General features: G+C 59.2%; 221 protein-coding genes, 6 tRNA genes and 2 pseudogenes (2 of these 229 only partly in view). 81 read left to right on the top strand and 148 right to left on the bottom strand.

What is annotated here, in order from left to right; genetic code table 11:
* From OZ428_RS10930 to OZ428_RS10920, 3 genes are all read left to right on the top strand, one after another.
* Positions 1-595, top strand: partial view of a phospholipase D-like domain-containing protein gene (locus OZ428_RS10930; RefSeq protein ID WP_269133361.1) — the final stretch only. It extends 623 nt beyond the left edge of the window; the window shows 595 of its 1,218 coding nt (coding positions 624-1,218); its start codon lies beyond the left edge, outside the window; the stop codon is at positions 593-595.
* Between the two features lie 115 nt (positions 596-710).
* Positions 711-1,178: a hypothetical protein gene (locus OZ428_RS10925; RefSeq protein WP_269133360.1), complete on the top strand. Its 468-nt coding sequence runs from the start codon at positions 711-713 to the stop codon at positions 1,176-1,178.
* Positions 1,179-1,347: 169 nt separating this feature from the next.
* Positions 1,348-3,087, top strand: a complete 1,740-nt coding sequence (locus OZ428_RS10920) for a dipeptidase (protein WP_269133359.1) — start codon at positions 1,348-1,350, stop codon at positions 3,085-3,087.
* A gap of 31 nt (positions 3,088-3,118) precedes the next feature.
* Here the strand turns inward: OZ428_RS10920 and OZ428_RS10915 are convergent, their stop codons facing one another.
* Positions 3,119-4,780, bottom strand: a complete 1,662-nt coding sequence (locus OZ428_RS10915; RefSeq protein ID WP_269133358.1) for a M24 family metallopeptidase — start codon at positions 4,778-4,780, stop codon at positions 3,119-3,121.
* A 77-nt stretch (positions 4,781-4,857) separates the two neighbouring features.
* On the opposite strand from OZ428_RS10915, the gene pdxR reads away from it, so the two are divergent.
* Positions 4,858-6,363, top strand: coding sequence for a MocR-like pyridoxine biosynthesis transcription factor PdxR (pdxR, locus tag OZ428_RS10910; RefSeq protein WP_269133357.1), 1,506 nt, complete (start codon positions 4,858-4,860; stop codon positions 6,361-6,363).
* A gap of 11 nt (positions 6,364-6,374) precedes the next feature.
* On the opposite strand, the gene OZ428_RS10905 is transcribed toward pdxR, so the two are convergent.
* Together OZ428_RS10905 and OZ428_RS10900 are read right to left on the bottom strand one after the other, a co-directional pair.
* On the bottom strand, positions 6,375-6,626 hold the full coding sequence (locus OZ428_RS10905; protein WP_016979527.1) for a hypothetical protein: 252 nt from the start codon (positions 6,624-6,626) through the stop codon (positions 6,375-6,377).
* A 59-nt stretch (positions 6,627-6,685) separates the two neighbouring features.
* Positions 6,686-7,789 (bottom strand): polyamine ABC transporter substrate-binding protein, encoded by a 1,104-nt coding sequence (locus OZ428_RS10900; RefSeq protein WP_269133356.1) that lies wholly within the window; start codon positions 7,787-7,789, stop codon positions 6,686-6,688.
* 138 nt (positions 7,790-7,927) lie between these two features.
* Between OZ428_RS10900 and OZ428_RS10895 the strand changes: the two genes are divergently transcribed.
* A complete protein-coding gene (locus tag OZ428_RS10895; RefSeq protein ID WP_269133355.1) occupies positions 7,928-8,719 on the top strand; it encodes a response regulator transcription factor in 792 nt (263 codons plus the stop codon).
* Between the two features lie 73 nt (positions 8,720-8,792).
* Here the strand turns inward: OZ428_RS10895 and OZ428_RS10890 are convergent.
* The 6 genes from OZ428_RS10890 to OZ428_RS10865 form a co-directional block, all read right to left on the bottom strand.
* Positions 8,793-8,868: transfer RNA gene (locus OZ428_RS10890), tRNA-Gly, on the bottom strand.
* A 3-nt stretch (positions 8,869-8,871) separates the two neighbouring features.
* Positions 8,872-8,947, bottom strand: a tRNA-Glu gene (locus OZ428_RS10885).
* A gap of 103 nt (positions 8,948-9,050) precedes the next feature.
* Positions 9,051-9,126: transfer RNA gene (locus OZ428_RS10880), tRNA-Gly, on the bottom strand.
* Positions 9,127-9,129: 3 nt separating this feature from the next.
* Positions 9,130-9,205 (bottom strand) — tRNA-Glu (locus OZ428_RS10875).
* A gap of 104 nt (positions 9,206-9,309) precedes the next feature.
* A tRNA-Gly gene (locus OZ428_RS10870) sits at positions 9,310-9,385 on the bottom strand.
* A 3-nt stretch (positions 9,386-9,388) separates the two neighbouring features.
* A tRNA-Glu gene (locus tag OZ428_RS10865) sits at positions 9,389-9,464 on the bottom strand.
* Between the two features lie 360 nt (positions 9,465-9,824).
* Here OZ428_RS10865 and OZ428_RS10860 point away from each other — a divergent pair.
* Positions 9,825-10,595 (top strand): hypothetical protein, encoded by a 771-nt coding sequence (locus OZ428_RS10860; protein ID WP_269133354.1) that lies wholly within the window; start codon positions 9,825-9,827, stop codon positions 10,593-10,595.
* Between the two features lie 312 nt (positions 10,596-10,907).
* A complete protein-coding gene (locus OZ428_RS10855; protein WP_033897659.1) occupies positions 10,908-11,720 on the top strand; it encodes an alpha/beta fold hydrolase in 813 nt (270 codons plus the stop codon).
* Between the two features lie 37 nt (positions 11,721-11,757).
* On the opposite strand, the gene OZ428_RS34635 is transcribed toward OZ428_RS10855, so the two are convergent.
* From OZ428_RS34635 to OZ428_RS10840, 4 genes and pseudogenes are all read right to left on the bottom strand, one after another.
* Positions 11,758-12,600 carry a methyl-accepting chemotaxis protein gene (locus OZ428_RS34635; protein ID WP_370590780.1) on the bottom strand — a complete coding sequence of 281 codons (843 nt, stop codon included), beginning with the start codon at positions 12,598-12,600 and terminating at the stop codon, positions 11,758-11,760.
* A gap of 15 nt (positions 12,601-12,615) precedes the next feature.
* A pseudogene (locus OZ428_RS34630) lies at positions 12,616-12,816 on the bottom strand (HAMP domain-containing protein); the annotation flags it as partial.
* A gap of 1,023 nt (positions 12,817-13,839) precedes the next feature.
* Complete coding sequence (locus OZ428_RS10845; RefSeq protein WP_269133352.1) at positions 13,840-15,252, bottom strand: aminotransferase-like domain-containing protein; 1,413 nt, start codon at positions 15,250-15,252, stop codon at positions 13,840-13,842.
* 203 nt (positions 15,253-15,455) lie between these two features.
* Positions 15,456-16,217 carry an SDR family oxidoreductase gene (locus OZ428_RS10840; RefSeq protein WP_269133351.1) on the bottom strand — a complete coding sequence of 254 codons (762 nt, stop codon included), beginning with the start codon at positions 16,215-16,217 and terminating at the stop codon, positions 15,456-15,458.
* 229 nt (positions 16,218-16,446) lie between these two features.
* Here OZ428_RS10840 and OZ428_RS10835 point away from each other — a divergent pair, with 229 nt between their 5' ends.
* Positions 16,447-17,454 (top strand): NADP-dependent oxidoreductase, encoded by a 1,008-nt coding sequence (locus OZ428_RS10835; protein ID WP_269133350.1) that lies wholly within the window; start codon positions 16,447-16,449, stop codon positions 17,452-17,454.
* Between the two features lie 137 nt (positions 17,455-17,591).
* Here OZ428_RS10835 and pyrF read toward each other — a convergent pair whose 3' ends face one another.
* Positions 17,592-18,290 carry an orotidine-5'-phosphate decarboxylase gene (gene pyrF / locus OZ428_RS10830; RefSeq protein ID WP_010211681.1) on the bottom strand — a complete coding sequence of 233 codons (699 nt, stop codon included), beginning with the start codon at positions 18,288-18,290 and terminating at the stop codon, positions 17,592-17,594.
* A 260-nt stretch (positions 18,291-18,550) separates the two neighbouring features.
* Here pyrF and OZ428_RS10825 point away from each other — a divergent pair, with 260 nt between their 5' ends.
* Both OZ428_RS10825 and OZ428_RS10820 read left to right on the top strand, forming a co-directional pair.
* Positions 18,551-19,315, top strand: coding sequence for a response regulator (locus OZ428_RS10825; protein WP_033897703.1), 765 nt, complete (start codon positions 18,551-18,553; stop codon positions 19,313-19,315).
* Positions 19,315-20,349 (top strand): sensor histidine kinase, encoded by a 1,035-nt coding sequence (locus OZ428_RS10820; protein ID WP_269133349.1) that lies wholly within the window; start codon positions 19,315-19,317, stop codon positions 20,347-20,349. The genes OZ428_RS10825 and OZ428_RS10820 overlap by 1 nt, the downstream gene beginning before the upstream one ends.
* Here OZ428_RS10820 and OZ428_RS10815 read toward each other — a convergent pair.
* The 9 genes from OZ428_RS10815 to OZ428_RS10775 all read right to left on the bottom strand — a co-directional run bounded on the left by OZ428_RS10815 (position 20,346) and on the right by OZ428_RS10775 (position 28,192).
* Positions 20,346-21,407 (bottom strand): AI-2E family transporter, encoded by a 1,062-nt coding sequence (locus OZ428_RS10815; protein ID WP_033897653.1) that lies wholly within the window; start codon positions 21,405-21,407, stop codon positions 20,346-20,348. The genes OZ428_RS10820 and OZ428_RS10815 overlap by 4 nt on opposite strands.
* A 72-nt stretch (positions 21,408-21,479) precedes the next feature.
* Positions 21,480-22,298: a DUF4892 domain-containing protein gene (locus OZ428_RS10810; protein WP_177113620.1), complete on the bottom strand. Its 819-nt coding sequence runs from the start codon at positions 22,296-22,298 to the stop codon at positions 21,480-21,482.
* 102 nt (positions 22,299-22,400) lie between these two features.
* Entirely contained in the window at positions 22,401-23,255 is an 855-nt protein-coding gene (locus OZ428_RS10805; RefSeq protein ID WP_177113618.1) for an alpha/beta hydrolase, read from the bottom strand.
* Positions 23,252-24,055, bottom strand: a complete 804-nt coding sequence (locus tag OZ428_RS10800; RefSeq protein WP_033897650.1) for an alpha/beta fold hydrolase — start codon at positions 24,053-24,055, stop codon at positions 23,252-23,254. The genes OZ428_RS10805 and OZ428_RS10800 overlap by 4 nt, the downstream gene beginning before the upstream one ends.
* 97 nt (positions 24,056-24,152) lie before the next feature.
* Complete coding sequence (locus OZ428_RS10795; protein ID WP_269133348.1) at positions 24,153-24,596, bottom strand: hotdog fold thioesterase; 444 nt, start codon at positions 24,594-24,596, stop codon at positions 24,153-24,155.
* 31 nt (positions 24,597-24,627) lie between these two features.
* Complete coding sequence (locus OZ428_RS10790) at positions 24,628-26,277, bottom strand: AMP-binding protein (RefSeq protein ID WP_269133347.1); 1,650 nt, start codon at positions 26,275-26,277, stop codon at positions 24,628-24,630.
* Between the two features lie 85 nt (positions 26,278-26,362).
* Positions 26,363-26,812 carry a phosphohistidine phosphatase SixA gene (gene sixA, locus OZ428_RS10785; protein ID WP_033897647.1) on the bottom strand — a complete coding sequence of 150 codons (450 nt, stop codon included), beginning with the start codon at positions 26,810-26,812 and terminating at the stop codon, positions 26,363-26,365.
* The gene (locus tag OZ428_RS10780; RefSeq protein ID WP_017846785.1) at positions 26,809-27,156 is read right to left on the bottom strand and encodes a DUF4389 domain-containing protein; all 348 of its coding nucleotides are present in this window, start codon (positions 27,154-27,156) and stop codon (positions 26,809-26,811) included. The genes sixA and OZ428_RS10780 overlap by 4 nt, the downstream gene beginning before the upstream one ends.
* 10 nt (positions 27,157-27,166) lie before the next feature.
* A complete protein-coding gene (locus OZ428_RS10775) occupies positions 27,167-28,192 on the bottom strand; it encodes an NAD(P)H-dependent glycerol-3-phosphate dehydrogenase (protein WP_269133346.1) in 1,026 nt (341 codons plus the stop codon).
* A 195-nt stretch (positions 28,193-28,387) separates the two neighbouring features.
* Between OZ428_RS10775 and OZ428_RS10770 the strand changes: the two genes are divergently transcribed.
* The 5 genes from OZ428_RS10770 to fabB all read left to right on the top strand — a co-directional run bounded on the left by OZ428_RS10770 (position 28,388) and on the right by fabB (position 35,334).
* On the top strand, positions 28,388-30,508 hold the full coding sequence (locus tag OZ428_RS10770) for a TonB-dependent receptor plug domain-containing protein (RefSeq protein ID WP_330913399.1): 2,121 nt from the start codon (positions 28,388-28,390) through the stop codon (positions 30,506-30,508).
* A gap of 1 nt (position 30,509) precedes the next feature.
* A complete protein-coding gene (locus tag OZ428_RS10765; protein ID WP_269133345.1) occupies positions 30,510-31,439 on the top strand; it encodes an ABC transporter substrate-binding protein in 930 nt (309 codons plus the stop codon).
* Positions 31,436-33,337, top strand: coding sequence for an ATP-binding protein (locus OZ428_RS10760; protein ID WP_269133344.1), 1,902 nt, complete (start codon positions 31,436-31,438; stop codon positions 33,335-33,337). The genes OZ428_RS10765 and OZ428_RS10760 overlap by 4 nt, the downstream gene beginning before the upstream one ends.
* Before the next feature lie 249 nt (positions 33,338-33,586).
* Positions 33,587-34,102 (top strand): 3-hydroxyacyl-[acyl-carrier-protein] dehydratase FabA, encoded by a 516-nt coding sequence (fabA, locus tag OZ428_RS10755; protein WP_010211704.1) that lies wholly within the window; start codon positions 33,587-33,589, stop codon positions 34,100-34,102.
* Positions 34,103-34,113: 11 nt separating this feature from the next.
* The gene (gene fabB / locus OZ428_RS10750) at positions 34,114-35,334 is read left to right on the top strand and encodes a beta-ketoacyl-ACP synthase I (RefSeq protein ID WP_017134470.1); all 1,221 of its coding nucleotides are present in this window, start codon (positions 34,114-34,116) and stop codon (positions 35,332-35,334) included.
* A 164-nt stretch (positions 35,335-35,498) separates the two neighbouring features.
* Here the strand turns inward: fabB and OZ428_RS34625 are convergent, their stop codons facing one another.
* The 3 genes and pseudogenes from OZ428_RS34625 to OZ428_RS10740 all read right to left on the bottom strand — a co-directional run bounded on the left by OZ428_RS34625 (position 35,499) and on the right by OZ428_RS10740 (position 38,242).
* Entirely contained in the window at positions 35,499-36,362 is an 864-nt protein-coding gene (locus tag OZ428_RS34625) for a methyl-accepting chemotaxis protein (RefSeq protein WP_442964833.1), read from the bottom strand.
* Positions 36,354-37,124: pseudogene (locus tag OZ428_RS34620) on the bottom strand (MCP four helix bundle domain-containing protein); the annotation flags it as partial. The gene OZ428_RS34625 and the pseudogene OZ428_RS34620, both read right to left, overlap by 9 nt.
* Before the next feature lie 95 nt (positions 37,125-37,219).
* A complete protein-coding gene (locus OZ428_RS10740) occupies positions 37,220-38,242 on the bottom strand; it encodes an amidohydrolase family protein (protein ID WP_269133341.1) in 1,023 nt (340 codons plus the stop codon).
* A gap of 140 nt (positions 38,243-38,382) precedes the next feature.
* Here OZ428_RS10740 and OZ428_RS10735 point away from each other — a divergent pair, with 140 nt between their 5' ends.
* Positions 38,383-38,799, top strand: coding sequence for an OsmC family protein (locus OZ428_RS10735; protein ID WP_033897639.1), 417 nt, complete (start codon positions 38,383-38,385; stop codon positions 38,797-38,799).
* A gap of 64 nt (positions 38,800-38,863) precedes the next feature.
* Positions 38,864-39,730 (top strand): pirin family protein, encoded by an 867-nt coding sequence (locus OZ428_RS10730; protein ID WP_269133340.1) that lies wholly within the window; start codon positions 38,864-38,866, stop codon positions 39,728-39,730.
* Between the two features lie 98 nt (positions 39,731-39,828).
* Here the strand turns inward: OZ428_RS10730 and OZ428_RS10725 are convergent, their stop codons facing one another.
* From OZ428_RS10725 to OZ428_RS10710, 4 genes are all read right to left on the bottom strand, one after another.
* Positions 39,829-40,551, bottom strand: a complete 723-nt coding sequence (locus tag OZ428_RS10725; protein WP_269133339.1) for a dienelactone hydrolase family protein — start codon at positions 40,549-40,551, stop codon at positions 39,829-39,831.
* Between the two features lie 66 nt (positions 40,552-40,617).
* Positions 40,618-42,522, bottom strand: coding sequence for a molecular chaperone HtpG (gene htpG, locus OZ428_RS10720; protein WP_269133338.1), 1,905 nt, complete (start codon positions 42,520-42,522; stop codon positions 40,618-40,620).
* Positions 42,523-42,611: 89 nt separating this feature from the next.
* Positions 42,612-43,064: a PaaI family thioesterase gene (locus OZ428_RS10715; protein ID WP_033897636.1), complete on the bottom strand. Its 453-nt coding sequence runs from the start codon at positions 43,062-43,064 to the stop codon at positions 42,612-42,614.
* On the bottom strand, positions 43,061-43,537 hold the full coding sequence (locus tag OZ428_RS10710; RefSeq protein WP_033897635.1) for a PaaI family thioesterase: 477 nt from the start codon (positions 43,535-43,537) through the stop codon (positions 43,061-43,063). Before OZ428_RS10710 ends, OZ428_RS10715 begins: the two co-directional genes overlap by 4 nt.
* A 156-nt stretch (positions 43,538-43,693) precedes the next feature.
* Here OZ428_RS10710 and OZ428_RS10705 point away from each other — a divergent pair, with 156 nt between their 5' ends.
* The gene (locus OZ428_RS10705) at positions 43,694-43,945 is read left to right on the top strand and encodes a hypothetical protein (protein ID WP_010211724.1); all 252 of its coding nucleotides are present in this window, start codon (positions 43,694-43,696) and stop codon (positions 43,943-43,945) included.
* 91 nt (positions 43,946-44,036) lie between these two features.
* On the opposite strand, the gene OZ428_RS10700 is transcribed toward OZ428_RS10705, so the two are convergent.
* From OZ428_RS10700 to sdhC, 11 genes are all read right to left on the bottom strand, one after another.
* Positions 44,037-44,774, bottom strand: coding sequence for a DUF599 domain-containing protein (locus OZ428_RS10700; protein ID WP_033897634.1), 738 nt, complete (start codon positions 44,772-44,774; stop codon positions 44,037-44,039).
* Positions 44,775-44,918: 144 nt separating this feature from the next.
* The gene (gene brnQ / locus OZ428_RS10695; protein ID WP_269133337.1) at positions 44,919-46,232 is read right to left on the bottom strand and encodes a branched-chain amino acid transport system II carrier protein; all 1,314 of its coding nucleotides are present in this window, start codon (positions 46,230-46,232) and stop codon (positions 44,919-44,921) included.
* 309 nt (positions 46,233-46,541) lie between these two features.
* The gene (gene sucD, locus OZ428_RS10690; RefSeq protein WP_010166265.1) at positions 46,542-47,423 is read right to left on the bottom strand and encodes a succinate--CoA ligase subunit alpha; all 882 of its coding nucleotides are present in this window, start codon (positions 47,421-47,423) and stop codon (positions 46,542-46,544) included.
* A complete protein-coding gene (gene sucC, locus OZ428_RS10685; protein ID WP_003210567.1) occupies positions 47,423-48,589 on the bottom strand; it encodes an ADP-forming succinate--CoA ligase subunit beta in 1,167 nt (388 codons plus the stop codon). The genes sucD and sucC overlap by 1 nt, the downstream gene beginning before the upstream one ends.
* A gap of 204 nt (positions 48,590-48,793) precedes the next feature.
* Positions 48,794-50,230 carry a dihydrolipoyl dehydrogenase gene (gene lpdA / locus OZ428_RS10680; RefSeq protein WP_016979560.1) on the bottom strand — a complete coding sequence of 479 codons (1,437 nt, stop codon included), beginning with the start codon at positions 50,228-50,230 and terminating at the stop codon, positions 48,794-48,796.
* 99 nt (positions 50,231-50,329) lie between these two features.
* Positions 50,330-51,550: a 2-oxoglutarate dehydrogenase complex dihydrolipoyllysine-residue succinyltransferase gene (gene odhB / locus OZ428_RS10675; protein ID WP_269133336.1), complete on the bottom strand. Its 1,221-nt coding sequence runs from the start codon at positions 51,548-51,550 to the stop codon at positions 50,330-50,332.
* Positions 51,551-51,594: 44 nt separating this feature from the next.
* The gene (locus tag OZ428_RS10670; protein ID WP_016979562.1) at positions 51,595-54,426 is read right to left on the bottom strand and encodes a 2-oxoglutarate dehydrogenase E1 component; all 2,832 of its coding nucleotides are present in this window, start codon (positions 54,424-54,426) and stop codon (positions 51,595-51,597) included.
* 262 nt (positions 54,427-54,688) lie between these two features.
* Complete coding sequence (locus OZ428_RS10665; protein WP_003172807.1) at positions 54,689-55,393, bottom strand: succinate dehydrogenase iron-sulfur subunit; 705 nt, start codon at positions 55,391-55,393, stop codon at positions 54,689-54,691.
* An 11-nt stretch (positions 55,394-55,404) separates the two neighbouring features.
* A complete protein-coding gene (gene sdhA, locus OZ428_RS10660; RefSeq protein WP_016979563.1) occupies positions 55,405-57,177 on the bottom strand; it encodes a succinate dehydrogenase flavoprotein subunit in 1,773 nt (590 codons plus the stop codon).
* Between the two features lie 3 nt (positions 57,178-57,180).
* Entirely contained in the window at positions 57,181-57,549 is a 369-nt protein-coding gene (sdhD, locus tag OZ428_RS10655; RefSeq protein ID WP_016974690.1) for a succinate dehydrogenase, hydrophobic membrane anchor protein, read from the bottom strand.
* Complete coding sequence (gene sdhC, locus OZ428_RS10650; RefSeq protein ID WP_016979564.1) at positions 57,543-57,917, bottom strand: succinate dehydrogenase, cytochrome b556 subunit; 375 nt, start codon at positions 57,915-57,917, stop codon at positions 57,543-57,545. The genes sdhD and sdhC overlap by 7 nt, the downstream gene beginning before the upstream one ends.
* Positions 57,918-58,281: 364 nt before the next feature.
* Between sdhC and gltA the strand changes: the two genes are divergently transcribed.
* Positions 58,282-59,571 (top strand): citrate synthase, encoded by a 1,290-nt coding sequence (gltA, locus tag OZ428_RS10645; protein ID WP_078047629.1) that lies wholly within the window; start codon positions 58,282-58,284, stop codon positions 59,569-59,571.
* A gap of 272 nt (positions 59,572-59,843) precedes the next feature.
* On the opposite strand, the gene OZ428_RS10640 is transcribed toward gltA, so the two are convergent.
* From OZ428_RS10640 to OZ428_RS10630, 3 genes are all read right to left on the bottom strand, one after another.
* On the bottom strand, positions 59,844-61,502 hold the full coding sequence (locus OZ428_RS10640; RefSeq protein WP_269133335.1) for a cation acetate symporter: 1,659 nt from the start codon (positions 61,500-61,502) through the stop codon (positions 59,844-59,846).
* A complete protein-coding gene (locus OZ428_RS10635) occupies positions 61,499-61,810 on the bottom strand; it encodes a DUF485 domain-containing protein (protein ID WP_016972153.1) in 312 nt (103 codons plus the stop codon). The genes OZ428_RS10640 and OZ428_RS10635 overlap by 4 nt, the downstream gene beginning before the upstream one ends.
* A gap of 217 nt (positions 61,811-62,027) precedes the next feature.
* Positions 62,028-62,879 (bottom strand): glycine betaine ABC transporter substrate-binding protein, encoded by an 852-nt coding sequence (locus OZ428_RS10630; protein WP_025857941.1) that lies wholly within the window; start codon positions 62,877-62,879, stop codon positions 62,028-62,030.
* A 332-nt stretch (positions 62,880-63,211) separates the two neighbouring features.
* Here OZ428_RS10630 and OZ428_RS10625 point away from each other — a divergent pair, with 332 nt between their 5' ends.
* On the top strand, positions 63,212-64,765 hold the full coding sequence (locus tag OZ428_RS10625) for a glycoside hydrolase family 17 protein (RefSeq protein ID WP_269133334.1): 1,554 nt from the start codon (positions 63,212-63,214) through the stop codon (positions 64,763-64,765).
* A gap of 111 nt (positions 64,766-64,876) precedes the next feature.
* Here OZ428_RS10625 and OZ428_RS10620 read toward each other — a convergent pair whose 3' ends face one another.
* Complete coding sequence (locus OZ428_RS10620; RefSeq protein ID WP_269133333.1) at positions 64,877-65,245, bottom strand: hypothetical protein; 369 nt, start codon at positions 65,243-65,245, stop codon at positions 64,877-64,879.
* 236 nt (positions 65,246-65,481) lie between these two features.
* On the opposite strand from OZ428_RS10620, the gene OZ428_RS10615 reads away from it, so the two are divergent.
* Together OZ428_RS10615 and OZ428_RS10610 are read left to right on the top strand one after the other, a co-directional pair.
* A complete protein-coding gene (locus OZ428_RS10615) occupies positions 65,482-66,780 on the top strand; it encodes a serine/threonine protein kinase (protein WP_033897629.1) in 1,299 nt (432 codons plus the stop codon).
* Positions 66,773-67,561 (top strand): MlaA family lipoprotein, encoded by a 789-nt coding sequence (locus OZ428_RS10610; protein ID WP_033897628.1) that lies wholly within the window; start codon positions 66,773-66,775, stop codon positions 67,559-67,561. Before OZ428_RS10615 ends, OZ428_RS10610 begins: the two co-directional genes overlap by 8 nt.
* 52 nt (positions 67,562-67,613) lie before the next feature.
* On the opposite strand, the gene OZ428_RS10605 is transcribed toward OZ428_RS10610, so the two are convergent.
* On the bottom strand, positions 67,614-68,528 hold the full coding sequence (locus OZ428_RS10605; protein ID WP_269133332.1) for a DUF808 domain-containing protein: 915 nt from the start codon (positions 68,526-68,528) through the stop codon (positions 67,614-67,616).
* 134 nt (positions 68,529-68,662) lie between these two features.
* Between OZ428_RS10605 and OZ428_RS10600 the strand changes: the two genes are divergently transcribed.
* Positions 68,663-69,271, top strand: a complete 609-nt coding sequence (locus tag OZ428_RS10600) for a TetR/AcrR family transcriptional regulator (protein WP_038850342.1) — start codon at positions 68,663-68,665, stop codon at positions 69,269-69,271.
* 145 nt (positions 69,272-69,416) lie between these two features.
* Here OZ428_RS10600 and OZ428_RS10595 read toward each other — a convergent pair whose 3' ends face one another.
* Entirely contained in the window at positions 69,417-69,857 is a 441-nt protein-coding gene (locus OZ428_RS10595; protein ID WP_044286883.1) for a GlcG/HbpS family heme-binding protein, read from the bottom strand.
* 256 nt (positions 69,858-70,113) lie between these two features.
* Between OZ428_RS10595 and gcl the strand changes: the two genes are divergently transcribed.
* From gcl to OZ428_RS10555, 8 genes are all read left to right on the top strand, one after another.
* Positions 70,114-71,889 (top strand): glyoxylate carboligase, encoded by a 1,776-nt coding sequence (gcl, locus tag OZ428_RS10590; RefSeq protein WP_016979576.1) that lies wholly within the window; start codon positions 70,114-70,116, stop codon positions 71,887-71,889.
* Between the two features lie 10 nt (positions 71,890-71,899).
* Positions 71,900-72,682, top strand: a complete 783-nt coding sequence (hyi, locus tag OZ428_RS10585; RefSeq protein WP_269133331.1) for a hydroxypyruvate isomerase — start codon at positions 71,900-71,902, stop codon at positions 72,680-72,682.
* A gap of 15 nt (positions 72,683-72,697) precedes the next feature.
* Positions 72,698-73,588: a 2-hydroxy-3-oxopropionate reductase gene (locus OZ428_RS10580; protein WP_033897622.1), complete on the top strand. Its 891-nt coding sequence runs from the start codon at positions 72,698-72,700 to the stop codon at positions 73,586-73,588.
* Positions 73,589-73,676: 88 nt separating this feature from the next.
* A complete protein-coding gene (locus OZ428_RS10575) occupies positions 73,677-74,957 on the top strand; it encodes a glycerate kinase type-2 family protein (RefSeq protein WP_269133330.1) in 1,281 nt (426 codons plus the stop codon).
* Positions 74,947-76,362, top strand: coding sequence for a pyruvate kinase (gene pyk, locus OZ428_RS10570; RefSeq protein WP_269133329.1), 1,416 nt, complete (start codon positions 74,947-74,949; stop codon positions 76,360-76,362). Before OZ428_RS10575 ends, pyk begins: the two co-directional genes overlap by 11 nt.
* Before the next feature lie 129 nt (positions 76,363-76,491).
* Positions 76,492-77,367, top strand: coding sequence for an urea transporter (locus OZ428_RS10565; protein ID WP_269133328.1), 876 nt, complete (start codon positions 76,492-76,494; stop codon positions 77,365-77,367).
* 31 nt (positions 77,368-77,398) lie between these two features.
* Entirely contained in the window at positions 77,399-78,223 is an 825-nt protein-coding gene (locus OZ428_RS10560; RefSeq protein ID WP_061435897.1) for an ion transporter, read from the top strand.
* Between the two features lie 105 nt (positions 78,224-78,328).
* Positions 78,329-79,333, top strand: a complete 1,005-nt coding sequence (locus OZ428_RS10555) for a sulfate ABC transporter substrate-binding protein (RefSeq protein ID WP_016979582.1) — start codon at positions 78,329-78,331, stop codon at positions 79,331-79,333.
* Between the two features lie 129 nt (positions 79,334-79,462).
* Here the strand turns inward: OZ428_RS10555 and OZ428_RS10550 are convergent, their stop codons facing one another.
* Positions 79,463-80,077, bottom strand: a complete 615-nt coding sequence (locus OZ428_RS10550; RefSeq protein ID WP_269133327.1) for a DUF5666 domain-containing protein — start codon at positions 80,075-80,077, stop codon at positions 79,463-79,465.
* A gap of 171 nt (positions 80,078-80,248) precedes the next feature.
* On the opposite strand from OZ428_RS10550, the gene OZ428_RS10545 reads away from it, so the two are divergent.
* Positions 80,249-81,445, top strand: coding sequence for an MFS transporter (locus OZ428_RS10545; protein ID WP_095015309.1), 1,197 nt, complete (start codon positions 80,249-80,251; stop codon positions 81,443-81,445).
* Between the two features lie 9 nt (positions 81,446-81,454).
* On the opposite strand, the gene OZ428_RS10540 is transcribed toward OZ428_RS10545, so the two are convergent.
* From OZ428_RS10540 to OZ428_RS10530, 3 genes are all read right to left on the bottom strand, one after another.
* Positions 81,455-82,996: a M10 family metallopeptidase C-terminal domain-containing protein gene (locus tag OZ428_RS10540; protein WP_269133326.1), complete on the bottom strand. Its 1,542-nt coding sequence runs from the start codon at positions 82,994-82,996 to the stop codon at positions 81,455-81,457.
* A 305-nt stretch (positions 82,997-83,301) separates the two neighbouring features.
* The gene (locus OZ428_RS10535) at positions 83,302-83,706 is read right to left on the bottom strand and encodes a type II toxin-antitoxin system HicB family antitoxin (RefSeq protein ID WP_269133325.1); all 405 of its coding nucleotides are present in this window, start codon (positions 83,704-83,706) and stop codon (positions 83,302-83,304) included.
* Positions 83,707-83,717: 11 nt separating this feature from the next.
* Positions 83,718-83,906 carry a type II toxin-antitoxin system HicA family toxin gene (locus tag OZ428_RS10530; RefSeq protein ID WP_269133324.1) on the bottom strand — a complete coding sequence of 63 codons (189 nt, stop codon included), beginning with the start codon at positions 83,904-83,906 and terminating at the stop codon, positions 83,718-83,720.
* Positions 83,907-84,096: 190 nt separating this feature from the next.
* Here OZ428_RS10530 and OZ428_RS10525 point away from each other — a divergent pair, with 190 nt between their 5' ends.
* Positions 84,097-84,978 (top strand): LysR family transcriptional regulator, encoded by an 882-nt coding sequence (locus OZ428_RS10525; protein ID WP_269133323.1) that lies wholly within the window; start codon positions 84,097-84,099, stop codon positions 84,976-84,978.
* On the opposite strand, the gene OZ428_RS10520 is transcribed toward OZ428_RS10525, so the two are convergent.
* A complete protein-coding gene (locus OZ428_RS10520; protein ID WP_269133322.1) occupies positions 84,964-86,085 on the bottom strand; it encodes a cytochrome P450 in 1,122 nt (373 codons plus the stop codon). The genes OZ428_RS10525 and OZ428_RS10520 overlap by 15 nt on opposite strands.
* Before the next feature lie 74 nt (positions 86,086-86,159).
* Here OZ428_RS10520 and OZ428_RS10515 point away from each other — a divergent pair, with 74 nt between their 5' ends.
* Positions 86,160-86,855 carry an ArsR/SmtB family transcription factor gene (locus OZ428_RS10515; protein ID WP_269133321.1) on the top strand — a complete coding sequence of 232 codons (696 nt, stop codon included), beginning with the start codon at positions 86,160-86,162 and terminating at the stop codon, positions 86,853-86,855.
* A 19-nt stretch (positions 86,856-86,874) separates the two neighbouring features.
* Here the strand turns inward: OZ428_RS10515 and phnP are convergent, their stop codons facing one another.
* The 13 genes from phnP to phnC all read right to left on the bottom strand — a co-directional run bounded on the left by phnP (position 86,875) and on the right by phnC (position 97,322).
* Positions 86,875-87,624 carry a phosphonate metabolism protein PhnP gene (phnP, locus tag OZ428_RS10510; RefSeq protein WP_269133320.1) on the bottom strand — a complete coding sequence of 250 codons (750 nt, stop codon included), beginning with the start codon at positions 87,622-87,624 and terminating at the stop codon, positions 86,875-86,877.
* The gene (gene phnN / locus OZ428_RS10505; protein ID WP_269133319.1) at positions 87,615-88,187 is read right to left on the bottom strand and encodes a phosphonate metabolism protein/1,5-bisphosphokinase (PRPP-forming) PhnN; all 573 of its coding nucleotides are present in this window, start codon (positions 88,185-88,187) and stop codon (positions 87,615-87,617) included. Before phnN ends, phnP begins: the two co-directional genes overlap by 10 nt.
* A complete protein-coding gene (locus tag OZ428_RS10500; protein WP_269133318.1) occupies positions 88,187-89,332 on the bottom strand; it encodes an alpha-D-ribose 1-methylphosphonate 5-triphosphate diphosphatase in 1,146 nt (381 codons plus the stop codon). Before OZ428_RS10500 ends, phnN begins: the two co-directional genes overlap by 1 nt.
* Positions 89,322-90,044 (bottom strand): phosphonate C-P lyase system protein PhnL, encoded by a 723-nt coding sequence (phnL, locus tag OZ428_RS10495; RefSeq protein ID WP_269133317.1) that lies wholly within the window; start codon positions 90,042-90,044, stop codon positions 89,322-89,324. Before phnL ends, OZ428_RS10500 begins: the two co-directional genes overlap by 11 nt.
* Positions 90,041-90,850, bottom strand: coding sequence for a phosphonate C-P lyase system protein PhnK (phnK, locus tag OZ428_RS10490; protein ID WP_161630236.1), 810 nt, complete (start codon positions 90,848-90,850; stop codon positions 90,041-90,043). Before phnK ends, phnL begins: the two co-directional genes overlap by 4 nt.
* A complete protein-coding gene (locus OZ428_RS10485) occupies positions 90,811-91,653 on the bottom strand; it encodes an alpha-D-ribose 1-methylphosphonate 5-phosphate C-P-lyase PhnJ (RefSeq protein WP_269133316.1) in 843 nt (280 codons plus the stop codon). Before OZ428_RS10485 ends, phnK begins: the two co-directional genes overlap by 40 nt.
* Positions 91,646-92,722 carry a carbon-phosphorus lyase complex subunit PhnI gene (locus OZ428_RS10480; protein ID WP_269133315.1) on the bottom strand — a complete coding sequence of 359 codons (1,077 nt, stop codon included), beginning with the start codon at positions 92,720-92,722 and terminating at the stop codon, positions 91,646-91,648. Before OZ428_RS10480 ends, OZ428_RS10485 begins: the two co-directional genes overlap by 8 nt.
* Complete coding sequence (gene phnH, locus OZ428_RS10475) at positions 92,722-93,312, bottom strand: phosphonate C-P lyase system protein PhnH (protein ID WP_038845855.1); 591 nt, start codon at positions 93,310-93,312, stop codon at positions 92,722-92,724. Before phnH ends, OZ428_RS10480 begins: the two co-directional genes overlap by 1 nt.
* The gene (gene phnG, locus OZ428_RS10470; RefSeq protein ID WP_269133314.1) at positions 93,312-93,749 is read right to left on the bottom strand and encodes a phosphonate C-P lyase system protein PhnG; all 438 of its coding nucleotides are present in this window, start codon (positions 93,747-93,749) and stop codon (positions 93,312-93,314) included. Before phnG ends, phnH begins: the two co-directional genes overlap by 1 nt.
* Positions 93,750-93,760: 11 nt before the next feature.
* Positions 93,761-94,465, bottom strand: coding sequence for a phosphonate metabolism transcriptional regulator PhnF (gene phnF, locus OZ428_RS10465; protein ID WP_269133313.1), 705 nt, complete (start codon positions 94,463-94,465; stop codon positions 93,761-93,763).
* Positions 94,466-94,501: 36 nt separating this feature from the next.
* Positions 94,502-95,284 carry a phosphonate ABC transporter, permease protein PhnE gene (gene phnE / locus OZ428_RS10460; protein ID WP_016978496.1) on the bottom strand — a complete coding sequence of 261 codons (783 nt, stop codon included), beginning with the start codon at positions 95,282-95,284 and terminating at the stop codon, positions 94,502-94,504.
* A gap of 170 nt (positions 95,285-95,454) precedes the next feature.
* Positions 95,455-96,456 (bottom strand): phosphonate ABC transporter substrate-binding protein, encoded by a 1,002-nt coding sequence (gene phnD / locus OZ428_RS10455; protein ID WP_033897601.1) that lies wholly within the window; start codon positions 96,454-96,456, stop codon positions 95,455-95,457.
* A gap of 32 nt (positions 96,457-96,488) precedes the next feature.
* Positions 96,489-97,322 carry a phosphonate ABC transporter ATP-binding protein gene (gene phnC / locus OZ428_RS10450; RefSeq protein WP_033897600.1) on the bottom strand — a complete coding sequence of 278 codons (834 nt, stop codon included), beginning with the start codon at positions 97,320-97,322 and terminating at the stop codon, positions 96,489-96,491.
* Between the two features lie 390 nt (positions 97,323-97,712).
* Between phnC and OZ428_RS10445 the strand changes: the two genes are divergently transcribed.
* Positions 97,713-98,129, top strand: coding sequence for an NUDIX hydrolase (locus OZ428_RS10445; RefSeq protein WP_269133312.1), 417 nt, complete (start codon positions 97,713-97,715; stop codon positions 98,127-98,129).
* A 546-nt stretch (positions 98,130-98,675) separates the two neighbouring features.
* Entirely contained in the window at positions 98,676-98,951 is a 276-nt protein-coding gene (locus tag OZ428_RS10440; RefSeq protein ID WP_269133311.1) for a DUF6124 family protein, read from the top strand.
* A 103-nt stretch (positions 98,952-99,054) separates the two neighbouring features.
* Here the strand turns inward: OZ428_RS10440 and OZ428_RS10435 are convergent, their stop codons facing one another.
* From OZ428_RS10435 to ccmA, 10 genes are all read right to left on the bottom strand, one after another.
* A complete protein-coding gene (locus OZ428_RS10435; protein ID WP_095015295.1) occupies positions 99,055-99,450 on the bottom strand; it encodes a hypothetical protein in 396 nt (131 codons plus the stop codon).
* A 15-nt stretch (positions 99,451-99,465) separates the two neighbouring features.
* Entirely contained in the window at positions 99,466-100,653 is a 1,188-nt protein-coding gene (gene ccmI, locus OZ428_RS10430) for a c-type cytochrome biogenesis protein CcmI (RefSeq protein WP_269133310.1), read from the bottom strand.
* Positions 100,646-101,119 (bottom strand): cytochrome c-type biogenesis protein, encoded by a 474-nt coding sequence (locus OZ428_RS10425; protein ID WP_017136200.1) that lies wholly within the window; start codon positions 101,117-101,119, stop codon positions 100,646-100,648. The genes ccmI and OZ428_RS10425 overlap by 8 nt, the downstream gene beginning before the upstream one ends.
* Positions 101,116-101,652, bottom strand: a complete 537-nt coding sequence (locus tag OZ428_RS10420; protein WP_269133309.1) for a DsbE family thiol:disulfide interchange protein — start codon at positions 101,650-101,652, stop codon at positions 101,116-101,118. Before OZ428_RS10420 ends, OZ428_RS10425 begins: the two co-directional genes overlap by 4 nt.
* Positions 101,649-103,637 carry a heme lyase CcmF/NrfE family subunit gene (locus tag OZ428_RS10415; RefSeq protein WP_269133308.1) on the bottom strand — a complete coding sequence of 663 codons (1,989 nt, stop codon included), beginning with the start codon at positions 103,635-103,637 and terminating at the stop codon, positions 101,649-101,651. Before OZ428_RS10415 ends, OZ428_RS10420 begins: the two co-directional genes overlap by 4 nt.
* 3 nt (positions 103,638-103,640) lie before the next feature.
* Positions 103,641-104,096, bottom strand: coding sequence for a cytochrome c maturation protein CcmE (gene ccmE, locus OZ428_RS10410; protein WP_028615684.1), 456 nt, complete (start codon positions 104,094-104,096; stop codon positions 103,641-103,643).
* Positions 104,093-104,269, bottom strand: a complete 177-nt coding sequence (gene ccmD, locus OZ428_RS10405; protein ID WP_016978487.1) for a heme exporter protein CcmD — start codon at positions 104,267-104,269, stop codon at positions 104,093-104,095. The genes ccmE and ccmD overlap by 4 nt, the downstream gene beginning before the upstream one ends.
* Positions 104,266-105,021 (bottom strand): heme ABC transporter permease, encoded by a 756-nt coding sequence (locus OZ428_RS10400; protein ID WP_033901405.1) that lies wholly within the window; start codon positions 105,019-105,021, stop codon positions 104,266-104,268. Before OZ428_RS10400 ends, ccmD begins: the two co-directional genes overlap by 4 nt.
* A gap of 83 nt (positions 105,022-105,104) precedes the next feature.
* The gene (ccmB, locus tag OZ428_RS10395) at positions 105,105-105,773 is read right to left on the bottom strand and encodes a heme exporter protein CcmB (protein ID WP_269133307.1); all 669 of its coding nucleotides are present in this window, start codon (positions 105,771-105,773) and stop codon (positions 105,105-105,107) included.
* Positions 105,770-106,405, bottom strand: a complete 636-nt coding sequence (gene ccmA, locus OZ428_RS10390; RefSeq protein ID WP_269133306.1) for a cytochrome c biogenesis heme-transporting ATPase CcmA — start codon at positions 106,403-106,405, stop codon at positions 105,770-105,772. Before ccmA ends, ccmB begins: the two co-directional genes overlap by 4 nt.
* A 200-nt stretch (positions 106,406-106,605) precedes the next feature.
* Between ccmA and fliK the strand changes: the two genes are divergently transcribed.
* Positions 106,606-108,183, top strand: coding sequence for a flagellar hook-length control protein FliK (fliK, locus tag OZ428_RS10385; RefSeq protein WP_269133305.1), 1,578 nt, complete (start codon positions 106,606-106,608; stop codon positions 108,181-108,183).
* The gene (locus OZ428_RS10380) at positions 108,180-108,509 is read left to right on the top strand and encodes an EscU/YscU/HrcU family type III secretion system export apparatus switch protein (protein WP_269133304.1); all 330 of its coding nucleotides are present in this window, start codon (positions 108,180-108,182) and stop codon (positions 108,507-108,509) included. Before fliK ends, OZ428_RS10380 begins: the two co-directional genes overlap by 4 nt.
* 1 nt (position 108,510) lies before the next feature.
* On the opposite strand, the gene OZ428_RS10375 is transcribed toward OZ428_RS10380, so the two are convergent.
* The 3 genes from OZ428_RS10375 to moaB form a co-directional block, all read right to left on the bottom strand.
* Complete coding sequence (locus OZ428_RS10375; protein WP_269133303.1) at positions 108,511-109,767, bottom strand: hypothetical protein; 1,257 nt, start codon at positions 109,765-109,767, stop codon at positions 108,511-108,513.
* 102 nt (positions 109,768-109,869) lie between these two features.
* Positions 109,870-111,096 (bottom strand): molybdopterin molybdotransferase MoeA, encoded by a 1,227-nt coding sequence (locus OZ428_RS10370; RefSeq protein ID WP_269133302.1) that lies wholly within the window; start codon positions 111,094-111,096, stop codon positions 109,870-109,872.
* A complete protein-coding gene (gene moaB, locus OZ428_RS10365) occupies positions 111,080-111,619 on the bottom strand; it encodes a molybdenum cofactor biosynthesis protein B (RefSeq protein WP_032892684.1) in 540 nt (179 codons plus the stop codon). Before moaB ends, OZ428_RS10370 begins: the two co-directional genes overlap by 17 nt.
* A 76-nt stretch (positions 111,620-111,695) precedes the next feature.
* Between moaB and mobA the strand changes: the two genes are divergently transcribed.
* Together mobA and OZ428_RS10355 are read left to right on the top strand one after the other, a co-directional pair.
* Positions 111,696-112,298 (top strand): molybdenum cofactor guanylyltransferase MobA, encoded by a 603-nt coding sequence (gene mobA / locus OZ428_RS10360; protein ID WP_269133301.1) that lies wholly within the window; start codon positions 111,696-111,698, stop codon positions 112,296-112,298.
* Between the two features lie 79 nt (positions 112,299-112,377).
* Complete coding sequence (locus OZ428_RS10355) at positions 112,378-112,599, top strand: YgdI/YgdR family lipoprotein (RefSeq protein ID WP_016978480.1); 222 nt, start codon at positions 112,378-112,380, stop codon at positions 112,597-112,599.
* A gap of 55 nt (positions 112,600-112,654) precedes the next feature.
* Here the strand turns inward: OZ428_RS10355 and OZ428_RS10350 are convergent, their stop codons facing one another.
* From OZ428_RS10350 to OZ428_RS10340, 3 genes are all read right to left on the bottom strand, one after another.
* Complete coding sequence (locus OZ428_RS10350; protein ID WP_269133300.1) at positions 112,655-113,545, bottom strand: pseudouridine synthase; 891 nt, start codon at positions 113,543-113,545, stop codon at positions 112,655-112,657.
* A 73-nt stretch (positions 113,546-113,618) separates the two neighbouring features.
* Positions 113,619-113,954: a hypothetical protein gene (locus OZ428_RS10345; protein WP_016978478.1), complete on the bottom strand. Its 336-nt coding sequence runs from the start codon at positions 113,952-113,954 to the stop codon at positions 113,619-113,621.
* 73 nt (positions 113,955-114,027) lie between these two features.
* Entirely contained in the window at positions 114,028-114,264 is a 237-nt protein-coding gene (locus tag OZ428_RS10340) for a glutaredoxin family protein (RefSeq protein ID WP_033901398.1), read from the bottom strand.
* 146 nt (positions 114,265-114,410) lie between these two features.
* Between OZ428_RS10340 and OZ428_RS10335 the strand changes: the two genes are divergently transcribed.
* Complete coding sequence (locus OZ428_RS10335) at positions 114,411-116,135, top strand: cation:proton antiporter (RefSeq protein WP_269133299.1); 1,725 nt, start codon at positions 114,411-114,413, stop codon at positions 116,133-116,135.
* Here OZ428_RS10335 and OZ428_RS10330 read toward each other — a convergent pair.
* Positions 116,122-117,330, bottom strand: coding sequence for an ammonium transporter (locus OZ428_RS10330; protein ID WP_269133298.1), 1,209 nt, complete (start codon positions 117,328-117,330; stop codon positions 116,122-116,124). The two genes, OZ428_RS10335 and OZ428_RS10330, sit on opposite strands and share 14 nt — an antisense overlap.
* Positions 117,331-117,671: 341 nt before the next feature.
* Here OZ428_RS10330 and OZ428_RS10325 point away from each other — a divergent pair, with 341 nt between their 5' ends.
* From OZ428_RS10325 to OZ428_RS10290, 8 genes are all read left to right on the top strand, one after another.
* Positions 117,672-117,986, top strand: coding sequence for a DUF883 family protein (locus OZ428_RS10325; RefSeq protein WP_010211812.1), 315 nt, complete (start codon positions 117,672-117,674; stop codon positions 117,984-117,986).
* 2 nt (positions 117,987-117,988) lie between these two features.
* The gene (locus OZ428_RS10320; RefSeq protein WP_033901397.1) at positions 117,989-118,372 is read left to right on the top strand and encodes a phage holin family protein; all 384 of its coding nucleotides are present in this window, start codon (positions 117,989-117,991) and stop codon (positions 118,370-118,372) included.
* Positions 118,369-118,710, top strand: coding sequence for a hypothetical protein (locus tag OZ428_RS10315; protein ID WP_033901396.1), 342 nt, complete (start codon positions 118,369-118,371; stop codon positions 118,708-118,710). The genes OZ428_RS10320 and OZ428_RS10315 overlap by 4 nt, the downstream gene beginning before the upstream one ends.
* Positions 118,711-118,802: 92 nt before the next feature.
* Positions 118,803-119,966, top strand: coding sequence for an EAL domain-containing protein (locus OZ428_RS10310; RefSeq protein ID WP_269133297.1), 1,164 nt, complete (start codon positions 118,803-118,805; stop codon positions 119,964-119,966).
* 71 nt (positions 119,967-120,037) lie between these two features.
* Positions 120,038-121,369 (top strand): deoxyguanosinetriphosphate triphosphohydrolase, encoded by a 1,332-nt coding sequence (locus OZ428_RS10305; RefSeq protein WP_033901394.1) that lies wholly within the window; start codon positions 120,038-120,040, stop codon positions 121,367-121,369.
* A gap of 171 nt (positions 121,370-121,540) precedes the next feature.
* Positions 121,541-121,942, top strand: coding sequence for a response regulator (locus tag OZ428_RS10300; protein ID WP_033901392.1), 402 nt, complete (start codon positions 121,541-121,543; stop codon positions 121,940-121,942).
* 249 nt (positions 121,943-122,191) lie between these two features.
* Positions 122,192-122,818, top strand: coding sequence for a response regulator transcription factor (locus OZ428_RS10295; protein ID WP_038841965.1), 627 nt, complete (start codon positions 122,192-122,194; stop codon positions 122,816-122,818).
* Between the two features lie 8 nt (positions 122,819-122,826).
* The gene (locus OZ428_RS10290; RefSeq protein ID WP_269133296.1) at positions 122,827-126,462 is read left to right on the top strand and encodes a transporter substrate-binding domain-containing protein; all 3,636 of its coding nucleotides are present in this window, start codon (positions 122,827-122,829) and stop codon (positions 126,460-126,462) included.
* 25 nt (positions 126,463-126,487) lie between these two features.
* Here the strand turns inward: OZ428_RS10290 and OZ428_RS10285 are convergent, their stop codons facing one another.
* Both OZ428_RS10285 and OZ428_RS10280 read right to left on the bottom strand, forming a co-directional pair.
* Positions 126,488-126,970 (bottom strand): GAF domain-containing protein, encoded by a 483-nt coding sequence (locus OZ428_RS10285; protein ID WP_033901389.1) that lies wholly within the window; start codon positions 126,968-126,970, stop codon positions 126,488-126,490.
* Positions 126,967-127,857, bottom strand: coding sequence for an ATP-binding protein (locus tag OZ428_RS10280; RefSeq protein ID WP_269133295.1), 891 nt, complete (start codon positions 127,855-127,857; stop codon positions 126,967-126,969). The genes OZ428_RS10285 and OZ428_RS10280 overlap by 4 nt, the downstream gene beginning before the upstream one ends.
* 164 nt (positions 127,858-128,021) lie before the next feature.
* Here OZ428_RS10280 and OZ428_RS10275 point away from each other — a divergent pair, with 164 nt between their 5' ends.
* A complete protein-coding gene (locus tag OZ428_RS10275) occupies positions 128,022-130,331 on the top strand; it encodes a hybrid sensor histidine kinase/response regulator (protein WP_269133294.1) in 2,310 nt (769 codons plus the stop codon).
* Here OZ428_RS10275 and OZ428_RS10270 read toward each other — a convergent pair.
* From OZ428_RS10270 to msrB, 3 genes are all read right to left on the bottom strand, one after another.
* Positions 130,285-130,764 carry a MarR family winged helix-turn-helix transcriptional regulator gene (locus OZ428_RS10270; protein WP_269133293.1) on the bottom strand — a complete coding sequence of 160 codons (480 nt, stop codon included), beginning with the start codon at positions 130,762-130,764 and terminating at the stop codon, positions 130,285-130,287. The two genes, OZ428_RS10275 and OZ428_RS10270, sit on opposite strands and share 47 nt — an antisense overlap.
* Positions 130,761-131,246: a glutathione peroxidase gene (locus tag OZ428_RS10265; protein WP_058427952.1), complete on the bottom strand. Its 486-nt coding sequence runs from the start codon at positions 131,244-131,246 to the stop codon at positions 130,761-130,763. Before OZ428_RS10265 ends, OZ428_RS10270 begins: the two co-directional genes overlap by 4 nt.
* 128 nt (positions 131,247-131,374) lie before the next feature.
* Positions 131,375-131,767 (bottom strand): peptide-methionine (R)-S-oxide reductase MsrB, encoded by a 393-nt coding sequence (msrB, locus tag OZ428_RS10260; protein ID WP_033901384.1) that lies wholly within the window; start codon positions 131,765-131,767, stop codon positions 131,375-131,377.
* A 202-nt stretch (positions 131,768-131,969) separates the two neighbouring features.
* Here msrB and OZ428_RS10255 point away from each other — a divergent pair, with 202 nt between their 5' ends.
* Positions 131,970-133,181, top strand: coding sequence for a pyridoxal phosphate-dependent aminotransferase (locus OZ428_RS10255; RefSeq protein WP_017734399.1), 1,212 nt, complete (start codon positions 131,970-131,972; stop codon positions 133,179-133,181).
* Between the two features lie 303 nt (positions 133,182-133,484).
* Positions 133,485-134,372, top strand: coding sequence for a protease HtpX (htpX, locus tag OZ428_RS10250; protein ID WP_033901382.1), 888 nt, complete (start codon positions 133,485-133,487; stop codon positions 134,370-134,372).
* 56 nt (positions 134,373-134,428) lie between these two features.
* On the opposite strand, the gene OZ428_RS10245 is transcribed toward htpX, so the two are convergent.
* Positions 134,429-135,085, bottom strand: a complete 657-nt coding sequence (locus tag OZ428_RS10245; RefSeq protein ID WP_269133292.1) for a thiopurine S-methyltransferase — start codon at positions 135,083-135,085, stop codon at positions 134,429-134,431.
* Between the two features lie 103 nt (positions 135,086-135,188).
* Here OZ428_RS10245 and OZ428_RS10240 point away from each other — a divergent pair, with 103 nt between their 5' ends.
* Positions 135,189-135,956 carry a DODA-type extradiol aromatic ring-opening family dioxygenase gene (locus OZ428_RS10240; protein WP_269133291.1) on the top strand — a complete coding sequence of 256 codons (768 nt, stop codon included), beginning with the start codon at positions 135,189-135,191 and terminating at the stop codon, positions 135,954-135,956.
* 195 nt (positions 135,957-136,151) lie between these two features.
* Here OZ428_RS10240 and OZ428_RS10235 read toward each other — a convergent pair whose 3' ends face one another.
* On the bottom strand, positions 136,152-137,825 hold the full coding sequence (locus OZ428_RS10235; protein WP_017734403.1) for a DEAD/DEAH box helicase: 1,674 nt from the start codon (positions 137,823-137,825) through the stop codon (positions 136,152-136,154).
* A 423-nt stretch (positions 137,826-138,248) separates the two neighbouring features.
* On the opposite strand from OZ428_RS10235, the gene OZ428_RS10230 reads away from it, so the two are divergent.
* Complete coding sequence (locus OZ428_RS10230; RefSeq protein ID WP_269133289.1) at positions 138,249-139,040, top strand: crotonase/enoyl-CoA hydratase family protein; 792 nt, start codon at positions 138,249-138,251, stop codon at positions 139,038-139,040.
* A 1-nt stretch (position 139,041) separates the two neighbouring features.
* Here OZ428_RS10230 and OZ428_RS10225 read toward each other — a convergent pair whose 3' ends face one another.
* Complete coding sequence (locus tag OZ428_RS10225) at positions 139,042-139,797, bottom strand: spermidine synthase (protein WP_269133288.1); 756 nt, start codon at positions 139,795-139,797, stop codon at positions 139,042-139,044.
* A 124-nt stretch (positions 139,798-139,921) separates the two neighbouring features.
* Here OZ428_RS10225 and OZ428_RS10220 point away from each other — a divergent pair, with 124 nt between their 5' ends.
* Positions 139,922-141,268 carry a class II 3-deoxy-7-phosphoheptulonate synthase gene (locus tag OZ428_RS10220; protein ID WP_269133287.1) on the top strand — a complete coding sequence of 449 codons (1,347 nt, stop codon included), beginning with the start codon at positions 139,922-139,924 and terminating at the stop codon, positions 141,266-141,268.
* Here OZ428_RS10220 and OZ428_RS10215 read toward each other — a convergent pair.
* Both OZ428_RS10215 and OZ428_RS10210 read right to left on the bottom strand, forming a co-directional pair.
* Entirely contained in the window at positions 141,258-142,478 is a 1,221-nt protein-coding gene (locus OZ428_RS10215) for a winged helix-turn-helix domain-containing protein (protein WP_269133286.1), read from the bottom strand. The two genes, OZ428_RS10220 and OZ428_RS10215, sit on opposite strands and share 11 nt — an antisense overlap.
* Before the next feature lie 45 nt (positions 142,479-142,523).
* A complete protein-coding gene (locus OZ428_RS10210) occupies positions 142,524-142,730 on the bottom strand; it encodes a DUF1127 domain-containing protein (RefSeq protein WP_269133285.1) in 207 nt (68 codons plus the stop codon).
* 70 nt (positions 142,731-142,800) lie between these two features.
* Between OZ428_RS10210 and OZ428_RS10205 the strand changes: the two genes are divergently transcribed.
* The gene (locus OZ428_RS10205) at positions 142,801-143,682 is read left to right on the top strand and encodes a LysR family transcriptional regulator (protein WP_269133284.1); all 882 of its coding nucleotides are present in this window, start codon (positions 142,801-142,803) and stop codon (positions 143,680-143,682) included.
* Here OZ428_RS10205 and OZ428_RS10200 read toward each other — a convergent pair.
* On the bottom strand, positions 143,672-144,421 hold the full coding sequence (locus tag OZ428_RS10200) for a sulfite exporter TauE/SafE family protein (RefSeq protein ID WP_269133283.1): 750 nt from the start codon (positions 144,419-144,421) through the stop codon (positions 143,672-143,674). The two genes, OZ428_RS10205 and OZ428_RS10200, sit on opposite strands and share 11 nt — an antisense overlap.
* A gap of 109 nt (positions 144,422-144,530) precedes the next feature.
* Between OZ428_RS10200 and OZ428_RS10195 the strand changes: the two genes are divergently transcribed.
* The 4 genes from OZ428_RS10195 (at position 144,531) to OZ428_RS10180 (ending at position 147,652) form a co-directional block, all read left to right on the top strand.
* Positions 144,531-145,481 (top strand): LysR family transcriptional regulator, encoded by a 951-nt coding sequence (locus tag OZ428_RS10195; RefSeq protein WP_033901374.1) that lies wholly within the window; start codon positions 144,531-144,533, stop codon positions 145,479-145,481.
* 80 nt (positions 145,482-145,561) lie between these two features.
* On the top strand, positions 145,562-146,014 hold the full coding sequence (locus tag OZ428_RS10190) for a MarR family winged helix-turn-helix transcriptional regulator (RefSeq protein ID WP_177075676.1): 453 nt from the start codon (positions 145,562-145,564) through the stop codon (positions 146,012-146,014).
* Between the two features lie 173 nt (positions 146,015-146,187).
* On the top strand, positions 146,188-146,607 hold the full coding sequence (locus OZ428_RS10185; RefSeq protein ID WP_010211852.1) for an organic hydroperoxide resistance protein: 420 nt from the start codon (positions 146,188-146,190) through the stop codon (positions 146,605-146,607).
* 28 nt (positions 146,608-146,635) lie between these two features.
* On the top strand, positions 146,636-147,652 hold the full coding sequence (locus tag OZ428_RS10180; RefSeq protein WP_269133282.1) for an alpha/beta hydrolase: 1,017 nt from the start codon (positions 146,636-146,638) through the stop codon (positions 147,650-147,652).
* A gap of 64 nt (positions 147,653-147,716) precedes the next feature.
* Here the strand turns inward: OZ428_RS10180 and OZ428_RS10175 are convergent, their stop codons facing one another.
* Positions 147,717-148,289 (bottom strand): elongation factor P, encoded by a 573-nt coding sequence (locus tag OZ428_RS10175; RefSeq protein ID WP_003172723.1) that lies wholly within the window; start codon positions 148,287-148,289, stop codon positions 147,717-147,719.
* Between the two features lie 49 nt (positions 148,290-148,338).
* Positions 148,339-149,472 carry an elongation factor P maturation arginine rhamnosyltransferase EarP gene (gene earP, locus OZ428_RS10170; RefSeq protein WP_269133281.1) on the bottom strand — a complete coding sequence of 378 codons (1,134 nt, stop codon included), beginning with the start codon at positions 149,470-149,472 and terminating at the stop codon, positions 148,339-148,341.
* Between the two features lie 132 nt (positions 149,473-149,604).
* On the opposite strand from earP, the gene OZ428_RS10165 reads away from it, so the two are divergent.
* Complete coding sequence (locus tag OZ428_RS10165) at positions 149,605-149,973, top strand: hypothetical protein (protein ID WP_028615644.1); 369 nt, start codon at positions 149,605-149,607, stop codon at positions 149,971-149,973.
* A gap of 6 nt (positions 149,974-149,979) precedes the next feature.
* Entirely contained in the window at positions 149,980-150,462 is a 483-nt protein-coding gene (locus OZ428_RS10160) for a GreA/GreB family elongation factor (RefSeq protein WP_033901465.1), read from the top strand.
* 5 nt (positions 150,463-150,467) lie between these two features.
* Here the strand turns inward: OZ428_RS10160 and cysB are convergent, their stop codons facing one another.
* The 5 genes from cysB to OZ428_RS10135 all read right to left on the bottom strand — a co-directional run bounded on the left by cysB (position 150,468) and on the right by OZ428_RS10135 (position 154,375).
* Positions 150,468-151,442 carry an HTH-type transcriptional regulator CysB gene (gene cysB, locus OZ428_RS10155; protein ID WP_012722988.1) on the bottom strand — a complete coding sequence of 325 codons (975 nt, stop codon included), beginning with the start codon at positions 151,440-151,442 and terminating at the stop codon, positions 150,468-150,470.
* Positions 151,443-151,545: 103 nt separating this feature from the next.
* On the bottom strand, positions 151,546-152,046 hold the full coding sequence (locus OZ428_RS10150) for a universal stress protein (protein WP_038848586.1): 501 nt from the start codon (positions 152,044-152,046) through the stop codon (positions 151,546-151,548).
* Positions 152,047-152,117: 71 nt separating this feature from the next.
* Positions 152,118-153,023: a 5'-nucleotidase gene (locus OZ428_RS10145; protein WP_033901463.1), complete on the bottom strand. Its 906-nt coding sequence runs from the start codon at positions 153,021-153,023 to the stop codon at positions 152,118-152,120.
* A 15-nt stretch (positions 153,024-153,038) separates the two neighbouring features.
* Positions 153,039-153,992: a putative 2-dehydropantoate 2-reductase gene (locus OZ428_RS10140; RefSeq protein WP_269133280.1), complete on the bottom strand. Its 954-nt coding sequence runs from the start codon at positions 153,990-153,992 to the stop codon at positions 153,039-153,041.
* Entirely contained in the window at positions 153,989-154,375 is a 387-nt protein-coding gene (locus OZ428_RS10135) for a thioredoxin (protein ID WP_038848579.1), read from the bottom strand. The genes OZ428_RS10140 and OZ428_RS10135 overlap by 4 nt, the downstream gene beginning before the upstream one ends.
* Between OZ428_RS10135 and OZ428_RS10130 the strand changes: the two genes are divergently transcribed.
* Positions 154,374-154,808 carry a PilZ domain-containing protein gene (locus tag OZ428_RS10130; protein WP_269133279.1) on the top strand — a complete coding sequence of 145 codons (435 nt, stop codon included), beginning with the start codon at positions 154,374-154,376 and terminating at the stop codon, positions 154,806-154,808. The two genes, OZ428_RS10135 and OZ428_RS10130, sit on opposite strands and share 2 nt — an antisense overlap.
* 131 nt (positions 154,809-154,939) lie before the next feature.
* Positions 154,940-156,016, top strand: coding sequence for a 3-deoxy-7-phosphoheptulonate synthase (locus OZ428_RS10125; RefSeq protein WP_016975370.1), 1,077 nt, complete (start codon positions 154,940-154,942; stop codon positions 156,014-156,016).
* A gap of 64 nt (positions 156,017-156,080) precedes the next feature.
* Here the strand turns inward: OZ428_RS10125 and OZ428_RS10120 are convergent, their stop codons facing one another.
* Complete coding sequence (locus tag OZ428_RS10120) at positions 156,081-156,362, bottom strand: GNAT family N-acetyltransferase (RefSeq protein ID WP_003189869.1); 282 nt, start codon at positions 156,360-156,362, stop codon at positions 156,081-156,083.
* A 613-nt stretch (positions 156,363-156,975) separates the two neighbouring features.
* Here OZ428_RS10120 and oprI point away from each other — a divergent pair.
* The gene (oprI, locus tag OZ428_RS10115; RefSeq protein WP_003172710.1) at positions 156,976-157,227 is read left to right on the top strand and encodes an outer membrane lipoprotei OprI; all 252 of its coding nucleotides are present in this window, start codon (positions 156,976-156,978) and stop codon (positions 157,225-157,227) included.
* A 200-nt stretch (positions 157,228-157,427) separates the two neighbouring features.
* On the opposite strand, the gene OZ428_RS10110 is transcribed toward oprI, so the two are convergent.
* The 3 genes from OZ428_RS10110 to OZ428_RS10100 form a co-directional block, all read right to left on the bottom strand.
* A complete protein-coding gene (locus OZ428_RS10110; RefSeq protein ID WP_269133278.1) occupies positions 157,428-158,393 on the bottom strand; it encodes a L,D-transpeptidase family protein in 966 nt (321 codons plus the stop codon).
* Between the two features lie 73 nt (positions 158,394-158,466).
* Positions 158,467-158,760, bottom strand: coding sequence for a hypothetical protein (locus OZ428_RS10105; protein WP_010211879.1), 294 nt, complete (start codon positions 158,758-158,760; stop codon positions 158,467-158,469).
* Positions 158,761-158,818: 58 nt separating this feature from the next.
* Positions 158,819-159,424: an arylesterase gene (locus OZ428_RS10100; protein ID WP_038848573.1), complete on the bottom strand. Its 606-nt coding sequence runs from the start codon at positions 159,422-159,424 to the stop codon at positions 158,819-158,821.
* A 10-nt stretch (positions 159,425-159,434) separates the two neighbouring features.
* On the opposite strand from OZ428_RS10100, the gene OZ428_RS10095 reads away from it, so the two are divergent.
* Entirely contained in the window at positions 159,435-160,118 is a 684-nt protein-coding gene (locus OZ428_RS10095) for an ABC transporter ATP-binding protein (protein WP_061435844.1), read from the top strand.
* Positions 160,118-162,628, top strand: a complete 2,511-nt coding sequence (locus tag OZ428_RS10090) for an ABC transporter permease (protein ID WP_269133277.1) — start codon at positions 160,118-160,120, stop codon at positions 162,626-162,628. Before OZ428_RS10095 ends, OZ428_RS10090 begins: the two co-directional genes overlap by 1 nt.
* Positions 162,629-162,673: 45 nt before the next feature.
* Here OZ428_RS10090 and greB read toward each other — a convergent pair whose 3' ends face one another.
* Positions 162,674-163,147: a transcription elongation factor GreB gene (gene greB / locus OZ428_RS10085; protein WP_038848564.1), complete on the bottom strand. Its 474-nt coding sequence runs from the start codon at positions 163,145-163,147 to the stop codon at positions 162,674-162,676.
* A 113-nt stretch (positions 163,148-163,260) separates the two neighbouring features.
* Entirely contained in the window at positions 163,261-164,247 is a 987-nt protein-coding gene (locus tag OZ428_RS10080) for a hypothetical protein (protein ID WP_269133276.1), read from the bottom strand.
* Positions 164,248-164,465: 218 nt separating this feature from the next.
* Here OZ428_RS10080 and OZ428_RS10075 point away from each other — a divergent pair, with 218 nt between their 5' ends.
* Genes OZ428_RS10075 through OZ428_RS10065 form a run of 3 tightly spaced genes read left to right on the top strand, consistent with a single transcriptional unit; the run spans position 164,466 to position 167,860 of the window.
* Positions 164,466-165,392, top strand: coding sequence for an ABC transporter ATP-binding protein (locus OZ428_RS10075; protein WP_269133275.1), 927 nt, complete (start codon positions 164,466-164,468; stop codon positions 165,390-165,392).
* Complete coding sequence (locus OZ428_RS10070; protein ID WP_269133274.1) at positions 165,389-166,114, top strand: ABC transporter permease; 726 nt, start codon at positions 165,389-165,391, stop codon at positions 166,112-166,114. Before OZ428_RS10075 ends, OZ428_RS10070 begins: the two co-directional genes overlap by 4 nt.
* A gap of 15 nt (positions 166,115-166,129) precedes the next feature.
* The gene (locus tag OZ428_RS10065) at positions 166,130-167,860 is read left to right on the top strand and encodes a Gldg family protein (protein ID WP_269133273.1); all 1,731 of its coding nucleotides are present in this window, start codon (positions 166,130-166,132) and stop codon (positions 167,858-167,860) included.
* Between the two features lie 4 nt (positions 167,861-167,864).
* Here the strand turns inward: OZ428_RS10065 and OZ428_RS10060 are convergent, their stop codons facing one another.
* The 3 genes from OZ428_RS10060 to OZ428_RS10050 form a co-directional block, all read right to left on the bottom strand.
* Positions 167,865-168,173 carry a hypothetical protein gene (locus OZ428_RS10060; protein ID WP_061435833.1) on the bottom strand — a complete coding sequence of 103 codons (309 nt, stop codon included), beginning with the start codon at positions 168,171-168,173 and terminating at the stop codon, positions 167,865-167,867.
* A 246-nt stretch (positions 168,174-168,419) separates the two neighbouring features.
* Positions 168,420-168,854, bottom strand: coding sequence for a DoxX family protein (locus OZ428_RS10055; RefSeq protein ID WP_269133272.1), 435 nt, complete (start codon positions 168,852-168,854; stop codon positions 168,420-168,422).
* A gap of 102 nt (positions 168,855-168,956) precedes the next feature.
* Positions 168,957-170,378 carry a transglycosylase SLT domain-containing protein gene (locus tag OZ428_RS10050; RefSeq protein ID WP_269133271.1) on the bottom strand — a complete coding sequence of 474 codons (1,422 nt, stop codon included), beginning with the start codon at positions 170,376-170,378 and terminating at the stop codon, positions 168,957-168,959.
* A 237-nt stretch (positions 170,379-170,615) separates the two neighbouring features.
* Between OZ428_RS10050 and OZ428_RS10045 the strand changes: the two genes are divergently transcribed.
* The 5 genes from OZ428_RS10045 (at position 170,616) to OZ428_RS10025 (ending at position 178,786) form a co-directional block, all read left to right on the top strand.
* The gene (locus tag OZ428_RS10045; protein WP_269133270.1) at positions 170,616-171,422 is read left to right on the top strand and encodes a TatD family hydrolase; all 807 of its coding nucleotides are present in this window, start codon (positions 170,616-170,618) and stop codon (positions 171,420-171,422) included.
* 96 nt (positions 171,423-171,518) lie between these two features.
* Positions 171,519-173,000 (top strand): methyl-accepting chemotaxis protein, encoded by a 1,482-nt coding sequence (locus OZ428_RS10040; protein ID WP_269133269.1) that lies wholly within the window; start codon positions 171,519-171,521, stop codon positions 172,998-173,000.
* Between the two features lie 195 nt (positions 173,001-173,195).
* Positions 173,196-177,914, top strand: coding sequence for an RHS repeat-associated core domain-containing protein (locus tag OZ428_RS10035; RefSeq protein ID WP_269133268.1), 4,719 nt, complete (start codon positions 173,196-173,198; stop codon positions 177,912-177,914).
* Complete coding sequence (locus OZ428_RS10030) at positions 177,871-178,284, top strand: hypothetical protein (protein ID WP_269133267.1); 414 nt, start codon at positions 177,871-177,873, stop codon at positions 178,282-178,284. Before OZ428_RS10035 ends, OZ428_RS10030 begins: the two co-directional genes overlap by 44 nt.
* Before the next feature lie 139 nt (positions 178,285-178,423).
* Positions 178,424-178,786, top strand: coding sequence for an Mpo1-like protein (locus OZ428_RS10025; protein ID WP_010211905.1), 363 nt, complete (start codon positions 178,424-178,426; stop codon positions 178,784-178,786).
* Between the two features lie 2 nt (positions 178,787-178,788).
* Here OZ428_RS10025 and OZ428_RS10020 read toward each other — a convergent pair whose 3' ends face one another.
* The 3 genes from OZ428_RS10020 to OZ428_RS10010 all read right to left on the bottom strand — a co-directional run bounded on the left by OZ428_RS10020 (position 178,789) and on the right by OZ428_RS10010 (position 180,761).
* The gene (locus OZ428_RS10020) at positions 178,789-179,586 is read right to left on the bottom strand and encodes an acyl-CoA thioesterase (RefSeq protein WP_269133266.1); all 798 of its coding nucleotides are present in this window, start codon (positions 179,584-179,586) and stop codon (positions 178,789-178,791) included.
* 90 nt (positions 179,587-179,676) lie between these two features.
* Positions 179,677-180,438, bottom strand: a complete 762-nt coding sequence (locus OZ428_RS10015; RefSeq protein WP_269133265.1) for a CHAD domain-containing protein — start codon at positions 180,436-180,438, stop codon at positions 179,677-179,679.
* Between the two features lie 44 nt (positions 180,439-180,482).
* Positions 180,483-180,761 carry a hypothetical protein gene (locus OZ428_RS10010; protein ID WP_003172685.1) on the bottom strand — a complete coding sequence of 93 codons (279 nt, stop codon included), beginning with the start codon at positions 180,759-180,761 and terminating at the stop codon, positions 180,483-180,485.
* Between the two features lie 216 nt (positions 180,762-180,977).
* On the opposite strand from OZ428_RS10010, the gene OZ428_RS10005 reads away from it, so the two are divergent.
* Positions 180,978-182,015 (top strand): patatin-like phospholipase family protein, encoded by a 1,038-nt coding sequence (locus OZ428_RS10005; protein ID WP_038844524.1) that lies wholly within the window; start codon positions 180,978-180,980, stop codon positions 182,013-182,015.
* Positions 182,016-182,021: 6 nt separating this feature from the next.
* Here the strand turns inward: OZ428_RS10005 and OZ428_RS10000 are convergent, their stop codons facing one another.
* The 6 genes from OZ428_RS10000 to kdpF all read right to left on the bottom strand — a co-directional run bounded on the left by OZ428_RS10000 (position 182,022) and on the right by kdpF (position 189,978).
* Entirely contained in the window at positions 182,022-182,711 is a 690-nt protein-coding gene (locus OZ428_RS10000; RefSeq protein WP_010211910.1) for a response regulator, read from the bottom strand.
* Positions 182,712-182,748: 37 nt separating this feature from the next.
* Positions 182,749-185,400, bottom strand: coding sequence for a sensor histidine kinase (locus OZ428_RS09995; RefSeq protein ID WP_061435819.1), 2,652 nt, complete (start codon positions 185,398-185,400; stop codon positions 182,749-182,751).
* 30 nt (positions 185,401-185,430) lie between these two features.
* Complete coding sequence (gene kdpC, locus OZ428_RS09990; protein ID WP_038844521.1) at positions 185,431-185,976, bottom strand: potassium-transporting ATPase subunit KdpC; 546 nt, start codon at positions 185,974-185,976, stop codon at positions 185,431-185,433.
* 138 nt (positions 185,977-186,114) lie between these two features.
* Positions 186,115-188,172, bottom strand: coding sequence for a potassium-transporting ATPase subunit KdpB (kdpB, locus tag OZ428_RS09985; RefSeq protein WP_269133264.1), 2,058 nt, complete (start codon positions 188,170-188,172; stop codon positions 186,115-186,117).
* A gap of 12 nt (positions 188,173-188,184) precedes the next feature.
* Positions 188,185-189,879: a potassium-transporting ATPase subunit KdpA gene (kdpA, locus tag OZ428_RS09980; RefSeq protein WP_269133263.1), complete on the bottom strand. Its 1,695-nt coding sequence runs from the start codon at positions 189,877-189,879 to the stop codon at positions 188,185-188,187.
* A gap of 9 nt (positions 189,880-189,888) precedes the next feature.
* Positions 189,889-189,978, bottom strand: coding sequence for a K(+)-transporting ATPase subunit F (gene kdpF / locus OZ428_RS09975; protein ID WP_003218754.1), 90 nt, complete (start codon positions 189,976-189,978; stop codon positions 189,889-189,891).
* A 310-nt stretch (positions 189,979-190,288) separates the two neighbouring features.
* Here kdpF and eat point away from each other — a divergent pair, with 310 nt between their 5' ends.
* The gene (gene eat, locus OZ428_RS09970) at positions 190,289-191,653 is read left to right on the top strand and encodes an ethanolamine permease (RefSeq protein ID WP_038844515.1); all 1,365 of its coding nucleotides are present in this window, start codon (positions 190,289-190,291) and stop codon (positions 191,651-191,653) included.
* A 112-nt stretch (positions 191,654-191,765) separates the two neighbouring features.
* Positions 191,766-191,933: a DUF2897 family protein gene (locus tag OZ428_RS09965; protein ID WP_003172675.1), complete on the top strand. Its 168-nt coding sequence runs from the start codon at positions 191,766-191,768 to the stop codon at positions 191,931-191,933.
* Between the two features lie 8 nt (positions 191,934-191,941).
* Here the strand turns inward: OZ428_RS09965 and OZ428_RS09960 are convergent, their stop codons facing one another.
* Positions 191,942-192,790, bottom strand: coding sequence for an urea carboxylase-associated family protein (locus OZ428_RS09960; protein ID WP_269133262.1), 849 nt, complete (start codon positions 192,788-192,790; stop codon positions 191,942-191,944).
* 15 nt (positions 192,791-192,805) lie between these two features.
* The gene (locus OZ428_RS09955; RefSeq protein ID WP_269133261.1) at positions 192,806-193,447 is read right to left on the bottom strand and encodes a GntR family transcriptional regulator; all 642 of its coding nucleotides are present in this window, start codon (positions 193,445-193,447) and stop codon (positions 192,806-192,808) included.
* 120 nt (positions 193,448-193,567) lie between these two features.
* On the opposite strand from OZ428_RS09955, the gene OZ428_RS09950 reads away from it, so the two are divergent.
* Positions 193,568-194,146, top strand: a complete 579-nt coding sequence (locus OZ428_RS09950) for a TetR/AcrR family transcriptional regulator (RefSeq protein ID WP_269133260.1) — start codon at positions 193,568-193,570, stop codon at positions 194,144-194,146.
* Positions 194,147-194,164: 18 nt separating this feature from the next.
* Here OZ428_RS09950 and OZ428_RS09945 read toward each other — a convergent pair whose 3' ends face one another.
* From OZ428_RS09945 to OZ428_RS09840, 22 genes are all read right to left on the bottom strand, one after another.
* Positions 194,165-194,497 carry a ComEA family DNA-binding protein gene (locus OZ428_RS09945; protein ID WP_269133259.1) on the bottom strand — a complete coding sequence of 111 codons (333 nt, stop codon included), beginning with the start codon at positions 194,495-194,497 and terminating at the stop codon, positions 194,165-194,167.
* 178 nt (positions 194,498-194,675) lie between these two features.
* Positions 194,676-195,284, bottom strand: a complete 609-nt coding sequence (locus OZ428_RS09940; protein WP_269133258.1) for an HAD family hydrolase — start codon at positions 195,282-195,284, stop codon at positions 194,676-194,678.
* Positions 195,281-195,985: an NAD-dependent epimerase/dehydratase family protein gene (locus OZ428_RS09935; protein ID WP_269133257.1), complete on the bottom strand. Its 705-nt coding sequence runs from the start codon at positions 195,983-195,985 to the stop codon at positions 195,281-195,283. Before OZ428_RS09935 ends, OZ428_RS09940 begins: the two co-directional genes overlap by 4 nt.
* Positions 195,986-196,141: 156 nt before the next feature.
* Positions 196,142-197,209 (bottom strand): hypothetical protein, encoded by a 1,068-nt coding sequence (locus OZ428_RS09930; protein WP_269133256.1) that lies wholly within the window; start codon positions 197,207-197,209, stop codon positions 196,142-196,144.
* Between the two features lie 119 nt (positions 197,210-197,328).
* Complete coding sequence (locus OZ428_RS09925; RefSeq protein ID WP_269133255.1) at positions 197,329-199,323, bottom strand: polysaccharide biosynthesis protein; 1,995 nt, start codon at positions 199,321-199,323, stop codon at positions 197,329-197,331.
* A gap of 254 nt (positions 199,324-199,577) precedes the next feature.
* Positions 199,578-199,979 carry a GtrA family protein gene (locus OZ428_RS09920; RefSeq protein ID WP_269133254.1) on the bottom strand — a complete coding sequence of 134 codons (402 nt, stop codon included), beginning with the start codon at positions 199,977-199,979 and terminating at the stop codon, positions 199,578-199,580.
* Positions 199,976-201,262, bottom strand: a complete 1,287-nt coding sequence (locus OZ428_RS09915; protein ID WP_269133253.1) for an NAD(P)/FAD-dependent oxidoreductase — start codon at positions 201,260-201,262, stop codon at positions 199,976-199,978. Before OZ428_RS09915 ends, OZ428_RS09920 begins: the two co-directional genes overlap by 4 nt.
* Positions 201,263-201,264: 2 nt before the next feature.
* Positions 201,265-202,197, bottom strand: a complete 933-nt coding sequence (locus OZ428_RS09910; RefSeq protein WP_269133252.1) for an NAD-dependent epimerase/dehydratase family protein — start codon at positions 202,195-202,197, stop codon at positions 201,265-201,267.
* Positions 202,194-204,488 carry a hypothetical protein gene (locus OZ428_RS09905; protein ID WP_269133251.1) on the bottom strand — a complete coding sequence of 765 codons (2,295 nt, stop codon included), beginning with the start codon at positions 204,486-204,488 and terminating at the stop codon, positions 202,194-202,196. The genes OZ428_RS09910 and OZ428_RS09905 overlap by 4 nt, the downstream gene beginning before the upstream one ends.
* Positions 204,489-204,587: 99 nt before the next feature.
* Positions 204,588-205,328, bottom strand: coding sequence for an SDR family oxidoreductase (locus OZ428_RS09900; RefSeq protein WP_269133250.1), 741 nt, complete (start codon positions 205,326-205,328; stop codon positions 204,588-204,590).
* Positions 205,325-206,635, bottom strand: a complete 1,311-nt coding sequence (locus tag OZ428_RS09895; protein WP_269133249.1) for an FAD-binding oxidoreductase — start codon at positions 206,633-206,635, stop codon at positions 205,325-205,327. The genes OZ428_RS09900 and OZ428_RS09895 overlap by 4 nt, the downstream gene beginning before the upstream one ends.
* Positions 206,632-208,008: a UbiA family prenyltransferase gene (locus OZ428_RS09890; RefSeq protein ID WP_269134167.1), complete on the bottom strand. Its 1,377-nt coding sequence runs from the start codon at positions 208,006-208,008 to the stop codon at positions 206,632-206,634. Before OZ428_RS09890 ends, OZ428_RS09895 begins: the two co-directional genes overlap by 4 nt.
* 410 nt (positions 208,009-208,418) lie before the next feature.
* Positions 208,419-209,450, bottom strand: a complete 1,032-nt coding sequence (locus OZ428_RS09885; protein ID WP_269133248.1) for an MraY family glycosyltransferase — start codon at positions 209,448-209,450, stop codon at positions 208,419-208,421.
* Positions 209,451-210,416: a UDP-glucose 4-epimerase family protein gene (locus OZ428_RS09880; RefSeq protein WP_269133247.1), complete on the bottom strand. Its 966-nt coding sequence runs from the start codon at positions 210,414-210,416 to the stop codon at positions 209,451-209,453.
* A complete protein-coding gene (locus OZ428_RS09875) occupies positions 210,413-211,324 on the bottom strand; it encodes a glycosyltransferase (RefSeq protein WP_269133246.1) in 912 nt (303 codons plus the stop codon). Before OZ428_RS09875 ends, OZ428_RS09880 begins: the two co-directional genes overlap by 4 nt.
* 65 nt (positions 211,325-211,389) lie before the next feature.
* Positions 211,390-212,295, bottom strand: a complete 906-nt coding sequence (locus tag OZ428_RS09870; protein ID WP_269133245.1) for a glycosyltransferase family 2 protein — start codon at positions 212,293-212,295, stop codon at positions 211,390-211,392.
* Complete coding sequence (locus OZ428_RS09865) at positions 212,288-213,451, bottom strand: hypothetical protein (protein WP_269133244.1); 1,164 nt, start codon at positions 213,449-213,451, stop codon at positions 212,288-212,290. Before OZ428_RS09865 ends, OZ428_RS09870 begins: the two co-directional genes overlap by 8 nt.
* Positions 213,452-213,484: 33 nt before the next feature.
* On the bottom strand, positions 213,485-214,912 hold the full coding sequence (locus tag OZ428_RS09860) for a hypothetical protein (protein ID WP_269133243.1): 1,428 nt from the start codon (positions 214,910-214,912) through the stop codon (positions 213,485-213,487).
* The gene (locus tag OZ428_RS09855; protein ID WP_269133242.1) at positions 214,909-216,186 is read right to left on the bottom strand and encodes an O-antigen translocase; all 1,278 of its coding nucleotides are present in this window, start codon (positions 216,184-216,186) and stop codon (positions 214,909-214,911) included. Before OZ428_RS09855 ends, OZ428_RS09860 begins: the two co-directional genes overlap by 4 nt.
* A complete protein-coding gene (locus tag OZ428_RS09850) occupies positions 216,183-217,295 on the bottom strand; it encodes a DegT/DnrJ/EryC1/StrS family aminotransferase (RefSeq protein WP_269133241.1) in 1,113 nt (370 codons plus the stop codon). The genes OZ428_RS09855 and OZ428_RS09850 overlap by 4 nt, the downstream gene beginning before the upstream one ends.
* A 46-nt stretch (positions 217,296-217,341) precedes the next feature.
* The gene (locus OZ428_RS09845; protein ID WP_269133240.1) at positions 217,342-217,761 is read right to left on the bottom strand and encodes a sugar 3,4-ketoisomerase; all 420 of its coding nucleotides are present in this window, start codon (positions 217,759-217,761) and stop codon (positions 217,342-217,344) included.
* Positions 217,758-218,231: a hypothetical protein gene (locus tag OZ428_RS09840; protein WP_269133239.1), complete on the bottom strand. Its 474-nt coding sequence runs from the start codon at positions 218,229-218,231 to the stop codon at positions 217,758-217,760. Before OZ428_RS09840 ends, OZ428_RS09845 begins: the two co-directional genes overlap by 4 nt.
* A gap of 753 nt (positions 218,232-218,984) precedes the next feature.
* Here OZ428_RS09840 and OZ428_RS09835 point away from each other — a divergent pair.
* Positions 218,985-220,373 (top strand): MBOAT family O-acyltransferase, encoded by a 1,389-nt coding sequence (locus OZ428_RS09835; RefSeq protein WP_269133238.1) that lies wholly within the window; start codon positions 218,985-218,987, stop codon positions 220,371-220,373.
* A gap of 11 nt (positions 220,374-220,384) precedes the next feature.
* Positions 220,385-221,539: an alginate O-acetyltransferase AlgX-related protein gene (locus OZ428_RS09830; protein WP_269133237.1), complete on the top strand. Its 1,155-nt coding sequence runs from the start codon at positions 220,385-220,387 to the stop codon at positions 221,537-221,539.
* A gap of 222 nt (positions 221,540-221,761) precedes the next feature.
* On the opposite strand, the gene OZ428_RS09825 is transcribed toward OZ428_RS09830, so the two are convergent.
* The 6 genes from OZ428_RS09825 to OZ428_RS09800 all read right to left on the bottom strand — a co-directional run.
* Entirely contained in the window at positions 221,762-221,998 is a 237-nt protein-coding gene (locus tag OZ428_RS09825) for a LapA family protein (protein WP_269133236.1), read from the bottom strand.
* Between the two features lie 24 nt (positions 221,999-222,022).
* On the bottom strand, positions 222,023-222,319 hold the full coding sequence (ihfB, locus tag OZ428_RS09820) for an integration host factor subunit beta (RefSeq protein ID WP_017848846.1): 297 nt from the start codon (positions 222,317-222,319) through the stop codon (positions 222,023-222,025).
* 132 nt (positions 222,320-222,451) lie between these two features.
* The gene (locus OZ428_RS09815) at positions 222,452-222,736 is read right to left on the bottom strand and encodes a hypothetical protein (protein WP_061435767.1); all 285 of its coding nucleotides are present in this window, start codon (positions 222,734-222,736) and stop codon (positions 222,452-222,454) included.
* Between the two features lie 162 nt (positions 222,737-222,898).
* Entirely contained in the window at positions 222,899-224,590 is a 1,692-nt protein-coding gene (gene rpsA, locus OZ428_RS09810) for a 30S ribosomal protein S1 (protein WP_012722933.1), read from the bottom strand.
* A 120-nt stretch (positions 224,591-224,710) separates the two neighbouring features.
* Entirely contained in the window at positions 224,711-225,400 is a 690-nt protein-coding gene (cmk, locus tag OZ428_RS09805; protein WP_003172653.1) for a (d)CMP kinase, read from the bottom strand.
* Positions 225,397-225,959, bottom strand: the end of a protein-coding gene (locus OZ428_RS09800; protein WP_269134166.1) for a bifunctional prephenate dehydrogenase/3-phosphoshikimate 1-carboxyvinyltransferase. The gene runs 1,648 nt beyond the window's last position; 563 of the gene's 2,211 nt are visible here — the last part of the coding sequence; its start codon lies off the right edge, out of view; it ends in the stop codon at positions 225,397-225,399. Before OZ428_RS09800 ends, cmk begins: the two co-directional genes overlap by 4 nt.

Genomic DNA, 225,959 nt, shown 5'->3' with positions numbered 1-225,959 from the left:
AGAGCCGCCACGCACCGGCAACTACCTGGTCGCCAGCCCGCAACGCTACAACCCGCCAGGCGTGGGCGATTCACAGCTGGAACTGCCGCGTTTACTCAGCGAAGCCAAACACGAAGTGCGCGTGCAACTGCTCGACTATGCGCCACTGTCCTACGGACCGGACAAGACCCGTCCGTACTACGCAGTGATCGACAATGCCGTGCGTGCGGCGGCAGCACGTGGGGTGTCGATCAAGCTGATGGTGTCCAACTGGAACACCGACAGGCTGGAGTTGCCCTACCTCAAAAGCCTCGCCGTGCTGCCCAACGTGCACATCAAGATCGTCACCCTGCCCGAGGCCAAGCAAGGCTTTATCCCGTATGCACGGGTAATCCACAGCAAGACCATGGAAATCGACGGCCAGGTTGCGTGGATCGGCACCAGCAACTGGCTGGGCGGGTATCTGGATAATTCGCGCAATCTGGAAGTGGTGATGCGCAGCGAAGCGATGGCCAAGCGGATCGGGGATTTGCACGAGCAGTTGTGGGAGGGGCCGTATGCCAAGACGCTGGATGTGACGGCGGAGTACGCGGCGCCGCACCCGGGATCTTTGTAATAAAAAGTCAGCCTACGGGCATTTGAATTCCAAGGATTGGCAGCTAGCCTTTTCAGGCTCCGGACGCAGCTTTAGCGGTGCTGCGACCGGCGCCCACTCACAGGAGAGTACAGCCATGAAAACCGCTACCCTTCGCACCTTGTGCACACTGCTTCTGATTATTCCCCTCAGCGGCTGCGTCAACTACCCGTCAACCGTCACTCTGGTCACCTTTGCCGATGGTACTCGGGGCGTCAAGACACCCGTGGATACGGGGGCACCGGGGCCTTCCCAGGGGGACCTGTTTGTCTTCGCTCAACCCTTGATGGACCAAGGCCGCCAGGATATCGGCAGCAACAACGGCTTTTGTGTCACCACGCTGCCAGGTGTTCACAGCCAATGCCAGTGGACGTTGATTTTCGTGGATGCCGCTGGACAGACCACAGGCACCCTTGTCGTCGGCGGACAGGAGTACGAAGCCGGCCAATCCACCGTCGCTGTCCTGGGCGGTACCGGTACCTATACAGGCTTCACCGGGCAAATGACTTCCGACCCTATGCCGGACGGTACATTCAAGCAAACCTTGTACCTGGCGCCTCGCTGAACCTGCAAAAACGCCGCTCATCCAGGGGCGGCGTTTTCTTATTGAAGTAGGACATTTCACTCACCTGCATCTCCCCTCCCGCTCCATCACAGTGGTAGTGTGTGGAAATGTTTCTGACAGTTCGATCAGAAACTTCCCACTTATTACCTGCAAAGGAATGCCTTTCTCCATGCACTTTCCACTCAAGCAATTGGCGGCTGCCACCCTGTTCGCGGCGAGCCTTTCGGCCATCACCAGCCCCGCTTTCGCCAACATCACCCCGGACCAAAGCACGGCAATTCTGAAGCATTTCAACGAAACGTCCGTCACCGATTTCCGTGGTTTCCTCGGCGCCCTGGCCAAGGGCGACCTAGGTAAGACCAGCGATGTAGGCCCGGCGATCAGTGCGTTTCTTGATAACAAAACCTTGAGCGCGGATCAGCAGAACGAGATCAATCGCCTGCTCGGTATCTACACGCGAGTGAAGTACGGCAAGGCCGCCACCGAAACCCTGCGTGAGCTGGTAGAAATCCCGACGTTCAATGTGGACGGTTTGCCGCAGTACAAGAACCCGGAGTTCATCAAGATTGCCGGCAAGATCGAGGCACTGGCCAAGGCCTTTAACCTGACGTTCCGCAATATCGACAACCGCGTGTACGAAATCTCCCTGGAAGGCAGTGGTGATGAAGTGGTCGGTATCCACGCCCACGCCGACGTGGTGCCCGTGACGCCGGAAAACTGGGTACTGAAGGACGGCACCAAGCTCGACCCGTTCAAAGTCACGCTGATCGGCGACCGCATGTACGGGCGTGGCACCGAGGATGACAAAAACGGCATCGTCGTGGCGATGTATGCCATGAAGGTGATCAAGGAAGAGAAGCTGCCGCTGGCACGCAATTTCAAACTGCTGGTGGACACCACCGAAGAAACCTCCGGCGACGCGATTCCCTACTACTTCGAAAAGAACCCGACACCGCAGTACAACCTGGCGCTGGATGGCGGTTACCCGGTGGTGATTGCCGAGAAAGGCTACGGCACGGTGATGGCCACCTTCCCGCGTCGCAAGGGTGAAGGCAAAGGCGCGGAAATCATCTCGATGACCGGCGGCATGGCGACCAACCAGATTCCCTCGGCGTCAGTGGCGACTTTTGTCAGCGACAAACCTGCCGAGTTGGCGGCCAGCCTGCAAAAGGCAGGTACTGAATACGCCAAGAACAACGGTGGCGATTTTGAAGTGGCCGCCAAGGTCGACGGCAAAGACGTCAAGCTGACCGTCACCGGCGTATCCGCGCACTCGTCCGAGCCGGAATCCGGGGTCAACCCGGTGGCGCGCATGCTGGAGTTGATCCACAGCGTCGATGGCAAGATCGCCCTCAAGCACAACCACATCACCGATGCTGCACGTTATGCGTCCGACAACTGGGGCCTGGATTACCTCGGCGGCAAGTTGGGCGTGGGCTTCTCTGATGAGTTCATGGGGCCGCTGACCACTTCTCTGACCTTTGTCGGCCTGGATGACAAGGCCTTCAAGCTGGCCGTGAACCTGCGCGTGCCAAAGGGCAAGTCACCGGAAAAACTCAAAGCCGAGATCGCCGACAAACTGAGCGCCTGGGACAAGAAAACCCAGGTCAAGGTGGGCTTCACCTACTCGGTGGCCGAGCCGATGTACCGCAACCCTGAAGGTGAGTGGGTCAAGGCCCTGTTGGCGGTGGCCAGCGAAAACCTGGGCATGGAACATAAGTTCGGCACGTCGGCCGGCGCGACCTCCGTGCATGAACTGCCCAACGGCGTGCAATTCGGCCTGGCACGCCCGGAAGTGAAGTACACCGGGCACACCGACAACGAGTTCAAGACCGTCGACCAGTTCCTGCTGGACCTGCAGATCGTCACCGAAATGATGGGCCGTATCGGCCAACTGCCCAAGCTCTGATAAACAGCAGCCCGCCGCAACGGCGGGCTTTTCAGGCTTGCAGCATCAGCATATCTTCGAAAAAACCACCGACCGGTTCCGTGGGATGGCACAGCTGGATTTCCAGGACCCAGGCCATTTCACTCGGTGGGATTTCCAGGTCCGCCAGCACCTTGCTCTCGAACAACGCGTGGGGGAAATCCGCAAGGCGGTGCCCTGCGAGGTTACGCGCCAGCCTCCAGCCTTTTGCCAGGGCGCTCTGCTCGGCAAAGTCGTAAAGTTCGCGGCCAGTGAGGCCCTGTAGCCAGGCGTCGCGGGTTTCGTCGAACACCTCATGCAGTGCGGTCCTGCACGCCAGGTGCAGCGGCGCGTCACCGAACACAAAAGTGTCACCATAGTCGCCCTCGTAACCGTCCCACACGGGGCCCAGATCGACCACGACAATGTCGCAGGCGCGCAGCCTGCGCTGGCGGTCAATGCCTTCGCGGGGCGGGCGGACCGTGTCGTCGCCAAAACGGATGTAGGTCGGGTGCCAGGTGTGGGAAGCGCCCATCGCTTGCAGTTGGTCGGCGGCCATGTCGAGGGCTTCGCCGGTGGTCATGCCCACTTGTAGTCGGCTAGCAATTGCCGCCAGGGCACGGATGGACTGATCGCGCGCGGCCAACATGCCGTCCAGAGAATAACGTGGGCCGACTTTCTCCCAGACCGGGTGCAACGCCTTGGGCGCCGTGCCGGCACTCGACCGGCCACTGGGCACAAAGGCTTCCGCGACGAATCGATGGCCGGGCAAGCCGGCGTCCAGACACGCCGTGCGCACCTGGCTGATCATGGCGCCATTACCGCAGGCATACACCTGGGCGGCTGCCCAGTCATGCCCATGGCTCAAGGCTACTTCCTGCACCCGCCCTTGGGAAACCAACACAGGGTGCCAGTGAAAGCGTGGGTGATCGATGACCGACTGGTCCAGGAACGTGCGGTCATAGAAATCTGCCGGTTGCCCGCCGCCCCAGTACAAGGTCACGTCAACATCACGCGTCAGGGCGGTCAGCAGGATGGGCTTGATACCCGCGTAGCCGGTGCCCGTGGCGAACAGGACGACGGAAGCCTCGTCATTATCCTGCCAGGTACAGGCGCCAAACGCTCCTTCCAGTTGCAACAGATCGCCAGCCTCCAGGTCGGCCAGCAACGTTTCGGAAAACAGCCCGCCACTCACCTGGCGAATCTGAAAAACCAGCCGCCCATCGTCGTCGGCCGGCAGGTTGGCGATCGAGAAGCACCGCGAGTCACCGTCGACCAGGCGGAACTTGAGGTACTGGCCCGCCCGCACTGCCAGCGGCCTGTCCGGCATCAGCACCAGCTCAATGATGTCGGGGCTCAGTGCGCGTTTGCTCACGACCTGCGCCTCGACCACCAACGCGGGCGTGTCCAGCGACCAGCCGGGGATTTCCAGGCGCATGTCGCCGCAGGCGTGGCTCTGGCACAACAGCATTTCATTGGCGGCCAACGGATAGCACGGCGCGGGTGCGTCCGGCGCCAGCTGTTTGGCCCGGTACGCCCCTTCCGCGACCACCACCTTGCAGGAGCCACAGGCACCGCGTCGGCAAGAAAACGGCACGGACAGGCCGTTGGCGAGCATTGCATCCAGCAACAGTTCATCACCGGCCTCAAAGGTTTTCCCCGAGGGGGAGAGTTCGATGACATGACGTGTATTCATAACAACCTCGGGGTGAGTGAGCCGTGATTGTTGCGCTAGACTAGGCCCATTAAAACCTCCAGTTTTGGATACTTCAGATGGTCCAGATGCGAAAATGGCGACCGCTGCTCAAGCTCAATGACAGTGCAAGCCAGGCGTCCTATCGCAAGATTGCCGAAGGCCTGGTGACCGCGATCGTTGAAGGGCGATTGCTGCCAGGCACACTGTTGCCGGGTACTCGGGAAATGGCGCAGTTGCTCGACGTCAACCGCAAGACCGTGATCCTGGCCTACGAAGAGGCCATGACCAAGGGCTGGCTGGTCAGCGAGCCGCGCCGGGGGACCTTCGTCAATGCGCAGTTGACGGCCAAGCAACTGCCGAGCCGCGCGCAGGTGCCCTTCGCGCCGCCCATCCTGGCGCAGACAGCCGCGCCCTATTTCGCCCAGAACGCCCAGGTGACGGCGCTGAACCATCGGCATGACGCGCTGTTTTTCGACAACGGCACCAGCGACCACCGCCTGCTGCCCCAAGCTGTGCTGCACCGCTACTACCGCAATGCCCTGCGCAGCAGCTTTGCGTCCAACACCCTGCGCTACGGCAGCGAGGGCACCGGCTATCATCTGCGCTGCGCGCTGGCCGAGATGCTGCGAAACAACCGTGGGTTGACGGTCGGCGCCGAAAACATCTGCCTGACCCAAGGCACCCAGATGTCGCTGTACCTGACCGCCAGCCTGTTGCTCACACCCGGCGACGTGGTGCTGGTGGAGCGCCTGAGTTACCCACCAGCGTGGGAAATTTTCCGCAGGTTGGGTGCGCAACTGGTCACGGTGGACATCGACGAAGAAGGCTGTCGCACGGACCAGATCGATCGCCTGTGCCGCGAACACAAGGTGCGGATGATCTATCTCACGCCACACCATCAGTTCCCCACCACCGTGAGCCTGCACGCGGCGCGGCGGCAGCAGTTGCTGGCATTGGCGGCACTGCATGATTTCTGCATCATCGAAGAAGATTACGACCACGAATTTCACTTCAGCGGGCGCCCCTACCTGCCCCTGGCCAGTGATCGCGCGCAGCGGCATGTGATTTATGTTGGCTCATTATCCAAGGCTCTCGGCTCGACGTTCCGCTGCAGTTATGTGGTGGCTCCTGCGCAGGTGGTCGAAGCCCTGCATAGCAACGCCGCACTGATGCTGGGCGATGCCGACGCGGTCGCGCAGAAGATGCTTGCCAACCTGATCAACGACGGCGAACTCAAGAAGCACCTGCGCCGCGTGTCGAAGGAATACCGCGCCCGCCGTGAAACCTTGCAAGGCTGCCTGCATGCGGCGTTCGGTGAGCGGATCCAGGTGCGCGAGCCCGAAGGTGGTCTGGCGCTGTGGGTGCGTTTCGACGATGCATCCGACGTCGACCAGACGGTGAACGCAGCCCTTGATCATGGGCTGGTCGTACGCAGTGGCCGGCAGTTCTCGCCGATGGACCAGGCAGAAAATGCGCTGCGCCTGGGCTTCGCCTCGCTGAATCAGGAAGAGATCCGCGAGGCCACATTACGTCTGGCCAAAGCGGTGAGCCCGCGCGCACAAAAAAATGCCGATCATCGCTGATCGGCATTCGGTTAGAGCGGCAGCAGGAAGCGTGATCGCTCCTCGGTCCGGGCAAGCTCCGGGAACTCCAGCAGCAGCGCCCGGTTGCCCCGGCCGATATGCTCCATCACCGCCCGCGTAATGTACTCACGCACCATGCCCGTCGAGACGTAATACATGGCCCAGGCTTGTTCGGGCGTACAGTGGCCGATCTGTTCCTCGATGTCCTTGTACGCCTTGTCATCGTCCGACTTCACGTCGCGCTGATATTCGGCTTGGCCCATGATTGTTCTCCTTCACTGGCACGTCTGCAGCAGCCCGACCCGCCTATTCATTCACCCGATCAGGTGCCGCTCTTCACCTTGGTCCACACCCGCGTGCGGATTCGCTCCAATTTCAAGGGCAGCGGCTCCAGGGGAACCAAGGTGGCGATCGTCTCTTTGGACGGATAAATCCAGGGGTTGTCGCGCAACTTCTGCTCGACCAACACGGTGGCGTCCTTGTTGGCGTTGGGGTACAGCGTGTGGTTGGAACTCTTGGCGATCACTTGCGGGTCGAGCATGTAGTTGATGAACGCCAGACCCTGCTTGGCATGCGGCGCATCCTTGAGCAGCACAAAGTTTTCCGACCACACCAACCCGCCCTCACGCGGCAGGCTGTAGGCAATCTTGCGGCCGGTGTTGTTTTTCTCATTGATGGCCTGCGCCGTCAGCGCCCCACTTGCCCAGCCGACCACCACACAAATATTGCCGTCGGCAAAGTCAGCGTCGGTCCTGGAAGAGTCGAAGTAGAGGACGTAAGGGCGGATCTTCAGCAGCAGCGCCTGGGCTTTCTGGTAATCCTCAGGGTTCTGGCTGTTGCTTGGCAGGCCGAGGTAATGCAAGGCAATCGAGATGATTTCGCTCGGCGAGTCGAGCATCGCCACGCCACACGACTTGAGCTTGCTGATGTTCTCTTCCTTGAAGATCAGGTCCCAACTGTCCACCGGGGCATCGTCACCCAGGGCGGCCTTGACCTTATCCACGTCGTAACCAATGCCGGTGGTGCCCCACAAATACGGCACGGCATAGCGGTTACCCGGATCGTTGGCGGACAGCAGCGCCAGCATTTCCGGATCGATGTGCGAGAAATTACTCAGTTGGGAGCGGTCCAGCGGTGCCAGCACACCGGCCTGGATCAGGCTGGGCAAGACATTCGAGGTGGCGACGACAACGTCATACCCGGTGCGCCCGGCCATGACCTTGCTCTGCATGATCTCGGCACTGTCGAAGGCATCCAGGTGCATCCGGGTACCGGTTTTCTGCTCAAATTCCTTGGGGGTTTCCGGCGCGATCAGCCCGAACCAGTTATACAGGTTGACCCGTGGCTCGGCCGCCGAGACCGGCGCACTGGCACACGCAGAGACCAGCGCAGCCATAAAAATGGCGCGCAAATAGGGTTGACTCATCTCGCTATCCTTGTCAAAACGACAGGCCATCATGGCCTGCATCCACTGGTGGGTGAATATACGCGGCACGTCCGATTAGTAAATACCCAGAAGTACTTAGCCCAGCCCCATGAATGCCTAACCCTAAAGGGGTAGTAAATGTCGCTCGACCTTCACAACCTGGCGTGGCATCGGTCCGCCGGAACGCTGATCATGCAGCTGAACCGCCCGGCGTTCTGGAGCTCGCTGGTTCGCGTGCTAAAGGAATATGTCCAGATCGACAATTGGGTTGTGCTGATCTTCAGCGACCAACAGGTGCGGGTCATCAGCCTGACCGAAGTCGCCGATGCGGACGAAGTGGACGCCCTGACCCAGCGCTATGTAAAAGGGCTGTACCTGCTGGACCCCTTTTACATCGCCAACCGGGAAAACCCGCAGAGTGGTTTTTTCCATCTGTCCGACATCGCGCCGGAGCATTTCCTGACCACCGAGTATTACCACCAGTACTTCGCCCAGTACGTCAGCGTGGACGAGGTGCAGTACAACGTGCAGCTCGACGCCGACCGAACGCTGTGCATTTCATTTGGCAGCAACGTGCGTTACAGCCCGCAGCAGATCACCACGCTGGACATGATCAAACCGTGGGTGATGGCATTGATGCATCAACGCATGTGCTTTGAGAATGATGCGGAAAAAAGCCAGGCCGAGCCGCCGCCATGGTCTGAGGCGATCATGCAACTTGGCGCACAAATCACTGCGCGCGAAAAAGATGTGCTGCGGTTGCTGTTGAGCGGTTTTTCCAACAAAGAGATCGCCGGCAAGCTGAACCTGTCCACAGAGACCATCAAAGTTCATCGTCGCAACCTTTACAACAAGCTGAGCATCAAGTCTCAGTCCGAGTTGTTTGCACGGTTTTTCATGCCTGGGCAGGAAACGACGCCTGCGCATTGAACGCCAGCGTCCTCTCACAAATCACGCACAAACAAAAACGCCGATCATTGCTGATCGGCGTTTTTGTTGAATATGGAGCGGGAAACGAGACTCGAACTCGCGACCCCGACCTTGGCAAGGTCGTGCTCTACCAACTGAGCTATTCCCGCAAATGGCGTCCCCTAGGGGACTCGAACCCCTGTTACCGCCGTGAAAGGGCGGTGTCCTAGGCCACTAGACGAAGGGGACACGCTACTGAAACACAGTGTATGTATTTCAGTGCCCAGAGGTTAGATCCGAAGATCATGCCCTGGTTTCACTCAGTGCCGCCCGAAGGCCACACTGCTTAAATTGGAGCGGGAAACGAGACTCGAACTCGCGACCCCGACCTTGGCAAGGTCGTGCTCTACCAACTGAGCTATTCCCGCAAATGGCGTCCCCTAGGGGACTCGAACCCCTGTTACCGCCGTGAAAGGGCGGTGTCCTAGGCCACTAGACGAAGGGGACACACAACTGAAACACATGGTGTGTATTTCAGTGTCCAGAGGTTAGATCCGAAGATCATGCCCTGGTTTCACTCAGTGCCGCCCGAGAGCCACACTGCTTAAACTTGGAGCGGGAAACGAGACTCGAACTCGCGACCCCGACCTTGGCAAGGTCGTGCTCTACCAACTGAGCTATTCCCGCAAATGGCGTCCCCTAGGGGACTCGAACCCCTGTTACCGCCGTGAAAGGGCGGTGTCCTAGGCCACTAGACGAAGGGGACACACGTACAACATTCACTACCTAACCGCGTTTCGCTGTGTGCTTTACGCGTTAAGTGGCGCGCATTCTATGGATGGATTGAAAGGTCGTCAACCCCCAAGGATAAATTTATTAAAATCAATGACTTCGACCTGCTTTCAGGGCCTGCGGGCGAATTGTGCGCGTCCGGGCTTTGACGCCTATATTCTGGCGCCCGACAAGGCGCTATAGTTCGCTCCGGCAAATGATGGCAATGTGCATCCATGCAGGGAGCGCCTATCTATATAGAAGCAAACTACCTGGGCAACTGGTCGATCAGTCCTATCCGCCGGATGGCCCAGTCACTACACTCCACTGTAAACCCTATAAAGAGGTCACACCGGTGACACCACTCATGATCACCCTGCTGGTAATAGCCGGGATCGTAATACTGATCGCCATTGGCTACATGAACCACGTGGTGGAAAACAACAAGCTGGAAAAGAAGCGCACCGAGATCGAGCTTAATGATCGCCTGCGTCGCTGCGGTGAAATCACCGAGACCTTCCCCGGCCAGTTGATGACCCCGGCGCTCAAACTGTTGATGACCCGCCTGGAACTCAACGTCAACCAGCGCCTGTTGAACCTCAACAAAGGCAGCGCACCGCTGAAGGCCCGCATCACCGAGCTGAATACGCTGGTGGCCCAGGGCGAATCGATCCCGGTGAACAACCCGCCCGCGCCGATCCAGACCGAAGCCAAGGCCAAGGACGTGCGCTTCCTGCTCGAAGCCCTGCACGGCCAGGTCACCCGCGCCGCCCAGGACGGTTTCCTGCCGGCCAACGAGGCCAAGCACTGGATCCGTGAAATCCGCCATATCCTGGTGTTGCTGCATATCGAGTTCTTCAACAACCTCGGCCAGCACGCCCTGCAACAAGGCCAGCCGGGCCAGGCACGCCTGGCGTTCGAGCGCGGCGTGCAGTACCTGCGCAAACAGCCGGAACCGGTGATCTACAGCGCACAACTGCAACAGCTGGAAGCCCAACTGGCCCGTGCCAACTCCACGGTGCTGACCAACAGCAAGCCGGCCGAAGACGAGGTCAACGAACTGACCGAAGGCCTCAAAGTGGTGGACACCGACGCCGAGTGGAAGAAGAAAGTCATCTACGATTGATTGGACGGTCGCTGGCGAGCCTGTGGTGAGCGGGCTTGTGTGGTGAGCGGGCTTGCCCCGCGCTGGGCTGCGTAGCGGCCCCAAAACCAGGCACCGCATTTTGTCTGGAAAAATGCGGTGATCTTATTGGGGCTGCTACGCAGCCCAGCGCGGGGCAAGCCCGCTCACCACAGCAAGCCAACTCACGACCATCAAGACCAGGTCTGTACAAACAACCTACCGCTTCACAAGATGCCATCACTTTGCATCTATCCCCCCGCCCCCGACTAGCGTAAAAAAGTGCCCCTTACTCCGTGAAGTCAGAGGCCCGCTATGCCTGTCGCCGTCATTGATGGACAACCGCTGCACTACATTGACCAAGGCACCGGCCCGGTCGTCCTGCTGGGTTCAAGCTACCTGTGGGACGCCGATATGTGGGCGCCGCAGATCGAAGCGCTGTCGCAACAATACCGTGTCATCGTGCCGGAGCTGTGGGGTCATGGTGAATCCGGTGCGTTGCCCGCGCAAACCCATTCCCTGGACGACCTCGCGCGCCAGGCCCTGGCCCTGCTCGACCAGTTGGACATCCCGCAGATCAACCTGGTGGGGCTCTCGGTCGGCGGTATGTGGGGCGCACGCCTGGCGCTGCTGGCCCCCGAGCGAATCAACAGCCTGGTGCTGATGGACACCTACCTGGGCGCCGAGCCCGAGGCCACGCGCCAGTACTACTTTTCGCTGTTCAAGATGATCGAAGACGCCGGTGCCATCCCCGAGCCGCTGCTGGATGTGGTCGCGCCGATCTTCTTCCGTCCGGGTATCGACCGCGAATCAGCGCTGTACCAGGATTTCCGCCGGCAATTGCAGAGTTACTCCAAGGAGCGCCTGTTACAGAGCATCGTGCCCCTGGGTCGGCTGATCTTCAGTCGCGAAGACGTGCTGGAGCAACTGCCGCGCCTGGACGCCGACACCACCTTGGTGATGTGTGGCGAGCAGGACAAACCGCGCCCTCCCGCCGAGTCCGAGGAAATGGCGGGCCTGATCGGTTGCAGCCTGATCCTGATTCCGGAAGCCGGCCATATCAGCGCCAGGGAAAACCCGGACTTCGTCAACGAAGCCCTGCTGACCTTCCTCGCCAACAACGCCTGACCCGCCCTCCCCTGTGGTCGTCGCACTCACGCGGCGATCACAGGCGGAAGTGCCCCACCATGCCCTTGAGTTCCGCGCCCAACTGCGCCAGTTGAATACTCGACGCGGCGTTGCCCTGCATGCTCAGCGCCGACTGATCGGCACTGGCACGAATACTGGTGACGCTGCGGTTGATCTCTTCAGCCACCGAGCTTTGCTCCTCAGCCGCCGCGGCAATCTGCTGGTTCATCTGCTGGATCAACGACACCGCCACTGCGATGCTGCCCAAGGCACTTTCGGTTTCCAGCGCATCGCTCACTGCCAGCTTCACCAACTCCCCGCTTTGCTGGATCTGCTGCACCGAGGACTGGGCCGCGCTGCGCAAGGTGCTGACCAGTCGCTCGATCTCCTCGGTAGATTGCTGGGTACGCTTGGCCAGGGCCCGGACTTCGTCAGCGACCACCGCAAAACCACGGCCCTGCTCGCCAGCGCGGGCAGCTTCGATGGCGGCGTTGAGGGCCAGCAGGTTGGTCTGTTCGGCCACGCTCTTGATCACACTCAACACGCTGCCGATGTGCTGAATTTCCGCGCTCAAGCTCTCAATGCTGGCGCTGGCAGAGGTGCTGGAAGCGGCCAGCAATTCAATGCGCTGCAAACTCTGGCGCACCACCTGCTGGCCGCTGTCGACTTTGTCATCGGCGGTCTGTGCGGCTTGCGCGGCCTCTTCGGCGTTGCGCGCCACATCGTGCACGGTGGCGGTCATCTGGTTCATCGCCGTGGCAACCTGTTCGGTTTCTTCTTTCTGGCTGCTGACCTCGACGTTGGTCTGCTCGGTGACGCTGGACAATGAATGCGCCGAACTGGCCAGTTGCTCGATACCGGCTTGCAGGCCGCTGACCATCTGGCTAAGCCCATTACCCATCCGTTGCATCGCCTGCATCAACTGGCCGATTTCATCACGACGGCTGACCTCCATGCGCCCACTCAAATCGCCGGCGGCAATCTGCTGGGCCACGGCAATCACACTGCGCAGCGGCGCGACGATCAAACGGGTGATCACCCACGCCGCAATCAACCCCACCAACAACGCCAAAGCCGAAGAGCCGATGATCAACATCGCGCTTTTCTTCAACTGCGCCTGCATCGACTGGTCTTCGGCGTCGTAGGCCTGGTTGACCCGACTGACGACCTCACCCGCCCGATCATGCAGCTGCTTGTAGACCACCTTTTCCTGCGCCAGTAGCCCGGTGTACTCGCCGAGCTTTTCACTGAACGCGGCGATATGCCCGGCCACTTCGTTGAGCACGGTCTGGTAGCCGGAATCCTTGACTGCGGTTTTCAGTTGCTCGACCTGGGCGAGGGCCTGGTCGGCTTGCTCGATTTTGCCCTGCTCACCGTTGTCCTCATCGACTTTTCGGCTCTGGTTCAGGCGTACATGGGCTTCATTCATGGCTTGCAGCATCAGGCGCGACACCTGGCTGACCTGCCCCGCCTGTTCGATAAACTCAGCGCCTTCCTTGCCCTGGCTTTCCTTCAAGCCATAAGCGCCGTCATCCGCCAGCCCGGCCTGCAACACGTCAAGGTTGTTGGCCACGCTGGACACCGACCAACTGGCCATTTCCAACGCCAGGTCTTTGGTCTGGGTCAATTCGACAAACTCATCGAACGCCTTGCGGTAGGCCACCAAGGCCTGTTCGACATCGGTCATGACCGGCACGTTGGCCGCCGACTGGGCCTTGAGACTGGCCGCAAGCGCCGCCAAGGCATCAACGCTTTCATGCAGGGTATCGACGGCTTTGGGGTCGGCGTGCAACGCGTAGTCCTGCTCGATCAGGCGCACCTTGAGCAAGCCGCTGTTAAGCGACGACATGGCCTTGAGGCCTTCGAAACGCTGGCCAACGGTTTGCAGGGACCACACCCCGATCGCCGCGACCAAGGCCGTCAACAGCAATACCAGGGTGAAACCCAAGCCCAGCTTTTTTGCCATACCGAGGTTGGCGAATTGTCGTTGCACGGCCGAAATCATTGCACTTGAATCCTCTTGCAATGGCGGTTGCCATCGAGCCCGGTTTACATAGGCGAGATTCGCAACCACAAGGCACTGAACACAAGTCGTTGGCGCCACAATAATGGCAAAAAGCTACACGCTCGTCGTTTTCAGAATGGTCGAGGTCGATCTGGCGGGCCCCATGGCGCGGAACAACGCCAAGGCCCGTTGATCATCGGCATAGGCCACATTGATGCGTAACCACTCACTAGGCTCGCTGGTTGGGCTGAACAGCGCTCCCGGCGACAACAAAACCCCGAGCCGCCGGGCACATACCTGTAACCGCGATGAATCCCGTGCCCCTGGTCGCGCCCACACGAACATGCCGCCGGCAGGCGCGGTGAACACCTCCCACTCCTCGTCCTCCAGCACCTGCAGCGTAGCCGTCATTTGCGTATTCAACCGCTTGCGCAAGCGCTGTACCCATTTGCGATAAGTGCCATTCGCCAGCAGCGTGGCCACCACCGCTTCGGCAAAGCGTGAGGTGCCGAAACCGGTCAGGGTCTTGAGGCTGGCCAACTGCGTGATGATCGTGGCGCTGGCACTCAGGTAACCCACGCGCAAGGCACTGCTCAAGGTCTTGGAAAAGCTGGCGACGTAGATCACCCGATCATCATGGGGTAACGCCGAAAGGCGCGTACAACTGGGGTGCTGCAGGTCGCCGAGGACATCCTCTTCGATGATCAGGAAGTTGTCGCGCTGCGCCAGCGCCAGCAAACGCTCGCCCACGGTACGACTCAGGCTGGAGCCGGTGGGATTGTGATACAGGCTGTTGATGAACAGGCACTTGGGCCGATGCTGCTGCAGCAGCGCTTCCAGCGCCGGAATGTCAGGGCCACCAGGGGTTCGCGGCACTTGCAGCAATTGCACGCCGTGGAAGCCTAATTGCCGATAGAGATTGCCGTACCCGGGTGTTTCGACAACCACGCAGTCGCCGGCCTTGAGCAACGTACGTATCAGCAGGTCCTGGGCATGGCTCGCGCCCGCTGTGATGAGGATACGGTCCTGGTGGGCCGCAATGTGGATTCGGCTCAGCCGCTTGAGCAGTTGCTCGCGCAGCGCCGGCAACCCCAGTGGCGTGCTGTAGTTGAACAGGCCGGCGGTGTCGGTACGGGTGACTTCACGAATCGCATAACTGATGTCATCGCTTTCACGCCAGGCATCGGGCAACCAGCCGCAGCCCAGCTTCAGCTCTCCCAGTGGATTATCGACAAAGCCACCCCATTCCCGCTCGGCGCCTTCGTACCACTGGCCCTCATGCAAGGCCGGTGGCTGAGCCACGCTGAAACCCGAGCCCGGCTTGGAAACCAGCAGCCCCTGGGCGACCATCCGCTGGAACGCCTCGATCACGCTGGATTGGCTGAGCAGGTTATCGAGGGCCACCTGTCGAATGGACGGTAAGCGTGTGCCAGGGCTCACCCCACTTGTGCGAATCCATTGCGCCACTGCGCTGATGATTTGCTGCACCACCGGTACAAGGGCTTGTCGATCGATCCCTAAATCCATGCGCCACTCACTTCAACTGTCTGTTATTCAACCCAGAACAGTTAAGCACAGAAGCGCATTTCGGCAGCTCGCCAAACTTTATTAAAGTATTGATTTTATTGAGTTATTTACCTGCTGATACACATTCTCACAAGGCACGGTGCCAGCTATGGAAACGCCCCACAGCCCCCCAAACCTTTTCGAATGAAGGGCGGCGTGAGGTCCTAGATAGCGGTCGCACCACCGTCCACCGCCAAGGCTTGACCCGTGGTAAAGGCCGCGCCGTCGCTGCACAGATAAAGCACCGCACTGGCGATTTCCTCAACCTTGCCGATGCGCCCGACCGGGTGCATGGCGGCGGCAAATTCAGCCTTGCGTGGGTCGGCTTCATAGGCGCGCCGGAACATATCGGTATCGATCACCGCTGGGCAGACTGCGTTGACGCGGATTTTCTTCTTCGCATACTCGATGGCCGCCGATTTGGTCAGGCCGATCACCGCATGTTTGGAGGCTGCATAAATGCTCATCCTCGGCGCCGCTCCCAGGCCCGCGACCGAGGCGGTGTTAACAATGGCGCCGCCGCCCTGGGCCAGCAACAGCGGCAACTGGTGCTTCATGCACAACCACACGCCCTTGACGTTGACGCCCATGATCGCATCGAACTCATCCAGGCTGCCGTCGGCCAGCTTACCCTTTTCGATCTCGATCCCGGCGTTATTGAAGGCGTAGTCCAGACGACCGTAGGCGGCAATGGTCTGGGCCATCAATTGCTGCACATCCGCCTCCAGCGTAACGTTGCAGCGCACAAACAACGCTTCGCCACCGGCCTGGTGGATCAGGGCGACAGTGCCCTCGCCGCCCGCCACGTCCAGGTCGGCAACCACGACCTTTAAGCCTTCGGCGGCGAACGCCAGCGCGGTGGCGCGGCCAATACCGGCAGCGGCGCCAGTCACCAGGGCGACCTGGCCGGAAAACGTCATGCTCATAGAAGATGTCCTGTGGAAGAAAATAGCCGTGGGTCGAGTCTAGCCAACGCCGCGTCGCACGCGTCAGCACTATCAAACCGCCGGTTGGCGCTGCATGGATCACAGTGATAACAGGTACAGGGCGACTATCAGCAACGCCTATCGACCGCCATTCGCGCCCTCGGTGAACCTTGCCCCCGGCGCGTTCAAGGTCTATCACTTCAGGTTCATTTCCAGAAGAGTCGCTGCCATGACCGCCCAGACCAACCGCCAATTCCTGCTCGCCAAGCGCCCGGTCGGCGCGGCCACCCGGGACACCTTCACTTACCAGGAAGTGCCGGTGGGCACGCCCCAGGATGGCCAGGTGCTGGTGCATAACGAATACCTGTCCCTCGACCCGGCCATGCGCGGCTGGATGAACGAAGGCAAGTCCTACATTCCGCCGGTCGGCATCGGCGAAGTCATGCGCGCGCTGGGTGTGGGCAAAGTAATTGCGTCGAACAACCCGAAGTTCGCCGTCGGCGACTACGTCAATGGCGCCCTGGGCGTGCAGGATTATTTCCTGGGCGAACCGCGTGGTTTCTACAAGGTCGATCCGAAACTCGCGCCGTTGCCGCGCTACCTGTCCGCCCTGGGCATGACCGGCATGACCGCCTACTTTGCGCTGCTGGACACTGGTGCGCCCAAGGCCGGCGAAACCGTGGTGATCTCCGGTGCAGCCGGTGCCGTGGGCAGCATTGCCGGGCAGATCGCCAAGCTCAAGGGTTGTCGCGTGGTGGGCATTGCCGGCGGCGCCGACAAGTGCAAGTTCCTGGTGGACGAATTGGGCTTCGACGCCGCCATCGACTACAAAAGCGAAGACGTGCCCGCTGCCCTCAAGCGCGAGTGCCCCAAAGGCGTCGACGTGTATTTCGATAACGTCGGCGGCGATATTCTCGACGCCGTCCTCAGCCGCCTGGCACTGAAAGCCCGCGTGGTCATCTGCGGCGCCATCAGCCAATATAACAACAAGGAAGCCGTGAAAGGCCCGGCCAACTACTTGTCACTGCTGGTCAATCGCGCGCGCATGGAGGGCTTTGTAGTCATGGATCACGCCGCAGGCTTTGCCGCTGCGGGCCAGGAAATGGCAGGCTGGATGGCCCAGGGCAAGCTCAAGAGCAAGGAAGATATTGTGGAGGGGCTGGAGACGTTCCCGGAGACGCTGATGAAGCTGTTCAATGGCGAGAACTTTGGGAAGCTGGTGCTCAAGGTCAACTGACACACTGTGGATCGCCCTGTAAGCACTATTCAATGTGGGAGCTGGCTTGCCTGCGATGCTGACAACTCGGTCTTTCAGTAATACCGAGGTGATGCTATCGCAGGCAAGCCAGCTCCCACATTTTGCTCTGTGATCGATCAGGCGATCTCGGCAACCACTGCCGCCAACGCCTTGGCCGGATCCGCCGCCTGACTGATCGGCCGCCCGATCACCAGGTAATCAGAACCCGCATCCAGCGCCTGACGCGGCGTCAGGATACGGCGCTGATCATCCTGTGCGCTGCCCGCCGGACGAATCCCCGGCGTCACCAGTTGCAGCGACGGGTGTGCCGTCTTCAGTGCCTGGGCTTCCAGCGCCGAACACACCAGGCCATCGAGACCGGCTTTCTGCGCCAGGGCAGCCAGGCGCAGCACCTGCTCCTGGGGCTCGATGTCCAGGCCGATGCCGGCCAAGTCTTCACGTTCCATGCTGGTAAGCACGGTCACGCCGATCAACAAAGGCTTGGGACCGCTGCGCTGTTCCAGCACCTCACGGCAAGCACTCATCATGCGCAGGCCACCGGAGCAATGCACGTTGACCATCCACACGCCCATTTCGGCAGCGGCCTTGACCGCCATGGCGGTGGTGTTGGGGATATCGTGGAATTTCAGGTCGAGGAACACCTCGAAGCCTTTATCACGCAAGGTGCCGACGATTTCCGCCGCGCAACTGGTGAACAATTCCTTGCCGACCTTGACCCGGCAAAGCTTCGGGTCCAACTGGTCAGCCAGCTTCAGTGCGGCGTCACGAGTGGGGTAATCCAGGGCGACGATGATAGGAGTCTGGCAGACGGACATTGGAATGGGCTCTCAGGCAAGTCGAAATCGGCGCGGATTGTAGCGCAAGCGGCGCCGTTGCGGGATCCGATGATCGGTAAATACTGACCAAGCGCCATCGGGCGGGCATTTTCAGGTAATTATTTCAAAGCTGATACATTCACGACATGCCCCCAACACGCCCCACCGCTAGCCTCGCTCGCACGACCCACCGACCAGCACTTCCAGCCATGGGGCTGGACGCCTATGCTGACCGCAACGACCAGGCAGATGATTGCATTATGCAGACCCCTTCCGTCTCTTTGAACGACGAGCAAAAAGGCGCGGTGATCGCCGATGACAAGCGCTGGAACACCCGCGCGCTGATCGTTGACGACGATGTGCCGATCCGCGAACTGCTGATCGACTACCTCGCCCGCTTCGGCATCCTGGCCACCGGCGTCACCGACGGCACCGCCATGCGCCAGGCCATGCAGGCTGAAACCTTCGATGTGGTAGTACTCGACCTGATGTTGCCCGGTGAAGACGGCCTGTCGCTGTGCCGCTGGCTGCGCGCGGAGTCGGACATTCCGATCCTGATGCTCACCGCCCGCTGCGAGCCGACGGACCGCATCATCGGGCTGGAGCTGGGCGCTGACGACTATATGTCCAAGCCGTTCGAGCCGCGTGAGCTGGTAGCGCGGATCCAGACCATCCTGCGCCGTGTACGCGATGACCGCACCGAACAGCGCGCCAACATCCGCTTCGACACCTGGCGCCTCAACAGCGTGTTGCGCCAACTGGTGGCCGACGATGGCCTGGTGGTGCCGCTGTCCAACGCGGAATTCCGCCTGCTGTGGGTGTTCATCGAGCGTCCGCGCCGGGTGTTGAGCCGCGAACAATTGCTGGATGCCGCCCGTGGCCGCTCCATTGAAGCCTTTGATCGCAGCATCGACTTGCTGGTGTCGCGCCTGCGGCAAAAACTCGGGGACGATCCCAAGGCCCCGCAACTGATCAAGACCGTGCGCGGCGAAGGCTACCTGTTTGATGCGCGGGATATCGGTTGATGCGCAACGCCTTCAACACGCTGTTCGGTCGACTGTTTGGCGTGTTGCTGGTGGCGATTGTGCTGGCCCACGTGCTGGCAATCTCCTGGTTTCGCTATTACGGCCCGCCCCCACCGCCGCCCCAGGAAACCTTTGTCGAACAGCCCGACGGCACGATGAAGCTCTTGCCCAAGCACAAACGTCCGTGGTTTGGCGGCCCGGTGGTGCCGCTGACGTTCCAGTTCATCTCGTTAATCATCGCCGCCTGGTACGGCGCCAAGCTGCTGAGCCGGCCGATCCAGCGCCTGAGCGAAGCCGCCGAACGCCTGAGCCTGGACCTCGACAGCCCGCCCCTCGACGAGTCGGGACCGCGTGAAGCACAGCAAGCCGCGTCGACCTTCAACCTGATGCAACGGCGCATCCGAGAACAGGTCAGCCAACGCGCGCGCATGCTCGGCGCGGTCTCCCATGACCTGCGCACCCCGCTCTCGCGCCTCAAGCTGCGCCTGGAACAGATCGAAGACACTAAGCTGCAAGGCCAGATGCGCCAGGACCTGGACGATATGATCGGCATGCTCGACGCCACCCTGAGCTACCTGCATGAACAGCGCACCAGCGAAACCCGGCACTGGCTCGACGTGCAGGCGCTGGTCGAGTCCATGAGCGAAAACGCCCAGGACCAAGGCTCCGACGTACAATTCGCCGGCACCTGCGCGCCGCTGCAGGTGCAGCCGATGGCCTTGCGTTCGTGCCTCAACAACCTGATCGACAATGCCCTGCGCTATGCCGGTACGGCACGCATTGAGCTGGCAGACAGCCGCGAGGCCTTGGTGATCCGCGTGATCGATCACGGCCCTGGCATTGCCGCCGACAAGCGCGAGGCGGTGTTCGAGCCGTTCTATCGGCTGGAAGGCTCACGCAATCGCAACTCCGGCGGGGTCGGCCTGGGCATGACGATTTCCAAGGAAGCCGCCGAACGCCTCGGCGGTCGGCTGCACCTGGAGGAAACCCCCGGCGGTGGCTTGACCGCCGTGATGTGGTTGCCCAGGGCTTAAAGCGGTTTGTCTTCCCGACGGCCTTGGGCCTGGGTCGCGCTCCAATCCATCAGCAGGCTGTAGGCCACCGCCAGCAGGGTCGGGCCGATAAACAGGCCGATGAACCCAAACGCAATCAAACCGCCGAACACGCCGAGCAACACGATCACCAGCGGCAGGTTGCCGCCACGGCTGATCAGGTAGGGCTTGAGCACGTTGTCCACGCCGCTGATGATGAAGGTGCCCCACACGCCGAGGAACACCGCGTAGGTGTAATCACCCTTCCACGCCAGCCAGGCCGTGGCCGGGATCCACACCAGCGGCGGGCCCATGGGGATCAGGCTGAGCAGGAAGGTGACGATACCCAGCACCAATGCACCCGGTACGCCGGCGATCCAGAAGCCGATCAACGCCAACAGCGCTTGGGCAGCGGCGGTGCCGATCACGCCGTTGACCACCCGTTGCACGGTGCCGGCCACCAGTTCGATGTAATAGCCGGCGCGATCGCCGATCAAGCGTTCCAGCAGGCGGTGTACGAAGACCGCCAGGCGCGGCCCATCCCGGTAGAAGAAGAACACGAACACCAGGCTCAACGTCAGCTCAAGGATGCCGCCGCCGATCTGCGCGCTGCGTGCCAGCAACCAATTACCGACCTGCCCCAGATAGGGCTTGATGCTGACCATCAAGGCTGCGCCCTGTTGGTCGATACTGTCCCACATCGCCACCAGCCGTTCGCCCACGAACGGGATCGAACCCAGCCACGTCGGCGCCTCGGGCAAACCGTCGACCTGAATATCCTTGATCAAGCCCACGGCATCACGCACATGATCCGCCAGGTTGAAGCCCAGCCACACCAGCGGCACTGCCACCAGCAACATCCAGCCTAGCGTCAGAATGCCCGCTGCCAGGGATTCCCGGCCGCCCAGCCAACGGGTCAGCAGGCGCATCACCGGCCAACTGGCAAACGCCAGCACCGCGCCCCAGAACAGCGCCGACCAGAACGGCGCCATCACCCAGAAGCTGGCACCGAACAGCACCAGCAGCAGGATTTGCACCAGTAGGCGATCGTTATTGAGCATGTAGTTTCTCGAAAGGAAGACTGTAGGAAGACAGCTTAGGCGAACGGCACGGGTCCGTTCGCCCTGTTACGCCTAGCGTATCAGATGCAGGTGCAGGCCCTTGGCGTCACCTGTGCCGGTTTCCATGCGTGCAGCGCGCACGCCCTTGTCGACCAACGCCTGGCGCCAGGCTTCGGCGGTTGGGCCGGTCAAGCTGACGCGCAACGTGGCATCCAGGTTCAGCCCACGGGAAATCAGGGTCAGCCAGGTGTCGTCCGGGTCGCCGCCCAATGCCGGGAAATCCAGCTCGCCGGTGCTTTTCAATTCCCGCAGCAGGGTCGCTGAGGTGGGCAGCAGGTCGGCCAGCGGCGCGTTGGCGTCCAACTGTTCTACGTGCAGGTAAGCGCGGCGGTTGCCACGGGTGATGCCGTACAGCGCCACCAGGGAGTTTTCCTGGGGAGCCGCGAGGCGCAGCAGCAGGTATTCCTGCTGCCCGTCGGCGCCGACCAACTTGGCGTTGCCGAACACTTCATTGGCCCACAGGCTGCTTTCACCGCAATCGCGCGCCTGGCACCAGAACAACAACTGCGCGCCCTTCTCCTGCAAGGCTTCACGCGTCGCTTTGAACGCGGCGCTGGAGCTGTGCTCGGCGGGCAGTTCATAGGTGATGGCGGTGGTTTGGCCACGGGCGGTGGCCTGGCCTTCATAACGCAACTGGCCGCTGATCTTGCGGATCGCGCCCATGGGGTAGATGCGTTCTTTTTCTTCGGCGGGACGGTAGTCGACGATTTGCGAATCGACCTGACGGGCCACGGTGGGCAGGTCCTGGCTGCCCGGTACGTCGGCGGCGAATACCAGTGGGCTCAAAAGGCTCAAGCCCAGGATACGGATACATCCGTTACGCACGCTCATAAGATCAACGAGCCCTGGCCATCGGAGGTCGCAGCGGTGTTGAGTTTGTTCATGGTTGACTCCCTTTCAATCCGCCCAGCCTCGGCAGTTGACCGCCCCAAGTCAAGGCGCGGAGAAGAACCGATTGAAACAGTCTGCAACAAGGACCGCGCCGGACTCATCATTCAGGTGTAAATGATGGCCGCCTGGCAGCGTGGTTACGGTAAAGGGCAGCTGGGAAAGCAATTCGGAATGTTTCGCCAACATGCCGTCGGCAGCGACCACCAACTGGGTAGGACAACCCACGCGTCGCACGAAAGCCATCGCCTGTTCCTCAGTGAGGCGAACCGGCGAAGCCAGGGTCAGACGGCTGTCTGTGCGCCAAGTGTAACCGCCCGGCACCGGCATCAAACCGCGCTGGGCCAGCAGTTCGGCGGCTTCGCGACTGACCGCCACCACGCCTTTCATGCGAGCCTCGACCGCTCGATCCAGGGTGTTGTAGACCGGCTTGCGCTTGTCTTGCAGGTTCAACTGCGCCTGCAAGGCCATGCCCAGTCGCTCGGCGGCGTTCTCGCCGCTGGCGGTGGGCGGGATCACACCGTCGATCAATCCCAGGTGTGTCACGCGCTCCGGCAACGCACCGGCCAGCACCAGGGACACGATGGCACCGAGGGAATGGCCAAGTAATGCAAAACGTTTCCAACCCAGTTGCTCAGCCACTTGCAGCACGTCAAAGACGTAATCCCACAAGGCATATCCGGCCCCGGTAGGACGGTGCGCCGAATGCCCATGCCCGGCCATATCCAATGCAACGATGCGCAGGCCCTGAAGTTTCGGCGCCAGCCGCGCAAAGCTGTTGGCGTTGTCCAGCCAGCCATGCAGGGCAATCACCGGCAAGCCGTCTTCGGGCCCGAACAGATGGGCCGCCAGTTCGATATGCGGCAGGCTCAGGCGCACTTCTTCGACCGGCGTGCTCATGCGCAGCTGCGCTCGCGGGCTTCCCAGCGGGAGAACAGGTTCTTGATCAAGGTCGCGGTGTCCTGCGGGCGCTCAAGGGGGAACATATGGCCGCCGGGCATGGTGAGCATTTCGCCCATGGGCAGACGCCCGACGCCGCTGGCGTGGTGACGCATCACCACCCGGCTCTGCCGGCCGCGCACCACCGCCAACGGCACCTTCAACTGGCGCACTTGGCCGGGGCTGGTATGAGGCACGCCACGGTAGATGCTGATTTCAGTGGCCGGGTCGAAGCGCAGACGCAGGCGATCGCCCACTTGCAGCAGGCCGTGTTGCAGGTAGGCGTCGAAGCATTCGGGGTCAAAGCCACGGAACAGGGTCTTGCCGGCGAAGTAGCTGCGCGCGGCGTCCAGGTCGCTGAACTCTTCTCGACGGCCCAGGGTGCGCCCGGCCGGGGTCAGGCGGTCGATAAACCCGAAACGCTTGGCCGCGCGGATCACCCAACGGTCGGCGCGGGTCAGCACCGGCGAATCCAGCATCACCACCCCGCGATACAACTGCGGGCAACGCATGGCCGCGTGCAGGTGCAACACGCCGCCGAGGGAATGGCCCACGCCCCACACCGGTTCCGGTTGCTGTTCCAGGTGGTGGATCAGTTCGTCCACCAGGTTCTGCCAGTTGTCGTCCACCGGAAACCTCGGGTCGTGACCGTGCTGCGGCAGGTGAGCCACCGCATATTCCGGGGCCAGGGCGGCGAACAACTTGCCGTAGGTGGCCGAGGGAAAGCCATTGGCGTGGGCAAAAAACACGTGCTGCGACATACCGGATCCATCTACAAAAACAGAGATTGATTGTCACCATGCCCAGCCTGCACAGCAATGACTGTAACTGCCAGGAATGATGACACTCACGCCACGCCTATCGCGCCGGTGGGTTCTCGCCCAGCGGCACCACGGCCATGGTCAGGCGCGACACGCAACTGGCCTTGCCCTCATCGTTGGTCAGGCGGATGTCCCAGACCTGAGTCGTGCGGCCAATATGCACAGCCTTGGCCACCGCCGTCACCCGCCCGCTGCGCACACCGCGCAGGTGGTTGGCGTTGACCTCCAGGCCCACGCAATAAAACTTGCTCGGGTCGATGCACAAGTAGGCCGCCATGGAGCCAACGCTCTCGGCCAACACCACCGAGGCGCCGCCATGCAGCAAGCCGTAGGGCTGATGGGTGCGATGATCGACCGCCATGCTCGCGGTCAGGGAATCGTCGTCGAAGCTTTCAAAACGGATGTCCAGCCGTTCACCGATGGTGTTTTTCTGGATCGCGTTGAGTTGGTCGATATTCGGTTGGGTGCGCCATAGGCTCATTTAAATTGTCCTTATTGGTTTTATTACAGCCCTAATCCTGCCACAGAACCGTTTCGGAACGCTCGCTCCAGGTTTGGAAATGTGCACCGTAAGTCGATTCGATCACGTTGCGCTTGATCTTCAAGGTCGGCGTCAGAAAGCCGTTTTCCACCGCCCAGTTGTCTTTGACCACCACCAATTGGCGCAGGCGTTCATGCTTATCCAGCGCCTGGTTGACCTGTTCCAACCAGCGCTCCAGGCTGGCACGCAGGGCTGGCAAGTCGTCCCCACCCGCCGACAACACGCACAAGCCTATCGACGCGATCAGTCCCTCGCCCACCACGCACACCTGCTCGATACGCGCATGCTCGGCCAGGCGGTTTTCAATCGGCGCCGGCGCCACGTATTTGCCTTTGCTGGTCTTGAAGATTTCCTTGAGTCGGCCGGTCAGGCGCAAACGCCCCTCGGCGTCCTGCTCGCCTTTGTCGCCCGTGCGCAGGAAGCCGTCGGCGGTGACGGTTTCGGCAGTTTTCTGCGGGTCCTTGAAGTAGCCGAGCATGGTCGCGCCGCTGCGCACCTGCACCTCCCCCGCTGGGTCGATGCGCACTTCCACACCAGGACACGGCAAGCCGATCCAGCCGAGGGTCTGCTGGCCGGGGCGGCAGACATGGGAGTAGCCGCAACTTTCGGTCATGCCATACACCTCAAGCACATCCAGGCCCAGGCGTTGATACCAGCGCAGCAACGCCTCAGGCACAGGCGCCGCTCCCGAAAGCGCGATACGCAACGCGTCGAGGCCCAGGCCGGCGAGCACCTTGTGGCCCACGTGTTTGCCGATGAAGGGCAGGCGCAGCAAGGTGTCCAGGCGTTTCGCGGGGATTTTGGCGTAGACGCCCAGCTGGAATTTGGTCCAGATGCGCGGTACGCCAAACAGCGCGGTCGGACGCGCCCTACGCAGGTCTGTCAGAAAGGTTTCCAGGCTTTCGGCGAAAAATACCGTTTGCCCGGTGTAGATCGAGGCCATTTCCACAAACATCCGTTCCGCCACATGGCACAGCGGCAGGTAAGACAGCAATCGGTCGCCCTCGCCCAAGCCAAACAATTCGGTACCACGGCTGGCGGCGAACCCCAGCGCGCCGAAGCTGTGCATCACGCCTTTGGGCAGGCCGGTAGTGCCGGAGGTATAAATGATGGTCGCCAGGTCCGAGGCGACCGGCGCCGGGTCATCCTGGATCGGTGCACAGGCTTGCAGGTCGGCCCAACTGAAATCGAATTCGCCCGCTGGGCATAACGGCAGGCTGATGGTCGGCACATCCGCAGGCACGCCGGGCGCCATGGCCGGCCAGTCATCAAGCTTGCCGATAAACACCAGCGCTGCCTCGGAATGAGTCAGCACATGGGCGACAGAGTCGGCGGTAAGGTTGGGGTACAGCGGCACCGAGACATGCCCGGCCATCCAGATCGCCAGGTCGGCGATGATCCAGTGCGCGCAGTTTTTTGAGATCAGCGCAATGTGCGAGCCCTGGGGCATCTCCCGGGCGCGCAACCACTGCGCGGCGCAGCGCGCCTGGTGGCCGACATCGCCCCAGGTGAGGCTTTGCACCTGACCACCCCCCACCGGCTGCACCAGAAAGGTTTGGCGCGGATGTCGCGCTTCACGTTCGAAGAAGACCTGCAACGGCAAACGAAAAGCGACGGGCATGGGACGCGCTCCTTTGTGGTCCGACGATAGCCAACCAAGCACTTGCTTGGTTGACTATATAGCACACACAAAGCCGCGATAAAGCCTACGGATTCTTCACGCTGACCAGGCTCATCAGCCCCGCCAGCGGGAAATCCCCTTCCAGTTCCGCCAGGCTGGCGGTGTGCATCGGCTCCGGCTGGCGCTGGTGACCGTGCTGCAGAAAGCTGATCAGGCTGCCCACCAACGGCTGGTGGCTGACCAGCAACACATTGTCATCGGTGTCGAGCTGTTCCAGCACCTGCAACGGGTTGCCCTCGGGGGTCAGCCACGGCACGGTGCGGATCTCCGGCTCGAAGCCCAGCGCTTCACGCACCAGGTGTGCGGTCTGCTGCGCCCGCACATAGGGGCTGGCGATGATCGCGCTGAGGGGCTGGCCGATCAGGTGCGCAGCACTGCGCAACACTTCGCCACGGCCATGCTCGGTAAGGTTGCGTTCGGCATCGGTGCGCGCGTGCCCTTCGGCCTCGCCGTGGCGCAGGATCCACAGCTTCACAGTTTCGGCTCTTCATCACGCACCGGGTGCGGCGCTGGCGGCACGCTGTGGGCGGCTTCGCCCTCGGGTGCGCGCGGAGTCGGCCAGTCGGCGAACGGCCACGGTTTCTGCTCAGTGTGGAAGCTGCCGAAGCGGCCGATCTGCGCAAGGAACTGGCTGAGGCTGTCGCCAAAGTTCATCAGGCCCAGGTTCGGGGCGCCGTAGACCAGACGGTAGATCAGTTGCACCACCACCAGCGCGCCGAGCAGGAACTGCGCCACTTGCCACACCAGGGCAAACACCAGCATCCACAGGATGCGCAGGGCAATGGATTCGTACTTGGGGGCTGCTTTCGGATCGTTCATGACGCGTTCCTCAGTTGAAACCACTGGTGGAAATAAAGTCGACATCGGTCTTGGGCTCGGCACGCATCAGCAACTCGATGACCTGGTTCAAGGTGCGCCCTTCAAACAGGATCGCGTGCAACCCGGCGACCAGCGGCATATACACGCCGACTTCCTGGGCCTTGGCCTTGAGCACCTTGAGGGTGTTGACCCCTTCGGCGACTTCGCCCAGGCGGGTCACTGCGTCTTCCAGGCTCAGGCCCTGGCCGAGGGCAAACCCGACCTGGTAATTGCGGCTTTTCGGCGAGGAACAGGTGACGATCAAGTCGCCCACGCCCGCCAGCCCCAGGAAGGTCATCGGGTTGGCGCCCTGGTTCACCGCAAAGCGGGTCATCTCGGCCAGGGCGCGGGTGATCAGCATGCTCTTGGTGTTTTCGCCCATGCCCAGCGCCACGGCCATGCCGGCGATGATCGCGTAGACGTTTTTCAGCGCACCGCCGAGCTCGACGCCAAAACGGTCGCTGCTGGCGTAAACGCGGAAGGTACGGCCATGCAGCACGGCCTGGACGCGTTCGCAGAGTGCCTCATCTTCACTGGCGACCACCGTGGCGGTCAGCGCGTGTTCGGCCACTTCCCGTGCCAGGTTCGGCCCGGATAGCACGCCAATGCGCGCCTGGGGAGCGATTTCTTCGAGGATTTCGCTCATCAGCTTGAAGGTCTGCGCCTCGATGCCCTTGGTCAGGCTGACCAGCAGCTTGCCGGCCAGACGCTCGGCGTGGGGCGCCAGCACCGAGCGCAAGGCGCTGGAGGGCAGCGCGACGAAGCACAGGTCGCACGCCGTGAGGGTTTCCAGCAAGTCGGTGACCGGCTCGACCGCCGGATGAATCTTGATGCCTTTGAGGTAACGCGGATTTTCCCGGTGCACCCGAATGGCCTCGGCCTGTTCGGGGTCGCGCATCCACTGGCGCACAGCGTGGCCGTTCTCGGCCAGCAGGTTTGCCACGGCGGTACCAAAACTTCCGCCTCCCAGGACCGCAATAGGGCGCTGTTCAGTCATATGCAATCCGTTAATCCATACCAGTGGCGATGGCGGCATTATACGGGCCGACCCGCTGGCGGCCAGCCCCCGCATCAATTCGTGCGTTTGTCGGAAAATGCCACATTTTCATGAAGCAATTGCAAGTCCGACGACTGGCAAAAGGCCCCACCTCAGTTAACATGGGCGGCTATCCGCAATTATCAAGGCCGTGCCGTGTATTTGGGCCCTCCTCCTCGCTCATCCCTCTGGTTGATGTTGTTGTGCAGCGCACCGACGCTGGCCGACGACCTGTTCCTCGACAGCCAGCCGCTGCCCCAGGTATTGACGGCCACGCGCCTCAAACAGTCGGCCGCCGCTGTACCGGGCAGCATGACCGTGATCGACAGCGAGTTGATCAAGGCCAGCGGCGCGCGGGACATCAGTGAGTTGCTGCGCCTGGTGCCGGGGATGATGGTCGGTTACACCACCGGCAACCAGGCGGCGGTGAACTACCACGGCACCAGCGCCAGCGACGCGCGGCGCATGCAGGTGTTGATCGACGGCCGCTCGGTGTACCGCGCGGGCCTGGCCACCGTGGACTGGAGCGACATTCCGGTGGCCATGGAGGATATCGAGCGCATTGAAGTGTTCCGTGGCCCCAATACCGTCAGCTACGGCGCCAATGCCTTGATGGCGGTGGTGAACATTCTTACGCGCTCGCCGGCCAACAGCCACGGTACGCGGGTAAAAGTGGTGCGTGGCGAACGCGGTATCAACGACTTTTATGCCAGCCAGGGCGCGGGCTGGGAAACCGGCGACTTGCGCCTGTCCCTGTCCGGGCAGCAAGACGACGGCTTCGACAGCGATGCGTCTGGCGCCGACCGCCGCGACAGTCGCCGCCTCAGCCGCTTCAGCCTGGCGATCAGCCAGACGCTGAACACGCAGCAAAGCATCGACGTGCAACTGGACGCAAAGGAAGGCACCAACCAGCGGCCGTATACCTACAGCCCTGTCTTTGCCGGGATTACCGAAGGCGGTAACAATTCTGACGTCACCGCCAAGGACTATGCTGGCTCCCTGCGCTGGAACTTCGACTTCAACCCTGAGCACAGCCTGTATATCCAGGGCTCGGCCCAGCAATGGGACCGCCAGCAAGTCTGGAAAGCCTGTGACGCCAAGGTCTCGTTCAGCCCCGAGCTGACCCAGTTGTGGCAAATGAACCCCAACTACGCCGAACTGCTGGCCCGGCACATGGACACCTACAGCCAAGGCAGCGCACCACCGGGCAGCGCCGCCGAACAAGCGTTAGCCAACCAGGTGCTGCAACAGTGGCGCGACGGTGCCAGCCAAAGCGTCTGCGGCGACATCGACCAGAGCACCCGCGAGAGCCGCTACGACCTGGAGATTCAGGACACCCTCAGCCTGTCCGACAGCCTGCGCCTGGTCAGCGGTATGAATTATCGCTATGACCGTGCTGACTCCGACACCTACTTCAACGGCACCCTGGACGACACCACCTGGCGCCTGTTCGGCCAGTTGGAATGGCGCGCGAGCGAGCATTGGCTGCTGCAAGGCGGCGCCATGTATGAAGACACCCACCTGAGCGGCAACTCGCTGACGCCACGGGTGGCGGTCAACTACCTGATCAACCCGCGCCACGGCCTGCGCGCGGTGTACTCCGAGGCGATCCGCTCGCCGGACATGTTCGAGAACAACGTCAACTGGAGTTATCGCGTCACCAACCTCAGCTCCCCGGCCTACGGACAGACCACCGGGCAATACTTCGTAAAGACCCGGGGCCCGGGCAACCTCGATAAAGAGATGATGAAGTCACGGGAACTGGGGTACAACGGCTTCTTTGCCGACATCGGGCTGAACATGGACGTGAAACTGTTTTACGACGAGATCACCGACATGATCAGCTCGCCGCTGCGCAATAACCAGTACATTGCCAGCAACGCCAACAGCTCACGGTTCACCGGCGCCGAATCGCAGTTCGACTGGCGCGTGAGCAACGTCGACCGCCTGCGGCTCACCTATGCTTACGTCGATGCCAGCAGCAGCAACCCGCTGGACAAAGCACAGACCGCGCGCAACAGTGGCTCCGCCGGCTGGTTGCGTGAGTGGGGCCAGGGCTGGTCCAGCGCGCTGTTCTACTATGGCGATGACGCACTCAACCAATATCGCTTCGAACGGGTCGACCTGCGGGTGGCCAAGCGCATTGCCCTGGGCAAAGCCAACGTGGAGCTGGCCGGCATGTTGCAAGAACGCCTCGACAACCAGCCCACCACCTGGGCCGACAACAATTATGACCATCGCCACGTGCTCTACTTCAGCGCCGAGTTAGAGTTCTGACATGGGCGACTCGTCACGGATGACTGGCGTGTTGATCACTCGGCTCTGGCGGCGTGCCGTGCTGCTCGCGTGCCTGCTGTTGGCGGTGCCGGCGTGGAGCGCCGACATCCTGCTGACCGCCGCCGAAGACGGCGCCGGTGTGCAAGCCTTTGCCCAGGCCCTGGCCCAGCAACGCCCTGAAGACCGTGTCACCTTCACCGCCCTCAAAGATTTGCCGGCACCCGGTCGACTGCCGGCCAACACCCGTCTGATTTTGCTGGACCTGCCCGGCCTCGACTGGCGCCTGCAAGAACCTCAGGGCCCGCCAACCCTGGTGCTGCGCATCAGCCGCCTGCAAGCCCATCAGCGCCTGGGCAGCATGCCGCACCCACGCATCAGCCTGCTGTGGAGCGACCCGCCGCTGGATCGCCAACTGCGCCTGATCGCGGGCATCCTGCCGCAGGCGCGGCGCATCGGCGTGCTCTATGGCGCCGACAGTGAATTCCTGCTGCCCGAACTGCGCCAGCATGCCGCGCCGCTGGGCCTGGAGATCGTGCCGCAGCTGTGGGACAACATTAATGACAGTCGGCCGCTGCAGACCCTGTTCCGCAACAGTGACGTGCTGCTCGGCCTCGACGACCCGCAGTTGTACAACCCGAAAACCGCGAAGAACCTGTTGCTGAGCAGTTACGCCCAGCAATTGCCGCTGATAGGCCCGAACGCAGGCTTTGTGCGGGCCGGCAGCCTGGCCAGCACCTACAGCGACCAGGCCGACTGGCTGGCCGTGCTCGACCGCCTGCTCGACCACTCGCCGGCCAACTGGCCGCGCTCGCTGTACCCGGAACGCTTCAAAGTCGTGGGCAACCCGCAAGTCGCGCGCTCACTGGGGATCGAACAGGTGGACGAAGCCAGTGTCGGCGCCCGATTGGCCGAAGGAGAAAAACGCCCATGACCTTGCGTCGTCGTTGGGACATCAACACGCGAACCCAGCTCATCACCTTGGGCCCGGCGCTGTTGCTGACGTTGCTGTTGATCAGTTTCTTCACCTTCGTGCGTATCCAGGATTTGCGCCAGGAACTGGACCACACCGGCCAACTGATCGCCAACCAATTGGCACCCGCCACCGAGTACGGAGTGATTTCCGGCAACAATGACGTGCTCGACAGCCTGTTGCGCGCCACGTTGGCCACGCCCCATGTGCGTTTCCTGGAGATCCAGGACAGCAGCGAAAACATTCTGGTGTATGTCGAGCAACCGTCGGAGAAGCACGACCGTTCGCTGTCGGTGAAAGTGTTCCAGGCGCCGATCCGCCTGCAACATATCCAGCTGGGCAATGATTTTTTTCAGGACAACCTCAATGAACCCAAGGCCCCGCGCGCGGACTACCTGGGCCGGGTGATCGTCGGCATGTCCAACGACGCGTTCAGCCAGCGCCAACAGGAGATCCTGTTCAAGGCCGGTATCCTCGCGCTGTTCGCCCTGCTGTTTACCTTCCTGCTGGCACGGCGCCTGGCCGCCAGCCTGTCGCAGCCGATCAGCGCCATGGGCCATGCGGTGAAGGCGATCCAGCAAGGCGACTACCAGACGCAACTGCCGATTGTGGATGACTCGGAGCTGGGCGACCTGTCGCGGCATATCAACAACCTTGCCGAGGGCCTCAACCAGGCCAGTCGCGAACAGCAACAGGCCATGGCCCAGTTGATCCAGACCCGCGAAGAGGCCGAGCGCGCCAACAACGCCAAGTCGGACTTCCTGGCGATGATGAGCCATGAACTGCGCACGCCCATGAACGGCGTGCTGGGTATGTTGCAGTTGCTGGAAACCACCGAGATGACCGAGGAACAGACCGAATACGCGGCGCTGGCGTCGGAGTCCACCGAGCATTTGCTCAAGGTCATCAACGACATCCTCGACTTCTCGCGGATCGAACGCGCCGCCCTGGAACTTGAGCATATTCCGTTCAACCTGGCGGACCTGATCAACAGCTGCGCCCAGGCCTTCCAGCACAGCGCCCAGCAACGTGGGCTGGCGCTGCAACTGGCGATCCCGCTGGGGATGGACGCCTTGCACGTGCAGGGTGACCCGACGCGGATCCGCCAGATCCTGGTGAACCTGATCGGCAACGCCTTGAAGTTCACCGAGCACGGCAGCGTCAGCGTCGAGCCCCATTGGCAGACCCTCGACCATGAACTGGTGTGGTTCACCTGCACCGTGCGCGACAGTGGCATCGGCATTTCCGCCGAACGCCTGGAGGCGATGTTCGACGCGTTCCAACAGGCCGACAGTTCCATTTCAAGACGTTACGGCGGCACCGGCCTGGGCCTGCCCATCGCCCGTACCTTGGCCGAACGCATGGGTGGCACCCTGCGCGCCCAGAGCGAGGAAGGCCGCGGTTCGGTGTTCACCCTGGAAATTCCCCTGGCCATCGACCAGCACAGTGTGCCGGCGATTGCCAGCGACGCCGACGGCAAAGCCAGCGCGGGCGATGGTCGCCATGTGCTGCTGGTGGAAGACAACCCGGTCAACCGCACCGTGGTCGAAGCCATGCTGCGCAGCCTGGGGTTTGAAGTGAGCCTGGCCACCGACGGTGCCGAAGCGATTCGCAGCGCCGAGAGCCTGATTTTCACGGCAATCCTGATGGATTGCCGGCTGCCATTGATCGACGGCTACGAAGCCACCCGGCAGATTCGTCAGTTGCCGGGCTGCGCCGACTTGCCGATCATCGCCCTGACCGCCAATGCCTTGCAGGGCGACCGTGAAGCCTGCCTGGCAGCGGGAATGAACGATTACCTGGCCAAGCCGTTCAAACGCACGGATTTGCAGCAAATCCTACAGCGCTGGGTGCAATAGCGCCGCGCCATCAGCCAAGTCTGACTGGCGTGAAAGACGAAAGTGCGGCAGTCTTAGGCACCCGAACGGGCCGATAAACAGGCCCGGTTTAAAATTTCAGTGAACAAGTGTACATTCAGTACCTTACCGCTGTGACTTTCACTACAACGCAATAGTCTATGTGTAGGCTGCCGACATGAGGCATGAACGCTTCATTCGGTTCGGGAAGATTTACCCTACCCTGCCGCATGGGATTATTGAGGAGCTCGCATGACCAAACAAAACGCCTTTACTCGGGAAGACCTGCTGCGCTGCAGTCGCGGTGAGCTGTTCGGCCCAGGTAACGCGCAACTGCCCGCCCCGAATATGCTGATGGTGGATCGCATCACCCATATCAGCGAAGAGGGTGGCAAGTACGGCAAAGGTGAATTGGTCGCCGAGCTGGATATCACCCCGGACCTGTGGTTCTTTGCCTGCCATTTCGAAGGCGATCCTGTCATGCCAGGCTGCCTGGGCCTTGACGCCATGTGGCAGTTGGTCGGTTTCTTCCTCGGCTGGCAAGGCTTGCCGGGCCGCGGTCGCGCCCTGGGTTCGGGAGAAGTGAAGTTCTTTGGCCAGGTCCTGCCGACCGCCAAGAAAGTCACCTACAACATTCAAATCAAGCGCGTCCTCAAGGGCAAGCTGAACCTGGCCATCGCCGATGGTTCGGTGAGCGTCGACGGTCGCGAGATCTATACTGCCGAAGGCCTTCGGGTCGGCGTATTCACATCCACTGACAACTTTTAAGGGTTATCCGCATGCGCCGCGTCGTTATCACTGGTCTGGGCATTGTTTCTTGCCTGGGCAATGACAAAGAGACCGTCACCGCTAACCTGCGTGCAAGTCGCCCTGGCATCCGCTTCAACCCGGAATATGCCGAAATGGGTCTGCGTAGCCAGGTTTCCGGCTCCATCGACCTGCCCCTCGAAGAACTGATCGATCGCAAGATCTATCGCTTCGTCGGCCACGCTGCCGCTTACGCCTACCTGGCCATGAAAGACGCAATCGCCGACTCCGGCCTGAGCGAAGACCAGGTCTCGAACGTACGCACCGGCCTGATCGCCGGTTCGGGCGGCGCATCGACCCTGAACCAGATGGAAGCGCTGGACATCCTGCGCGAAAAAGGCGTGAAGCGCGTTGGCCCGTACCGTGTCACGCGGACCATGGGCAGCACCGTTTCCGCCTGCCTGGCCACGCCGTTCCAGATCAAGGGCGTTAACTACTCGATCTCCTCGGCCTGCGCCACCAGTGCACATTGCATCGGTACTGCGGTTGAGCAGATCCAGCTGGGCAAGCAGGACATCGTGTTCGCCGGCGGCGGTGAAGAAGAACATTGGAGCCAGTCGTTCCTGTTCGACGCCATGGGCGCACTGTCCACCCAGTACAACGAAACCCCGGAAAAGGCCTCCCGCGCCTACGACGCCAAGCGTGACGGTTTCGTCATCGCCGGCGGTGGCGGCATGGTGGTGGTCGAGGAGCTGGAACACGCTCTGGCCCGTGGCGCCAAAATCTACGCGGAAATCGTCGGCTACGGCGCCACTTCCGACGGCTACGACATGGTTGCCCCAAGCGGTGAAGGCGCCATCCGTTGCATGCAGATGGCCATGTCCACGGTAGATACCCCAATCGACTACCTGAACACCCACGGCACCTCGACTCCGGTCGGCGACGCCAAGGAAATGGAAGGCGTGCGTGCGGTATTCGGCGACAAGGCTCCGGCCATCAGCTCTACCAAGAGCCTGTCCGGTCACTCCCTGGGCGCCGCTGGCGTGCATGAAGCGATCTACTGCCTGCTGATGATGGAAGGCAACTTCATGGCCGGCTCGGCCAACATCGACGAGATTGATCCGGTGGTGGCTGACATGCCGATCCTGACCAAGACCGTTGAGAATGCGAAAATCGACACCGTGATGAGCAACAGCTTCGGCTTTGGTGGCACTAACGCTACCCTGGTGCTGAAACGCTGGCAGGGCAAGTAAGCCCTGTAGGTTGATCACCTGAAAAAGCCCCGACTGGTTCGGGGCTTTTTTGTGGGCAATTGCCAACCCTGTGGCGAGGGAGCTTGCTCCCGTTGGGCTGCGAAGCGGCCCCGGCGACTGCTGCGCAGTCGAACGGGAGCAAGCTCCCTCGCCACACAAAGCGGTTACACCGAAAACCGCGCCACCATCGTGTTCAGGTCCACCGCCAACCGCGACAATTCCTGGCTCGCCGCACTGGTCTGGTTCGCCCCCGTGGACGTCTGATGCGCCAGGTCGCGGATGTTCATCAAATTACGATCCACCTCCCGCGCCACCGCCGCCTGCTGCTCTGACGCGCTGGCGATCACCAGGTTGCGCTCGTTGATCAAGGTGAACGCCGAGGCGATTTCCTCCAGTGCCGTGCCCGCCGATTTGGCGATATCCAAAGTCGAGCGTGCTCGCGTATTACTTTGCTGCATCGAGCTGACCGCCTGATCGGTGCCCTGTTGAATCCCGCTGATCATCTGCTCGATTTCCTGGGTCGACTGCTGGGTGTGATGAGCCAAAGCCCGCACTTCGTCGGCTACTACCGCAAACCCACGTCCGGCATCCCCGGCGCGCGCCGCTTCAATCGCCGCGTTCAACGCCAGCAGGTTGGTCTGCTCGGCAATCGAGCGAATCACGTCCAGCACCTTACTGATGCCATACACCTTCTGCGCCAAGTCCTCGACCTGGGTCACGTTGTCGGTGACATCGGTGGCCAGCGCCTCGATTGACACCACGGTCTGATGCACCTGCTCACGCCCATGCTGGGCAATGCGGTCGGACTCGCGTGAAGCCTGAGACGTGGCCACCGCGTTGCTTGCCACCTCCTCCACTGCCGCCGTCATCTGGTTAACCGCCGTGGCGGCCTGCTCGATTTCCTGATTCTGCTGGTGCAGGCCGCGAGTGGCATCTTCAGTCACGCAACTGAGCTCCTCCGAGGCGGACGCCAGCTGGTTCGACGATTCGGCAATACGCCGGATGGTGTCGCGCAGGTTGTCCTGCATGCCCTTGAGCGCCTGCTGCAGGCGCGCCGGCTCATCGTTGCCACTCACATGGATCTCGCCGGTCAGATCGCCACTGGCCACGCCCTGGGCGACTTTCAGCGACTGGGCCAGGGGCAACACGATGCTGCGCGTCAGCCATACTGCCAGGACGATGGTGATCAGTGCGGTGAGCACGATCATGCCGATCACCCAACTGCGCGACTGGCTGAACACACTTTGTGCCAGGCTGGCAGCCTGATTGGCATTGGCTTTGTTGAGGTTGACCAGATCGTGCAGGGTCGTGGCCATCTCGTCGGCAAGCTGGTTCATCTCACCGTTGACCACTCGGATCGCGTCTTCCAGCTGATTGGCCTTGGAAAACCCTACGACCTGCTCCTGACGTTGCAGGTACTGCTGCTCCTGGGCCTTGAAGCGATCAAACAGCGTGCGCTCCTCGGGCAGCACGATCAGCGCTTCATAAAGCGTCTGCGCATGGTGCAGGCCGTTTTTAAGGTCGCTGAGTTTTTGCTCGTTCTGTGCCAGCGCCTGGGGATCGCGGTTGACCAGCAGGCGCAAGGTCAGCGCCCGGATGCGCAACAGGTCCTGGCTCATCTCCCCCACGGCCATTACGCTGGGCAGCCAGTTGTTTTCCACTTGGTCCGACTGCTGGCGCATATTGGCCATCTGCAACAAGGCGAAACCGCCCAGGGCAAATACCATCAACGCCAATAGGCCAAACCCCAGGCCTGCGCGCGGGGCGATATTCAGACTTCTGATACTCATGCCTTGGCTCCTTCCAAATGCGCTGCATCCATTTGCAGCTGGCTCTTGAAAGGTATCGGCCTATGAGCGCCTTTGCGTAAGACGAAAACGCGATATCAACGCGCCACTCCATCGCGGGTAGCTTTAGGCAGGATGGCCAGGAAGTTGTCCCGCGCCACTTTTCGGGCGACGGCCTCCGGCAAGGCATCCAAAAAGGGATCGAAGCTACGCATTTTCTTTCCCAACTTGTTGAAACGCCCTACTACGTCCGAACCCAACATAAACCGCTCAGGGAAGCGTGCCACCAGCGCTACCCACTCGGGGCGAGGCTGGCCGGCATCATCCAGCAGATACGGCGTGAGCATGCTCCAGGACAGGTCGATGTATAGGTTGGGATAGGCCTCCAGCAGGCGACTCAAGGTCGGCAGCAAAAAGTCCATCTGCACCTGATGACGATGAATTTCCTTGCTGGTGCCGGCATGGGCCCAGATGAAGCGTGTGTGCGGATGATTGCGCAGCGGCTCCTCCACTTCGGCGAGGTACAGTGGGTTGCGCTCACGCTTGGAGGTGATATTGGAGTGCAGCATCACCGGCAGGTCGTTTTCCGCCGCCAGGTGATAGATGCGGGTCATGGCTTCGTTATTGGCGCGCGGGGTGTCGCCGGCAGTGATGGCCGTGAGGTCGTCATGACGCGTAAAGACCTCGCCAATGCCCTGCCACAGCCCTGGGTTGAGGTCGAGCACGCGCTGGATGTGGGCATCCGAGTTCTTGTCGTTGGGGTTGAAGCCGGACAGGAACGGATGGAAGTGGCGGCGTTGCTCGGGGGTCAGCTTGTTGAGCGCTGCGGCGACGATCACGTCAGTGGCGCTGTACCAGTAGGCATCGGCGTCATCACCGGCGTAGTAACGCGGCCGCTTGGGTTCGTCTTCGTGCCATTTCTTGGCGACCGGGATGCCGGAAATCATCACATGCTCAATGCGATTTTCCGCCATGGCCGTGAGCAGTTTGTCCATGCCGGCGGTTTCCTGAAAGAAATCCACGTAATGCAGGTGCGCATCGCTGTAGGCATAGTCACGGGCCTGCGCAGCAACGCTACTGGCGGTGAGCAACAGGGCCAGCGTCAGGCGGGTCCAGGGCACGATAAAACCTCGATAAGGGCTGATACGGGTAGACCTTGCTCACGCTGCCTGGGTTCATCCGGCAAAAAACGCGGAACACCGAAGTGCCAGCATGCTCTATAACTGCATGACCTTCATCCTGCCACCCTGTGAGGTTTACCATGCCTGTTACCGTGAATACCCTGAACCAGGACAACTTCCGTCATAGCGTCAATATCAATAACCACGAGTTGTTTACCGACCTGCCCAAAAGCCTGGGCGGCGACGATTCGGCGCCCTCCCCCCACGACTACTTCGATGCTGCGCTGGCGTCGTGCAAAGCCCTGACCGTCAAGCTCTACGCACAGAAGAAAGACATCCCGCTGACCGGCGTGACCGTGGAAGTCACCCACGACGCCACTGAAGAGCAAAAGGGCAAATACAAACTCAACGTCAAGCTGACGCTCAAGGGCGTGCTCACCGACGAGCAACGCGACGAACTGCACCGTGTGGCCGATCGCTGCCCGGTGCACAAGCTGATGACCACTGCCGAAGTCACTATCGAGACAAAACTGTCGGAAGGAGCCTTCAGCCAGTAGCGGCAACATCCTACCGAGCGGGTTATGCTCAGCAGCATCTAACCCGCTCAGACTGGGACGTACCATGACCGCCCTTACCGTGATCCGCCCTCGCCCCGAAGATGTCGAAGGCCAACCCATCCTGCGCCCGCTGCCGTCGCGGGAATGCCGCAGCGTCGGGCCCTTTGTGTTTTTCGACCATATGCTGCTCACCCGCTATGCACCGGGCGATGGCATGAATATCCGCCAGCATCCGCATATCGGGCTGTCGACCCTCACCTATCTGTTTGAAGGCGCTTTGCAGCACAAGGACAGCCTGGGTTCAGACCAGGTGGTACAGGCCGGTGATGTGAGCTGGATGACCGCCGGCAGCGCGATTGCCCATGTCGAACGCACCCCCGAGCCGCTCAAGGCCAGCGGTTTCAGCCTGCACGGGCTGCAAGTGTGGCTGGCCTCGCCCAAGGACCATGAGACGGGACCGGGGCATTACAGCCACCACCCGGCAGCAAGCCTGCCGGTGAGTGACAACCTGGGCGTGCAGGTCCGCATGATCGCGGGCGATGGGTTCTGCCTCAAGTCGCCGGTGCCGGTGCTGTCACCCACGCTGTATGCCGAAGTGCAGATGCAAACGGCCACGACGCTGCTGATTCCGGATGAGCATGAGGAACGTGCGGTGTATGTGCTGGAGGGCGAAGCGCAGTTGGACGGTGAACTGCTTGAGGTGCATAGCCTGGTGGTCTTGCCCACCGGTCAGGAGATGACGCTGTTCGCCGAGAGCGATTGCCACTTGGTGGTGTTTGGCGGCGCGCCGCTGGATGGGCCGCGGCGGATCAATTGGAATTTTGTCGCGAGTGATCCGGCGGTGATCGAACAGGCCAGGCAGCGCTGGGCGGCTGGGGATTGGCCGACGGTGCCGGGTGAGTCTGAAAGAATTGAGTTGCCGGTGAGATAGCATTCGCGAGCAAGCCCGCTCCCACATTTTGATTTGTGAACACCCTCAAATGTGGGAGCGGGCTTGCTCGCGAAGAGGCCAGCACAGGCGCTGAAATATCAGCCCTGGAACACTTCATCCAACAAATCATGCATCGACTTGAACGCCCGCTTGGCCGTCTTCGCGTCATACATCATCTTGCCCGGCACATTGGCATGGGGATCGGTGAAGGAATGCACCGCGCCGCCGTAGCTCAGCAATTGCCAATCCACACCGGCCGCGTTCATTTCATCTTCGAACGCCGGCAGTTGCGCTTTCGGCACCAATGGGTCGGACGCACCATGCAGCACCAGCACTGAACCCTTGACGTGCTTGGCACCGGCCGGGTTCTGGGTGTCGATGGTGCCGTGGAACGAGACCGCCGCCTTCAAGGGCGCACCGGTCCGCGCCAACTCCAGCGAGCAGAAGCCGCCAAAGCAGAAGCCGAAGGTCGCCAGCTTCGAGGTATCCACCTCGGCCTGGCCCTGCAGTTGATCAAGCGCTGCTTGCATGAGCTTGAGCAGCTTAGGGTGGTCATTCTTCAACGGCATCATCGCCGCGCCAGCTTCATCGCCATTCGACGGACGCACGGTCTGCCCGTACAGGTCGGCGATCAGCACCACGTAGCCCTTGCTGGCGACGCTCTTGGCGATCTCTTCGGCGCCCGCACTCACCCCCATCCAGTTCGGCGCCATCAGCAGGCCCGGCAGCGGGCCCTTGTGGCTGGCATCGAACGCGAGGCGGCTTTCATAAGACTGGCCATCAATCTGATAGACCACGGAACGTACAGTGACTTGGCTCATCATTTACTCCAGTTGAGGTGCACTAGAACGAAAAAACCCGCCGAAGCGGGTTTTTCTACATCAGGGTCAAACCGACAGTTCAACCAACAGCTTGTTCAGGCGGCGCACATAGGCGGCCGGGTCTTTCAAGCTGTCGCCAGCGGCCAGGGCCGCTTGGTCGAAGAGGATGTGCGACAGGTCGCCAAACCGCTCTTCGCTTTGCTCGCCGTCGAGTTTCTCGATCAGCGGGTGAGCCGGGTTGAATTCGAAGATCGGCTTGGAATCCGGCACCTTCTGGCCGCTGGCTTCGAGGATCTGGCGCATCTGCATGCCCAGGTCCTGCTCGCCGATAGCCAGGATCGCCGGGGAGTCGGTCAGACGGTGGGAAACCCGCACTTCGCTGACCGCCTCGCCCAGGGACGCCTTGATCCGCTCAACCAGGCCTTCTTTGGACTTGGCGACTTCTTCGGCTTCTTTCTTCTCTTCTTCGGAGTCCAGGTTACCCAGGTCCAGGTCACCACGGGCCACGTCGACGAACGACTTGCCGTCGAACTCGTTGAGGTAGCTCATCAGCCACTCATCGATACGGTCGGTCAGCAGCAGCACTTCGATGCCTTTCTTGCGGAAGACTTCCAGGTGCGGGCTGTCTTTGACCGATTCGTACTTCTCGCCGGTCAAGTAGTAGATCTTGTCCTGACCTTCCTTGGCGCGAGCCAGGTATTCAGCCAGGGACACCACTTGCTCGCTGCTGTCGCCCAGGGTGGAGGCAAAACGCAGCAAGCCAGCGATTTTTTCTTTGTTGGCAAAATCTTCCGCCGGACCTTCTTTCATGACCTGGCCGAAGTTTTTCCAGAAGCCTTTGTATTGCTCAGGCTCGTTCTTCGCCAGTTTTTCCAGCATGTCGAGGACACGCTTGGTCAGCGCCGACTTCATGGAGTCGATGATCGGGTCTTTCTGCAGGATTTCCCGCGACACGTTCAGCGACAAATCGTTGGAGTCGACCACGCCTTTAATAAAGCGCAGGTACAGCGGCAGGAAGGATTCCGCCTGGTCCATCACGAACACGCGCTGCACATAGAGCTTCAGGCCTTTCGGCGCTTCACGCTGGTACAGGTCGAACGGGGCGCGGGCCGGTACGTAGAGCAGCGAGCTGTATTCCAGCTTGCCTTCGACCTTGTTGTGGCTCCAGCTCAGCGGGTTTTCGTAGTCGTGACCGATGTGCTTGTAGAACTCCTGGTATTCCTCGTCCTTGATCTCGGTACGCGGACGGGTCCACAGGGCGCTGGCGCGGTTGACCACTTCCCATTCCTGGGCAGGAGCCTCTTCGCCTTCGGCAGCCGCTTGTTCTTTCGGCAACTCGATTGGCAGGGCGATGTGATCGGAGTACTTCTTGACGATGTTGCGCAGGCGCCAGCCATCGGCAAATTCGTCTTCACCGTCTTTGAGGTGCAGGACGATACGGGTACCACGGTCGGCCTTGTCGACAGTGGCGATTTCGAATTCGCCCTCGCCTTTGGACGACCAGTGCACGCCTTCGCTGGCGTCGAGGCCGGCGCGACGGCTGAACACTTCCACTTGGTCAGCCACGATGAAGGCCGAATAGAAGCCCACGCCGAACTGGCCGATCAGGTGCGAATCTTTCTTCTGGTCGCCCGACAGGTTCTTCATGAAGTCAGCCGTACCGGACTTGGCGATGGTGCCCAAATGGGTAATCGCGTCTTCGCGGCTCATGCCGATGCCGTTGTCTTCGATCGTGACGGTCTTGGCGTCCTTATCAAAGCTCACACGGATTTTCAGTTCGGCGCCACCTTCCAGCAACTCAGGCTTGGACAGGGCTTCGAAACGTAATTTGTCGACAGCGTCAGAGGCGTTCGAGATCAATTCGCGAAGGAAAATTTCCTTGTTGGAATACAGCGAATGGATCATGAGGTGCAGCAGCTGCTTCACCTCGGTCTGGAAGCCCAGGGTTTCCTTTTGAGTTTCCACACTCATGGTCATCAAACTCCAATTGGATGGCAGTGGCCGCGCCCTTGAGGGTTGGCGGCGGGTTGTCATCAAAGTTGGGGGCTAAGACCAGGATTTCAAGGGCGGCCCTGTTCCTCGATCTTGAAATGCGCCCGAGCAGTGGCGATGGGCTCGGCCGCCGTGCTTTGCCAGGCGGTGATCGCCACGTTCGCCACCCGTCGGCCCTGGCGCCACACCTGGCATTTGGCGTACGTGTCGCGAAACTGCCCGGCGCGCAGGTAATCCAGGGAAAAATCGATGATTTTCGGGATGCCCGGCGCGCCCGTGAACACCAGCAGGTGCAGCGCCGCCGACAGCTCCATAAAGCCTGCGATCACGCCGCCGTGCAGCGCCGGCAATATGGGGTTACCAATATTGTCCTTGTTGGCCGGCAGGCGGAACAGCAGCTCATCCCCCAGCCGCGTGCATTCAATACCGATGAGCTTGGCGTAGGGAATCAGATCGAGCAGCGCCTCGTAATCGCCACGCTCATGGGCCTGCTCCAGGCGGGTCTTGAATCGGTGCGTCATACCTGCTCTCCCTTGACCGTACTGCCCAATCCTTGGGTGCCCTTGAGGCGCTTGCCCATGCGCATGAACGTGCCCACCACATGGGCAATGGGTTGCTGGGGGTCGTCCTGATAGGCGAAGCCACGGGTGAAGATCACGTCGGTGGTCACCCGGTAGCATTGAGCGAACCCATACACGGGTTTGTGGGGTGCCGCGGGATGCATGTAGTCAACGCGCAGGTCGAGGGTCGGACACACTTCGAATTCCGGCAGCACACACAGGGTGGCCATGCCGCAGGCGGTGTCCATCAGGGAGGTCAGCGCGCCGCCATGGATCACGCCCGACTGGGGATCACCGACCAAATGCGCCGCGTAGGGCATGATCAAGGTGATGCCCTCCTCGCTGGCCTGATGAGCGGTAATGCCCAGCACCTGACAATGGCGCAAGGCTGAAACAAAGCGCGTCGCGCGCTCTAACAGGGGGTTTTCGGTCATTCGTTCCAGACTCTTATTAGTGTTGATTCGCGAAAGGGGTGGGCGGGTAAAAGTTCCGGTTAGTCAGGGATTTATATATCTATGGAATAAAAGGAACTAATGCCGAACCGCCATGCTCGAAAGGCCAGTAGATATCTTCAATAAGGAGAAACACCCATGCGCAAGACTTTAGCTATTTCCATGATGCTCGCCGCTGCCCTCGGTCTCGCTGCCTGCGACAAAAAATCCGAAGACAAAGCCCAAGACGCCGCCGCGCACTCTGAGCAAGCTCAGAAAGATATGGCGAAGGCTCAGGATAAAGTGAACGACGCTGCGAAAGAAAACGCCGATGCTGCCAAAGCTCAGGCTGAATCGAACGAAGCCGCCGCAAAAGAAGCAGCACCTGCTACCCCTGCTACCGGTTCTTGAGACCGCGGCTTGAAATAGCTTGGCTGCAAAAAGAAAGCCCGCTTAGATAGCGGGCTTTTCTTTGTCTGGCGTTTTTATTTAAAGGCCTTAGTTAGCCCACTTCTTTAGCCGGCTCCGGCGGCGGCGTGTCCGTCTGCGTATACACCATCACTTGCAGCACGTCGGAATGAAACTCCCGACGGTACAGCACCAACACCACCCCACTGCTCATCAACATGAACAACCAAGGGCTGACAAACCACGCCAGCATGGTCATGCCGAAGTAATAAGAACGCAGGCCGAAGTTGAACTGGTTGGCCGCCATGGAAATCACCCGCGCCGCGCGCAGGGCAAACGCATTGCGCTCCTGCTCCGACACATGCCGCTCACCGATCATCGGCGCCGAGCCCACCAGCACCGCCGCGAAGTTGTACTGGCGCATGCACCAACTGAACGTGAAGAACGCATAGACAAACACCAACGCCAGGCACAACAGCTTGATCTCCGACATGCCCTGGGACGCCTGCTGCACCATGGGGATATCCGCCAGCAACGACACCGCGCGCTCTGAAGCGCCGAGCACGGTGAGAATGCCAGCGAGGATGATCAAGGTGCTGGAGGCGAAGAACGAGGCATTGCGTTCCAGGTTGCCGATCACGCTGGCGTCGGCGATGCGGTTGTCGCGCAGCAGCATGCGGCGCATCCAGTCTTCGCGATACAGGTGCAGCACACTGGCCAGGCAGGCCGTGTCGCGGGCTTTCCAGGTGGCATAACGGGTGTAGCCACCCCAGCACAGGACGAACCAGAGCGCGGCAAGCAGATGGATCTGATTGGTTTCGATAAACGACATGCGGGTCCTTATGACGAGCGCGTTTCAACTTGAAGTTTTCCTAACCCCTTCGACGTTAGCCCAAGCTAAAAGACACTGCCTGACGCCCAAAAAAAATGCCCCGTATCGATTGATACGGGGCATTTCGGCAGAGCCTTCAGCGGATCAAGCGATCGCTTCGCTGCGCTTGCCAAGCATCCGATCAATCACCACAGCCACCACCAGGACCATCACCGACGGCACCAGCCAGGCCAGGCCTTGCTCACTCAGCGGCAGGTGGGTCAGTTGCGCCGGCAACCAGTCCGCGAAACCGGCGCCCTTGAGTGCGTCGATGCAACCAAAGATGAACGACACCAGCATGACCGGACCGACAATGCGGCCCTGCTCCTGCCAGAAGTCTTTGCAGAAGCTCAAGGCCACCAGCACGATGCACGGCGGGTAGATCGCTGTGAGCACCGGAATCGAGAACGCGATCAGCTTGGTCAGGCCCAGGTTGGAGACGAACAGCGAGAACAGCGCCAGGATGACCACCAGCGTCTTGTAGGACAGCGGCAGGATACGGCTGAAGTACTCGGCGCATGCGCAAGTCAGGCCCACGGCAGTGACCAGGCACGCCAGGGAGATCAGCACGGCCAGGAAGCCGCTGCCCAGGGAGCCGAAGGTGTGTTGTACGTAAGCATGCAGCACCGCTGCGCCGTTGCTTGCGCCCGCGGCAACCGCATGGCTGCCCGAACCCAGGCGGAACAGGCTGACGTACACCAGCGCCAGACCCACACCGGCGATCAGGCCGGCAATGATCGCGTAGCGGGTGATCAGCTTCGGCGACTCGACGCCACGGGAGCGAATAGCGTTGACGATCACGATGCCAAACACCAGGGCACCCAGGGTATCCATGGTCAGGTAACCATTGATGAAACCTTGGGAGAACGGTGCAGCCACGTATTCCGGAGTAGCGACGCCCACTTCACCGGCCGGCAAGGCAAAGGCGGCGATACCGAGGACGGCCAGTGCGATGATCTTCAGCGGTGCGAGGAAGCGACCGACGGTGTCCAGCAAACGCCCTGGGTACAGGGAAACGAAGAACACCACCAGGAAATACACCGAGCTGTAGAGGAACAGCGCCAGCGGGCTTTCGCCGGTCAGCGGCGCCAGGCCCACTTCAAAGGACACGGTCGCGGTACGCGGGGTGGCGAACAGCGGCCCTACCGCCAGATATGCCGCCGCCGCGAGCAGGCCACCGGCGATCTTGCCGATCGGGCTGCTCAGCGCGTCCATACCGCCACCGACCTTGGCCAGGGCGATCACGGTGACCACCGGCAAACCCACTGCGGTGATCAGAAAGCCCAGCGCTGCCATCCAGACATGAGGCCCAGACTGCAAACCAACGATAGGCGGGAAGATGATGTTGCCGGCGCCCACGAACAGGGCAAACGTCATAAAGCCCAACGCCAGGACATCCTGGCTTTTCAACACTTTCATTTCGGGAAATACCACACTACTGAATCGGAATTTAGAGAGGGATTCCCTATGGATGAGGGAAATACTGCCGGCCCTTATGGGAGCCGACCGGTCTAGCGCGGGGCTTCCTTTTGGGATGCGCACGCATAAAGAGGCGGGTAGGTTACAGAATCGGGCTGACAAACGCACTGTTGCGGGGCGGACTGTCCGATAAGCGACATCTTAATGTCGCGTTTTCATACTTAAATGATCGATCAGCAACCCCCAGAAAGCACAAAGGCCACCCGAAGGTGGCCTTTGTGTTGGTGAAGCGTCAGCTAAGCGCGAGGCTTACTTGACAGCCCAACCGGTCAGCTCGGACAAAGCCTTGCCGATGTCTGCCAGCGAACGCACGGTTTTAACGCCTGCGTCTTCCAGGGCAGCAAACTTCTCGTCTGCAGTACCCTTGCCGCCAGAGATGATTGCGCCAGCATGGCCCATGCGCTTGCCAGCAGGGGCAGTCACACCAGCGATGTAGGAAACAACCGGCTTGGTCACGTGTGCCTTGATGTAGGCAGCCGCTTCTTCTTCAGCCGAACCGCCGATCTCACCGATCATGACGATCGCTTCGGTCTTCGGGTCTTCCTGGAACAGTTTCAGGATATCGATGAAGTTCGAGCCTGGGATCGGGTCACCGCCGATGCCGACGCAAGTCGACTGACCGAAACCGGCGTCAGTGGTCTGCTTCACAGCTTCGTAGGTCAGGGTGCCGGAACGGGAAACGATACCGACTTTACCTGGCAAGTGAATGTGACCTGGCATGATGCCGATCTTGCATTCGCCTGGAGTGATCACGCCTGGGCAGTTAGGGCCGATCAGGGTAACACCCAGCTCGTCGCACTTAACTTTAGCGTCCAGCATGTCCAGGGTAGGAATGCCTTCGGTGATGCAAACGATCAGCTTGATGCCGCCGAATGCCGCTTCCAGGATCGAGTCCTTGCAGAAAGGAGCCGGAACGTAGATCACGCTGGCGGTGGCGCCAGTGGCAGCTACAGCATCTTTCACGGTGTTGAACACTGGCAGGCCCAGGTGTTCGGTGCCGCCTTTGCCCGGAGTTACGCCGCCAACCATCTTGGTGCCGTATTCGATGGCTTGCTGGGTGTGGAAACTACCTTGCGAACCGGTAATACCCTGGCAGATAACTTTGGTGTCTTTATTGATCAGGACGCTCATTACTTGCCCTCCGCAGCTTTGACAACTTGTTGAGCAGCGTCGGTCAGGCTGGTAGCCGCGATGATGTTCAAACCGCTTTCTGCCAGTACTTTAGCGCCCAGTTCAGCGTTGTTACCTTCAAGGCGGACAACAACCGGGATTTTAACGCCGACTTCTTTCACTGCACCGATGATGCCTTCGGCAATCATGTCGCAACGAACGATGCCGCCGAAGATGTTGACCAGTACGGCCGCGACGTTGGAGTCGGACAGGATGATCTTGAAAGCTTCGGTTACGCGTTCTTTGGTAGCACCACCGCCCACATCGAGGAAGTTGGCTGGTTTGCCGCCATGCAGGTTGACGATGTCCATGGTACCCATGGCCAGGCCAGCACCGTTGACCATGCAACCGATGTTACCTTCCAGGGCTACGTAGTTCAGTTCGAACTTGGCAGCGTGCGCTTCGCGCGGATCGTCTTGCGACGGATCGTGGAAAGTCTTCAGCTTAGGCTGACGGTACATGGCGTTGGCGTCGATGTTGATCTTGGCGTCCAGGCAGTGCAGATCGCCGTCAGCCTTGATCACCAGCGGGTTCACTTCCAGCAGGGCCAGATCGTGATCCTGGAACAGTTTGGCCAGACCCACGAAGATCTTGGCGAACTGGGCAACTTGCTTGCCTTCCAGACCCAACTGGAAAGCCAGCTCGCGACCCTGGAATGGCTGAGCGCCAACCAGTGGATCGATAGTGGCTTTCAGAATTTTTTCTGGGGTTTCTTCGGCGATCTTCTCAATGTCCACGCCACCTTCGGTGGAAGCCATGAACACGATGCGACGGCTCGAACGGTCAACGACAGCGCCCAGGTACAGCTCTTTAGCGATATCAGTGCACGATTCAACCAGGATCTTGGTGACTGGCTGGCCATTGGCATCAGTCTGGTAAGTCACCAGACGCTTGCCCAGCCACTGCTGTGCGAAGGCCTTGGCGTCTTCTTTGCTGCGAACCAGCTTAACGCCGCCCGCTTTACCGCGACCACCAGCGTGGACCTGGGCTTTGACAACCCACTCAGTGCCGCCGATTTTGTCGCAAGCTTCTGCTGCTGCTTCCGGGGTGTCTACTGCGTAGCCCTTGGAAACTGGCAGGCCGTATTCAGCGAACAGCTGCTTACCCTGATACTCGTGAAGATTCATGCTTTTTACCGTCTTCGTTAGGTACTGCGCATTCGGCGCTGCGCTCATTATGAGTGCCGCGCCACCTGTGACTGCTGCTTGCGCAACTTGCGGGGCTCAAGGCCCGTAAAGCTGCGCAAGGCTGCGTCCAGCGGATATTCCGCGGTGAGTCTTGCGCGCAAGGCTCACGACGGGCAACTCCGCCGTGGTTTCTTATTATCTCGCTTAGCGCTTCTTGCGGTTGGCGATGTGGATGGCGCCGCCATTCACAGCCAACGCTGCTTCGTGCAACGCTTCGGACAGGGTCGGATGGGAGAAGACCATCATGCCCAGGTCCTCGGCACTGGTGCCGAATTCCATACCGATCGCGCCTTGCTGAACCAGTTCTGCAGCGCTCGGGCCAATCACGTGGACGCCCAATACGCGGTCAGTCTTGGCATCAGCGATGACTTTGACAAAACCACCGGTGTCGTTGGCTGCCATGGCACGGCCAGAAGCGGCAAACGGGAAGGTGCCGACGTTAACTTCAACGCCTTCAGCTTTCAACTGCTGTTCGTTCTTGCCGACCCATGCAATTTCCGGGTGGGTGTAGATAACCGATGGGATCAGGTCGTAGTTCATCTGGGTCTTGTGGCCCTTGATGCGCTCGACAACCATGATGCCTTCTTCGGAAGCCTTGTGCGCCAGCATCATGCCGCGAACCACGTCGCCGATGGCGTAGACGCCAGGCACGGTGGTTGCGCAGTGATCGTCAACGTGCACGTAGCCGCGCTCGTCGAGGGTCACGCCGCTGTCGGCTGCCAGCAGGTCGGTGGTCACTGGACGGCGACCCACCGCTACGATCAGCTTGTCGAAAGTGATGGTTTTTTCACCATCCTTGTCGGTGTAGTTGACGACAACTTCTTCACCGTTGACTTTCGAGCCGGTCACGCGAGCGCCCAGCTTGATGTCCAGACCTTGTTTGGTCAGGGTTTTCAGTGCTTCTTTGGACACAGCGGTGTCGGCAGCCAGCAGGAACGTGTCCAGGGCTTCCAGCACAGTCACTTCGGAACCCAGGCGGGACCATACCGAACCCAGTTCCAGGCCGATCACGCCAGCGCCGATCACGCCCAGGCGCTTAGGCACAGCCTGGAATTCCAGGGCGCCGGTCGAATCAACGATCACGTTCTGGTCAACGGGAGCAGGCGGGATGTCGATTGGACGCGAACCTGGAGCCAGGATCACGTTCTCGGCTTCGATGATTTCGGTCGAGCCGTCTGGCTTGGTGATTTCAACTTTCTTGCCAGCCAGCAGCTTGCCGTGGCCTTGCAGGGAAGTCACGCCGTTGGCCTTGAACAAGGTGGCAACGCCGGAAGTCAGGCCTTTAACGATGTTGGCTTTACGGCCGACCATTGCTGGCACGTCCATGGTTACGCCAGCATGGTTGATGCCGTGGATCGCGAAACCGTCTTGGGCTTCGTGGAATTTCCAGGAGCTGTCCAGCAGCGCCTTGGAAGGAATGCAACCGACGTTCAGGCAAGTACCGCCCAGCGCCAGTTTGCCTTCCTTGTCGGTGTATTTTTCGATGCAAGCAGTCGAGAGGCCCAGTTGTGCGGCCTTGATGGCAGCAACGTAGCCGCCAGGACCTGCACCAATCACTACAACGTCAAATTTCTGCGTCATGAAAATAGTTCCTCTATTCAGCGACAAGCTTCAAGCGACACGTTGCAAGCCAAGCTGCTTTTTCCTACAGCCTGTAGCTCGCAACGTGCAGCTGCGTCTTTAGATGTCCAGCAGCAGACGAGCCGGGTCTTCCAGCAGGTTCTTGATGGTCACCAGGAAAGTCACGGCTTCTTTACCATCGATCAGGCGGTGATCGTACGACAGCGCCAGGTACATCATCGGGCGGATCACGACTTGGCCGTTGATGGCCATCGGACGCTGGATGATGTTGTGCATGCCCAGGATTGCGGCTTGTGGCGGGTTGACGATCGGCGTCGACATCATCGAACCGAAGGTACCACCGTTGGTGATGGTGAAGGTACCGCCGGTCATCTCGTCGATGGTCAGCTTGCCGTCACGGGCTTTCTTGCCGAAACCGGCGATGCCGCCTTCGATTTCAGCCAGGCTCATCAGCTCGGCGTTACGCAGTACCGGCACCACCAGGCCACGGTCGCTGGACACGGCTACGCCGACGTCTGCGTAGCCATGGTAAACGATGTCGCCGCCGTCGATGGAAGCGTTGACAGCCGGGAAGCGTTTCAGCGCTTCGGTGGCCGCTTTCACGAAGAAGGACATGAAGCCCAGACGTACGCCGTTGTGGGACTTCTCGAACAGATCCTTGTACTTCGAACGCAGGGCCATGACTTCGGTCATGTCGACTTCGTTGAAGGTGGTCAGCATCGCCATGTTCGACTGGGCTTCAACCAGACGCTTGGCCACGGTGGCACGTACGCGAGTCATCGGTACACGCTTCTCGGTGCGGTCGCCAGCGGCGAACACTGGAGCAGCGGCAGCCGGGGCAGCAGCCTTGGCAGGTGCGGCAGCTGGAGCGTTTTTCTTGGCTTCAACAGCCGCAACCACGTCTTCCTTGGTGATGCGACCGTCTTTGCCGGTGCCTTTGACGGACGCCAGGTTGATGCCGTTCTCTTCAGCCAGCTGACGGGCAGCCGGTGCAGCGATCGGGTCTTCAGCGCCAACAGCCGGAGCGGCGGCAGGGGCAGCGGCGGCTGCCGGTGCTGCAGCAGGAGCAGCGGCAGCAGCGCTGCCCTCTTCGATCGAGCCCAGTACCTGGTTCGACAGAACAGTAGCGCCTTCTTCAGCAACGATTGCGCCCAGCACGCCGTCAGCTTCGGCCAACACTTCCAGCACGACTTTGTCGGTCTCGATGTCGACGATCAGGTCGTCACGCTTTACAGCGTCGCCTGGTTTCTTGTGCCAGGTGGCAACGGTGCCATCGGCAACCGATTCCGGGAATGACGGGGCTTTGATTTCGATAGCCATTATCTGTGGGTCCTTAAAATTCGGTTTCAGTCAGCGCGAAGGCGTTAAACAGTGAAAGCATCTTGCAGCAGTTTTTCCTGCTGCTCGGCGTGCATCGACGCATAACCACACGCAGGTGCTGCAGAAGCATCACGACCGGCGTACTCCAGGTTCAGCGCCTTGTTGTGGTTACCCATGCTGCGACGCAAATGATGCTGGCTGCTGTACCACGCGCCCTGGTTCATCGGTTCTTCCTGGCACCACACCACGTTGGTGAGGTTGGTGTAAGGCGCGATGGCCTCCATCAGGTCGTCTTCCGGGAACGGGTAAAGCTGCTCGATACGCACGATGGCGATGTCTTCGCGGCCTTCGGCACGGCGTTTTTCCAGCAAGTCGTAGTAGACCTTGCCGCTGCACAGGACCAGGCGAGTCACTTTTGCCGCGTCCAGCGTGTCGATTTCTGGAATCACGGTCTGGAACGAACCATCCGCCAGATCTTCCAGGGTCGAGATGGCCAATTTATGACGCAACAGCGACTTCGGTGTCAGCACTACCAGCGGCTTGCGCAGCGGGCGGATTACCTGGCGACGCAGCAAGTGGTAGATCTGGGCCGGGGTAGTCGGCACGCACACCTGGATGTTGTGCTCGGCGCACAGCTGCAGGTAACGCTCCAGACGGGCCGAGGAGTGCTCAGGACCCTGACCTTCATAACCGTGTGGCAGCAGCATGGTCAGACCGCACAGGCGGCCCCACTTGTGCTCGCCGCTGGTGATGAACTGGTCGATCACCACTTGGGCACCGTTGGCGAAGTCGCCGAACTGGGCTTCCCAGATCACCAGCGCGTTTGGCGTGGTGGTCGAGTAACCATATTCGAACGCCAGAACCGCTTCTTCGGACAGGAACGAATCGTACAGGTCGAAACGTGGTTGGCCTTCGTACAGGTTCTGCAACGGGATGTAGGTGCCCGCGTCTTTCTGGTTGTGCAATACCGCATGACGGTGCGAGAACGTACCACGGCCGATGTCCTGGCCGGTCATGCGGATCGGGTGACCTTCGAACGCCAGGGTCGCGTACGCCATGGTTTCGGCGTAACCCCAGTTGATCGGCAGGCCGCCGGCTTGCATCTTCTGACGGTCTTCGTAGATCTTCGCCACTTGGCGCTGAACCACGAAGCCTTCAGGAATTTCCAGCAGCTTGGCGGACAATTCCTGCAAGGTTTTCAGATCGAACGACGTATCGTGACGCGCAGTCCAGGCGTGGCCCAGGTACGGACGCCAGTCGACGAACAGCTCTTTGTTCGGCTCTTTAACCAGGCTTTTTACAACATGCAGACCATTGTCCAGCGCGTTGCGGTATTCATCGACCTTGGCCTGAACACGCGCATCGTCAACCACACCGGCCTTGGTCAGGCTTTCGGCGTACAGCTCACGGGTGGTGCGCTGCTTGGTGATCTGCTGGTACATCAACGGCTGGGTGCCGCTTGGTTCGTCGGCTTCGTTGTGACCGCGACGGCGGTAGCAGACCAGGTCGATCACCACGTCACGCTTGAACTGCATGCGGTAGTCAATGGCCAACTGGGTCACGAACAACACGGCTTCCGGATCATCACCATTCACATGGAGGATCGGCGCCTGGATCATCTTGGCAACGTCAGTCGCGTACTCGGTGGAGCGCGCGTCCAGCGGGTTGCTGATGGTGAAGCCAACCTGGTTGTTGATGACGATGTGAACGGTACCGCCAGTCTTGAAGCCGCGGGTCTGCGACATCTGGAACGTTTCCAGGACCACGCCTTGACCGGCGAATGCCGCGTCACCGTGGATGGAAATCGGCAGGACCTTTTCACCGGTGGTGTCGTTACGACGATCCTGGCGAGCACGGACCGAACCCTCGACCACTGGAGAAACGATTTCCAGGTGGGATGGGTTGAAGGCCATGGCCAGGTGAACTTCACCGCCGGTGGTCATCACGTTGGACGAGAAACCCTGGTGGTATTTAACGTCACCGGAACCCAGCTCGACCTTCTTCTTGCCTTCGAACTCGTCGAACAGCTCACGCGGGTTCTTGCCGAAGGTGTTGACCAACACGTTCAGGCGACCACGGTGGGCCATGCCGATCACGATTTCCTTGGTGCCGTAGGAACCGGAACGCTGGATCAGCTCGTCGAGCATCGGGATCAGGCTTTCGCCGCCTTCCAGGCCGAAACGCTTGGTGCCCGGGTATTTGGTACCCAGGTATTTTTCCAGGCCTTCGGCAGCGGTTACGCGCTCAAGCAAGTGGCTGCGTACGTCAGCGGACAAAACCGGACGACCGCGCACACCTTCCAGGCGATGCTGGAACCAGTGGCGTTGCTCGGAATCGGTGATGTGCGTGAACTCAGCGCCGATGGTGCGGCAATATGTCTGCTGCAACGCTTCGTGAATTTCGCGTAGGCTCGCTTCCTCTTTGCCGATGAACAGGTCGCCGGCACGGAAGGTCGTATCAAGATCGGCATTGGTCAAGCCGTAATGATTGATCGACAGGTCAGCAGGTGCAGGACGCTTCCAGAGCCCCAGCGGGTCAAGCTGGGCCGCCTGGTGGCCGCGCATCCGGTAGGCCTGGATCAGTCGCAGTACTTCAACTTGCTTCTTCTCGTGCTCACTGCTCACGCTGCCGGCGGAAACCGGTTGGGCGCGGCGCTGGTTCTTTGCCAGCAGCACAAACTGATCGCGAATTGTGGCGTGCGATACATCGGTGGCAGCGTTGCCGTCTGAAGACAACGTCTGAAATTTGGTGCGCCATTCTTCTGGCACAGCGTTAGGGTCGTGCAGGTAGAGCTCATAAAGCTCTTCCACATAGGCAGCGTTACCACCTGAAAGATAGCCGCTGTTCCACATGCGCTGCATCACGCTTTCTTGCATGCTTGGTCACCCTCGATTTGGGGACACCACCGGCGAAAACACCGAGTTTGCTTGCAAAAGGCCAAGTGCAGCGACCAAAACAAGCCACTTAGGATCACGCTGATAGTTCGGGTACCAACCCGAATGCCCCTGCTTGTCTCATTTCTTCAAAATAAGAGCCGCGGCTTTGTAAGTCGCTGCTCAAGTTAAAACTACGGCGCCGGTTGAAGCCTGCGCCGTAGCATTTACGGGCACAACGGTCCTGCTTTTACTACAACGTCAGTTACACGCCGCTCTGCAGCAGCATGTTACGGATGTGACCAATGGCCTTAGTCGGGTTCAGGCCTTTGGGACATACGTTGACGCAGTTCATGATCCCGCGGCAGCGGAATACGCTGAACGGGTCATCCAGCGAAGCCAGACGCTCGGACGTCTTGGTATCACGGCTGTCTGCCAGGAAGCGGTACGCTTGCAACAGGGCAGCTGGACCCAGGAACTTGTCCGGGTTCCACCAGAAGGACGGGCAAGAGGTCGAGCAGCAAGCGCACAGGATGCACTCGTACAGACCGTCGAGCTTCTCACGCTCTTCCGGGGACTGCAGACGCTCGATGGCCGGAGCCGGCGTGTCGTTCTGCAGGAACGGCTTAACTTTCTCGTATTGCTTGTAGAAGATGCTCATATCGACGACCAGGTCACGGATAACCGGCAAACCTGGCAGTGGACGAACGATCAGCTTGTTGCCTTTGACCACGGCGGACAGCGGCGTGATGCACGCCAGGCCGTTTTTGCCGTTGATGTTCATGCCGTCGGAACCGCACACACCTTCACGGCAAGAGCGACGATAGGAGAAACCTTCGTCCTGCTCTTTGATCAGTGCCAATACATCCAGCACCATCAGGTCTTTACCACCGGTATCGACCTGGAATTCCTGCATGAACGGCGCAGCGTCCTGATCAGGGTTGTAGCGATAAACACTGACTTTCAACATGGCAGCCACCCTTAGTAAGTCCGAATCTTCGGTTCAAACGTCGGAACCGTCTTCGGCGAGAAGTTCACGGCACGCTTGGTTACGCGCTTGTCACCCGGGAAGTACAGGGTGTGGCACAACCAGTTTTCGTCGTCGCGGTCTTCAAAGTCTTCACGGGCGTGGGCACCACGGGATTCTTTACGAACCTCGGCAGCGATTGCGGTCGCTTCAGCCACTTCCAGCAGGTTTTGCAGCTCAAGGGCTTCGATACGAGCGGTGTTGAACGCCTGGCTCTTATCGTTGATCTTGACGTTGGCAATACGCTTGCGCAGATCAGCCAGCTGGGCGATGCCCTTCTGCATGTATTCGCCAGTACGGAACACACCGAAGTAGTTCTGCATGCAGCTTTGCAGCTCGCGACGCAGGGTGGCCACGTCTTCGCCGTCGGTGCGCTCGTTCAGAGCGTTCAGGCGAGCCAGGGCAGCTTCAATGTTGGCGTCGGTGGCGTCATCGTATTCGATGCCGTCGGTCAGCGCTTTTTCCAGGTGCAGGCCCGCAGCACGGCCGAATACCACCAGGTCGAGCAGCGAGTTGCCGCCCAGACGGTTGGCACCGTGTACCGATACGCAAGCCACTTCGCCTACGGCGAACAGACCGTGGATGATTTCGTCCTGGCCTTCGGCGTTCTGGGTGATCGCCTGGCCGTGGATGTTGGTCGGCACGCCGCCCATCATATAGTGGCAAGTCGGAACAACCGGCACCGGAGCAACCACCGGGTCAACGTGAGCAAAGGTCTTGGACAGCTCGCAGATACCTGGCAGACGGCTGTGCAGCACTTCTTCGCCCAGGTGATCGAGCTTGAGCAGTACGTGGTCGCCATTCGGGCCACAGCCGTTACCGGCGATGATCTCTTTAACCATCGAACGGGCCACAACGTCACGACCTGCAAGGTCTTTCGCGTTCGGAGCATAACGCTCCATGAAACGCTCGCCGTGCTTGTTGATCAGGTAACCACCTTCACCACGGCAACCTTCTGTAACCAGTACACCAGCGCCGGCAATACCGGTCGGGTGGAACTGCCACATTTCGATGTCTTGTACCGGTACGCCAGCACGCAGTGCCATGCCGACGCCGTCACCGGTGTTGATCAGGGCGTTGGTGGTGGAAGCGTAGATACGGCCTGCACCGCCCGTCGCCAGCACGGTAGCCTTGGCGCGGATGTAGGTGGTTTCACCGGTTTCGATGCAGATAGCGATTACACCGACGAATTCGCCCTGGGCGTTTTTCACCAGGTCGACAGCGTAGTACTCGTTCAGGAACGTGGTACCGGCTTTCAGGTTGCCCTGATAAAGGGTGTGCAACAGCGCGTGACCGGTACGGTCGGAAGCGGCGCAGGTACGGGCAGCCTGCCCGCCTTTACCGTAATCCTTCGATTGACCGCCGAATGGACGCTGGTAGATGCGGCCTTGCTCGGTACGGGAGAACGGCAGACCCATGTGGTCCAGCTCGAAAACCGCGGCCGGGCCTTCCTGACACATGTATTCGATAGCGTCCTGGTCACCGATGTAGTCGGAACCCTTGACGGTATCGTACATGTGCCAGCGCCAGTCATCGTTCGGATCGGCAGAGGCGATGGCGCAGGTGATGCCACCCTGGGCCGATACAGTGTGGGAACGGGTCGGGAACACTTTGGTGATCACGGCAGTCTTGTGACCGCCCTGGGCCAGCTGCAGCGCAGCGCGCATGCCAGCACCGCCGCCACCAATGATGATGGCGTCGAATGAAATAGTTGGAATGTTAGCCATGAATCAGATACCCCAAAGAATCTGCACACCCCAGACGAAGTAAGCGAACATCGCGACGCCGCAGACTGCCTGGAAGAGAAAACGTACTGCAGTCGCGGACTTGCCCAGCGCCATCGGCGTCAGGTAGTCGGTCGCGATGGTCCACATGCCGACCCAGGCGTGTGCGCCCAGGGCTACAAGGGCCAGCAGACTGAAGATTCGCATCGCATTGTGGGAAAACAGGCCATGCCATTGCTCATAGCTGATGCCTGGATTTGCGACGAGGTATCCGATCAGGAAAATGAAATAAGCCGCGAGAACGACCGCAGACACACGTTGTGCCATCCAGTCATAGAGGCCCGAACGCGAAAGGTTCGTAACGCTGGTTACCATATCCAAACTCCTGCCAGAACGATCAGCACCACGGAAATGGCGATGATGATTTTCGAGCCCAGGCGGCCGCCTTCCAGCGTCTCACCGATACCCGCATCCATGATCAAGTGGCGCACACCGGCTACCAGGTGATACAGCAGAGCGGACAGGAGGCCCCATGCTACGAACTTGGCCAGCGGGCTGGTCAAGCATGCCTTCACCTCGGCGTAACCTTCCTCGGAACCCAGGGATTTGCTCAATGCATAAAGCATGATGCCCAAGCCCAGGAACAGGATGATGCCGGAAACACGGTGCAGGAACGACGTAACGCCGGTGATGGGGAGTTTGATGGTCCTTAGGTCTAGGTTTACAGGTCGTTGGCTATTCACGGCTTTTTTTCACACTGAAGAGCCCCTAACAATCAGGGCAAAGTTGTTGGGGAGTGCACTGGTCAGGTAAGCACCACCCAGGGAGTGCGACCCCCAATGAAAGCAAGCCCAAAAGCCCTTGGCGGTCGGTGGCCGAGTATAGACAGTTAGGTTACTAATGACAACGCGCTCACCTCACCCTAATAGCGGATTGCGCTGACGGGATAAAAGGCGTAAATGGCAGTCAATTTCGAGGAAAAAGTACGGTTAAAGCCTTCTGGTGCAAGACTTTAGGCAAATTGACATCTGGATTTATATCAATATAGTGGTGCGGGCCCTGCGTGGGGGGTCTGTCTGATGATTTGAAGCATAAATAGGAGGCCACATGGCTGACAAAAAAGCGCAGTTGATCATCGAGGGCGCAGCCCCCGTCGAGCTGCCCATTTTAACCGGCACCGTTGGTCCCGATGTTATCGACGTACGGGGCCTGACGGCCACGGGCCGTTTCACATTCGACCCAGGCTTCATGTCGACCGCCTCTTGCGAGTCGAAGATCACCTATATCGATGGTGATAATGGCATTTTGCTGCATCGCGGCTACCCGATCGAGCAGCTTGCTGAACAGTCGGACTACCTGGAAACCTGCTACCTGCTGCTAAATGGCGAATTGCCAACAGCCGAGCAGAAAGCCCAGTTCGTCAGCACCGTTAAGAACCACACCATGGTTCACGAGCAGTTGAAGACCTTCTTCAACGGCTTCCGTCGCGACGCCCACCCGATGGCCGTCATGTGTGGTGTGGTCGGCGCCCTGTCGGCCTTCTATCACGACTCCCTCGACATCAATAACCCGCAGCATCGCGAAATTTCCGCGATCCGCCTGGTTGCCAAGATGCCGACCCTGGCCGCAATGGTTTACAAGTACTCCATGGGCCAGCCCATGATGTACCCGCGCAACGACCTGACGTACGCGGAAAACTTCCTGCACATGATGTTCAACACGCCGTGCGAGATCAAACCGATCAGCCCGACACTGGCCAAGGCCATGGACCGGATCTTCATCCTCCACGCCGACCACGAACAGAACGCATCGACCTCTACCGTGCGCCTGGCGGGTTCTTCGGGTGCCAACCCGTTCGCCTGTATCGCCGCCGGTATCGCCGCACTGTGGGGCCCTGCCCACGGCGGTGCGAACGAAGCCGTATTGACCATGCTCGATGAAATCGGCGATGTGTCCAACATCGACAAGTTCATCGCCAAGGCCAAGGACAAGAACGATCCGTTCAAGTTGATGGGCTTCGGTCACCGGGTCTACAAGAACCGCGACCCGCGCGCCACTGTCATGAAGCAGACCTGCGACGAAGTGTTGAAGGAACTGGGCATCAAGAACGATCCGCAACTCGAACTGGCCATGCGCCTGGAAGAGATCGCCCTGACCGACCCGTACTTCATCGAACGCTCGCTGTACCCGAACGTCGACTTCTACTCGGGGATCATCCTCAAGGCGATCGGCATTCCAACCAGCATGTTCACCGTGATCTTCGCCCTGGCGCGGACCGTGGGCTGGATCTCCCACTGGAAAGAAATGCTCTCCAGCCCGTACAAGATTGGCCGCCCGCGCCAGCTGTACACCGGCTACGAGTCGCGTGACATCACCAAGCTGGAAGATCGCAAGTAAGCCTCGCTTAGCTGCACTGAAAACGGCCTCCCTTAGTGGAGGCCGTTTTTATTTGTGCAGTTGTAGTGAGCGGGCTTGCCCCGCGCTGGGTGGCGAAGCCGCCCCAAACGATACACCGCGTTAGTTCAGGTAAACCGAGGTGCCCGGATTTTGGGCGGCTCCGCCACCCAGCGCGGGGCAAGCCCGCTCACTACACACCCCTTTCACCCAGTATTCAGGCAAAAAAATACCCCGGCCTTTCGACCGGGGTATTTTCCTATCCAGCTATTACCTTAGTGAGACACCGCCCCACTCGATCCCAGGCCAGTCTGCGAACGCACAAACTGTGGGAAGTACAGCGCACGCTCTTTCTCTGCCGCCGCCGACTTGTCGGTGATGGAGAAGAACCAGATGCCAACGAACGCAATGATCATCGAGAACAGCGCCGGGTACTCATAAGGGAAGATGGCTTTTTCATGGTGCAGGATCGACACCCAGATGGTTGGGCCCAGCACCATCAGGCCAACGGCACTGATCAAGCCCAGCCAGCCGCCAATCATCGCGCCACGGGTGGTGAGGTTTTTCCAGTACATGGAAAGCAGCAACACCGGGAAGTTACAGCTGGCGGCAATGGAGAACGCCAGGCCAACCATGAACGCAATGTTCTGGCTTTCGAACAGGATACCCAGGCCGATAGCCAGCACGCCCAAGGCGACAGTGGTGATCTTCGAGACGCGAATCTCATCCTTGTCGTTGGCCTTGCCTTTCTTGATCACGCTGGCGTACAGGTCATGAGACACCGCCGACGCACCAGCCAGGGTCAAGCCGGCAACCACCGCAAGGATGGTGGCGAAGGCCACGGCCGAGATGAAGCCCAGGAAAATACTGCCACCCACCGCGTTGGCCAGATGCACCGCCGCCATGTTGTTGCCGCCCAGCAAGGCGCCTGCGGCATCCTTGAACGCCGGGTTGGTGCTGACCAGCAGGATCGCGCCAAAACCGATGATAAAGGTCAGGATGTAGAAGTAACCGATGAAACCGGTGGCATAGAACACGCTCTTGCGGGCTTCTTTCGCGTCGCTGACGGTAAAGAAGCGCATCAGGATGTGTGGCAGGCCAGCGGTACCGAACATCAGCGCAAGCCCGAGGGAGAAGGCTGAAATCGGGTCTTTCACCAAGCCGCCGGGGCTCATGATCGCCTCACCTTTAGGGTGAACCTTGATCGCCTCGGAGAACAGGGCATTGAAGTCGAAGTTGACGTGCTTCATCACCATCAGTGCCATGAACGAGGCACCGGACAGCAACAGCACCGCCTTGATGATCTGTACCCAGGTGGTCGCCAGCATGCCGCCGAACAGGACATACATCACCATCAAGATGCCGACCAGGATCACCGCAACGTGATAATCCAGGCCAAACAGCAGCTGAATCAGCTTGCCCGCACCCACCATCTGCGCAATCAGGTAGAACGCCACCACCACCAGCGAACCACAGGCCGAGAGGCTGCGGATCTGGGTCTGGCCCAGTCGATAGGACGCCACGTCGGCAAAGGTGTACTTGCCCAGGTTACGCAGGCGCTCGGCGATCAGGAACAGAATGATCGGCCAGCCCACCAGGAAGCCGATCGAGTAGATCAGGCCGTCATAACCGGAGGTGTAGACCAGCGCGGAAATCCCCAGGAAGGACGCCGCCGACATGTAGTCACCGGCAATCGCCAGGCCGTTCTGGAAACCGGTGATCTTGCCGCCGGCCGCATAGTAGTCGGCCGCCGATTTGTTACGCTTGGAAGCCCAGTAGGTGATGCACAGGGTGGCGCCGACAAACGCGACAAACATCACGATGGCCGAAACGTTCAGGGGTTGCTTGTGCACTTCGCCGGTCAATGCGTCCGCCGCCCAAAGGGCTGGAGCAAAGAGCGAAGCGCCGAATATCGCCAGTAGACGCCGGATCATTGCGCAGCCTCCTTGAGAATCGCATTGTTCAGGTCGTCAAACTCGCCATTGGCCCGGCGCACGTAGATGCCGGTCAGGATGAAGGCAGACACAATCAGCCCGACGCCCAGGGGAATGCCCCAGGTAATCGACGAACCGGGGCTGAGCTTGGCCCCCAGTACTTGTGGCCCGTAGGCGATCAACAGGATGAAAGCGGAGTAAAGCCCTAGCATGATCGCCGAGAGAATCCAGGCGAACCTTTCCCTTTTTCTCACCAGCTCCTTGAAACGCGGGCTGTTTTGAATCGAGAGGTAAATGCTGTCGTTCATTGTTTTTATCCTCGCAGCACAGCTTTTTTATTATTGGAACGTATCCACTGTATGCGGCTGCCGTAGAGGTTCCAGACGACCTTAGTATTAGAACGACATCGGGGTTGCCGCCAGTTTTACAGTGATTGAATTGACAGCCTCTGACCCAGAAACGACAAAGCCCGCCTGGCGAAAACGCCAGGCGGGCTTGCAAGGTACTATTTAGACGCTTCGGGGGTTACTTACCGGTCCACTCGGCGACACGCTCAGGGTGCTTGGCGACCCAATCCTTGGCCGCGGCATCAGGCTTGGCGCCTTCTTGAATCGCCAGCATAACTTCGCCGATTTCGTCCTTGGAGGCCCACTGGAATTTCTTCAGGAAGGCTGCGACTTCCGGCGCTTTCTTCTCCAGGCCCTTGCTGCCGATGCTGTTGACGGTTTCAGCAGCACCATAAATCCCTTTTGGATCGTCCAGGAAACGCAGTTTCCACTTGGCGAACATCCAGTGTGGCACCCAACCGGTGACCGCAATGGATTCCTGTTTGTCTTCGGCACGGGTCAACTCGGCGATCATCGCCGCGCCCGAACTGGCTTGCAGCTTGTAATCGAGGCCGTATTGCTTGATGGCTTCGTCGGTCTTGAGCATCACGCCAGAACCTGCGTCGATGCCGACGATCTTGTTCTTGAAGGTGGTGTCGGTCTTGAGGTCTTCGATGGACTTGGCTTTGACATATTCCGGCACGATCAGGCCGATCTTCGCATCCTTGAAGTTGGGGCCGTAGTCGACCACCTTGTCCTTGTTCTTGGCCCAGTATTCACCGTGGGTGACCGGCAGCCAGGCGGAGAGCATGGCGTCGAGCTTGCCGGTGGCCACGCCCTGCCACATGATCCCGGTGGCAACGGCTTGCAGTTTCACGTCATAACCGAGCTTGGCCTTGATCACTTCTGCCGCCACGTGGGTGGTGGCCACGCTGTCGGACCAACCGTCCACATAGCCGATGCTCAGGGTCTTGCTGTCGGCGCTGGCCAGTGTGGAGCTCATCGCAACTACCAGAGTGGCAGCTGCGCCCAAGAGTCGTCGCATCTTCATAGTACTTCCCCGAAAGTGCTGCGCCCGGCGGATGCCGAGCGACGTCAACCTGTTGTTATGTGGTGCACCGCGCCCCCTTCACGCGCATCGATCCGGTTGCAGTGACATCAGTGGAGTGCTGACACTTCGATCATCAACCTGCCGGGGCCTTCGACCTGCTCTGTCAGCGACCTCATACAAGCAGGAAACGACATCACATAGCCAGTAGGACGCTTTGTAGGACTTGACGTCAAAATCCCGCCCGAACTTTGCATGTCAAAATTATGCAGCCCCACTGGGACGGGGCAAATCCGGGTAAGATGCGCGCCTTTGCTCCTACAGTTAAGCCGACCATGCCCGCGACTGCCCGCTTCCCCGCCCTGCCCTATTTTTTCGCCTTGATCCTCGGCCTGCTGGCCCTGATCGGTTACTGGTATGGCCTCGGCCGGCCGGTGGTATTGCCCGACGTCGCCAGTGCCACGCACAAGATGCAGTGCGCGTCCTATACCCCTTTCGATAAAGACCAATCGCCGTTCGACCAGCCATTCACGCTGCGTCCGGAGCGCATGGACGCTGACCTCGCCCTGCTGGCGACCCGCTTCGAGTGCATCCGCACCTATTCCATGACCGGCCTGGAAGCTTTGCCGGACATGGCGCGCAAGCACGGGCTGAAAGTGATGGCCGGCGCCTGGGTCAGCAGTGACCCGGTCGCAACCCAAAAGGAAATCGACGAACTGATCGCCTCGGCCAACGCCCATCCGGACGTGGTGACCTCAGTGATCGTCGGCAACGAAGCGCTGCTGCGCAAGGAAGTCACCGCCGCACAGCTGGTGAAGCTGATCCAGACCGTCAAAAGCCAGATCAAGCAGCCGGTGACCTACGCGGACGTGTGGGAGTTCTGGCTGCAACACCCGGAAATCGCCCCGGCCGTGGATTTCCTCACCATCCACTTGTTGCCGTACTGGGAAGATGACCCGTCCGGCATCGACCAGGCCCTCAAGCACGTGGGCGATGTGCGCCAGACCTTCGGCAACAAGTTTGCCCCCAAGGACATCCTGATCGGTGAAACCGGCTGGCCAAGCGAAGGCCGCCAGCGTGAAACCGCCGTGCCGAGCCGGGTCAATGAAGCGAAATTCATGCGTGGTTTTGTCGCCATGGCCGAGGCCAATGGCTGGCACTACAACCTGATCGAAGCCTTTGACCAGCCGTGGAAACGTGCGAGCGAAGGCGCCGTGGGCGGTTACTGGGGCCTGTTCGATGCGGATCGCCAGGACAAGGGCATCCTCGCCGGGCCGGTGACCAATGTGCCGTACTGGCCGCTGTGGCTGGGCGTCGGCGGGATGATCCTGCTGGGCACCCTGGCATTGGGGGGTCGCGTACGCAGCACGCGTGCCGCGCTTGCCCTGCCGTTGTTGGGCGCCGTTGCAGCCTGCTCCATTGGCACCTGGGCCGAGCTGACCCGCGTGACGGCGCGCTTCAATGATGAATGGGTATGGGCAGGTTTGCTGCTGGTGTTGAACCTGCTGGTGCTGGCCCATGCGGCCTTGGCCTTGAGCCCACAGGAAGGTTGGCGTGAGCGGGCGTTCAACTGGCTGGAGCAACGCGCAGGCTGGTTGGTGGCGATCGCTGGGTTCGCGGGCGCGGTGATGATGCTGGCGTTGGTGTTCGACCCGCGCTATCGCAGCTTCCCGAGCGCGGCGCTGGTGTTGCCGGCGTTGGTTTACCTGGTGCGTCCAGTGACAGGACCGCGCCGGGAGATTGCGCTCCTGGCCTTTATCATCGGTGCGGGTATTGCGCCGCAGTTGTACCGTGAAGGCCTGTTGAATCAGCAGGCGTGGGGTTGGGCGGTAGTGAGCCTGCTCATGACGGCAGCCTTGTGGCGCTGCTTGCGGGTACGCAAGATTTAAACCTAACCTGTGGCGAGGGAGCTTGCTCCCGCTGGAGTGCGAAGCGCTCCCAAGATTTTGGGGCCGCTGCGCAGCCCAGCGGGAGCAAGCTCCCTCGCCACATAAGGATAATCAGGCAGCCCTAGGCTTACGCACCAACCGCAACCCCGCAATCACCACCGCAAACACCGCAAACGTGGTGTTATACAACGCCAGCGCCGGCAACCCGAACACCATCCCCAGCACGGCCAACCCCCACCCCGCGCGACCCGGCACGAAAAAACCCAGCACCGACGTGATCAACGCCGCCCAGCCCAGCACCTTGAAGTGGATCATCAAGCCCAGGTTCGAGCGCAACTGGCATTCCCAGCGGCTGGCCTCATCCGCGCAGATGCCCACCCACTGGCCATCTTCCATAAAGCCATAGCGCGCGCCATAACTGGCAGCCAGCCACAGCGGCAGGGCAATAAGCAGCAGAATCAACGGCAAACGACGGGACATGAGGCACTCCGATAGGCAAAAACGGCGCTCAGCTTAATGCGCCAGTGGGCGTTAGCAAGGTGCATACACACAATTAATGTTTACCTACACGTGTCAAAGTGTATCGTCTGGCTACTATTACCCCGATTCCGACGTTATTTTCCGACATTTCGTGCCGCGTGATGGCACTTCGGCGATAGGACGGCGGTCATAGCCTGCGAACTTCATCAAGCACGTTTCCTCCTAGGGATTAAGTCATGCTCCGTTCCTTGCGCTGTGCTGCCCTGCTGGGCAGCCTTTTTCTGAGTGCGTCAGCACTGGCCGTCGACATTGACCAAGCCAGCTATGGCTACCCTTTGACCAACCCGTTTGAAGCCACCATCGCTACCACCCCGCCTGACCTTCGGCCCAAATTGCCGAGTGATGACGAGATCAATCAGTCCGACTACACCCTGAACATGCGCCCCGAGCGCGAATTCAGTCTGCCGGACAACTTCTGGGCGGTGAAGAAACTCACCTACCGCATCGCCAAGCAAGATCGTGCCGCGCCGCTGATCTTCCTGATCGCGGGCACCGGTGCGCGCTTCGACAGCAGCATCAATGAATACCTGAAAAAGCTGTACTACCAGGCCGGCTACCACGTGGTGCAACTGTCGTCGCCCACCAGCTTCGACTTCATCAGCGCCGCTTCGCGCTTCGCCACGCCGGGGATTACCCAGGAAGACGCCGAAGACATGTACCGCGTGATGCAAGCCGTGCGTGCGCAGAACGCTTCGTTGCCGGTGACCGACTTCTACCTCACCGGCTACAGCCTCGGCGCCCTGGATGCGGCGTTCGTCAGCAAGCTCGACGAGACGCGCCGCAGCTTCAACTTCAAGAAAGTCTTGCTGCTGAACCCGCCAGTCAACCTCTACACCTCGATCACCAACCTCGACAAGCTGGTGCAGACCGAGGTGAAAGGCATCAACAACACCACCACCTTCTATGAGTTGGTGCTGAACAAGCTGACCCGCTACTTCCAGCAAAAGGGCTATATCGACCTGAACGACGCCCTGCTCTACGACTTCCAGCAATCCAAGCAGCACCTGACCAACGAACAGATGGCCATGCTGATCGGCACTTCGTTCCGCTTCTCGGCAGCTGACATCGCCTTCACCTCGGACCTGATCAACCGCCGCGGCTTGATCATCCCGCCCAAATACCCGATCACCGAAAGCACCAGCCTGACGCCGTTCCTCAAGCGTGCGCTGCAGTGCGACTTCGACTGCTACCTCACCGAGCAGGTTATTCCGATGTGGCGCGCCCGCTCCGACGGCGGCAGCCTGTTGCAACTGGTCGACCAGGTCAGCCTGTATGCCCTCAAGGACTACCTGCACGCCAGCCCGAAAATCGCCGTGATGCACAACGCCGACGATGTGATCCTCGGCCCTGGCGACCTTGGCTTCCTGCGTAAAACCTTCGGCGATCGCTTGACCGTCTACCCGCTGGGCGGCCACTGCGGCAACCTCAATTACCGCGTCAACGCCGACGCCATGCTGGAGTTCTTCCGTGGCTAAATATCTTCTGCTGCTTGCCGCCTTGATGTGCGCAGGCGTGGCCAATGCCGACAACAGCAAGGCCCATGAACCCGTCAAGGTCGACTCCGATGGCTTCAAGGAACCGCTGACCAAGCTCAAGTTCAACCCGGGCCTGGACCAGCGCGAGTTCGAGCGGTCGTCGCTCACCGCGCTCAACGTGTATGACCCACTGGAGTCGTGGAACCGTCGCGTGTACCACTTCAACTACCGCTTCGACCAATGGGTGTTTCTGCCGGTGGTCGACGGCTACCGTTACGTCACCCCGAGTTTCCTGCGCACCGGCGTGAGCAACTTCTTCAACAACCTGGGCGATGTGCCCAACCTGTTGAACAGCCTGCTGCAACTCAAGGGCCATCGTTCCCTGGAAACCACTGGCCGCCTGCTGGTCAACACCACTATCGGCATCGCCGGCCTGTGGGACCCGGCAACCGCCATGGGCCTGCCGCGCCAGAGCGAAGACTTTGGCCAGACCCTGGGCTTCTACGGCGTGCCCGGCGGCGCGTACCTGGTGCTGCCGATCTTCGGCCCATCGAACCTGCGCGACACCACCGGCCTGATCGTCGACTACGGTGCCGAGACCCAGATCAACTTCCTCAACGTCGCCGAAGTCAGCTCCAACCACCCGGAAATCTGGGCGTTGCGTGCGGTGGACAAGCGCTACCAGACCAGCTTCCGCTATGGTCAGATGAACTCGCCATTTGAGTACGAAAAGGTGCGCTACATCTACACGGAATCGCGCAAGTTGCAGATCGCCGAGTAAACGCCCACAAAAAAGGCCATTCGATTGAATGGCCTTTTTTATTGCCGCGCGATCAGGCCTTGGCGGCCTTCCAGAGCTTGCCCACCCCGCTGACCAGCGCCAGCACCGCGGCCCCGGCAATGATCCCCGCCACGCCATTGAGCAGCGTCGGAACCAACCACGCCACCCCGCCTGCGCCCTGGCTCACGGTCTCGATCCAGTGATGCACCACCGGCACGCCATGGGTGAGAATCCCGCCGCCTACCAGGAACATCGCCGCTGTCCCAATCACCGACAGGCTCTTCATCATGTACGGCGCCGCCCGCAGGATGGCGCCGCCGATGCTGCGCGCCGCCTGGCCAGGCTTCTGGGTGAGCCACAGACCCAGGTCGTCCAGCTTGACGATACCGGCCACCAAGCCATACACGCCCACGGTCATGACAATCGCGATGCCGGACAGCACGATCACCTGCTGCATCAAGGGCGCATCGGCCACGGTGCCGAGGGTGATGGCAATGATTTCGGCGGAGAGGATGAAGTCGGTACGGATAGCGCCTTTGATTTTGTCCTTTTCGAAAGCCACCAGGTCGGTTGCCGGGTCCGCAACCGCTTCGACCAACTGCGCATGTTGCGCCTGGTCTTCGTCTTTGCTGTGCAGGAACTTGTGCGCCAGCTTCTCGAACCCCTCGAAACACAGGTAGGCACCGCCGAGCATCAACAACGGCGTCACCGCCCAGGGCGCAAACGCACTGATCAACAAGGCGGCCGGCACCAGGATCAACTTGTTGACGAACGACCCCTTGGCCACCGCCCACACCACGGGAATTTCCCGCTCCGCACGCACGCCGGAGACCTGCTGGGCATTGAGCGCCAGGTCATCACCCAGCACACCGGCGGTCTTCTTTGCCGCCATTTTGGTCATCAGGGCAACGTCATCGAGTACCGCGGCGATATCGTCGATCAACACCAACAAGCTGCTTCCTGCCATGAATCGGGCTTCCGTAAGAGTGGGATGGCGCGAGCATAGCGCGGCGCAAGGCCCTGCGGGCAGATTGTTGAGGCTCGCGGATGGCCGGTGCTACCATGCGCAACCGCCAGTCTTGGCAAGGAAACTCCAGGTTTATGAGCACCATTCGCGAGCGCAACAAAGAAAAGATCCTGCGGGCGGCCAGCGAGGAGTTTGCCGACAAGGGCTTCGCCGCGACCAAAACCAGCGACATCGCCGCCAAGGCCGGGCTGCCCAAGCCCAACGTCTACTACTACTTCAAGTCCAAGGACAACCTCTACCGCGAGGTGCTCGAAAGCATTATCGAGCCGATCCTGGCGGCTTCCACGCCGTTCAATCCGGATGGCGAACCCTCGGTGGTACTGAGCAACTACATTCGCTCGAAAATCCGCATCTCCCGCGACCTGCCGTTTGCGTCCAAAGTCTTCGCCAGCGAAATCATGCACGGCGCCCCGCACCTCAGCGCGGACCAGGTCGAACAGCTCAACGCCCAGGCCAAGCACAATATCGCCTGCATCCAGAACTGGGTAGATCGCGGCCTGATCGCGCCGATTGACCCCAACCACTTGATGTTCAGTATCTGGGCGGCTACGCAGACCTATGCGGATTTTGACTGGCAGATCTCGGCAGTGACCGGGAAGGCCAAGCTGGATGAGGCGGATTATGAGGCCGCGGCGCAGACCATCATCCGGCTGGTGCTCAAAGGCTGCGAGCCGGACGAGTAACCTGTGGCGAGGGAGCTTGCTCCCGCTGGGCTGCGAAGCGGCCCCAAAAGCCGACTCCAGCTGCGCTGTCGAACGGGAGCAAGCTCCCTCGCCACAGCAAGCTCCCTCGCCACAGCAAGCCCCTCGCCACAAGCGCTCTATCAGGTCAAGCCGACACCCCCGCATCCGCCATCAACCCCACCCCCTCGATCGCCGTAATCGCGCACTGCTCATCAATATCCGACGTATCACCACTGATGCCGATCGCCCCCAGCACCACGCCCTCCTGACTCCGAATCAACACCCCACCCGGCGCGGGCACGACGCTGCCCTGCCCCAAACTGTTCAACGCCGCGATAAAGGCCGGTCGCTGCTGCGCGTCCAGCGCCAGCAGGCGTGAGCCCTTGCCCAGGGCGATCGCACCCCAAGCCTTGCCGATGGCGATTTGCGGGCGCAGCAGGCTGGCGCCGTCTTCCCGTTGCAGGGTGACCAAGTGACCGCCGCTGTCGAGCACGGCGATGGTCAGCGGTGCTGCGGAGATGGTACGCCCTGCACTGAGGGCCTGGCTGGCCAGTTGGGTGGCGAGTTTCAAGGTTAAAGCGCTCATGGTGCCGTCCTTCTTTTGTTATTGGGAAAGCGATGGAGGTCTGAATGATCAGATGCTCGATCAAACAAATAGAACACAATGACTTTTGATTTTGTATACAATATTTTCGCACAAAGGCTCCATACGTCGAAAAAAGCGGTTCCGACGAACGCAAAGGCCAGTTTATAAAATGCATTGACCTATGCCGCTCGCCGTGAATACACTTTGGCCAGACACCACTTGTATACAATTACAAAACGCAAGAGGCACCAATATCATGAGCAAAATGAGAGCAATCGAAGCCGCTGTCCTGGTGATGCGTCGCGAAGGTGTGGACACCGCCTTCGGTATCCCAGGCGCCGCGATCAACCCGCTGTATTCGGCCTTGCAGAAAGTGGGTGGCATCGATCACGTCCTTGCTCGCCACGTTGAAGGCGCCTCCCACATGGCCGAGGGCTACACCCGCACCAAGGCCGGCAATATCGGCGTGTGCATCGGCACCTCGGGCCCGGCGGGCACTGACATGGTCACCGGCCTGTACAGCGCCTCGGCCGACTCGATCCCGATCCTGTGCATCACCGGTCAAGCGCCCCGCGCCCGGATGCATAAGGAAGACTTCCAGGCCGTGGACATCACCAGCATCGTCAAGCCGGTGACCAAGTGGGCAACCACCGTCCTGGAACCGGGCCAAGTGCCGTACGCCTTTCAGAAAGCCTTTTACGAAATGCGCTCCGGCCGCCCAGGCCCGGTGCTGATTGACCTGCCGTTCGACGTGCAGATGGCCGAGATCGAATTTGACATCGACGCCTACCAGCCGCTGCCCCTGGCCAAGCCACTGGCCACCCGCGTACAGGTGGAAAAAGCCCTGGCGCTGCTGGACCAGGCCGAACGCCCACTGCTGGTGAGCGGCGGCGGCGTGATCAATGCCGACGCCAGCGAGTTGCTGGTGGAATTCGCTGAACTGACTGGCATCCCGGTGATTCCGACCCTGATGGGCTGGGGCACCATTCCGGACGATCACCCACAGATGGTCGGCATGGTCGGTCTGCAGACGTCCCACCGTTATGGCAACGCGACGATGCTCAAGTCGGACGTGGTGCTGGGCATCGGTAACCGTTGGGCCAACCGCCACACCGGTTCGGTCGAGGTGTACACCGAAGGCCGCAAATTCATCCACGTCGACATCGAGCCGACCCAGATTGGCCGCGTCTTCACCCCGGACCTGGGTATCGTGTCCGACGCCGGTTCAGCCCTGACCATGTTCATTGAAGTGGCCCGCGAGTGGAAAGCCGCCGGCAAGCTCAAGGACCGCAGCGCCTGGCTCAATGACTGCCAGCAACGAAAAGCCACCCTGCACCGTAAGACTCACTTCGACAACGTGCCGGTCAAGCCACAGCGCGTGTATGAAGAAATGAACCAGGTGTTCGGCAAAGACACCTGCTACGTCAGCACCATCGGCCTGTCGCAGATTGCCGGCGCGCAGTTCCTGCACGTGTACAAGCCACGCCACTGGATCAACTGCGGCCAGGCTGGCCCTTTGGGTTGGACCATCCCCGCCGCCCTCGGCGTGGTCAAGGCGGACCCGAGCCGCAAAGTGGTGGCGCTGTCCGGCGACTACGACTTCCAGTTCATGATCGAAGAATTGGCGGTGGGCGCACAGTTCAAGCTGCCGTACATCCACGTGGTGGTGAACAACTCCTACCTCGGCCTGATCCGCCAGGCCCAGCGCGGGTTTGAAATGGACTACTGCGTGCAGCTGTCCTTCGACAACCTCAATGCGCCGGAACTCAACGGCTATGGCGTGGACCACGTGGCCGTCGCCGAAGGCCTGGGTTGCAAGGCCCTGCGCGTATTCGAGCCAAGCCAGATCGCGCCGGCCCTGCGCCGCGCCGAGGAAATGATCGAAGAATTCAAGGTGCCGGTGATCGTTGAGATTATTCTGGAGCGCGTGACCAATATTTCCATGGGCACCGAGATCAACGCCGTCAACGAATTCGAAGATCTGGCACTGGTCGGCAACGATGCGCCGACTGCCATTTCCCTGCTCGATTAAGGAGAACCTTATGCCGCGTTTCGCCGCCAACCTGTCCATGCTGTTTACCGAACAGGACTTTCTTGCCCGTTTCAAAGCGGCCGCCGATGCGGGCTTCGAAGGTGTCGAGTACCTGTTCCCCTATGAATTCAGCTCTGCCGAAATCAAGGCGCAACTCGACGCCCACGGTTTGACCCAGGTGCTGTTCAACCTGCCGGCCGGTGACTGGGCCAAGGGCGAACGCGGCCTGGCCTGCCACCCGGACCGGGTCGAGGAATTCCGTGCCGGGGTCAAGCTGGCCATCGCCTACGCCCAGGTGCTGGGCAACACCCAGATCAACTGCCTGGCGGGCATCCGGCCACAAGGCGTTGACGACGAAACCCTGGAAAAAACCTTCGTCGCCAACCTCAAGTACGCCGCTGAAAAACTGCAAGCCGTGGGCATCAAGCTGGTGATGGAAGCGATCAACACCCGCGACATCCCAGGCTTCTACCTGAACAACACCGCGCAGGCCCTGTCGATTCGCGAACAGGTGGGCAGCGACAACCTGTTCCTGCAATACGACATCTATCACATGCAAATCATGGAAGGCGACCTGGCCCGCACCATGGCCGCGCACCTGGGTGAGATCAACCACATCCAGTTGGCGGACAACCCTGGGCGCAACGAGCCGGGTACCGGTGAGATCAACTACCGCTTCCTGTTCGAACATTTGGACCGCATCGGCTACACGGGTTGGGTCGGCTGTGAGTACAAGCCGTTGACCACCACCGAAGCGGGTTTGGGTTGGTTGAAGACCCACAACGCCATCTAAATAGAGGATTTCTTCATGGCTAAAATCGGATTTATCGGCACCGGCATCATGGGTCAACCCATGGCCGCCAACCTGCAGAAAGCAGGTCACCAACTGTTCCTCTCCGAACACCACGGCAAGGCGCCGCAAGCGCTGATCGACGCTGGCGCGGTGGCCCTGGCCAACCCGCAGCAGGTTGCGCAGGAAGCTGAGTTCATCATCGTGATGGTGCCGGACACCCCGCAGGTCGACGACGTACTGTTCCGCAAAGACGGCGTCGCCGCCGGCCTGTCGCCGAACAAAGTGGTGATCGACATGAGCTCGATCTCCCCCACCGCCACCAAGGCGTTTGCCGCCAAGATCAACGAGACCGGCGCGCAGTACCTGGACGCCCCGGTGTCCGGTGGTGAAGTCGGCGCCAAGGCCGGCACCCTGAGCATCATGATCGGTGGCGAGCCGCAGACCTTCGAACGCGCACTGCCGTTGTTCCAGGCCATGGGCAAGAACATCACCCTGGTCGGTGGCAATGGCGATGGCCAGACCGCCAAGGTCGCCAACCAGATCATCGTCGCGCTGAACATCCAGGCGGTCGCGGAGGCGCTGCTGTTCGCCTCCAAGAACGGCGCCGACCCGGCCAAGGTGCGTGAAGCGCTGATGGGCGGTTTTGCTTCGTCGAAGATCCTCGAAGTGCATGGCGAGCGCATGATCAAGGGCACTTTTGACCCGGGTTTTCGCATCAACCTGCACCAGAAGGACCTCAACCTGGCGCTGGCCGGTGCCAAGGAACTGGGGATCAACCTGCCGAACACCGCCGGTACGCAGCAGGTGTTCAGCACCTGCACCGCGATTGGCGGCGGTAACTGGGACCACTCGGCGCTGATCAAAGGCCTGGAACATATGGCGAATTTCTCGATTCGCGAGAAGTAATCCCCTCTGTAATCAGATCGTTCCCACAGCCCTGTGGGAACGATCACCGCAACATCCCTAATAACAAGAATCCCCCGGGAGCCCGCTTATGTCGGTCGATCCGCAACATCTGCTTCGCGAGCTGTTTGCCACAGCCATCGACGCTGCCCACCCCCGACAAGTCCTTGAACCCTACCTGCCCGCCGACCGCAGCGGCCGTGTGATCGTGATCGGCGCCGGCAAGGCCGCCGCCGCCATGGCGCTGGTCGTGGAAAACGTCTGGCAGGGCGAAGTCACCGGTCTGGTTGTCACCCGTTACGGCCACGGCGCGCCCTGCAAGAAAATCGAAGTGGTCGAGGCCGCGCACCCGGTGCCCGATGCTGCTGGCCTGGCCGTGGCCCAGCGCGTGTTGGCACTGATCAGCAACCTGACGGAAGACGACCGCGTGATCTTCCTGCTGTCCGGCGGTGGCTCTGCGCTGCTGGCGTTGCCCGCCGAAGGCATCACCCTGGCCGATAAACAGGCCATCAACAAAGCCCTGCTCAAGTCCGGCGCGACCATCGGCGAGATGAATTGCGTGCGCAAGCACCTCTCGGCGATCAAGGGCGGCCGACTGGCGAAAGCCGCATGGCCCGCGACGGTCTACACCTACGCGATTTCCGATGTGCCCGGCGACCAGGCCACGGTGATTGCCTCCGGCCCCACGGTCGGTGACCCGAGCACGTCGCAACAGGCGCTGGCGATCCTGAAGCGTTACAACATCGATGCCCCCGCCTCGGTGCGCAGCTGGTTGCAGAACCCGGCCTCGGAAACCGTCAAGCCCGGCGACCCGGTACTCGCCCGCAGCCACTTCCAATTGATCGCCCGCCCCCAGCAATCCCTGGAAGCAGTGGCGGTGAAAGTCCGCCAGGCCGGTTTCAGCCCGTTGATCCTCGGCGACCTCGAAGGCGAAGCGCGGGACGTGGCCAAGGTGCACGCCGGTATCGCTCGGCAGATCGTGCAGCACGGCCAACCGCTGGCGGCGCCGTGCGTAATCCTCTCCGGCGGCGAAACCACCGTGACCGTGCGCGGCAATGGCCGTGGCGGGCGCAATGCGGAATTCCTGTTGAGCCTCACCGACAGCCTCAAGGGCCTGCCCGGCGTGTACGCGCTGGCCGGTGACACCGACGGTATCGACGGTTCGGAAGACAACGCCGGCGCGATCATGACGCCGTGCAGTTATTCGCGCGCCGAAGCCCTCGGGCTGTCGGCCAGCGATGAGCTGGATAACAACAACGGCTACGGCTATTTCGCTGCCCTCGACGGTTTGATCATCACTGAGCCGACGCGCACCAACGTCAACGACTTCCGCGCCATCCTGATCCTTGAGACTGCCAAACATGACGCCTGACAAGAAGGTCAAAATCCTCGCCACCCTGGGCCCGGCCACCGACGGTATCGATGACATCCGCGAACTGGTGGAAGCCGGGGTGAACATCTTCCGGCTCAATTTCAGCCACGGCGACCACGCCGACCATGCCCAACGCTACCAGTGGATTCGCCAGGTCGAGCGCCAGTTGAACTACCCGCTGGGCATCCTCATGGACCTGCAAGGGCCGAAATTGCGCGTCGGACGCTTTGCCGAGGGCAAGGTGCAACTGGTGCGCGGCCAGGCGTTGCGCCTGGACCTGGATGAAACACCGGGCGACCAGCGTCGGGTCAACTTGCCCCACCCGGAAATCATCGCGGCGCTGGAACCCGGCATGGATCTGCTGCTGGACGATGGCAAGCTGCGCCTGCGGGTAATCACCAAACATGCCGACGCCATCGACACCACCGTGCTCAATGGCGGTGAATTGTCTGATCGCAAAGGTGTGAACGTCCCACAAGCCCTGTTGGAACTCAGCCCATTGACCGCCAAGGATCGGCGCGATTTGAGCTTCGGCCTGGAGTTGGGCGTGGACTGGGTGGCACTGTCGTTCGTGCAGCGCCCGGAAGACATTCGCGAAGCCCGCGAGCTGATCGGCGACAGGGCCTTCCTGATGGCCAAGATCGAAAAACCCTCGGCCGTGCAGCGCCTGCAGGAAATCGCCGAACTGAGCGACGCGATCATGGTGGCCAGAGGCGACCTGGGCGTGGAAGTACCGGCCGAGAGCGTGCCGCAGATCCAGAAGGACATCATCAGCACCTGCCGCCAGTTGGGCAAACCGGTGGTGGTGGCGACGCAGATGCTGGAGTCGATGCGCTTCTCACCGGCGCCAACCCGTGCCGAAGTCACCGATGTCGCCAATGCCGTGGCCGAAGGTGCGGACGCGGTGATGCTGTCGGCGGAAACCGCGTCCGGCGAATACCCGCTGGAAGCCGTACAGATGATGAGCAAGATCATCCGCCAGGTGGAAAACGGCCCGGATTACCAGGCGCAACTGGATGTCAGCCGACCCAAGGCGGATGCCACGGTGTCGGACGCCATCAGCTGTGCGATCCGTCGTATCAGCAGCATCTTGCCAGTGGCGGTGCTGGTGAACTACAGCGAGTCGGGCAGCTCCAGCCTGCGCGCGGCGCGGGAACGGCCGGTGGCGCCAATCCTCAACCTCACGCCCAACCTGTCCACGGCACGGAGGTTGAGCGTGGCGTGGGGCGTGCATTCGGTGGTCAATGATCGGCTGCGCCAGGTGGATGAGGTGTGTTCCACGGCGCTGGAGATCGCCCAGGCACAGGGCATGGCGGAGCGTGGGGATACGTTGGTGATTACGGCGGGGGTGCCGTTCGGGCAGCCGGGGTCGACCAATTCACTGCGGATCGAAACCCTACTCTAATCCTCTGTGGCGAGGGAGCTTGCTCCCGCTGGACTGCGCAGCAGTCCCATCTCTTAGGGCCACTGCGCGGCCCAACGGGAGCAAGCTCCCTCGCCACAGGTTTTATGTCCATCCTTAGATAGTCAATCCATGCACAACCCCACCTGCCCCGACTGGGCCGAAGCCCTGCTCAACGGCTTTAGCCAGATCTTCCTGCAACGCCATCCGCTGTGCGGCCTGCTGTGCCTGCTGGCGATCCTGATCGGCACGCCGACCTTGTTGGGCGGTGCGTTGCTGGGTGGCGTGGCGGGATTGCTCACGGCCCAGCGTCGTTGTTATCCCAAGACCGAGCGCCAGGCCGGGTTGTATAGCTATAACGGCGTGCTGCTGGGTTTGTTGATCAGCCAGCACTTCGCCTGGTCTGCCCTGCTGCCGCCACTGATCCTGGCGTGCGGCGGCTTGAGTGCGATCCTGACGCGGCAATGGTTGAAACGCGCCAGTCAGCCCAACGACTTGCCCGCCTACACCGCGCCTTTTGTCGGCCTGGGTTGGTTGCTGCTCGGCACGGTGCCGGAGAGTAACGTTGCCCAGAGCGAACCCGCCACGTTGGCTATCCTCGCCACGCCTTTAACCGGACTCGCGCAAATCATGTTGTTGGACCAGCCCATATCAGGCGCGCTGATTGCGCTGGGCCTGTGGCTGGCCAACCGTCGCGCCGCCATCTGGGCCTTGATCGGCGCCAGTGTCGGCGTGCTGATTGCGCTGTGGCTGGACGAACCCGCCAGCGCCCTCCTCGGCCTGCACAGCTACAACCCGGCGCTGGCTGCCGTGGCGTTGAGCCAGGTACGTCGCCAGCCCTGGCTGCCGCTGCTCGGCATCCTGTTGGCGATCATCCTCACACCGGTGTTTGCCGCTCTGCACCTGCCTGCGCTGACCGCGCCGTTCATCCTCGCCTGTTGGCTGGTGCGTGCGGGTGTTCGAGTGCTGCGCAAACCCTGCATGGACAGCCCCTTCGAATCCCCCTAGGCTTGCTCGATATCAGTTTCAGGCGGGATTTATGGACAGCAACAACGACTGGCGCCAGCGGCTCTACGTCATGATTTTCCAGAGTGACACCACGGCCGGGCGACGGTTTGACGGCATCCTGCTGCTGATCATCCTGGCCAGCCTGGTGATCGTGATGCTCGACAGCATCGACCAGATTCACCAGAACTATGCCGATGTACTGGCCTATATCGAGTGGGGCTTCACCCTTGTCTTCCTGATCGAATACGGGTTGCGGCTGTATTGCTCGCCCAAGCCGTTGCGCTACGCCTTCAGTTTTTATGGGTTGGTGGACTTGCTGGCCATCGTGCCCGGCATCCTCGCGTTGTATTACAGCGACGCGCAGTACCTGTTGATCATCCGCATCATTCGGATGTTGCGGATCTTCCGCGTGCTCAAGCTCAGCCCGTACCTCAAGCAGGCCAACTACCTGATGGCGGCGCTGCGGGGCAGCAAGCAGAAGATCGTGGTGTTCCTGGTCAGCGTGTGCACGCTGGTCACGGTGTTCGGCACCTTGATGTACGTGATCGAAGGCCCGGAGCACGGCTTTACCAGCATTCCGAAAGGCATCTACTGGGCCATCGTGACCCTGACCACCGTGGGCTTTGGCGATATCGTGCCGAAGACGCCGCTGGGCCAGGTGATTTCGTCACTGGTGATGATCACCGGTTACTCGATCATCGCCGTGCCCACCGGGATTTTTACTGCTGAACTGGCGAGTGCCATGCGCGGTGAACAGCTGCAAACCGACTGCCCGGTGTGCAAGAAGAACAGCCATGAGCCAAACGCCGCATTCTGCTCGCGTTGCGGAAGTAACCTTTTCCGTAAAGTGGAATAAGCAAAGTACGTTTTAATCTTTAAACGTCTATGCGCCGGCAGCTATAGTCGCTGGCATATTGCCCCTACTCAATCGACTACCTTCTCGAACAACAAGGAATGAGCAGTGAAAAAACTCGTTAGCGCCTCTCTCCTGGCCGCCGGCCTTGCCCTGGCGGGCGCCGTCCAGGCTGCCCCCGTCACACTGCTCAACGTCTCCTACGACGTGATGCGCGATTTCTACAAGGACTACAACGCCGCCTTCCAGAAACACTGGGAAGCCGAGCACCCGAACGACAAGCTGACCCTGCAGATGTCCTTCGGCGGCTCCAGCAAACAAGCGCGCTCGGTGATCGATGGTCTGCCGGCTGACGTGATCACCATGAACATGGCCACTGACATCAACGCGTTGGTCGACAACGGCAAACTGGTGCCGGACAACTGGGTCACCCGCCTGCCGAACAACAGCGCGCCGTTCACCTCCGCCACCGTATTCATCGTGCGCAAAGGCAACCCGAAAGCCCTGAAGGACTGGCCGGACCTGTTGAAAGACGGCGTGCAAGTGATCGTGCCCAACCCGAAAACCTCGGGTAACGGCCGCTACACCTACCTGTCGGCCTGGGGTTATGTGCTGAAGAACGGCGGCGACGAAAACAAGGCCAAGGCGTTTGTCGGCAAGCTGTTCAAGCAGGCGCCGGTGCTGGATACCGGCGGCCGTGCGGCCACCACCACCTTCATGACCAACCAGATCGGCGACGTGCTGGTGACCTTCGAGAACGAGGCGGAAATGATCGCCCGTGAGTTCGGCCGTGATCAGTTCGAAGTGATCTACCCAAGCGTTTCCGCCGAAGCCGAGCCGCCGGTGTCGGTGGTCGACAAGGTGGTCGAGAAGAAAGGCACCCGCGTGGCCGCTGAAGACTACCTGAAGTACCTGTGGTCGGCGGAAGGCCAGGAAATCGCGGCCAACAACTACCTGCGTCCACGTGATCCGAAAGTGCTGGCCAAGTACACCGACCGCTTCCCGAAAGTCGACTTCCTGTCGGTAGAGAAAACCTTCGGTGACTGGCGCACCGTGCAGAAGACTCACTTCAATGATGGTGGGGTGTTTGACCAGATTTACTCCGGTCAATAACCGGCGAAACGCAGTAACAATTGTGTGAGCGGGCTGGTTGCAGTGAGTGGGGCTGCTTCGCAGCCCAGCGCGGGGCAAGCCCGCTCACCACAACAAGCCTGCTCCCACATTGGGCTTTGTGTCTGGCAGTTACATCGGCGGTGTCACGCCATCTTTGCCGGCTGAGATGGCCTGGGCCGTAATTGTTCCATCCGCCCCCTGCGCTGCAAACAACACCACCTTCACCCCCGCCTTGAGCAAACTGCGATCCCCCGGCTCCAGGTTGACGATCGGCACATCCTCCGGCACCACGATCTTCTGCTCGCCGCCTTTGTACTTCACGGTCAAGGTGCGCCCGTTGCTGACGACCAAGTCGCCGACGGTGCCGTTGGTCATGCTGCTGCCTTCTTTTAAGTCAAACGCGCGATGCCCGTCGCCCGTGCCGGCCATGGCCGGTGGGAAGACGTGCACTTCCAGTGCGGTCAAGGTGCCATCGGCATTGGGCATGGCGGCGGAGCCAATGTAGCTGCCCGGCTTGATCTCATCGATCTTGGCCAGGGTGACCGCGCGCACCTGAGTGCTTGGGGTCAGGTGCACGATGACGTCTTCACCGCTGTTGACCTTGACGTGCATCGCATCGCCTTCCATCGCGGTAATGGCCCCGCGTACGCCCACACGCTGGGCCTCGGCAGCCTGAGCCAGGCCTACGGCCATCGCAGCGGCCAGGGTGGAAGCCAGGAGCATCTTGTTCAACGTGATCTTCATGGGATTTCCTGTTTCGGCAGTTGTTTCTGAATGTATCATTACCCTTCGCGCAGAAAGTTAACGATTCACTCATCATTACCGGGCATGAGTGTTATCACTGCCAGCGGCCTACCCGGGCTACGGTGTTGTCTTTAGGCTCGCCCCACTTTCCTTCGCATTTATGAGAACACCATGAACGCTACGTCCCACGCCACAACCACCATGACCCGGAGCATGGTGATGCTGTTTGCGTTTTGCTGCGGCGCCATCGTTGCCAACATCTACTATGCCCAACCGATCATCGAGCTGATCGCGCCGGACATCGGCCTCACGCCCGCCATGGCCAGCCTGATCGTCTCCTTGACGCAGATCGGCTACGCCCTGGGTCTGTTTTTCCTGGTGCCGCTGGGTGACCTGCTGGAAAACCGCAAGCTGATGATCGCCACCACCGTACTGGCCATCGCCAGTCTGTTGGGTGCGGCGTTTACCGAGCAGCCGAATCTGTTTCTGTTGGTATCGCTGCTGATCGGTTTCAGTTCGGTGTCGGTGCAGATCCTGATCCCATTGGCCGCACACCTGGCGCCCGCCGAGTCCCGTGGCCGCGTCGTCGGCAGCATCATGGGTGGCCTGTTGCTCGGCATCCTGTTGGCACGGCCCGTGTCCAGCGTGGTGGCGGACCACTTCGGCTGGCGCGCGATGTTCATGGCCGCAGCGGCGTTGATGGCGTTTATCAGTGTGGTATTGCTGATCACCATTCCCAAGCGCCAGCCTGATCACAGTGCCACCTATGGTCAGCTGCTGCGCTCCCTCGGCACCTTGTTGCGTGAGCAGCCGGTGCTGCGCCAGCGGGCGTTTTATCAGGGTTGCATGTTCGCTACCTTCAGCCTGTTCTGGACCGCTGCCCCACTGGAACTGGCGCGTAATCACGGCTTGAGCCAAAGCGAGATCGCGCTGTTTGCCCTGGTCGGTGCGTTGGGCGCCATTGCCGCGCCCATCGCCGGTCGCCTGGCCGATGCCGGTCACACTCACCGTGCGTCGTTGCTGGCCATGCTGTTTGCCGCGTTGAGCTTCCTGCCAGCCTTCGTGCACCCGTTGTACAGCGTGATCGGCCTGGCGGTGACCGGCGTGGTCCTGGACTTCTGCGTGCAGATGAACATGGTGCTGGGCCAGCGCGCCATCTACGCCCTCGACGCCAACAGCCGCAGCCGCCTGAACGCGCTGTACATGACCAGCATCTTCATCGGCGGTGCCTTCGGTTCGGCGATTGCCAGCAGCGTGTATGAGCACGGCGGCTGGCTGGGTGTAATGCTGGTGGGCAGCGCGTTCCCCTTGATCGCGCTGCTGCGGTTCCTGAGTGCTTCACGTCAGGCCACGGTCGCCACTGCTTGAGGGAGGGACTCAAGGCCGGCTTTTTTCCGCGGATGCCTGGCCCGAGGGTGACGTCAGCAGGCTCATCAACTGTGAGAAAAACGCCAGCAGCATGACGGCGAGCATCTGGATCATGCCGGCAGCGTGTTCTTGTGTTTTATCCGTCAAAGGAGCGGGAGCCGGTGTTGGGACCGGAGGAGGCGGCGCCGGATTGGGAGTGGGTGCAGGTGTAGGTACGGGTGCAGGCTGAACCTGCGGCGCTTGCCCCTCCCACAGCACATCCGTTGGCTTGATTTCGCCCTTGCTCTTGAGCAACAGGTCCGGCTTACCCGTGCCCTTCAGGTCAATCGCCAGGCTTGAGAGGCCCGTACTCGGATCATGCTTGATCACCGCCTCCCCGGCGCGACCACTGAACCGATCAGTGAAAACCAGCGCACGCACACCCGCCTCCTTCAAGGCGCCCGACACGTCGATCTTATCCGTACCGCTGGTGAAATCCTCAATAATGTCGGGGTCAGTCGGCGTGGAGTCGCTCGCCTTGTCGTAGACAAAGGTGTCCGCGCCGCCACCGCCTCTCAGGGAGTCGCCCTTCCCGCCGCCCTTGATCCGGTTCGCCGCCTCATTTCCCAAGATGTTGTCTCGCCCTGCGCCGCCAATCGCGTTTTCAATCGTGCAACCCTTGGCAATGGACACATTGCCCTTCAACCCGCCCACATCAGAAAACGACTCGGCGTTCAGGTTGATGTTCTGGTCCTGGGAAAACCCGGAGAAATCCATCGTGTCGACGCCGCCACCGTCCCACACACAGAAGACCGGTTTGTCCGCAGCGCTTTTGAGGCTCATAGCCTCGCGCTCGGTGTTGGAATTGAAACCATAGGTGGTGTTGGTGTTGCGCGTCTGGTGATTGGCCCCATACAGGCGTTGCGCCGCAGCGATATCGTCCATCATCGGTGCGGATGGGTTCTGCCCGTTGAAGTCGTGTCCCTTCTGGTTTTTCTCCGAAAAGTAACTCATGACCGTGCGCGCTTTTGTATCTTCGGCGTAGTCCGCACCCGTCTGGTAATTGGGGGTACCGCCGTTGTAGTGACCGGGATGATGCAGGCCGATGGCGTGACCGATCTCATGGATAGCAGTGACCGAAAAGTGACTGCCCAATGCCGGTGCCCCACTTTCTCCCCGTGTGCCAATCGTGGCCGTTGTCTGGGTAGTGAACCGACCAGGGAAGTTGGCCACCCCACGGTCACTGCCTGGGTTGTTGCGAATGTTGAGTGTGCCGTCCGCCCCGCCCGCCTGCTCGCGAAAGTTGATATTGGCCACATCCTGCCAGGACTGCACTGCCTGGCGAACACGTCGTTGCTGCTGCTGGGTGAAACTGCCATCCACCGTGTAATTCACATCGACTTTCGAATCGCCGTTGCGGTCATGAAAGCGCAGGTTTTCTCGCGTGAGTTGGCTGGCTGCCTGGTCCGTCGTGTAAGAGGGTTTATTGCCGGCCCCCACACCAAATGGGCCGGGGTCCGATACCGGCAGGTTATTCAGAGGACTCCTACTGCGCAGGTCATAAGTATTCATTGTGCGACGCCTTTGGTTTCAATAAAGAGAGTCGGCCAACTGATTGTTAGCCAACGGGTCCAGAGGGAAACTCGCACGCTGAAAAATCCGACACCACCGTAAAGTTAATACCAACCGCAACACCCGAATGCCCAGAAACACGAGGCGATACCACCAGGAATGCCTTTGCAATTTAAACAATCGACAACACAAAGGCCCGGGCGGCATCGCGTTGTTTTGGCAAGAGAAAAACAAATTCTAAAACAACGCTGTTCGCTCAACTACACGGTTATCCCAATGGTCAGGACATATCCCTTAACCCTTCCTCAGGACCGCACCAGCTTCTCCAGCGCAGCGTCCGCCAGGAAGGAAGAGCGGCTCTTGACCTTGTGTTCACGCACATACCGGTCGATGCGCTGGATGACGTAACCAGGCAAAGTCACGTTGACCTTTTCGGTCTTGCCCAGGTAGGGCGAGATGTCCAGCTCTAACATCCCCCAACCCATGTCGGCGTAGTCTTCGTGCGCGTGATGGTTGGCTACCGACGTCGGCATCGGAATCGGGCCGCCTTCTGCGGCAATCTCTTGCAGCATGATGTGCGCGATTTCCACCGCAGCGTTATAGGCCTCTTCGAAACTGTCCCCGGCGGTGACCGCACCTGGGATATCGGGGATCTGAATACCGGTGGCGGTGAAGTCATCGCCCCATTCGATACAGATTGGGTATTGCATGAACGTTCTCCTTAAAACTGAAACAAGCCGGCGCGTTTCCTGATGCTTCTGACGGTGCCCAGCGGCAAATCCTTCTTGGGATGCGGCACAGGGAGGGTGTACGGGCTATAGCAGTGGGTAAAAATATGATGACTGCCCGTGACCCGATCCAGCACCCAGCCCGCCTCTTGCAGTTCCTTGATCAATAACCTGCTTTGCACCCGAGCCTCCTTGGCTTGGCCTGAATAAAAGTAACCCTAGAGTTACCTTTACTCAAGCACAAAATACGCAGGTCTGACTGACGGCTGTTTACTGGATATTGAAAACCCACCCGCTCGACACTGGAAACGCATGACACATCCGGGTCATCGCCTTAGGCTTGAACGCCGCCAAGCCCGACAGGAGCCACCGATGGACCGCCTCACCGCCATGGAAACCTTCGTCCACGTCGTCGAAACCGGCTCGTTCTCCGCAGCCGCCAAACGCCTGGGCATCGGCCAGCCCGCCGTGTCCAAGAGCATTGCGCAACTGGAGGCGCGCCTTGCCGTGCGGCTGGTGATGCGCTCCACACGGGGCCTGACCCCCACCGAGGCGGGCCTGGTGTACTTCGAAGGGGCCAAGCGGGCTATCGATGAAGCCAATGCAGCCGACGAGGCCGCCCGTGGCGCCAGCGCCGGATTGACGGGCAACCTGCGGGTCAGCGCTGGAGTGACTTTCTCCCGCATGCGGATAATTCCTAACCTGGGTCCCTTCCTGGACCAACATCCAGGCCTGAACATCGACGTGTTGCTCGACGACCGACTCCTGAACCTGGTTGAAGACGGCATCGACATCGCCCTGCGTATCGGCAACCTGAGTGATTCGGGCCTCACTGCTCGCCGGCTTGGCCAAAGTCCGTGCAGGGTATTCGGTACGCCGGCCTACTTCGAACGTTTCGGCGAGCCACAGAGCCCGGCGGATATCCTCAACCACCAGGCCGTGATCTACAGCCTCGGGGAAAGCCCGCTCTGGCCCTTCAAACAAGGCCTTCACGAACACACCATCGCCGCTCAAGGACGCTTGCGCGTCACCTCTTCCGAAGGTTTGCGCGCAGGTGTGCTCGCCCACCACGGCCTGGCGATGACGTCCGAATGGATGTTCTCGCCGGAATTGGCCAGGGGTGAAGTGAAGCCCGTATTGACCGATTGGGAACTCCCGCCAAAGGACCTGTGGGCGGTATTGCCGACGGGGCGAATGCCGAGTGCCAAGGCCAAGGCATTTATCGAATACGTTGAAGGGTTACTCACGCATTAGCGTGCTGTGAAACCGTGGAATGCGCCCGTTAAGCGATGGCCAGTAAGTGAATTGCTCCGCGTCTGCCGGTAAGGCCGGTTGACGCCAAAGCTGTTCCAGGATGGCTTGTGAAGCAATGGCGAACGCTAGCTGCTGCCCTGGGCACCGGTGGTGGCCAGAACCGAAGCTGAAGGTTCGCCGACTGAGGCGCTCAAGCACAAAACTGTCGGGGTTCGCGTTCGCGCCAGGGTCTCGATTGGCGCAAGCCAGCAACACCAGAATGGTGTCCCCCGCCTCTACAACGCGATGACCAATCGCGCAGCGCCTGGCAACAAATCGGCGGGTGTTTTGCACCGGCGAATCGTAGCGGGCGACCTCTTCCACCAGGGCAGTCGCCAGGGTCGGCGTGCGCAGCACCTGTTCAACCAGTTCAGGCCGCCGAGAGAGCATCACCCGTGTATTGCCGATCAGGCCAGCCGTCGCTTCGCAGGTCTGCGCCAACAGCCCGATCAGGTTGGCATTCAGCACTTTCGCGTCCGGCCAGTCGCCTCGGCGGATCAGCGCCAGCAATGCTGTCTCCTCAAGCACACCCCTGAACAGCTGGCTCAATTGCGACACGCCAACATCGGCATTCTGCAGTTGAATGGCATTGCTCAAAGGCGAGAGGCACGCAACGAAATCCCGCGTAAGGCCCGCAACGGTTCTCAACTGCTCACGCGGCACACCCAATAGATGCGCAACCACCGAGACCGGTAGGGTGAACATCCACTCATCCAGGGTATTCAAGCCTGCGCTCAGTTGCGTAACGACGCCTGCAACGTGGTTGGCGCCCAAACCAGCCAACGCCGGCTCAATGATCGACCTCGGACAACGATGGGCAGTGCCTTCATTCATACGCATCAACCGTGCAAACATCTGGCCAGTTGCACGCTGTGCAATCGCGGGAGGGACCGGCTCATGGAGTGGTCGTACACGGCAATCAGGATGCGCCAGAACGGCCTCGACCGTCTCCGCCCGGCTGGCTATCCACATCCCGAGTTCGGTATCGAACAGCAACTCATCTTCGTCACGCAAGCGTGCATAGTAGTCGTAGGGGTCTGTATGGGTTGCGGCTTCCAGCGGTGTCATTCAGCACATCCTGTTCGAAAAGAACCGCTACTATCAGCCCCTACAAACGGCAACGCTTCGCTCAGGAACGAAACATGAATGCCCACGACGATGACGCCGCCCTCTCCCGAATAGCCGGAGCGATAGCAGAACCCGCGCGCACGAAAATGCTCTGCGCGCTGATGGACGGTCATGCGCGTACCAGCACCGAAATGGCGGTGATTGCCGAGGTCAGCGCATCAACGGCAAGCGCTCACTTGGCCAGGCTCAAGGAGGATGGCTTGATCAAGCTGCATACCCAGGGACGTCATCGCTACTACAGCCTTGCCGGGCCGCATATTGCCCAGGCGATTGAAGGCTTGATGGTGATCAGCCGCGACAGCGCCAAGGCGTTTGTGTCGAACACGCCCAGTCGCTTGCAGTTCGCGCGCACCTGTTACGACCATATGGCGGGTACGCTTGCGGTGCAATTGCATGACCATTTCATCGCGGCCGGATGGTTGGTCGGCGAAGGTACTTACCAGCTCACGCCGCCGGGCGATGACGTCATGACCGAACTGGGAATTGATGTGGTGACCCTGCGCGCACAGCGACGGCGTATCGCCTGTTCGTGCCTGGATTGGAGCATGCGCCGCCCGCACCTGGCAGGTGCCTTGGGCGCGGCGTTGCTGCAGAACGCGATTGGCCGTGGATGGGTAACTCAGGATCTGGACAGCCGTGCATTGGGTTTGACGTCCAAAGGGCGCAAGGAACTGGCGGTCAAGTTTGGAATACACCTCGCAGAACAATGAAGATTCACGGTGGGAGCGACTAAACGACTCGACCATCCCAAGCCACCGTCACGTGCCGAGGCAGTTCACGCCGATGCTCTAGCAACCACGCATCCAACGTATGCCCCACATGGGTCAACACCCCCCGTTGCGCGCCAGTTTCCTCAATGCTCTGCAACGCCAGCGTCAGGTCATTGTGATTACGCGGCGCTTGCGGCTGCGGCGGCATGGAGCAATCCAGTACCAGCACGTCCAGCGGTTCACGTTGCAGCCAGGCTAATGTTGCCGGCGGCAGGCCGACCGTGTCGGTGAGGTAGGCGATGCGCCGCCCCTCGCCTTCCAGCAGGTAACCCAGGGTCAGTTTGGAATGCTGCAACGGCAACGCCGTGACGCTCAACTCGCCAAAGTGGCGTGTTTCAAACTCGGCAAAAGGCTGGCTGAAATCGAGAATGCCCGGATGTTTGTACAGGTCGGACAAGCCCTCCGGATCCGCCGGGCCGTGCACCGGAATCACCAGCCCCTGCCCCCAGCGCAGGTGCAGCAAACCCTGGGCATGATCAGCGTGATAGTGGGTCTGGAAAATCCCGTTGAAGCTGCGCGGCGGGAAGCGTTCGGTGAGGTCAGGCAAACCGCTGTCGATCAGCCAGCGTTGGTCTCCGCATTCGATCAGCGCGCTGCACGGTCGGCGGCGCAGGCTTGCGTCGCTGCGCGCCAGACCGCACGCGGGGCATTCGCAGCCGTACACCGGGACTTGCCGCGCGTCACCGGTGCCGAGCAGCGTCAGGCGCATGCCGAGTGCCCGTGGTCGAGGCAGCACAGCAGGCGCTCGACCGTATGCTCGAGCGGCCCGGAGTTGTCCAGCACGAACAACCCCGCCCCATGCCCCGCGATCAACTCAGCGGTGAACCGCGTATTGCGTGCCAGGCGCTCCTCGATATCCGCCAAGGCCTCACGCCCGCGTGCGATCAAACGCTGGCGCAACACCGCCTGGTCCACCGTCAACAGCAACACCAGCGACGTCGGATAACGCGCGCGGGTCTGTGCCAAGTGCGCACGGGAGCCGTTGACCAGCACGTCGTCACCCGCCGCCAGCCACGCGTCGATCTCCTTGGGAATGCCATAGGACAAGCCATTCGCCTGCCAGCTGAGGGCAAAGGCGCCCTCCGCCTGCAGCGCGGCGAACTGCTCCGGGGTGACCCCTTGCGCCGCCTCGCCCACTGCTTCCGCCGAGCGGGTGATAACGCGGCGCACGATACGGCAACCGCGCTCGGCCAACCGTGGGCGTGCGGCATCCAGCAGGCTGTCCTTGCCCGAGCCGGACGGCCCGATGAGATAGATCAACCTGCCTGCCATCAAAACACCCTCTTCGCTTGTCGCCATACTTGTTGCACCACCGGCAGCCCTTCGCGGCTGCGGGCCTGGACCAGGTCCGCGCGCAGGCCAATGGCGATTTCGCCGCGATCGCTGAGGCCCGCGGCTTTTGCCGGCGCCAGGCTGATCATCTTGACCGCTCGCGACAGGTCGCCGCCGTCCTGCTGGTCGGCCAGCACAAAGGCCGCCTGCAACAGGCTGGCCGGGTAATAGTCGCTGGAAAGTATATCCAGCAATCCCTCGGCCGCCAGGCCGGCGGCGGCCACATTACCCGAGTGCGACCCACCGCGCACCACGTTCGGAGCGCCCATCAACACTTTCATGTCCAGCGCGTGGCAGCCCTTCGCCGCTTCCAGCGTGGTGGGGAATTCGGCGATGGTCATGCCGTAGCGCGCCGACTCTTGCAAGTGGGCCAATGTCGCATCGTCGTGGCTGGCGACGGACAGGCCGCGCGCCAGGCAATGCTCGACGATGGCGGCGCGATAACGGTCGCTGTACGCCAGGGAGTTGGCCTTTTGCAGCACGATGAACGCGTCCATGGTTTCGTCGTTCAGGTGGTACTTGCCCATGTAGTACTCACGGTACTTGGATTCGAGCACGAACTGGCGCTGGCCCGGCGAATGGTCCATCACCGACACCAGTTGCACCAGCGGGTTTTCCACCAGGTCGCGGAACACGCTGAGCGTGTCCGGGTGGCACAGCTCGCAGCGCAGGTGCAGGTGGTGCTCGGCGCGGGTCAGGCCGGCACCTTCCGCCTGGGCGATGGCGTCGAGCATCGCCGGCAGCTTTTTCATGCGGTTGCCCTTGGGGTTCACGTCGCCGATGGAGACGGCGTCGAACACCGTGGTGATGCCCGCCGCGATGATCTGCGCGTCGTGGCTGAGCACGGCCGAAGTTGACGGCCAGTCCACGCCGGGACGCGGGGTCATGTGTTTTTCCAAATTGTCGGTGTGCAATTCCACCAGGCCCGGCAACAGGAAATCACCGCCCAGGTCCTGGGCCTGGGGCAACTGGCTGCGCCCTTCAGCGAGGTCAACGATCTTGCCGTCGCGCAGCACCACCGAGCCCAGGAACATGCGGTCAGCCGTGACAATCTGGGCATTACTGAGGATCTGTTCAGCGGGCATTTGCGTATTCCTCTTGGGCAACAGGCGTGGGGGTCATGTCGAAATGACGGTCGGCAACCGCTTCACGGGCGGCGCGGTCGTGGAAGATGCCGATCAGCGCTGCGCCGGCGGCCTTGGCTTCGTTCATCAGCTCCAGCACCACCTGGCGGTTGTTGTCGTCCAGGGACGCGGTGGGCTCATCCAGCAGCATTACCGGCCAGGCCACCATGAAGCCGCGGGCGATGTTGACGCGCTGTTGCTCACCGCCGGAGAAGGTGCCGGGCGCCAGCTGCCACAGCCGTTGCGGGATATTCAGGCGGGTCAGCAGGTGTTCGGCACGCGACTGCGCATTGGCCTTGGACCAGCCACGGGCCAACGCCGGCTCCATCACCACGTCCAGGCACGCCACGCGGGGGATTACCCGCAGGAATTGGCTGACGTACCCGAGGGTTTGCTGACGCACCTGCAAGATGTCACGCGGCTCGGCGCCGACCAGTTCCAGCCACGCGCCCCCATGCTGCACACGAATGCTGCCGCCCGCCGGCAGATAGTTGCCGTACAAGGTGCGCAACAAGGTGCTTTTACCGGCGCCGGACTGGCCGTGCAGCACCAGGCATTCACCGCCCTGCACACTGAACTCGACGCCACGCAGCACGTTGAGCACCACGCCGTGTTGCTGATGCAGGGTGAAGGTTTTCGAGAGGTCACGGACCTCGATCAAGGCATTTGTCATGGCTGCAATACCGAAGACACCAGCAGTTGAGAGTAAGGGTGCTGTGGATCGTCGAGGATCTGGTCGGTGAGCCCGGTTTCCACCACACGGGAGCGACGCATCACCATCAGGCGGTCGGCCAACAGGCGCGCGACGGCCAGGTCGTGGGTGACGATCACCACCGCCAAATCCAGCTCACGCACCAGCCCGCGCAGCAGATCGAGCAGGCGCGCTTGCACCGACACATCGAGACCGCCGGTGGGTTCGTCCATGAACACAAGCCGTGGGCTGGAGACGAGGTTGCGGGCGATTTGCAGGCGCTGCTGCATGCCGCCGGAGAAGGTGCGCGGCAAGTCATCGATACGTTGCGGGTCGATTTCCACCTGGCTCAACCAATCGAGACCGGCACCGCGCAGCTGCTCGTAATTGCGCACGCCCTGGGCCATCAGGCGCTCGCCGATGTTGGCGCCGGCTGACACCCCCATGCGCAAACCGTCGCGGGGGTTCTGCTCGACAAAGCCCCATTCGGTGCGCAGCAAGGTGCGGCGCTCGGCTTCGCTGGCGCTGTACAAATCCAGCCATTCGCCGTCCTTGCTGCGGTAGCCGATGCTCCCCGCTTGCGGCGGCAGGCGCCCGCTCAACAGCGAGAGCAAGGTGGATTTACCCGAGCCGGACTCGCCAACGATGCCCAGCACTTCGCCGGGGTAAAGATCGAAGCTCACTCCCTGGCAGCCCTTCTCCGGGCCGTACAACAGGGACAGGTCACGCACTTGCAATAACGGCTGGCTCACTGGTTGTTCTCCTTGACGCGTTGCGCGCAATACCAGGTGTCGGAACAGACAAAACTCTGGGTGCCCGCATCGTCCAGAATCAGCTCATCGAGGAACGATTCACGGCTGCCGCAGATGGCGCAGTTGTGCTCCCACTTCTGTACCTCGAAGGGGTGGTCTTCAAAGTCGAGGCTGGTGACCTGCGTATAGGGCGGCACCGCGTACAGGCGCTTCTCGCGACCGGCGCCGAACAGCATCAGCGCCGGGCTCATGTCGAGTTTCGGGTTGTCGAATTTGGGGATCGGCGACGGATCCATCACGTAGCGCTCGTCGACCATCACCGGGTAGGCGTAGCTGGTGGCGATATGGCCGAAGGTGGCGATGTCTTCGTAGAGCTTCACGTGCATCACCCCGTAATCATTCAGGGCGTGCATGGTGCGGGTCTCGGTTTCCGACGGTTCGATAAAGCGCAGCGGCTCGGGAATCGGCACCTGGTAGACCATGATCTGATCGGCCTGCAGCGGGGTTTCCGGGATGCGGTGGCGGGTCTGGATCACCGTCGCGTCCGGCGTGGCTTCGGTGGTGGCGACGCCTGCGGTGCGCGCAAAAAAGCGGCGGATCGACACGGCGTTGGTGGTGTCGTCGGCGCCCTGGTCGATGACTTTGAGCACGTCCTCCGCGCCGAGGATCGCAGCGGTCAATTGCATGCCGCCGGTGCCCCAGCCGTAGGGCAACGGCATCTCGCGGCCACCGAACGGCACTTGGTAACCAGGGATCGACACGGCCTTGAGCAAGGCGCGGCGGATCATGCGTTTGGTCTGCTCGTCGAGGTAGGCGAAGTTGTAGGCGGCGTCATTCATGGCTCGGGCCCTCGGCCGGTTGGCGCAGTTTGCGAATCAGTTCCAGTTCGGACTGGAAGTCCACGTAGTGCGGTAATTTGAGGTGCGAGACAAAACCGGCCGCCTCGACGTTGTCGCAGTGGGCCAGTACGAATTCTTCACGCTGGGCCGGCGAGACGATCTCTTCGTTGTATTCCCCCGCGCGCAGCGAACGGTCGACCAGTGCCATGCCCATGGCCTTGCGCTCGGCATGCCCGAAGGCCAACCCGTAGCCGCGAGTGAACTGCGCCAGCTCGGTGGCGGAGCCGACGAACTGGTTGACCATCTCGCACTCGGTGACTTCGATGCTGCCCAGGCAGATGGGAAAGCCCAGCTCTGGCGGGTCGATCCACACCTCGACGTCGCCGATGCGAATCTCGCCGGCAAATGGGTGGTTGCGGCCGTAGCCACGCTGGGTCGAGTAGCCCAGCGCCAACAGGAAACCTTCATCGCCACGGGCCAGGGCTTGCAAGCGTTCGGCGCGGCTGGCCGGGTATTCCAGCGGGTCGCGGGTGATATCGGCGACGCTGGCGTTGTCGTCGGTTTCGGTCTTGATCAGGCCTTCTTTGGCGAGCAGGCCGAGCACCCGTGGGCAGGCTTCGATGCGCGCATCCGGCGTGGTCTGCGGGCCGGGGTATTCACCTTCGGCCAGCAGCGAGAAATCCAGCAGGCGGTGGGTGTAATCGAACGTCGGGCCGAGCAACTGGCCGCCGGGCACGTCCTTGAATGTGGCCGACAGGCGTCGGCTCAACGACATCTGCGCAGTGTCGATCGGCAAGCTCGGGCTGAAGCGCGGCAACGTGGTGCGGTAGGCGCGCAACAGGAAGATCGCTTCCACCAGGTCCCCCGCCGCTTGCTTGATCGCCAGCGCGGCGAGTTCTTCGTCGAACAGCGAACCTTCGGTCATCACCCGCGCCACGGCCAGGGGCAGTTGCTCGCGGATTTGCTTCACGCTCAGTTCAGGAATCGCGGTATCGCCCCGGCGTTTTTTCGCCAGCAGGCGATGGGCATTGTCGATGGCCTGTTCGCCACCTTTGACGGCTACGTACATCAGGCACGCTCCTCTGCGACACGGCTGCTGCGCGGCAGGCCGATCAGGTGATGACCGGCGGCAAACAACACATCCAGGCCACGGGGGAAGGCTTCGCGACGCTGGCGCTCCAGCCAGAAGGCTTGCGGCACGGGCACCTGCACCTGGCGCTGGGCCTTGATGCCCGGACCGCGCCAGAGCAGGCCGCGACCGGACTCCAGGTCGGTGAGCTGCACAAGCAGGGTGCAGGACTGGTCGGGGTAACGGTCATTGCCGTGGTCGAAGCCGCTGAGGTCGAGCAAGTCTTGCTCACCGAGCAAGGCGAACACCGCGTCTTCACGGTTCGCCGTCAACGGGCAACCGCAGTGGAACGCCAGGTTGGCGCGGATCAGCGGCGTGTCGAAGCTCGGCGCCAGCCACAGCGGCGTGTCCCCATCCAGCATCGCCAGGCACAGGGCATAGGTGGCGGGCGCCAGGCCATCGAGGCGCGGCGCGCAGGGCAGGTGCTGGATTAAACCGGGTTCGGCCAAGGCTTTGAGGGCGGCACGAAAACCGCGCTGGGCGTCCAGGACCGGGTCGACAAAGGCCGGTTGCAACAGTTGCGCATTCATCAGTTTTCTCCTCGAACCAACGTGAAGAACTCGACCTTGGTCGCGGCGGTGTCGGCTTCTTTTTGCGCGCGTCGAGCGGCCTGAGTATTGGCCAGCGCGGTGATCAAATCGCTGAGCCAAAGACTTGGCTGCGTGCCTTGCAAATGGGCATCGGCCAGGGCCGCCAATTCAGCGTGAGCCTTGTCGCGCCCGGCCAGGTAGCTGTAGCCGGTGCGACCATCGGCCAGGCGCACCACGCAGCGGGTCACGCTCATTTCGCCGACGTTGAAGGGCGCGCCATTGCCGCCCATGCGGCCGCGCACCAGGGTCATGCCGATTTCCGGGGCGCGGATCAGTTGGTATTCCGCGTCTTTCAACGCGGCTTCGTGAGGTTGCAGTTCACTGAGTTGGGCGCGGGCGAGCACACCAAGCCAATGCTGACGCGGGGACAGATTCATCAGGGTCTCCATCAGGTCACCACTTGGTACTGGAAGCGATCCGAACGGCTGGTGGACTGCGCCAGCTCCACCGGGCGGCCGTCGCGATCGCGGGAAAGTGTGAATACGGTGAGGGCTGGCAAGTGCCGAGGCATCATCAGCAGCGCGGCTTCATCACGGTTGGGCAAACGCGCACCGATCAGGCTTTGGGTGCGCGTCAGCGGCAGGTCGCGTTCGCGCAGGTACTGGCGCAGCGAACCGCCGGTGTAGTCGGCCAGCAGCGGCGCCCGGCTGGCGCAGTAGCGATGGCGAATCAGGCTGACGGGTTGGTGGTTGAGTTTGCGCAGGGTCTGCAGCTCGATCATCGGCGCCATTTCGGCAATGCCCAGGTGCTGCGCCTCATCGCGACTGGCGTAGCAGTAGCGGCGCTTGAGCAGCACCGCTTCCACGCCCACGCCTTGGGCCGACAGCGACTGGCTGTAGGAGGTCTCGGCGCCCATCGGGTAGATCAACGGGCGATCAAGTACCTGGGTGCCCTTGCCCTGGCGGCGCAACAGGCTGCCTTCGAATACCAGCTCGTCGATGGCGCGGCGCAGCGTGTGGCGGTTGACGCCAAAACGCTCGGCCATGTGCACCTCGCCGGGCAGGAAGTCGCCGGCGCTGTAGCTGCTCAATTCACGGCGCAGGATATCCGCGAGTTCGCGGTACACCGGCTCATCTTGTCTAGACAACTGCATGCTTAAAAAAAGCGCCGCGCGGGCACCCCTCCGACGTCAGATGAACTGCTTGCGCAGGCGTTGGGACAACACGTCGATCAAACTCACCACCACGATGATCACCAGCAGCACCGCGCAGGTTTGTACAAACTGAAAGGCGCGGATGTTTTCCCAGAGGATCACGCCGATCCCGCCCGCGCCGACCATGCCGACCACCGTGGCCGAGCGCACGTTGGCTTCGAAGCGGTACAGCGCGTAGCTCACCCACAGCGGCATCACCTGGGGGATCACGCCGTAGATCACTTCCTGCAAGGCACTCGCGCCAGTGGCACGCACGCCTTCCACCGGGCCTGGGTCGATGGCTTCGACGGCTTCGGCAAACAGCTTGGCGAGGACGCCGGTGGTGCTGATCCACAAGGCCAAAACGCCCGCGAAGGGACCGAGACCGACGGCGACCACGAACAACATGGCGAACACCATTTCATTGATGGAACGGAAGGCGTCCATCACCCGGCGCAGCGGTTGGTGGATCCACCAAGGGGTGATGTTGTCGGCGCAGAGAATGCCCAGCGGCACCGAGCAGACGATGGCCAACACCGTGCCCCAGAGGGCGATTTGCACGGTGACGATCATCTCCTTGAGGTAGGAGCGCCACTCGTGGAAGTCCGGCGGGAAGAAGTCGGCGGCGAAGGTCGCCATGTTTCCGGAGTCACGGTACAGCGCCAGCGGGTTCATCTCGGCGCCGTGCCAGGCCCAGGCCAGCAGGACCAGGAACAGGCCCCAGCCGAGGTATTGCGGCCAGGTGCGTTTACCGACGGCTTCAGCGTGCAAGGTTGTCATGGGTCACTCTCGATCAATGTGTATGAGTGGGCTTTCTGTGGTGAGCCTGGCTTCTGTGGTGAGCGGGCTTGCCCCGCGCTGGGCTGCGCAGCAGCCCCAATGGCTCTGCTGTGAACCCGTCGGGGGACAAGCCCCCTCACCACAAAAGCACTCTGCATACAGGCGGGGGATTAGCCGTTAGCCGCAGTTTTCTTGTCGAGTTCGGTGATGCGCTGCTGCAACTTGGCCAGGTCAGCATCGATATCAGCGAGCTTCTTGGCCTTATCCGCCGCTTCCAGCTTGTCGTCCGCGCTGATCGTGGTGCGCTGCTTGAACAGCTCCAACTGGCGGATCGGCAACAGTTGGTCGTCGCTAGAGGCGAGGAACTTGCCCAGTTGCATGTTCTTCAGCACGGCCTTCTCTTCATCGGTGTCACCGTAGTGGGCGAAGAAGTCGCGGATCTTGGTTTTCTCGCTGTCGCTCAGGGCCTTGCTCCACACCATCGGGTCGGCCGGGATCAGCGGCGATTTCCAGATCACCTTGAGCATGGCGGCCTTGTCCGGCTGGGTGACTTCCAGGCGCTCCCAGCTTTCGGTGTTGAAGGTGGCGACGTCCAACTGCCCTTTGGCGACGCTTAGCGCGTTGACTTCATGGCTGGAGTTCAACGTGCGTTTGAACGCCGTGGCGGCATCCACATTGTTCTTGGCAAACACGTAGTAACCCGGCACCAGGTAGCCCGAGGTGGAGTTCGGGTCACCGTTGCCAAAGGTCAGGTTCTTGGCGTTCTTGAGCATGTCTTCGACGTTGTTGATCGGGCTGTCCTTGCGCACGATCAGCACGCTCCAGTAACCGGCGGCACCGTTGGCGGCGGCGGTCTGGGCGAAGATCTCGCCGTTGGAGCGGTCCACCGCTTCCATCGCGGCCTTGTTGCCAAGCCAGGCCACGTCGACCTTGTTGAAGCGCATGCCCTGGATCAGGCCGGCGTAGTCGGAGGCGAAGGTGGCGTTGATGGTCAGGCCGGTCTTCTTGTGCATGTCATCCAGGAACGGCTGCCAGATGCTCTTGAGGTTCTGCGAAGACTCGGTGGACATGATGCCGAAGTTGATCGCCTTGTCGGCGGCATGGGCATTGCCCAACGCCACACTGGCCAGCAACACCGCAGACAGAAAGACGTGACCGATACGGTTCAACATGGAAAGGATTCCTGTGGGTCGTGAGTAGGGTTTCAAGCGCGCGCCAGGGCCAGCCGAGGGGTGACGGAGGTTTGGCGGGACTGGTCGGAAAACATCAGGCTGGTGTCGACGTCGGCACCGTACAAATCATTGAGGAAGTGGCTGCTCATCTCGCTGCCCTGGCCGTCGAAATGAATACGGCCACCTTTGAGGGCCACGGCACGCGGGCAATAACGCATGGCGTAATCGACTTGATGCAGGGTCACCACCACGGTCTTACCGTCGCGGCGGTTGATGTCGGCGAGGATCTCCATGACCTTGCGTGCCGACTCCGGGTCAAGCGAAGCGATAGGCTCATCGGCCAGGATCACCTCGGCGCGCTGGGTCAATGCACGGGCAATCGCCACGCGCTGTTGCTGGCCGCCGGACAAGGTCGAAGCCCGTTGCGCGGCCAAGTCGGCCAAGCCAACGCGCGCCAGGGATTCCAGGGCAAACGCCTTCTCTTCGGCATTGAACAAGCCGAGGTTGCCGCGCCAGCGCGGCATGCGGCCCAGGCAACCGAGCAGCACGTTGTCGAGCACGCTCAGGCGGTTGACCAGGTTGAACTGCTGGAAGATGTAGCCGATGTCTGCGCGCAACCGCCGCACCTTGCCATTCAAGCGCCCACTGGCCTGCACTTCCCGGCCCAGCACCTTGACGCTGCCGCCGTTGCTCTTGTCGCAACAGGCCAGCCCCGCCAAGTGGCGCAACAAGGTGGACTTGCCAGAACCGGAAGCGCCAATCAGCGCGACCATCTCACCTGGGGCAATGGTGAGTTCGAGGTCGACCAACGCGGATTTCTTCGCAAAGGTCTTGTTCAAGTGATCGACATGGATAGCGTGATTCATGGGCTTCTCTGTCTTGTTTGAACAGCCAGGGGATGGCTGCGGTTGAGTTCAAACGACAGTAGGCGCGGGAGGTGTCAGCCCTATGACTTGCACATGACTGGAGGGGGTCGGTTGGATGAAGGTTTTGTGAAAGGTTGGACTTGACCGAAACTCAGATCAACCCTGTGGCGAGCAGGCTTGCCCTGCGTTGGGCTGCGTAGCAGCCCCAGTATGGCCAGCGTGTTCATTCAGGCAGAACGCGTCGCCAGGTTTTGGGGCCGCTTCGCAGCCCAACGCGGGGCAAGCCCGCTCGCCACAAGGGATTGATTTGTCTTGAGGTATTCTGCATTCCAGTAATTGCATGAAAGCCCCTACACTTAGCGAGCCCAAGAATCTGGAATACCAAACGCAATGATCATCACCAAGGCCTGCCCCGTAGTCCTTCGCACAAGACAGTCCCTGGAAATCCTCGCATTCGAGCACCCACTGGCCGGTTTCCAACTGGTCAAGGGCAGTGTTGAGCCAGGCGAAACGACAGCCAATGCGGCTATTCGCGAGTTACAAGAAGAGGCCGGTATAACCGGCCGTGTCATTCGGGACTTGGGAACCTGGCATTCAGAGATCACCGGCCAGACCTGGGCATTTCACCAATGCCACGTACCGGCAGACCTTCCGGATACCTGGACCCATTTTGCAGAAGATGATGGAGGGCACTGTTTTCGCTTCTACTGGCACCCATTGGGCAGCGAACCCACCAATGAATGGCACCCGATCTTTAAGGGCGCGCTGACCATGCTGATAGAGAGCCTTGGTTCTAAAGCTCGCTGAACAAGACTTTCCCTACGGCTAGTCATTTAACCCGTCTCCAATATGGAGACCGAGCTGTACGCAGGAGGGCCAGCCCCTGCCGGGTTTCCATTCCCCGGTCGACCAACCTGCGTACGGCTCACCTTTTTTCTGGCTGCTTTGTGGCGGCTGTGCATGGGAGGCTTCGGCCTGCCGCATTCCGACGACCGGCCTACCACCCCATTCACAGCCGCCTCCTTACATCTTGCGGTAGCGACCAGCAAAGAACCTGTAGATATGCCCTACACAGATTTCGGGTTGCGTCTGATCAACCTCGCCGCTAACCTTCGCGGGTCGCTGCAAAATCAGCGAACGGGTGTGGAAGCCCGAACTCTCCAGGCGTATAAGCGCCCATAGCCTCTAGCGGGCGCTTTTTTCATGCTCGCTATAAAATGTTATGGCGGCTGTGCGCGGGGCACTTTCGGGTGCGCCGGGGTCCTGGAGTCCGGTCTTCCACACCTGCGTACAGTCGCCACCCCATCATGTGGAAGTGATTGTGGCGGCTCCCTTTACTCCAGGAGCTACCGTATGAAAAAAGTCACACCTAACCCCCCGCCATCCACCTCGGATGACACACCACAAACCCCACCCAATCTCATCTTCACCGTCCGCCCCGGCCTAAGCACCGAAGCTGCATTGAGCAATGCCAGCGAGATGCTGGAATCGGCAACCGTGTGTGCCTATGACTGTGCCGAGCACTTGGATGGCTCGGGCCGCAAGCAGGTGTTGGCGGTGGTGCAGATGATTGAGATTGCGCAGTTGTTGGTGGATGAAGCGCTGAATCGGGAGTATCCGGTGGCCTGACACGCCGCCATCGCGGGCAAGCCCGGCTCCCACAGGTGATCTTCATTGGTTTGGAGAACGTGTTTCAACGGCATGAAAAAGGCGACCCGAAGGTCGCCTTTTGTCATTGCGCGTACTGCTTGCTCAACCCCGGCGGCACGCCCTGCACATCCGTCTCTTCCCACGGCCCGTTCGGGCTGATGGAGCGGCTCCAACCGTTGCTCCAGCGGTAATACGTGCGCTGGCGGTAGAAGGTATCGGGCTGTTCGTCCAGCACATACACCTGCATCTTGCCGTCCCAGTGGCTCACGGCGCCCGGTGGTGGGGCGAAGGTTGCGGATTTGGTGGGCACTGGCTTCGGCGCTGGGGTCACTGGGCCCGAGGGTTTGGTGCTTGGCTGGGTCGACGGGCCTGACGGTGGGATGGTCGGGCCGGTCGGCGCGGGAGGTGGGCGGTGGACCGCACAAGCGCTCAGGCCGAGTACCAGGCTGAGCAAGGTGATGCGTGCAAATGCGGTCATGGGCGTTTCCTCGATTTACTTGTCCGGACTGTCGATGGTCAGCTGCTGCAAGGCAGTCGTGCTGCTGGCCAAAGGTTGGCTGCGGCCGATCCACTCGCCAGCTGTCGGAACACCAGCCCGGGATATGCGCGCAACCAGTTGGACTTCGGGGAAGTTCGACAGTTTCAACTGCGGCATCATTGCGTCCGCATCGCCCAGTTCGACGGTGATCGGCAGTTCGGCAACCGTGACGCGTTTGGCCGCCAAGGGCGCCGGTGGGCCGGAGACCGCACGGGCAAAGATGAATACGCTGTCAGTGGGCAGGGCTTTGGCCTTCACGTCGGCGCTCAGATCTACCCGAACCTTCATCGCGTTTTTTTGAGGGGCGACGGTGCCGCCGCTTTCTTTCAGCTTCTCAGCAGCGCGATCAATGCCCCCTTGCAGCGCTGCGCGGGAGTTGTCTTCCGGCGGCAGTTGAGCCAGCAGACGGTTCCAGTAGTCAATCGCCTCCTGATAACGCTGGCCTTCAAAGGCGGCGATACCGAGCAGGCCGAGGCTGGTGACTTCCTTCGGATCCAGCTTCAAGGCTTCATCAGTCAGCGCCTGAACCTTGGGCGACCACTGTTTGTTGTCGGCAAAGTACTGCGCCTGGGCCCACTGGCCGAGCAGTTCCGGCTGGCGCCCGGCCAGGGCCACGGTGCGTTCGAAGACTTTGGCCGCATCGGCGGAACGGTCCTGGGCCATGTAGGCACGGCCTAGGAAATACAGGCCTTCCGGCGAATCCGGTTGGGCGGCAGCGGCGCGTTCCAGGCGGTGGGTCATGTCTTCCATGGACACTGGCGGCTGGGAGAATTCGCGGGTCAGTTCAACCTTGTCGCTGGCCCCGTAATGCAGGTACAGCGCAACGCCCAGGACAGGCACCAGAAACGCCGCTAGAAATGGCAATGGCTTACCCAGGCGCGATTCACGCGGTTTTTCCACGCCTTCGGTGTCGGCCAGCAATTCGCGCGCAGCTTCGGCGCGGCCGGTGTCGAGTTGGGCGGCGTTGAGCACACCTTCGTCCTGCTGCACTTGCAGCTCGGCCACACGTTCCTGGTAGAGCGCCACGTTCAGCGCGGTACGGTCCTCTTCACGCTGGGCACGACGGCCGCGCAGTACAGGGATCAACAGGAAACTCAGGGCAATCAGAAGCAGCAAGCCGGCTGCGAGCCAGAAATCAATCATCAGTCTTGGTGTCCAGCAATTGGTCGAGGCGTTTACGCTCATCAGGGGACAGCGCGTCGGAGCCGTCAGTCGGTGCGGCGCGACGGCGGCGCACGATCACGGCCATGACCACGACGCCAGCCAACAACAACCCGGCAGGGCCGAACCAGAGCAGCGCGGTCTTGCCGGTGAGGGCCGGTTTGTAACGCACGAAATCACCGTAGCGGTCGACCATGAAGTCGATGATCTGCTGGTTGTCCTTGCCCTCCCCCAGCATACGGAAGATCTCTTTGCGCAGGTCGGCGGCAATGGGTGCGTTGGAGTCGGCAATGTCCTGGTTCTGGCACTTGGGGCAACGCAGTTCCTTGGTCAGTTCGCGAAAGCGTTCGCGGTCACCGTCCTTGGCGAATTCGTAGGTGTCGATGGCGGCATGGGCCACGCCGACCAGTCCAAGCGCCAGCACCGCAGCGGCTAACAGGCGCTTCATGGCTTGGCCTCATCGACCAGGGCCTGGTACTTGGCGGCCAGTTGCTCGCGCCAGACCACTTCGTCGATCACGCCGACGTACTTGTCGCGGATCACGCCCTTGGCGTCGATGAAGAAGGTTTCCGGAGCACCGTACACACCGAGGTTCAGGCCGAGGTTGCCGTCTTCATCGCGGATATCCAGCTGGTACGGGTTGTGGAACTCGGCCAGCCACTTCAAGGCCGCCGCATTGTCGTCCTTGTAGTTGATGCCGTAGATCACCACGCCCTTCTCGGCCAGCTTGTTCAGCACCGGGTGTTCAACGCGGCAAGAGATGCACCAGGTGCCCCACACGTTGACCAGCGCCGGTTTGCCCAGCAGGTCGGCCTGGGTCAGGGTTTTGTCGCCCTGCACGGTCGGCAGCGAAAACGACGGGAACGGCTTGCCGATCATCGCCGAAGGCAGCTCGGCCGGGTCCAGATACAACCCGCGATACAAGAACACCGCAACCACCAGAAACATCGCCAGCGGCACAACCATCAACCAACGCTTCATGCCGCCGCTCCCTGTAGGCCGAGCGCTTCACGCACCCGGCTCTTGACCTTGACCCGATAACGCCGGTCCAGCGCGGCCAGCAAGCCACCGAAACCGGTGAGCAGGCCGCCGAACCAGATCCAACGCACGAACGGTTTGACGTGCACGCGCACGGCCCAGGCGCCGTCGCCCAAGGGTTCGCCCAACGCCACATACAGGTCGCGGGTGAAACCGGCGTCGATGCCGGCCTCGGTCATCATCGAACTCTGCACGGTGTACAGGCGTTTTTCCGGATGCAGCACGGCGATTTCCTTGCCGTTGCGCACGACACGAACGGTGCCTTTGTCTGACGTGAAGTTCGGCCCCTCGAAGTGCTTGGCGCCTTCGAAAATGAAGTGGTAACCGGCCAGGTCCATGGACTCACCCGGCGCCAGGCGCAGGTCGCGCTCGGCGCTGTTCTGGCTGGACAACACCACGCCCAGGGCGCACACGGCGATACCGATGTGGGCGATCTGCATGCCCCAATAGCTGCGTGTCAGGCTGGGCAGGCCTTTAATCAGGCCTTTGTGACGGGTTTTGTCGAAGATATCGCGCACGCCGGCCAGCAATACCCAGGCGGCGAGCAGGAAGGTCGCGAGCACGGCCCAGTTGAAATCGCCGTAGGCAATCCCGGCGATCACCGCCAAGGCCACGCTGCCCAGCAGCACCGGCATCAGCATGCCCGCCAGCCATTTCACCGGGGTGTCTTTCCAGCGCACCAGCACGCCGACCGCCATCACCACCATCAACAGGCCCATCAATGGAATGAACAACGCGTTGAAGTACGGCGGGCCGACGGACAGCTTGGCGCCGCTCAGGGCATCCAACACCAAGGGGTACAACGTGCCGAGCAAAATCATCGACGCCGCTACTACCAGCACCAGGTTGTTGCCCAGCAACAGGGTTTCCCGCGACCACAGGTTGAAACCGACCTGGCTCTTGACCACGGGCGCGCGTAGGGCGAACAGCGTCAGGGAGCCACCGACCACAAACAGCAGGAAGATCAGGATGAACACGCCGCGCTCCGGGTCGGAGGCGAACGCATGCACCGACGTCAACACGCCGGAACGCACCAGGAAAGTGCCGAGCAGGCTGAGGGAAAATGCCGCGATGGCCAGCAATACGGTCCAGCTTTTGAACACGCCGCGTTTTTCAGTGACGGCCAGCGAGTGGATCAGCGCCGTGCCCACCAGCCAAGGCATGAAGGAGGCATTTTCCACCGGGTCCCAGAACCACCAGCCGCCCCAGCCGAGTTCGTAATACGCCCACCAAGAGCCCAAGGTGATACCAATCCCGAGGAAAGCCCAGGCGACGATGGTCCACGGCCGCGACCAGCGCGCCCAGGCCGCATCGAGGCGCCCACCGAGCAAGGCGGCGATGGCGAAAGCAAAGGCCACGGAGAAACCCACGTAACCCATGTAGAGCATCGGCGGGTGCACGATCAGGCCGATGTCTTGCAGCAATGGGTTGAGGTCATGCCCGTTTGTAGGAATCTGCGGCAGGATGCGGCTGAACGGGTTGGAGGTCATGATCAAAAACAGCAGGAAGCCGATGCTGATCATGCCCATCACCGCCAGCACGCGCGCCAGCATCACTTGCGGCAGTTGCCGGGAGAACACCGACACGGCGAAGGTCCAGCCGCCGAGGATCAATGCCCACAGCAGCAGCGAACCTTCGTGGGCGCCCCACACGGCGCTGAATTTGTAGTACCAGGGCAAAGCGGTGTTGGAGTTATTGGCGACGTAGGCGACGGAAAAGTCGTCGGTCATGAAGGCGTAGGTCAGGCAACCAAAGGCGAACAGCAAAAAGGCAAACTGGCCCCAGGCGGCCGGCTGCGCCAGGCTCATCCACAGGCGGTCGCCACGCCAGGCGCCGAGCAACGGCACCACGGCCTGGACGACGGCAAAACACAGGGCGAGGATCATCGCCAACTGGCCCAGCTCTGGAATAAACAGTGCGGACGTCATGGCTTAGCCCTCCTTGGCAGGCGTTGGCGCGGATTGGCCGCTGTCTTTGAGGGCCTTGGTGACTTCCGGCGGCATGTATTTTTCATCGTGCTTGGCCAGCACTTCATCGGCCACCACCACGCCGTCGGCGTTGAGCTTGCCCAAGGCGACGATGCCCTGGCCTTCGCGGAACAGGTCCGGGAGGATGCCACGATAGGTAATGGTCACGGCTTTGTTGAAGTCGGTGACCACGAAGGTCACGTCGAGGGAATCACCGGATCGCTTCAGCGAGCCCTGCTCCACCATGCCGCCGGCGCGAATCCGTGTATCCACCGGCGCTTCGCCATTGGCGATCTGGGTCGGGGTGTAGAACAGGTTGATGTTCTGCTGCAGGGCACTCAAGGCCAGGGCCACGGCAATGCCAACGCCGGCCAGGATGGCAAGGATGATCAACAGACGCTTTCTACGCAGCGGATTCACTTTTCGGTCTCCCGGCGCAGACGACGCGCCTCTTGTTGCAGGTAACGCTTGCGGGCCAGGATCGGCGCGGCAACGTTGATGGCCAGCACCGCCAGGCAGATGCCGTAGGCCGTCCAGACATACAGGCCGTGATGGCCCATGGCGAGAAACTCGCTGAAAGAAGCAAAACTCATGCGCGCGCTCCCAGGCTGCTTTGCACTTCGGCCTTGACCCAGCTGGCGCGGGCTTCACGCTTGAGTACTTCGAGGCGCATGCGCATCAGCAGCACAGCGCCGAAGAAGCAGTAGAAGCCCAGCACCATCAGCAGCAGAGGCGCCCACATTTCCACGGGCATTGCCGGTTTTTCGGTGAGGGTGAAGGTGGCGCCCTGGTGCAGGGTGTTCCACCACTCCACCGAGTATTTGATGATCGGGATGTTGATCACGCCGACAATCGCCAGCACCGCGCAGGCCTTGGCGGCGCTGTCACGATTGCTGATCGCGTTGCCCAGGGCAATCAGACCGAAGTACAGGAACAGCAGGATCAGCATGGACGTTAGTCGCGCATCCCACACCCACCACGAACCCCAGGTGGGTTTGCCCCAGATTGCGCCGGTGACCAGCGCCACGGCAGTCATCCACGCGCCAACGGGCGCGGCGCATTGCAGGGCCACGTCCGCGAGTTTCATCTTCCACACCAGGCCGACGATGCCGCACACGGCCAGCATCACATAGCAGGACTGGGCCAGCATCGCGGCGGGAACGTGGATATAGATGATGCGAAAGCTGTTGCCTTGCTGGTAGTCCGGCGGCGCAAAGGCCAGGCCCCAGACCAGGCCAATGCCGATCAGCAAAACGGCAGCGATGCTCAACCACGGCAGCAGCTTGCCGCTGATGCCATAGAACCATTTGGGCGAGCCGAGCTTGTGAAACCAGGTCCAGTTCATTGCTGTTTCCATCACGGTAGCTTTTCGTCGTTGCGAAAAGCTTAGGGTCTTTACTGGTTAAGACAACGCTTAACCAGACCTCATTATTCGCCGACGCTGATCTTCAGGCCGGCCGCTATAGCAAAGGGTGTCAGGGTTACCGCCAGGGCGGTCAGGCTACCAAGCCACAGGAGGTAACCGGTCGCCGGCATGCCCATGAGCGCGGCCTGTAAAGCACCGCTGCCCAGGATCAACACCGGGATATACAAAGGCAGAATCAACAGGGCCAGTAACAGGCCGCCCCGCTTCAAACCCACGGTCAACGCTGCGCCCACCGCCCCCAACAGGCTGAGCACCGGCGTACCGAGCAACAAGGACAGGAGCAACACCGGCAGGCATTCGACGGGCAAGCCCAGCATCATCGCCAGCAACGGCGAGAGCAAGACTAGCGCCAAGCCGAAAAAAGCCCAGTGTGCCAGTACCTTGGCCAGTACCAGAAGTGGCAGGGGGTGCGACGAAAGGACCCACTGTTCCAGGGAACCGTCTTCGAAATCACTGCGAAACAGCCCGTCCAGCGAGAGCAGGACCGATAAAAGCGCGGCCACCCACACCAGTCCCGGGGACAAGGTTTGCAACAGTTTAGTCTCGGGGCCGACTGCCAACGGGAACAACGCGATGACAATCGCGAAGAACACCAGCGGGTTGGCCAGTTCCGCCGGGCGACGGCAGAGCAAGCGCGCTTCACGGGCGACCAACAGGGCGAATACGCTCATGCCGCCCACCGCCCTAGATCAAGATCGCGATAGCCAGCAGGCATGCGCGTCAGGGTGTGGTGGGTCGTGAGGATGACCAGACCGCCCTGCTCGCAATGCTGGGCCAGGTGTTCTTCCAGCTGGGCGACGCCTTGTTTGTCGAGGGCGGTGAAGGGCTCGTCGAGAATCCACAGCGGCGGGCCCGGCAGATACAAACGCGCCAAGGCCACGCGGCGCTGCTGGCCGGCGGACAAGGTGTGGCAGGGAACGTCTTCAAAGCCCTTGAGGCCGACGGCGGCCAGGGCCTGCCAGATCGCATCGCGGGACGCGGGATGATGCAAGGCGCTGAGCCAGCTGAGGTTTTCTTCGGCGGTGAGCACGTCCTTGATGCCGGCGGCGTGGCCGATCCAGATCAGGTTGCGCGCCAGTTCGGTACGTTGTTCGTTGAGGGCCTTGCCGTTCAGGCGAACTTCCCCAGCCGTCGGCTGCATCAACCCGGCCAACAGGCGCAGCAAACTGGTCTTGCCGCTGCCGTTGGGGCCGCTGACCTGCACCATGTCGCCGCCCGCCAGCCGCAGTTCGAGGTGCTCGAACAGCAGGCGCAGGTCGCGTTCACAGGAGAGCGCTACGGCTTCAAGAAGAGGGCTGGTCAAAAGATCGCGGGCCTTTACGGTTCAAGTCGGCGGTGCAGCGGCCGTTAAAGAGAAATGCACAATAACGGCTTTGGCGACCGATTTTAGAGAGCTGGATCAAATAGTTGTGAGGTTTTTACCGCTCTCTTTGCAGACGGGCGGCATTATACATGTGATGCCCTACTCTAAAGAGGGCAATTTCCCCAGAGACGACGCGCGCGATGACCGGTGAGATCAACCTTCCTACGCTTCCACCCGCCCCGGCAGCCGGGCCCGGCCCTGCGACTGCGGCCGGCGAGTTGCTGAAACTGCTGGAGCCGCAGATCGGCCTGATCGACCCTGGGAAAACCGCGAACGCCGAGGTCATCGCCCTGAAACAAGGCGGTGAAGCCTTTCAGTTGCTGCTCAAGCTGACCCTTGAAGGCGGCCGTCAGACGCTGGTGCAGGCCAGCAGCCCGCAGCCACTGCCGCTGGGCAGCAATGTGGCGGTGAGCCAGACGCCCACCGGCAACCTGACCCTCAGCCTGCAACAGGCCTTGAGCGCCAATGTCGCCGCCCTGACCCGCATCGACACGAACCAGATGCCGGTGGGCTCGCTGCTTCAGGCCAAGGTGCTGACCACCCAGATGTTGCCCCAAGGTACGGCACAACCGGCCATCTATCGCTCACTGGTCACCGTGCTCAACAGCGCACTGACTGGCGCGACCCTGACCGTGGAAAGCCCGCAGCCGTTGCGCGTCGGCAGCCTGCTCAGCGCCGTGGTGCAGAACGCACAGACCTTGAGCTTTGTGCCGCTGAGCGGGCTCAAGGATCAGTTGGCCGTCACCCAACAACTGTCGACCCAGCAAAGCCGTCAGGGCTCGCTGGATGCAGTCTTCACTGCATTGCAAAATTTGCCACGCGGCGACAGCACCTCGGCCGAACTGCGCGGCGCCGCTGAGCGTTTACTCGCCGCCCTTCCCGACCTGGCCCAGGTCAGCAACCCCAAGGTACTGGCGCAAGTCATCCAGAACAGCGGTGCCTTTCTGGAAGCCAAGCTGCTCGCCGGGCAAAACCCGCAAGTCCCACCGCTGGACATGAAAGGCGCCCTGCTGCGCCTGGTCGCCGACTTGCTGCCGGCCCTGCCCGCCAGCACCAACATGAATGCAATCCTCGCCGCCAACACCCTGGCCCAGGTCCTGCCCAACTTCGTGCGCAGCCCTTTGAACACCCTCGGCCAGGTCAGCGCCCGCCAGATACCCGCCGGCTTCCCCTTGCCGGAACGGCTGATGGCGAAACTGGAAGGCGAAGGCGACCTGGAAAACCTGCTGCGCCTGGCAGCCGGGGCGATCTCGCGCTTGCAGAGCCACCAGCTGTCGAGCCTGGAACAGACCGGCACCACCGCCGACGGCCGCCTGCAAACCACCTGGCAGTTGGAAATCCCCATGCGCACGTTGCAAGACATCGTGCCATTACAGGTCAAGTTCCAGCGCGAAGAGCCGGCGCCGGACAAGGACCAGCCCGAACGCAAAGAGAAAAAGGACGCCAAGCAGATGCTCTGGCGCGTCGAACTGGCCTTCGACATGGAGCCGCTGGGGCCGCTGCAGGTGCAGGCGCAATTGAGCCAGGGCAAACTGTCCAGCCAGTTGTGGGCCTCGCGGCCATTCACCGCCAGTTTGATCGAAAGCCATTTGGGCAGCTTGCGCGAGCGTCTGGTGACGTCCGGCATCAATGTCGGCGACCTCGATTGCCACCTCGGCACCCCGCCACGCGGGCCGAAAACCGGACTGGAGCAACGCTGGGTGGATGAAACCGCATGAAAAACCCAACGCCACCGCGCCAGGCGATTGCCCTCAAGTACGACGGCCAGCAAGCACCGACCCTGACCGCCAAGGGCGACGATGCCCTGGCCGAAGCCATCCTGAAGCTGGCGCGCGAAAACGAAGTGCCGATCTATGAAAACGCCGAGCTGGTCAAACTGCTGGCGCGGATGGAACTGGGTGACAGTATTCCAGAGGAGTTGTACCGCACGATTGCCGAGATCATTGCGTTTGCCTGGACGCTGAAGGGCAAGTTCCCGGTAGGGTATGACCCGGACGCCGCGCCGGTAGAACGCGACGTGACCGAACGTGGGGACGACTACTGAATCAGCCGGGCCTCACACCGGCCAACACGCGGGCCGCTACCGAGGTAGCAACCGGCATGCGCTGGGCGTGCTGTTTCAACGCCTGCTCGAACGTCTGCCCCTCATACCGCCGCAATGCCGCGCCAAATGCACTCGCCTGCGCGGGCGGAAGTGGAGCAGTGAAGGCATCGATGAACGGCGCGTCAATCACGGTACTGCGAACACTCTCTACCTCTGCCTGTATGGAACGGCTATCCCGGGCAGTCACTTTATCGAACAGGGCCTGATCCTTGATCACAAAATCCTGGGCACCGGGTGCGCGTTGAGCAACGAGCACATTCTGCTGACCGTTCCAGGCCGACAGTGAATACTCCTTAAGCCTGTCCTGACTGTTCTTGACCGATTCGATACTCGGCCCCCGATGCTCCAGGCCCGCACTGAAAAACTGGCTCAGGACATTGAAGTCCATCACCGCCTCATCGGTGCCGCGCTTGAGAATCCGACAGCACAAGGTCGCGAGGTCCACCTGGATATCATGAAAGTGCAGCTTGGGCGCCTGGCTCAAGCGTGCGATATCGGCGATTTTCTGGTTGAAATCGTTTGGCCACAGGTACAACGCATCTCGCGTCAGTGGCTGCCCCAAGCGCTTTTCCATGGGGCCCATGAACTGCTGAACCAACGCCGCGCCCTGGTCATGCACCTGCAACATGCTCGTGCCGGGCATACGGTTCTGGATCATGTTTTTGACAACATCGGTGTTGAGCGCGAACTGGCCAGTGAGAAAGGTGGTTTTACCCGCTGATGGCGCACCGCGGACTATCGAGACATCCTGCGACAAGGCAGGTGCCGGGTCTTGAAGTATGGACTGGAATTGCGCCAGATATTTTTCTGCCACCTGTACCGTCAGGTTCTTCAGGATGTTGGCATTGAGGCTGTCCACCTCAGGCAGCCAGACGTTTCGCTGCCCCAGGGCCTGCGCCAGTGTCGGCAAGGTTTTGTCAGCCGCAGCCGGGTCGGCCCAGCCCAGTCGTTCATTGTCCTGCAGCCGCTGCAACTGCCCAGGGTTACGCGTCAGCGCCTGCCAGGAAGTGATGCTCGGATCGGCGATCATGCAGGCAAGCCGCTCCCGATAAGTGTTCTCGGAAAGCGGCCTGCCGATCAATTGAATCAAAACGCTACGCGCATTGCTTGAATTGATTGACGCTGCCGTGGGCAAGCCAGGTTCGGCATGCACGGGTGCCGCCACGCCATGAACGGATGCAGCAGGTTGGATAGTCATCTTCAGTCCTCCAGTAACCGGGACTCGAAAAATTAGCCTGCCCGCCCTGCTTGGCTCATAGGACTTATCTTGACTGTGCGCCCGCCACCGGTGAATTGTGTGTCAGCCAAATACCTCACTCAAGGGAATGAAGTTGACCCGGTCGCCGATAGTCAGCGTCGTGCCTTCCAACACCTCCACAAACCCTTCCGCCCACGCCGCACTGCGCAGCACGCCGGAGCTCTGGTTACGGTAAATGATCGCTTTGCCTTGCTCGATGCGACCGCGCAGGTATTCGCGGCGGTTGCCCGGTTTGGGCCACTCGAACCCCACCGGCACGTCGAAACGCAGTGGCTCCACGTCCTGCACACCTTGGCGGCGCAGCAGATAAGGGCGTGCCAGCAGCGCGAACGTGACCAACGTCGACGCCGGGTTACCGGGCAGGCCGATCACCGGCACGCCACGGAAGTGGCCGAAGGTCAGCGGCTTGCCCGGTTTGATCGCCAGTTTCCATAACGCCAGCTCACCCTCTTCACGCAGGGCGATCCCAAGGAAATCCGCCTCGCCCACCGACACACCGCCCGTGGACAGGATCAAGTCGACACGGCCCAAACCGCCCAGGCACGCGCGGGTTTGCTCCAGATCGTCGGGCAGGATGCCAGCGTCAATCACTTCACAGCCCATGCGCGTAAGCCATGAGCACAGCACGCGCCGGTTGCTGTTGTAGATCTGCCCCGGCCCGAGCGGCAAGCCCGGTTCGATCAACTCATCGCCGGTGGACAGAACTGCCACGCGTGGGCGGCGGATCACTGCCAGGCGATCATGGCCGAGGGACGCCGCCAGCCCCAGTTCAATCGGGCCCAGGCGCGTGCCAGCCGTTAAAACAAGCTCGCCTACGGTGGTTTCCTGGCCCTGGGGGCGGATGTTCTGGTCGAGGTGCAGGGGTTCGGTGAAACTCACGCGCCCATCGGCGTGGACCACGGCGTTCTCCTGCATCTCCACGCAGTCGGCCCCTTCCGGTACGGGGGCGCCGGTGAAGATACGGGCGCAGGTACCGGCAGCCAGGGGGTGTGGCGCCTGGCCTGCGAAAATGCGTTGGCTGACCACCAGGGGTTCGCCGGTCCAGTCCGCCAACCGCACGGCATAACCATCCATGGCGCTGTTCGGCCACGGCGGCAGGTCGAGGGTGGAGATCAGGTCTTGCCCCAGTACACGACCATCGCAATCCGCCAGCAACAGGCTTTCCTGCTCACGGATCGGCGCGGCTTCGGCCATGGCCAGCAGTTGGGCCAAGGCGTCCTCCACCGGCAACAGCGCGCCGGTCTTGCCGGGCTTACCCACGGGATTCACAAGGCTCGGCCTGTTTCAGGTGCGGGACGAAGTTGCACGGGCGGTGACGGTTGTCCAATTGCTCGGCAAGGATGCCGTCCCAGCCGGTACGCACCGCATTGGTGGAGCCTGGCAGGCAGCACACCAGCGTGCCATTGGCCAAACCCGCCAGGGCGCGGGACTGCACGGTGGAGGTGCCGATGTCGGCTACGGAAATCTGACGGAACAGTTCGCCAAAGCCGTCCACCTGTTTGTCCAGCAGGCAGCTTACCGCTTCGGGAGTGCTGTCGCGGCCGGTGAAGCCGGTGCCGCCGGTGATCAGCACGACTTGCACCACGTCTTCGGCGATCCAGTGGGCGACCTGGGCGCGGATCTTGTAGAGGTCGTCCTTGAGCAGCACGCGCTCGGCCAGGTGGTGGCCGGCGGCCGTCAGGCGGTCGACGAAGACCTGGCCGGAGGTATCGGTTTCCAGGGTGCGGGTGTCGCTGACGGTCAATACCGCGATATTCAGGGGTACGAAGGGCGCATCTGCCTTGGCTTTCATGGCACGGTCCGGTTGTCTAAGGAACAGCCCGATGTTATATCACAGGCCCCCCTTTTGCTGCCGCTGCGGAACTGCCATGCCTATCGATTCGTCCTCACTGCCCTGTTCGGTTTTGCTGCTCTCTGGCGGGCGCGGCCAACGCATGGGCGGCCAGGACAAAGGCCTGCTGGAGTGGCATGGCCAGCCGTTGATTGCGCATTTGCAGCACTTGGTGCGACCACTCACCGATGACCTGATCATCTCGTGCAATCGCAACCCGCAGCATTACGCCAGCTATGCCGACCAACTGGTGACCGACGACAGCCCGGACTTTCCCGGCCCGCTTGCCGGTATCCGTGCGGGACTCGCCGCCGCACGCCATGCGCACCTGCTGATATTGCCGTGCGACGTGCCGCAAATCGACGCAGGGCTGATCCAGGCGCTGCGTGAGACCGCGCAACGCAACCCGCTGCTGCCGGTGATGGTGCGCCATGGTGCGTTCTGGGAACCGTTGATCTGCATCGTTCCCACCGGCCTGCGCGATGCGGTGGACAGGGCCTGGCACGCCGGTGAGCGCAGCCCGCGCAAACTCTTCCTACAGCTGGGCGGCGTAGGCCTGGAATGCCCGGCAGATGACCCGCGCCTGGCCAACCTTAATACGCCGGAGCTGTTACAGACGCCGTCGGGCGTGTCAGAATGAACCTCGCACCCGGAACTTTGTCGACGCTGCATGCGTCACAAGGTCAGCTATTAAAAAGTATTCTCTCGGAGACAGACTCATGACTCAACGGACCATCGCCGCTCTCATGCTTGCACTGGGCCTCGCCACCCTCGCCGGTTGCGCCTCGCCGACAGTGATCACCCTGAATGACGGTCGCGAAATCCAGGCCGTCGACACCCCTAAATTCGACAAGGACTCGGGCTTCTACGAGTTCGAACAGTTGGACGGCAAGCAGACCCGCATCAACAAAGATCAGGTTCGCACCGTCAAAGACCTGTAACTCTTAGCGTTTTCCATCAAGGCCCGCCTCGCGCGGGCCTTGTCGTTTCCGGGGATTACCAGTCGAGGGTGATCCGGCTGCGGAAACTGCGTTCCGCCCCCGTGACCGGGTCAATAAAACGCACGCCCTGGGCCAGCAGTTTGAGGGGGTTGGCGTAATCGTCTACCGCGTCCTTGATCACGTCCGGGTAGAAGGGATCGTTGCAGATACTCGCGCCGAGGGCGCTCATGTGCACGCGCAGCTGGTGCTTCTTGCCGGTCACCGGGAACAGGCCGTAGCGCCACAGATCGCCGTTTTTCTCGCGCACCTCCACCGCCGTTTCGGTGTTGGGGACGCCATCACCTTCGTGCATGCGAAAGAACGGCTCGCCATCGACGAGTCGGCTTTTATGCACCCTGGGGAACGTAAGGTTCGGTAGAGCGGGTGCGATGGCTTCGTAGAATTTATCGATCCGGCGTGTGGGAAACAGTTGCTGATAAGCCGATCGACTGGCCGGATTGGCCGAAAACAGCACCAGCCCCGCCGTGTGCCGGTCGATGCGGTGCAACGGTACCAGTGAGGGATTATCCAGTCGGCGAATCAGGCGGCGCAGCAGGGTTTGCTCGACGTATTCACCGGCCGGCGTCACGGGCAGGAAGTGCGGCTTGTCGGCGACCACCAGATGCTCGTCGGCATACAGGATGGTTTCCTGCACCGGGATGACTTTCTCGTTAGGCACTTCGCGGAAGTAGTAGATGCACAAGCCTTCCTTGTAGCCCAGGTCGACGGTGATCGGGGTACCGTTGATATCCAGCACCCGGCCTCGCGCAATGCGGTCCAGCCAGTGTTCGCGGCTGATCGCCGGGAAGTGCTCGCACAGGCAGTCCAGCACTGTTACCCATGAACCGGGTGGCAGATACAAAGTGCTGGCTTGGTGCTGGGACGCGGAAAAACCGGAGGTGGACATGAAATGCTCGAAGCCTGTGACAAAACCGGCGGGCATTATCCCGCATTGCGCGGGATTGAGCCTAGGGCGGATCTCAAGCCTTGGCCAACTCCGCCCGCAGGATCGGCGAAGCACTGGCGGCGTCGGTGAACTCCTTGAGCCAGCGCAGCACGTCCACTGCCTCCCAGCGGCCCGGATCGTACAACGCGTACAACAAGCCCTGGTAACCCACCACATCCAGCTGCTTGTGGTAACCGGCGCGCTGGAACAGCGCCTCGATCTCGGCAAAACAGGTATTGAAATGCACTTTGTTAAAGGGCGTCTTGCCTTCCGTGACCAGCCCATCGAGGCGCAGCTCGTTCACCGCGTCGCGCACGACGTCGGCGGACATGCGATTGACGCTGCTTTTCAGTTGTTCGACATTCACCACGGGCGTTCCCTCAATTCAATCGCTGTACAAACATACAGTAACTTAATATTTGGAAACCTGCCATCGCATAAACCTAACGAAGGAAGGCAACAACCTGTTGTGTGTCGAATGGCCAATCCAGTTCCGCCCCGGTGTCTACCCGGCGAAGCACCGGAATCCGAAGGCCGTAGGCTTCGGTCAGGTCGTCGGGGTCGGTGATGTCCACCAATTCCACCAGCAACCCGTGTTCGACGAGCGGCATGATTTCGGCTTCGGCAATCTCACACAGGTGACAACCCAGGGTGCCGAACAGCTGGCATTCAGGAAGCATGGCGAAGGGACCTGATCAGAAAACAGGCAGACATTCTAAGCCGGTGGCCGCCTGAAGCCCACTCTATAAACCCTGACCCAGGTCACCATGGCCTATAACTGTTTCAGCGATTCTCGCGGCTTTTTGCCTGCCCCCCTGCAACGGAGATGCGTGTGTTTGCCAACCTGCTGATTATCCTGGCCTCATCCCTGGTGGTGATTGCGCTGTTTCGTCGCCTGCAATTGCCCCCCGTGCTGGGCTACCTGTGCGTCGGCCTCGCCGTGGGCCCCACCGCGCTGGATTGGGTGAATGACAGCGAAGAACTGCCCGACCTGGCCGAACTGGGCGTGGTGTTCCTGCTGTTTTCCCTGGGCCTGGAGTTTTCCCTGACCAGGATGCTCGCCCTGCGCCGAGTTGTATTTGGCCTGGGCAGCTTGCAGGTGTTGGGGTGCGGGGTGCTGTTGGGACTTTTGTTGATGATCCTGGGTGTGGCGCCGGGTATCGCCCTGTTGCTGGGGGCAGGACTGGCACTGTCGTCCACAGCCATCGTCAGCAAGGAGCTGACCAGCCTCGGGGAAATCTTCAGCAGTCACGGCCAGAACGCGATTGGCGTATTGCTGTTCCAGGATGTGGTCGCGGTATTGCTGCTGACCCTGGTGCCGGTGTTCGCTGGCACTGGCGAGCAAGCCTGGTATTGGGCGCTGCCCCTGACCCTGGGCAAGACCGTGGTGCTGTTTGTCGGCCTGCTGTTGGCCAGCCGCTGGTTGCTGCCGCGCCTGTTTCATGAAGTGGCCGCCTCCCATTCAGCCGAGCTGTTTGTGCTGCTGGCGTTGGTGATTGTGTTGCTGACGGCCTGGCTCACCCATCTGCTCGGGCTCTCCCCTGCGCTCGGGGCCTTCCTGGCTGGCATGCTGCTGGGCGAAAGCCATTACCGCCATCAGATCGAGGCGGATATCCGGCCGTTTCGCGACATCCTGCTGGGGCTGTTTTTCGTCAGCATCGGCATGCTCATCGATCTGCAATTGTTCGTCAGCCATAGTCTGCTGATCCTCGGGCTGACGCTCACGCTTATGCTGGTCAAAGGCTGTGTGGTCGCGGTGCTGGTCAAACTGCGCGGCAGCGACAGTGAGACCGCCTGGCGCAGCGGCCTGGCCCTGGCCCAGGGTGGCGAGTTCTGCTTTGCGTTGATGGCACAGATGCAACAAAGCCGCTTGATCCCGGATGAATTTAACGGCCTGCTGCTCGCGGCCACCTTTTGCTCGATGCTGCTCACGCCGCTGTTGTTGCGTGCCGCACCGGGTATCGCCCTGCGCCTGCACCGCAAGCCCAACCAGCAGGTGCAGTTGGAAGCAATCACCGCGCTCAACGCCGAGCTGCGCGGGCACGCGGTGATCTGTGGCTATGGCCGTGTCGGCCAATCCATCGGGCGTTTTCTGCGCAAGGAACAACAAACCTTCATCGCCCTGGATGACGACCCGGAACGGGTGCAGGAAGCCGCCACTGAAGACAGCAGCGTGCATTACGGCGATTGCCGGCGTGGCGCGTTGCTCAGTGCTGTCGGCCTGGAGCGTGCGCGATTGGTGGTGATTGCCGTGGACAACACCGACGTGGCGCTGGTGGTGCTCAAGGAAGCGCGTCGGATCAACGCCGACGTGCCAATCCTGGTGCGTACCCGCGACGACAGCCAGTTAGCAGAACTGAAAGCCGCGGGCGCCAGTGAAGTGGTGCCCGAGTTGCTGGAGTCGAGCCTGATGCTCGCCTCCCATGCCTTGATCCTGCTGGGCCTGCCGGACCAACAGGTTCAGGCGCGGGTCGATGAAGTGCGGCAAAACCGTTATCGCCTGTTACACGGTTTTTATCGGCCGGCAGACGAGCCGATCAATCCTGACTGACCGCGCCGATCTTGTGGATCGACAAGTCCGCGCCGTAGTACTCCTGTTCCTGGCTCAAGCGCAGCCCGGTGACGCGCTTGATCACGCCATACACCAACAGGCCGCCCGCCAGCGCCACCAGCACGCCGAGGGCGGTGCCGATCAACTGGCTGATCAGGCTGACGCCGCCCAGCCCGCCGAGCGCGGTCTGGCCGAAGATGCCGCAGGCGATGCCGCCCCACACGCCGCACAGACCGTGCAGAGGCCAAACACCCAGGACATCGTCGATCTTCCAGCGGTCCTGGGCCGCAATAAAGAACCACACAAACAAGCCGCCGGCGACGGCACCCGTGACCAGCGCGCCCACCGGGTGCATCAGGTCGGACCCAGCGCAGATCGCCACCAACCCGGCCAGCGGGCCGTTATGCAGGAAACCTGGGTCGTTGCGGCCGATGATCAGAGCCGCCACTGTGCCGCCAACCATGGCCATCAGCGAGTTGACGGCGACCAAACCGCTGACGCCGTTCAGGGTTTGCGCGCTCATCACGTTGAAGCCGAACCAGCCCACGATCAGAATCCACGAGCCCAGCGCCAGGAACGGAATGCTCGACGGTGCAAACGCCACCAGGCGCCCTTCGCGGTAGCGCCCATTGCGCGCGCCCAGCAGCAACACCGCCGCCAGCGCCAGCCAGCCGCCCATGGCGTGCACCACCACGGAACCGGCGAAGTCATGGAAGCTGGCGCCAAAGGTCGCGAGCAGCCAGGCCTGCAGGCCGAAATTGCCGTTCCACACCATGCCTTCGAAAAACGGGTAGATAAACGCAACGATCAACGCGGTCGCGCAGAGCTGTGGAGCAAACCTTGCACGCTCGGCAATGCCCCCGGAAATGATCGCCGGGATCGCCGCCGCAAAGGTCAGCAGGAAGAAAAACTTCACCAGGCCATAGCCGTGATCGGCACTGAGCACCGCCGCCGGTTGCATGAAGCTCACACCGTAGGAAATCCAATAGCCTATAAAGAAATAGGCCAGGGTGGAGATGGCGAAGTCGCTGAGGATCTTCGACAAGGCGTTGACCTGGTTCTTCTGGCGCACCGTACCGACTTCAAGGAACGCGAAGCCGGCGTGCATGGCCAGAACCATGACCGCGCCGATCAGGATAAACAGGGTGTTGGAGCTGTGGACGAGCGTGTCCACTGCACTTTGCAAATTTTCCATGGAGGTTGGCAGGCCTGCAATAAAGGCAAAAAGCACCAAAGCGGTTCAAGCCAGGGTTGAGCGCACTAAATTGGCACCACCGGTCCCACCCCTCTTCAGAGGGCGTGAACCGCTTTAGCGCAGCGATCAACACAACAAGCCGTTGCCGACAGGGTTTTTCCGCGAATTTCAGTTATTTAGGGTAAGGTTTTTCAAGGCTTCCTGCCCGACCGCCCAGATTCAGCGCAAGCCCCAGGGCCTGCGCACCAAGGCAAAGCAAAAGCTGTACCACACAATTGCACTGAACCTTCACCGAAGCCGGTGACTCGAAACGTACAGATCAGCCAATCACGGAGATAACCATGGCCAGAAGAACTGCAAAGACTGCTCAAGAAATATTGATGGCGGATTTTCAAACCCTGGTCAGCGACACCGAAAAGTTGCTGGATGACACCAAGGTCCTCGCTGGCGACCAGGCTGACGAGCTGCGCAGCAAGATCCACGAAAGCCTGCTCAAGGCCCGCGAAACCCTGCAACTGACCGAAGACTCCCTGCGCGAACGCGGCCAGGCGGCGGTCACTGCGACCGAAGACTATGTGCAGGCCAACCCTTGGCAGTCGGTGGGCATTGCCGCCGGCGTGGGCTTTCTGATCGGCCTGCTGGCCACAAGGCGCTAACCATGTCTATCGGCGAAACGGGCTCGTCCACGGGCACCACCTCAAGACGTCTGGGCGCGGCCGTGCTGGGCTTGCTGCACAGCCACGTCGAATTGTTTGGCATCGAGTTGCAGGAACAGAAGGCCCGCACCGTCAGCCTGCTGCTGTTTGCCGGCCTGGCGCTGGTGTTTGCGCTGCTGTTGCTGGTGGGGTTGTCGACCCTGGTGATGATCCTGGTGTGGGACACCGGCTACCGCCTGACCGGGATCATCTGCCTCTGCGTGTTCTATACCCTGGCCGCCGCGTTTTGCGGGGTACGCTTGAAGGCGGCGGTGTTCGATGAGTCCACGCCCTTCCACGCCACCCTCGAAGAGCTGGCCAATGACCGGGAGCGCCTGCTGCCATGAGCATCACTGAAATCCCGCAAACCACCTCCCGCCGGGAAATGCGTAAGGCGTTGATCCGTCTGCGCATGGAAATGCACCGTCAGGAGATCCGCCACGAGTCCCAGCAACTGATGCTGCCCTTGAACAAGGTGCGCAATATGGGCAGCAACTGGCAGGACAGCCTGGGCATCAAGCACGCGCCGCTGTGGGGCGTGGCCGCGGTGACCCTGATGGGGTTCTTCACCGGCAAAGGTGCCAAGGGCGGCGGCATTGGCAGCTTGACGCGCCTGGTGCGCCTCGGTGCCGGCTTGATCCCGTTGATCAAACTGGCCATGCAGGGTTCTTCGCGTAAAAGTTGAGCCTGGCTGGCTGCATTCTTGCTAACAGAATCGGCCCGGCCCTCGTTTTCGAGGGCCGGGCCTTTTTTCGCCAATGTTTCTAAGGAGGCCCCGTGATTGACGGGCAACCGCTCGCCTGCTTCCAGCCGTTTATCGATACCGCCACCGGCCGCATTGCCGGCGTCGAGGCCCTGGGCCGCCTGCGCCAGGCTGACGGCCGCTTGCAGTCCGTGGGCCCGCTGTTCGCTGACCCGCGCACGCCGGGCGTGACCTTGCGCCGACTCGACCGGCAGATTCGCGACAACGCGCTGAGCCGCTTGCACGAAGCGCCCGAAGACTGGTTCCTGAGCCTGAACATCTCGCCACGCTGGATCAATCGCCTGCGACCGGGCCAGGCCCTGCCAAGCCTGAAGCAGATCCACCACCATGGCGTCGACCCGCAGCGCATCGTGTTCGAGATCACCGAACTGGGTGGCGATATCCGACGCCTGGCCGACGTGGTGGCGCGCTATCGCGAAGCCGGTGCGCGCATTGCCATCGACGACTTTGGCGCCGGTTACTCCCAACTCGACCGAGTGCTGGCGTTGCAACCGGATATCCTCAAGCTGGACATGCGCCTGTTCCAGGAGGCCGCCCGTGGTGGACCGAGCAGCGAAGTGGTACGAGCCCTGGCGCAGATGGCCGAGAAGACCGGCTGCTGGATCATTGCCGAAGGCGTGGAAACCGAGGCGCAGTTGAGCTTCGCCCTGGAGTGCGGCTCGCGCTATGTGCAGGGCTATCTGTTTGCCCAGGCGCAGTTGGACTGGTTCGCCGCCGACGCCTTCGTGCCGCGTTTTGCCCAGTTGCGCACGGTGTACGTCCAGCAAAAGCTGGCAGAACGCGGCCGCGTCATGCAACTGCGCCAGCAGTTGGCCGAATTGATGAAGATCCTGCAAACCTGGGCCCAGGCCCAGGCGCCGCTGAACCAACTGCCGCAACTGCCGGCGTTTCCCTGGCTGCTGCGCTTCTACCAGTGCGACCGGCACGGCACCCAACTCACACCGAACTTTGAGTGGCGCCAGGATGCCTGGCAGTCCGACAGCCGTTACCTGGGCCACAACTGGTCATGGCGTCCCTACTTCTATCACCTGCTGGCCGAAGGCTGGGAGGAGCGGCGCCTGACACTGTCCTCGACCTACCGCGACGCCACCACCAATCAGTATTGCCTCACCGCCGGACAATTCTTCGATAACGGTCAGCGCTTGCTGTTAATCGATATCGACGCGGCCGGGCTGTAGATTTTCGCTTGCCCAGGCCGCGCTGAACCGGGAAGCTGGGAGGGTCATTCACCGCACGGAGAGTACCCGCCTTGGATTGGCCCACCCTGCTGACTCGCGAACGTCTTGGCAAACCGCTGCACAGCCCGGAAGAACTGGGGCGTAGCCCGTTTCACAAAGACCATGACCGTATTATCTTCTCCGGCGCATTTCGTCGCCTGGGCCGCAAGACCCAAGTGCATCCGGTCTCGAGCAACGACCATATTCACACGCGTCTGACCCATTCCCTGGAAGTGAGCTGCGTGGGTCGCTCCCTCGGCATGCGCGTCGGCGAAACCTTGCGCAGCGCCCTGCCCGACTGGTGCGACCCAAGCGACCTGGGCATGGTGGTGCAGTCGGCCTGCCTGGCCCATGACATCGGCAACCCACCGTTCGGGCACTCCGGCGAAGACGCCATCCGCCACTGGTTCCAACAAGCCGCAGGACGTGGCTGGCTGGACGACATGAGCAGCGCCGAGCGCAATGACTTCCTGAATTTTGAAGGCAACGCCCAAGGCTTCCGCGTACTGACCCAGCTTGAGTACCACCAGTTCGACGGTGGCACCCGGCTGACCTACGCCACCCTGGGCACCTACCTGAAATACCCCTGGACTGCCCGCCACGCCGACTCCCTGGGCTACAAGAAACACAAGTTCGGCTGCTACCAGAGCGAGCTGCCGATCCTCGAACAGATTGCCCACAGGCTCGGCCTGCCACAACTCGAAGAACAGCGCTGGGCCCGGCACCCGCTGGTGTACCTGATGGAGGCGGCGGATGACATCTGCTACGCCCTGATCGACCTGGAAGACGGCCTGGAAATGGAGTTGCTCGAATACGCCGAAGTCGAGTCGCTGCTGCTCAACCTGGTGGGTGACGACCTGCCCCAGACCTATCGCCAACTGGGCGCCCAGGACTCGCGCCGACGCAAGCTGGCGATCCTGCGCGGCAAGGCCATCGAGCATCTGACCAACGCAGCGGCACAGGCCTTCGTCGAGCAACAGGACGCCCTGCTCGCCGGCACCCTTCCCGGCGACCTGGTTGAACATATGCACGGTCCGGCCAAGCGTTGCGTGCTGGATGCCAAGGACATGGCGCGCAAGAAGATCTTCCAGGACAAGCGCAAGACCCTGCATGAGATCGGCGCCTACACCACCCTCGAAATTCTCTTGAATGCATTCTGCGGTGCGGCACTGGAGCAGCATGGCGGGCGTACACCATCGTTCAAGAACCGGCGCATTCTCGATCTGCTGGGCAATAATGCGCCGAACCCTGAATGGCCGCTGCACGCGTCATTCCTGCGTATGATCGACTTTATCGCCGGCATGACCGACAGCTATGCCACCGAGATGGCCCGGGAAATGACCGGACGTTCCAGCCCTCAGTAACGACCACGATCATGCCGCCTGTTTCTTGAAAGGAATCGACCTACGACGGGAACAGAGCGGCCTGATCGAATTCGCACAACCACTCGATGAATAATCACGCACGCTCCGGGCGACCCTGGCGACCTGGTCCTACGCGCCCTCCCTCGATGCTTGACTCAACGTGTGGCCCCAATGCCCAGTTACTCGCTCCGTATCCTGCTGGTGGAGGATCACCCGTTTCAACTCCTCGCCACCCAATGCCTGCTCAGAAGCTTCGGCTTCGCACGACTGACGCCGGCCGAAAGCGCCGAGCAGGCAATCTGCTTGATGTCGCAGGCCGAGGTGCCTTTCGACATCATCTTGTGTGACCAATGCCTACCCGACTTACCGGGACTCGAACTGATTGAAATTGCCAGTCGCCGACGCTTTACCACGACCGCCATCCTGTTGAGCGGTTTACCGGTGGCGGAACTCGCCAGCCTGATAAGCCAAGCCATGGACCGTGGACTGCCACTGCTTGGCTATCTATCGAAGCCGCTGAACAAGGATGAACTTGCACACTTGCTCTGCCCATTACTCAAGTTAAAAATGTAGGAATTAAACATCATGAGCCGACGAAAGACGACGGCACAGCATCAGTTAAATCCATGGCAGCAACCGTTAGCCTATTCACGTTCAGAGCATCGACGTAGCGCTTCACCAAGCCTCATCAGCTGGTAGGCCGCTACCTTTTTTAATGTAGGACTTTTCCTGTTTTATATCTACTCACCCCTCGACTCATGCTCCTCCCTCCTCTTCTGAGCTAATGTGCCCGCTTTATTTGCACTTGTACGGAATGTGATCATGAACTCAGTTTTTATTATCGATGACCACCCGGTTATACGGCTCGCCATCCGTATGTTGTTGGAACACGAAGGCTATAAAGTCGTGGGCGAAACCGATAACGGGTGCGACGCCATACAAATGGTCCGCGAATGCCTGCCTGACCTGATTATCCTGGATATCAGCATTCCCAAGCTGGATGGCCTCGAAGTGCTCTGCCGCTTCAACGCCATGAACACCCCGATGAAAACCCTGATACTGACCGCCCAATCACCCACCCTGTTCGCCACACGCTGCATGCGTTCGGGCGCCGATGGCTACGTGTGCAAGGAAGGCGACCTGAGCGAGTTGCTGAGCGCCATCCGCGCAGTGTTATCCGGTTACAACTACTTCCCCAGCCAGGCACTGAATACCAATGGTGTCGATAGCGTCGAATCCCAGGAGCTTGAACTATTCAAGACCGTCAATGATCGGGAACTGATGGTATTGCAACTTTTTGCACAAGGACGTACCAACAAGGAAATTGCCAAGGGTATGTTTTTGAGTAACAAAACAGTAAGCACTTATAAAAAGAGGCTGATGCAGAAACTTCAAGCCAAGTCCTTGGTAGAACTTATCGAGATGGCAAAACGAAACGCGCTAGTGTGAGAAAGCGGATGCCCAGGCGTATAAAGGACTATCTGATTATATTGAGTGCCGGTTTGTGCTTCAGCACAGTGGTACTTGCGAACCCGCCAACGGGCCCGGAACATTTCGCCTTGTTGAGTCGTGCAGGCTCGGTTCAACTGGAAACCCACCTGAACAAGGCTCAACGCCAATGGCTGCAAAACAAGCGCGAGTTGGTGCTGGGTACTGCGGTGCCTGATTACCCACCTTTCGACCTCACGTCCAGCGGACGTGACTACGAGGGTCTCACCGCTGATTACGCCGGCCTGCTGGCCAAGGCGCTGGCCCTGCCGGTGAAAGTATTGCGCTACCCCTCTCGCGAGGCCGCGATCCGCGCGCTTGAAACGGGGGCTATCGATTTGCTGGGATCCTCCAACGGTTTTGAGGCGGCCAACCCAAATCTCACGCTGTCAGAGCCCTATGCGGTGGACCAGCCGGTCCTCGTCACCCGCGAAGGAGAAACCCGCAGCCTGACCAATGGCCTGGCCGGCATGCGCCTGGCGCTGGTCTACCACTACCTGCCCTTGAGCGAGGTGGAAAAGCTGTACCCCAAGGCGACCCTGCGCGCTTATCCCTCTTATCAAAACGCCTTGAATGCGGTGGCGTTCGACCAGGCGGATGTATTCCTCGGCGATACCATTTCCACTCATTACATGATCAACAAGGGCTACCTGAAGAACATCCGCATGGCCAACTTCGGCAAACACGAAGCCTACGGGTTCAGCTTCGCCATGCCCCAACACCAGCAGACGCTCTTGAGCATTGTCGACGCCGTATTGACGGCCGTGCCCACCAATGAACGGGAAGCGATCGCCAAACGCTGGAGCGCCGGCAGCGATATCTTGCTGACCGACCAGAAACTGCAACTGACACAACGCGAAGAGCGCTGGCTACAGGAGCATCCAGTGGTCAAGGTGATCGTGAACGAGACCTTTGCCCCGCTGTCGTTCTTCGACGCCGATGGCAACTTCCGCGGCATCACCGCCGACCTGCTGGAACTGGTTCGCCTGCGCACAGGGCTGCGTTTTGATATCCAACGTGAGCGTGTCGTTCAGTCAATGATCGAACAGGTCGACGCAGGGAAGGCCGACATCATTGGCGCCATCGTTCCCAGCACGGAACGGGAAGCCCGGTTGAACTTCAGCCGTCCCTACCTGGAAAACTCCTACGTGATGTTGACACGCAAGGAAAACCAGGCGGCGACCAGCCTTGAGGAAATGGAAGGCAAACGCGTGGCCGTCACTGAAGGCAGCCCAATGGCAACGTTCCTGCGCGAGCACTTCCCAACCATTCAAGTGGTCGAAACAGGCGACAATTTCAAAGCCGCCGAGCTGCTGGTGCAAGGACAGGTCGACGGTGCCGTGAACAGCTTGGTCATCGCCAACTATTACCTCTCGTCCTCCATGTTTCAGGGCAAGGTCCAGATCAGTTTCAGTATTGGCACCACGCCCGCTAAATTTTCGCTGGCCACCTCACGTAACGCCACCGAACTCAGCTCGATTCTCGACAAGGCCATGCTGAGCATCGCGCCGGATGAGCTGGGGGTCATCAACAGTCGCTGGCGCGGTTACACCGCCGCCTCCGACAGCTATTGGCGCAACTATCACCAACTGATCGCGCGCATCATCATCGGCACCGGGCTTTTGCTGCTGATCTCCCTGAGCTGGAACGCCTACATGCGCCGTCAGATCAAGCATCGAAAAATGGCCGAGCGCGCCCTCAATGATCAGTTCGAGTTCATGCGGGCCTTGGTCAACGAAACCCCGCACCCCATCTACGTACGTGACCGCAAAGGCTTGCTGCAGACCTGCAACGACAGCTACTTGCAGGTGTTCAACGTCAAGCGCGAAGACGTGATCGGCAAAAGCGCCATCCAGATGAGCGCCGCCCTTGAAACCGATGCGACGCAATACCATGCCGACTACCAGCGCGTGATGGCCGAAGGTAACCCGCTGATCCTGGACCGCACGCTGCATATCCACGGGAAGAAACTGACGATCTATCACTGGATCCTGCCCTACCGTGACTCGACTGGAGAGGTGCAAGGCATTATTGGCGGCTGGATCGACATCAGCGAACGACGCCAGCTGTTCGATGAAATCCGCGCGGCCAAAGAACGCGCCGACGAGGCCAACCGGGCCAAGAGCACGTTCCTCGCCACCATGAGCCATGAAATCCGTACGCCGATGAACGCGGTGATCGGCATGCTCGAACTCACCCTCAAGCGCGCCGACCAGGGTCATCTTGATCGCCCGGCCATCGAAGTGGCGTACAACTCAGCCAGGGACCTGCTCGAACTGATCGGCGATATCCTCGACATCGCGCGCATCGAATCCGGCCGCCTGAGCCTCGCGCCGGAGCGTGTCAACCTGCGGGAGGTGATCGAGTCGGTGGTGCGCGTGTTCGACGGCCTGGCACGCCAGAAAACCCTCAGCCTGTCGCTTGAGTTCAACCCCAACCTGGATAACACCGAAGTCCTGATCGACCCGCTGCGCTTCAAGCAGGTGCTGTCGAACCTGGTCAGCAATGCGATCAAGTTCACCGAGCGTGGCCAGGTGAAAGTCAAGGTCGAGGTGCTGCCCACCGAACTGGCGCAGCAGGTCGAGATGAAACTGGTGGTCGAGGACACCGGCATAGGGATCAGTCGGGATGATCAGTTGCGCCTGTTCGAGCCCTTTGCCCAGGCCGACAATTCCGGGCAGCTTGCCAGGAGCGGCGCTGGCCTTGGGTTGGTGATCTGCCGCAGCCTGTGCGCGATGATGGGTGGGCAATTGAGCCTGAGCAGCGTGCCGATGGTGGGTACCCAGGTGCATATCAGCCTGCACATGACCCTTCTTCAGCCGGAACAGCCGGTGCTTGAATACACGCCTGAGGCACCTGCAAGCGCGCCAGTGCTGAACGTGCTGGTCGTGGACGACCATCCCGCAAACCGCTTGCTGATGTGCCAGCAACTGGGCTACCTGGGGCATCAGTTCAGCGCCGCCCAGAATGGCGCCGCCGGTTTCCAGGCCTGGCGCCAGGAGCGTTTCGACTTGGTGATCGCCGACTGCAACATGCCCATCATGAATGGCTATGAGCTGAGTCGCTCGATCCGCGAATACGAACAGCGCGAAAAGCTGGCGCCCTGCGTGGTGCTGGGGTTTACCGCCAATGCCCAGCCCGAAGAGAAGCAACGTTGTGCCGACGCGGGCATGAACGACTGCCTGTTCAAACCGATCAGCCTTACTGCACTGGAACAGCAACTGGCAAAGATCGCCCCGCAAACCACTGACCTGCACCTGGACCTCGGCAACTTCGAGGCCCTCACCGGTGGCGACCCACAATTGAGCTGGCGTTTGCTGGAAGAACTGTTGAGCAGCAGTCGGCATGATCGCCAGGAACTGGCGGCGCTGATCAGCGCACATGCCCCGCTTCAGGAGATCACCGAGCAGGCCCACAAAATCAAGGGCGCTGCGCGCATTGTTCAGGCAACCCCACTGGCCGGGCAGTGTGAAACCCTTGAACAGGCGTGCGCCCGTGAGGATGACTGGGCGGTGATCGAAGCCGGGGCAAAAGCCTTGGAAAAACTCATGCTGGAACTGGAGAGGTTGCTGCAAGGGCAGCTTCACGGCCTGGAGGGACAGTAAGGGGCGCAGGCCGCCCCTCCCGTGATCAGCAGTCGGTCAAGCGCAGGAAGATCGCCGCCAGCTGTTCGATACCCGCCTGGTCCTGGACGGTGAAACGCGCCAACGACGGGCTGTCGAGGTCAAGGACGCCAATCAGTTGGCCGTCCTTGACCAGCGGTACCACCAGCTCGCTGTTGGACGCGCTGTCACAGGCGATATGCCCTGGGAATGCATGCACATCCTCCACGCGCTGGGTCTGCCGCGAGGCGGCCGCTGCACCGCACACGCCACGGCCAAACGGAATGCGCACGCAGGCGATCTGGCCCTGGAACGGGCCGAGCACCAGCTCTTCGTTACGGTTGAGGTAAAAACCGGCCCAGTTCAAGTCGTCCAACTGGTTGAACAGAAACGCAGAGAACTGCGCACTGTTGGCAATGAAGTCCCGCTCATCGGCCAGCAGCGACTCCAGTTGCGCACAGAGCATGGCGTAGCCATCAAGGCCAGTGCCAGCGCTTTGTAGATCGATCATGGTTGCATCTCCAGCAATTTGAGGCCTACCCAGTAACGGGCGAATTGATACGCGCAACGACCGTTGCGGTTGCCACGCCCGGTCGCCCAGCGCACGGCCAGGATGTCGAGGGCTTCATCACGCTGCCACTGCAAACCGGCCTTGCTGGCCAGCTCGCCGATCCAGTGCTCCACCACATCCAGGAAGTGTTCTTGCGTGAAGGGGTAAAACGACAACCACAAGCCAAAGCGGTCGGACAAGGCAATCTTGTCTTCTACCGCTTCGCTCGGGTGCAACTCGCCGTCCACACGTTTCCAGTTGTCGTTGTCGCTCTGGTTTTCCGGCACCAGGTGACGGCGGTTGGAGGTGGCGTACAGCAGCACGTTTTCCGGGGCCTGCTCCAGGGACCCGTCGAGCACGCTTTTTAGCACGCGGTAATCGCCTTCACCGGCCTCGAACGACAGGTCGTCACAGAACAGGATAAACCGCTGCGGCAGCTTGACCAGTTGTTCAACCACGCGTGGCAGGTCGGCCAAATGGTCGCGCTCGATTTCGATCAGGCGCAAGCCAGCCTTGGCATGCTGGGCCAGCAAGGCACGCACCATGGAGGATTTGCCGGTGCCACGCGAACCCCACAGCAGTGCATGGTTGGCAGGCAGGCCGTCGATGAATTGCTGGGTATTGCGCGCCAGTGTTTCACGTTGCTTGTCCACACCGATCAGGTCGGACAGGCGCATCTCCAGGCTCACATCCAACGGCAACAGGAAACCCGTGCGGCCTTCACGCTGCCAGCGGGCAGCCAGGCAGTGGTTCCAATCGATGGCTTGGCGGGGCGCGGGTAACAAGGGTTCCAGGCGGGCGAGCACTGCATCGGCCCGTTCAAGAAACGCATTCAATCGAGCATCCACGATTATTCCTCTGGCAAGTTCTTGCAAAAGATGGCGTATTGGCAACCCTGCGGCAGACCGCACGAGGCTGCGTAAAAAAACGATTCATGCCGGGTAAGCCAGAGCCTGTGGATGTTCAGCTATGCTTGCCGGGCGAAGGGAAACGTGAAGTGGTTCAACACTCGATGGATATCAAGTTCGCCCACCGCTTGTCTTATAAACAAGCCAGATTGACTGTGCTGGTCGGTTTCGTCTTGGGAACCTTGCTCAGCCTGATCCAAATCGGCATTGATTATGCCAGCGAAGACGCATCCATCAACCGTGAAATTCGCTCGCTGATCGAAATCAGCCACAACCCCGCCTCACGCATCGCCTACAACATCGACGCCGAACTGGCCCAGGAACTGGCCCTGGGCCTGCTGCACTCCCCTGCCATCATTCATGCCCAGTTGATCGACAACAACGGCGTGGTGCTGGCCGATGTCGACCGCCCACGCAAAGAGAGCACTTACCGTCCTGTCAGCGATTTCCTGTTCGGCGCCAACCGTCAGTTCGAAGACCGGCTGTTCCTTAGTCACATGCCCAACGAGTCCCTCGGGGTGCTGCGCCTGGACGTCGACACCTATGCCTTTGGCAGCCGTTTCCTGCGCCGTGCCGAGATCACCCTGCTCAACGGCTTCGTCCGTAGCCTGTTGCTGACCGGCATCCTGTTGGGCTTGTTCTACGTGATGCTGACCCAGCCGCTGGTGCGCATCATCCGCGAGCTGAGCAACCGCCGGCAGGCACGCCTGGATTGCCCGCCCGGCCACGAGCACGATGAGATCGGCGTGCTGGTGAACGTGGCCAACCAGCAGTTCGAAAACATGGAGACGGAGATCCAGCAACGCCGCCACGCCGAAGATCGGTTGACCGAATACCTGGGACAACTGGAAGACATCGTGTCCGCCCGCACCCTGGAGCTCAAGGCCAGCAACCAGCGGCTGAGCCAGTCCAACGACGAACTGGAAGCAGCGAAGATGCACGCGCTGGGCATGGCCCAGGCACGGGCGGCGTTCCTCGCCAACATGAGCCACGAAATCCGCACACCGCTCAACGGCCTGCTGGGGATGATCGCGCTGTCACTCGACAGCCCGCTCAACGCCGAACAGCGTCAGCAACTGTCCATCGCCCATGACTCAGGCAAAGTGCTGGTGGAGTTGCTCAACGATATCCTCGACCTGTCCAAGTTCGACGCTGGCCAGTTGGAGTTGGAGCGCATCCCGTTCGACCTGGGTTCGTTGGTGGAAGACACCGCCAACCTGTTGTCACAGAACGCCGCGCCCAGCGTCGAACTGACGTGCCTGATCGACCCGCAGTTTCCGGCGCAGGTCCTGGGCGACCCGACCCGCGTGCGGCAGATCGTCAGCAACCTGCTGTCCAACGCCCTGAAATTCACACGCTTCGGACGGGTAGATGTTCGCCTCAGCGCGCGGGAGGGCCAGGTACGCATCGAGGTCTGCGATACCGGCATCGGCATTGCGCAGGAAGCCCAGGTGAAGATCTTCCAGCCCTTCACCCAGGCGGGTGCCGGCATCACCCGTCAATTTGGCGGCACCGGCCTGGGCCTGGCGCTGACGCACAACCTGTGTGAAGCGATGAAAGGCCGACTGAGCATCAGTTCGGAAGTGGGCTTCGGTAGCCAGTTTTGCGCCGACCTGCCGCTGCCAACCCATTTGCCCGCCGCCCAGCCACTGCCGCTCAAGGGTGAGGTCATCGTCATTACCCATGCCGGCAGCGGCCTCACCGAACTGCTGACCACCCTGTTGCCTCACTGGGGCCTGACACCTCGCTGCTACTCGCAAGACGATGACTTGAGCGGGCAAACCCCGGACCTGCTGATCACCGACTGCCCCGAGTGCCTGTTTCGCCTGCGCCCCACCCTCAACGCGCCGATCCTGCTGGTGACCGCCTATGGCAATTTCATGCCCAGCGAAGAAGTCGCGGCACTCGCTCCGCTGCAACAACAGGCACGCCCGCTGAGCCGCAACGCGCTGTATCAGATCCTGCAACGTAACTTGCGCAGCGACGCACAACTGATCCTCGACCCGATCCAGATGGAGGCCGCGCCCTTGGCACACCGCGCGCGCATCCTGTTGGTGGAGGACAACCCGGTCAACCAACTGGTGGCCAAGGGCATGCTCAGCAAACTGGGGTGTGAAGTGATCGTCGCAGCCCATGGTGGCGAGGCGCTCAAATTCCTTGAGGAACAACGCTTCGACCTGGTGCTGATGGACTGCAATATGCCGGTGATGGACGGCTATGAGGCCAGTCGGCAGATCCGTCGCAGCGGGCGCTGGCCAGACCTGCCAATCGTTGCCTTGACCGCCAACGCGCTGTCCGAAGAGCGCGAGCGTTGCCGGGCTGCGGGCATGAATGACTACCTGGCCAAGCCGTTCCGGCGTGAGGAACTCAGTGGTTTGCTGGAGCTGTGGGTGCCGAAGACGACAAATCTCTGATCTGCCGAAGCAACTGGTCCAAGCCCTCGCGCAGCGCGTCAGCCTGGTTCAGGTCGATACCGCTGTCGCACAGCAGCCGCGTCTTGAGGCCATGGGTCTGGTCACGCAGCTGCACACCGGTTTCGCTCAGGCTCAAGTGCACTTCCCGCTCATCCTTGGCGCTGCGCTGGCGCCTGACCAGACTGAGTTGCTCAAGGCGCTTGAGCAGCGGTGTCAGCGTGCCGGAATCCAGCATCAAGCGCTCACCCAACGCCTTGACCGTGGGTTGCAGCGGTGCTGCGGCGTGCCACTCCCACAACACCAACATCACCAGGTACTGCGGGTAGGTCAGGCCCAACTGATCAAGCATGGGCTTGTACGCGCGGGTCACCGCCCTGGAGGCGGCGTAGAGCTTGAAACACAGTTGATGGTCGAGCGCCAGGGAGACGGTCATTTGAGCAGGGCTTCGATCTCTTGGGTCAGATCCTGCGGCTTGGTGGTCGGCGCAAAGCGCTTGACTACCTGGCCGTCGCGGCCGATGAGGAACTTGGTGAAGTTCCATTTGATGCCCTTGGAACCGAGCAGTCCGGGCGCCTGTTTTTTCAATTGCACGAACAATGGGTGGGCGTCGCTGCCATTCACGTCGATCTTCTTGAACAGTGGGAAGCTGACACCGAAGTTCAGCTCGCAGAATTCGGAAATCGCGCCTTCGTTACCCGGTTCCTGCTTGCCGAACTGATTGCAGGGGAAGCCCAACACCACCAATCCCTGGTCCTTGTATTGCTGCCAAAGCTGCTCCAGGCCCTTGTATTGCGGGGTGAAACCGCACTTGCTGGCGGTATTGACCACCAGGATGGCCTTGCCGGCGAAATCGGCCAAAGTCTTTTGCTCCCCCTTGATGGTGGTGCAAGGGATGCTCAGCAGGTTGTTGCTCATGGCAATGCCTCAGTCTGGTGGAAAGAAGGATAAACATAGTAGGCAATTAAATTGTGTGCAATTGAATTGACCGGAATGATATCCCGCTATAGGGCGCTCCCGCATTATCCGCAGGAGCGCTGGCAGACCTAGCGCGGCACCAGGTCCAGGCACACCGAGTTGATGCAGTAACGCAGGCCGGTCGGCGGCGGGCCGTCCGGGAACACGTGCCCCAGGTGGGCATCGCATTTGGCGCAGGTGACTTCGGTGCGGATCATGCCGTGGCTGACGTCACGGATCTCGATCATCGCGCTGTCGGCAATCGGCGCGTAGAAGCTGGGCCAGCCGCAACCGGAGTCGAACTTGGTGGTGGAGTCGAACAGCGGCTCGTTGCAGCAAATGCAGTGGTACACGCCATCCGTCTTGGTGGCGTTGTACTTGCCGCTGAAAGGTCGCTCGGTGCCCTTGAGACGGCACACGTTGTATTGCTCCGGATCGAGCATCGCCTTCCATTCTTCAACGGTTTTCTGCAACTTTTCCATCGGTACACCTCGGCAACTGAAAAAGCCTGATCTGTGTCTTTTCCATGGATCAGGCGGCACGTATGATTGCGCCTCTTCAAAACGCCAGTCTGGCACCCGCGCTACCGGCATTCAAACGTATTTATGGGTGCGGGCCCCGCAGGATTCGCAGTACGGTAGTGTCCCCACCGTCTGGATCGTTCATTTTCAGGATCACATCGCCATGCAGGTCAGCAAATCGAACAAGCTCGCCAACGTCTGCTACGACATTCGCGGCCCAGTGCTCAAGCACGCCAAACGCCTGGAAGAGGAAGGCCATCGCATCCTCAAGCTGAACATCGGCAACCCGGCGCCCTTTGGTTTCGAAGCGCCGGATGAAATCCTCCAGGACGTGATCCGCAACCTGCCCACCGCCCAGGGCTACAGCGACTCAAAAGGCCTGTTCAGCGCACGTAAGGCGGTCATGCAGTACTACCAGCAAAAGCAGGTCGAAGGTGTCGGCATCGAAGACATCTACCTGGGCAATGGCGTGTCCGAGCTGATTGTGATGTCCATGCAGGCCCTGCTCAACAATGGCGACGAAGTGTTGGTGCCGGCACCGGACTATCCGCTGTGGACCGCCGCCGTGACCCTGGCGGGCGGCCATCCGGTGCACTACCTCTGTGACGAAGGCGCCGACTGGTTCCCGGACCTCGCCGACATCAAGGCCAAGATCACCCCGAACACCAAGGCCCTGGTGATCATCAACCCGAACAACCCGACCGGCGCGGTGTATTCCAAGGAAGTCTTGCTGGGCATGCTCGAACTGGCACGCCAGCACAACCTGGTGGTGTTCTCCGACGAGATCTACGACAAGATCCTCTACGACGACGCCGTGCACGTGTGCACCGCCTCCCTGGCACCGGACCTGCTGTGCCTGACCTTCAACGGCCTGTCCAAGTCCTACCGCGTGGCCGGCTTCCGCTCCGGCTGGATCGCCATCTCCGGCCCCAAGCACAACGCCCAGAGCTACATCGAAGGCATCGACATGCTGGCCAACATGCGCCTGTGTGCCAACGTGCCGAGCCAACACGCCATCCAGACCGCCCTGGGCGGCTACCAGAGCATCAATGACCTGGTCTTGCCCCAAGGCCGCCTGCTGGAGCAACGCAACCGCACCTGGGAATTGCTCAACGCGATTCCGGGCGTGAGCTGCGTGAAACCCATGGGCGCGCTGTACGCCTTCCCGCGGATCGACCCGAAGGTATGTCCTATCTTCAACGACGAGAAGTTCGTGCTCGACCTGCTGCTGTCGGAAAAGCTGCTGGTCGTCCAAGGCACCGCGTTCAACTGGCCGTGGCCGGATCACTTCCGGGTGGTGACATTGCCGCGTGTGGATGACCTGGACATGGCCATTGGTCGCATCGGTAACTTCCTCAAGTCCTATCGCCAGTAACGCCAACGACGCTGTGCGGCCGACAATCGGTCGTACAGCGAGTATCTGGCAACACTTCTCTGGCTCTCACTCGCTTCAGCACTGCGTCAACCTCTAAAAACCACCGCCCCCCTGTAATTGCAGGGCGGCAGGCCAACGGTGAACCGATCAAGCGGCCTTTTCCCTATCGGAAATTCCCTTCAAGGCTCTACATTCCGGCTGTAGGACACAGTTTGAAATAGTCGCTCGGTTGAATCACCCCATGCCGCACCTTATATACCCCGCAGTACGCGACATATTAAGCATGAGGAGAACTCTACAACCATGATGCGCATCCTGCTGTTCTTGGCCACTAACCTTGCGGTCGTGCTGATTGCCAGCATCACCTTGAGCCTTTTCGGCTTCAATGGGTTCATGGCGGCCAACGGGGTTGACCTGAACCTCAATCAGCTGCTGGTTTTTTGTGCGGTCTTTGGTTTTGCCGGCTCGCTGTTTTCGCTGTTCATCTCCAAGTGGATGGCGAAGATGAGCACCAGCACCCAAGTGATCACCCAGCCACGTACCCGGCATGAGCAATGGTTGCTGCAGACCGTCGAGCAGTTGTCCCGCGAAGCCGGTATCAAGATGCCCGAGGTCGGGATCTTCCCGGCCTATGAAGCCAACGCCTTTGCCACCGGCTGGAACAAGAACGACGCACTCGTTGCCGTCAGCCAGGGCATGCTGGAACGCTTCTCGTACGATGAAGTGAAGGCCGTGCTGGCCCACGAGATCGGCCACGTCGCCAACGGCGACATGGTCACCCTGGCGTTGGTCCAAGGGGTGGTGAACACCTTCGTGATGTTCTTCGCGCGGATCATCGGTAACTTTGTCGATAAGGTGATCTTCAAGAACGAAGGCGGCCGCGGCATTGCCTACTTCGTCGCGACGATCTTCGCCGAATTGGTGCTGGGCTTCCTGGCCAGTGCGATCACCATGTGGTTCTCGCGTAAACGGGAATTCCGCGCAGACGAAGCCGGTGCCCGCCTGGCCGGCACCGGGGCGATGATCGCAGCACTGCAACACCTGCGCTCCGAACAAGGCCTGCCGGTGCATATGCCGGACAGCCTGACCGCCTTCGGCATCAACGGCGGTATCAAGCAGGGCATGGCTCGCCTGTTCATGAGCCACCCGCCGCTGGAAGAGCGTATCGACGCACTGCGTCGCATGGGCTGATAATCCGCAACGCAAAAAAAGGGGCGATTGAATCGCCCCTTTTTTGTGGCCGCGATCTACGCCCTGGTTAGCCGGTAGACCCGCTCATCAAGCTGCGTGACACCCTCCTGCACAAACTTCCAGCTCTCCTGCAGAACGTCTTGCTCTTGCAGCACTTTCAGGGTCCAGTCCGACCCGAACAGCACCTTCACCTCCTCATCTGTCACCGCAAAAGGCGGCCCGGCTTTTTGCGTCTGGTCGTAATCGAGTGTGATCAGCAGCCCCTGGCAACCCGACGGCAGAAGGCGGCTCAAATGCTCGGCGTACTGCGCCCGCATCAACGGCGGCAAAGCGATCAACGCAGCGCGGTCGTATAACGCGGCGCAACCCACCAAGGCTTCAGCATCTAGGGCGAAGAAGTCGCCGCACCACACTTCGATCAGATCAGCCTGGTACACCGTAAAGGCACCTCGCCGAGTGACGCGTGGTACAAGGTTCTGCTCACTGAAAAACGCCTCGACGGCCTGTTCCGACAGCTCCACACCCATCACCCGCAACCCATGGCTGGCCAGCCACATCAAGTCCAGGCTCTTGCCGCACAGCGGCACCAATACCTTGGAGCCTTCGGCGAGCGCCAGCTGCGGCCAATGTCGTTGCAGGTAAGGGTTGACCTCGGGCAAATGAAAGCCGATCTGATTGCGCGCCCAGCGCTCCTGCCAAAATTTAGGCTCCATAGATCCTCCCAGTAATTCGATCAAATGGTGCTAAAACTTATATTAGATTTAGATCAATGATCTGATTGAAGATGGGCCCATGTTAACGCTCAGGACCCCACTTATGTTCCCCAGCCTGTTTATCTCCCACGGTTCGCCCATGCTTGCTCTGCAACCCGGCGCCAGCGGCCCGGCCCTTCAGCGTCTCGCTGCCGAGCTGCCCCGTCCGAAGGCCATCGTGGTGGTGTCGGCGCACTGGGAAAGTCATGAACTGCTCGTCAGCGGCAATGCGGCGCCCGAAACCTGGCATGATTTCGGCGGTTTCCCCCGCGAACTGTTTGCCGTGCAGTACCCGGCACCGGGCAACCCGCAACTGGCCGGGGAAATTGTCGAGCTGCTGAAGGCCGACGGCCTGAATGCGCGCACCGATGACCGCCGCCCATTCGACCATGGCACCTGGGTGCCCCTGTCGTTGATGTACCCGGAGGCCGATATCCCAGTGGTGCAGGTGTCGCTGCCCAGTCGCATGGGCCCTGCCCTGCAGACCCAGGTTGGGCACGCGCTGGCCAGCCTACGCGAGCAGGGCGTACTTCTGATCGGCTCGGGCAGCATCACCCACAACCTGGGCGAGTTGGACTGGCATGCAGGGCCTGAGAGCATCGAACCCTGGGCGCGAGACTTCCGGGACTGGGTGGTCGACAAGCTGGCTGCTAACGATGAAGACGCCCTGCACGACTACCGCCGACAGGCGCCGAACGCCGTGCGCAGCCATCCCAGTGACGAGCACCTGCTGCCGCTGTACTTCGCACGTGGCGCTGGGGGGGATTTCAGCATCGCGCACCAGGGCTTCACCATGGGCGCTCTCGGCATGGACATCTATCGGTTCGGCTGACTGAGATCCAAATGTGGGAGCGGGCTTGCCCGCGAATGCGGTGGGTCAGATATAGATGTTTCAACTGATCCACTGCATTCGCGGGCAAGCCCGCTCCCACACTTGACTGGGGGTTGATCCTAAATCGAGCAGGCAAAAAAAATCCCCGAACCAGTCGGGGATTTTTTATCTGCGATCAATCAGCCCAAGGGCGGATCAATCTTCGCGGTAGCGACGCAGCTTCAACTGCTTACCGGCAACGCGAGTGTCTTTCAGCTTGGCCAGCAGTTTTTCCAGGCCGTCTTCCGGCAGTTCCACCAGGGAGAAGCTGTCACGGACCTGGATGCGACCGATGGCTTCACGTGCCAGGCCACCCTCGTTGAGGATAGCGCCCAGCAGGTTCTTGGCAGCGATACCATCACGCGCGCCCAGCGCGGTACGGCAACGAGCACGGCCTTCAGCCAATGGCACCGGAGCGCGACGCTCACGATCACCACGGTCTGGACGGTCGCCAGTACGCTCTGGACGATCACCGCGTGGCGCGTTGTTCGGAACCAGCGGGCGTTCTTTCTCGATAGCGGCCAGGGTCAGCGCTTGACCGTTGGTGGCTTTACGCAGCAGGGCCGCAGCCAGGGCACGCGGGGTGCAACCGATATCGGCGGTCAGGCGGTCCAGCAGGTCGCCGTGGGTCGATTCAGCGTCAGCCACCAGTGGCGACAGGCTGTTGGTCAGTTTCTTGATGCGAGCATCGAGAACGGCCTGGGCGTCCGGCAGACGCACTTCAGCCACTTTCTGACCGGTGACACGCTCGATCACTTGCAGCATGCGGCGCTCACGTGGAGTCACCAGCAGCAGTGCACGACCTTCGCGCCCGGCACGGCCAGTACGGCCGATACGGTGAACGTAGGACTCTGGATCGTAAGGCATGTCAACGTTGAACACGTGGGTGATACGTGGAACGTCGAGGCCACGGGCGGCAACGTCGGTCGCTACAACGATGTCCAGGCGGCCATCCTTGAGGGAGTCGATCACGCGCTCACGTTGGTTCTGGGCGATGTCACCGTTCAGCGCAGCGGCTTTGTAGCCTTTGGCTTCCAGGGCACTGGCCAGGTCCAGGGTGGCTTGCTTGGTGCGCACGAACATGATCAGCGCGTCGAAGTCTTCGACTTCCAGCAGGCTCAATACAGCCGAGGTCTTCTGGTCAGCGTGAACCAACAGGTGAGCCTGTTCGATCGCGGTAACGGTCTGAGTCTTGGTCTGGATCTTCACGTGCTCTGGGTCACGCAGGTGACGCTCAGCGATCGCACGGATCGACTGCGGCAGGGTCGCCGAGAACAGTACGGTCTGACGGGTCGGTGGCAGCGCCTTGAAGATGACTTCCAGGTCATCCATGAAGCCCAGCTTCAACATTTCGTCAGCTTCGTCGAGAACCAGGTGGTTCACGGTCGACAGGACTTTCTCGTCACGACGCAGGTGGTCGCACAGACGGCCCGGAGTGGCGACAACGATCTGTGCGCCATTACGGATTGCTTTCAGTTGTGGGCCCATAGGCGCGCCGCCGTAAACGGCCACAACGGTAACGCCTGGCATTTGCTTGGCGTAGGTTTCGAAAGCGGTTGCTACTTGCAGCGCCAACTCACGGGTTGGCGCCAGGATCAGGGCTTGCGGTTCGCGCTTGGCAGGATCGATGCAGTGCAGGATAGGCAGGGCGAACGCGGCGGTTTTACCGGTACCGGTTTGCGCCTGGCCAATCATGTCCTTGCCGGCCATGATGATCGGGATCGATTGCTGCTGAATCGCCGAAGGTTCTTCGTAGCCGGTCGCGATGACGGCAGCGAGAATGTTCGGGTTAAGATTAAAAGCGGCGAAGCCGCCGGTTTCCTGGGTCATGGGTCTGCCTCTAAGTGCATCCGCAAAGACCCATGCTCCAAAGCTGCGCATGCCGTGTTGAGACTCAAGAGTCGCCCTGGCTGCTTTGTCGGCGGGGATTTGCGAAAACGAATGAATGAAAAAGATTCGTCAAGGGAGAGTCCGCTGTGCGGACGTGCAGCCGAAGCTGACTTCGGGGAATTGCGCTACCTAAACGCGGCCCGGTTAAAGGCCGGCGCGCACTATACCGGAAATAGCTGAAAAAGGGAGCTTTTTTTATCGGAAAGCACCGATAAACCGCGCTGTGTCACAGTCTTTGCAGATAACACCGGCAAGGTCTATTTTTCTAAGGCCCGGCCCTGTTGGTCATAACGCTTAAACGGTTCACCTGACCTTTCTGGCCCTTTGGTCCGAAACCCTTCCCCGCGCCCGAGGGCACACCCGATGAATCAAGCCAGCAGCAGCCGCGTCAGCCGTGAACTCCAGGGCCATGTCTTGCTTTTAGGACTGGATCGGGTGGCCAAGCGCAACGCCTTCGACCTGGACCTGCTCAATGAGCTGAGCCTGGCGTATGGCGAATTTGATCGAAATACCGACGCGCGGGTCGCCGTGGTGTTTGCCCATGGCGATCACTTCACCGCCGGGCTGGACCTGGCCAACGTCAGCAGCGTGATGGCCGGCGGCTGGCAGCCGCCTCTGGGCGGTTGTGATCCTTGGGGCGTATTTGCCGGCCCACGCGTGAGCAAACCGGTGATCGTTGCGGCCCAGGGTTACTGCCTGACCATCGGGATAGAGCTGATGCTGGCTGCCGATATCAATCTCTGCGCCAGCAACACGCGCTTCGCGCAGATGGAAGTACAGCGTGGGATCTTTCCGTTTGGCGGCGCGACATTGCGCTTTCATCAGATCGCCGGCTGGGGCAACGCGATGCGCTGGCTGCTCACCGGTGATGAATTCGACGCCCATGACGCCCTGCGCCTGGGCCTGGTGCAGGAAGTGATGGCCAGCGAAGACCTGCTGCCTCGCGCCGTCGAACTGGCCAACCGCATCGCCCGCCAGGCGCCGCTGGGCGTTCAAGCCACGTTGATGTCGGCACGGTTGGCGCGGATGGAAGGCGAAACCGTTGCGGCAGCGGCGTTGCCGCCGATGGTGGATAAGCTGCTCAATAGCGAGGATGCCAAGGAAGGTGTACGGGCGATGATCGAGAAGCGACCCGGCGTATTCAAAGGCCTCTAACTCAGGTCGCCGGGCGGATCGCCTTGATCAACGGCTGCAACGAATAACCCAATCGCGGTGCCAGGACTTCGGCGCGAGCGGACAATGCCTGCAGGTCCAGTTCCTGATCCAGCTCCGAAGGCACCAACAAGATCACATTGCCCTCCTTCACCGGCAGTTCCCAATAATGCCGGTGATACAAACCACGCAACAAAGCAGCGCCCAGCGGTTTGCCGTCATCGGTGGCCCACTGGTTGATCACCAGCCAGCCGCCGGGGTTGAGTTTCTTCTGGCAGTTTTCCAGGAAGGTCCAGGCCAAGTGCCCGACGCCAGGGCCGACATCCGTATACAGGTCGACGAAGATCAGGTCGGCCGGCTCAGCGGTCTCCAGCAATTGCAGGGCATCGCCGATGCGGATGTACAGGCGCGGATCATCGTCCAGCCCCAGGTATTCGATGGCCAGGCGCGGCACATCGGGGCGCAGTTCGATGGCTTCCACGTCTTCCAGCGGCAGGAACTTCAGGCACGCCTGGGTCAGCGTGCCAGCGCCCAAGCCCAGGAACAGCGCGCTTTCCGGCTGTTCATGGCACAACGCGCCGATCAGCATCGCGCGGGTGTAGTCGTACTCCAGCCAGCTCGGGTCAGCGGTGAACACACAGCTTTGCTCGATGGCATCGCCGAACTCGAGAAAACGGTAATCGGCCACTTCGAGCACACGGATCATGCCGAAGTCATCATGGACTTCAGCCAGCAGGCGCTCGACACGCTCCTCGGTCATCACTACTCCTAAAGGGTTTACCGCACAGCAAAGGCGCGATTGTCGGCCAACCGGCGGCAACAGGTCACGCACTAATTGCTGATAACATTGGCGCCCCACCGTCAATCAGCCAATCGAGTTCATGATGAGCCAACCCTGGAGCCCCGACAGCTGGCGCGCCCTGCCGATCCAGCAACAACCCCAGTACCCGGACGCTGCGCACTTGTTGCAAGTGGAGCAGAACCTGGCCAGCTACCCGCCGCTGGTGTTTGCCGGGGAAGCCCGCGAGTTGCGCCGTCAGTTTGCCGAAGTGACCCAGGGTCGCGCCTTCCTGTTGCAGGGCGGTGACTGCGCCGAGAGTTTTGCCGAGTTCTCTGCCGCGAAGATCCGCGACACCTTCAAGGTGCTGCTGCAGATGGCCATCGTGATGACCTTCGCTGCCGGCTGCCCGGTGGTGAAAGTCGGGCGCATGGCTGGCCAGTTCGCCAAGCCGCGCTCGGCCAACGATGAAACCATCGACGGCATCACCCTGCCCGCCTACCGTGGCGACATCGTCAACGGCATCGGTTTCGACGAAAAAAGCCGCGCGCCGGACCCGGACCGCCTATTGCAGTCCTACCACCAGTCCACCGCCACCTTGAACCTGCTGCGCGCCTTTGCCCAAGGCGGTTTTGCCGACTTGCACCAGGTGCACAAATGGAACCTGGATTTCATCGCCAACTCCGCGCTGGCCGAGAAGTACAGCCAACTGGCCGACCGTATCGACGAAACCCTGGCCTTCATGCGCGCCTGCGGCATGGACAGCTCGCCGCAACTGCGCGAAACCAGTTTCTTCACCGCTCACGAAGCACTGCTGCTCAACTACGAGCAAGCCTTCGTGCGCCGCGACAGCCTGACCAACGATTACTACGACTGCTCGGCGCACATGCTGTGGATCGGCGACCGCACCCGCCAGTTGGACGGCGCCCATGTCGAGTTCCTGCGTGGCGTGAACAACCCGATCGGGGTCAAGGTCGGCCCAAGCATGAACCCGGATGACCTGATCCGCCTGATCGACATCCTCAACCCGGACAACGACCCCGGCCGCCTCAACCTGATCGCGCGCATGGGCGCCGGCAAAGTCGGTGATCACCTGCCGGGCCTGATCCGTGCAGTGCAGCGTGAAGGCAAGCAGGTGTTGTGGAGTTCCGACCCGATGCATGGCAACACCATCAAGGCCAGCAGTGGCTACAAGACCCGCGACTTTGCGCAGATCCTGGGTGAAGTGAAGGATTTCTTCCAGGTGCACCAGGCCGAGGGCACATATGCCGGCGGGATTCATATCGAGATGACCGGGCAGAACGTCACCGAATGCATCGGCGGCGCGCGGCCGATCACCGAGGATGGCTTGTCGGACCGTTATCACACCCACTGCGACCCACGGATGAATGCCGATCAGTCGCTGGAATTGGCGTTTCTGATTGCCGAGACCCTGAAACAGGTCAAACGCTGAACAACATAGCTGCCCTCAACCGGTCTGCACTGGGCCGCTGGCAATTGAGCTGGACCTGTTCCAGCCCGAGCCAGTCGGCCATTTGCAGCAGGTTCGACGCCAGCGCCGCCATCCCCTCATCATCCAAGCCTGGCTCTTCCTCATGCACGGCGTGCACCGCGAGGCGCCGGTTGGCGCGTTCGGCGCGCAGGTCGATGCGCGCCGCAATCCGCTCGTTGTGCAGAAACGGCAGCACGTAGTAGCCATACACCCGCTTGTCCTGCGGGGTGTAGATCTCCAGGCGGTAACGGAAATCGAACAGGCGCTCGGTACGGCTGCGCTCCCACACCAGCGAATCGAACGGCGAGAGCAAGGCGCTGGCCGGCACTTTGCGTGGCACTTTCGGATCGGGCAGGCAGTACGCCGGTTGTTTCCAGCCTTGCACTTGGCAAACCCACAGTTGGCCGTCCTCCACCAGTTCGGCGAGACGGTTGCGGCTGTCGGCAGGATCGAGGCGAAAGTAATCGCGCAGGTCTTTTTCAGTCCCCACGCCTAATGCCGTGGCGCTGTGCAGCAACAAGCCACGTTGGGCTTGGGCTTCAGTCACAGCGATTTGAAGGATATCGCTGGGGATGACCCGCTCCGGCAAATCGTAGAGCCGCTCAAAACCGCGTCGACCGGCAACCGTCACCAGTCCGGCGGCAAACAGCCATTCCAGTGCGTGCTTTTCATCGCTCCAGTCCCACCAAGGGCCGGCGCGTTCCTCACGGGTGGACAAACTGCCAGCCCCCAACGCGCCTTGTTGCTCGACAGTCTGCAACACCCGCTGAATGGCGGCTTGTTGCTCACGGCCAAAACGCGCCATCTGCGAATAAATGCCCTGCCCCTGCTGCGCCCGCTGCATACGCCAACGCATCAACGGGTATAGCGCCATCGGCAGCAGTGAGGCCTCATGCCCCCAATACTCGAACAACGAACGCCGTCGACCCTGGCTCCAGGCAGCCTGTTCAAGGATCAACGGGGAGTAGTTGCCCAGACGGGAAAACAGCGGCAAGTAATGGGAACGTACCACGGCATTGACCGAATCGATCTGCAACACGCCAAGACGGTCGATCATGCGATTGAGGTGCGCAGCCTTGATCAATACAGGCGCCTGGCGCCCGGAAAAACCCTGGGCCGCCAGTGCCATGCGGCGTGCTTGCTTGAGAGAGAATGACAGGTCGGCGGGCATGGGGTTCTCCGTGTGGGCGCGCCGACTACCCTACTGCATCCGCGATCATTTTCGCAGCGGATCCTGCCAGAAATGCAGGTGGCGTTCATGCTCGACGTCACCGCGGCTGATGCCGATATCCTTGAGTGCATCATCGCTCAAGGTTGCCAGCATCTGGCGCTCCTCATGCAGCGCCTGCCAACGGACAATCTTGTGAAACAGCCCGGCAAACGGACGTTTCGCCATCAACACAAAACCTCTTTGACCTTTCATCTTCTCGCCCTCCAGTGGGGATGGCGCAAGTGTGTGCCTGGGCTTAAGATCAATCCAACGAATGTTTTTTATGCAATACATCTCAGAGATTGATCAATTGTCCAGCTTCCCGAGCATCGACACCGAAGTGCTACGCACCTTCGTCGCCATCGCCGACCAGGGCGGTTTTACCCGCGCGGGTGAGTTGGTCAATCGCACGCAATCGGCGGTGAGCATGCAGATGAAGCGCCTCGAAGAAGACGTGTTGCAGCGCAAGCTGTTCGAGCGCGATGGCCGCCAGGTGCGGCTGACGCCTGAGGGCCAAGTGTTGCTGGGTTATGCGCGGCGTATCCTGAAGCTGCACAGTGAGGTGTTCAACACCCTGCGCGAGCCGCATATGGTGGGCCTGGTGCGCATCGGCACGCCGGATGACTACGTGATGCGGTTCCTACCGGGGATTCTCAAGCAGTTTTCCAAGGCCTACCCGCTGATCCAGATCGAGATGCACTGCGAGGCGTCAACGGTACTGATGCAGCGGCGGGATTTGGCACTGACCGTTGTCAGTCGCGAGCCCGGCAATGAGATCGGTGAACTGTTGCGCACCGAGCGCATGGTGTGGGCGGCAGCGCCGTGCTTCTGCACCGAAGAACACGACGCTCTGCCGCTGGCGATGTCCGGTACGGCCTGCCTGTATACCCAGTGGGCCTGCTCGGCACTGGACGCGGCCGGACGCGATTATCGCCTGGCCTACCACAGCTCAAACGTGTCGGCGATCCAGGCCGTGGTCAATGCGGGCCTGGCCGTGATGGTCAGCATGGAGAGTCTGGTAACCGAAGACCTGCGCATACTTGGCCGCGACGAGGGTTTCCCGCCACTGCCATCCATGAATCTGCATCTGCTGCGTAACACGCGGATGAACTCGCCCATCACCGATTGCCTGGCGGACTACATCATCGAAGGCTTCAGACTTTAAAGGTCAGCATCACTGCGCACACCACCAGGAAGCCGCAGAACAGGCCGCGCAGGACGCGTTCTGGCAGCGCATGGGCGACTTTCACGCCCCAACTGATACTGAGCAGACCACCGACGGCCAAGGGCACGCCGATCATCCAGTCCACCTCTTGGTGCCAGGCGTAGGTGACCAGCGTCACGCCGGTACTCGGCAATGCCAGGGCCAGGGACAGGCCTTGGGCAACCACTTGGGTGGTGCCGAACACGCTGGTCAGCACGGGCGTCGCGACCACCGCGCCGCCGACGCCGAACAAGCCGCCCATGGAGCCAGAGGCTGCGCCGAGCACCCCGAGCCACGGCCAGGAGTAACGCATCTGCGCCGTCGGCGGTGCGTTGCGGGTGAACAAGCGTACCAAGTTGTAGGCCGAAAGCGTCAGCAGGAAGGCAATAAAGCCGATGCGCATCGCGCCGGCATCCAGGCCGACCGCCCAGATCGACCCGAGCCAGGCGAAACTGAACCCCATCACGCCCAACGGCAGCGCATGGCGCAGTTCGATACGGTTGCGCTGGTGATAGCGCCACAGCGCCAGCATCACGTTGGGCACCACCATGACCAGTGCCGTGCCTTGGGCCAACTGTTGATCGAGGCCGAACAACACGCCCAGCACCGGGATCGCGATCAGCCCACCGCCAATGCCAAACAGGCCGCCCACTGTGCCGAGGGCCGCGCCCAATACCAGGTACATCACTAAATCCAACACCGCTTGTTACTCCGCAATCCCAGGCCTTGCATGCTACGCAGTCGGCTCTGGCGCGGAAACGCACAGCAACGCACAATGGCTGTGCCAATCTCGCATAAGCGACTATTCGATGAACCCGAATACCCTGACCGATCAACTGAGCCTGTTTCTCGATGTCTTGGAAACCGGTAGTTTTTCCGCTGCCGCACGCCGGCATCCGCTGACGCCCTCCGCGGTGGCGCGGCGGATCGACAGCCTGGAAAGCTCGGTGGGCAGCCGCCTGTTCCAGCGCAGCACCCACGCGGTGGTGGCGACCCCGGCGGGGTTGGCCTTTGCCGAACGGGCGCGGCGGATCGTCAGCGAATTGCAGTTGGCACGGGCCGAAGCGGTGTCTTTGAGCCATGCTCCGGAGGGCCTGATTCGGGTGGATGCCCCAGCGGCCTTCGGTCGACGGCACCTGGCGCCGGTGATTGCCGACTTCCTGAACGTCTACCCCGGGCTGGATGTGCACCTGCATCTGATCGACAGCTTTGTGGACATGCAAGGCGCACACCTGGGCAAGGTTGACCTGGTGCTGCGTGCCGGGCATCTCGTCGACACACGCTTGATCGCCACGCCTCTGGCCAGCATCGTGCGCGTCGCCTGCGCCAGCCCGGCCTACCTGAAAAGCCGAGGCACGCCCAGCCACCCTCGCGAGCTGAGCGAACACGACGGGTTGGACTGGGACGGCCTGGCGCCCACATTCGCCTGGCGCTTCGAGCTGGATGGACGCCGCGCCACCTACCGCCCGCGCCGCATCCGCATGAGTGCGAATAACGCCGAAGCCTTGCTGTCCGGCGCCCTGGCTGGACTGGGCATTGCCCACCTGCCCACGTGGCTGGCCAGTGAATACTTGGTGCGTGGCGAACTGCTGCCGCTGTTTTGCGAAAATGGCCTGCCCAGCCCGGAAACCACCGGGATCTATGCGCTGCGCCTGGAACAGCAGCCCAACGCCCGCAGCCGCTTGTTGCTGGAATACCTCAAGACCCGTTTCAGCCCGGTGCCGCCCTGGGACCTGGCCTTGCAAAGTGGCCTGGTCTGACCGCTCGGACAGAATTATCTGGCGCATTAAAGATTTGCCCGCTAGATTCCAGCCCAGATACGTTTTCCGGAGGCACCGTCATGAGCAAAAACCCCGATCCTTGCGAATCCCTGATGCTGGACAACCAGCTGTGCTTCGCCCTGCACTCCACCTCGCTGCTGATGACCAAGGTCTACAAGCCACTGTTGCAAGCGCTGGGCCTGACGTACCCGCAGTACCTGGCCATGATGGTGCTGTGGGAAGAGGATGGTTTGACCGTCGGCGAAATCAGCAGTCGCCTGCTGACCGATCCAGGCTCGCTGACACCGCTGCTCAAGCGCCTGGAAGTTGAAGGCCTGCTCAGCCGTACCCGCAGCCGTGAAGATGAACGCGTGGTGGTCGTGGAGTTGACCGACGCCGGCCGCGCCCTGCAGGACAAGGCCATGGGCATACCCCAGTGCATCCTCGGCGCCAGCGGCCTGGAACTGGAGCAATTGCGCAAGTTGCAAGGTGACCTGATTGCCTTGCGCACCAACCTGCAAGGCAGCCTTTAACCTCTCCCATCAAGGGCGTCGCGTCCGCGGCGCCCGCAGAAAATGACCGTTCGTCCCCGCCTCAGAATATTTTTATAAATTTATCTTGCGCGCAAAACATTAGCGCTATACATTCGCCTCACCAACTACTTAGCGCGCAAATATTTAGCGCTAACAACCAAGAGGAAAACACCATGCAAACGCTCTATACCGCAGTAGCTACCGCCACCGGCGGCCGTGATGGTCGTGCTGTTTCCAACGACAACATCCTCGACGTCAAACTCTCCACCCCCAAAGAATTGGGCGGCGCCGGTGGCCAAGCCACCAACCCTGAGCAACTGTTTGCTGCCGGCTACTCGGCCTGCTTCATCGGCGCCCTGAAATTCGTCGCCAGCCAGACCAAACGCAAAATCCCGGATGACGCTTCGATCACTGCCCACGTCGGCATCGGCCAGATCCCCGGCGGTTTCGGCCTGGATATCGACTTGCACATCAGCCTGCCCGGCCTGGCTCAGGACGACGCGCAAAGCCTGGTCGACGCCGCTCACCAAGTCTGCCCGTACTCCAACGCCACCCGTGGCAACGTCGATGTACGCCTGCACGTGACTGTCTAAATGACCTCGGCCGCCCCTGGAGAACGCAATGAACACAATTGGTAAAGCACTCACCGGCACCCTGCTCGCCCTGTCCATCACTAACGCCTTTGCTGCGACCGGTGAAGTCGAACACAACACCCAGGCTTTTCTGGATGTGTTGAACGCCGGCACTGGCAAACCGATGGAACAACTGACGCCCAAGGACGCCCGTGCCGTACTGACCGGCGCCCAGGCGGGTGTGAAGCTGACCTTGCCGGCCGCAGAGGTGAGCCAGAAGACCATCCAGGTCGATGGCAAGCCGCTGGACCTGACCATCGTGCGTCCGGCCGGGGTCAAGGGCACATTGCCGGTGTTCATGTTCTTCCACGGCGGCGGCTGGGTGCTGGGGGATTACCCGACCCATGAACGCCTGGTGCGGGACTTGGTGGCGGGTTCGGGGGCGGTGGCGGTGTTCGTCAACTACACGCCTTCGCCGGAAGCGCACTACCCGGTGGCGATCAACCAGGCCTACGGCGCTACAAAATGGGTGGCCGAGCATGGCCAAGAGATCAACGTCGATGGCAAGCGTCTGGCAGTCGCGGGCAACAGTGTCGGCGGCAATATGGCGGCGGTCGTCAGCCTCATGGCCAAAGACAAGGGCACCCCGGCGATCAAGTTCCAGGTGCTGTTATGGCCGGTGACCGACGCCAACTTCGACACCGGTTCCTACAACCAATATGCCGAAGGGCACTTCCTCACCCGCAACATGATGAAGTGGTTCTGGGACAACTACACCACCGACGCCAAGCAGCGCGCCGAGATCTACGCCTCGCCACTGCGGGCCAGCACTGATCAGTTGAAGGGCTTGCCGCCCGCGCTGATCCAGACCGCCGGTGCCGACGTGCTGCGTGATGAGGGCGAAGCCTACGCCCGCAAGCTGGACGCTGCCGGTGTGCCGGTGACTGCGGTGCGCTACAACGGGATGATCCACGATTACGGTTTGCTCAACGTGGTCAGCCAGGTCCCGGCCGTCCGCTCGGCATTGCTCCAGGCCTCGGATGAGCTGAAGCAACACCTCAAGTAAAAAGTAACGCCCATAAAAAAGCCCGACTCAAAGTCGGGCTTTTTTCGTATCGGCAAGGCCAGAATTACTTCTTGGCGCGACCTTTGTACGAACCGCCTTCGCGGGTGTCGATCTCGATCAGGTCGTCGATTTCGATGAAATCGGCCACTTGCAGTTCGGTACCGTTGCTCAGCTTGGCAGGCTTCATCACCTTGCCCGAAGTGTCACCGCGAGCGGAACCTTCGGTGTAGGCCACTTTACGCACGATGGTAGTCGGCAGCTCTACAGAAACCAGGCGCTCTTCGAAGAAAATAGCTTCGCAGACGTCTTCCATGCCTTCTTCGATGAACGGCAGAACGGCTTCGATATCTTCAGCGTTCAGCTCGTACATGGTGTAGTCGGTGGTGTCCATGAACGTGTAGGTGTCGCCGCTGATGAAGGACAGAGTCGCTTCTTTGCGGTCGAGGATCACGTCGTCCAGTTTGTCATCGGCGCTGTAGACGATCTCGGTCTTGTAACCGGTCAGCAGGTTCTTCAGCTTGGTCTTCATGATTGCGCTGTTACGACCAGACTTGGTGAACTCAGCTTTCTGAACCAGCCAAGGGTCGTTTTCGAGACGGATCACTGTACCGGGTTTCAGTTCTTTACCAGTTTTCATTGCATATATCCGAAATTTGGATGGGATTTACAAAATTCAAGGTGGCGTATCATATCCAACTTTCATAAAACTGCACCAGCGCCGTCGCAAGATCGGCCTGCAAGCCTTGTTCCAGACACCATGTTTCGGCGTGCAGATTCACTTCCGGCCAGTGGTCCAGCAGCATTTTCCACGGTTGAGCCATGTCGGCCTCGGTGTTCCAGGCTTGCCAGAGCCCGATAACGGCCGCCCTGGCCGCCGGTGATAAGTTGGCGGTGTACAGCGCCAGGAAGGCATCGAGCTTGTCGAGATGGATGTCTTCGTCCTGTCGGTAGATGTGCCACAACAGCGGACGCCCGGCCCATTGGGCACGCACGAACGAGTCTTCGCCACGCACGGCATTGAAGTCGCAGCACCACAGCAAGTGGTCGTATTGTTCCTGGCGCACGAAGGCGATGACTTGCACCGTCAGCGATCCGCGCTGCTGGATATCGCCTGCGACCAGCGGGTCCACACCGAGCCAGCGCTGCACATCTCCCAGGATACGTCCCTCAGGAACCAACAGATGAGTGGCACGGCCGTCCGTCGATAACACGTCCAGCCAACTGGCCAGCCCGGCGTTTTCGTAGGCGAATAGTGAGATCAGCCGTGCATCGGCTGCGGGAACTATGCCCAAGGCTTGCAGGAAATCTCGCTGTGCACCGGCATCCTGCTGAAACGCCTTACGCCGCTCCAGCAACCCTGCCTCACGCAACAACCCGCCTGTGCCGGCGCGGAACCCAGGAAAGAAGAAGTACTTCTGCACGCCCTTGAATTTGACCGACGGCAACCGATGACAGCCCACCACCCACTCTTCGGCACTCAGGTAATCCAGGTTCATCCATAACGGCGCGCGTTCGCGCTCAGCCATGGCTTCCATATAGTCGGGCGGTAACTGACAGGCGAACGCGGCAATCACTACGTCCGCTGCCGGCACCTTCACCCACTCGGTGGGCCAATGACGCACTTCGACGCCTTCCTGCCATTGCAGCGCTTGCTGCACATCGATTTGCGGGCACATGCGTTCGAAGGCGCGCAGGTCATCGACCCACAAGCACACATCGCAGGCGTGCTCCGCCACCAATTGCCGGGCCAGGCGCCAGGTCACGCCGATGTCGCCGTAGTTGTCGACGACGCTGCAAAAAATATCCCAGCGGGCTTTCATTCCGGGCTCCAACATTCAAAGGCTCGATTGTCCGCATAAATGCGCGGATGCAGAAGGCTTGATCGCGATTATTCTGCACAGTGGCTGTGCGACAATCGCCGCCACGCCGTTTATGCCTGCCAGGAGGCCGCCATGTCTGATCGTCCGTTGTCGCTGTTCAAGCTCAGTGCTGCTATCGCGTTTGGCGTGTGGTTGGGGTTTATCGCCCTCGCGCTGACCGCATGGCTGGCCTCGCGTTACCTGTTCCCGCAGAGCCTGGCGCCAGTGGCCCAGGCCGTGCAGCAATTGGGCAAGCCTGCGGTGGTGGCGCCTGAACCGCCGAACCGCATGTTCGAGCAGTACCAGCAGAACCTGCAAAAGCAGGAACAGCAACAAACCCTGGACCAGGCCCGCAACAATGCGCGCAACCTGTCCAACCCCAAATGCCAGTTCTGGCTGCAACAGGACCAGAACGCCCCCAACGAAAAGACCCGGGCCAATGTCCTGCAATTCTGCGATTGATGACCAATGAATAAACATGCCGTACACCAGCTTGTATTAGAAAAGCTCACCCTCGATCTCGATATTGCCCAACGCGCAGCGCAGACCGCTTACGAAACCGCGACCCACGAAGAAAACATCGCGGAAAACAAATACGACACCCTGGGGTTGGAGGCATCCTATCTAGCCGCGGGGCAAGCCAAACGCGTGGAGGAGATCAAGCAGGCGTTGCTGCTGTGCCAGAACATGCCGCTGCGGGCTTACGATGATCAACGAGGTATTGAGGTTGGCGCACTACTGGGCCTGGAAGACGAGAACGGTCGCCAGCAATGGCTGTTTTTGGCGCCGGATGCGGCGGGCTTGAAAGTGGACGTGGTCGGGCAACCGGTGACCGTCATCACCCCGCGCTCGCCGCTGGGCAAAAGCCTGCTGGGCAAGTTCGAAGGCGATGAGGTGGAAATTCTGGTGGCGGGCGCTCGGCAACATTTTACGGTTACCGAGGCCAAATAGCCGACTCAGTGAACGGGCAGTTCAACGCCGTCGAACAACTCTTCCAGTTCCTGCTTGTTGTGGCACTGGATCGCCTTGGCCATGACTTCACGGGTCAGGTGCGGTGCAAACTTTTCGATGAAGTCGCACATGAAGCCCCGCAGGAAGGTGCCACGGCGGAAACCGATCTTGGTCACGCTGGACTCGAACAGCTCGCTGGCATCGAGCACCACCAAGTCTTTGTCGAGCGCCGTGTCGACCGCCATCTTGGCGACAATACCCACGCCCAGGCCGAGGCGTACGTAAGTCTTGATCACGTCGGCGTCGGCTGCGGTGAACACCACTTTGGGTGTCAGGCCCCGATGGCTGAAGGCTTCGTCGAGCTTGGAGCGGCCAGTGAAACCGAACACATACGTCACGATCGGGTATTCGGCCAGGGCTTCCAGGGTCAGCTTCGGCAGCTTGGCCAACGGGTGGCCTTGGGGCACGACAACGCAACGGTTCCAGCGGTAACACGGCATCATCACCAGGTCGCCGAACAGCTCCAGGGCCTCGGTGGCGATGGCGAAATCGACGGTGCCATCAGCGGCCATTTCGGCAATCTGCATCGGCGACCCTTGGTGCATGTGCAGCGCCACGTCCGGGTACTGCTTGATGAAATCGCGGATCACCGGCGGCAATGCATAACGCGCCTGGGTGTGGGTGGTGGCGATGGACAGGGTGCCCTTCTTCTCATTGGAGAATTCCTGGGCGATCTGCTTGATGCTTTCGACTTTGCGCAGGATCTCACCGGCGGTGGTGATGATGCGCTCACCGGCCGGGGTCACGCGGGTCAGGTGCTTGCCGCTGCGCGCGAACACTTCAACGCCCAGCTCGTCTTCGAGCAGGCGGATCTGCTTGCTGATACCGGGTTGCGAGGTGTAGAGGCTTTGAGCGGTAGCGGAAACGTTGAGGTCGTGGTGCGCCACTTCCCAGATGTAGCGCAGTTGTTGAAGCTTCATATGTGTCCCTCAAAGCAGATAGACGCCACGGGTATCAGCGACGGTATATAACTATATTAAAGGTTCGACGGATAAATCTAGAACTTTTTATCGTTTTTATCCATCACACGTCATCACTGCGTCGACGTTGCAACGAAGGCACCAGGTAAACCGGCACCGTAGACAGCTGCAGCACCCGTGCAGCGGTGCGCCCCAACGGAGTGGCCGCCGCAGTTGCATGGCTATGACTGCCTACGATCAGCAGATCCACGGACAGTTTGCGCAGTTGGTCGAGAATCACCTCGCACGGGTCCCCCTGGATCACCCGTACCGAGCGAATCAACTTCAGGTCTTGCTCACCTTCCCCCAACTCCTCGCGGAAACTGTCCAGCACCCGTTGTTCGATGGTCGCCATCACCGTGGTCAACCCCTGGCTCTGCCATTCACTCAGGGCCTTTTCATCAAGGTAGCTCTGTAACACCGATTCGGCGAACAGCCCGATAGGCTCGACCACGTGAATCACATACAGGTCCGCCTTGAACGTTCGAGCCAGCGCCAGCGCATGTTGCATCACATAAGGCGCGTACAGACCGAGGTCTGTGGCGTACAGCATCGAACGGATCATAGAACCCCCTGGAACTGCCAGGATGGCGGAGATGAAATCAGCTTAGCAGTGCCTCGCTGACTTCGACTGACTTAGCGCTTCACCTCATTACTGATGCCATGGGGCACATGCCCGGTAGCGACGAACTCCATGGCTTTTTCGCAATGCCCGGCCTGGTCATCGAAAAATACGTCGGCCGCGAAGGCTTCCAGGAATGCGGATTTTTCCAGGCCACCGAGGAACAGCGACTCATCCAGTCGGATATCCCACTCGCGCAAGGTGCGAATCACCCGCTCATGGGACGGCGCCGAACGGGCGGTGACCAGCGCGGTACGGATCGGACAGGCTTCGTCTGGAAACTCGCGCTGCAACAAGTTGAGCGCCGCCAGGAAACCTTTGAAGGGACCGCCGTGCAAAGGCTGGCGGGCAGACTCTCGTTCATTGGCCTGGAACGCTTCCAGGCCGCCGGCCTGGTAAACACGCTCGGACTCATCGGAGAACAGCACCGCGTCGCCATCGAAGGCAATCCGCAGCTCTTCACTGGAGGCGCGATTTGGGCCGCCAGACAAAATCGTCGCCGCCGCAAACCCGGCATCGAGGGCACTGCGCACGTCTTCAGCATGGGTCGAGAGAAACAGATGGCAACCAAACGCGGCCAAATAAGGATAAGGACTACGCCCGCCTACGAACGCGGCGCGGGAAATATCCAGGCCGTAATGCTGGATCGAATTGAACACACGCAGGCCGGTGTCGGCACTGTTACGCGATACCAGCACCACTTCGACACGGGCGCGGCCCAGGCTGGCGTTCAAGCTCAGCAGCTTCTTCACCAGTGGGAATGCGTCACCGGGTTCGAGGATTTCCTCCTCGTGTTCGATCTGGTACTGGCGATAGGTCTCGACCCCTTCGGCCAGGTAGACCTTATGGCTTTCGCTCAGGTCGAACAGTGCCCGCGAGGAAATCGCCAACACCAGTTTGTCGCCCAATCCTTTTGCCACGGTACGCTCCTCGACTCAGCGGTTATGCCGATCAATAAAACTCAAGGCCTGGTAAAGCGCCTGCATCCGCGGCAACTCGCAACCGGCAGCCTTGGCGGCAGCGAGTGGCCGGGCGTAGATCGCCGCCAGTTCCAGCGGGCGCTTGTGCACATGGTCGTGGTACATGCTTGGTAGGTAGTCGTCCATGGTTTCGGTCATGGTGAACATCTGCTCGGCGTAACTCTTGGGAATTTCATGGCCGCAAGCGTGAGCCCCCTGTACCACTTCAGCCATCAGCGCCTGGATCAGTTCGCGGCTGGACTCGTCGGCCATCATCGCCGTGGTGCCCGTACCGAGCAACACGGAGAGGCCGTTGTAGGGCACGTTCCACACCAGTTTGTGCCAACGGGCCTGATGCACATTGGCCATGGCCTGGGACTCGATGCCGGCCGCGTGAAACAGCGCGGCGCCCGCTTCGACAATCGCCTTTTGCGCGCCCTCGTCATTGGCCGCCGTGCCACTGTGATAACCCAGGTTGACCCGGCCCAACGCCTGATGCTCGATCACGCCGGGGGCAGAACGGTGCACGCCGATGTAACACAGGCCACCGAGCAGGTGCAGCGACGCGGGCAAGTGTTCACGCAGGCTGTCTTCGACATCGAGGCCGTTTTGCAGCAACACCACCTTGGCGTCCGGCGCGGCGACTTGGGCAATCGTCGGGGCCAGGTCGACGTTGCCGGTCGACTTGGTACCCACCAGCAACCAGTCGCACGGCGGCATATCGGCGGCGCGGGCATACGCCTGCACCGGGTGCAGGTGCAAAGGGCCATGCACCGTACTGTTGAGGTGCAAGCCATGCTCGCTGACCGCCGCGTATTCACTGCGCAGCAGGAAGTGCACGTCGAAGCCGGCGCGCGCCAGCATCAAACCGTAAAAGCCACCGATGGCGCCGGTGCCGATGATGCCAATGCGGGGTGATTGTGCGGTCATGGCAGATCCTCTGGAGTGCGGGTAAGTGCTTGGTGGATAGAGTCGTTCAGGTCAGCACGCGTAAGACGCGTCTGCAATTGCCCGAGGAATTGACCCTCGCACACCACGAACAACGCCGGCAAATGAAAGATCTGGTAGCGTTCGACCGCGCCACCGTTGTGCCCGGCATCCACCCAGCACACGCGGTCCACCGGCAGTGACCAGCCGGGTAACTGCTGGCGCGCCCAACGGCAACTGGAACACCCACTGCTGGTAAATACAACCAGCGAAATACCTGGTAATCCCAGCAATTGCTGGTCAATATCCAGGTCGGTCAATTCCAGTTCCTTCACTATACTGCTGCCACCGCCGTCAATTGGACGGTGCTCGGAGTCCGTGTACATGGGTCGTTTTTTACCTCACCCTGATGATGTCGCTGTCGAGTTAATCCAACGCCCCTCTCCTGCCATCCCCCGCCAACGGCTGCACACGGTCGGCCTGGGCGGCATCGCCTGCCATTGGCCACGCGCCTGGCGCGAAGGCACGGCGGTTGATCTGCTTATCCCTTCCCTGGGCGCCAGCGCGCGTTATCCAGGCTATGTGGCGTGGTGCCGCAAGGTGGAAAACGGTTACCGCGTCGGTGTCGCCTTTACCGATGAACATGCGCTGTTCGGTGCACGGATGGGTGAGCAAGCATGCCGGATAGAGCGCTACTGCCGCCAGCACGAAGACGCCGAACCGACACCCCAGCAACTCGAAGCCCTGGCCCGGGAGTGGGTATCGCGCCATGCCAACGAGTTCTCCCATGAGGCCTTTGTGGCGCCAGCGCTGGATTAAAGCGGGCTTTGCCCATTGTCGCGGGCCCGTGTTACGCGCTAAGGTTCCTCCCCCCTGCATTCAAATCATGCTGTGCTCCGCCGCACGGGGATGGCTGGCGGCCGGCACCCGTGACCCTGACGAGTAACACGATGGCTGATTTACCGATCAATGACCTAAACGTCGAATCCAACGAGACCCTGATCACGCCCGATCAGCTCAAGCGCGAAATTCCTTTGAGCGACGCTGCCCTGCAGACCGTCACCAAGGGCCGCGAAGTCATCCGTGACATTCTCGACGGCACCGACCACCGCCTGTTCGTCGTCATCGGGCCTTGCTCGATCCACGACCTGAAGGCTGCCCACGAGTACGCCGAGCGCCTCAAAGTGCTGGCGGCGGAAGTGTCCGACACCCTGTACCTGGTAATGCGCGTCTATTTCGAGAAACCGCGTACCACCGTCGGCTGGAAAGGCTTGATCAACGATCCGTATCTGGACGACTCGTTCAAGATCCAGGACGGTCTGCACATCGGTCGTCAATTGCTGCTGGACCTGGCCGAGATGGGTCTGCCCACCGCCACCGAAGCCCTGGACCCGATCTCCCCGCAGTACCTGCAGGACCTGATCAGCTGGTCGGCCATCGGCGCACGCACCACCGAATCCCAGACTCACCGTGAAATGGCGTCCGGCCTGTCCTCGGCCGTAGGCTTCAAGAACGGCACCGACGGCGGCCTGACCGTGGCGATCAACGCGCTGCAATCGGTCTCCAGCCCGCACCGTTTCCTGGGGATCAACCAGGAAGGTGGCGTGTCCATCGTCACCACCAAGGGCAACGCCTACGGTCACGTGGTGCTGCGTGGCGGCAACGGCAAGCCCAACTATGATTCGGTCAGCGTTGCGCTGTGCGAGCAGGCACTGAACAAGGCGAAGATCAAGCCGAACATCATGGTCGACTGCAGCCACGCCAACTCCAACAAGGACCCGGCCCTGCAGCCGCTGGTGATGGAAAACGTCGCCAACCAGATCCTGGAAGGCAACCAGTCGATCATCGGCCTGATGGTCGAGAGCCACCTGAATTGGGGTTGCCAGGCGATTCCAAAAGACCTGGCCGACTTGCAGTACGGCGTGTCGATCACCGATGCCTGCATCGACTGGGCGGCTACCGAAAACACCCTGCGCAGCATGCATGCCAAGCTCAAGGACGTTCTGCCTAAACGCAAACGCACCTGACTTTAAATTGCGCACACAAAAACGCCGGGCTAAGCCCGGCGTTTTTCATGCTGCTGTTTACGGTTTACAGCTTTGCGGCATGGCGCTGGTGGCGCTCCATGTAACGCTCTACGTAGGAGCAGGACGGGATCACCGTATAACCTGCCTCTTCGGCGAACTTCAGGGCTTCCTCGGTCAGTGCCGCCGCAATCCCACGGCCCCGCAGTGCGTTGGGCACGAAGGTCCGATAGATATCCAGGGTCTGTTTGCCGAGGTCCATATAGGTCAGATAGGCACGATGACCGTCCACATTGGTCTCGAACTGATGACCAGCCTGGTCATGGTGGATGGACAACGCCTCGCTCATCACTACTCCTCGCGGGTCTTGGTTTCTGACCCCTACCTTACCGATGTTTGTCCGGCGAAGGAACATCTACGCCACCCCGTGCCGGTTTCGACAACGAGAAAACCCTGAGCGTTTACAACCAGCACGTAGGGAATAGTAGGCACCAATCCTGAAATTGCTCAAGGCGCGCTCGTCATCCCCTGCCGCTGGTGGATATAGAAAGGGCTCCGATCAACCTGGGATCGAAAGCCTGAACATTGCCGGCAGTTGAACCTTAAGACGAACAGGCGCTCTTAAAGTCACCTCTACATGCGCAAAAGATGCCGGGCAAAGCAAAGCCAGGCTGAACGTAAGTGTCAGCTTGGATATATAAATTTTCATCTGTTTACAAGGCTTAACACATGCGGGCCGGCCCTTTCAGCCTGGATCCAATTTTCGCCTGTTTGAAAAAAATTGGACGGTTTTTATACAAACCTCCAAAAGATTAGCCAAAATAGATTCGGTGCGAGAATTTTTTTTGCTTCTTGCGCTACGTCAGTTTACTTACTACAAGTAATGGGTAGTATGTACGCCGGCTATTAGCTCACTCTGGGCGAACTAGCCATCTAATAGAAAGTCCTTGAAGGGGAACACGATGAACAACGTTCTGAAATTCTCTGCTCTGGCTCTGGCCGCAGTTCTGGCTACCGGTTGCAGCAGCGTCTCCAAAGAAACCGAAGCTCGTCTGACTGCAACTGAAGACGCAGCAGCTCGCTCCCAGGCCCGTGCAGACGAAGCCTACCGTAAAGCTGATGAAGCTCTGGCTGCTGCTCAAAAAGCACAACAGACTGCTGACGAAGCTAACGAGCGCGCACTGCGTATGCTTGAAAAAGCTAGCCGCAAGTAATAATCCTTCGGGGTTGTTATCAAGCCGATCCATTTATGGGTCGGCTTTTTTATTGCCTGGGGTTTGATCACCAAGCCCCTGTAGTGGACTGACTTTTGTGGCGAGGGAGCTTGCTCCCGTTGACTGCGCAGCAGTCCCGGCTTTAAGGGGCGCTTCGCACCCCAGCGCAAGCAAGCTTGCTCGCCACATTGATCTCGCGCCTATTGCAGATCGATCGGCGCACTGGCGGCCACCGAGGCTGCGCCAGGCACGCCGATTTCTGTCGGCAAGCCGTCTTCCGCCGCCACTACATCACGCACCTGGTCCCAGTTCACGCGCAATTGGTTGGCCAAGTCTTCACGCTTGAGCAAGGCGTTGATGACGGCGGTGTGCTTGTCGACCACTGACGGCGTCCCGTCATCATTCAATGGCGTATGCGCTTCAAGGTAGACCTTGCCACCACTGCGACCAAACTTGTAGGCATCGTTGATGATGCGCACCGACGTCCCCACCGGCACCATGCCCGCCATCTCCAGCACGTTGTTGTTGAACATGCGGAAGCAGCCGTGGCTTGTACGCGTGCCGATACCAAATTTCATGTTGGAACCATGGATCAGGTAACCCGGCGTGCCCAGGGTGAACTTGAACGGCCCCAGAGGGTTGTCCGGACCGGCCGGCACCACGTTGGGCAGCGGGTCGCCGTTGGCAGCGTGCTCGGCCTTGATCGACGCGGGCGGCGTCCAGGTCGGGTTGGGTGTCTTGGCAATGATGCTGGTGTGGGCGATTGGCGACCCCCAGCCTTCACGGCCGATCCCCAACGGGAACGTGTAGACCACGTTCTGGCCCTTGGGGAAGTAATAGAGTCGGTATTCCGCCAGGTTGATCACAATACCTTCGCGCGGGCCCGGCGGCAGGATGAAGCGCGTCGGCAACACGATCTCGGTACCGGCCCCCGGCAACCAGGCGTCCACGCCCGGGTTGGCCGCGACCATCTCCGAATAGCCCAGGTCATAGGTGGTGCCCAGGTCGGCAAACGTGTCTTCGTACTTGGCCTTGATCACCTGGACCTGGCCGACGATGTCTTCACCCGGTGGTGGCAAGGGCAACTGCAGGGCTGACGCCGAACCGGCCGCGCAGAGCGCAGCGAGAGACAGGCAGCAGGTGACGACGGAAAGGCGCGACAACATCCGGTAAATCCTTCGCAGAACGACGGGGAGGTAAACATCGATTGTATACGTGAAGCGCGCTTCTAGCTGCCCCCTACAACTCGAAACGCAGCTCCGGCCAGATCGGCGGCGTACCGCGCTTCTGGGATTCCAGAATCGCACGGCACAAAGGGCACAGGCGCTGGTCCTGGAAGATCGAACGATCAACCCGCGACCAACGCGGTTGCGCAGGCAATAACGTGCCGCACAGCGTGCGATCGATGGAGCCGCCCAGTTCCAGTTGACGCGCCACCAGATGCACCCGCACTTCCTGGCAGGCGAACAGATCCAGCTGCTCGTCCGGCTCGATCAGTTGGTAGTTAAACAGGGACCAGGCAGGACGCGACATCAGGGGCTCCAAATCGGGGGGGCGCCACCTTAGCCGAAAGCCTGCCGGTAGAAAAGCGTCATAGCAGCGGTTTTAGCGTCGGCCAGACATTTTCCAGCAACTTGCCCTGGGCGCCGACCGCCGGGTGCAGTTGATCAGCCTGCATCAGCTCCGGATGCCCGCCCACGCCATCAAGGAAAAACGGCACCAGCGGGACGTTTTTCTGCTTGGCCAACACACCATAGACCTCGGCAAACGCAGTGGTGTAGCGCGGGCCATAATTGGGCGGCAGTTGCATTCCCAACAGCAACACCTTGGCACCGCCGGCCTTGGACTGGTCAATCATCGACGCAAGATTTTGTTGCAATTGCGCGGGTGGCTGGCCACGCAAGCCATCATTACCACCCAACTCGATCACCACCACGTCCGGCTTATGCTCTGCAAGCGCCGCCGGCAGCCGCGCCAGGCCTCCGGCACTGGTGTCGCCACTGATGGAAGCATTGACCACTTTATCGTCGAAACCTTCCTGCTTGAGCCGTTGCTGCAACAGGGCAACCCACCCTTTGCTGGTATCCAGGCCGAAACCGGCACTGATACTATCGCCAACGATCAGGACTGTACCCGCCGCTGCGTTCTGGGCCATGCACATCAAGGCCAGGCCAGCACTCAAAAACCACATTCGCATCGGATTCTCCATGGGCGCAAGCATTCTCACCGCGCGGAACCTTAGCAAAGTGGTTCCCAGCGCGGAAGGTGAACTGACTATCCTGCACGAACTGAGCCTGGAACTGAACAAGGGCGATAGCCTGGCTATCGTCGGCAGCTCCGGTTCCGGTAAATCCACCCTCCTCGGCCTGCTGGCCGGCCTTGACCTGCCCAGCAGCGGCGAAGTGACCCTTGCCGGGCAAGCCCTGAGTACCCTCGACGAAGACCAGCGCGCGCGCATCCGTGCCGAGCACGTGGGCTTCGTATTTCAGTCGTTCCAATTGCTCGACAGCCTCAACGCGCTGGAAAACGTCATGCTGCCGCTGGAACTGGATGGCCGCAAAGACGCCCGCGAGCGTGCCCGGCACCTGCTGGAACGCGTGGGCCTGGGCCAACGCCTGACCCACTCGCCCCGGCAACTCTCCGGTGGCGAGCAACAACGGGTGGCGATCGCCCGCGCCTTTGCCGCAGAACCGGACGTGCTGTTTGCCGATGAGCCCACCGGCAACCTCGACAGCCACACCGGCGAGCGCATCAGCGACCTACTGTTCGAACTCAACCAAGAAAGCGGCACGACCCTGGTGCTGGTCACCCACGACGAGCGCCTGGCCCACCGTTGCCGACGCTTGATCCGCCTTGAAGCCGGCCTGATGGTCGCGCCCCTGGAGCCTTGATGGCACGTTTGCCGCTGTTGCGCCTGTTCAGCCTTGCCATGCGCCAATTGCTGCGCGATGCCCGCGCCGGTGAATTGCGCGTGTTGTTCTTCGCCCTGCTGGTGGCCGTCGCCGCCAGTACCGCCATCGGTTACTTCGGTGCGCGCCTCAACGGCGCGATGCTGTTGCGCGCCACCGAATTCCTCGGCGCCGACCTGGTGCTCGAAGGCAGCTCGCCTGCCCGTCCCGAGCAAATCCAGTCCGGCACCGAGCTGGGCCTGGATCACGCCCGCGTGGTGGAGTTTTCCAGCGTCATTGCCACCGATAATGGCATCCAGCTCTCCAGCATCAAGGCCGTCAACGAGCAGTACCCACTGCGCGGTGAACTGAAAAGCGCGGCTGCACCCTTTGGCGATGAAACCCCAGGCGGCGGACCGAAACCCGGTGAAGCCTGGGTGGAAGCGCGACTGCTGACGGCGCTGGACCTCAAGGTAGGCGACAGCATCGATGTGGGCATGAAGACACTGCGCCTGGCCCGCGTGCTGACCTACGAGCCGGACCGCGCCGGCAACTTCTACAGCCTCACGCCCAGGGTGATGATCAACCTGGCAGACCTGGACGCCACCGGTGTGGTGCAGCCCGGCAGCCGCGTGAGTTACCGCGAACTCTGGCGCGGGCCGCAGGGCAGCACTCTGTTGCAAACCTATCGTGACCTGGTCAAGCCAGGGCTCGCCGCCAACCAGCGCCTGCAGGACTCACGGGACGGCAACCAGCAGATCGGCGGCGCCCTGGGCAAGGCCGAGCGCTACCTGAACATGGCCAGCCTGGTGGCCGTGCTGTTGGCCGGTGTGGCCGTGGCACTGTCGGCCAATCGCTTCGCCACCCGACGCTTCGACGCCAGTGCCTTGCTGCGTTGCCTGGGACTGTCGAGACGCGAAGCCATGTTGCTGTTCAGCCTGCAACTGAGCGTGCTGGGGCTGTTGGCGAGCCTCACCGGCGCCCTGCTCGGCTGGTTGGCGCAGTTTGGCCTGTTCTATTTCCTCCATGACTTGCTGCCATCGGACGTGCCACCCGGCGGGCTGCTACCGGCAATCGCCGGGATCGGTACCGGGCTGGTCGCTCTCGCCGGTTTCGCCCTGCCGCCCCTGGCTGCACTGGGCCGCGTGCCACCGCTGCGCGTCTTGCGTCGCGACCTGCTGCCGATCCCTTCCAGCACCTGGATGGTCTATGGCGCGGCACTGTTTGCCTTGGGCCTGATCATGTGGCGCCTGAGCCTTGACCTGGTGCTGACCTTCGCCCTGCTGGGCGGTGGCGTGGTGGCTGCGCTGATACTCGGCGGCCTGCTCCTGCTGCTGTTGCAAAGCCTGCGCCGTCTGCTGGCGCGCGCCTCCCTACCGTGGCGACTGGGCCTGGGCCAACTGTTGCGCCATCCGTTAGCGGCGGCAGGTCAGTCCCTGGCGTTTGGTTTGATCCTGCTTTCCATGGGTTTGATCGCCTTGCTGCGTGGCGAGTTGCTCGATACCTGGCAAAACCAGTTGCCCAAGGACGCGCCCAACTATTTCGCCCTGAATATCCTGCCGGCTGATAAGGACGCGTTTGGCGCCCGCCTGCTGGAATTGCAGGCTCAGTCCGCGCCGCTGTATCCGGTGGTGCCAGGTCGCCTGATCAGCATCAATGGCGAGCCCGTACAGGAAATCGTCAGCAAGGACTCCAGCGGCGATCGCGCGGTGCAACGCGACCTGAGCCTGACCTGGGCTGCCGACCTGCCACCGGGGAATGCCCTGACTGCCGGCGCATGGTGGTCACAGCAACCTACCGATGAAATCCCCGGTGTATCGGTCGAAGCCAAGGTGGCGGAAAGCCTCAAGCTCAAGCTCGATGATCACCTGGTGTTCACCGTGGGCGGGGAAAACCGTGAAGCGCGGGTGACCAGCCTGCGGACTATCAACTGGGATAACTTCCAGCCCAACTTCTTCATGATTTTCCAACCGGGCACCTTGAAGGACCTGCCCGCCACCTACCTGACCAGCTTTTACCTGGCGCCTGGACATGACCAGCAAATCGTCGACCTGTCTCGGGCGTTCCCGGCGGTAACCATCCTGCAGGTCGAAGCGCTGCTGGAGCAGTTGCGCAGTATCCTTGCCCAGGTGACCCTGGCGGTGGAATACGTGCTGCTGTTTGTACTGGCGGCAGGGATGGCGGTGCTGTTCTCCGGCCTGCAAGCCACCCTGGATGAGCGCATCCGCCAGGGGGCGCTGCTACGTGCACTGGGCGCCGAACGCAAGCTGCTGGTCAAGGCCAGGCGTATCGAGTTCGGGCTGCTGGGCGCAGTGAGTGGTCTGCTCGCAGCGCTGGGGACCGAGGTGGTGACCTTTGTGCTGTATCGCTATGCGTTCGACCTGGCCTGGCAGCCTCACCCTTGGCTGTTGCTGCTGCCGGTGATTGGCGCCGTATTGATCGGCGGTGCCGGTGTATTCGGCACTCGCCGCGCACTCAACGCCAGCCCGTTGACCGTGCTACGCGAAGGTTGAAACTTGGTCGGCCCGCGTTCATCACTGGACGCGGGACGACTTCGCTCACTTTACATATTCGATGCCGGTGATCCACCAGCATACGTCTCCACCCGGGGTCTGCACGACGGCCTCATCGTCCACTTCCTTGCGCAACAACGCACGGGCCATGGGTGAGTCGATGGAGATGTAGTCCATCCGATCATAAATCTCATCATAGCCAACGATGCGAAAACGCTTGGTCTCACCTTGCTCGTTTTCGATGTCCACCCAAGCACCGAAGAACACCTTGCCCTCTTGCTCGGGCATGTATTCCACAACGCGCATGTCCTCCAGGCGCTTGCGCAGGTAACGCACGCGACGGTCGATTTCACGCAGCAGCTTCTTGTTGTACTGGTAATCGGCGTTTTCGCTGCGATCTCCCAGCGAAGCCGCCCAGGTCACTTTGCGCGTGGTGTCCGGGCGTTTTTCGCGCCACAGGTAATCCAGCTCCTTTTTCAGCGCTTCATGGCCTTCTTTGGTAATCAGCTTGGTACTCAAACGCTTGCATCCCGAGGCAATGTCCATAGGTGCCGATCCGACTGAGTTTAAAGCCCAGGCGTCGGCTGGCTGGCGTTGATGATAAATGAACCCGGGAAAGTAGCCAGGCCAGTCTAGCCATCCAACGCCTGATCCAGTTCAAGCAGCACACCCCGCAGGCTCTGCCGCAAACCCGATACCTGCGACGTCATAACCTTCAAGGCCTCGGTTCTCTGGCTGACCGCAAGCGAATGATCGTGCAGTTGAGTGGTGCGCCGCTCCAGTTCTCGAGCTTTCTCATCCAACTGTTTCTGCTCTTGCTGCAAGCGCGCCTGCCATTGCTCCAGTACCGATTCCCGTTCGATGGCTGCCAGCTTTTGCTGGGTCAGCTCTTGAGCAACCCGGGCCAGGTTGGTCAACGTGCTGTCCACTTCGAACAACGTACTGTGGTCGGCTGGAGGCGGACGTTTCAGAGGTGTCGGCACATCGGGCTCCGGCTGGATGGGCGTTGCGGCCTGCGCCATCATCAACGGGGCCTCGACAGGGGGTTGTCGAATCTCCTCAACGGAATGCTCATGCACAGGCGCAGGGACAGGCTCGGAAGGATTCATCGCCTTGGGAGATGAGCTCATTTGCGACGAAAAACGAATGGACGGTACGATCACTGAAGCGCTTTCGATCGCCGGCAGCGTCGGCGCAGACATGCCCAGGGTGATCACCTTCATCACCAGCGCCTTCTTGATGATCACCGAATGATGGTCCTCGGGCCTGGCAGGCGGCAGCTTGCAGCCTTTCAAATCGACAAAATGATAGGGCACCTGGGTTTCCGTCACCCCGCCGGCCTTCAATCCCGAAGCGGCCAACGTCAGAATCTGCTTGAACACATGTAATGCCAACTGCAGATCCTCCCTGGACTCAACCCCACCCAGGAAATACCGATCAACTTTCTTACGTAACGCGGCGATATATACCCTGGAACTTTCCGGTTCCACTTCCTCGTCCAGGCTATAGACAAGAAAATTGGAGGCCGTCTGACCTACGGCAAAGCCACAGAGCAATGCACCATTAACCGGAGCATCTTGACCATTACGCTCAAGAACAAGGGTACGTAGCAGCATCATGGTATTCAGGCCTCATTACACAGTGCAGAAAGTTTATATAAACAACTAATAAACATTCGAAAATTGGACATTCCGAAACCTAACACATTGCTTCAGCGGCCTGCCCAACCCGCACGTAGGACTTCTCTTATTAAGCATTATCGACGTTCCCAAAAGCGATCGTTACCCGTACCCTTTTTTCACGCCCCCTACGTCATACCAAACTTTTTCGGTAAAAAATGATCGAAATAAGCAATCTGACAAAACACACGGGTAACACAGCTGTACTCAGCGACTTTTCGTTCATCGCCAATCAACAAGAATGCGTGGGATTATTTGGGCAAGATCATTCGACCAAAACAACTCTGTTCGATTTAATAGCCGGTTCAACACAGCCCTCCAGCGGTTATATAAAGGTCCAGGGCTTCGATATACAAACCCATGCACTTAAGGCAAGGCAACTCGTTGGTTATCAACTGTCCACGGACCTCGGCCATCCAACGATGTCCGTCAAAGCGTTCCTTGGCTTCATCGCTGCCGTTCGCGGCTTCTACGGCGCCGAAAAGCGCTCGCGGCTGGAACAGGTCATCGCACGACTGGATTTGTTTCCTGTGCTCGATGCGCCTCTCGATGCCCTCTCCATCGGCTGGAAACGTAAAGTTGCCCTTGCGCAGGCCATCGTGCATAGCCCTGTCCTGTTGCTGCTGGATGACCCCACCGAAGGACTTGCACCTGATCAAAAATATGCGTTCAGGTCGCTCATCCAATCTTTAACGCAAGAAATGACGGTCATCATCGCTTCTCGCCACTGCGATGAATTATCTGACGTGTGTACCCGAGCGTTAGTCATAGCAGGCAGTCGCCTGGTCGCCGATAACCCGCTGCCCGATCTACAACGCGACTCACGTCATTTCCAGGCCGTCACCCTGGCCGCGGACACACCATTAGACCTATTGGCCCTGGCCGTCCTGCCCGGCGTGGCCGGCATCGAAGAACATCGACATGCCCCCGGCACGGTGACCGTGCTCGCCATGCCGGGACACGCCATCTATCCCCATATCAATACGCTGATTGCCAGTCGCCGCTGGAAAATCAACTCGTTAAACCTGGAACCAGGTCGCCTGAATGATGTGGTCCACCACCTGAGCCAGGAGGCGCCCCGTTGAAATTATTACCTATTATTTTCAAGCGTCAGCTCGCCAGCTATGCCTGCACACCCAGCACTTACCTGCACATTGCCGTCTTCCTCATACTGTCCGTGACATTGGGAAAGTACATAAGCCCGTGGCCGGAACAAAACATCAGTGACTTGCAGGTGTTCTTCCAGTTTCACCCCTGGCTGTATTTACTACTGATTCCCGCCTTGGCCACGCAACTATGGGCGGATGAGTCCAGTACAGGCTTTCTCGGGCTAATGAAAACCATGCCCATCACAACCTATGAATGGGTGATCGGAAAATTCCTGGCCGCCTGGTTCGTAGCAGGTGCAACCCTGTTTCTGATGTCTCCTCTCGTCATCATCGCCAACTACTTGGGCAGGGCCGATAACAGCGTTATTGCTTCGCAATTTTTTGTGAGTTGGCTGTTGGCAGGCAGTTACCTGTCCGTGGGTTGCTTTATTTGTGCATTTGTACGCCAGCGCACTGTCATTTTCATATTGACCCTTGGCCTGCTTCTGACAGCCAGTGGACTTTCTTCCATCCTGGATGCACTTGAACACCAAGCCCCTATTGGCTTGATTGATAGCTTGGCCGCACTCAGCCCTACATTACGGTTCAGCAATATCGACGATGGGAAGCTCACACTTCGTGACACGCTCTACTTCATCAGCATGATCTTCGCCTTTCTCGCTGCGACGATAGTCACACTCAACTACAAACACAGCTGAGAAGGGAAATCCTCAATGCGGTCCTCGCTGCGCACCGGCATGACACTTACCGTCACCTTCCTGCTTTTCCTGGCTTTCAATCTGGTTTGGATAGGTAAACTTCCTGATATACGGTGGGACCTTTCTGAGCAAAAAGTTCACACCTTGGCACCTGCGGTAAAACAGCTGCTCACCACACTGGAAGACCCGCTCGACTTGTATTACTTCAACTCCGCCAACGCCCCCAAAAGAAGCTACGCGGTGCAACGCTACAGCAAGCGTATTGAAGAGCTGCTCAAGGAGTACGAGGAAACAGCCAATGGCATGATCAACCTGCACCTGATTGAACCGGCGCCTTTTTCGGAGGACGCCTACAAAGCCCGGCTCTCCGGGCTCGACGATAATGCCGGGTTTCTCGGTCTTATCGGCTCCCGAGCAGGTCACGGTGTGCGACGTATTGGTTCCTTCAGCCTCGACCAGGAGCCACTGCTTGAGTATGAAATCGGCCATCTGCTCTATAAATTGCAGCACCCCGAACGCCCGGTCATTGCCCTATTGGCGGGATTGGCGATGGACGGATCCGCAGGCCGCTTGCTGCAGGAGCTAAGGCAGGAATTCGACCTGGTCAATCTGGAGCCGACTGCCGCATCCGTTCCCCAGCCCATCAAAACACTGATGGTCGTGCACCCTCAGGCATTGTCTGAGCGAACCTTGTATGCCATTGAACAGTTTGTCTTGAGGGGCGGCAGATTAATGATGTTTGTCGACCCTTTGACTGAGCAACGCCCAAATTTCCCCCCAGGCAACACTCGGCTGAGCGAGTTGCTGGCTGCCTGGGGTATCCAGATGCCGGCGGACAGGCTGGTGGTTGACGACGTCTACACGCCAAGGGAGACATCGGGCGCGCCCAATCAGGTCCGATTGAACCTACCCCGACAGGCGATGAACATCCATGACATCAGTACATGGAACCTCAATAGGGTGACGGTATCGAGCAGTGGCGCCCTCTCTCCACTGAGCAAGAGCCGCACGACCTTCACCCCGCTCCTGCAAAGCTCCGAACAGTCTGTCCTGTTGGACGCCAACGGCCTCACAAGCGCAGCCAGCATCGACTCATTGATTGAAGGGGCGTCAAAGCAGGAACGAGCTCATGTGATCGCCGCGCGCATCGAGGGGCCGAGCTATTCGGTATTTCCCGATGGCATCAAGGGGCAGCCGCCCGGTTTGCAGAAAGCGGCGCAGATTCATGTCGTGGTGGTGGCTGACACGGACATGCTCATGGATAAGGTCAATGACTCGGCACCCGACGGCAACGCGCTGTTTGTCTTGAATACGCTGGACAACCTGTCCGCCCCCGACACACTCGCCGCCATTCGCCCGCGTGTGCCGCAGGAAACGTCGCCGAACAGGTTGGAGAGCATGCGCAACGTCGCGAAACAGGCCTATCGCGTAAAAGCCAGCGAATTGGAACGGCGCCTACAGCGCACGGAGCAGGAATGGCAGCGGCTTAGCCCGTGGACAACCGCCCTTGGCACCCAGCCCGTAGACACCACCACTCGGCTGCAGGCACTCAACAAGGAACGCCTGCGCTTGCCCATGGAGTTGCATGCCCTGGAGGACGAAGCCTATGCCCAGGTGCGTCGACTGGAGTGGGTTATAAAACTGACGGTGACCTTTGCGATACCCGTGACCTTATGCCTGATCGCCTGGCTGGTCTTTCTGGGCCAACGCCGTCGCCGGCTGAAAGCCGGCAGCGTCATTCACTGAACGCTCAACGACGGGCGATCAGCCCTTGCCGGGCAATGCGGGTCAACTGGCGAATGACCTCATCGGCGTCGTCGGCAGTTGGCGCCTGGATAACCGCGAGGTCAAAACTGTTGCTGGCAAAACGTGCAAGGGAGTCGCCGTCTTCGACAAACTGGATCAGGAACGCCGAAGGTCGACCCGTGCGACGCGGCCAGCCATCCAGGTAACGCAATAGCGTCGGCTGGTGCTTGCCGCCCAGGAGAATTTTTGGATTGCGTTGAGTGAGGTCCGCGGTGATCGGGGCCAGGCGTATCAGAGGGCGTAGTGCATTCATCGTGTCGTGTCTCTGCCTCAAAAGTCTGCGGGCAGGTGAGAGGCAACACCGAACCAGCGCTTTAGCGGAATTTCGAAGCATGGAACATGCTTCTGTCGGGACCGATAACGATCACCCATGGCGCCCCGCAATTAGCTGTTTAAATCGGCGCATGAGCGGCATCCTAGAGAAGCCGGTGGGGCGGTGTCAAGAATTCCGATCAGCAAAAAGCCCGCACAGGGCGGGCCTCTTGAGGACTCTACGGGATCAGTTGGCGATGGCACGGTCCGCAGACAGCTTGCCAGCACCTTCCAGCAGCACCGCCAGGGAACCGCCGAGCAAGGCCAGTGCGAACTCATAACCGTTGTTGGCCATAAACAGACCGTTATGGATGTGCACCGAGAAGATCGCCACCAGCGACAGGATGGTCAGGCCCAGTGCCGCAGGACGAGCCAGCAGGCCGATGATCAAGGCCAAACCCGCGAAGAACTCGGTGCCGCCCGACAACAGCGCCATCAGGGTACCTGGCGCCAGGCCGATGCTTTCCATCCACTGCGCAGTACCCGCCAGGCCGTAACCGCCAAACCAGCCAAAGAGTTTTTGCGAACCGTGAGCGGCAAAAATGATGCCGACAACAATGCGCAGAAGGGTCAGGCCGTAACCGGCGCGGGTGGACAGGATGCTGTTGATCAGTGGGCTCATGGTGATAATCCTTTTCAAAGTAGGGTGGGTTGGCCGCTATATTAATCAGTTTAAACAATGATAAAAACCGAAAAAATGCCTGATTAATATCGATAAAATCGATTACTTCCGTGAGGCGATTTTCGGCGCCGGCGGCTCCAGGGACTCCCGCTCCCGGTTAAACGCCAAATAGTACTTGTTGACGCTATTAACATAGCTGACGCCGCCCATCCCTACCTGCTCCATGGCGATGCGTTCAACCTGGAAGAACCACTGATTAGGATTAAGCCCCCGCCGCTTGGCTTCAGTGCGCATGCCCTGCACCCGCTCCGGCCCCATGTTGTAGGCCGCCAATACAAAGGCCATGCGCTCACGCTCATTGAGCTTGGGGCTGGCGAAGAACTTGCGACGGATCATCGCCAGGTAGCGCGCGCCCGCTTGCACATTACTGTCGAGACTCTCAATGTTGTTGACCCCTACCCGCTGCGCTGCCGAAGGGGTGATTTGCATCAAGCCGGTGGGACCGCCGCTGCTGCGCGCGCCAGGGTCCAAAGCGGACTCCTTGAAGGCCAGTGCCGCCAGGTTCAGCCAATCCATGCCCTGCTCGCGGGCATGCTTTTGTAATACCGGGCGCAGTTTTTCCAGGCGTTGACGGTCGACCCGAGCCAGTGGATTGCGCACTTGATAGAGACGACGGTAGATACGCTGGAACGCCACATCCTGGTCGGAAGGGGTCCGGTAAGTTTTTAGGAAGCGATCAATGCTAGCCCGCAGCATTGAAGCATCCTGGCGTACGAACCAGTACTCGTCGCCCGGCTCGCTGATCGCCACCTGCTTATCGAAGCGCAACTTGGGCAGGATCTTCGACCAGCGTTCGGCAATCGGTTTTTCAACAATAGTCAGGTGAAAAATGCCGGCCTGGACCATCTCCAGCACATCCTCCACGGCCAGGGTCGGGTCCACCCACTCCACTTTCACCGGCGGCTGCTTGTGCAGCGCCAGCTTCTGGTTGACCTGGCTGATGGCATCCGCCGCCGCGCTGCCGGTGGTCAACGCCAGTGTGCGGCCGGACAGTTGCTCCAACTTGGTGAACCGCCGCTCGCCCTTCACCCCCACCAACCACAGCGGTACATCGCTGACAATCGGGTCGCTGGTGCTGATCTTGTGTGCAGCCTTTACGTCCAGCAATTCACCCGGAGCGACCAGATCGCCTTCGCCACGGGCCAGCGCGCCAAGCAACTGGTCCTTGGCCTTGGGAATGATCTTGAGGTTGATCTCCTGGCCATCACGGGCATGGCCATTGAGGTATTGCTCGAACGCGCGAAGGCGGTGGTATTCGACACCGATGGCCTGGCCCTGGACCTCGCCGGAACTGTTTCGGCTCTGGTTGACCAATACACGCAGGGTGCGGCTGGCGCGAATCTCCGCCAGGTCGCGGACCTTACCGGGCTTGGTCACTTCCAGCGGCCCGTCCAGACGCGCGACCGCCGCCATGGGCAGCAGCAACGTCAGGCACAACATAAGCAACGCCGAGGGTCGGATCATCCGCTCTCCGGAAAAGAATACTGGCCAACGCCCTCGCGAAAAACGGGGCGGTGGGGGTCAGAAACAGAGCGCTTTATGCGCTGGCAAGGTACGCAACGGCGGCATGATGGCGGGCGGCGGGCCAACCACAATGTCGCTTGCGACGTTCAAAGACAGCTATAACTCGTTGTAGTTCTTCGTTTTTCTTATAAATCTACAGCTCTGATATGCTTTCCGGCCGCAGGCGGAGATAGCACCATGCAACTCATTGATATCGGCGTCAACCTGACCAACCCCAGTTTCGACGAGAAGCACCAGGCTGTGCTCGACCGCGCCTATTCCGCTGGCGTACAGCAATTGGTGCTCACCGGCACCAGCATCGAGGGCAGCGAACAGGCCCTGCAATTGTGCGAAAAACTCGATGAAAGCGGCCAGCGGCTGTTCAGCACCGCCGGCATCCACCCCCACTCCGCCAGCGACTGGAACGGCGACAGCGCCCAGCGTCTGCGCGCTTTGCTCAGCGAAAACCGTGTGCGCGCGGTGGGTGAATGCGGGCTGGATTTCAACCGGGATTTTTCACCGCGGCCACAACAGGAAAAAGTCCTGGAAGAACACCTGGCCCTGGCGGTCGAGCTGAAGTTGCCGGTGTTTCTCCACGAACGTGACGCCAATCAGCGCCTGCTGGAGATCCTCAAGGACTACCGCGACCACCTCACCGCCGCCGTGGTGCATTGCTTTACGGGCGAACAGCAAGCGTTGTTCAGCTACCTCGACCTCGACTTGCACATCGGCATCACCGGTTGGATCTGTGACGAGCGTCGTGGGACACACCTGCACCCGCTGGTCAGGGAAATTCCCGGTGACCGTCTGATGCTGGAAAGCGACGCCCCTTATCTGCTGCCGCGCACCCTAAGGCCAAAGCCGAAAAATGGCCGGAATGAGCCGGCGTATCTGCCGGAAGTCCTGCGCGAAGTCGCCCTGCACCGCAACGAAAGCCTGGAAGACCTGGCCCGTAACAGCACGGCATGCGCCCGTCGCTTTTTTGGACTGCCCCAAGTGGATTGATGCGGCGCATTGACCCACGTCAAAACCGTTTCTCTGGATAGCGGCACAATAATGGCACCTTGCCAATGCTGTTTCCGCTATCAGAGAAAACCTTCCATGGGTGCCTGGCTTAGCAATATCTCGCTGAAGTACAAATTCTGGGCCGTCAACGCGGTCGCCTTCATCACCACCCTGCTGCTGGTGCTGTATGCCGTACAGCTTGAACAGCAGGCGCGCAGCACGGCGTCCCTCGCCTCGGCGCAGGCACAAGCGCGGCTGCTTGGCGCCTGGCCGGCTGGGGAATCACTGCCTAAAGGTGAGCACTGGCTGACGTTCAAGCGCGGCCAAGTCCCACACCTGGCCGACCAGGATCTGTCAGCCCTGGGCAGCGCCACGGGTTGGGTCGAACTCAACCACATGCCGGTGTTCGGCGAGAACCCGTTGATGGGCGCTGAAGTCGTCGCCCGTCCTGAGGGTCAATACGTTGCCGTCTTTGCCTATGCGCCCAGCCTGAGCCAGGTGTTCGAAGAGCGCTTCGCCAACTATGCGGTGGCGGTCCTGATCCTGATGCTGGCAATGCTCGGTGCCTCGCAGTTGCTGATCCGCTTCCTGCTCAGCCAGCTCAACACCCTCAAGGACGTGATGCTGCACGTGGAGAAAACCGGCGACCTGTCGGCCCGCGTGCCCTTGGCGTGCAAAGACGAAGTCGGCCAAATGGCCAGCGCGTTCAACGCGATGCAGGCCGGTTACCAGCGCGTGGTGAACACCGTGGCACGCACCGCCCGGCAACTGGATGATGGCGCCGCACGGCTGGCCAGCAGCATGAACGAGGTGCAACACGGCATGCTCGGCCAGCAAAGCGAAACCGACCAGGCTGCCACCGCCATCAACGAAATGACCGCCACCGTCTATCACATCGCCCAGCACGCAGGCGCCACGAGGGATCTGTCCCAGACTGCCGATACCCTCGCCGGCAGCGGCCAGGAAGTGGTCAGCCGCGTACAGCGCTCGATTGCCGGCCTGTCCACCGGCGTGCAACAAACCGCCGAAATGATCCAGAAGCTCGCCGAGGACAGCCAGAAAATCAACGGCGTGGTCAGTGTGATCCACAGCATCGCCGAGCAGACCAACCTGCTCGCCCTCAACGCCGCCATCGAAGCCGCCCGCGCCGGGGAAATGGGTCGTGGCTTTGCCGTGGTCGCCGACGAAGTGCGCAATCTGGCCAAGCGCGTGCAAAGCTCCACTGACGAAATCACCCGCATGGTCTCGGCCCTGCAAGCCGGCACCCGCGACGCGGTGGACTTCATGCAGGAAAGCTCGTTCAAGGCCGACGACTGCGTGCAACAAGCCCAGGAAGCCGGCGCCGCCCTCGCCGAAATCACCAGCGCCGTGGCGCAGATGCGCGAAAGCAACACCCAGATCGCCGTCGCCGCCGAACAGCAAAGCCACGTGGCCGAAGAAATGAACCGCGCCGTCGTCAGCATTCGCGACGTGACCGAGAACACCGTGCAGCAGACCGTGGACTCGGCCACCACCAGCAATGAACTGGCCACCCTGGCCGGGGAGTTGAGCAAGGCGATTGGGCAGTTGAAGCTGTAGGATTGTTCACCCTGTAATCCCCCGCCTACAACAAAGCCTCGGTTTGCCCGAGGTTTTGGCGAAACTTCTTAGCTCTTCCGGCGAATAACGCCGACTTCTTTTCCCTACCAACCTCGCCAAAGTCTCTCGCCTGACCAATCAGCGCGAGGGACCGCCGATGCACCTTTCCTGTGCCCCACTCAACGGGGCCGCTTCATGATTCCGGTTATTGCGCAGTTCGTCCTCTCCCCTATGGATGCCGAAAAGCCGGACGTGGAAAGCGTCCTGCGTGATTTCCGCACGTGCCTGAACGCCTTTGACGAATGGGCCGAAAGTTTCTGGAGTGGCTCGGCGCTGGAGGTGGAGCAGGTATTCAAGGTCGGCAAGGACGTGTCCCTCGCCGCTCCGGCGTCTTCCAAAGAGCCCCATCGCACGCTGGCCGTTTGCAAAGCCCAAGGCTCGTTGACCCTGGTGCATATGTTTGAAAGCACGCGGTTTGTGCCCATCGGCAATACGCCGGTGATGCTGCAAGCCATCGGGTCGGACGGCACGCCATTCGGTGACCCTATCCGTCGAACCATCGACGCCAGCGGCATTCTTGAAATCAACGATTGCATCCGCGACCAGCGTTACCAGATCACTTTTTACCCCAACGTTTCCAATGCACACGTCAAAGCGCTGTATGCGTCTTATCAGTCGGTGATCGTCGGGCTGGAAGAACGCCTGCGTGACGAATGGACGAAGACCTTCAAGCCGCGATGGAACGACTTCGCCAACGCCACGCCGTTCGAGCGCAGTGCGATGCAAGGCGTGGCGTTCGCGAGTGGGATTGGCAAGGCGCTCTACAACCTCTGGGACAATTTCACACAGCTGTACGACCTGTTGGCGGACCTCAAGACCAATAGCGAGAAGCTACTGAAGTACATCACCCAGGCCGAGCTGGACGAGCTGCTGAAACTGGGCAAGGACGCCATCGCCCATGGCCTGCTGGTGCTGAGCGACGAGCCGCTGTTGTTCATCTATCTGTCGGCGATGGTCGCGTGGATACGCATGCTGCCGCCGCCGGACATGTATGAACTGGTGGGCGAGATTACCGGCGAGGTGCTGATCAATCTGTTTTTGATCTGGGCGACCCGGGGCATGGGGGTACAGGTTCGGCTGGGTATGCAGGTGTTGGGGCCTATCAAGTCGGGTCGGGTGCGTAAGTGGCTTGAGATGTTGGCCGATCAGTTGGTCGGGCCTCGGTTGGACGCGCATGTCGACGCGGCCAAGCTCATGTTGCTGGGTAGCTCGGCGACGCCGATTCGGACGATTCCGGATGTTCCGTTGAAGGCTGGGGATCAGGTGGTTGCCAACCCGGTGCCGGTGGTGCGCGACAAGGTTGGGCAGCGGACGGTGTTGGTGCGCCAGGAGCCTGTCGACGATGTGCCTGTTTCTGCTCGAAACCCGGCTGGGGATACGGCTGCGCCTTCGGACAAGACGGTCACCAACGGCTGCCCGGTGTCGATGGTCACGGGCGAGGAGCTGCTGACGCTCACCGATGGCACGCTGGACGGGATCTTGCCGTTTGAGTGGACGCGGCTGTATCGCACCAGTGCAGTGGAAGTGGACTGCGGGCTGGGGTTTGGCTGGAGTCACTCGCTGGCGCATCGGCTGAGTGTGTCCGGTGATTCGGTGGTGTGGACGGATCATGAGAACCGCACGACTACCCTGCCCTTACCCACGGTTTCTCGGCCGGCGATTACCAATAGCCTGGCCGAAGCTGCGATTTATCTGGGCGCTTTACCCGATGAACTGGTCCTGTCTCAAGGGTCACGTTTCTACCACTTCCGTGACGGTGTGCTGACGGCGATCAGCGATGCGTATGACAACCGACTGCGCATTTTCCGTAATTACTTGGGGCAGATTGAGCGGCTGGACAACGGCGTGGGGCGTTCGCTGCTCTTGCGCTATGCGTCGGGCCGCATTGTGGCGGTGGACTACCAGATTGAGCGGGCCGTCGATGATGGTCCGTTTGTCTGGGTGACGGAGCAGAACGTTGTTGCCTACGCCTATGACGCGTCGGGTCGGTTGGTTTCTGCGACCAACGCGGTAGGCGAAAACGAGGTTTATCGGTACGACGAGCAGCACGTCATTCTTGAGCGTGGCTTGGCCAGTGGAGCGAGTTTTTTCTGGGAGTGGGAAAGGTCTGGTAAGTCGGCGCGATGTGTCCGGCATTGGGCCAGTTTCTCGCAGATGGACACGCGCTATGCCTGGGACGATAACGGCCAGGTCACGGTGTTTAACGCCGATGGCAGTCAGGAAGTCTATGTGCATGACCAGCGGGCGCGGCTGGTGCAGCGAGTGGATCCTGATGGCGCTGAGCACTTCAAATCCTACGATGAGAAAGGTCGGCTGACGGTTGAGCAGGATCCACTGGGCGCGATTACGGCGTATCAGTACGACGAAGCTGGACGTTTGGTGGCGCTGTTTCCGGGGGACGATGAACCAACGTCCTACGAGCATGACAATGGGTTCGTACGGGTTGTAAGGCGGGGTCAGGCGGTTTGGAAGTATGAGCGTAATGATCAGGGTGACGTTACGCGTAAGACCGATCCTGACGGCCATTCGACTGAGTACAGCTACAACAAATTCGGGCAACTGACGCAGGTTTGGCTGCCGGATCACAGCTGTCATCGGCTGGTTTGGAATGAGCGTGGGCAGTTGCTTGAGGAGCAGTTGCCGACTGGAGGAATCAAGCGTTATCGCTATGACGATCTTGGACGGCAAGTTGCGCGTGAGGACGAGCATGGCGCGCTGACCCAGTATCAATGGGACGCAGCAGGCCGCTTGCTGAAACTGACTCAGCCCGGCGGTGCCACACGGGAATACAGCTACAACCCATACGGAAAAATCACCTCCGAACGCGATGAACTCGGCCAGGTCACCCGCTACGAATACGCTGATGGCCTGCACCTGATCAGCCGTCGCATCAACGCTGATGGCACTCAGGTCAAATACCGTTACGACAACGTCAGGTTGTTGCTCACCGAGATCGAAAACGAGGTGGGCGAAACCTACCGGCTCCAGTATCACGCCAATGGCCTGATCCAACAGGAAACCGGGTTTGACGGTCAGCGCACGGCTTACGTCTACGACCTCAACGGCAGCCTTCAGGAAAAGACCGAACACGGTGATGAAGGCAGTCAGTTGGTCACCCGCTACGAGCGCGACTATGCCGGTCGACTCGTAAGAAAAACCCTACCCGACGGCAACCTGGTCGATTACGCCTACGACCGCCAAGGCAATCTCTTAAGCGTCGAAGACGGCCACTGGGCCCTGGCCTACGAGTACGACAGCCAAAACCGTCTCACCGCCGAACACCAAGGCTGGGGCACCTTGCGCTACACCTACGACGCCTGCGGACAGCTGAACAACCTACGCCTGCCGGACAACAACCGGGTTGCGTTCAACCACACCAAAGGCGGCCAACTCGAGAGGATCGAGGTAAATGGCCAAGCGCTCACCGCTCATCTATTTGACGCAGGTCGAGAACACCAAAGAGGCCAAGGAAAGTTACTCAGCAGTTATCAGTACGACGCCCAGGGACGCCTGTTCAACCACGGCCTGTGCGATATCGAAGGGGCTATTTATCGGCGCCAGTACCACTACGACACATCCGGCAACCTCACCCGCCTGCTCGACACCCGCAAAGGTGAACACCACTACCACTACGATCCACTCGGCCGCCTGACCCGCGCCGACCACTCCCAAGACGTGCAGGAACGCTTCGGCCACGACCCGGCTGGCAACGTTCTCATGCAAGACCGCCCCGGTCCGGACATCGTGGCGGGCAATCGCCTGATGATCCAAGGCGACCACCACTACGACTACGACGCCTTCGGCAACCTCATCCGCGAACGACGCGGCAAAGGCCATCAACTCGTCACCGAATACCGCTACGACTGCCAGCATCGTCTGATCAGCATTAAAAAACCCAACGGCCAGACCGCCAGCTATCGCTACGACCCGTTTGGCCGTCGCATCAGCAAAACCGTGGATGGCATGACCACCGAGTTCTTCTGGCAGGGCGACAAGCTCATCGCCGAACACCACGCGGAGCACCACCGCAGCTACCTCTACGAACCCGATAGCTTCCGGCCGTTGGCGATGCTGGAAGGCTTCGGCCCAAAAGAAATCAAGCCCTACCATTACCAATTAGACCACCTCGGCACCCCACAGGAACTCACCGCCTCTGATGGCGAGATCGTCTGGTCCGCGCATTATCGCGCCTATGGCGAAATCAGCCGCCTCGACATAGGAAAAATCGACAACCCGCTGCGCTTCCAAGGCCAATACTTCGACGATGAAAGCGGGCTGCACTACAACCGTCATCGCTACTACAATCCGGATATTGGCCGCTACCTGACGCCGGACCCGGTGAAGTTGGCGGGTGGGCTCAATGCTTACCAGTACGTGACCAACCCGACGGGTTGGATTGACCCTTTGGGCTTAAGTAATTGCCCAGAGGGAGGCACATGCAAATCGCAAGCTCGAATAGAAGAGCCATCAGACAACATCTCCGCAACGAGAGGTGAACCCAGTCCCCCTTCTGTATCAACGCGTCCGACAGAGTTTGCCAGCGAGCAAAAACTCAACGAGCATTACGAAAAGCACGGGGCTGAATTTCGAGTAGGAAATAGTCACGAATATTTACTCGCTGCACGTCATGTCGTAAGCAATGGTACGCCTGTGCAATATTTGTATAGGGACACACCAACGACCGGCTATGTTTTACTTATGGGAACAAATAGGACAGGGCAGGCCAAATTTGCGTTTGCAGGATCGAATACAAATGGCCATATAACCACTCTGCATACCAAAAGCGGAAAAGACTTCTGGAGGATGATAAATGGCGACCCCTCTGACAAAACCATCAGGCCTTACAGCAAATAAGTATAAGAAAGTGCGCGTTTTAGCACTCAATGATCAGATAGACGAAGACATTATTCTGCTCATAGAGGGGACGGTCATAAATTGCTTTATAAGTTACTGCCCCTATCAAATAGAAGTTGGGAAATTCTATGATGTGGAGCTGACCATAAACATTGCTGACGACTACGTAATTGAGCGTGTAGAGCCGAGCGGCGTGTTGGCCGAAAAGATAGATCCTGGCTATTCCTACATCCTTTACGGCGAACTCTGTGACGATAGATTTCTCACCTTCACATCGCTGAGCGACGAAGGCATACATTATGACCATCCAGAACTGAACGGGAGTTTTGTTAAATTAACGGTCGAAAGAATCGACGCCAGCTTTCACTGAAAAGCTGAAAATCGAGCAGTTGTTTACATGGCAGGAGCTTGCTGGCTATGACCCCCATAGCCAGCCCCAATTCGCCCCCTCCTCCCAACCCCACCTAAACTCTCTCCATGCTATTTCAACGGACAGAGGATTCACCATCATGGGCAAACGTCACCCCAATCTCCCCGCCTGGCAATGGCGTAACTACCCGCAGAACCACCAACACCCGACCAACTTGGCGTTGCACCTGATTGCCGTGCCGCTGTTCATCATCGGGTTTCTGTTGATCGTGTCCGGGGTTTTCAGCTTGAGCCTGGCCAGTTTTGCCGTGGGTGTGGTCGGGATCCTGGCCGGCTTGGCGTTGCAGCGTCATGGCCATAGCCTGGAAGCCGAGGCCAGCGAGCCGTTCAGTGACCGTAAAGATGCGGTGCAACGCTTGGTGGTCGAGCAGTTCGTGACTTTTCCGCGTTTTGTATTAAGCGGCGGCTGGTGGCGTGCCTGGCGACAGCGCCACCGGCATTGAGGTCAGGCGAAGACCACCACGGTCTGGCGGCTGATGGCGATCAGCTCGCCGGTCGGGCTCCAGAGGGCGGCCGCGGCATGGCCGTAGCCGTCGCGGGCGTGTTCGATATCGACGTAGTACTGGCACCAGTCGAGGGTCGTCAGATCCTGCAAAGGCTGGATGAATTCGATGGTCCAGGTCAGGGTGCTGCCGGGTGCTGGTTTTTTCAGGTGCGGCAGCAAGGCCGGAGGCCAGGCGTCGACCAGGGCGAGGATATGCGCTTCAGTCAGCGGCTCTTCTTTGACATCTCCACGTAAGCGAACCCAACCGCCCATGTCACGGGATTTATTACCGGTAAAGGGTAAGCCGCCGACACTCCAACGCATCGCCAGGTGGCGCATGAATTCGGGGGTCACGCCCTTGATGTAGGGCAGTTCCTGGCATTCATCCCAATGTTTGAACACCGGCGGCGCTTCGCTTTCAACCGCGATTTCCGACTCACGGGACGCGCCGAAACTGGCCTGTACCAGGGTCGCCACTTCACCGTTCTGCACCACACGGCCAAGCAATTGGCTGACGGCCTTGCCTTCGCGCAACACTTCGACTTGATAACTGGCAGGAACGTCCGGCGCTACAGGGCCGACGAAGGTGATGGCCAGCGACCGCAGCGGGCGATCAGTTGGCACCTGGGCGCGCAGGGCTTCGTATTGCAAGGCAGCCACCAGGCCACCAAAGGTTGCGCGGCCCTGGGCCCATTCGGCGGGGATGGTGACATCCAGCGGGTTGCTACGGGCGGCGTCGAGCAAATCACTAAAGCGCATGGCGGTCTCACATCAAAAGGAACAGATGAGGGATCTTAACCATCGGACCCGCCAGGTACAGCGCCTATTCCGGCCAAAAGCCGGACCGGTTCAGAAACAATCGGCGCTGAGTTTGTCCAACACGCGGTCCGCCTGCCCTTCAGCCTTGGCCATGGTGCGATGCCACACCGCAACACAAGGTTGCAGATCCGCCTGATGCTCGGCCTGGGCCAGCCATTGCCAGCAATCGTGCCAATCGCCTAACGCGCCTTGGGCTTTTTTCAAGCGCGACATCGCGTTGGTAGGCAGCTTGTCCAACTCGGGATAGGCTTCGGCCGCATAGCGCACCCGCTTGATCAACAACCGCAGGCGATGGCGATCATGGTCAGGGTCTTTCAAAGCTTCATCGAGTTTCTGCCATTGCTTGGCCAGACGTTTCTGAATGCGTGGGCGCAGGCCTTTGAGCAATTTCTGATGCTCCGACGCGCGGATGAAACGGGGAAACGCATCCAGGATCAGCAGCAAATGCGCAAGCTCCGGGCTTTGCGCCACCTGGCGATAGGCCTCAGGTTGCAGACGCAGACGTCGGTTGGCGGCTTCGTGATAACCATGCTGATGCAAATACGCCGCCAGCACCTCGCGGTCGCGTAGCGGCGTCGTCAGTTGGCCGACAGTACTGGCGGCCAATTCAAGCTGTTCCACTCCCGGCAATCCACGCAATGGGCGCAACAAGCTGCGCAGACGGCGCACGGTGGTGCGCAGGTCATGCAGGGCTTCATCGTCGGTGACGGCGGCGAGGCGAGCCTGGCAGCTCAGTAACCCTACTTCCAGGCCAATGACCTGAGCGACTAACTGATCGACCAAAGCTGACATCCTGCCCTCACTGTCTGATGAGAAATCCTACTCGCTGCTGCAGGTCAACGCCCGGCGCGAGACTCACGAATATAGAACCGCGCTTTCTCGGCCTTGTTGGAGCAGCCTTCAAACGCTTCAAATTGTTGCTGGGTCTTGGCGCCCGTCAGCAGCGACAACGCTTTAGAGTAGCTCACCGTGCCAGCAAAGCCTTCAGCCTTGGCCAGGTCCAGCTCTTTCCAGGCAGCGTCCAATTGGCTGCCGCAGCTGTCGCGGTACGCGGTCTTCCCGGCACAACCGGCCAAGGCCAGCATGATCACAGGTACACACATCCAGGCTTTCATTGATGACACCTCAAAAAGAAAAAACAGTCGTACGTTGTAGACGTTGCCTACATGGAAAAGTGCCTGTCCTTAGCCTGAAATCGATAGTACCTACAGACCAGAGCATACCCGAGCACTGTGGCTATTCTGGAAAAATATCGCTGGCCGTCCGCGAAGATTGAAGCCGCCCCCTCAATGGGTGCATTGTGGGACCCTGCCTTGGGAAGGACATGGACCATGAAAAAACGTGTTGCCTTGGTGCTGGGCTCCGGCGGGGCCCGGGGTTATGCGCACATCGGAGTGATCGAAGAGATTGAACGGCGAGGTTATGACATCGCCTGTATCGCCGGGTGCTCCATGGGGGCCGTGGTGGGCGGGATCTACGCCGCCGGCAAGCTGGATGACTACCGCAACTGGATTGAAAGCCTCGATTACCTCGACGTATTGCGCCTGGTGGACGTGAGTTTCCGCCTGGGGGCGATTCGCGGCGAGAAAGTCTTCGGTCAGATCCGCAAGATCGTCGGCGAGATCAATATCGAAGAATTGCGCATCCCCTACACCGCCGTCGCCACCGACCTGACCAACCAGCAGGAAATCTGGTTCCAGGAAGGCTGCCTGCACCAGGCGATGCGCGCCTCGGCGGCGATTCCCAGCCTGTTCACCCCGGTGATGCAAGGCAACCGCATGCTGGTCGACGGCGGCCTGCTCAACCCGCTGCCCATCGTGCCGGTGGTGTCGAGCCATTGCGACTTGATCATCGCGGTCAACCTCAACGCCACTAACCAGAAGCACTACCAGTTGCCGGTGATCCAGCGCCCGCCCGCCTTCAAGAGCCGCTTCAACAACCTGGCCAAGTCACTCGGCTCGCACCTGCCGTTTCGCCGCAAGCAAGCCGAACAATTAATGAAGTTGGAGCAGGAAGCCTTGGAGGCTCAGGCAGCGGAGATCAACCCGTGGCTGGAGTCGGCCGAGCCCGAATCCCAGCAGCCTGCTGCCGCACCGGAAAAGCCGGGGGCACCGAAATCCGCGACCGGCTCGTTCATCATCGATAACGTCGGCCCGGCGTCACTGCTGGATTTGATCAACCAGAGCTTCGAGGTGATGCAGACCTCGCTGGCGCAGTACAAGATTGCCGGTTACCCGCCGGATGTGCTGATCAACGTACCGAAGCGGGTGTGCCGATTTTTCGAGTTCTACAAGGCGCCGGAGCTGATCGCGCTTGGGCGGGAAATCGCCAGTGATACGTTGGACCGGTATGAAAGTGAGCAGAGCTGACAGCGGTCAAGCACTCAACAACCGGTACCCCACCCCCGCCTCGGTCACGATAAACCGTGGCTGAGTGGGATCATCCGCCAGTTTCTGCCGCAGGTGGCCCACGACAATGCGCAGGTAGTGGCTGTCCTCGGTATGAGTCGGCCCCCAGATATCCTTGAGCAGTTGCTGCTGAGTAATCACTCGCCCCGGATGCCGCGCCAGCTGGGCCAGCACCGCGTACTCCTTGCGGGTCAGCGCCACTTCGGCGCCGTCGAGCAGCACCCGACGATAGGCCAGGTCCACGGTCAACGGGCCAAAACGCAAAGCCGCTTCCTGCGCTTCGCCCGCCGGCGCCTGGCGCAACAATGCGCGCACCCGAGCGAGAAACTCCTGGATGCCGAAGGGCTTGGTCACATAATCATTGGCGCCCCCATCAAGGGCTTCAACTTTCTGCCCTTCGCTGGCCCGCACCGACAGCACCAGCACCGGCACCGTCGACCACTCACGAAACTCACGCAGCACCTGCTGGCCGTCCATGTCCGGTAGGCCAAGGTCGAGTACCAGCAAATCCGGCTTGCTCAACGCCGCCTGGGCCAGGCCTTCGTTGCCGGTGCCGGCCTCGATCACTTTGTAACCCTGGGAGGCCAGGCTGATGCGCAGGAATTTGCGGATCTGCGGTTCGTCATCAATGACCAAAATCGTCGCGGTCTGGCTCATGGTGTTCCATCAAAATCCGTGAAGAAAACAGGGTAGCTCATGCCTCGCGCTCCAGGCCAGGCTGTGTCGGCAACGGCAGGAACAAGGTGATGCAGGTGCCACGCCCGTCAATACCGTCGGCCACACTGATATGCCCGCCGTGAGCCCCGACCATCCCCTGGCAGATCGCCAGACCCAGGCCCGTGCCCTGCCCGCCGCGATCGCCTCGGGCGGCGGTGTAGAACATGTCGAAAATCTTGGCGCGCTCGTCTTCCGGAATACCCGGCCCCTCATCGGCCACGGCGAAGAACAGCTGGTTGTCCGCAACGCCGGCGCTCAGCTGCAAACGACCTTGCGGCGGTGAAAAGCGCGCGGCGTTTTCCAGCACATTGACCAACGCTTGCTCGATCAACGCGGCATGCACATACAACAACGGCAACTCGGGCGGCACATCGGTGCTCACCTGCAACGGCGCCAGCACTGCACGCAGACGGCCAAGGGCGCTGCCGACAATATCGCCCGGCGACACCCAGTCCCTCGCCAGTTTCAACGCGCCATGGCCGAGGCGTGTCATGTCGAGCAAGTTCTGGATATAGCGGTCCAGGCGCTCAGCTTCATCGCGGGTGCCTTCCAGCAACTCGCGGCGATCCTCCAGCGGGATGGCTTCACCGAGCGCCAGCAGGCTGTCGATGCTGCCGCGCATGGACGTCAGCGGCGTGCGCAAATCGTGGGACACCGACGCCAGCAACGCGCTGCGCAACTGCTCGGTTTCGCCGTGCAATCGAGCGGACTCCAGCTCCTGGGCCAACTGCGCCCGTGCCAAAGCCTGGGCCAAGGGTTGGCTCAAGGCCGTGAGCAAACGCCGGCGTTGTCCGCTCAACTCCAGGCCGGGCTTGGGACTGACGCCGAGCAAACCCAGTGGGCCCTCCTCCCCCGACAATGGCCACCACCACCAACGCCCGAACGGCAAGGTGCCGGTGCCCATGCCCGCCGGCTGGTCGTGCTGCCAGGCCCAATCGGCCGCAGCGCGCTCGGCTTCGGTCAGTGTCAGCGGGCCGCCGGTCTCGATGGTCCAACCGCCCTGCCCATCGCGATTGACCAGGCACAGGTCCAGGTCGCTCCAGCCTTGCAAATGGTGTGCAGCGGCGCTGACTACGGCCTGGCGATCGGTGGCAGCGGTGAGTTTGCGCGACAGGTCGAGCAGCTCGCTGGTTTCCTCCTGGGTATCGCGCAACGCTTGCAACTGCCGGCGTTGACGCGCGGCCAGGTTGCCGGTCAACGCCGCCATCAACAGGAAGAACAACAGGGTCAGCACATCTTCTTCGCGCTGAATGGCGAAGGAAAAATTCGGCGGGATAAACAGAAAGTCATAGGTCAGGAACGACAACGCCGCGCACACCAGCGATGGCCCCAGGCTGCTGCGCACCGCCACCAGCAACACGGCGGCGAGAAACACCAGCGAGATATTCGGCAGCGGCAAGACGCTGGACACCGCCCACGCCACCGCAGCCGCCACCACCGTCGCCACCACCGCCAGCGCATAGTCGAACCACACCAGCCCGCGCACATCCGGCAAACGCGGCGGTGCCGGGATGTCGTCGCTGTCGAGGACGTTGATTTCCAGGCCTCGCGCATTACGCAACAACCGCGCGGCCAGGCCACCGCCAAACAAGCGACGCCGCCAACGCATCCGCGACTGCCCCACCAGCAACAGGCTGGCGCGACGTTCAGCAGCATGCTGGATCAGTGTCTTGGCCACCTCCCCCGCCCGCAGCAACACCACCTCACCGCCCAGTCGCTCGGCCAATTGCTGAGCATTCTGCAAGCGCAGTCGCGACTGCTCATCCCGCGCACGGCCGTTATCGATATGCACCAGGCTCCACGGCAAATGCCGACGCTGGGCAACGCGACTGGCATGACGCACCAGACGTTCGGCCTGCGCATCGCCATCCACGCCCACCAACAAGCGACCGCGCACCGCCGGCGCGGCCTGGCCGAGCTGGCGATAGCCCTGGGCCAAATCGTCATCGACATGGGCAGCAGCGGTTTGCATCGCCAGCTCGCGCAAGGCCATGAGGTTGGTCTGGGTGAAAAACGCATCGATAGCCGCCCGCGCCTGTTCGGGCACATAGACCTTGCCGTCACGCAGGCGCTCCAGCAACTCGCGGGACGGCAAGTCGATCAGCAGCAGTTCGTCGGCCTCTTGCAGCACCCAGTCCGGCAGGGTTTCACGTACCTGCACGCCAGTGATTCCGCGCACTTGGTCGTTGAGGCTTTCCAGATGCTGGACGTTGACCGTGGTAAACACGTTGATGCCAGCGGCGAGCAATTCCTGGATGTCTTGCCAGCGCTTTTCATGGCGACTGCCGGGCGCGTTGCTATGGGCGAGCTCGTCCACCAACACCAGCTTGGGCTTGGCGGCGAGCAGGCCATCGAGGTCCATTTCTTCGAGCATCACCCCGCGGTATTCGCTGCGCAACAAAGGCTGTTGCGGCAGGCCACTGAGCAAGGCTTCGGTCTCGGCGCGACCGTGGGTCTCGACCACGCCGGCAATCAGCCGCACGCCTTGGCGCAACTGAGTGTGCGCAGCCTGGAGCATGGCGTAGGTCTTGCCCACACCCGGCGCGGCACCGAGGAAGACTTTGAGCCGGCCACGGCCGTCCCGGGGCAGATCGGCTAACAGGGCATCGGCGCGGCCGGAGTCGCTCATGCGGGCAGTGTCCTTCAGGTATTGATCGGGTTACAGCTTTTCCAGCGCCATGTTCAGCGCCAGCACATTCACCACCGGCGGCCCTACCAGCGGGCTTTCAATGTGCTCATCGAGCAAGCGCTGCAAGGTCGATACCGGTACATTCCGCGCCGCCGCCACTCGCGCCAGTTGATAGGCAATCGCCTGCGGTGGCAAGTGTGGATCAAGACCGCTGCCAGAGGTAGTCAGCGATGCCAAAGGTACGGGCCCCTGGCTGGGTACCAGTTGCTTGTTTGCGTCATCGAAGATGCGCGTCGCCAGCGCCGGGTTACTGGGGCCAAGGTTGCTGGCACTGCTGGAAACCGTCGCGAAAGCGCCCGCTGATGGGCGTGGGTGGAACCAGCTGTCACCGGTAAAGTCCTGGGCGATCAGGCTGGAGCCACGCACCTTGCCGCTGTCGTCACGCACCAGGCTGCCATTGGCCTGGTCCGGGAAGGCGACTTGAGCGACGCCGGTTACCACCAGTGGGTAAGCGACGCCGGTGATCAGGGTCATGAGTACCAGCAGGCTCAGGGCCGGGCGGATCATGTTGGACATATTCAAATCCTCAGTTCAGTCGAGAAACCCTGTGGCGAGGGAGCTTGCTCCCGTTCGGCTGCGTAGCAGCCGTAGAGCTTGGGACCGCTGCGCGGTCCAACGGGAGCAAGCTCCCTCGCCACAAAAGAACAGCTAGGGTTACACCAAGTGCAACGCAGTCAGCAGCATGTCGATCGCCTTGATGCCCACGAACGGCACCAGGATCCCGCCCAGCCCGTAGATCAGCAGGTTGCGCCGCAGCAACGCCGCCGCGCTCGCCGCTTGCACGCGCACACCGCGCAGCGCCAGCGGAATCAGCACCACGATGATCAACGCGTTGAACACGATGGCCGAGAGAATCGCGCTCTGCGGGCTCTGCAAGTGCATCACGTTGAGCACGCCCAGTTGCGGGTAGATCGAGGCGAACAGTGCCGGCAGGATCGCGAAGTACTTGGCCACGTCGTTGGCAATGGAGAAGGTGGTCAGTGCGCCACGGGTGACCAGCAATTCCTTGCCGATCTGCACCACGTCCAGCAGCTTGGTCGGGTCGCTGTCGAGGTCGACCATGTTGGCTGCCTCGCGGGCGGCCTGGGTGCCATCATTCATGGCCATGCCGACGTCAGCCTGGGCCAGCGCCGGGGCGTCGTTGGCGCCGTCGCCACACATTGCCACCAGGCGACCGTCGTTCTGTTCATGACGGATGCGCGCGAGTTTTTTCTCTGGCGTGGCTTCGGCCAGCACGTCGTCCACGCCCGCTTCGGCCGCAATCGCTGCAGCGGTCAGCGGGTTGTCGCCAGTGACCATCACGGTGCGGATACCCAGTTTGCGCAGCTCGGCGAAACGTTCACGGATGCCGGGCTTGACCACGTCCTTCAGGTGGATCGCACCGAGCAACTTGCCATCGGCACACACCAGCAACGGGGTGCCGCCGCTTTGGGCGATCTTGTCGATTTCCCGCGACAATGCCGGTTGCAAGTCGCGGCGTTGCTGGCCGATGAAAGCGAGCAGCGAATCCACCGCACCTTTGCGGAACACACGGCCCTGGTAGTCAACACCGGACAATCGGGTTTCCGCACTGAACGGCACCGCGGTCAACTCATCCGCAGAGGGCTCGGCCTGCGGGTGCAAGGCGCGCAGGTATTCGACGATGGATTTACCTTCCGCCGTGTCATCCGCCAGAGAGGCAAACAACGCGCCCTCGGCGACTTCCTTGCCGCTGACGCCCGGCGCCGCGACCACCGCCGCACACCGACGGTTACCGAAGGTGATGGTGCCGGTCTTGTCCAGCAGCAACACATGCACGTCACCCGCCGCTTCCACGGCACGGCCGGACTTGGCGATCACATTGAGGCGCACCAGGCGGTCCATACCGGCGATGCCGATGGCCGACAGCAAACCACCGATGGTCGTAGGAATCAGCGTCACCAGCAGTGCGACCAGGAACACCAGGGGCAAGCTGCCATTGGCGAAGTGCGCGAACGGTTGCAAGGTCACCACCACCAACAGGAAGATCAGGGTCAGGCCGATCAGCAGGATATCCAGCGCGACTTCGTTGGGGGTTTTCTGGCGTTTGGCGCCTTCGACCAGCGCGATCATGCGGTCGAGGGTGGACTCACCGGGGTTGGCGGTGATGCGGATCAGCAGCCAGTCCGACACCAGGCGGGTGTTGCCGGTGACGGCCGAACGGTCGCCGCCGGACTCGCGGATCACCGGTGCGGATTCGCCGGTGATCGCCGCTTCGTTGACCGCCGCGATCCCTTCGATGACTTCGCCGTCACCGGGGATCATTTCCCCGGCGGCCACGCGCACCACATCACCTTTGCGCAAGCTGGTGGCCGGCACGACCTTGAAGCTGCCATCGGCCTCCTTGCGACGAGCGCTCAAGCCTTCGCTGCCGGCCTTGAGGCTGTCGGCACGCGCCTTGCCACGCCCTTCGGCCAAGGCTTCAGCGAAGTTGGCGAACAGCACGGTGAACCACAGCCAGACCGCGATTTGCACCGCGACATAGGTGGGCACGGCGGTGTCAGGCACGAAGCACAGCACGGTGGTAAGGATGGCGGTCAATTCGACCACCAGCATCACCGGCGAGCGTTGCAGTTGACGCGGATCCAGCTTGACGAACGCCTGGACCAGCGCCGGGCGCCACAGGGCGGAGATGGCGGTTTTAGCGGGTTCCTGGATTTGCACCGGTGCCGCGTTTTTTGCAGGCATATTCATTTTCATATCCCCTTAGAAGCCCATGCTCAAGTGTTCAGCAATTGGGCCCAGTGCCAGCGTCGGCAGGAAGGTCAGGCCGCCCACCAGCAAAATGGTCACGGTCAACAGGGTCACGAACAGCGGGCCATGGGTCGGGAAGCTGTTCTGGCCAATCGGTGCGGTCTTCTTCATCGCCAGGCTGCCGGCCAGGGCCAGTACCGGGAGGATGTAGCCGAAGCGACCGATCAACATGCCCAGGCCCAGCATCAGATTGTGGAACGGCGTGTTGGCGCTGAAGCCACCAAACGCCGAGCCGTTGTTGGCACTGGCCGAGGTGTAGGCATAGAGCAATTGGCTGAAACCGTGAGGGCCGGGGTTGCTGATAGCACCGGCCGGGCCAGGCAGGCTCGCGGCGATGGCACCGAGGACCAGCACGCCAACCGGCATCACCAGCAAGGTCACCACCAGTAATTGCACTTCCTTGGCCTGCAACTTCTTGCCCAGGTATTCGGGTGTACGGCCGATCATCAGGCCCGCGAGGAACACCGCGATCAACACGTTGAGCAACATGCCGTACATACCGGCGCCGACGCCGCCGAAGATCACTTCGCCGACCATCATGTTGACCAGCGCAACCATGCCGCTGAGGGGGTTGAGGCTGTCCTGCATGCCGTTGACCGAACCGTTGGATGCCGCCGTCGTGGTCACCGACCACAACACCGTACCGGTGGTGCCAAAGCGCGCTTCCTTGCCTTCCAGCGGCGCGGTTTGTTCCACGGCCGGGTTGTTCAGGGTCGGATTGGGTTGGTATTCGGCCCACAGCGAGGTCGCGCCGCCGATCAGGAACAGTGCCAGCATGCAGCCGAGGATCGCGCGGCTCTGGCGCAGGTCCTTCACGTAATGGCCGAAGGTGAACACCAGCGCCACCGGAATCAGGATGATCGCCGCCAACTCGAACAGGTTGGCCCAGGCAGTCGGGTCTTCAAACGGATGCGCCGAGTTGACGCCGAAGAAGCCACCGCCGTTGGTGCCCAATTGCTTGATCGCAATCTGGCTGGCCGCCGGGCCCAGGGGGATCACTTGATCCACACCTTGCATCGTCACGGCATCCACGTAGTGAGCGAAGGTTTGCGGCACGCCCTGCCATACCAGGAACAACGCCAGTACCAGGCACAACGGCAGCAGGCCGTAGAGGGTAGCGCGGGTCATATCGACCCAGAAGTTACCCAAAGTCTTGGTGGATTTGCGACCGATCCCACGGCACAACGCGACCAGTACTGCCAGACCTGTGGCCGCACTGACGAAGTTCTGCACGGTCAGGCCCGCCATCTGGCTGAGGTAGCTCAGGGATGCCTCACCGCTGTAGGACTGCCAGTTGGTGTTGGTCATGAAACTGACCGCGGTGTTGAAGGCTAACGTCCATTCCTGCCCCGGCAATTTCTGCGGGTTCAGTGGGAGGTAGCCCTGGAACAGCAGGATCGCGAACAACAGCAAAAAGCCTGCGAGGTTGAACGCAAGCAAGGCCAGCATGTACTTCTGCCAGCTTTGTTCTTGATGCTCGTCCACGCCCGACAAGCGATAACAGGCGCGTTCTACCGGGCCAAATACCGGCGTGAGCCAGGTGCGCTGCCCTTCCATCACTTTGTAATAGAACCGCCCCAGGAACGGGGCTGGCACCAACACCACCGCAAAGAAGGCAATGATCAGCCAATAGTCATAACTGTGCATGGCCCGCTCCTAGTTCCGATCCGCGCGTAACAGCGCAACCAGCAGATAAATGAACAGCGCCACGGCCAATAGCAGTGACACCCCGTCCAGAACGCTCATGGAAGTCTCTCCGTTTAGCGGCGAGTGCCGCGTGTGGGGCAATTGTCGGCAGGAGTGGCGTAAAGGAACGAGAGCGAGGGAGCAGGCAGGGCGTAAAGACGGCGTAAAGAGTGGGTTTATGCGGGGTTTACAGGGGGATTTATGCGCACTTGCGGTAGGACTCGCCCTGATCTGGTGCAAGGCGATGCGAATTCAAACGCAGAACCGTTCCCTTGGCGACAGTTGCGCGGCTTTACGACAATGATTCCCATCCTGGCATAGCCGCTGCAACACCTTGAATCATTCCACACGGTTCAGGGAGAGCAACACAATGAACACACAACTCAAACCCACTTTGGGCACGCTGCATTTATGGGGCATCGCCGTCGGGCTGGTGATTTCCGGCGAATACTTCGGCTGGAGCTATGGCTGGGGCGTGGCCGGGACGCTGGGCTTTCTGGTGACCTCATTGATGGTCGCTGCGATGTACACCTGCTTCATCTTCAGTTTCACCGAACTGACCACCGCGATTCCTCACGCTGGAGGGCCTTTTGCCTACAGCCGTCGCGCTTTTGGTGAAAAAGGCGGACTGATCGCCGGGCTCGCAACCTTGATCGAATTTGTCTTCGCACCGCCGGCGATCGCCTTGGCCATCGGCGCCTATCTGAATGTGCAGTTTCCGGCACTGGACCCGAAACACGCGGCCGTCGGGGCCTACATCGTGTTCATGGGCCTGAACATCCTCGGCGTAAAACTCGCCGCCACCTTTGAACTGGTGGTATGTGTGCTCGCCGTCGCCGAGCTGCTGGTGTTCATGGGCGTCGTGGCGCCTGCCTTCAGCTTCAGCAACTTCGCCCTGAACGGCTGGGCCGGCTCAGACACCTTTGGCGCACCCGCGATTGCCGGCATGTTTGCCGCGATTCCTTTCGCTATCTGGTTCTTCCTCGCCATCGAAGGCGCAGCCATGGCGGCTGAAGAAGCGAAAGATCCTAAGCGCACCATTCCAAAGGCCTACATCAGCGGCATTCTGACCCTGGTGATCCTGGCCATGGGCGTAATGTTCTTTGCAGGCGGCGTGGGCGACTGGCGCACCCTGTCCAACATCAACGACCCCTTGCCACAAGCCATGAAGACCGTGGTGGGTGACAGCTCTGGCTGGCTGCATATGCTGGTATGGATCGGCCTGTTTGGCCTGGTGGCAAGTTTCCACGGCATTATCCTTGGCTACTCGCGCCAGTTCTTTGCCCTGGCCCGCGCCGGCTACCTGCCGTCTTTCCTCGCCAAACTGTCGCGGTTTCAGACACCGCACCGGGCAATTATCGCCGGGGGCGTGGTGGGCATCGCGGCGATCTATAGCGACGGCCTGATCAACCTGGGCGGCATGACGCTGACCGCCGCAATGATCACCATGGCGGTGTTTGGCGCCATTGTGATGTACATCATGAGCATGCTCAGCCTGTTCAAACTGCGTAAAAGCGAACCGTTGCTGGAACGTACCTTCCGCGCACCGGGTTACCCCATCGTGCCGGGCATTGCGTTGGTACTGGCGGTGGTGTGCCTGGTGGCCATGGCCTGGTTCAACGCACTGATCGGATTGATCTTCCTGGGCTTCATGGCGGTGGGGTTTGCCTACTTCCAGATGACTGCGCAAGACCGTGCCGATGCACCGGCGGATGCGATGTTGACCGGGCTCTGATCTACTGAGAGGCAGAACGGGCCTACACTGAACTAGTAAGAAAGCCCGTCACTCAAAGCAGTTATTCCCGTGGGAAAGTTCTCCCACGGCAATCTGCCTCAAGGAGCGCCTTATGCCGTGGTATGCGTGGTTGATTATGGTAGTTGCGATCGGATCGATCGTCGGTGGGTTGATGATGCTGCGAGACAGCGCCAACAAAGTCGAACTCACCGACGAACAACGCAAGCGCGTGGCCGAGCGCAACGCCCAGGCGGATGCCAAGGATGCGCAGGATCGCTGAAACTTGGGCTACTCCCAAGCCGCCTTGGCAATATGCAACCCGTGCTGCCCCTTGTAGGCAGCACGTTCCGGCTGGCTCCAGCCGTTCAGCAACTCATCCTCCAGCTTGTAGATCTCGACTCCCAGCGGACGACACACCGTCAGCGGGTCCTGCGCCTCCGGCCCCCACATCGGCAAAGACAGATCCCCACCGGGGCACGTCGACAGCGCGCACAGCAAATCAATCTCGGCAAAGAACTCCAGGTAATCGCCCTTCTGCGCCGGGCAAGCCTTCATGAAATACATATCGTCATGATTGAGGCCGGTGCACTGGAAAATATTCAGCACGTCATGCACGTCGAATTCCGTCAGACCGTGGGGCAACACCGCACGGGTCAAGTTCGAATGGCAATGGTGGTGGAAGTCTTCGCCAGTGAGCATGCGGTTCACGTAGGGATCGCAACGTGTACCCAGCAAGTCGTGCAAGCGCCCGCCATGTTCGTCTATACCGTAGCTGGCCAAACTGTCGTCAGTGATCGTCACCAGAGGCCGCAGGAATGGGAGGTTCGACCATAACCGGTCATGGGTACTGACATGCGCCCCCTGCAACTGGCGCGTACGGGCCGCCCACAAGCGCTCGCGAGGGTCGTTAGCATTCCACACGTTGAAGTCGCCCACCTGCGGGCCGACCGGCGTGGTCACACGGAACACATGCCCGGCAGGCACCTTCCACGCCCGGCCCGTGCGAATCGGCACCTCAAACTGCTCAACCAGCCTGCGCTGATCTTTTCGGTCACGAATGTGCTCGTAAAACGCCGTGTCGACCTGCAACGCCGAACCTTTACTGACCTGGTAAGCCGCCGGATAGTCTTTGTACATGATGCAGATCCTCGATCAGGGGTGGTTAAACAAGGCCAATGACAGGTGCTCCGAATCATCCAGGTACAGGCCCATCGCCTCGCCTGCCGCCGGTTTATCCTGCCGGACCAATAAGGTGAAAATCTCACGGTCGCGCTCCAACCACGGCGATTGAAAACGCTGCTCATCAGGCGCGGCGCAAAACACCAAACGCAGTTGGGCGATGACCTGGGCAAAAAACTCGTCGAACAACGGGCTGCGCATCAGCGCGACAATCTGTTGGTGAAACACCAGGCTATGGGTGGCCACAGCGCGCCAATCTTCGCGCTCACGGGCCAGGGTGGTCGCGTCGATCGCGTTTTGCATACGCCCGGACTGAGCCTCTGTCAGAGGACCGCTTTGGGCAATGGCCTGCAGCTCCAGGGTGCGGCGAACTACAAATAAATCACGCACCTCCTCTCGCTCCAGCCGCCGGACCATAACCCCTTTATTACGCACATACCGCGTCAGCCCTTCCTGGCCCAGGCGATGCAACGCTTCACGGATGGTATTGCGCGAGGCGCTGTAAGCCTTCACCAGTTCTACCTCGACCAACGGCATCCCAGGCAACAGCCGCCCACCGATGATATCGGCGCGAAGCTCAAGGGCGATCTGGTCGGCTAAAGACCTGAGCGTCATGAACACCTCATGATTGTTGAACAATCTTCCACCTAGAGGTAATCACGTTTCATGCCAACGCGCATGCGTGTAAAAAGGCTCAAGTTGGTTAAAATGCCAGCCTGTAACCGAGGCCGTCCTATGCGTTATTCACCCGACCACAAAGCCCAGACCCACCAACGCATCATCAAGGAAGCCTCCGTACGCTTTCGCCGCGACGGCATCGGCGCTACGGGCCTACAGCCATTGATGAAAGCGCTGAATCTCACGCATGGCGGGTTTTACGCGCACTTCAAGTCAAAGGACGAACTGGTAGAGAAGGCGCTGCAGGCTGCTGCGGCAGAGCTGGATACACACTGCGAGATGCTGTTCAGTCAGGAGCGGCCACTGGAAGCGTTTATTGACAGCTACCTGTCGGAGTGGCACCTGACCTCCCCCGATCAAGGTTGCCCGCTGCCCACCATGTCCTCAGAACTGGGGCTTAGAGGCCAGCACAGTGCAACGACGGACGCGGTGCTCGGTGCACGGGTCAGGCAGATTGAAGCGGCCTTGGCGGATGGTCGGAGCGATGCACAAGGTTTGGTGATGATGTCGACATTGGTGGGAGCCCTGGTACTTGCTCGGAGTGTCGAAGACAAGGCGCTGGCGATGCGAATCATGGAAGTGGTTCGGGATGGCTTGAAAAGCCGGGTTTCAGAAGATGAAAAAGCCGGTCAGTGACCGGCCTCTCCTATTGGCTTAGTTGATTGCCAGCCGATCGCGGTTCTTCTCCAGCAGCGCCTTGCCGATCCCCTTCACTTCCAACAATTCGTCTACCGCCGTGAATGGGCCATTACTTTCACGGTAGGCGACGATGGCCTTGGCTTTGGAGGCGCCTATGCCGAAGAGGTCACGGCGCAGGGTTTCGGCGTCGGCGGCGTTAAGATTGACCTTGGCGGATTGTTCAGTTTTGGACATCTGCACGGTGATGGGGGTCGGGGCTTCGGGCTTGATGGGCGGGGCAGCGGTGGCGGTGGCGGAGACGGTGGTGAGAAAGGCAAAAATCAGGGAAGTGAGATAGGTGTTCTGCATTCGTGACGCTCCATGACATCGATAAGAGGAAAGCAGCTTTTCCGAAGCTGCTTTCCTAAGTTAGGCGATATATACGAAGAATCAAAAATGGGTACGTTACAGAGTATTAATCAAAATCTCGTACAGCGAGATGTAACGTCATCTCAATTGCCCATACCAACAAAACAGTGCCTAAATATTACAAGGCGAACTGCACAACCGAATCAATGATACGTGTCGGCTCATAGCCGACTAGCACGTCATGACTCATGAATCCGGACAGCACCGCGCAGGAATTAATACCCAGGGACTGGGCGACCTTGATATCAGAACCGGTATCACCAATAAGCCAATCCTCACCCGTCAGGTAAGAAACTTCGCGTCCGATAATGAACTCTTTAGAATACTTCTGCTCAGTCACCATCAAACGTTCAAAGTAATTCAACAGCCCAAGCGATTCCAACTGAGTCACGGCAGACTCCCGTGATTGGCGGGCAGTACAAACATGCAGCCGCGCTTGAGCACTTAGCCTAACAAGGGTTTCTTTTACACCGTCGAAATTGGAATCCATCGACAGGAATTCAGCACTTTCAATCAACCCCATCCAAGACTGAACGAAGCGCTGAATATCATTATCACTGTAACCAAACTCAGTCGACAATATCAGCTCATTCGACAGCCTGTTATGCTTAAAGCCCCAATATTGATCGAATGTCAACTTGGAAACAGGGACCAATCTTTGGAACAATTGGTACAACCGCTGTTTAGAGTCGATCAGGGTTCCGTCGAGATCAAATATGATATTCATTTCACCCTCACAAAATAATCATATTCTTCTCTTAGCGCCACTAAAAAGTCTTTTTCAACAGGAAGCAACTTATCATTCATAAGCCGAGTATCAAAAACAAGATCTCTCTTCACCCCATGAAACTCACGAGACAAAACCTCAACATCGACACCACTTATATCAATTAAGTGTTTCAGCAACGCCTTTATGGATATTGAACGACCACCAGCAACATTAATCAAACCGATATTTTCACTCAATTCAACCGCAGAAAAAATCGCTTCAATCACATCATCAATATAGACAAAGCTTCTGAGCTCTGTCCCATCGCCATACAACTCGACAGGGTTACCAGAAATTATAGCTTTCATCGCTTTCGGCAAAAATTTAGCGTATCTCTCCTCACCAGGCCCATAAACATGACCGATACGCAAAATAGTACGTGAAATATTGTTTTTTCGTGCATATATCGAGACGAGTTGTTCACAGTAGAGTTTTGACCAGCCATACAGTGATGTAGGCTGCGTATAACTCTTCTCACATATCACACTCGAGGCCGAATAGACATCAACCGTACTAAGATAAACAATTCTCTCAAGCGCTATGAGTGGCAGATCCAACAAATGCTGAGTAAATAGTATATTTTGATTACAACGTTCGACGTCATCCGCCTCCGCAGCACTCTTTGGAATAAAAGCACCCGCATGAATAATAATCTTCACATCACTCAAAAGCGAAAGTTAGGTCATAATTTAGCACTTGACACTTTTCATTCGCTTTTGAACTCAGAGCTAAGACATTCTCCCTACCCCATATTTCAATCGCACGGTCAAGCAAACGCCCCCCGATAAACCCTGAAACCCCGGTGATCAGTACTTTCATAAGAAGACGATCTTGTCATTAATACCCTCAGCCGACGTCAGCATCGGTTGGGTATCCATTCCTCGCAGCCACATCAAATCATTTGGCAGGGGGTTGACCATTTTCTCAAGCACCGGAAACTCATTATACAAAGCAATGTCTTTAAAAATTTCAGGCAGGTTCAAACCGGCCTCAGTGAAAAACAGAACAGTGGTAAAGAAGCGTGAAATGTTTATTTCTGTTGGATTAGGAACACCCTTTTCATCATAGGCCATGTCAACACCGAAAATCCCATGGGGTTTATCCGAGACTGCCTTGACGCTGTTTATCGCGATCTCTGTAGCCAGATCATTGGCACAGGTTACCCCTACTTTGGTAACCCCCGTCACACCCGAAATGCTTCGGTTGCCGTGAGTCCAACTGCGACGTTCACGTGACTGCGCGACGATCAATTTTCCTTCGTGCCAGATGGACAGCCATGTAATGGTGTTTGGGGTCAGCATCTCTGCCGCGACAAAGTCACCCCAACCTTTGTAGTGATTGATCCAAGCCTTCGCCAAGTCGAAATCGTTAGTAGGAATAGCGCCCTTCCCGCCGCCCCCGATCGACGATGCACGAAGCCAGATTTTTCCATCTTCTCGACCCAGCGTTTTAAAGGCGGCGCGCAAATCGGCTTCGTCATTGATCATCATGTTTTCAGGCACTGGGATACCAGCATTCTTGAAAGCAAGATACGACTTATGCTTATGAACACAGGTGTCAATAACCTCGTGTTCGGGCATGAACAACTTCGTCCCCGTCGCGAGAATATCATCGCGAATCAGCGAGGCATGAAAGATCTCCAGGTCATTCTGGAAATGCACTAAGTCAGGCTTCTCTGCGTTGAGCAGTTGCAGAAGTTTGGCTTTGTATTCAGGGGAGTTAGCATAAGGAATATAGAATTTTTTGCTCGCGGCAGAGAGAGCAAGATCGGTTGGCTCAGAGCCCATACCAATCACAGTCTCTTTCTTCTGCGAGCGCAACAGCGAGTTGATCACGCCTTCAGAAGGTGCTCCACCGGCCCCTGCGATCAATATTTTAGACATTATCTGCTCCATTTCCCAAGGCACCAGCTATCTCACTGTGCGCAATTACGTACACCCGTCTATACGGGCGCTGATTCAGTTAAGCAACGCCACTACAGGGCATTGAGTTTATGTGACTGTCACGGTTCGAGGCGACGCTGCTGGTGTATCCAGTCAACAATCTCCCCCTCAGGCGCGTACCCGCTGACGGTATCGCGGAGCATCTGGCGAACACGTGGGTAATCATCCGCTTCCACCGCAGCAACCAATTCGGCCAGCTTGACCTTCAATACGTCCCAGGCCAAGTGATCCTCATTGGCACTCATAATCATCGGATGCGGTGTCGACACCACGTTGTCGCCTATCAGCAACTCTTCATAGAGCTTCTCGCCCGGGCGTAATCCGGTAAATTCAATGGCGATATCGCCGTGGGGATTTTTCTCGGAGCGGACACTGAAGCCAGATAGGTGAACCATTTTCTCGGCCAGTTCGAAAATCTTGACCGGCTCGCCCATATCCAGCACAAATACGTCCCCCCCTTGTCCCATTGAGCCCGCCTGAATGACTAATTGTGCAGCTTCGGGGATGGTCATGAAGTAACGGGTGATTTTAGGGTGGGTAACCGTCAACGGGCCGCCGGCTTTGATCTGCTTGTGAAACAGGGGTATCACTGAGCCGGAGGAGCCCAGCACATTACCGAAGCGAACCATGGTGAATCGGGTTTTGTTCACCCGGGAAATATTTGACTTATCTCCAAACAATACCGGCGCTAACTCTCTGCTGAGCGCCTGAAGCGTTAGTTCGGCAAGGCGCTTGGTACTGCCCATTACATTCGTTGGGCGAACCGCTTTATCGGTAGAGATCAGCACAAAATTCGAAACACCCGCCTGTAACGCAGCTTGAGCGGTATAGAGCGTACCGATGACATTGTTCAATACGCCTTCGGCGATATTGTGTTCAACCATCGGTACATGCTTATAGGCGGCTGCGTGATAAACCGTATCCACGTGCCAGGCTTTCATAATGTCCAATAACTTGGCTTGGTTACGAACTGAACCAAGAATCGGCAACAACCGAATGGGCAACGATTCACGGGCCACACGTTGTTCGAGTTCAGACAGAATGCTGTACAGGTTGAACTCACTGTGCTCGAACAGCAAAAGTGTCGTTGGGCGTAAATTAACGATCTGTCGACATAGCTCAGAACCAATAGACCCTCCCGCTCCAGTCACGAGGACGCTTTGCCCCCTGATACAATGTTCAAGTAATTCCCCCTGGGCGGGTACGGAATCACGGCCAAGCAAATCGGCAATGTCCACTTCCTGAATGTCGTCGACCTTCACACGGCCGCTGGCAAGATCCATGAACCCCGGAACCGTCCTGACGTGCAAGGGAAAGCCTTCCAGGAGACCAAGAATCTCTCGGCGTCGACCACGATTGGATGATGGAATAGCCAAAAGGATTTCCTGGGCACCCGTCGCTTCGATCATTTGCTGGATATGCTTGGGCTTGTAGACCTGCAGCCCGGATATCACTCGATCAGCAATGCCTGCGTCGTCGTCAATAAACGCTACCGGTCGCATGACTCGTCCCATGCGCAGGGCTGCTACCAATTGATTTCCTGCCGCACCCGCGCCATAAATCGCGACTTTGGTTAACCCGTCTTCGCGACTCGTGAACGGCATGTGTTGAGCGGCCGTAAACCAATCACCGAGAAAAAACTGTCGCATCGCAAGGCGCAACCCGCCAATCATGATCATACTCAACCACCAATAGTTGAAAATGATCGATCGAGGCACAACGGTCTCGTGATTACTGTACCAATAGACGAAAATCCCGAGGATCAGTGAAGACAAACTGACCGCCTTGATGATTTCAATCAAGGCGTCGTTGCCAAAATAACGCATCACGGCACGGTACATGCCATACCGGATGAATAGAGGAATGGCAACGATCGGCGCACTGAGAAAAAGCCATGAGTGTTGCACCAACGGATTGGTCAGGTCGTCTACTCCGAGGCGAACCAGGAACGCCATCCACAATGCAGCCCACACCAAAAATATGTCGACAATGACCTGCAGGAAACGTTTTTTCCGACGGGGTAGACTCAGCAAATATGCCCGTAACTTACTCATGTTTTTTCTCAATGACCTGTGCAACTCGCCCACCATAGGCTTTCGAGCAGTCCTTCAACGCTATCGTATTGACGCAGTCTGGCGATAATTCTTCAAAAAATGAAAATGCTGTATCCATTGTAATTCAATACCGTCCCTTGCCTTTGATATGGCCTCATCCTTGAAGTGATGAAGCCAGCCCCGCGCCGCCGAGCTAGCCGAAGCACCCGACGCGCCCTGAAGACGCCCGATGCCAGGGAATTCAAAACCGCGCATCAGCGAAATGACCATCGTTTGTGCCCCCAATAGCTGGAAAACACAGGCACCGCGACACCAATTGCGTGAGCGACTTCATCTGCGAAACGCTGTACGCCCATCGCGGGCAGAACATGGAATGCCAACACCAGGCTAATACCCCACGTCTGTAAGACTGCTACGATATTGACCAGCACAAAAAACATTGCCGACCGATGAACTGACTGCTCAGTGTCTTTGAACACAAACAACTTGGCGAGAATAAACGCCGTGACCATCCCGGTGAGATAGGCCAGGATCACTGCCGTAGAGAAGCTTAGCCACAGGCTATAAACGATTCGTGATCCAAAATTGACAGCCGCCGCCGTTCCCCCGGTCAACAGAAACGTCAAGAACTGGCGAGACATGAATTGCTGAATCACTTTACTGCATCCCTTGCCATCTTTCGGCCAAAATCGATGCTTTCGGATATCCCGCGATCCTCCGGATAGTAATACGAAGTATCCGCCACCCATAGCCCTCTGATGGGTAACGATACAGGCGGAAGTCGGTCCAGGTAACCGGGATCACAAATCGGCTGAGCATAGCGATAACGGCTTGCACGAAGTTCTACAAAGTCGCTGTCGGTCAATGCCGGATTAATCTTCTTCAAATAACGTCGAACTTTGTCAAGAAAGGCTTGGTCTGGCTCGGAAAAATTGGGATGTTCACCTGGCATATAAAACGGCACATAAACAATATGCTGGTCCAATGGTCGCAGGTTGCTGTACTCAACCAGTCCGGGGATATCCATATCCGGATCATTGGTGTTAAGCCAAAAATTTTCGGTCAGCGGTTGGCGTAACTTCGCGATCACGCACACTACAGCCACATTTTTCAACGCTTGGAAGCGTTCGAGAATGTCCTCAGGCAGGTCCGGCATTACCCGAGGAACGTACGGCAGAGGAATCGTGCTGATGACCTTGTCGAATGATTCAAACTGCCCGCCCACCTCAACGCCTTGAACCTGCCCGCCGTCCATCAAAACCTTGGTAACCGCAGACCGCAGGCGTATCTCTCCGCCATTGGCTTCGATGTCTCGCTTGAGTGCTTGCAATAACGTTTCGGAGCCGCCCTCAAGGTAGCCAAGCTTTTCACGGAACAAACTGTACCGAGATCGGCCAATTCTACGGATACGGCTCCATATCCAAGCGGCAGAAAGATTGTCGGTATGATCATAGAACTTGTAATCAAACAACCGGCGCCATAAGACTTCCCATGCCTCGGCCCCCACCCAACGGCGTATCCAGCCCGTTGCTTCTACATTATCCAATGGTTTCCAATCAGTTCGCTTAGTGCACAGGAAGGCGTGCAAGCCATAGCGAAACTTCGCGATCATGCTCAACCCTTTAAACCGCAATAGGGCGATTGGATTACCCCAAGGCTGAAGGCGGTTCTGGTACCAGTAACCCATCTTGGTCTCAACCCAGCGCATCTGATGAGATAAATCCAGCTCATCCAGCACGGTCAGAAAGGCGTGGTCAGAGATACAGTGAAAATGATAATAGCGCTCGATGCTCAGGCCGGAAAAGTCGAATGCCGCGGTCATGCCCCCCACACGGTCATCGGCTTCGAAAACCACCGGCGTATGACCATCACGCGCTAACTGGTACGCCACTGCGAGCCCCATTGGCCCAGCACCCAACACTGCAACTCGCTGCCCCATGCTCAAAACTCCAAGACCACTTTGCCATAGGTGGGATCGTTAAATGTCTCATCCACTGCCTCAGCAAATGAGGTATATGGCACGCCGAAAATTTCCGGCCAATCGATGACTTCAAATTCGTCGCGCGCACTCAAAGCCGCTAACTGCTGGGTAGTGAACGGTGGGTTCTTATCGAACAGTGCCCACGTCCATATCAATGCGTAGAAAAACGCGTACGGAATTCGCACAATCGGCGTTTTCGCCTGTGTGGCTGTTTTGATTACCCGGATCATATCGATGTAATCGATTTTTTCATGACCTGAAATATTATAAATGCCATCGTGAATATCATGCTCAATACAACTGATAATGATATTACTGAAATCACCGACATACAGGGGTTGGCGCATATAACGGCCATGCCCCGGTATTGGAAAAACCGGCACTTTCTTCATGAACCGTGATAGCCAGCCCAAGTGTTTCCGGTCGAACCAACCAAACATCAGTGTGGGGCGTAGAATAGGGCAACTCACGCCGCTCTCAATCACCATTTTTTCCTGATCTTTCTTGGTCCTGGTGTAAAAGTCATCCGCCACCGACTCAACCACTGACGAGCTTATATGCACCAGGTTGGGGACGTTGTTCGACTTTATTGCATCTAGAATCAACGCCGTCGCATCAATGTTGTTACGCACAAACTCCTGATACTCGAGCCCGCCGATCTGCGCTTGCAACATCACTACAACATCCGCACCAGCAAAGTGGCGCTGCCACTCACCTGCCTCTGCTAAATCGGCGTACTCCACCGTGATATCGGGCTGAACCTGCTTGAGCACCTCAATATTTTTTCGGTGTTTATCCAGCACAACAATATTGGAGTACCCTTTCGCTTTTAAGCGAGCAACAAGATTCTGGCCGACCAAGCCTGCGCCGCCAGGAAGGATAATTTTCTTCATGGGGCCACCTGGTCATTGAGTGTCGCGGAAATCGAGTACTCTGGGCAAACCTCTATGTGCCCGGCCGTCTTCATTGCCAGTTGCAACGTATACGCCCCCTGCAAATCCTTTGTATCGATGGCTACGGAATAGCCTGCACGCTCCAACGTTGATTTGTTGTAAGCCTTGGCAACATCAGGACGGGAAACGGACGCGCCTTTTACGAAGGAGCGCTTACCTGATTCATCCGTCAGCACCATGTAGGCTGCCTCCGGTACGGTGCCTTCATCCAGCGAGGTCGCTAACCAACCAGTGACTGATAATAGGCGTCCGACTTTTATACTAGAACCCACTTGTTGCCCGTCGATGGCATCAATACCCCCTTCGCATTTCGATGCCTTCAACAATGGCAAATCGTCCACTTCTCGATCCCATGCGCCCAGGTTATAAACACCCGAGAGATCAAGATCATGCGCGACATCTAGCTCGCCTAGCTGCAATGTGTACTCCGGCTGCCATGAGCGACTGGAGCGACCTTCCTGATAGATCTTGATTGACTTGACTCGTTTGCCCTGCAGGCGATCAGTACCTTCATATAAATACGAAAATTCAGCCGTACTTTCTATCAAGGGAGAAATCACGACACCCGACTTCAACATCCCCGAAACGACGCGATAGGTACGAACTTCACCATTCATCAAGGTGGCGGACATCTCTAACTCAGCGGGTTTGAACAGAATATTTGCCAGCCGTCCGATCAAGGTAGGCTTGATGACAATCCGAGCCACTTGGATTTTATCCGTACTCGCCAACGCGACGTCTTCACCCATTTTATATTCGCGAAAAACGCCAGGTTTAACATCTGTAAACGTTTGTGCAGATGATTTCTCGAGTTGCAAGTAATCATTCATGTGCTTGACCGGGCGGTAATGCGTCAGTAGCACGGGCCAACTGGCCCCATCTTCCATGGAAGGCAGCCTACCGTCGATGGGTTCAACTTTGAAGAAAATGTTATCCGGGGCGCTGTTACCGAGTAAATAATCACGATTTTTCTCTGCAAGGTCAGGCGTATAAACAGAGTAACTTTGAATAATCGGCCGTGGCGCCCAAGTATTACCAGAGCTGATCAATATTGCCTGATTATAAGAATAGATATCGCTGCGCCCAGGCAACAAGGGTAAAGGAGAGTCTTTTTTGTAGGAGGCAAGAAGCGCGTCAAACTGCGATTGAGGCCAGTTTTCACCAGAAAGGCGTCTTTCGATACCTTTCTGAGTACCTGCAAAAGCCCAGTCGGTTATTTTAACAACCTCAGAAAATTTGAACCCCACATAGCGTCCGAAAATCATCCCCGCCGTCACAACCGATAAAATCAACGTCACCGTAGCGAGCCGCCCCCGTCGAAACAGCGACAACGTCAAGATTGCAAAAATCAACGCGACGGCGCCCGTCAAGGCATGAGCGTCATGGCGAACAAATGCTGCCTTGAATGAAATAAACAAAAATAAGAAATAAACCCCCGGCAGGTACAAGTCCACCAGGGAAAAAGGCGTATTAGTACGTTTAAAAGTGCAAATCATCAACAACGCCGCGCATAGGACATACGCTATGATTTCGCGGCTCTTTCCCGAATACGCCATCGCTTCTGTGTAACCGGAGATGATCGGCGCAATGTTAATAAAAAAGCTGCCGAGATCGCTGAGAGATTGCCCAGCCGCCACCCAGAACACAATAAGGGAAATAACCGGCACGCACAGAGAAAACAACCCAAGCATCTTCTCTTTATTGAGCAAAAACATAAGCGCGCAGCCAAGCGTGATTGTGAAGCTAAGTAACAGCAGGCTGCCCTTGACAATGGGAATCAAACCAACAGCCGAAAAAGCGATCAACAGCAATGCATAGGCCGCTGGATAAAATCGACCCGACGCCTGTTTTTCCTGACAGAGTCGATAAACAACCAGCGCCGCCAACAGCGGAATGAACAGAAGCAGCGCATCGCGAGAGTGAGCGCTAAGCAACGCAGGAACGCAAAGCGCCAAAACGATACTGATCCGCCCTCTGACTAAATACAGGATGCTGATCCAGCAAGAGATAGCCAAGAACAAGCTGCCCAGTAACATCAGCGTGTCAGTCGCGGGGTGATAGGATCTCGTATAAATGGAGGCATAAGGTCCAAACGTAAAGATCACGTCGGTACCAATTCGCAGGCCCTGAGATACCGCCTGGTTCATCCCGAAAACCCAGGAGGCATCAAGACCATAGGTTGGCATGGAGGGATCGAAGGGCACGAATACGCACACCAGCACGATCAGCAAAAATGCTCTAGAGAGCATTTCGGCCCATTTTCTCGATGTACCAGAAAGCACTGAGCGCCTACCTTCCAAGTTTAAAAGCATTTCCTACCTCGAAACCTATTAAATGTTAGTTCTTTTGAAAACGAAATCGGGAACTGCCTTTATTATCAACATGATGAAACGCCAAAACCCGGGAACGTAGAGTGTGTTGTTCCGCTTATTAATGCCTTTGAGAATTAACTTTGCCACTTGCGTAGGGTCGGCAACCAACAACTTCGGCAACGCCAGCCCCTGGGTCATCGGTGTATCGACAAAACCTGGTTTAATGGTAATGACATGCACCCCCACATTGAACATCCGCGCGCGCAAGCCCTCACAAAATGTCGATACGGCCGCTTTAGCAGTGCCGTATAGATAGTTTGAAGGGCGCCCACGATCTCCAGCCACAGAGGAAATGACCGCCAGGGTGCCACAACGCTGGACCTCAAACTGGTTGGCCAGGACGGTTAGCAAGCTAATCACAGACACGCCGTTATTGGTTAGCTCATCAAGGGCAACAACGACATCTTGCTCACACTTTTTCTGGTCCGGCAGCGTACCGTGGGCGATCAGAGCAACGTCAATCTGCCTCATGGCGGCGATGCAACTTTCCAGCATAGGACCATGGGCTGCGAAGTCCGTCGCGTCCATACAATAAAAGGCAACCGCTTTCGCCCCACGTGCCGTCAGGTCCGCCTTGACTTGCTCAAGCTTTTCAACGCTTCGAGCAACAAGAAAAAACTCGCATCCCTGCTCGGCCCACGCACGTGCACACGCACTGGCGATAGCCGAGGTCGCGCCGATAATCAGTACTCGCTTCATTCGGTAACTCGTTTCCAGAAATGAGAATTCAGTGATGGATCCCGCAGCGCCTCCAACTGCTCCCAGGCCGGGTACGCACGGCGAAAATCAGTCCCGCTCATGTGCGCGTCTTTAGCCGGGTACAAGCGCCCTCCCGCCTCGTGGACAATGTGATCAAGCTGCAAAAACAACTTTTCAAGACCCTGCTTTTGCGGGAAGTCCAGTGCAAGGGAGGCTCCCGGCAATGGGAACGACAACAAGCCCGGGGACTTGATGTCACCACAACGCTTGAGAACCGCCAAAAACGAACCGTGCCCCGCTTGCGCGATAGTCGCCAGTACCTCGTGCATTGCTACATCAGCAATGGCATCAGGGATTACGCATTGGTACTGCTGAAAACCACGACGACCGTACACACGGTTCCAATGCAAAATGCGATCCAGCGGATAGAAAAAGGGCTCATAGCTGCCACGAACATGTTTCGGTTTATCTGGATGAACGTGCCAGTAGGCCTGGTTGAAAGCCTGCAGCGACAGGTGGTTAATCAACGAAAGCGGTGGCGTAAAGGGGACACGCAGCTTACTGCGAGTGCCGACGTCCAAAGAGCCAAAGTCCGCGTGGTCTCCGACAATGAAAACGCCTCGTCCTGTATCCGCACCCTTGGCCAGGCAGTCAATCCAAGCGACGCTGTACTCATGCTGATGATCCAACTCAGCCGATAGCGAGAAAAACTCGGCAAGGTTGGAGAACCTTACGACAGAACTGTTTATTTGACTGGCACGGATAGGAATCAGCTGAATGCAGGCCCAAGAAATAATCCCCGTGAGGCCCAAACCGCCAATTGTGGCGCCGTAAAGTTGCACATTAGAGGAGGCGCTACAAACAATCGACTGTCCTTCTCGCAACAAGCCGAAGCTCAAGACATGCTTGCCGAAAGTACCACGGACATGATGATTCTTGCCGTGGACATCGTTGGCGATTGCGCCACCAAGCGTGACAAACTGCGTACCGGGAGTTACCGCAAGAAACCAACCACGCGGGATGGCAATCGCCAAAATTTCCGCCAAGGTGATTCCCGCCTCAGCGCACACTGTCCCAGCCTCCCAGTCGGCGTCGATAAACCTATCGAGCCCACGCATGCGCAACACGTGATCACTGCTTGCGAGGCAACTGTCTCCATAGCTCCGACCATTGCCATAAGGCAACGTAACACCATGCGCCCCTCTGACTCGCTCCATCAGCTGAGGCAAATCACCGCGCCAATTTGAAGAGTGACCCGATTGCGGTTTATCAGGGAAATTCCCCCAGGAGTAGAGTGGTTCGCTCACGCTGCCACCCAAAAAACCAGGCAGAACAAAGCCCCCACTACAAGGCTGACCCGATCACGGATCGCAAAGACCACCGGATCATCATGCATTTGGCCACGATGGGTCAGCATCCAAACACGCGTCACCCAGAAAAGCAGGAGGGGGCAGGCCAACCAGATCACTTGAGGGTGGGAGTACAGAATCGTGGTCGCCTGGTCATGGATATATAACGCCAGAACCATCACTGACAGGTAGCCAGAGGATGCGCCCAAGGAGGAAATCATCTCCAAGTCTGCGGGATAGTAACCCCGTCCACGTGTCTTTTCCGTACGGCCGTGAGCCCGTGCTTCATGCAGTTCGGCGTAGCGCTTGACCAACGCCAGGCTCAGGAACATGAACATGAACATGGAGAAGGCCAATACCCAGAACGTCAACTCCAAGCCGAACGCAGCTGCGCCTGCAATGATTCGTAGCGTGTAGAGCGCCGCAAGGGCAATGACATCCACTGCCATCTGGCGTTTCAGATACAGCGAATAGACGAGGGTCAGAATATAGTAAGCCACCAGCGTTCCGCTGAAACTCCAAGGCAGTAGAATCGCAGCGCCACCAAACGCCGCAGCCAGGAGCAAAGGAAACGTGAAAATCCCAGTTCCTATCGATAACCTTCCCGAAGCAAAAGGCCGGTGGCGTTTGGTTTTGTGGTGGCGATCATCCGCCAGATCGAGCAGATCGTTGAGCAGATACACACTTGAGGCACATAGCCCAAAAAACACAAACGCGAGGACGCCTTGCCATAGCAACGCCAAATTGGTCAGTTGATGTGCAGCCAACAATGGCACGAAAATGAGCGCATTTTTCATCCACTGGTGAAGGCGTAAGGCCTTAAGCCAATCCCTGAAGCCGGTGCGGTTGGTGACGATGACCTGTTCGACGTTTCCGTGCGCCCTCGCCCGCGGTTCGACACGCGCCTCTGGATTCACAAGGTAGGCTTTGCGCGAAACACGCCATACCGCCAGGTCATCCAGGGAGTTGCCCAAGTAATCGAAACCGCCCTCACCGTACAGGTCAACCAAGACGTCGCGCTTGCTTTCGGCAGACAGGTTACGATCAGCATCGGTTGCCAAAACAAGGTCGAATAGCTGCAAGTGTTCCGCGATCCGGTCAGCCAACGAATGATGACTCGCCGTTGCCAAGACAATGGTACGGCCGGAGGAACGCTCCGCCTTGATCAAATCGATCACGACGGGGTCGTAAGGTAGGGTGCTCACGTCAATATGTGCACCTAACGCCAGGCCTTCCTTGAGAGCTGCTTTTCCTTTAAGCAACCAGCGAAGGGGACTAAACAGCTTCGTGGGCTGGTTCCGTATAAACGCCATGCCGGTTTCCAGCAACATGTCAGAGCGGAGCAGCGTTCCGTCGAGGTCAACAACAAGAGGGGGATTGAGGGGGTCCAAAATAGCTGGTTCCTGAGGGTTGGCCAGACAGCGGACTGCACCAACAAAGTGAATCCAAACAGTAGAAATCTAAAAACGCGGTTAACGAGAGTCCATCAGGTGATCGCGTGCGCGAAAACTAACATGCCCCCAAGTATTCGGATAGTTATTGCCTCCTTGCGGCCTTAGAAAAGCCCCTCCATGAGCACGCACAGGTGTGTTGTCATCGACTCCTGTGCGCGGCGTTTTTTGTTAGCTGGTGTTGCTTGTGTGCGAAATACCTGTGAAAAGCATCGAACGTCCCCTATTAAAAGGACGTCAAGGCCCAACTCAGCGATAAATTCTTTCATGAGTCACACGCCGATCAGAGCTCAATCAACTCGACTCAGCACGCCCTCTCTTTCTCCAGCCTTGTACTTCACCGCCACGAATAACAAGGGTATGTAAGCGATGATCAGCCCGAGTGCTCCGTCTATCAGTTGGAACGAAACGGCGAACGCCAGTGGCAGCAGCCAGAAAACGTTAATCAGTCCCACAGCGACCGTCACTGGCAAATGGCCCCGGAAGTGCCGAGAGGCGTACTGATACGCATGGCTACGATGAGCTTCATAAACTTTATCCCCGCGGATAAGTCGACGAGCCAATGTAAAGGTCGCATCAACAATAAAAATGCCAAGCATGATAAGCCAAGCAAAGAAAAATTCACTGCCCGACCAGGCTGCTTGAAGCGTGAAACTACCGATGACAATCCCCAGGAATCCGCTACCCGCGTCCCCCATAAATATACGTGCGGGTGGAAAGTTCCAATATAGAAACCCCGCCACGGCAGAGGCAAGCAACAGAGGCGCCCAGATAAGCGACTCCTCGCCGCGGAGAAAGTAAATCAGCGCAAGTCCTAGGCAAGCACAAATAGCCTCAAGGCTGGCAATACCGTCAATACCATCCATGAAATTATAGAGATTGAGCATCCACACCAAGTATAAAACTGCCAGTGCATGGCCAAACCAACCTAACGCGATTGTGAACCCAAACGCATTGATCACGGGCAGCCCCTGGATCCAGAACAGTGCCCAAGACGCGGCAAAAAAGTGCCCCAAAAGTCGCCAACGTGCAGCAATATGACCGTGGTCATCCATAAAGCCGATGACAGCTACCAACAGCCCCGCACCAAGTAACGCCAAGCACTGCGCAAGACTCGCCAATTGAAGCCCCGCTATCAGCGCCAACGCCACGCCAAAGACGATCACAATCGCTACCCCCCCTCCACGAGGTGTTGGAACTGTATGAGAACTGCGGGCGTTAGGCACATCAATGATGCTTCGGTGCAACGCATACTGACGCAGCAGCGCGGTCAACCCCAAAGAAGCCAAGATTACAACGGGGAGGATATACCAGTACTTCATTCAGTTTTTCTCGGCCAGAAAGTGTCGCGCAGTGACGTCAAGGGCTTGATCAAGGGTCACGACAGGCGTCCAATTCAAAAGTGTACGAGCCTTGGATATGTCGACCTGAAGAGAACCACAAAGGCGCTGCGCAAGCGCTGGTTTTCCAAGCAATGCCGCGGTGGCTGAAAGTACCTTGCCAGGAACGGGAATGAGCCGGTCTTTAACATTCAACGCACGGGCTAGCCTGCGCAACAATTCCGTCGTAGAAACATCCTCACCGTCGCTTATCAAAAATGTCTGATTAGCCGCCGCCGGATGTTCTATACACATCACCACCAAACTAATCAGATTCTCTATCGCAACAAAACTCCGAAGGTTTTCGATGGCTCCAAATGGCAATGGAATCCCTCTCTTAACCCACTTCATCATTGTTTCAAAATTTGCTTTGACGCCCGCCCCGTAGACCAGCACGGGACGCAAAATGACGACTTCGAGCCCCGTTTCGGCCGCGACGACTCTCAAGGCTTCTTCAGCCTCCAATTTCGACACACCGTAAGGGTCGGAAGGTGAAGCAAGGTCCGTTTCAAGGTAAGGTTGACCTGGCTTTGTGTGCTCACCGTTCACCTTGACCGAACTGATAAAAACAAAACGCTTAACGCCCGCCGCTGCTGCACTGCGCGCTAACAACACAGTCTGCTCGACATTCACCTGTCGAAAAGCAGCTAGAGGGTCCAACGACAGCTCATTCATCACATGCACACGGGAGGCTAAATGGATAACGGCTTCAACCCCCCTGAATCCAGAATAGTGAGGGGGTAGGCTCAGGAAGTCGGCCAATACCTGATAGTCAACACCTCCCACCGGATGTTCGGGTAGGCGCCGTACAAGCGCACATAGTTCATAACAAGAGTCTTCTGCCAGCATCTTAACCAAGTGACCGCCGACAAACCCGCTGCTGCCAGTGACCATTAACCGGGTCGTCATTTTTTGCGCCTCATCACCGCCAATACCAAACAAAATGTGCCGAAAACAAATTTGTCGCGCACGCGTCGACGACACTTCGAAGCGGATAAAGCCAGCCTGAGCAGATCAAAACGCCCTAGACCAACCCAGCGACGCACAAAGGGGTCTGATGATAGCCCTACCAGTCCTGCGATCAGTGCCGCTTGATTGAGCCACCACCCATCAAAAACCTGTGCAATTCGTTTTCGGAACGCGGTAGCACCACTGTTGACGCCTACCTGGTTACCGCCATGCTGGCGGTAACGCATAAAAGGTTGAGCATCGATTATCCACTTAAACCCCTGAGCACGAGTGTAAGCATAACAATACCAATCATGCAGCGTGACGCCTTGAACCTCGCTGTATCGATGACGTATATGCGTTTGCAGTTCCAGGAATAAGTGGCGTGAAAAGACATAAGTACAACCTGGTCCCGCGGCCTCGAACAGGTGATCGTATTCGACTTGCGGCTGCGACTTGACGACAACGGATTCACGCCCATCAGGCCAAAACGCGGTGACATTTCCTGAATAACCGTCTGCGCCCGCAGTGCGCATCATTTTCGCCGCAACTGACAGCTTGTCCGCTTGCCAAATATCGTCCTGGTCCGCAAATGAAAAAAAATCGCTACCTTCATCAAGGCTCTCATTGATCAAATGAAAGAAATTGCGTGCGGCCCCCCCGAACTTTTTACCGTGCGCAAGGCACTTAACTCGTGAATCACGCAGACATAGCGCATCAACCCATGCCTCCGTACCATCATTCGACTCGTCAACGCTGATCAATAGGGAAACAGCCACACCTGTCTGCGCCAGGATCGAATCAACCTGCTCGGCGATCCAGCGCATTCCGTTATAAGCAGCGAGTAGAACCTGAACCCGTGGTTCCATCAGCACACCCCTTCGATGCTTGCCCAATGACCCACTGATCCGTCCAGCGCATTAACACACTTCATTCATCGCACCCCGCCCAGCTTCTTCTGCCAGCCATGACAGATACCACGGACCATCATCTTGAAAGAAAGAAGTCGATTCTGATCGATCACTAGATTCACGAAAAATCTAAGCACAAGTGCAGACAGCATGCGCTTCTTCCAACAAACCGGCGTATGACTCATGCGGCAGACTGCAACTGTATTACGGAAGAAAAAATAGCGGCGCACGGGGGAGTATCTAAAAAAATTCAACCCGAAAAATTTGACTGGCGGTGCATCAGACAGGGCATGGCCCATCTCGACATCAAGACAGCCATAAAGACTATAACCATGATCCCTTACTCGGAAACACCATTCCGTATCGGTAAAATCGACGAACATACCTTCATCGTAATGTATACCCTCCCTCCATGCCTTCGTATTCACGAACATTCCAGAGGTGATAAGAGCATCTGCCTTCACTAGCCCATGCTCGTCATCAGAAGCGAAAACAGCCTGTATTTTATTATCGACAGAACGATAAAACGGGAAGTTTACTTTTTCATCACCTCTTCGATCAAAAAACACCGGACTGACGGCGACACAGTTGGGATCCTGATTAACTGCGTGAAGCGTTGCGCGATGGAGGCTACTAATAAGGTCGGGGGCAGCATGACTATCCTGATCGAACGTGACCACGTAACTCATGTCCGCTGCGACCGCTATATTGAATCCTATATTTAACGCAGCGCCCAACCCCTCATTACCATTAAGCGCAACATAGTGAACGCGGGCACGAATTCCTGGAAAGTCCTCGAGATAAGCTTCGCTCCCGCCATTATCAATCAGCACCAACAATTCTACCTGCTGAACCAGAGAAGCCAGCAAATCACTAAGCACTTTTATGTCTGGATTATAACCAACGACTACTGCAGCAATACTATTCAACGCTCCCCCTAACCTCAGCACAAACTGGCACCGGCTTTTGAACGCTTATGAGCATCGACCAATACCATAGAATAACAAAAAACCCGAATGAATTAAATAGCACAGGATTACTCAAAGACACCAACACATACATGAACATGATCAACCGATTGGATGACATGTTTGTATTTGAAACGTACTTGGTTTTCGGAAACAAAAAGGCAGCGAACAAAACCGTAGTCAAGGGAATACCCACATAACGGATAGAGTCCAACAGGGTGATTTCAGTTTGGGACACAAGCCGGCCATAGCCTTCCGTATAAAAATAGGAACCCAACCCATTGCCAAATATCAACATCTTCCAATCTGCAACTTCTAAAAACGAGAGTACATGACCAATTTTGATGCTATTTGATTGTTCGCCGGCGTTAAAGAAACTGGTCTGGACTACGAGATAATCTAAAACAAAAGCAAGTAGGGGAATAGCCACCAATAGTAAAATCAGACGTACGCCCCATCGCTTCTGATAAAAAAACAAAACGAACAACGCAACCACTGCCATCACCATCAGGCCGCGAGATGCCGAACAGATGATAGCGACGAGCATCACAACAACCAGCGATAAGGGCAGGAGTTTTCGACTTTTCAAAAAATCCAAAAAGAACATGGACAAGGGTACTAATAAAAACGGAGTCGACCTATGGTGAAGCATGAACATATCCAATCCACCAAAATCCCTCACCCCATAAAAACCGAGATCATTAGCGATATAAAAATTAAGTAGAAGAGTGCTGAGCGCTGAGTCAGGCGCCAACATCACTGAGAACGAGAATATGCACATCACCGTAGCAAATAGCGCCCCGATCAGTCTAACTGTAAACCCCATATCCACATCGAAAGCGTAAATCACATATATCAGAAAAAGCGAAGTAGACGCGAGCAGCATTTGACGCGCCAACTCGGGATCAGCACCATTAACCTCACCCAGCAAAAATCCATACAGGAAAATCATGAACACTAATACGGGCGCAAAAATCTTCACCGGCCGACTTATTAACGCACAGATCGAAAGAAAAAAAAGCGGTATAAAGATAAGCTTATTCAGCACAAAGACGGGCAACAACACCGTCGCAAGTCCGTACAATAACACCAGACCGCCTATGAGACGCCTAAGCATGATATGCCCTGCCCGTTGAGGAAATAACCGATCTCACCGACGTATCCCAGCGAGCAACATCTTCATTACCAACTTTATTTGTTTGTTTAACGACAGCGCCAAAAGCAATCGCAAAGACAACTTTCTTTGCAGCCTGAAAAACACATCGAAAGAAGAGACTGCCACATCTACATTCAAGGACCTGCCGGTGTTTTCGAAAAAATGATCACTCCCCTCCCAAGTACTTACCGCATCGAATGGGTTCTCGGAAACAGCGTCTTCATCTAGACACTTCAAATACCTGGTTTTTACCGCCTCGAAAGAATTGACTAACTCTATCGCCAGGAACACATCATCCGCATATTGGTAATTCGCGATTGACGCCATCACACCATCGATACTGGACCGCTTCAGTCTATCAGCGGATGAGTAGCCTTGGAGGGGAGCGAGAAGGCCTACACACCGCCGCCCCTTGATAAACTGCTCTGCAAATGCAGTGCCTCCCGGTAATGGATGGCTATCGACGTAGTAGTCCGCCTGACTGACCAGTGCTCCATACTCTTTAAAATTCAAATGCGACCTGATTTCCAGCCTCGAACGATACTTTAACTTTAGAGGCCACCACCAAAAAGACGTTCTAATATCGGTACCAATAATTAAAAACCTAGAGCGGGGGTAATCATCAAGAATCCGCGATATCAGTGCAAACATATCAGCGCCCTTTCTAGGCTTATACTTTATATCCGATCCTGCCGAGATGAAAAGCAACTGATCATATGGTGAGGGCCTCAAGTCAGCTGATTTTATTGCCTGCTGTGTATCAACGGGAATACCTAGAAAACTTTTCTGCCCTGCAATAGTTTTTGTCAAATCAAAGCGACGCCCATGCGCACTGAGTTCAAAATAGAAATCCGCCACCACTGTCCCGTAAGAAAAAACATGGTCCGCATGATTCACAAAAAACACGCTCAAAGGCGCAATACGTTTCGCAATACCGCATGCGACTACCACCGCGATGTCATCTGGATGGATGTGCAGAACGACTTTTTGATAACCGCATAACAATGTCACCATTTCCACCAGCGCATCGCAAATTTGCTTGGAGGCGATGACCATCGTCCTATGAAAGAAACTGGAGACATGATGTTGAGCTTCACGAGATGCCGACCTGGAAATCAACAGGTCAGCGGGAGCGTCTTGCATCCCAGCAAGCCGTTCCATAAGCCGCGTATGCCCCCCTGTCATAAGAGGCTCGGTGATCACATGTAAAACACTGACACTACCTTCAACCCTCGGACCGAGAGGCAGATCAGCTAGGCGGGCACAACGATCAATTAAATCGAGCTCAACCCCAGGAGCGTCGTGAATACCGACGTCAGCAAACCAGAGTAAATTACCGTAGGCTTGGGCCAGCTCTAACGCTTGGTCAAGGTCAGCGGTCTCACGAATGGCAACCTGAAACTCCTCAAATACTTTTTTCAACCCGAAATTCCCGATTTCTCATGAAAGTGATCATCCAGCCTACGGTAGACACATACATACATTACCACGCAATATAGCGCATAGTTCAAAGCATATGCCCAAGTCACCGCTTCAACTCCCCACCAGTGGCTGAACAAAAGGGTAAGTAAATACAGAGAACCACAAAATATGACTTCAGTCGCGATAAACAACTTCACCATTGCGCGACTCAACATGACATACGCCATAATCCAACTAAAAATTTTCAAACCGTCACCGACAATTTGCCCTGCAAAAAACATTCGCACTGGATAAAAATCGGCAGAAAATAATATTTCTACGACGATGTCGCGCAAAAAATACATCGCCCCCCCAGCGAAGACGGCCAAGGGGAATAAAAATTTATAACCTTGCCTCACTTCTTGTCTAACATCGAAGGCTGTCGTGAGCTCTGAAAGCTTCGGTAGATAATAAACACCCAGGGTCGTGGTAATGAGCATCAAATACGCAGCACTCAACCGCCACATTGCTTCCCAGTAACCCGCTACATCCCATCCATATGTCACCCCTATATGATTCCTGATAAGAATCTGCGCAGTCGGAACGCAAGCAGCAGACACCAACGCCATCACGAAAAATGAAAAAAGTTTCTTAGCAATACTTAAGTCAGGCCACCCGAACAAATAAGAAAGCTTAAACCAATTTGTTCTAAGGCATAGGAATAATGTGACAAAAAAACTGATGGATTGGTAGATAGCAAGCGCAACCAACGCACCAAACAAACCGTAACTTACCGCCAGGTAAAAGGTCACACAAAAGGCAAATAAACTTCCAGAAATATTTGCCACCACATACAGAACCACCGCCTTCTTACCATTCAATATCGCCAGCAGCAATATATTTAATGAGAAAAAAACAACAACACCGGCAAACCATATGAAAACGGCACCAAGCTCTGCGCTTTTCAAAAACAAGACGCCTAGCTCTTTATTGTAAATTGCCACGATCACAGCGACAATAAAACTCCCCGACATCGCGCAAAAACCGGCGGTCCTCCATAGGCGAACCTGCCGACTAAAGTCATTGTGATATTCGGCAGTGTATTTAACTACACCATTACTGATTGCCCCCCCCGTAAAAACCGTGATGACTTGAAGCGCATTTTGAAACTGTCCGATTGCAGCATAACCAGCCGGCCCAACATAGATAGCCAATACCTTATTCAATCCCAACAAGGTCAGCATCTTGATAAGAACGGCAACACCATTAAGCAGGCTGGTTCGCACAAGATTCATGGCATGACCGGCTGAAAACTATTACACGCCGCGACCACACGTCGCGCCTCTTCAAATGACAACGTTGGACCGATGGGCAAGCTGAGAATACGGTTGTGTATCCGGGTAGCGATTGGCAGCGATTGGTCTTTGAACTCAGCGTATGCCTGCTGAAGATGAGGTGGGATGGGATAGTGGATCAGTGTCTGAACACACTCCTCTGCAAGATGGGCTTGAAGTGCGTCTCGATGTTCAGATAGCACGGTGTAAACATGCCACACATTATCGTCACCTGAGTCTTGGGCAGGCAACACAATCGCAGGATTATTAATTTCCTCGCCATACAGCTTGGCGATCAGCTTGCGATGCTCTGTCTGAGTATCCAGATATTTGAGTTTCACCATCAGGCACGCCGCTTGAATTTCATCCAGACGACTATTGACCCCGCGGTAGATATTTTTATATTTCTGATGAGACCCGTAATTACCCAAAGCCCGTATTGTCGTAGCCAACGTTTCATCATTGGTCGTTACCGCCCCAGCATCGCCTAAGGCACCCAGGTTCTTGCCGGGGTAAAAACTGAAGCCCGAAGCATCGCCCCAGCTGCCCGCTTTCTTGCCATCAAGGCTCGCACCATGAGCCTGCGCGGAATCTTCAAGGACCAGCAAGCGATGGCGCCGAGCAAGCTCCATAATCTTTGGCATGTCGGCAAGACGCCCATACAAATGTACCGGCAAGATCATTCTGGTTTTTTGTGTGACCGCTGCGGCCGCATTCACAGGGCAAATATTGAACGTGACAGGATCGGGCTCAACCAGTAGCGGCACCAACCCATTTTCGGAGATGGCGAGTATGCTTGCAATGTAGGTATTAGCGGGCACCAGGACCTCGTCCCCGTCCTTCAAATGCCCCAATTCCTTCCAAGCGCGAATCACTAACACCAACGCGTCAAGACCGTTGGCAACACCGACACAATGACGAACACCACAATAAGTAGCAAAGGCCTGCTCAAAAGACCGAAGCTCTTCTCCACCAATATACCAGCCAGAGTCCACAACACGCGCGCAGGCCGTAATTAGCTCATCGCGATGAGCATTATTTATAGCCTTCAAATCCAAAAACTTTATCATAAGAACACCCACCACTTTAAACTGACAAACGGCTGTAAATTGCTGTTCAAATCACGTCGATTTCTGACGCACCCAAGAGTTCCTTGAATGCTGTATAGTCACGAATATAGTCGCGCTCGTCATACACTTCGCTGGCCAATACCAACAGCACACAGTCGGTACTAAATTCATGCATTTCGTGCCAAATCATTTTATCAATGACTATAACCTTATCCGGAGAGTCCAACCAAACCTCCTCCTTGAGGCTGCCGTTATCCAGCTTCATCAGGCAGCGCCCTGACACACAGACAGCGACCTGCACAAGTTCCCTGTGTGCGTGAAACCCCCGCGGCACACCCTCTTTAGTGTCTGTAAGGTAATAAACTCTTTTGATGTCAAATGGAATATCATTTTTATATTCCAGCGCTACCAAATGCCCGCGGTCATCACCCTTTGTCTTAACATCCAAAAACTTGATCATGCTCATCGCTGCCGCTCCGGTAAACGCTCACTGGTGGATATCTCGCCGCTTCTTTGACTTACCTTATCCACCTGCATCGGGCCGGTTTTTACTGCAATTCCGAAACGTCTTGAAAAAAAAATGTAATACCTCAAGAGTGCTGCATTAATTTTGCAGAAACTTGAATGCCTATGCGCCTCAAAAAGCTCCTGTATGAACGCAAGAATGCCGCGCTCAACCAAACGGCCTGGATTTTCACCTTCAGACTTTTCCCACATGGCATGACCTCGCGTCAGGCCGTCCAAATAAGCGCGTCCACCGCAAGCAAGCTTAATGTGATATTGCCTGTCATCTGAAGAAAATATCGTTGATGCAGGCCAGTCCCCACAAGCGAAGCTAATCGACTCCATTCGCCTGACCACACCTTGCGCTACAGGATACGGGCGAGGGCCAGGCTCTCCAGCAGACGCTCTGCCTTGGTGGTGAATAACCATCATGTATCTAATGATTCCTTGATATCCGTGTCTCCGTGCACAGCCATGCGGCCTGTTTGCCGCAATAATAGTACGCAATGGTGGGTATTATGCCTCACAAAACCTCCCTCATCTTCTATTGTGATACGCGCGTTACCCAGTCGTTTCCCTGCCCCCCCCTCTTAACACGTGACAGCAAAGGCGGAATGAAAACGATGAAGCTGCGTACCTCGCCAGCTTTGCAGATCCCCGCCACTGGCGGTGGCGGGCCGTGTGAAAGGAGTACAAACCGTCATCTGCCTAGCGTCTAGGCGGACATGAAGGAATGGATAGCGCTCAATCCTTGTGCTAGGTACGAAGCACGCTTTGGATAACAAGGGCTTCAAAAAAGCCAATCAACTGCAAAAACCTACCCACCCAAGCCCTGCTCGGAAGGACGCTCACATCCTACGGTACACACCACTGTAAGCTTGTCGTCACGACCATTACAGCCGTACCATATCCGCGCCTCAATCACAGCATTCTAAATGCCCCCCCCCAGAAAATTGCATCGTTTTTTTCAAGGAGTCGCCGCTCGACACAACTAAAAAATGAAACGGCCCGATTTCCGGGGCCTCCACGGAAATACATGAACATCTCACCCTCTCACCAAAATCGGCCCCGTCCCACATGATCTTCAGCTCATGGCAATTTATACTTCTATTCCTGCCAATCTCATTTTTTGTGTACTTCTGGTTAAACCGGAAGCGCAAGATCATTGGCGGAAAAATATGGTTGGTGTCCATCAGCCTGATTTTCTACGCTTACTGGAATATTTACTATCTGCCATTGATCGCGGGTTCGATCTTCATAAATTTTGCAATTGGAACAAAACTATCCAAAGCACAAAGCCATGAAACGAGTGAGCATTCGTACGCCCAACAACAAAAAAGAGCCAAAACGCTTTTAGCCATTGGTATTACAGCCAATTTATTGCTACTTGGCTACTTCAAGTACACCGACTTCCTGATCGAAAATATCAATTGGGTGTTCAGCACCGACTACGCACAACCGCATATCCTTTTGCCGCTCGCCATCAGTTTTTTCACGTTTACACAAATCGTATACCTGGTTGACAGTTATCGCAGGGAAACAGCGGAATACAATTTACTGAATTACTCCCTCTTTGTTACCTTTTTCCCACACTTAATTGCTGGCCCCATCGTACATCACCGCCAGATAATGCCGCAGTTTTCCTCGCGCTGGACACTGCTGCCTAGGTACACCAACATTCTGAAAGGACTATTCATCTTTGCGATTGGACTATTCAAGAAGGTTGTAATCGCTGACAGCTTTGCGGTTTGGGCCACCGCCGGGTTCGACAGTAGCCAATCGCTTGGATTTTTCGACGCCTGGGCGACGAGTTTATCCTACACATTCCAGCTATATTTTGATTTTAGCGGTTACTGCGACATGGCCATTGGCGCATCACTTCTATTCAATATCTGGCTCCCGATCAATTTCAACTCACCCTATAAAGCACTCAACATTCAAGATTTTTGGCGACGCTGGCATATTACCCTGAGTAACTTCCTGCGCGATTATCTCTATATTCCCCTAGGCGGAAATCGCTCTGGCGAAGCTCGGACTTATTTCAATCTGTTTGCTACGTTTGTCCTCGGCGGCCTGTGGCACGGCGCCACATGGATGTTCGTCATTTGGGGTGCCATGCATGGAGCCGCCTTGGTCACGCATAGACTCTGGACACGCCTGCGCTATCAAATGCCAGCCGCGCTCGGCTGGCTCCTTACATTCATGTTCGTAAACGCCTCGTGGGTATTCTTCCGTGCCAAGACAATGGATGATGCTGTGCGCGTATTTTCAGGCATGGTGGACTACCGCTCCGCCGCCGCCCAGACAGCTTCAATTCAGACTTCCGACCTGGCATGGAGTGGACGACTCTTTGATTCCGCTCTAAGTATCGTTCCAGCCAGCCTGATAGGCACGCTTCCTATCTACCTATGCATTTTTGCTGCCTTTATAATTATTGCTCAAAAAAATTCTATCGAAATGCTAAACGGGAAAATGCACCTCATGAAATTGACGTACGGTGCCGTTACCTTCGCAATAGCAATGTGCGTCATGTTTTCCGCCACCAGTTCAGTCTTCCTCTATTTTAACTTTTGAACATGACTATTATGAAACGAAAACTGACCACCTTTTTATTAATAGTTTTTATCGCCATGATGGTCATACCAGCGATAAACATTATTACAACCCATGGCATTACAACGAAGCAGCTTCGAAAAAAATCGTTCCTCTATAACATGGATATCATTTCAAAATGGACGCAAGAGATATTTTATCCTTTGGGAGTAAGCATTCACTCCAGCCAAGTAATTATTGGATCAAATGACTGGCTGTTTCTGGGTGACGGATATGATAGAACACTGTCCGATGACCGCCGTTCGGCAAACGAATCAGACAGCGTTATAGCCACAAAAATCAGCGAAGCTAATAACGCGTGGAATGATTACCTTACCAAAAAAGGTATAACGATTTTCAAAGTAATGGTTGGCCCCAACAAAGGGAGCATCTATCCTGAGCACATGCCAAGCTGGGCAAGGCCCGCTCCTTTTAATCCAACTGAAGCATTGTTCGCAGCCACCGGAAAAAATCGCTACATCGATCTCAGGCCGCCCTTACTGGCAGGAAAAAATATTCATCCAGAAGTGCTTTACTACAAAACAGACACGCACTGGAACTACTTGGGCGGCGCCATTGCGTTCCACGCATTCGCTCAACAAATCGCACAAGCTGCCCCTGAGCTACAATGGCCTTCCGAAAGCGCGTACGCCCTCGAAAGAATGGACATTAGAAGCGGAGGTGATCTATCGAATTTTTTACGATTGAGCGCAAATACCACTGATGAACTGCCAATCATTAATGTATCTGACCGCCCCATAGAAACAACACAATCTAATTTTTATACAAAAGACGTAATACACCAAGGAGGCAACCCCTTGGTCGACCTAACTTTCACCCCTACTCTAGTAACAAGCGTAGGCGCTCTAAATCACAAAAAGGTTCTTTGGCTGAGGGATTCGTTCGGCGGCGCCTTGTCTCAATTGATGGCCGCAACATTTGACAACGTGCTCCAGATTCATTGGAGTGAAGCGCTCAAACCGGACGGCAGTTTCGCTCAATTGGTTGAAGATTTTAAGCCGGATTATGTTTTTATCACGGTGGTTGAGCGCGCCGCCAGATCCCCCGACTTTACTGTGTACCCACCCGACTTCTCATCTTCGGATCCAGCAATCAAAACGGTCCGCGCCCCAACCCCTTCAAGGTAGGCGAGCTTAGAAGCGTTGCAGGCGAAGGGTTGGCAGGCTTAGGTGAGTGCCGGCCCCTATTTCCACTTCTGGCGATAGATCGCCTATGGAAAACCTGAGGAGAATAGCCTCTCAAAGGATAAGCAGTGCTTATGAAGCGCGCGACAAGACTTCTTGGTATCCAACAGCAGCATGGGCTATGTAGGCGCTAACCTATTCATTGACCTTGGACACTCTACCGCTTTAGTGCAAGCTCGGCTGCTTACGTCGCGCTCGCCTTGTCACGAGCCCAAACAGCGGCCCTATCACCATACCGAATATCAAAGCCAAGGTAACAAATACCGCAGCAGGCATTTGCGCAGTATTCCAGCCTAGAAAAGACAGGGTAATGCCCTGTTGATTTTCCAACACGAAAACCAAGATCGCAAAAACGACAACTAAAACAACCAACATCGACACAATACGCTTAACCCCACGCATAACCTTCTCCTCCTTCAAAAACACTCAGACGTTTTCTTCCTCGTCTTCGTTCACCCGGTCACGCAACTCCTTGCCCGGCTTGAAGTGAGGTACGAACTTTCCGTCAAGGCTGACTGATTGCCCGGTCTTCGGGTTACGACCGACCCGAGGTGCGCGATAGTGCAGCGAAAAACTGCCAAACCCACGGATCTCAATCCGGTCCCCAGTCGCTAAGCACTGGGACATTTGCTCAAGCATGGTCTTGATAGCCAGCTCAACATCTTTGGATGAGAGCAGCCCTTGATGGGTGACAATTCGTTCGATCAACTCCGACTTCGTCATATTTTTCCCTTCTTTTTCAAGCAGCTAGGAAAAGCGCTTCGAAGGTTTTAGCATGACTTGATGAATTTGAACAGCCCATGCATAAACTTATCTGCTGGTTGAATAAACACCCGTATCGCACGTGCTAAACGCTCAATTGCAGATCACCAGCATCGTCCGCGTTACTGCGCCGGCGGGGTTCCAGCCGAACAGGTAGTCGCCCTCTTCGTCCTTGGCGTCACTGGACTTGGTGATCACCTTGTAACCTTGCATCTTGCACTCTCGAGCGGCACGCTTTTCGCACTTCTGCCAGTTGTTGCCCAGCCCTGAGCAATCGATCTCGATGCCGCTCACGCCGCGTTTGGCGTGGGTCTTGGCGCTGGTGGTGGAGCAGCCTGCAAGCACTACCACGGCGAGTATTACGATAAGCCTGTTCATTCAAATCCTTATTGAAGCTACAACACTAGAGCGCTTTTTTCTTAAGACTATAGTCACTTCTGACACTGAGCTGTACGCCTTGGTTCTCGGTTGTTGATTCAACGAATTTCAGGCACAAAAAAGGGCGACCGAAGTCGCCCTTTTTCTATGGTCTGACAGAACTTAGTTCTGTTTTTCCATTTGTGCACGCAACAGGTCGCCCAGAGTGGTAGGACCAGCAGCGATGCTATCCGAAGGCTTGTCTTTCAAGCTTTGGATGGCTTCTTTCTCTTCAGCATCGTCTTTCGACTTGATGGAGAGCTGGATTACACGGCTCTTGCGGTCAACGCTGATGATCTTGGCTTCTACTTCCTGGCCTTCTTTCAGAACGTTGCGCGCGTCTTCAACGCGGTCACGGCTGATTTCGGAGGCTTTCAGAGTCGCTTCGATATCGTCGGCCAGAGTGATGATGGCGCCTTTAGCGTCAACTTCTTTCACGATGCCTTTAACGATTGCGCCTTTGTCGTTGTCCTGAACGTATTCAGAGAACGGGTCGCTTTCCAGTTGCTTGATACCCAGGGAGATGCGCTCGCGCTCTGGGTCAACCGACAGGATAACGGTGTCCAGCTCGTCGCCCTTCTTGAAACGACGAACAGCTTCTTCGCCCACTTCGTTCCAGGAGATGTCGGACAGGTGAACCAGGCCGTCGATGCCGCCGTCCAGACCAATGAAGATACCGAAATCGGTGATCGACTTGATGGTGCCGGAGATTTTATCGCCCTTGTTGAACTGGCCAGAGAAATCTTCCCATGGGTTAGATTTGCACTGCTTGATGCCCAGGGAGATACGACGACGCTCTTCGTCGATGTCCAGAACCATAACTTCCACTTCGTCGCCGACTTGTACGACTTTCGAAGGGTGGATGTTTTTGTTGGTCCAGTCCATTTCGGAAACGTGTACCAGGCCTTCCACGCCTTCTTCCAGCTCAGCGAAGCAGCCGTAGTCGGTCAGGTTGGTAACACGCGCGGTAACGCGAGTGCTTTCTGGGTAACGGGCTTTGATAGCAACCCATGGATCCTCACCCAGTTGCTTCAGGCCCAGGGAAACACGGTTGCGCTCGCGATCGTATTTCAGAACCTTGACATCGATCTCGTCGCCAACGTTGACGATTTCGGAAGGATGCTTGATACGCTTCCAAGCCATGTCGGTAATGTGCAGCAGGCCATCCACGCCACCCAGATCGACGAATGCGCCGTAATCGGTGAGGTTTTTGACGATACCTTTGACTTGTTGGCCTTCCTGCAGGGATTCCAGCAGAGCTTCACGCTCGGCGGAGTTCTCTGCTTCCAGGACGCTGCGACGGGAAACGACAACGTTGTTGCGTTTCTGGTCGAGTTTGATGACCTTGAATTCGAGTTCTTTGCCTTCCAGGTGCGTGGTGTCGCGCACAGGACGAACGTCGACCAAAGAACCTGGCAGGAACGCACGGATGCCGTTAACGTCGACAGTGAAGCCGCCTTTAACCTTACCGTTGATAACGCCCTTGACCACTTCTTCAGCTGCGAAGGCTGCTTCGAGAACAATCCAGCATTCAGCGCGCTTGGCTTTTTCACGGGACAGCTTGGTTTCACCGAAACCGTCTTCAACCGAGTCCAGAGCAACGTGAACTTCGTCACCGACATTGATTGTCAGATCACCAGCATCGTTGTAGAACTGTTCCAGCGGGATCAGAGCTTCAGACTTCAGACCAGCGTGAACGGTTACCCAGCGAGCTTGGTAATCGATATCAACGATAACACCGGTGATGATGGAGCCTGCCTGAAGGTTCAGGGTTTTTAGGCTTTCTTCAAAGAGTTCCGCAAAGCTTTCGCTCATTTTAATTCCTGTTGATAAGGGCGAAGAATACGCCCATCTCCACACCCCAGACGGTGTGGGTCAGTTTCAGTTAAAAGAAGCCACCGCAGGACTATGACTGGTCCCCTGCGGCCTTCTTGATCACCCGGCGATATCGCGAATGGCGATTTCACTCAAGATGCGTTCCAGCACCTGCTCGATGGACAACTCCGTGGAATCCAGCTGTATGGCATCAGCCGCCGGCTTGAGCGGGGCTACTGCGCGCTGGGTATCACGCTCATCGCGTGCACGGATCTCATCTAGCAGACTCGACAGACTAACACCATCGACTTTGCCCTTCAACTGCAAGTAGCGGCGGCGAGCCCGTTCCTCGGCGCTGGCGGTCAGGAAAATCTTCAAAGGCGCCTCGGGAAACACCACGGTGCCCATATCACGACCATCGGCCACCAGGCCCGGCGGCTCCTGAAAAGCCCGCTGGCGCTGCAGCAGCGCATCACGCACGGCCGGCAGCGCGGCAACCTGGGAAGCCCAGGAGCCGACCTGTTCGTTGCGCAGGTCATCCGTCACATCGTCCCCTTCGAGGATGATGCGCTGGGGATGACCTTCCGTCGCGCCGACAAACTGCACATCAAGGTGCGCGGCCAGCAGCTTCAGGGATTCTTCGTTGGTCAGGTCGACGCCATGGTTGCGTGCGGCGAATGCCAGCAGACGGTATAGCGCGCCGGAATCCAGCAGGCACCAGCCCAGGCGCTTGGCCAGGATGCCGGCGATCGTGCCTTTGCCCGAGCCGCTTGGCCCGTCGATGGTAATCACCGGTGCTTTGATATTCACAATTGAGCCTCTTGGGCAACACGGATGCCGACTTGGGCACACAGTGTAAGAAAATTCGGAAAAGACGTAGCAACATTGGCGCAGTCACGGATACGAATCGGCGCCGCTGCCCTCAGGGAAGCCACGCTGAACGCCATGGCAATGCGGTGATCGCCATGGGCATGCACGTCGCCACCGCCCATCGGGCCACCCTCAATGATAATCCCATCTGGGGTCGGTTCACACTTCACGCCCAACGCCAGCAGACCATCGGCCATGACCTGGATACGGTCGGACTCTTTCACGCGCAGCTCTGAAGCGCCACGCAACACCGTTCGCCCTTCAGCACAGGCCGCCGCGACGAACAACACCGGAAACTCATCGATCGCCAACGGCACCAGCGCTTCGGGAATCTCGATACCCTTCAGCGGTGCCGCTCGTACGCGCAGATCCGCGACAGGCTCACCACCTACCTCACGCTGGTTTTCCAGCGTGATATCCGCCCCCATCAGTCGCAGGATATCGATCACGCCGGTGCGCGTCGGATTGACACCCACATGCTCAAGCAGCAGCTCAGAAC

This window comes from Pseudomonas sp. GXZC (assembly GCF_026967615.1).
GTDB classification, from domain to species: domain Bacteria; phylum Pseudomonadota; class Gammaproteobacteria; order Pseudomonadales; family Pseudomonadaceae; genus Aquipseudomonas; species Aquipseudomonas azotoformans_A.
The sequence above is the reverse complement of the archived record's forward strand: the minus strand, read 5'-3'. Positions and strand labels throughout refer to the sequence as shown.

What these genes read in the sequence shown, in the direction of transcription:
- OZ428_RS10150 (WP_038848586.1), bottom strand. Translation starts at nt 152,046, where the DNA reads ATGATCCGTTCGATGCTGTACGCCACAGACCTCGGTCTGTACGCGCCT.
- mobA (WP_269133301.1), top strand. Translation starts at nt 111,696, where the DNA reads ATGCCTATCGATTCGTCCTCACTGCCCTGTTCGGTTTTGCTGCTCTCT.
- OZ428_RS09825 (WP_269133236.1), bottom strand. Translation starts at nt 221,998, where the DNA reads ATGCGTGGGGTTAAGCGTATTGTGTCGATGTTGGTTGTTTTAGTTGTC.
- OZ428_RS10815 (WP_033897653.1), bottom strand. Translation starts at nt 21,407, where the DNA reads ATGCTCAATAACGATCGCCTACTGGTGCAAATCCTGCTGCTGGTGCTG.
- phnN (WP_269133319.1), bottom strand. Translation starts at nt 88,187, where the DNA reads ATGGCAGGCAGGTTGATCTATCTCATCGGGCCGTCCGGCTCGGGCAAG.
- OZ428_RS10105 (WP_010211879.1), bottom strand. Translation starts at nt 158,760, where the DNA reads ATGTCGCGTCCTGCCTGGTCCCTGTTTAACTACCAACTGATCGAGCCG.
- OZ428_RS10925 (WP_269133360.1), top strand. Translation starts at nt 711, where the DNA reads ATGAAAACCGCTACCCTTCGCACCTTGTGCACACTGCTTCTGATTATT.
- OZ428_RS10190 (WP_177075676.1), top strand. Translation starts at nt 145,562, where the DNA reads ATGAGCAAAAACCCCGATCCTTGCGAATCCCTGATGCTGGACAACCAG.
- OZ428_RS10315 (WP_033901396.1), top strand. Translation starts at nt 118,369, where the DNA reads ATGAGCATCACTGAAATCCCGCAAACCACCTCCCGCCGGGAAATGCGT.
- OZ428_RS10790 (WP_269133347.1), bottom strand. Translation starts at nt 26,277, where the DNA reads ATGCCCGTCGCTTTTCGTTTGCCGTTGCAGGTCTTCTTCGAACGTGAA.
- htpX (WP_033901382.1), top strand. Translation starts at nt 133,485, where the DNA reads ATGATGCGCATCCTGCTGTTCTTGGCCACTAACCTTGCGGTCGTGCTG.
- OZ428_RS10210 (WP_269133285.1), bottom strand. Translation starts at nt 142,730, where the DNA reads ATGAAAGGTCAAAGAGGTTTTGTGTTGATGGCGAAACGTCCGTTTGCC.
- OZ428_RS10295 (WP_038841965.1), top strand. Translation starts at nt 122,192, where the DNA reads ATGAACTCAGTTTTTATTATCGATGACCACCCGGTTATACGGCTCGCC.
- OZ428_RS34625 (WP_442964833.1), bottom strand. Translation starts at nt 36,362, where the DNA reads ATGCAGGACAACCTGCGCGACACCATCCGGCGTATTGCCGAATCGTCG.
- OZ428_RS10895 (WP_269133355.1), top strand. Translation starts at nt 7,928, where the DNA reads ATGTCGCTCGACCTTCACAACCTGGCGTGGCATCGGTCCGCCGGAACG.
- sucD (WP_010166265.1), bottom strand. Translation starts at nt 47,423, where the DNA reads ATGAGCGTCCTGATCAATAAAGACACCAAAGTTATCTGCCAGGGTATT.
- eat (WP_038844515.1), top strand. Translation starts at nt 190,289, where the DNA reads ATGAACACACAACTCAAACCCACTTTGGGCACGCTGCATTTATGGGGC.
- sucC (WP_003210567.1), bottom strand. Translation starts at nt 48,589, where the DNA reads ATGAATCTTCACGAGTATCAGGGTAAGCAGCTGTTCGCTGAATACGGC.
- OZ428_RS10130 (WP_269133279.1), top strand. Translation starts at nt 154,374, where the DNA reads ATGGGTCGTTTTTTACCTCACCCTGATGATGTCGCTGTCGAGTTAATC.
- OZ428_RS10715 (WP_033897636.1), bottom strand. Translation starts at nt 43,064, where the DNA reads ATGACGCACCGATTCAAGACCCGCCTGGAGCAGGCCCATGAGCGTGGC.
- fabB (WP_017134470.1), top strand. Translation starts at nt 34,114, where the DNA reads ATGCGCCGCGTCGTTATCACTGGTCTGGGCATTGTTTCTTGCCTGGGC.
- OZ428_RS10340 (WP_033901398.1), bottom strand. Translation starts at nt 114,264, where the DNA reads ATGCTTCCTGAATGCCAGCTGTTCGGCACCCTGGGTTGTCACCTGTGT.
- OZ428_RS10900 (WP_269133356.1), bottom strand. Translation starts at nt 7,789, where the DNA reads ATGAGTCAACCCTATTTGCGCGCCATTTTTATGGCTGCGCTGGTCTCT.
- OZ428_RS10735 (WP_033897639.1), top strand. Translation starts at nt 38,383, where the DNA reads ATGCCTGTTACCGTGAATACCCTGAACCAGGACAACTTCCGTCATAGC.
- OZ428_RS10325 (WP_010211812.1), top strand. Translation starts at nt 117,672, where the DNA reads ATGGCCAGAAGAACTGCAAAGACTGCTCAAGAAATATTGATGGCGGAT.
- OZ428_RS10580 (WP_033897622.1), top strand. Translation starts at nt 72,698, where the DNA reads ATGGCTAAAATCGGATTTATCGGCACCGGCATCATGGGTCAACCCATG.
- OZ428_RS10820 (WP_269133349.1), top strand. Translation starts at nt 19,315, where the DNA reads ATGCGCAACGCCTTCAACACGCTGTTCGGTCGACTGTTTGGCGTGTTG.
- OZ428_RS10090 (WP_269133277.1), top strand. Translation starts at nt 160,118, where the DNA reads ATGGCACGTTTGCCGCTGTTGCGCCTGTTCAGCCTTGCCATGCGCCAA.
- ccmB (WP_269133307.1), bottom strand. Translation starts at nt 105,773, where the DNA reads ATGAGCGTATTCGCCCTGTTGGTCGCCCGTGAAGCGCGCTTGCTCTGC.
- OZ428_RS10565 (WP_269133328.1), top strand. Translation starts at nt 76,492, where the DNA reads ATGCACAACCCCACCTGCCCCGACTGGGCCGAAGCCCTGCTCAACGGC.
- OZ428_RS10065 (WP_269133273.1), top strand. Translation starts at nt 166,130, where the DNA reads ATGCGGTCCTCGCTGCGCACCGGCATGACACTTACCGTCACCTTCCTG.
- phnE (WP_016978496.1), bottom strand. Translation starts at nt 95,284, where the DNA reads ATGACAACCTTGCACGCTGAAGCCGTCGGTAAACGCACCTGGCCGCAA.
- OZ428_RS10220 (WP_269133287.1), top strand. Translation starts at nt 139,922, where the DNA reads ATGAGCCAACCCTGGAGCCCCGACAGCTGGCGCGCCCTGCCGATCCAG.
- OZ428_RS10205 (WP_269133284.1), top strand. Translation starts at nt 142,801, where the DNA reads ATGCAATACATCTCAGAGATTGATCAATTGTCCAGCTTCCCGAGCATC.
- OZ428_RS10380 (WP_269133304.1), top strand. Translation starts at nt 108,180, where the DNA reads ATGAAAAACCCAACGCCACCGCGCCAGGCGATTGCCCTCAAGTACGAC.
- OZ428_RS10335 (WP_269133299.1), top strand. Translation starts at nt 114,411, where the DNA reads ATGCGTGTGTTTGCCAACCTGCTGATTATCCTGGCCTCATCCCTGGTG.
- OZ428_RS09965 (WP_003172675.1), top strand. Translation starts at nt 191,766, where the DNA reads ATGCCGTGGTATGCGTGGTTGATTATGGTAGTTGCGATCGGATCGATC.
- OZ428_RS10775 (WP_269133346.1), bottom strand. Translation starts at nt 28,192, where the DNA reads ATGACTGAACAGCGCCCTATTGCGGTCCTGGGAGGCGGAAGTTTTGGT.
- phnC (WP_033897600.1), bottom strand. Translation starts at nt 97,322, where the DNA reads ATGAATCACGCTATCCATGTCGATCACTTGAACAAGACCTTTGCGAAG.
- msrB (WP_033901384.1), bottom strand. Translation starts at nt 131,767, where the DNA reads ATGGAAAAGTTGCAGAAAACCGTTGAAGAATGGAAGGCGATGCTCGAT.
- OZ428_RS10165 (WP_028615644.1), top strand. Translation starts at nt 149,605, where the DNA reads ATGTCTGATCGTCCGTTGTCGCTGTTCAAGCTCAGTGCTGCTATCGCG.
- gcl (WP_016979576.1), top strand. Translation starts at nt 70,114, where the DNA reads ATGAGCAAAATGAGAGCAATCGAAGCCGCTGTCCTGGTGATGCGTCGC.
- OZ428_RS10045 (WP_269133270.1), top strand. Translation starts at nt 170,616, where the DNA reads ATGCAACTCATTGATATCGGCGTCAACCTGACCAACCCCAGTTTCGAC.
- OZ428_RS10705 (WP_010211724.1), top strand. Translation starts at nt 43,694, where the DNA reads ATGCGCAAGACTTTAGCTATTTCCATGATGCTCGCCGCTGCCCTCGGT.
- OZ428_RS10015 (WP_269133265.1), bottom strand. Translation starts at nt 180,438, where the DNA reads ATGTCAGCTTTGGTCGATCAGTTAGTCGCTCAGGTCATTGGCCTGGAA.
- OZ428_RS09830 (WP_269133237.1), top strand. Translation starts at nt 220,385, where the DNA reads ATGAAACGAAAACTGACCACCTTTTTATTAATAGTTTTTATCGCCATG.
- OZ428_RS10400 (WP_033901405.1), bottom strand. Translation starts at nt 105,021, where the DNA reads ATGAACTGGACCTGGTTTCACAAGCTCGGCTCGCCCAAATGGTTCTAT.
- OZ428_RS10845 (WP_269133352.1), bottom strand. Translation starts at nt 15,252, where the DNA reads ATGGATTTAGGGATCGATCGACAAGCCCTTGTACCGGTGGTGCAGCAA.
- OZ428_RS09960 (WP_269133262.1), bottom strand. Translation starts at nt 192,790, where the DNA reads ATGTACAAAGACTATCCGGCGGCTTACCAGGTCAGTAAAGGTTCGGCG.
- OZ428_RS10185 (WP_010211852.1), top strand. Translation starts at nt 146,188, where the DNA reads ATGCAAACGCTCTATACCGCAGTAGCTACCGCCACCGGCGGCCGTGAT.
- OZ428_RS09910 (WP_269133252.1), bottom strand. Translation starts at nt 202,197, where the DNA reads ATGAAGAAAATTATCCTTCCTGGCGGCGCAGGCTTGGTCGGCCAGAAT.
- sdhA (WP_016979563.1), bottom strand. Translation starts at nt 57,177, where the DNA reads ATGGCTAACATTCCAACTATTTCATTCGACGCCATCATCATTGGTGGC.
- OZ428_RS10270 (WP_269133293.1), bottom strand. Translation starts at nt 130,764, where the DNA reads ATGACCGTCTCCCTGGCGCTCGACCATCAACTGTGTTTCAAGCTCTAC.
- cysB (WP_012722988.1), bottom strand. Translation starts at nt 151,442, where the DNA reads ATGAAGCTTCAACAACTGCGCTACATCTGGGAAGTGGCGCACCACGAC.
- OZ428_RS10330 (WP_269133298.1), bottom strand. Translation starts at nt 117,330, where the DNA reads ATGGAAAATTTGCAAAGTGCAGTGGACACGCTCGTCCACAGCTCCAAC.
- OZ428_RS10915 (WP_269133358.1), bottom strand. Translation starts at nt 4,780, where the DNA reads ATGAATACACGTCATGTCATCGAACTCTCCCCCTCGGGGAAAACCTTT.
- OZ428_RS10595 (WP_044286883.1), bottom strand. Translation starts at nt 69,857, where the DNA reads ATGAGCGCTTTAACCTTGAAACTCGCCACCCAACTGGCCAGCCAGGCC.
- OZ428_RS09940 (WP_269133258.1), bottom strand. Translation starts at nt 195,284, where the DNA reads ATGAATATCATATTTGATCTCGACGGAACCCTGATCGACTCTAAACAG.
- OZ428_RS10255 (WP_017734399.1), top strand. Translation starts at nt 131,970, where the DNA reads ATGCAGGTCAGCAAATCGAACAAGCTCGCCAACGTCTGCTACGACATT.
- OZ428_RS10515 (WP_269133321.1), top strand. Translation starts at nt 86,160, where the DNA reads ATGAATGCCCACGACGATGACGCCGCCCTCTCCCGAATAGCCGGAGCG.
- OZ428_RS10605 (WP_269133332.1), bottom strand. Translation starts at nt 68,528, where the DNA reads ATGGCAGGAAGCAGCTTGTTGGTGTTGATCGACGATATCGCCGCGGTA.
- OZ428_RS10245 (WP_269133292.1), bottom strand. Translation starts at nt 135,085, where the DNA reads ATGGAGCCTAAATTTTGGCAGGAGCGCTGGGCGCGCAATCAGATCGGC.
- OZ428_RS10320 (WP_033901397.1), top strand. Translation starts at nt 117,989, where the DNA reads ATGTCTATCGGCGAAACGGGCTCGTCCACGGGCACCACCTCAAGACGT.
- OZ428_RS10080 (WP_269133276.1), bottom strand. Translation starts at nt 164,247, where the DNA reads ATGATGCTGCTACGTACCCTTGTTCTTGAGCGTAATGGTCAAGATGCT.
- ccmI (WP_269133310.1), bottom strand. Translation starts at nt 100,653, where the DNA reads ATGATTGATTTCTGGCTCGCAGCCGGCTTGCTGCTTCTGATTGCCCTG.
- OZ428_RS10920 (WP_269133359.1), top strand. Translation starts at nt 1,348, where the DNA reads ATGCACTTTCCACTCAAGCAATTGGCGGCTGCCACCCTGTTCGCGGCG.
- OZ428_RS10710 (WP_033897635.1), bottom strand. Translation starts at nt 43,537, where the DNA reads ATGACCGAAAACCCCCTGTTAGAGCGCGCGACGCGCTTTGTTTCAGCC.
- OZ428_RS10700 (WP_033897634.1), bottom strand. Translation starts at nt 44,774, where the DNA reads ATGTCGTTTATCGAAACCAATCAGATCCATCTGCTTGCCGCGCTCTGG.
- OZ428_RS09855 (WP_269133242.1), bottom strand. Translation starts at nt 216,186, where the DNA reads ATGAATCTTGTGCGAACCAGCCTGCTTAATGGTGTTGCCGTTCTTATC.
- phnP (WP_269133320.1), bottom strand. Translation starts at nt 87,624, where the DNA reads ATGCGCCTGACGCTGCTCGGCACCGGTGACGCGCGGCAAGTCCCGGTG.
- OZ428_RS10000 (WP_010211910.1), bottom strand. Translation starts at nt 182,711, where the DNA reads ATGAGCCAGACCGCGACGATTTTGGTCATTGATGACGAACCGCAGATC.
- OZ428_RS09885 (WP_269133248.1), bottom strand. Translation starts at nt 209,450, where the DNA reads ATGAAGTACTGGTATATCCTCCCCGTTGTAATCTTGGCTTCTTTGGGG.
- kdpB (WP_269133264.1), bottom strand. Translation starts at nt 188,172, where the DNA reads ATGAATATGCCTGCAAAAAACGCGGCACCGGTGCAAATCCAGGAACCC.
- OZ428_RS10635 (WP_016972153.1), bottom strand. Translation starts at nt 61,810, where the DNA reads ATGAACGACAGCATTTACCTCTCGATTCAAAACAGCCCGCGTTTCAAG.
- OZ428_RS10630 (WP_025857941.1), bottom strand. Translation starts at nt 62,879, where the DNA reads ATGAAGATGCGACGACTCTTGGGCGCAGCTGCCACTCTGGTAGTTGCG.
- OZ428_RS10375 (WP_269133303.1), bottom strand. Translation starts at nt 109,767, where the DNA reads ATGACTATCCAACCTGCTGCATCCGTTCATGGCGTGGCGGCACCCGTG.
- OZ428_RS10575 (WP_269133330.1), top strand. Translation starts at nt 73,677, where the DNA reads ATGTCGGTCGATCCGCAACATCTGCTTCGCGAGCTGTTTGCCACAGCC.
- OZ428_RS10835 (WP_269133350.1), top strand. Translation starts at nt 16,447, where the DNA reads ATGACCGCCCAGACCAACCGCCAATTCCTGCTCGCCAAGCGCCCGGTC.
- OZ428_RS09945 (WP_269133259.1), bottom strand. Translation starts at nt 194,497, where the DNA reads ATGCAGAACACCTATCTCACTTCCCTGATTTTTGCCTTTCTCACCACC.
- OZ428_RS10175 (WP_003172723.1), bottom strand. Translation starts at nt 148,289, where the DNA reads ATGAAAACTGGTAAAGAACTGAAACCCGGTACAGTGATCCGTCTCGAA.
- OZ428_RS09955 (WP_269133261.1), bottom strand. Translation starts at nt 193,447, where the DNA reads ATGACGCTCAGGTCTTTAGCCGACCAGATCGCCCTTGAGCTTCGCGCC.
- OZ428_RS10665 (WP_003172807.1), bottom strand. Translation starts at nt 55,393, where the DNA reads ATGTTGAAAGTCAGTGTTTATCGCTACAACCCTGATCAGGACGCTGCG.
- OZ428_RS10800 (WP_033897650.1), bottom strand. Translation starts at nt 24,055, where the DNA reads ATGTCGCAGCACGTGTTTTTTGCCCACGCCAATGGCTTTCCCTCGGCC.
- OZ428_RS10415 (WP_269133308.1), bottom strand. Translation starts at nt 103,637, where the DNA reads ATGACGTCCGCACTGTTTATTCCAGAGCTGGGCCAGTTGGCGATGATC.
- OZ428_RS10290 (WP_269133296.1), top strand. Translation starts at nt 122,827, where the DNA reads ATGCCCAGGCGTATAAAGGACTATCTGATTATATTGAGTGCCGGTTTG.
- OZ428_RS10730 (WP_269133340.1), top strand. Translation starts at nt 38,864, where the DNA reads ATGACCGCCCTTACCGTGATCCGCCCTCGCCCCGAAGATGTCGAAGGC.
- OZ428_RS10030 (WP_269133267.1), top strand. Translation starts at nt 177,871, where the DNA reads ATGGCGACCCCTCTGACAAAACCATCAGGCCTTACAGCAAATAAGTAT.
- OZ428_RS09815 (WP_061435767.1), bottom strand. Translation starts at nt 222,736, where the DNA reads ATGAACAGGCTTATCGTAATACTCGCCGTGGTAGTGCTTGCAGGCTGC.
- ihfB (WP_017848846.1), bottom strand. Translation starts at nt 222,319, where the DNA reads ATGACGAAGTCGGAGTTGATCGAACGAATTGTCACCCATCAAGGGCTG.
- OZ428_RS10435 (WP_095015295.1), bottom strand. Translation starts at nt 99,450, where the DNA reads ATGACCGCATTTGCACGCATCACCTTGCTCAGCCTGGTACTCGGCCTG.
- OZ428_RS10010 (WP_003172685.1), bottom strand. Translation starts at nt 180,761, where the DNA reads ATGAAAGCCTGGATGTGTGTACCTGTGATCATGCTGGCCTTGGCCGGT.
- OZ428_RS10520 (WP_269133322.1), bottom strand. Translation starts at nt 86,085, where the DNA reads ATGACACCGCTGGAAGCCGCAACCCATACAGACCCCTACGACTACTAT.
- OZ428_RS10100 (WP_038848573.1), bottom strand. Translation starts at nt 159,424, where the DNA reads ATGCGAATGTGGTTTTTGAGTGCTGGCCTGGCCTTGATGTGCATGGCC.
- OZ428_RS10025 (WP_010211905.1), top strand. Translation starts at nt 178,424, where the DNA reads ATGGGCAAACGTCACCCCAATCTCCCCGCCTGGCAATGGCGTAACTAC.
- OZ428_RS10075 (WP_269133275.1), top strand. Translation starts at nt 164,466, where the DNA reads ATGATCGAAATAAGCAATCTGACAAAACACACGGGTAACACAGCTGTA.
- OZ428_RS10545 (WP_095015309.1), top strand. Translation starts at nt 80,249, where the DNA reads ATGAACGCTACGTCCCACGCCACAACCACCATGACCCGGAGCATGGTG.
- pdxR (WP_269133357.1), top strand. Translation starts at nt 4,858, where the DNA reads ATGGTCCAGATGCGAAAATGGCGACCGCTGCTCAAGCTCAATGACAGT.
- OZ428_RS10120 (WP_003189869.1), bottom strand. Translation starts at nt 156,362, where the DNA reads ATGAGCGAGGCGTTGTCCATCCACCATGACCAGGCTGGTCATCAGTTC.
- OZ428_RS10480 (WP_269133315.1), bottom strand. Translation starts at nt 92,722, where the DNA reads ATGTACGTAGCCGTCAAAGGTGGCGAACAGGCCATCGACAATGCCCAT.
- OZ428_RS10265 (WP_058427952.1), bottom strand. Translation starts at nt 131,246, where the DNA reads ATGAGCAACAACCTGCTGAGCATCCCTTGCACCACCATCAAGGGGGAG.
- pyk (WP_269133329.1), top strand. Translation starts at nt 74,947, where the DNA reads ATGACGCCTGACAAGAAGGTCAAAATCCTCGCCACCCTGGGCCCGGCC.
- lpdA (WP_016979560.1), bottom strand. Translation starts at nt 50,230, where the DNA reads ATGACGCAGAAATTTGACGTTGTAGTGATTGGTGCAGGTCCTGGCGGC.
- OZ428_RS10040 (WP_269133269.1), top strand. Translation starts at nt 171,519, where the DNA reads ATGGGTGCCTGGCTTAGCAATATCTCGCTGAAGTACAAATTCTGGGCC.
- OZ428_RS09995 (WP_061435819.1), bottom strand. Translation starts at nt 185,400, where the DNA reads ATGAGCGACTCCGGCCGCGCCGATGCCCTGTTAGCCGATCTGCCCCGG.
- OZ428_RS09915 (WP_269133253.1), bottom strand. Translation starts at nt 201,262, where the DNA reads ATGGGGCAGCGAGTTGCAGTGTTGGGTGCTGGGCCAATGGGGCTCGCA.
- OZ428_RS34635 (WP_370590780.1), bottom strand. Translation starts at nt 12,600, where the DNA reads ATGGTCAGCGGCCTGCAAGCCGGTATCGAGCAACTGGCCAGTTCGGCG.
- OZ428_RS10060 (WP_061435833.1), bottom strand. Translation starts at nt 168,173, where the DNA reads ATGAATGCACTACGCCCTCTGATACGCCTGGCCCCGATCACCGCGGAC.
- OZ428_RS10445 (WP_269133312.1), top strand. Translation starts at nt 97,713, where the DNA reads ATGATCATCACCAAGGCCTGCCCCGTAGTCCTTCGCACAAGACAGTCC.
- OZ428_RS10780 (WP_017846785.1), bottom strand. Translation starts at nt 27,156, where the DNA reads ATGAACGATCCGAAAGCAGCCCCCAAGTACGAATCCATTGCCCTGCGC.
- OZ428_RS10725 (WP_269133339.1), bottom strand. Translation starts at nt 40,551, where the DNA reads ATGAGCCAAGTCACTGTACGTTCCGTGGTCTATCAGATTGATGGCCAG.
- OZ428_RS10420 (WP_269133309.1), bottom strand. Translation starts at nt 101,652, where the DNA reads ATGAAGCGTTGGTTGATGGTTGTGCCGCTGGCGATGTTTCTGGTGGTT.
- rpsA (WP_012722933.1), bottom strand. Translation starts at nt 224,590, where the DNA reads ATGAGCGAAAGCTTTGCGGAACTCTTTGAAGAAAGCCTAAAAACCCTG.
- OZ428_RS10425 (WP_017136200.1), bottom strand. Translation starts at nt 101,119, where the DNA reads ATGAAGCGCCTGTTAGCCGCTGCGGTGCTGGCGCTTGGACTGGTCGGC.
- OZ428_RS09845 (WP_269133240.1), bottom strand. Translation starts at nt 217,761, where the DNA reads ATGAGCATGATCAAGTTTTTGGATGTTAAGACAAAGGGTGATGACCGC.
- OZ428_RS10035 (WP_269133268.1), top strand. Translation starts at nt 173,196, where the DNA reads ATGATTCCGGTTATTGCGCAGTTCGTCCTCTCCCCTATGGATGCCGAA.
- OZ428_RS10825 (WP_033897703.1), top strand. Translation starts at nt 18,551, where the DNA reads ATGCAGACCCCTTCCGTCTCTTTGAACGACGAGCAAAAAGGCGCGGTG.
- OZ428_RS09865 (WP_269133244.1), bottom strand. Translation starts at nt 213,451, where the DNA reads ATGCTTAGGCGTCTCATAGGCGGTCTGGTGTTATTGTACGGACTTGCG.
- OZ428_RS10055 (WP_269133272.1), bottom strand. Translation starts at nt 168,854, where the DNA reads ATGAGCCCACTGATCAACAGCATCCTGTCCACCCGCGCCGGTTACGGC.
- OZ428_RS10225 (WP_269133288.1), bottom strand. Translation starts at nt 139,797, where the DNA reads ATGACCGAGGAGCGTGTCGAGCGCCTGCTGGCTGAAGTCCATGATGAC.
- OZ428_RS10500 (WP_269133318.1), bottom strand. Translation starts at nt 89,332, where the DNA reads ATGCCCGCTGAACAGATCCTCAGTAATGCCCAGATTGTCACGGCTGAC.
- OZ428_RS10215 (WP_269133286.1), bottom strand. Translation starts at nt 142,478, where the DNA reads ATGCCCGCCGACCTGTCATTCTCTCTCAAGCAAGCACGCCGCATGGCA.
- OZ428_RS09930 (WP_269133256.1), bottom strand. Translation starts at nt 197,209, where the DNA reads ATGTCTAAAATATTGATCGCAGGGGCCGGTGGAGCACCTTCTGAAGGC.
- OZ428_RS10620 (WP_269133333.1), bottom strand. Translation starts at nt 65,245, where the DNA reads ATGTCCCGTCGTTTGCCGTTGATTCTGCTGCTTATTGCCCTGCCGCTG.
- OZ428_RS10670 (WP_016979562.1), bottom strand. Translation starts at nt 54,426, where the DNA reads ATGCAAGAAAGCGTGATGCAGCGCATGTGGAACAGCGGCTATCTTTCA.
- kdpF (WP_003218754.1), bottom strand. Translation starts at nt 189,978, where the DNA reads ATGAGCGTTCTGGACGGGGTGTCACTGCTATTGGCCGTGGCGCTGTTC.
- OZ428_RS10615 (WP_033897629.1), top strand. Translation starts at nt 65,482, where the DNA reads ATGCTCCGTTCCTTGCGCTGTGCTGCCCTGCTGGGCAGCCTTTTTCTG.
- fabA (WP_010211704.1), top strand. Translation starts at nt 33,587, where the DNA reads ATGACCAAACAAAACGCCTTTACTCGGGAAGACCTGCTGCGCTGCAGT.
- kdpA (WP_269133263.1), bottom strand. Translation starts at nt 189,879, where the DNA reads ATGCACAGTTATGACTATTGGCTGATCATTGCCTTCTTTGCGGTGGTG.
- kdpC (WP_038844521.1), bottom strand. Translation starts at nt 185,976, where the DNA reads ATGTCCAACATGATCCGCCCGGCCCTGAGCCTGCTGGTACTCATGACC.
- phnL (WP_269133317.1), bottom strand. Translation starts at nt 90,044, where the DNA reads ATGACAAATGCCTTGATCGAGGTCCGTGACCTCTCGAAAACCTTCACC.
- OZ428_RS10550 (WP_269133327.1), bottom strand. Translation starts at nt 80,077, where the DNA reads ATGAAGATCACGTTGAACAAGATGCTCCTGGCTTCCACCCTGGCCGCT.
- OZ428_RS10760 (WP_269133344.1), top strand. Translation starts at nt 31,436, where the DNA reads ATGACCTTGCGTCGTCGTTGGGACATCAACACGCGAACCCAGCTCATC.
- OZ428_RS10285 (WP_033901389.1), bottom strand. Translation starts at nt 126,970, where the DNA reads ATGATCGATCTACAAAGCGCTGGCACTGGCCTTGATGGCTACGCCATG.
- OZ428_RS09925 (WP_269133255.1), bottom strand. Translation starts at nt 199,323, where the DNA reads ATGAGTAAGTTACGGGCATATTTGCTGAGTCTACCCCGTCGGAAAAAA.
- phnF (WP_269133313.1), bottom strand. Translation starts at nt 94,465, where the DNA reads ATGCAGTTGTCTAGACAAGATGAGCCGGTGTACCGCGAACTCGCGGAT.
- OZ428_RS10020 (WP_269133266.1), bottom strand. Translation starts at nt 179,586, where the DNA reads ATGCGCTTTAGTGATTTGCTCGACGCCGCCCGTAGCAACCCGCTGGAT.
- hyi (WP_269133331.1), top strand. Translation starts at nt 71,900, where the DNA reads ATGCCGCGTTTCGCCGCCAACCTGTCCATGCTGTTTACCGAACAGGAC.
- OZ428_RS10840 (WP_269133351.1), bottom strand. Translation starts at nt 16,217, where the DNA reads ATGAGCATGACGTTTTCCGGCCAGGTCGCCCTGGTGACTGGCGCCGCT.
- OZ428_RS09840 (WP_269133239.1), bottom strand. Translation starts at nt 218,231, where the DNA reads ATGATGGTTATTCACCACCAAGGCAGAGCGTCTGCTGGAGAGCCTGGC.
- OZ428_RS10195 (WP_033901374.1), top strand. Translation starts at nt 144,531, where the DNA reads ATGAACCCGAATACCCTGACCGATCAACTGAGCCTGTTTCTCGATGTC.
- fliK (WP_269133305.1), top strand. Translation starts at nt 106,606, where the DNA reads ATGACCGGTGAGATCAACCTTCCTACGCTTCCACCCGCCCCGGCAGCC.
- OZ428_RS10240 (WP_269133291.1), top strand. Translation starts at nt 135,189, where the DNA reads ATGTTCCCCAGCCTGTTTATCTCCCACGGTTCGCCCATGCTTGCTCTG.
- OZ428_RS10765 (WP_269133345.1), top strand. Translation starts at nt 30,510, where the DNA reads ATGGGCGACTCGTCACGGATGACTGGCGTGTTGATCACTCGGCTCTGG.
- pyrF (WP_010211681.1), bottom strand. Translation starts at nt 18,290, where the DNA reads ATGTCCGTCTGCCAGACTCCTATCATCGTCGCCCTGGATTACCCCACT.
- OZ428_RS10125 (WP_016975370.1), top strand. Translation starts at nt 154,940, where the DNA reads ATGGCTGATTTACCGATCAATGACCTAAACGTCGAATCCAACGAGACC.
- OZ428_RS10525 (WP_269133323.1), top strand. Translation starts at nt 84,097, where the DNA reads ATGGACCGCCTCACCGCCATGGAAACCTTCGTCCACGTCGTCGAAACC.
- OZ428_RS10535 (WP_269133325.1), bottom strand. Translation starts at nt 83,706, where the DNA reads ATGCAATACCCAATCTGTATCGAATGGGGCGATGACTTCACCGCCACC.
- htpG (WP_269133338.1), bottom strand. Translation starts at nt 42,522, where the DNA reads ATGAGTGTGGAAACTCAAAAGGAAACCCTGGGCTTCCAGACCGAGGTG.
- OZ428_RS10160 (WP_033901465.1), top strand. Translation starts at nt 149,980, where the DNA reads ATGAATAAACATGCCGTACACCAGCTTGTATTAGAAAAGCTCACCCTC.
- OZ428_RS10795 (WP_269133348.1), bottom strand. Translation starts at nt 24,596, where the DNA reads ATGAGCCTATGGCGCACCCAACCGAATATCGACCAACTCAACGCGATC.
- OZ428_RS10805 (WP_177113618.1), bottom strand. Translation starts at nt 23,255, where the DNA reads ATGAGCACGCCGGTCGAAGAAGTGCGCCTGAGCCTGCCGCATATCGAA.
- phnH (WP_038845855.1), bottom strand. Translation starts at nt 93,312, where the DNA reads ATGAATGCGCAACTGTTGCAACCGGCCTTTGTCGACCCGGTCCTGGAC.
- moaB (WP_032892684.1), bottom strand. Translation starts at nt 111,619, where the DNA reads ATGAAAGCCAAGGCAGATGCGCCCTTCGTACCCCTGAATATCGCGGTA.
- OZ428_RS10235 (WP_017734403.1), bottom strand. Translation starts at nt 137,825, where the DNA reads ATGACCCAGGAAACCGGCGGCTTCGCCGCTTTTAATCTTAACCCGAAC.
- OZ428_RS10135 (WP_038848579.1), bottom strand. Translation starts at nt 154,375, where the DNA reads ATGTACACGGACTCCGAGCACCGTCCAATTGACGGCGGTGGCAGCAGT.
- OZ428_RS10300 (WP_033901392.1), top strand. Translation starts at nt 121,541, where the DNA reads ATGCCCAGTTACTCGCTCCGTATCCTGCTGGTGGAGGATCACCCGTTT.
- OZ428_RS10355 (WP_016978480.1), top strand. Translation starts at nt 112,378, where the DNA reads ATGACTCAACGGACCATCGCCGCTCTCATGCTTGCACTGGGCCTCGCC.
- OZ428_RS10625 (WP_269133334.1), top strand. Translation starts at nt 63,212, where the DNA reads ATGCCCGCGACTGCCCGCTTCCCCGCCCTGCCCTATTTTTTCGCCTTG.
- phnG (WP_269133314.1), bottom strand. Translation starts at nt 93,749, where the DNA reads ATGAATCTGTCCCCGCGTCAGCATTGGCTTGGTGTGCTCGCCCGCGCC.
- OZ428_RS10275 (WP_269133294.1), top strand. Translation starts at nt 128,022, where the DNA reads ATGGATATCAAGTTCGCCCACCGCTTGTCTTATAAACAAGCCAGATTG.
- OZ428_RS10440 (WP_269133311.1), top strand. Translation starts at nt 98,676, where the DNA reads ATGAAAAAAGTCACACCTAACCCCCCGCCATCCACCTCGGATGACACA.
- odhB (WP_269133336.1), bottom strand. Translation starts at nt 51,550, where the DNA reads ATGGCTATCGAAATCAAAGCCCCGTCATTCCCGGAATCGGTTGCCGAT.
- OZ428_RS10905 (WP_016979527.1), bottom strand. Translation starts at nt 6,626, where the DNA reads ATGGGCCAAGCCGAATATCAGCGCGACGTGAAGTCGGACGATGACAAG.
- OZ428_RS10810 (WP_177113620.1), bottom strand. Translation starts at nt 22,298, where the DNA reads ATGAGCGTGCGTAACGGATGTATCCGTATCCTGGGCTTGAGCCTTTTG.
- OZ428_RS09875 (WP_269133246.1), bottom strand. Translation starts at nt 211,324, where the DNA reads ATGGAACCACGGGTTCAGGTTCTACTCGCTGCTTATAACGGAATGCGC.
- OZ428_RS10140 (WP_269133280.1), bottom strand. Translation starts at nt 153,992, where the DNA reads ATGACCGCACAATCACCCCGCATTGGCATCATCGGCACCGGCGCCATC.
- OZ428_RS09880 (WP_269133247.1), bottom strand. Translation starts at nt 210,416, where the DNA reads ATGACGACCCGGTTAATGGTCACTGGCAGCAGCGGGTTTGTCGGCGGT.
- brnQ (WP_269133337.1), bottom strand. Translation starts at nt 46,232, where the DNA reads ATGAAAGTGTTGAAAAGCCAGGATGTCCTGGCGTTGGGCTTTATGACG.
- OZ428_RS10350 (WP_269133300.1), bottom strand. Translation starts at nt 113,545, where the DNA reads ATGTCCACCTCCGGTTTTTCCGCGTCCCAGCACCAAGCCAGCACTTTG.
- OZ428_RS10005 (WP_038844524.1), top strand. Translation starts at nt 180,978, where the DNA reads ATGAAAAAACGTGTTGCCTTGGTGCTGGGCTCCGGCGGGGCCCGGGGT.
- earP (WP_269133281.1), bottom strand. Translation starts at nt 149,472, where the DNA reads ATGAAAGCCCGCTGGGATATTTTTTGCAGCGTCGTCGACAACTACGGC.
- OZ428_RS10640 (WP_269133335.1), bottom strand. Translation starts at nt 61,502, where the DNA reads ATGATCCGGCGTCTACTGGCGATATTCGGCGCTTCGCTCTTTGCTCCA.
- OZ428_RS09900 (WP_269133250.1), bottom strand. Translation starts at nt 205,328, where the DNA reads ATGAAGCGAGTACTGATTATCGGCGCGACCTCGGCTATCGCCAGTGCG.
- sdhD (WP_016974690.1), bottom strand. Translation starts at nt 57,549, where the DNA reads ATGGTAACCAGCGTTACGAACCTTTCGCGTTCGGGCCTCTATGACTGG.
- OZ428_RS09890 (WP_269134167.1), bottom strand. Translation starts at nt 208,008, where the DNA reads ATGTTGCTGGAAACCGGCATGGCGTTTATACGGAACCAGCCCACGAAG.
- OZ428_RS09950 (WP_269133260.1), top strand. Translation starts at nt 193,568, where the DNA reads ATGCGTTATTCACCCGACCACAAAGCCCAGACCCACCAACGCATCATC.
- ccmD (WP_016978487.1), bottom strand. Translation starts at nt 104,269, where the DNA reads ATGAGTTTTGCTTCTTTCAGCGAGTTTCTCGCCATGGGCCATCACGGC.
- OZ428_RS10600 (WP_038850342.1), top strand. Translation starts at nt 68,663, where the DNA reads ATGAGCACCATTCGCGAGCGCAACAAAGAAAAGATCCTGCGGGCGGCC.
- gltA (WP_078047629.1), top strand. Translation starts at nt 58,282, where the DNA reads ATGGCTGACAAAAAAGCGCAGTTGATCATCGAGGGCGCAGCCCCCGTC.
- OZ428_RS10110 (WP_269133278.1), bottom strand. Translation starts at nt 158,393, where the DNA reads ATGTTGTCGCGCCTTTCCGTCGTCACCTGCTGCCTGTCTCTCGCTGCG.
- OZ428_RS10050 (WP_269133271.1), bottom strand. Translation starts at nt 170,378, where the DNA reads ATGATCCGACCCTCGGCGTTGCTTATGTTGTGCCTGACGTTGCTGCTG.
- OZ428_RS09850 (WP_269133241.1), bottom strand. Translation starts at nt 217,295, where the DNA reads ATGATAAAGTTTTTGGATTTGAAGGCTATAAATAATGCTCATCGCGAT.
- OZ428_RS10855 (WP_033897659.1), top strand. Translation starts at nt 10,908, where the DNA reads ATGCCTGTCGCCGTCATTGATGGACAACCGCTGCACTACATTGACCAA.
- OZ428_RS10180 (WP_269133282.1), top strand. Translation starts at nt 146,636, where the DNA reads ATGAACACAATTGGTAAAGCACTCACCGGCACCCTGCTCGCCCTGTCC.
- OZ428_RS10230 (WP_269133289.1), top strand. Translation starts at nt 138,249, where the DNA reads ATGAATCAAGCCAGCAGCAGCCGCGTCAGCCGTGAACTCCAGGGCCAT.
- OZ428_RS10560 (WP_061435897.1), top strand. Translation starts at nt 77,399, where the DNA reads ATGGACAGCAACAACGACTGGCGCCAGCGGCTCTACGTCATGATTTTC.
- OZ428_RS10095 (WP_061435844.1), top strand. Translation starts at nt 159,435, where the DNA reads ATGGGCGCAAGCATTCTCACCGCGCGGAACCTTAGCAAAGTGGTTCCC.
- OZ428_RS10540 (WP_269133326.1), bottom strand. Translation starts at nt 82,996, where the DNA reads ATGAATACTTATGACCTGCGCAGTAGGAGTCCTCTGAATAACCTGCCG.
- phnD (WP_033897601.1), bottom strand. Translation starts at nt 96,456, where the DNA reads ATGTTGAACCGTATCGGTCACGTCTTTCTGTCTGCGGTGTTGCTGGCC.
- oprI (WP_003172710.1), top strand. Translation starts at nt 156,976, where the DNA reads ATGAACAACGTTCTGAAATTCTCTGCTCTGGCTCTGGCCGCAGTTCTG.
- OZ428_RS10485 (WP_269133316.1), bottom strand. Translation starts at nt 91,653, where the DNA reads ATGAATGACGCCGCCTACAACTTCGCCTACCTCGACGAGCAGACCAAA.